This window comes from Acidovorax sp. GW821-FHT10E04 (assembly GCF_059415185.1).
In genome coordinates this window covers 227,785-399,333 of the sequence record NZ_JBWKMT010000006.1, presented here as the reverse complement: position 1 = coordinate 399,333, position 171,549 = coordinate 227,785, and the positions used below count along the sequence as shown (strand labels likewise).

Annotated in this window: 154 protein-coding genes, 4 tRNA genes and 1 pseudogene (1 of these 159 only partly in view); 79 read left to right on the top strand and 80 right to left on the bottom strand. The window is 67.5% G+C overall.

The window, feature by feature from the left end; translation table 11 throughout:
- The 3 genes from AC07OC_RS20860 to AC07OC_RS20850 all read right to left on the bottom strand — a co-directional run.
- Positions 1-2,015, bottom strand: a 2,015-nt coding sequence (locus AC07OC_RS20860) for a PAS domain-containing protein (RefSeq protein WP_494602094.1), incomplete at its 3' end; no start/stop codon positions are given.
- A gap of 162 nt (positions 2,016-2,177) precedes the next feature.
- Positions 2,178-5,105, bottom strand: coding sequence for an aconitate hydratase (locus AC07OC_RS20855; RefSeq protein WP_494602092.1), 2,928 nt, complete (start codon positions 5,103-5,105; stop codon positions 2,178-2,180).
- A gap of 218 nt (positions 5,106-5,323) precedes the next feature.
- On the bottom strand, positions 5,324-5,854 hold the full coding sequence (locus tag AC07OC_RS20850) for a hypothetical protein (protein WP_494598286.1): 531 nt from the start codon (positions 5,852-5,854) through the stop codon (positions 5,324-5,326).
- On the opposite strand from AC07OC_RS20850, the gene AC07OC_RS20845 reads away from it, so the two are divergent.
- Positions 5,853-6,734: a helix-turn-helix domain-containing protein gene (locus tag AC07OC_RS20845; protein ID WP_218293648.1), complete on the top strand. Its 882-nt coding sequence runs from the start codon at positions 5,853-5,855 to the stop codon at positions 6,732-6,734. The genes AC07OC_RS20850 and AC07OC_RS20845 overlap by 2 nt on opposite strands.
- 258 nt (positions 6,735-6,992) lie before the next feature.
- Here AC07OC_RS20845 and AC07OC_RS20840 read toward each other — a convergent pair whose 3' ends face one another.
- Both AC07OC_RS20840 and AC07OC_RS20835 read right to left on the bottom strand, forming a co-directional pair.
- Entirely contained in the window at positions 6,993-7,301 is a 309-nt protein-coding gene (locus AC07OC_RS20840; RefSeq protein ID WP_218294417.1) for an H-NS histone family protein, read from the bottom strand.
- Between the two features lie 157 nt (positions 7,302-7,458).
- Positions 7,459-8,766, bottom strand: coding sequence for a hemolysin family protein (locus tag AC07OC_RS20835; protein ID WP_218293647.1), 1,308 nt, complete (start codon positions 8,764-8,766; stop codon positions 7,459-7,461).
- A gap of 24 nt (positions 8,767-8,790) precedes the next feature.
- On the opposite strand from AC07OC_RS20835, the gene AC07OC_RS20830 reads away from it, so the two are divergent.
- The gene (locus tag AC07OC_RS20830; protein WP_218341440.1) at positions 8,791-9,633 is read left to right on the top strand and encodes a symmetrical bis(5'-nucleosyl)-tetraphosphatase; all 843 of its coding nucleotides are present in this window, start codon (positions 8,791-8,793) and stop codon (positions 9,631-9,633) included.
- A gap of 8 nt (positions 9,634-9,641) precedes the next feature.
- Here the strand turns inward: AC07OC_RS20830 and AC07OC_RS20825 are convergent, their stop codons facing one another.
- Complete coding sequence (locus tag AC07OC_RS20825; RefSeq protein ID WP_492245839.1) at positions 9,642-10,688, bottom strand: FAD:protein FMN transferase; 1,047 nt, start codon at positions 10,686-10,688, stop codon at positions 9,642-9,644.
- 11 nt (positions 10,689-10,699) lie between these two features.
- Positions 10,700-11,116: a c-type cytochrome gene (locus tag AC07OC_RS20820; protein WP_218293645.1), complete on the bottom strand. Its 417-nt coding sequence runs from the start codon at positions 11,114-11,116 to the stop codon at positions 10,700-10,702.
- 231 nt (positions 11,117-11,347) lie between these two features.
- Between AC07OC_RS20820 and AC07OC_RS20815 the strand changes: the two genes are divergently transcribed.
- The 8 genes from AC07OC_RS20815 to AC07OC_RS20780 all read left to right on the top strand — a co-directional run bounded on the left by AC07OC_RS20815 (position 11,348) and on the right by AC07OC_RS20780 (position 20,789).
- Positions 11,348-11,704 (top strand): hypothetical protein, encoded by a 357-nt coding sequence (locus AC07OC_RS20815; RefSeq protein ID WP_218293644.1) that lies wholly within the window; start codon positions 11,348-11,350, stop codon positions 11,702-11,704.
- Between the two features lie 23 nt (positions 11,705-11,727).
- Entirely contained in the window at positions 11,728-13,653 is a 1,926-nt protein-coding gene (nosZ, locus tag AC07OC_RS20810; RefSeq protein WP_218341441.1) for a TAT-dependent nitrous-oxide reductase, read from the top strand.
- 217 nt (positions 13,654-13,870) lie between these two features.
- Positions 13,871-16,492, top strand: coding sequence for a NosR/NirI family protein (locus tag AC07OC_RS20805; protein WP_218341442.1), 2,622 nt, complete (start codon positions 13,871-13,873; stop codon positions 16,490-16,492).
- Positions 16,492-17,778, top strand: a complete 1,287-nt coding sequence (locus AC07OC_RS20800; protein ID WP_492254765.1) for a nitrous oxide reductase family maturation protein NosD — start codon at positions 16,492-16,494, stop codon at positions 17,776-17,778. Before AC07OC_RS20805 ends, AC07OC_RS20800 begins: the two co-directional genes overlap by 1 nt.
- Complete coding sequence (locus AC07OC_RS20795) at positions 17,753-18,697, top strand: ABC transporter ATP-binding protein (RefSeq protein WP_492254764.1); 945 nt, start codon at positions 17,753-17,755, stop codon at positions 18,695-18,697. Before AC07OC_RS20800 ends, AC07OC_RS20795 begins: the two co-directional genes overlap by 26 nt.
- A 2-nt stretch (positions 18,698-18,699) precedes the next feature.
- Positions 18,700-19,515, top strand: a complete 816-nt coding sequence (locus AC07OC_RS20790) for an ABC transporter permease (protein WP_010461614.1) — start codon at positions 18,700-18,702, stop codon at positions 19,513-19,515.
- Positions 19,512-20,093 (top strand): nitrous oxide reductase accessory protein NosL, encoded by a 582-nt coding sequence (locus AC07OC_RS20785; RefSeq protein ID WP_492254763.1) that lies wholly within the window; start codon positions 19,512-19,514, stop codon positions 20,091-20,093. The genes AC07OC_RS20790 and AC07OC_RS20785 overlap by 4 nt, the downstream gene beginning before the upstream one ends.
- 72 nt (positions 20,094-20,165) lie before the next feature.
- A complete protein-coding gene (locus AC07OC_RS20780; RefSeq protein WP_492255361.1) occupies positions 20,166-20,789 on the top strand; it encodes a nitrous oxide reductase accessory protein NosL in 624 nt (207 codons plus the stop codon).
- 76 nt (positions 20,790-20,865) lie between these two features.
- On the opposite strand, the gene AC07OC_RS20775 is transcribed toward AC07OC_RS20780, so the two are convergent.
- The 3 genes from AC07OC_RS20775 to ypfJ form a co-directional block, all read right to left on the bottom strand.
- Positions 20,866-22,374, bottom strand: coding sequence for a DEAD/DEAH box helicase (locus AC07OC_RS20775; protein WP_218293638.1), 1,509 nt, complete (start codon positions 22,372-22,374; stop codon positions 20,866-20,868).
- Between the two features lie 161 nt (positions 22,375-22,535).
- A complete protein-coding gene (locus AC07OC_RS20770; protein ID WP_255591720.1) occupies positions 22,536-24,731 on the bottom strand; it encodes a SulP family inorganic anion transporter in 2,196 nt (731 codons plus the stop codon).
- Between the two features lie 72 nt (positions 24,732-24,803).
- The gene (gene ypfJ / locus AC07OC_RS20765) at positions 24,804-25,679 is read right to left on the bottom strand and encodes a KPN_02809 family neutral zinc metallopeptidase (RefSeq protein ID WP_218293637.1); all 876 of its coding nucleotides are present in this window, start codon (positions 25,677-25,679) and stop codon (positions 24,804-24,806) included.
- A gap of 154 nt (positions 25,680-25,833) precedes the next feature.
- Here ypfJ and pcp point away from each other — a divergent pair, with 154 nt between their 5' ends.
- The 3 genes from pcp to AC07OC_RS20750 all read left to right on the top strand — a co-directional run bounded on the left by pcp (position 25,834) and on the right by AC07OC_RS20750 (position 29,235).
- Complete coding sequence (gene pcp / locus AC07OC_RS20760) at positions 25,834-26,511, top strand: pyroglutamyl-peptidase I (RefSeq protein WP_218341447.1); 678 nt, start codon at positions 25,834-25,836, stop codon at positions 26,509-26,511.
- 70 nt (positions 26,512-26,581) lie between these two features.
- A complete protein-coding gene (locus tag AC07OC_RS20755) occupies positions 26,582-27,547 on the top strand; it encodes a delta(1)-pyrroline-2-carboxylate reductase family protein (RefSeq protein WP_218341448.1) in 966 nt (321 codons plus the stop codon).
- Positions 27,544-29,235 (top strand): sensor domain-containing diguanylate cyclase, encoded by a 1,692-nt coding sequence (locus AC07OC_RS20750; RefSeq protein WP_218341449.1) that lies wholly within the window; start codon positions 27,544-27,546, stop codon positions 29,233-29,235. The genes AC07OC_RS20755 and AC07OC_RS20750 overlap by 4 nt, the downstream gene beginning before the upstream one ends.
- A 62-nt stretch (positions 29,236-29,297) precedes the next feature.
- On the opposite strand, the gene AC07OC_RS20745 is transcribed toward AC07OC_RS20750, so the two are convergent.
- From AC07OC_RS20745 to AC07OC_RS20705, 9 genes are all read right to left on the bottom strand, one after another.
- A complete protein-coding gene (locus AC07OC_RS20745; protein ID WP_218293631.1) occupies positions 29,298-29,657 on the bottom strand; it encodes a hypothetical protein in 360 nt (119 codons plus the stop codon).
- Between the two features lie 145 nt (positions 29,658-29,802).
- Entirely contained in the window at positions 29,803-30,375 is a 573-nt protein-coding gene (gene dcd, locus AC07OC_RS20740; protein WP_056167817.1) for a dCTP deaminase, read from the bottom strand.
- An 80-nt stretch (positions 30,376-30,455) separates the two neighbouring features.
- A complete protein-coding gene (guaD, locus tag AC07OC_RS20735) occupies positions 30,456-31,754 on the bottom strand; it encodes a guanine deaminase (protein WP_218293630.1) in 1,299 nt (432 codons plus the stop codon).
- Positions 31,755-31,837: 83 nt separating this feature from the next.
- On the bottom strand, positions 31,838-32,968 hold the full coding sequence (locus AC07OC_RS20730; protein ID WP_218341450.1) for a BMP family ABC transporter substrate-binding protein: 1,131 nt from the start codon (positions 32,966-32,968) through the stop codon (positions 31,838-31,840).
- Positions 32,969-33,083: 115 nt separating this feature from the next.
- Positions 33,084-34,658, bottom strand: a complete 1,575-nt coding sequence (locus tag AC07OC_RS20725; protein ID WP_218341451.1) for a methyl-accepting chemotaxis protein — start codon at positions 34,656-34,658, stop codon at positions 33,084-33,086.
- Positions 34,659-34,930: 272 nt separating this feature from the next.
- A complete protein-coding gene (locus tag AC07OC_RS20720; protein WP_218341452.1) occupies positions 34,931-35,983 on the bottom strand; it encodes an adenosine deaminase in 1,053 nt (350 codons plus the stop codon).
- Complete coding sequence (locus tag AC07OC_RS20715) at positions 35,983-36,960, bottom strand: aromatic ring-hydroxylating dioxygenase subunit alpha (RefSeq protein ID WP_218341453.1); 978 nt, start codon at positions 36,958-36,960, stop codon at positions 35,983-35,985. The genes AC07OC_RS20720 and AC07OC_RS20715 overlap by 1 nt, the downstream gene beginning before the upstream one ends.
- A 168-nt stretch (positions 36,961-37,128) precedes the next feature.
- The gene (locus tag AC07OC_RS20710; RefSeq protein ID WP_218341454.1) at positions 37,129-37,482 is read right to left on the bottom strand and encodes a cupin domain-containing protein; all 354 of its coding nucleotides are present in this window, start codon (positions 37,480-37,482) and stop codon (positions 37,129-37,131) included.
- Between the two features lie 47 nt (positions 37,483-37,529).
- Complete coding sequence (locus tag AC07OC_RS20705) at positions 37,530-38,327, bottom strand: IclR family transcriptional regulator (protein WP_494602086.1); 798 nt, start codon at positions 38,325-38,327, stop codon at positions 37,530-37,532.
- Positions 38,328-38,535: 208 nt separating this feature from the next.
- On the opposite strand from AC07OC_RS20705, the gene AC07OC_RS20700 reads away from it, so the two are divergent.
- Genes AC07OC_RS20700 through AC07OC_RS20685 form a run of 4 tightly spaced genes read left to right on the top strand, consistent with a single transcriptional unit; the run spans position 38,536 to position 42,060 of the window.
- Positions 38,536-39,306, top strand: coding sequence for an ABC transporter substrate-binding protein (locus tag AC07OC_RS20700; protein ID WP_494602084.1), 771 nt, complete (start codon positions 38,536-38,538; stop codon positions 39,304-39,306).
- 41 nt (positions 39,307-39,347) lie between these two features.
- The gene (gene ehuD / locus AC07OC_RS20695; RefSeq protein WP_218341457.1) at positions 39,348-40,013 is read left to right on the top strand and encodes an ectoine/hydroxyectoine ABC transporter permease subunit EhuD; all 666 of its coding nucleotides are present in this window, start codon (positions 39,348-39,350) and stop codon (positions 40,011-40,013) included.
- Positions 40,010-40,756, top strand: a complete 747-nt coding sequence (locus AC07OC_RS20690) for an amino acid ABC transporter ATP-binding protein (RefSeq protein ID WP_218341458.1) — start codon at positions 40,010-40,012, stop codon at positions 40,754-40,756. Before ehuD ends, AC07OC_RS20690 begins: the two co-directional genes overlap by 4 nt.
- A complete protein-coding gene (locus tag AC07OC_RS20685; protein WP_218341459.1) occupies positions 40,753-42,060 on the top strand; it encodes an NAD(P)/FAD-dependent oxidoreductase in 1,308 nt (435 codons plus the stop codon). Before AC07OC_RS20690 ends, AC07OC_RS20685 begins: the two co-directional genes overlap by 4 nt.
- Positions 42,061-42,148: 88 nt before the next feature.
- Here the strand turns inward: AC07OC_RS20685 and AC07OC_RS20680 are convergent, their stop codons facing one another.
- The 5 genes from AC07OC_RS20680 to AC07OC_RS20660 all read right to left on the bottom strand — a co-directional run bounded on the left by AC07OC_RS20680 (position 42,149) and on the right by AC07OC_RS20660 (position 48,030).
- Positions 42,149-43,315, bottom strand: a complete 1,167-nt coding sequence (locus tag AC07OC_RS20680) for a BMP family ABC transporter substrate-binding protein (RefSeq protein WP_218341460.1) — start codon at positions 43,313-43,315, stop codon at positions 42,149-42,151.
- A 114-nt stretch (positions 43,316-43,429) separates the two neighbouring features.
- On the bottom strand, positions 43,430-44,350 hold the full coding sequence (locus tag AC07OC_RS20675) for an ABC transporter permease (RefSeq protein ID WP_218293624.1): 921 nt from the start codon (positions 44,348-44,350) through the stop codon (positions 43,430-43,432).
- Positions 44,350-45,423, bottom strand: coding sequence for an ABC transporter permease (locus AC07OC_RS20670; protein ID WP_218293623.1), 1,074 nt, complete (start codon positions 45,421-45,423; stop codon positions 44,350-44,352). Before AC07OC_RS20670 ends, AC07OC_RS20675 begins: the two co-directional genes overlap by 1 nt.
- On the bottom strand, positions 45,416-47,017 hold the full coding sequence (locus tag AC07OC_RS20665) for an ABC transporter ATP-binding protein (RefSeq protein ID WP_494602081.1): 1,602 nt from the start codon (positions 47,015-47,017) through the stop codon (positions 45,416-45,418). The genes AC07OC_RS20670 and AC07OC_RS20665 overlap by 8 nt, the downstream gene beginning before the upstream one ends.
- Before the next feature lie 80 nt (positions 47,018-47,097).
- A complete protein-coding gene (locus AC07OC_RS20660) occupies positions 47,098-48,030 on the bottom strand; it encodes a LysR family transcriptional regulator (protein ID WP_218293621.1) in 933 nt (310 codons plus the stop codon).
- 191 nt (positions 48,031-48,221) lie between these two features.
- On the opposite strand from AC07OC_RS20660, the gene xdhA reads away from it, so the two are divergent.
- Positions 48,222-49,847: a xanthine dehydrogenase small subunit gene (gene xdhA, locus AC07OC_RS20655; RefSeq protein WP_494598296.1), complete on the top strand. Its 1,626-nt coding sequence runs from the start codon at positions 48,222-48,224 to the stop codon at positions 49,845-49,847.
- The gene (gene xdhB, locus AC07OC_RS20650) at positions 49,844-52,273 is read left to right on the top strand and encodes a xanthine dehydrogenase molybdopterin binding subunit (RefSeq protein ID WP_218341463.1); all 2,430 of its coding nucleotides are present in this window, start codon (positions 49,844-49,846) and stop codon (positions 52,271-52,273) included. Before xdhA ends, xdhB begins: the two co-directional genes overlap by 4 nt.
- Before the next feature lie 113 nt (positions 52,274-52,386).
- Here the strand turns inward: xdhB and AC07OC_RS20645 are convergent, their stop codons facing one another.
- Positions 52,387-54,492, bottom strand: coding sequence for a diguanylate cyclase domain-containing protein (locus tag AC07OC_RS20645; RefSeq protein WP_218341464.1), 2,106 nt, complete (start codon positions 54,490-54,492; stop codon positions 52,387-52,389).
- A 332-nt stretch (positions 54,493-54,824) separates the two neighbouring features.
- Positions 54,825-55,448, bottom strand: coding sequence for a Crp/Fnr family transcriptional regulator (locus AC07OC_RS20640; protein ID WP_218293617.1), 624 nt, complete (start codon positions 55,446-55,448; stop codon positions 54,825-54,827).
- A gap of 230 nt (positions 55,449-55,678) precedes the next feature.
- Between AC07OC_RS20640 and AC07OC_RS20635 the strand changes: the two genes are divergently transcribed.
- Entirely contained in the window at positions 55,679-57,556 is a 1,878-nt protein-coding gene (locus tag AC07OC_RS20635; RefSeq protein ID WP_255591732.1) for an EAL domain-containing protein, read from the top strand.
- A gap of 80 nt (positions 57,557-57,636) precedes the next feature.
- Here the strand turns inward: AC07OC_RS20635 and AC07OC_RS20630 are convergent, their stop codons facing one another.
- Positions 57,637-58,896, bottom strand: a complete 1,260-nt coding sequence (locus tag AC07OC_RS20630) for a urate hydroxylase PuuD (RefSeq protein ID WP_218341465.1) — start codon at positions 58,894-58,896, stop codon at positions 57,637-57,639.
- A gap of 220 nt (positions 58,897-59,116) precedes the next feature.
- Positions 59,117-59,950 (bottom strand): xanthine dehydrogenase accessory protein XdhC, encoded by an 834-nt coding sequence (xdhC, locus tag AC07OC_RS20625; RefSeq protein ID WP_255591733.1) that lies wholly within the window; start codon positions 59,948-59,950, stop codon positions 59,117-59,119.
- A 127-nt stretch (positions 59,951-60,077) separates the two neighbouring features.
- Between xdhC and AC07OC_RS20620 the strand changes: the two genes are divergently transcribed.
- Entirely contained in the window at positions 60,078-60,560 is a 483-nt protein-coding gene (locus tag AC07OC_RS20620; RefSeq protein WP_218294410.1) for a hypothetical protein, read from the top strand.
- A gap of 41 nt (positions 60,561-60,601) precedes the next feature.
- Here the strand turns inward: AC07OC_RS20620 and uraH are convergent, their stop codons facing one another.
- Positions 60,602-60,952: a hydroxyisourate hydrolase gene (gene uraH, locus AC07OC_RS20615; RefSeq protein WP_218293615.1), complete on the bottom strand. Its 351-nt coding sequence runs from the start codon at positions 60,950-60,952 to the stop codon at positions 60,602-60,604.
- Between the two features lie 108 nt (positions 60,953-61,060).
- Here uraH and AC07OC_RS20610 point away from each other — a divergent pair, with 108 nt between their 5' ends.
- Genes AC07OC_RS20610 through AC07OC_RS20595 form a run of 4 tightly spaced genes read left to right on the top strand, consistent with a single transcriptional unit; the run spans position 61,061 to position 65,772 of the window.
- Positions 61,061-61,729 (top strand): GntR family transcriptional regulator, encoded by a 669-nt coding sequence (locus AC07OC_RS20610; RefSeq protein ID WP_218341466.1) that lies wholly within the window; start codon positions 61,061-61,063, stop codon positions 61,727-61,729.
- A gap of 40 nt (positions 61,730-61,769) precedes the next feature.
- Positions 61,770-62,753, top strand: a complete 984-nt coding sequence (gene puuE, locus AC07OC_RS20605; protein ID WP_218341542.1) for an allantoinase PuuE — start codon at positions 61,770-61,772, stop codon at positions 62,751-62,753.
- Positions 62,754-62,755: 2 nt separating this feature from the next.
- Entirely contained in the window at positions 62,756-64,534 is a 1,779-nt protein-coding gene (uraD, locus tag AC07OC_RS20600; RefSeq protein WP_494602076.1) for a 2-oxo-4-hydroxy-4-carboxy-5-ureidoimidazoline decarboxylase, read from the top strand.
- On the top strand, positions 64,531-65,772 hold the full coding sequence (locus tag AC07OC_RS20595) for a M20 family metallopeptidase (RefSeq protein WP_218341468.1): 1,242 nt from the start codon (positions 64,531-64,533) through the stop codon (positions 65,770-65,772). Before uraD ends, AC07OC_RS20595 begins: the two co-directional genes overlap by 4 nt.
- Before the next feature lie 13 nt (positions 65,773-65,785).
- On the opposite strand, the gene pdxR is transcribed toward AC07OC_RS20595, so the two are convergent.
- Complete coding sequence (pdxR, locus tag AC07OC_RS20590; protein ID WP_494602074.1) at positions 65,786-67,282, bottom strand: MocR-like pyridoxine biosynthesis transcription factor PdxR; 1,497 nt, start codon at positions 67,280-67,282, stop codon at positions 65,786-65,788.
- A gap of 141 nt (positions 67,283-67,423) precedes the next feature.
- Between pdxR and AC07OC_RS20585 the strand changes: the two are divergent.
- Positions 67,424-68,131 (top strand): annotated as a pseudogene (locus AC07OC_RS20585) (GNAT family N-acetyltransferase); the annotation flags it as partial.
- A gap of 237 nt (positions 68,132-68,368) precedes the next feature.
- Entirely contained in the window at positions 68,369-70,153 is a 1,785-nt protein-coding gene (ggt, locus tag AC07OC_RS20580) for a gamma-glutamyltransferase (protein ID WP_218341471.1), read from the top strand.
- A 109-nt stretch (positions 70,154-70,262) separates the two neighbouring features.
- Here the strand turns inward: ggt and glxR are convergent, their stop codons facing one another.
- From glxR to gcl, 3 genes are read right to left on the bottom strand one after another with little or no spacing between them, the layout of a single operon-like run.
- A complete protein-coding gene (gene glxR, locus AC07OC_RS20575) occupies positions 70,263-71,177 on the bottom strand; it encodes a 2-hydroxy-3-oxopropionate reductase (protein ID WP_218293608.1) in 915 nt (304 codons plus the stop codon).
- Between the two features lie 50 nt (positions 71,178-71,227).
- A complete protein-coding gene (gene hyi, locus AC07OC_RS20570; protein WP_218341473.1) occupies positions 71,228-72,007 on the bottom strand; it encodes a hydroxypyruvate isomerase in 780 nt (259 codons plus the stop codon).
- A 36-nt stretch (positions 72,008-72,043) separates the two neighbouring features.
- Complete coding sequence (gene gcl / locus AC07OC_RS20565; protein WP_494602071.1) at positions 72,044-73,834, bottom strand: glyoxylate carboligase; 1,791 nt, start codon at positions 73,832-73,834, stop codon at positions 72,044-72,046.
- A gap of 121 nt (positions 73,835-73,955) precedes the next feature.
- Here gcl and AC07OC_RS20560 point away from each other — a divergent pair, with 121 nt between their 5' ends.
- Positions 73,956-74,885 (top strand): LysR family transcriptional regulator, encoded by a 930-nt coding sequence (locus tag AC07OC_RS20560; RefSeq protein WP_494602069.1) that lies wholly within the window; start codon positions 73,956-73,958, stop codon positions 74,883-74,885.
- A gap of 72 nt (positions 74,886-74,957) precedes the next feature.
- On the opposite strand, the gene AC07OC_RS20555 is transcribed toward AC07OC_RS20560, so the two are convergent.
- Complete coding sequence (locus AC07OC_RS20555) at positions 74,958-76,298, bottom strand: glycerate kinase type-2 family protein (protein ID WP_492244208.1); 1,341 nt, start codon at positions 76,296-76,298, stop codon at positions 74,958-74,960.
- A gap of 242 nt (positions 76,299-76,540) precedes the next feature.
- Between AC07OC_RS20555 and AC07OC_RS20550 the strand changes: the two genes are divergently transcribed.
- The 10 genes from AC07OC_RS20550 to AC07OC_RS20505 all read left to right on the top strand — a co-directional run bounded on the left by AC07OC_RS20550 (position 76,541) and on the right by AC07OC_RS20505 (position 89,017).
- The gene (locus tag AC07OC_RS20550; protein ID WP_218293603.1) at positions 76,541-77,821 is read left to right on the top strand and encodes a C4-dicarboxylate transporter DctA; all 1,281 of its coding nucleotides are present in this window, start codon (positions 76,541-76,543) and stop codon (positions 77,819-77,821) included.
- 38 nt (positions 77,822-77,859) lie between these two features.
- Positions 77,860-78,549, top strand: a complete 690-nt coding sequence (locus AC07OC_RS20545; RefSeq protein WP_218293602.1) for a GntR family transcriptional regulator — start codon at positions 77,860-77,862, stop codon at positions 78,547-78,549.
- 211 nt (positions 78,550-78,760) lie between these two features.
- Positions 78,761-80,248 carry a nucleobase:cation symporter-2 family protein gene (locus AC07OC_RS20540; RefSeq protein ID WP_218293601.1) on the top strand — a complete coding sequence of 496 codons (1,488 nt, stop codon included), beginning with the start codon at positions 78,761-78,763 and terminating at the stop codon, positions 80,246-80,248.
- Between the two features lie 374 nt (positions 80,249-80,622).
- Complete coding sequence (locus AC07OC_RS20535) at positions 80,623-82,929, top strand: NADP-dependent malic enzyme (protein ID WP_218341477.1); 2,307 nt, start codon at positions 80,623-80,625, stop codon at positions 82,927-82,929.
- 351 nt (positions 82,930-83,280) lie between these two features.
- The gene (locus tag AC07OC_RS20530; RefSeq protein ID WP_218293599.1) at positions 83,281-84,315 is read left to right on the top strand and encodes an ABC transporter substrate-binding protein; all 1,035 of its coding nucleotides are present in this window, start codon (positions 83,281-83,283) and stop codon (positions 84,313-84,315) included.
- 218 nt (positions 84,316-84,533) lie between these two features.
- Positions 84,534-85,358 (top strand): ABC transporter ATP-binding protein, encoded by an 825-nt coding sequence (locus AC07OC_RS20525; RefSeq protein WP_218293598.1) that lies wholly within the window; start codon positions 84,534-84,536, stop codon positions 85,356-85,358.
- A 20-nt stretch (positions 85,359-85,378) separates the two neighbouring features.
- Complete coding sequence (locus AC07OC_RS20520) at positions 85,379-86,146, top strand: ABC transporter permease (protein ID WP_218293597.1); 768 nt, start codon at positions 85,379-85,381, stop codon at positions 86,144-86,146.
- 113 nt (positions 86,147-86,259) lie between these two features.
- Positions 86,260-87,309 (top strand): patatin-like phospholipase family protein, encoded by a 1,050-nt coding sequence (locus AC07OC_RS20515; RefSeq protein WP_494602066.1) that lies wholly within the window; start codon positions 86,260-86,262, stop codon positions 87,307-87,309.
- Between the two features lie 244 nt (positions 87,310-87,553).
- Positions 87,554-88,090, top strand: a complete 537-nt coding sequence (locus AC07OC_RS20510; protein WP_492254744.1) for a nucleoside deaminase — start codon at positions 87,554-87,556, stop codon at positions 88,088-88,090.
- A gap of 96 nt (positions 88,091-88,186) precedes the next feature.
- Positions 88,187-89,017, top strand: a complete 831-nt coding sequence (locus AC07OC_RS20505; RefSeq protein WP_494602064.1) for an urease accessory protein UreD — start codon at positions 88,187-88,189, stop codon at positions 89,015-89,017.
- A 120-nt stretch (positions 89,018-89,137) separates the two neighbouring features.
- Here the strand turns inward: AC07OC_RS20505 and AC07OC_RS20500 are convergent, their stop codons facing one another.
- From AC07OC_RS20500 to AC07OC_RS20490, 3 genes are all read right to left on the bottom strand, one after another.
- On the bottom strand, positions 89,138-89,836 hold the full coding sequence (locus tag AC07OC_RS20500; protein ID WP_494598310.1) for an IPTL-CTERM sorting domain-containing protein: 699 nt from the start codon (positions 89,834-89,836) through the stop codon (positions 89,138-89,140).
- A gap of 181 nt (positions 89,837-90,017) precedes the next feature.
- The gene (alaC, locus tag AC07OC_RS20495; protein ID WP_218293592.1) at positions 90,018-91,244 is read right to left on the bottom strand and encodes an alanine transaminase; all 1,227 of its coding nucleotides are present in this window, start codon (positions 91,242-91,244) and stop codon (positions 90,018-90,020) included.
- 134 nt (positions 91,245-91,378) lie between these two features.
- Positions 91,379-92,608 (bottom strand): MFS transporter, encoded by a 1,230-nt coding sequence (locus AC07OC_RS20490; protein ID WP_492254740.1) that lies wholly within the window; start codon positions 92,606-92,608, stop codon positions 91,379-91,381.
- 244 nt (positions 92,609-92,852) lie between these two features.
- On the opposite strand from AC07OC_RS20490, the gene AC07OC_RS20485 reads away from it, so the two are divergent.
- Entirely contained in the window at positions 92,853-93,581 is a 729-nt protein-coding gene (locus AC07OC_RS20485) for a haloacid dehalogenase type II (RefSeq protein WP_218293590.1), read from the top strand.
- Positions 93,582-93,667: 86 nt separating this feature from the next.
- On the opposite strand, the gene AC07OC_RS20480 is transcribed toward AC07OC_RS20485, so the two are convergent.
- From AC07OC_RS20480 to AC07OC_RS20470, 3 genes are all read right to left on the bottom strand, one after another.
- Positions 93,668-94,753, bottom strand: a complete 1,086-nt coding sequence (locus AC07OC_RS20480; RefSeq protein WP_494602062.1) for an adenylate/guanylate cyclase domain-containing protein — start codon at positions 94,751-94,753, stop codon at positions 93,668-93,670.
- A 291-nt stretch (positions 94,754-95,044) separates the two neighbouring features.
- Positions 95,045-95,833 carry a metallophosphoesterase family protein gene (locus AC07OC_RS20475; protein WP_218341483.1) on the bottom strand — a complete coding sequence of 263 codons (789 nt, stop codon included), beginning with the start codon at positions 95,831-95,833 and terminating at the stop codon, positions 95,045-95,047.
- Positions 95,834-95,873: 40 nt separating this feature from the next.
- The gene (locus AC07OC_RS20470; protein WP_218293587.1) at positions 95,874-96,953 is read right to left on the bottom strand and encodes a diacylglycerol/lipid kinase family protein; all 1,080 of its coding nucleotides are present in this window, start codon (positions 96,951-96,953) and stop codon (positions 95,874-95,876) included.
- A gap of 296 nt (positions 96,954-97,249) precedes the next feature.
- Between AC07OC_RS20470 and AC07OC_RS20465 the strand changes: the two genes are divergently transcribed.
- On the top strand, positions 97,250-98,092 hold the full coding sequence (locus AC07OC_RS20465; RefSeq protein ID WP_494602059.1) for a phosphatase PAP2 family protein: 843 nt from the start codon (positions 97,250-97,252) through the stop codon (positions 98,090-98,092).
- Positions 98,093-98,096: 4 nt separating this feature from the next.
- Here AC07OC_RS20465 and urtE read toward each other — a convergent pair whose 3' ends face one another.
- From urtE to urtA, 5 genes are all read right to left on the bottom strand, one after another.
- Entirely contained in the window at positions 98,097-98,789 is a 693-nt protein-coding gene (gene urtE, locus AC07OC_RS20460; RefSeq protein WP_218341485.1) for an urea ABC transporter ATP-binding subunit UrtE, read from the bottom strand.
- A 168-nt stretch (positions 98,790-98,957) separates the two neighbouring features.
- Entirely contained in the window at positions 98,958-99,833 is an 876-nt protein-coding gene (gene urtD / locus AC07OC_RS20455; RefSeq protein ID WP_494602057.1) for an urea ABC transporter ATP-binding protein UrtD, read from the bottom strand.
- Entirely contained in the window at positions 99,830-100,969 is a 1,140-nt protein-coding gene (gene urtC, locus AC07OC_RS20450) for an urea ABC transporter permease subunit UrtC (protein ID WP_218341486.1), read from the bottom strand. Before urtC ends, urtD begins: the two co-directional genes overlap by 4 nt.
- A gap of 17 nt (positions 100,970-100,986) precedes the next feature.
- A complete protein-coding gene (gene urtB, locus AC07OC_RS20445; protein ID WP_218341487.1) occupies positions 100,987-102,567 on the bottom strand; it encodes an urea ABC transporter permease subunit UrtB in 1,581 nt (526 codons plus the stop codon).
- Positions 102,568-102,730: 163 nt separating this feature from the next.
- Complete coding sequence (gene urtA / locus AC07OC_RS20440; protein WP_218341488.1) at positions 102,731-104,002, bottom strand: urea ABC transporter substrate-binding protein; 1,272 nt, start codon at positions 104,000-104,002, stop codon at positions 102,731-102,733.
- 391 nt (positions 104,003-104,393) lie between these two features.
- On the opposite strand from urtA, the gene AC07OC_RS20435 reads away from it, so the two are divergent.
- From AC07OC_RS20435 to AC07OC_RS20425, 3 genes are all read left to right on the top strand, one after another.
- Positions 104,394-106,664 carry a xanthine dehydrogenase family protein molybdopterin-binding subunit gene (locus AC07OC_RS20435; RefSeq protein ID WP_218341489.1) on the top strand — a complete coding sequence of 757 codons (2,271 nt, stop codon included), beginning with the start codon at positions 104,394-104,396 and terminating at the stop codon, positions 106,662-106,664.
- Between the two features lie 20 nt (positions 106,665-106,684).
- Entirely contained in the window at positions 106,685-107,146 is a 462-nt protein-coding gene (locus AC07OC_RS20430) for a (2Fe-2S)-binding protein (protein ID WP_218341490.1), read from the top strand.
- A gap of 232 nt (positions 107,147-107,378) precedes the next feature.
- Complete coding sequence (locus AC07OC_RS20425) at positions 107,379-108,680, top strand: UDP-N-acetylglucosamine 1-carboxyvinyltransferase (RefSeq protein WP_218341491.1); 1,302 nt, start codon at positions 107,379-107,381, stop codon at positions 108,678-108,680.
- 17 nt (positions 108,681-108,697) lie between these two features.
- On the opposite strand, the gene AC07OC_RS20420 is transcribed toward AC07OC_RS20425, so the two are convergent.
- Both AC07OC_RS20420 and AC07OC_RS20415 read right to left on the bottom strand, forming a co-directional pair.
- The gene (locus tag AC07OC_RS20420) at positions 108,698-109,750 is read right to left on the bottom strand and encodes a GGDEF domain-containing protein (RefSeq protein ID WP_218293577.1); all 1,053 of its coding nucleotides are present in this window, start codon (positions 109,748-109,750) and stop codon (positions 108,698-108,700) included.
- Positions 109,751-109,830: 80 nt separating this feature from the next.
- Positions 109,831-111,012 (bottom strand): S-methyl thiohydantoin desulfurase domain-containing protein, encoded by a 1,182-nt coding sequence (locus AC07OC_RS20415; protein WP_218293576.1) that lies wholly within the window; start codon positions 111,010-111,012, stop codon positions 109,831-109,833.
- Positions 111,013-111,228: 216 nt separating this feature from the next.
- Between AC07OC_RS20415 and AC07OC_RS20410 the strand changes: the two genes are divergently transcribed.
- Both AC07OC_RS20410 and AC07OC_RS20405 read left to right on the top strand, forming a co-directional pair.
- Positions 111,229-111,915 carry a DUF3334 family protein gene (locus tag AC07OC_RS20410; protein ID WP_218293575.1) on the top strand — a complete coding sequence of 229 codons (687 nt, stop codon included), beginning with the start codon at positions 111,229-111,231 and terminating at the stop codon, positions 111,913-111,915.
- Between the two features lie 266 nt (positions 111,916-112,181).
- Positions 112,182-112,508 (top strand): plasmid stabilization protein, encoded by a 327-nt coding sequence (locus tag AC07OC_RS20405; protein ID WP_218293574.1) that lies wholly within the window; start codon positions 112,182-112,184, stop codon positions 112,506-112,508.
- 111 nt (positions 112,509-112,619) lie between these two features.
- Here AC07OC_RS20405 and AC07OC_RS20400 read toward each other — a convergent pair whose 3' ends face one another.
- Both AC07OC_RS20400 and AC07OC_RS20395 read right to left on the bottom strand, forming a co-directional pair.
- Entirely contained in the window at positions 112,620-113,657 is a 1,038-nt protein-coding gene (locus tag AC07OC_RS20400) for a response regulator (RefSeq protein WP_218341492.1), read from the bottom strand.
- Positions 113,654-117,304 carry a hybrid sensor histidine kinase/response regulator gene (locus AC07OC_RS20395; RefSeq protein ID WP_218341493.1) on the bottom strand — a complete coding sequence of 1,217 codons (3,651 nt, stop codon included), beginning with the start codon at positions 117,302-117,304 and terminating at the stop codon, positions 113,654-113,656. Before AC07OC_RS20395 ends, AC07OC_RS20400 begins: the two co-directional genes overlap by 4 nt.
- 210 nt (positions 117,305-117,514) lie before the next feature.
- Between AC07OC_RS20395 and AC07OC_RS20390 the strand changes: the two genes are divergently transcribed.
- The 9 genes from AC07OC_RS20390 (at position 117,515) to AC07OC_RS20350 (ending at position 123,384) form a co-directional block, all read left to right on the top strand.
- Positions 117,515-117,817 (top strand): urease subunit gamma, encoded by a 303-nt coding sequence (locus tag AC07OC_RS20390; RefSeq protein ID WP_055399013.1) that lies wholly within the window; start codon positions 117,515-117,517, stop codon positions 117,815-117,817.
- 35 nt (positions 117,818-117,852) lie between these two features.
- Positions 117,853-118,467 carry a HupE/UreJ family protein gene (locus tag AC07OC_RS20385; RefSeq protein WP_218341494.1) on the top strand — a complete coding sequence of 205 codons (615 nt, stop codon included), beginning with the start codon at positions 117,853-117,855 and terminating at the stop codon, positions 118,465-118,467.
- 26 nt (positions 118,468-118,493) lie between these two features.
- Positions 118,494-118,799, top strand: coding sequence for an urease subunit beta (locus AC07OC_RS20380; protein WP_218341495.1), 306 nt, complete (start codon positions 118,494-118,496; stop codon positions 118,797-118,799).
- 91 nt (positions 118,800-118,890) lie between these two features.
- A complete protein-coding gene (gene ureC, locus AC07OC_RS20375; protein ID WP_494602052.1) occupies positions 118,891-120,609 on the top strand; it encodes an urease subunit alpha in 1,719 nt (572 codons plus the stop codon).
- An 11-nt stretch (positions 120,610-120,620) separates the two neighbouring features.
- Positions 120,621-121,109 carry a GNAT family N-acetyltransferase gene (locus tag AC07OC_RS20370; RefSeq protein WP_370627868.1) on the top strand — a complete coding sequence of 163 codons (489 nt, stop codon included), beginning with the start codon at positions 120,621-120,623 and terminating at the stop codon, positions 121,107-121,109.
- 76 nt (positions 121,110-121,185) lie between these two features.
- Complete coding sequence (ureE, locus tag AC07OC_RS20365) at positions 121,186-121,854, top strand: urease accessory protein UreE (protein WP_218341497.1); 669 nt, start codon at positions 121,186-121,188, stop codon at positions 121,852-121,854.
- 35 nt (positions 121,855-121,889) lie between these two features.
- On the top strand, positions 121,890-122,600 hold the full coding sequence (locus tag AC07OC_RS20360; protein ID WP_218341498.1) for an urease accessory protein UreF: 711 nt from the start codon (positions 121,890-121,892) through the stop codon (positions 122,598-122,600).
- Positions 122,597-123,277: an urease accessory protein UreG gene (gene ureG, locus AC07OC_RS20355; RefSeq protein WP_218293566.1), complete on the top strand. Its 681-nt coding sequence runs from the start codon at positions 122,597-122,599 to the stop codon at positions 123,275-123,277. The genes AC07OC_RS20360 and ureG overlap by 4 nt, the downstream gene beginning before the upstream one ends.
- A gap of 19 nt (positions 123,278-123,296) precedes the next feature.
- Positions 123,297-123,384 (top strand) — tRNA-Ser (locus AC07OC_RS20350).
- 180 nt (positions 123,385-123,564) lie between these two features.
- Here the strand turns inward: AC07OC_RS20350 and AC07OC_RS20345 are convergent.
- The 3 genes from AC07OC_RS20345 to AC07OC_RS20335 form a co-directional block, all read right to left on the bottom strand.
- The gene (locus AC07OC_RS20345) at positions 123,565-123,804 is read right to left on the bottom strand and encodes a hypothetical protein (RefSeq protein WP_218293550.1); all 240 of its coding nucleotides are present in this window, start codon (positions 123,802-123,804) and stop codon (positions 123,565-123,567) included.
- Positions 123,805-123,841: 37 nt separating this feature from the next.
- On the bottom strand, positions 123,842-124,114 hold the full coding sequence (locus tag AC07OC_RS20340; RefSeq protein ID WP_494602049.1) for a hypothetical protein: 273 nt from the start codon (positions 124,112-124,114) through the stop codon (positions 123,842-123,844).
- A gap of 296 nt (positions 124,115-124,410) precedes the next feature.
- Positions 124,411-124,995, bottom strand: a complete 585-nt coding sequence (locus tag AC07OC_RS20335; RefSeq protein WP_494598539.1) for an IPTL-CTERM sorting domain-containing protein — start codon at positions 124,993-124,995, stop codon at positions 124,411-124,413.
- A gap of 446 nt (positions 124,996-125,441) precedes the next feature.
- Here AC07OC_RS20335 and AC07OC_RS20330 point away from each other — a divergent pair, with 446 nt between their 5' ends.
- Positions 125,442-125,789, top strand: a complete 348-nt coding sequence (locus AC07OC_RS20330; RefSeq protein WP_492254717.1) for an I78 family peptidase inhibitor — start codon at positions 125,442-125,444, stop codon at positions 125,787-125,789.
- Between the two features lie 43 nt (positions 125,790-125,832).
- On the opposite strand, the gene hemW is transcribed toward AC07OC_RS20330, so the two are convergent.
- The 5 genes from hemW to AC07OC_RS20305 form a co-directional block, all read right to left on the bottom strand.
- Positions 125,833-127,086 carry a radical SAM family heme chaperone HemW gene (gene hemW, locus AC07OC_RS20325; protein ID WP_494602047.1) on the bottom strand — a complete coding sequence of 418 codons (1,254 nt, stop codon included), beginning with the start codon at positions 127,084-127,086 and terminating at the stop codon, positions 125,833-125,835.
- Positions 127,087-127,258: 172 nt separating this feature from the next.
- Positions 127,259-127,861, bottom strand: coding sequence for an RdgB/HAM1 family non-canonical purine NTP pyrophosphatase (rdgB, locus tag AC07OC_RS20320; protein WP_218341514.1), 603 nt, complete (start codon positions 127,859-127,861; stop codon positions 127,259-127,261).
- Between the two features lie 66 nt (positions 127,862-127,927).
- The gene (gene rph, locus AC07OC_RS20315) at positions 127,928-128,662 is read right to left on the bottom strand and encodes a ribonuclease PH (protein WP_218341515.1); all 735 of its coding nucleotides are present in this window, start codon (positions 128,660-128,662) and stop codon (positions 127,928-127,930) included.
- A 121-nt stretch (positions 128,663-128,783) separates the two neighbouring features.
- A complete protein-coding gene (locus AC07OC_RS20310; RefSeq protein WP_218293543.1) occupies positions 128,784-129,686 on the bottom strand; it encodes a PP2C family protein-serine/threonine phosphatase in 903 nt (300 codons plus the stop codon).
- Positions 129,687-129,768: 82 nt separating this feature from the next.
- Positions 129,769-130,785, bottom strand: coding sequence for a serine/threonine protein kinase (locus AC07OC_RS20305; RefSeq protein WP_218293542.1), 1,017 nt, complete (start codon positions 130,783-130,785; stop codon positions 129,769-129,771).
- Between the two features lie 90 nt (positions 130,786-130,875).
- On the opposite strand from AC07OC_RS20305, the gene AC07OC_RS20300 reads away from it, so the two are divergent.
- The 4 genes from AC07OC_RS20300 to AC07OC_RS20285 all read left to right on the top strand — a co-directional run bounded on the left by AC07OC_RS20300 (position 130,876) and on the right by AC07OC_RS20285 (position 135,030).
- Positions 130,876-131,778 (top strand): YicC/YloC family endoribonuclease, encoded by a 903-nt coding sequence (locus tag AC07OC_RS20300; RefSeq protein ID WP_304505103.1) that lies wholly within the window; start codon positions 130,876-130,878, stop codon positions 131,776-131,778.
- A 36-nt stretch (positions 131,779-131,814) separates the two neighbouring features.
- Positions 131,815-132,435 carry a guanylate kinase gene (gmk, locus tag AC07OC_RS20295; protein ID WP_218293540.1) on the top strand — a complete coding sequence of 207 codons (621 nt, stop codon included), beginning with the start codon at positions 131,815-131,817 and terminating at the stop codon, positions 132,433-132,435.
- Between the two features lie 15 nt (positions 132,436-132,450).
- Positions 132,451-132,654 carry a DNA-directed RNA polymerase subunit omega gene (rpoZ, locus tag AC07OC_RS20290; protein ID WP_005794722.1) on the top strand — a complete coding sequence of 68 codons (204 nt, stop codon included), beginning with the start codon at positions 132,451-132,453 and terminating at the stop codon, positions 132,652-132,654.
- 96 nt (positions 132,655-132,750) lie between these two features.
- On the top strand, positions 132,751-135,030 hold the full coding sequence (locus AC07OC_RS20285) for a RelA/SpoT family protein (protein ID WP_218293539.1): 2,280 nt from the start codon (positions 132,751-132,753) through the stop codon (positions 135,028-135,030).
- Positions 135,031-135,097: 67 nt separating this feature from the next.
- On the opposite strand, the gene greB is transcribed toward AC07OC_RS20285, so the two are convergent.
- From greB to AC07OC_RS20220, 13 genes are all read right to left on the bottom strand, one after another.
- On the bottom strand, positions 135,098-135,655 hold the full coding sequence (gene greB / locus AC07OC_RS20280) for a transcription elongation factor GreB (RefSeq protein WP_218341516.1): 558 nt from the start codon (positions 135,653-135,655) through the stop codon (positions 135,098-135,100).
- Positions 135,656-135,734: 79 nt separating this feature from the next.
- Positions 135,735-135,811 (bottom strand) — tRNA-Arg (locus AC07OC_RS20275).
- A 206-nt stretch (positions 135,812-136,017) separates the two neighbouring features.
- Positions 136,018-136,094 (bottom strand) — tRNA-Ile (locus tag AC07OC_RS20270).
- Positions 136,095-136,145: 51 nt separating this feature from the next.
- Positions 136,146-137,150, bottom strand: a complete 1,005-nt coding sequence (gene hrcA, locus AC07OC_RS20265; protein WP_218341517.1) for a heat-inducible transcriptional repressor HrcA — start codon at positions 137,148-137,150, stop codon at positions 136,146-136,148.
- A 9-nt stretch (positions 137,151-137,159) separates the two neighbouring features.
- On the bottom strand, positions 137,160-137,750 hold the full coding sequence (locus AC07OC_RS20260) for a recombinase family protein (protein WP_494602044.1): 591 nt from the start codon (positions 137,748-137,750) through the stop codon (positions 137,160-137,162).
- A gap of 223 nt (positions 137,751-137,973) precedes the next feature.
- On the bottom strand, positions 137,974-138,810 hold the full coding sequence (locus AC07OC_RS20255; protein ID WP_494602042.1) for a rolling circle replication-associated protein: 837 nt from the start codon (positions 138,808-138,810) through the stop codon (positions 137,974-137,976).
- A 501-nt stretch (positions 138,811-139,311) separates the two neighbouring features.
- Entirely contained in the window at positions 139,312-140,529 is a 1,218-nt protein-coding gene (locus tag AC07OC_RS20250) for a zonular occludens toxin domain-containing protein (protein WP_494602040.1), read from the bottom strand.
- 10 nt (positions 140,530-140,539) lie between these two features.
- Positions 140,540-140,842: a DUF2523 domain-containing protein gene (locus AC07OC_RS20245; protein ID WP_369641692.1), complete on the bottom strand. Its 303-nt coding sequence runs from the start codon at positions 140,840-140,842 to the stop codon at positions 140,540-140,542.
- 3 nt (positions 140,843-140,845) lie between these two features.
- The gene (locus AC07OC_RS20240) at positions 140,846-141,385 is read right to left on the bottom strand and encodes a hypothetical protein (protein WP_494602038.1); all 540 of its coding nucleotides are present in this window, start codon (positions 141,383-141,385) and stop codon (positions 140,846-140,848) included.
- A 1,277-nt stretch (positions 141,386-142,662) separates the two neighbouring features.
- Positions 142,663-142,932: a major capsid protein gene (locus tag AC07OC_RS20235; protein WP_369641690.1), complete on the bottom strand. Its 270-nt coding sequence runs from the start codon at positions 142,930-142,932 to the stop codon at positions 142,663-142,665.
- 3 nt (positions 142,933-142,935) lie between these two features.
- On the bottom strand, positions 142,936-143,148 hold the full coding sequence (locus tag AC07OC_RS20230) for a hypothetical protein (protein ID WP_369641689.1): 213 nt from the start codon (positions 143,146-143,148) through the stop codon (positions 142,936-142,938).
- A 21-nt stretch (positions 143,149-143,169) separates the two neighbouring features.
- Entirely contained in the window at positions 143,170-143,355 is a 186-nt protein-coding gene (locus tag AC07OC_RS20225; protein WP_494602036.1) for a hypothetical protein, read from the bottom strand.
- Positions 143,355-143,699, bottom strand: coding sequence for a hypothetical protein (locus AC07OC_RS20220; RefSeq protein WP_369641688.1), 345 nt, complete (start codon positions 143,697-143,699; stop codon positions 143,355-143,357). The genes AC07OC_RS20225 and AC07OC_RS20220 overlap by 1 nt, the downstream gene beginning before the upstream one ends.
- Before the next feature lie 338 nt (positions 143,700-144,037).
- On the opposite strand from AC07OC_RS20220, the gene AC07OC_RS20215 reads away from it, so the two are divergent.
- The 5 genes from AC07OC_RS20215 (at position 144,038) to rapZ (ending at position 148,184) form a co-directional block, all read left to right on the top strand.
- Positions 144,038-144,259 carry a hypothetical protein gene (locus tag AC07OC_RS20215; protein ID WP_369641687.1) on the top strand — a complete coding sequence of 74 codons (222 nt, stop codon included), beginning with the start codon at positions 144,038-144,040 and terminating at the stop codon, positions 144,257-144,259.
- A 214-nt stretch (positions 144,260-144,473) separates the two neighbouring features.
- Positions 144,474-144,755, top strand: coding sequence for a hypothetical protein (locus tag AC07OC_RS20210; protein WP_369641686.1), 282 nt, complete (start codon positions 144,474-144,476; stop codon positions 144,753-144,755).
- Positions 144,752-145,648 carry an NAD kinase gene (locus AC07OC_RS20205; protein WP_218293536.1) on the top strand — a complete coding sequence of 299 codons (897 nt, stop codon included), beginning with the start codon at positions 144,752-144,754 and terminating at the stop codon, positions 145,646-145,648. The genes AC07OC_RS20210 and AC07OC_RS20205 overlap by 4 nt, the downstream gene beginning before the upstream one ends.
- Positions 145,649-145,650: 2 nt before the next feature.
- A complete protein-coding gene (gene recN, locus AC07OC_RS20200; RefSeq protein WP_218341518.1) occupies positions 145,651-147,321 on the top strand; it encodes a DNA repair protein RecN in 1,671 nt (556 codons plus the stop codon).
- Complete coding sequence (gene rapZ / locus AC07OC_RS20195; RefSeq protein WP_218293534.1) at positions 147,321-148,184, top strand: RNase adapter RapZ; 864 nt, start codon at positions 147,321-147,323, stop codon at positions 148,182-148,184. Before recN ends, rapZ begins: the two co-directional genes overlap by 1 nt.
- Before the next feature lie 24 nt (positions 148,185-148,208).
- On the opposite strand, the gene mutY is transcribed toward rapZ, so the two are convergent.
- The 3 genes from mutY to mutM form a co-directional block, all read right to left on the bottom strand.
- Complete coding sequence (gene mutY, locus AC07OC_RS20190; protein ID WP_218341519.1) at positions 148,209-149,279, bottom strand: A/G-specific adenine glycosylase; 1,071 nt, start codon at positions 149,277-149,279, stop codon at positions 148,209-148,211.
- Positions 149,276-151,240, bottom strand: a complete 1,965-nt coding sequence (locus AC07OC_RS20185; protein WP_218293532.1) for a dynamin family protein — start codon at positions 151,238-151,240, stop codon at positions 149,276-149,278. Before AC07OC_RS20185 ends, mutY begins: the two co-directional genes overlap by 4 nt.
- A 107-nt stretch (positions 151,241-151,347) precedes the next feature.
- The gene (mutM, locus tag AC07OC_RS20180) at positions 151,348-152,163 is read right to left on the bottom strand and encodes a bifunctional DNA-formamidopyrimidine glycosylase/DNA-(apurinic or apyrimidinic site) lyase (RefSeq protein ID WP_218341520.1); all 816 of its coding nucleotides are present in this window, start codon (positions 152,161-152,163) and stop codon (positions 151,348-151,350) included.
- 29 nt (positions 152,164-152,192) lie between these two features.
- Here mutM and AC07OC_RS20175 point away from each other — a divergent pair, with 29 nt between their 5' ends.
- The 7 genes from AC07OC_RS20175 (at position 152,193) to pth (ending at position 158,152) form a co-directional block, all read left to right on the top strand.
- Positions 152,193-153,971 (top strand): tetratricopeptide repeat protein, encoded by a 1,779-nt coding sequence (locus AC07OC_RS20175; protein ID WP_218341521.1) that lies wholly within the window; start codon positions 152,193-152,195, stop codon positions 153,969-153,971.
- 32 nt (positions 153,972-154,003) lie between these two features.
- Positions 154,004-154,507 carry a lipoprotein insertase outer membrane protein LolB gene (locus tag AC07OC_RS20170; RefSeq protein ID WP_218293529.1) on the top strand — a complete coding sequence of 168 codons (504 nt, stop codon included), beginning with the start codon at positions 154,004-154,006 and terminating at the stop codon, positions 154,505-154,507.
- A gap of 33 nt (positions 154,508-154,540) precedes the next feature.
- The gene (gene ispE / locus AC07OC_RS20165) at positions 154,541-155,398 is read left to right on the top strand and encodes a 4-(cytidine 5'-diphospho)-2-C-methyl-D-erythritol kinase (protein ID WP_218341522.1); all 858 of its coding nucleotides are present in this window, start codon (positions 154,541-154,543) and stop codon (positions 155,396-155,398) included.
- Between the two features lie 30 nt (positions 155,399-155,428).
- Positions 155,429-155,505, top strand: a tRNA-Gln gene (locus tag AC07OC_RS20160).
- Between the two features lie 47 nt (positions 155,506-155,552).
- Positions 155,553-156,527, top strand: a complete 975-nt coding sequence (locus AC07OC_RS20155; protein ID WP_218293527.1) for a ribose-phosphate pyrophosphokinase — start codon at positions 155,553-155,555, stop codon at positions 156,525-156,527.
- Positions 156,528-156,689: 162 nt separating this feature from the next.
- Entirely contained in the window at positions 156,690-157,325 is a 636-nt protein-coding gene (locus AC07OC_RS20150) for a 50S ribosomal protein L25/general stress protein Ctc (RefSeq protein ID WP_218293526.1), read from the top strand.
- A gap of 218 nt (positions 157,326-157,543) precedes the next feature.
- On the top strand, positions 157,544-158,152 hold the full coding sequence (pth, locus tag AC07OC_RS20145; protein WP_218293525.1) for an aminoacyl-tRNA hydrolase: 609 nt from the start codon (positions 157,544-157,546) through the stop codon (positions 158,150-158,152).
- 106 nt (positions 158,153-158,258) lie between these two features.
- Here pth and AC07OC_RS20140 read toward each other — a convergent pair whose 3' ends face one another.
- Positions 158,259-158,516: a YfhL family 4Fe-4S dicluster ferredoxin gene (locus AC07OC_RS20140; RefSeq protein ID WP_218341523.1), complete on the bottom strand. Its 258-nt coding sequence runs from the start codon at positions 158,514-158,516 to the stop codon at positions 158,259-158,261.
- A gap of 209 nt (positions 158,517-158,725) precedes the next feature.
- On the opposite strand from AC07OC_RS20140, the gene AC07OC_RS20135 reads away from it, so the two are divergent.
- The 8 genes from AC07OC_RS20135 to AC07OC_RS20100 all read left to right on the top strand — a co-directional run bounded on the left by AC07OC_RS20135 (position 158,726) and on the right by AC07OC_RS20100 (position 167,891).
- Entirely contained in the window at positions 158,726-159,688 is a 963-nt protein-coding gene (locus AC07OC_RS20135) for an ABC transporter permease (protein ID WP_218293523.1), read from the top strand.
- A gap of 5 nt (positions 159,689-159,693) precedes the next feature.
- Positions 159,694-160,572, top strand: a complete 879-nt coding sequence (locus AC07OC_RS20130; protein ID WP_218293522.1) for an ABC transporter permease — start codon at positions 159,694-159,696, stop codon at positions 160,570-160,572.
- Between the two features lie 30 nt (positions 160,573-160,602).
- Entirely contained in the window at positions 160,603-161,640 is a 1,038-nt protein-coding gene (locus tag AC07OC_RS20125; protein WP_218341524.1) for an ABC transporter ATP-binding protein, read from the top strand.
- Positions 161,637-162,512: an ATP-binding cassette domain-containing protein gene (locus tag AC07OC_RS20120; protein ID WP_218293520.1), complete on the top strand. Its 876-nt coding sequence runs from the start codon at positions 161,637-161,639 to the stop codon at positions 162,510-162,512. Before AC07OC_RS20125 ends, AC07OC_RS20120 begins: the two co-directional genes overlap by 4 nt.
- A 103-nt stretch (positions 162,513-162,615) precedes the next feature.
- Positions 162,616-164,106, top strand: coding sequence for an ABC transporter substrate-binding protein (locus tag AC07OC_RS20115; RefSeq protein ID WP_218341525.1), 1,491 nt, complete (start codon positions 162,616-162,618; stop codon positions 164,104-164,106).
- Positions 164,107-164,367: 261 nt separating this feature from the next.
- Positions 164,368-165,771: an amidase gene (locus tag AC07OC_RS20110; RefSeq protein ID WP_218341526.1), complete on the top strand. Its 1,404-nt coding sequence runs from the start codon at positions 164,368-164,370 to the stop codon at positions 165,769-165,771.
- Between the two features lie 131 nt (positions 165,772-165,902).
- Positions 165,903-166,511 (top strand): hypothetical protein, encoded by a 609-nt coding sequence (locus tag AC07OC_RS20105; RefSeq protein WP_494602029.1) that lies wholly within the window; start codon positions 165,903-165,905, stop codon positions 166,509-166,511.
- Positions 166,512-166,535: 24 nt separating this feature from the next.
- On the top strand, positions 166,536-167,891 hold the full coding sequence (locus AC07OC_RS20100; RefSeq protein WP_494602027.1) for a tetratricopeptide repeat protein: 1,356 nt from the start codon (positions 166,536-166,538) through the stop codon (positions 167,889-167,891).
- Between the two features lie 62 nt (positions 167,892-167,953).
- On the opposite strand, the gene AC07OC_RS20095 is transcribed toward AC07OC_RS20100, so the two are convergent.
- The 6 genes from AC07OC_RS20095 to folE all read right to left on the bottom strand — a co-directional run.
- Positions 167,954-168,625 (bottom strand): histidine phosphatase family protein, encoded by a 672-nt coding sequence (locus AC07OC_RS20095; protein ID WP_494597960.1) that lies wholly within the window; start codon positions 168,623-168,625, stop codon positions 167,954-167,956.
- A gap of 124 nt (positions 168,626-168,749) precedes the next feature.
- A complete protein-coding gene (locus tag AC07OC_RS20090) occupies positions 168,750-168,974 on the bottom strand; it encodes a hypothetical protein (RefSeq protein WP_218341528.1) in 225 nt (74 codons plus the stop codon).
- A gap of 38 nt (positions 168,975-169,012) precedes the next feature.
- Entirely contained in the window at positions 169,013-169,900 is an 888-nt protein-coding gene (locus AC07OC_RS20085; protein ID WP_494602025.1) for a DUF429 domain-containing protein, read from the bottom strand.
- Positions 169,901-169,906: 6 nt separating this feature from the next.
- Entirely contained in the window at positions 169,907-170,788 is an 882-nt protein-coding gene (locus tag AC07OC_RS20080) for an EamA family transporter (RefSeq protein ID WP_218293512.1), read from the bottom strand.
- 206 nt (positions 170,789-170,994) lie between these two features.
- Positions 170,995-171,417, bottom strand: coding sequence for a BLUF domain-containing protein (locus AC07OC_RS20075; RefSeq protein ID WP_010461918.1), 423 nt, complete (start codon positions 171,415-171,417; stop codon positions 170,995-170,997).
- 2 nt (positions 171,418-171,419) lie between these two features.
- A protein-coding gene (gene folE, locus AC07OC_RS20070) for a GTP cyclohydrolase I (protein WP_218293511.1) crosses the window boundary here: on the bottom strand, positions 171,420-171,549 show its final stretch. The gene runs 599 nt beyond the window's last position; only the last 130 of its 729 coding nucleotides appear in the window; its start codon lies beyond the right edge, outside the window; the stop codon is at positions 171,420-171,422.

The window sequence follows — 171,549 nt, the reverse complement described above, 5'->3', positions numbered from 1 at the left end:
TTGGGCAGGCCCGTCAGCGCGTCGAAGAACGCCAGGCGCTCGATCTCCTGCTCCGCTCGCTTGCGGTCCGTGATGTCGCGGCACACGCCCAGCACGCCGGTCACGCGGCCGTGCAGGTCGCGGATGGGGGTCTTGATGGTCTCGAACTGGCCCTGGTAGCCATCCTCGGCGAAAGTGAGCGTTTCCTCGTACACCAGCGGCTGCCAGGCCTGCATGGCGCGCAGGTCGTAGTTGCGGAACCGCTCGGCCTCCGGCTGCGCCACCAGATCGAAATCGCTGCAACCCACGATCTGGCGCTCCGGCCGCCCGGCAAAGCGCTCGAACACGGGGTTGACCGACAGGTAGACACCCTGCGCGTCCTTGAGGAACACCATGTCGGGCATGGCGTTGACCACGCGCGCAAGGTGTGCCTTCTGGTGCGCAAGCTCTTCCTCGATGCGCTTGAGCTCGGTGAGGTCGTAGGCGAACAGCACCACGGCGGGCACACTCTGGTCCGTCACGCTTTCGGGGGCGATGGTGGTGTGGTGGCACTGGGTGCCGCCGGGTCCGTCGATGCGGTTCTCGAACACCGCCGCCTCGCCCGCGAACGCCTTGTCGAAATGAGGCTGCATGCGCTGCATCACTTCGGGCTCCAGCACATCCCTCAGCAATTGCCCCTGCAGCTGCGCGGGCTCGCGGTGCAGCCAGCGGGCCTGCTGTTCGTTGACGTAGAGCACGCGCAAATCGCGGTCCAGCCGTGCCACCCCGCCAGGCACTTGCCGCAGCATGTTGGCCATCAGGGCCTCGTGCGCGTGGGAGGCTTCCTCGGCCAGGTGGTGCGCGGTGATATCGGTCTGCACACCGTCCCACATCACCCGGCCATCGTCGAGCCGGCGCGGCGAGGCGCTCAGGTGCATCCAGCGCAGCTGGCCGTCCGGGCGGCGCATCCGGAAGACCTCTTCCACCGCCGCCATGTTCACGAAGGAGTTCTCCTGGGCCCGCAGCAGGCGCGCGCGGTCTTCCTCGAGGATCTGCCCGTACAGGACGCTGGGGTTGCGCACCACGTCCTCGACGCTGACCCCGTTGAGGCGGGCAATGGCCTCGCCCATGTGGACGAAGTGCGTGCGCCCGTCGTGCTCGCGCACCACCTGGTACAGCACGCTGTGGGGCAGGTTGCGCCCAAGCAGCGACAGGCGGCCCTGGCTTTCGCGCAGCAGCCGCTCGGCCTCCTGCACACGCGCAAACGGCTGGCGGATGCCCGCGTTGAACACCGCCTGGTACAGGAGCGCATAGGCCACGATGCGCCAGCCGTGGGCGAGCGGGCCGCCCACGGGAGAATGGCCGCCCAGCAGGCCCACCGAAAGTTCACCGCAGGCGAAGGCCGCCGCCGCCCAGGCGAAAACGCGCTCGCGCGCCTGCCCCCGGCGCACCGCATCGCGGTGCAGCAGCAGGGCCACCGCCGCCAGCACCAGCACGAGCCCGAACGCCAGGTACTGCCGCAAGGCTCCGCCCGCGGCCTGCGCAAACGATGCGGGCAGCGGCCCCAGCGCCGTTCCCAGCAGCAGCAGCGCCATGCCGGCGGAGGCGGCCAGCCACGCCTTGGCAGGGCCCGCGGCGGTGAGGTGCACCGCCGTGAGCAGCAGGGTGAGCGTCTCCGCCACCCGGGCCCAGCTGCTGAGCCACAGCGAGATGCCGGCCGTGCCCGTGGGCATGTGGACCGAGGTCGAATGCGCCAGCACGCCGTGGAGAAAATTGCATGCCGCCGCCACGCCGAAACCCGCCACCAGCACGTTGGCACGGGTTTGCTCGGGGGCTTCGAGGGTGTGCAGCGATACCGACACCACCAGCAGCCCGAGCAGCACGGCCACCAGTTCCATGAAAGGCTCCAGGCCGTGCTGGGAACCCGCGCCATCGCCCATCATCTGCGCCAGCGGCACCATCACGGCCGCCAGCGCGGCCACCACCAGCACCACCGTGACGGCTGGTGTGTCCGTCAGCAGCGCGCGATAGGGCCTGAAGCGGGTGGAAGGGGGCATACGGGCGTGAGGCAGTGCGGGACTCTATTTCGACACAACGTCACAAGTGTATCGGCGAGTAAGCAGGCATTCACATTCTTTACGGTCTCCCTGGCACACGGCTGACTGGGCGCGCGGCCCCCGGGGCGCGGCGCCGCAGCGCCGGCCACTCCCGCATCATCTTCAGCCGGCCAGCAGCTGGCGCAGCACAAAGGGCAGGATGCCGCCCGCCTGGTAGTAGTCCACCTCGATCGGCGTGTCGATGCGCAGCGTGACCGTGACCTCCTGGCGCGAGCCGTCCGCGCGGCGGATGACGAGCTGCGCATCGCTTTGCGGGGTGAGCGCGGGGTCCGGCACCACATCGATCACCTCGCTGCCGGTGAGCCCCAGCGTCTCCCACGACTCGCCCGCCCGGAACTGCAGGGGCAGCACGCCCATGCCCACCAGGTTGGAGCGGTGGATGCGCTCGAAGCTGCGCGCCACCACGGCCTTGATGCCCAGCAGCTGCGTGCCCTTGGCCGCCCAGTCGCGGCTGGAGCCCGTGCCGTATTCCTCGCCGGCGAAGATGACCGTGGGGGTGCGCTGGGCGATGTACTGCATGGCGGCGTCGAAGATGAACATCTTCTCGCCCTGCAGCGCGCCCTCGTTCTGGAACACCGTGACGCCGCCCTCCTCGCGGGAGCCGTCGGCCGTGGGGGCAATCATGAGGTTCTTGATGCGCACGTTGGCGAAGGTGCCGCGCATCATCACGTCATGGTTGCCGCGCCGCGCGCCATAGCTGTTGAAGTCCTGCTTCATCACGCCGTGCTGCAGCAGCCACTGGCCCGCGGGCGAGCTTTCCTTGATGGAGCCTGCGGGCGAGATGTGGTCGGTGGTGATGGAGTCGCCGAACAGCGCCATGATGCGCGCACCCAGCACGGACGGAAGCTTTGCGTCATTTTGGCCGCCAGCGCTTGATGCATCTGCGCTGGCAGCTCCTTTTTCAAGAGCAAACTGGGCAAAAAACGGCGGCTCGGCGATGTAGGTGCTGGCGGGCCAGGTGTAGGCATTGCCGCCCACGCCCTTGATCTTTTCCCAGAGCTTGCCGGGGTCGGAGCCCACCTTGGCGTAGTTCTCGCGGAAGGCCTTGCCGTTCATCGCGAACTTCATCAGCTGGTGGATCTCGTCGCTGGTCGGCCAGATGTCGCCCAGGTAGACGTCGCGCCCGCCCTTGCCCTTGCCGACGGGCTCCGTCATCAGGTCCTTGAGCACGGTGCCGGCGATGGCGTAGGCCACCACCAGCGGCGGGCTGGCCAGGAAGTTGGCCTTGAGGTTGGGGTGGATGCGCGCCTCGAAGTTGCGGTTGCCCGAGAGCACGGCCGCGCACACGAGGTCGTTGCTGGTGATGGCCTCATTCAGCTCGGGCGTGAGGTCGCCCGCATTGCCGATGCAGGTCGTGCAGCCGTAGCCGGCGAGCGCGAAGCCCAGCTTTTCCAGGTAGGGCAGCAGGCCGGCCTGCGTGAGGTATTCAGTGACGATGCGCGAGCCGGGCGCCAGCGATGTCTTGATGTGCGGCTTGACCTTGAGCCCCGCCTCCACCGCCTTCTTGGCCAGCAGGCCCGCGGCCAGCAGCACGCTGGGGTTGCTGGTGTTGGTGCAGCTGGTGATGGCGGCGATCAGCACGTCGCCGTTGCCCAGGGTCACGTCGCCAGCGCGGCTGGCCTGCTGGGCGGGCACCTCGGCGTGCGCGGCGGCCAGGGTGGGCTTGTTGTGCTCCATCTCCACCACGAAGCGCGGCGCGCCGGAAGGCAGGGGCTTCTCGGCGGGTGCGCTCACCTCGGCCGGCGCATCGGACGGGCGCACATGGTGGCGGGTGTGCAGCAGCTCGGCCGGGCGGTTGAAGCCGTTTTGCGCGATGGGCTTGCTGAACAGGTCGGCGAACTGGCTGCAGACCTTGCCCAGCTCGATGCGGTCCTGCGGGCGCTTGGGGCCCGCCAGGCTGGGCGTGACGTCGCCCAGGTTCAGCCGCACGACCTGCGAGTAGTCGATCTCGCCCGCCAGCGGCACGCCGAACAGGCCCTGGGCCTTGAAGTACGCCTCGAAGGCCTCGATCTCGCCCTTGGTGCGGCCCGTGCCCTGGAAGTAGTCGATGGTCTTTTCATCCACCGGGAAGAAGCCCATGGTGGCGCCGTACTCGGGCGCCATGTTCCCGATGGTGGCGCGGTCGGGCAGCGACAGCGTGCGTGTGCCCTCGCCAAAGAACTCCACGAACTTGCCCACCACCTTGTGCTGGCGCAGGATCTCGGTCACCGTGAGCACGAGGTCGGTGGCCGTCACGCCCTCGCGCAGCTGGCCCGTGAGCTCGAAGCCCACCACGTCGGGCGTGAGGAAGTACACCGGCTGGCCCAGCATGGCGGCCTCGGCCTCGATGCCGCCCACGCCCCAGCCCACCACGCCGATGCCGTTGATCATGGTGGTGTGGCTGTCGGTGCCCACCAGGGTGTCGGGGTAGTAGACGCCGTCCTTGCGCTTGTGCACGCCGCGCGCCAGGTATTCGAGGTTCACCTGGTGCACGATGCCAAAGCCCGGAGGCACCACGCCGAAGGTGTCGAACGCCTGCATGCCCCATTTCATGAACTCGTAGCGCTCGCGGTTGCGCTGGAACTCGAGCTTCATGTTCAGGTCGAGCGAATTCTTCTTGCCGTAGTGGTCGATCATGATCGAGTGGTCCACCACCAGGTCCACGGGCACCAGCGGCTCGATCTTCTTGGGGTTCTTGCCCAGCTTCACGGCCACGCTGCGCATGGCGGCCAGGTCGGCCAGCAGCGGCACGCCGGTGAAGTCCTGCAGCACCACGCGCGAGACCACAAAGGGAATTTCGTCCTTGCGGTCTGCCTTGGGCACCCAGTGGGCCAACTCCTTGACATGCTCGGCGGTCACCTTGCGGCCATCGCAGTTGCGCAGCACCGATTCGAGCACGATGCGAATCGACACGGGCAGGCGGTGGATCTGGGGAAACTGCCGGGCCAGCGCGGGCAGGGAGTAGAACTGGCCCTCCTTGCCGGACGCTGTCCTGAAACTCTTGAGGGTGTTGGCAAACGCGTGACGGGCGGGCTTGGGCGATGAGGCCATGGCGAACTCCTGTGAAAGGCAACAAGGCCTATTCTGGCAGTCCTGCGTGACGGTGCAATCGTGGGGCTATGCGGGCCGCCGGGCCCCGGTGCCGGTGCGGCGCAGGCCGGTGCTCCGGCCCACGCCGCCGCCGCATGGAAGATGAATCAAGAATGCCCCTGGCGCTTGTGCGACAAGCGCCAAATGCTATCAATTCAAGAGCAAAAGATGAATACCCGTCAAGCGGCGGCCCATGCGGGCAGGCGGCGCACGCCCATCCACTGCAGTTCGGCCAGCAGGGCGACGGACACCACGTGCACCAGCAGATAGGCCTGGCCCAGCAAGGTGGGCGCGGCCGCGGAGCCCAGCAGCAGCGCCAGACTGGCCAGCGCCCAGGCGAAGTTGCCAACGATCAGCACCCACAGCCAGCCACGGGGCATGGGCTCGGACCGCGCGATGGCGGTGGCCAGGGCGGCGTAGCCCAGCAGCAGCACGCCCGAGGCCTGCAGCAGCCCCGGCGCGAGGCCCAGCCACCCGGCCAGCGGCGCCGTCAGCAGCAGGTGCATGGCACCGAGCAGCACACCGGTGGAGGCATCGAACCAGACCACGGCGCGCAGGAATCGGGGGGAAGACATCAGGTTGAACATGGAAGACTCCTTGGTGGGTAAAAAAATGAAGAACAGGCCTGCATCGTTCCCGTCCCGGTGCACCGCGTCGATGACCTGGCAGGTAATGGCCTGCACGCTCTTTCCCCCTAGGATGTGGCCCATGACCTCCACATCCCCCCCTTCGCACCGCCCTGTGCGCCCCAGCCTGCCGCACCGCGCGGCGCCGCCGGGGCCCGCATCGTTTGGCGACCATCTGCGCACCTGGCGCCAGCAGCGGCACCTGAGCCAGCTGGAACTGGCCGACGAGGCCGACATCTCCACGCGGCATGTGAGCTTCATGGAAACCGGACGCACCAACCCGAGTCGCGACATGGTGCTGCGCCTGTGCGAACGGCTGGCCATCCCGCTGCGCGAGCGCAATGCCCTGCTCGTGGCGGCCGGCTACGCGCCGATGTACCGTGAGCGCGCACTGGACGACCCCGCCCTCGCGGCGGCGCGCCAGGCCGTCGAGCTGGTGCTCAAGGGGCACGAACCCTGCCCCGCCATCGCGCTCGACCGCTGCTGGAACGTGGTGGCGGCGAACCAGGCCGCCCAGGCCCTGCTGGCCTCGCACGTGAGCCCGGAACTGCTCGCGCCCCCGATCAACGTGTTTCGCCTGAGCCTGCATCCCCAGGGCCTGGCCCCCCGCATCGCCAATCTGCCGCAATGGCGGGCCCACCTGTTTGAACGCCTGCGCCAGCAAATACAGGCCACCGCCGACCCGGCGCTGATCGCCCTGCAGGCCGAATTGCAGGAATATCCCGCGCCGCAGGCACCGGGCGCGCCGGTTCTGGCGGGTGAAATGCTGGGCGTGGTAATGCCGTTCTGCTTTGAAAGCGTGCACGGAATGCTCTCGCTCATCAGCACGACCACGATATTTGGCACCCCGGTGGACGTGACCCTGCAGGAACTGGCCGTGGAATCATTCTTTCCGGCCGACGATTTCACGGCGGAGGTTTTGCGCAAGGTGGCCTCGCAACCACATCCGCAGGAACCCGCGTGATACCAATGGGCTCGAAGGGCCTTCAGCGGCCGCGAGCCCATAAAAAATCCCTGCCCCGCCGCCGCTGCCCCAAGAGGCCCCGGGGTACCCGGACTCATTCGCTGAATGCACGAAGTAAATGGCGCATAAAAAAAGCCCGCGGGTGCGGGCTTTATTTTCTGTGCGATGGCTGTGCAGCCATGCCGTACCGGGCCTTCAGGCGAATCAGGCCATCCGATATGCCTGAAGAATTCCTGGCGGCAGCGGTTTGCCGCCTTTTTAAATGGCAAACTTCTCGCGGCTCTCGTTTTGAATCCACTTGGGCGCCTTGCCACGGCCCGTCCAGGTTTCGCCCGTGGCGGGATTGCGGTACTTGGGAGCCACCTTGGTGCCAGCGGTGGAGCTGCGCCCCGTGGCCTTGCCAGCGGCCTTGCCCGCGGGAAACACGTCCTGGGCGGTCAGGCCATATTCGGCCACCAGGGAACGAACCTGGGACACCGCGTCCGACAATTCACGCCGGCGGGCCTCGCTGATTTGTTGCTCAAGGGCTTCGCGCTGCTTCAACAGTTCTTTATAGCTGGTGGTCATGGTGTCAGGGTTCAGGGTGGAGGAAAGTGTGACGGATGAATTATATGAATAATCTGCCGCCTTTGCCATCCATCCCTTCAAATTCATGGAATTTCCATATTACCCGCCATGCCCATAATGAATGGCACCCTGCGGCGGGGTATTGGTGCCGGGCCTTTCAGAGACTGGAGGCGGCCGGTGGCTCCGGCTGCGCCAATACCTTGTCGATGCGCTTGCCGTCGAGCTCGAGCACTTCAAATATCCATCCGGCGCAGCCGATTCTCTCGCCAATGGCAGGCAAATGTCCGGTTTCCGCCATCAAAAGGCCGGCCAAGGTGTTATAGCGCCCCCGCCCTTCACCGGGTAAATCCCGAATATCCAGCCGCGCCTTGAGCTCGGCCACCGGCACCAGGCCGTCGAGCAGCCAGGTGCCATCGCCCCGCGCGGTGGCCCATGCGTCCGTGGCCGCGCCCGGCTGCAATTCGCCGGTAATGGCTTCGAGTAAATCGCGCGGGGTCATGATGCCCTGCACCACGCCATATTCATCGACCACAAACACCATGCGCCCCGAGCGCGCGCGAAACTGCTCCAGCAGCTCCATGCCGCTCAGCGTTTCCGGAAGGAAAGCCGCGGGCTGCGCATGGCGCTCGAGCAGCCCCTGCGCCTGCGGGCCGAGTTCGAGAAGGCGCGCCACGCTCAGGAGCCCCACCACCTCATCCAGCGAGCCCCGGCACACCGGATACCAGGAATGCGCGCCCTGCTCCCCGCCGCTGCCGGCCATGCGCAACCCCTCGGCCACCGTCAGTCCGGCATCCAGCCAGGCCACGTCGCTGCGGGGCACCATGAGCGAGGTGAGCGGCCGGTCATCGAGCCGGAACACGTTGCGCACCATCTGGTGCTCATGGTGCTCGATCACCCCGGCATCGCGGCCCTCTTCCAGGCTGGCCACGATCTCCTCCTCGGTGACGGCGCGCCCCGCCGCGTTGTCCACGCGCATCAGCGCCAGCACGCCCTGCGTCGAGAGCGAGAGCAGCCGCACGAATGGCTTGGCCACCTTCGCCACCCAGGCCATGGGGCGCGCGACCACCCGGGACACAGTTTCCGGATAAAGCTGGCCGATGCGCTTGGGCACCAGCTCGCCAAACACGATGGTGATGAAGGTGATGACCGTCACCACCAGCGCGGTGGCCGCGATGCCGGCGGGGCGGGCGGGCATTCCGGCCTCCTGCAGCCAGATACCCAGGCCGTCGCTGAAGGCCGCCTCGCCAATGATGCCGTTGAGCATGCCGATGGACGTGATGCCCACCTGGACGGACGAGAGGAACTGCGTGGGGTTGTCCAGCAGCGCCAGGGCCGCCTGCGCGCCCTTGTCACCGGCCTCGGCCATGGTGGCCAGGCGCGACTTGCGGCTGGACGCCAGGGCGAGTTCAGACATCGCGAACACGCCATTGAGCAAGGTCAGCAGCGCGATCAGCAGAAAATCCATGCTTCACCGGATAAGAAACACACCATGGCACTTTACTGTATCGGGGACATTCAGGGCTGCGACAGCGCCCTCGGGCACCTGCTCGACGTGATCGGCTTTTCGCCCAGCCGCGACACCGTCTACCTGCTGGGCGACCTCGTCAACCGGGGGCCGGACTCCGCCGCGGTCCTGCGCCGCTGCATGGCCCAGGGCGACGCCCTGCGCTGCCTGCTGGGCAACCACGACCTGCACCTGCTGGCCGCCGCACACGGCGCGCGCAAGCCCTCGCGGCGCGACACGCTGGGCACCGTGCTGGACGCCCCCGACCGCGCTGCGTTGCTTGACTGGGTGCGCCAGCAGCCACTGGCCCGTGCCCACACGCATGCCGGGCAGGCGCTGCTGATAGTGCATGCGGGCGTGCTGCCCGCCTGGTCTGCCGCAGATACCCTGGGATACGCGGATGAAGTGCACGCGGTATTGCGCGGCCCCGATCTGCCCGGTTTTTTGCACGCGATGTACGGCAACACCCCCGACCAGTGGCGGGACGACCTGACAGGCGCTGACCGCCTACGCGTGATCGTGAACGCGCTCACCCGGCTGCGCTTTTGCTCGGCCGACGGCGTGATGGATTTCGAAAGCACCGAAAGCGCGGATGCCGCACCGCCCGGCCTGATGCCCTGGTTCGACGTGCCGGGCCGGCGCACCGCGGGCACGCTGGTGGCCTTCGGCCACTGGTCCACGCTGGGCTGGCTCCACCGCAACGATCTGCTGGGGCTGGACACGGGCTGCGTGTGGGGCGGCTGCCTGAGCGCCGTGCGCTTTGGCGCGACGCTGGCGGAGCGCGAACTGCTGCAGGTGCACTGCGAGCAGGCCCAGGCCCCGGGCTGAATGCACCCTCAGGACGGCACGGGCTCCAGCAGGGCCGACATGGCCGCCGACTGCCAGACCCCGCCGTCCTGCCCGGCGATCAGCACGGCCAGCCCCGGCATGCGCTGCGCCAGTGCCCTGCCCGCCTGCGGGCCCCGCACCATCAGCGCGGCGCCCAGGCCGTTGACGGCCGCCACATCCCGCGCCACCAGGCTCACGCCATGCACGCCCGATGACGGGCGGCCGGTGCGCGGATTGAGCACATGGTGCTGGCGCCGGCCTTCGTGGAAGAAGAAACGTTCATAGTCGCCCGACGAGGCCACCACACCGGTGCCCGCCACGGCCACCACGCCCAGCAGATGCTCCGGGGAACGCGGGTCGCGCAGCCCCACGCGCCAGGGCCGGCCCTGCCACAACCCCTGGGTCAGCACATCGCCGCCGCCGTTGATCATGGCGTTCTCGACCCCCTCGGAGCGCAGCATGTTCATGCCGGCTTCCAGGATCGGGAGCTTGGCGATGCCGCCCAGGTCCAGCGCCATGCCCTGACGGGCCAGGAAGGCCGTGCCTGCGGCCCCATCCAGCACCAGGCCGCGCGCATCCACCAGCGGCAGCTGCCGCGCGATCTCGCTGGCGCCGGGCACCACCTTGTCGCCGGGACCAAAGTTCCAGGATTTGAAAGCCCCCACGGTCACATCAAAGGCCCCACGGCTCATCGCCGACACGCGCTGCGCGCCCTGCAGCACCGCCATGACTTCGGGTGGCACCGCCACGGGCATGATGCCCGCCGCGAGGTTGATGCGGCTGACCACGCTGCGGGGCTGGTAGCGGCTCATGAGCGCCTCCAGCCTCTGCATCTCCGCATAGGCCCGGTCCATGGCCTGGCGCAGCAGCGCGCGGTCAACGCCCTCCACCGCCATGTCCACCTGCGTGCCCATCAGGGGCCGCGAGCTGCGTTCAGACAACCCCCGTCCACCTGCGGCCGCTCCCGCACTCCAGACCGCGCCGCCCAGCAAGGGCAGCGCCATCACCAGGCGGCGGCGCGACAGGCCGTGGGGGCGCACAGATGCTTGCTGCATGGCGCCTCCGGTCAGAGCGACTTGTCGGCCATGAAGTCCACGGCGGCCTTGACCTCGGCATCGGTCAGGTTGGCGGAGCCCCCCTTGGCGGGCATCATGCCCTTGGCCCCGGTAAAGCCCTCGATCGCATGCTTGTACAGCGTGTCCTTGCCCTGGGCGATGCGCGGACCCCAGTCGGCCTTGTCGCCCGGCTTGGGGGCACCGGCCACGCCAGCGGCATGGCACATGGCGCAGGTCTTGCCAAACACGCTCTTGCCCAGTTCGTTCTCTGCGGCGGCCGGGGCGGCAGGGGCCGCCGCGGGCGCGGGGGCCGGTGCCGCCGTGGCAGCGGGGGCCGCGGCCGGGGCGGGCTCCGGCTTCTTGTCGCCACAGCCGGCCAGCAGTGCAGCCAGGATCGCCACGGCGACCATCACGGTTTTCTTTTGCATCGCATACATCCTGTTCTTCGTCATTGAAACAACCAGTCCAAAGAGCCCGTGGCCCCGCGCGAAACGCGTCCACGGTGCAACCTGAAAGCAGCCCTGCGGGCCATGCCCGGGCCCTCTTCAGGCTGGCGTATTGACTGTAGGTGCAAGAGGCAGTTTTGGGCAGGTGCGGGCCCCGCCGAAGCATGATCCAGATCAAATTGATTCATATTATGTGAATCTATTATCCAGGCCATGCAAGATCACCACGCCCTCCGATCACTGCGCCTGTGGGTGCTGGCGTGGTTCGTCATGGCGCTCGGTGCCGCGGTGGCCTCGCCCATGCTGCAGCCACAGGCCGTCGAACTCATCTGCGCGGGCAGTGGCGGCGCCCAGCTTTTCCTGCGGACCGCCGACGGGCTGGTCTCCACCGACTCCGCCGGCATGCAATGCCCGCTGTGCCTGGCCGCCGACGCGCCGCCCGTGGCACCCGCCGCCGCACAGGCCTTCACGGCCCCGCCCGATGGCACGCCCCGCGCGCCCCTGCGCCGCTGCATGGCCGCCAGCGCACGGACCCACCCGCCCGCCCGGGCGCCCCCCTTTTTCAACTGAGCCATCTCAAAAGAGGAAAAACCATGAACGAGAGAAAAGACAGTCCGCAACCCGCCGCCGGCATGGGCCGACGCAGCTTCATCAACACGGCGGCCCTGGTCGGATTGACCGCCGGCGTCGCCGCCTGCACCGAAAAGCCCAATGCGGCCACCCCCGCGGCACCCGCTCCGGCCGCGTCCGCGGCAGGCCATGCCGGCACCGGCGCGAACCCGCACCTGAAGCCGGGCGAGCTGGACACGTACTACGGCCTGTGGAGCGGTGGCCACACAGGCGACATGCGCGTGCTGGGCCTGCCCTCGGGCCGCGAGATCACACGCATCCCCTGTTTCGTGCCCGACGCGCTCGTGGGCTGGGGCGTGACCAACGAGAGCAAGAAGATCATGGGCACCAAGCCCGATGGCAGCCTGAAGTACACGGTGGCCGACACCCACCACACGCACGCCTCGTACAAGGACGGCAACTACGACGGCCGCTACGCCTGGATCAACGACAAGATCAACAGCCGCATCGCGCGCATCCGCCTTGACTATTTCATCTGCGACAAGATCACCGAGCTGCCCAACGTGCAGGGCTTCCACGGCATCTTCCCGGACAAGGCCGACCCGGTGGACCCGGCCATCAACTACACCACGCGCGTGTTCTGCGGCGGTGAATTCGCCATTCCCATGCCCAACACCGGCACGGAAGATTCGAGCAAGTACCGCTCCATGTTCAGCTGCGTCGATGCAGAAACGATGGAAGTGCGCTGGCAAGTGCTGATCGACGGCAACTGCGACCTGGTCGCCACGTCGTACGACGGCAAGCTCGCGGCCACCAACCAGTACAACGTGGAGATGGGCGCGAAGTACGAGGACATGATGGCCGCCGAACGCGACGCCTGCCTGTTCTTCAACGTGGGCCGCATCGAGGCCGCCGTGAAGGCTGGCAAGTTCAAGACCATCGGCACCAGCAAGGTGCCCGTGGTGGACGGCACCCACGAGGCGAACAAGGACCCCAAGACGGCGCTTACCGCGTACGTGTCGGTGCCCAAGAACCCGCACGGCGTGAACGCCAGCCCCGATGGCAAGTACTTCATCTGCGCCGGCAAGCTCTCGCCCACCGGCACCGTGATCGAGCTGGCCAAGGTGCTCGACTACTTCGACGGCAAGCTCGAAAAGCTGGACTCCGCCATCGTGGCCGAGGTGGAGCTGGGCCTGGGTCCGCTGCACACCGCCTTCGACGGCCGTGGCAATGCCTACACCACGCTCTTCCTGGACAGCCAGGTCGTGAAGTGGAACGTGGAGGCCGCCATCAAGTTCCACGCGGGCGACAAGACCGCCAAGTACGTGGTGGACCGCCTCGATGTGCAATACCAGCCGGGCCACTTGAACGCCTCGCAGTCCGAGACCAAGGCCGCCGACGGCAAGTTCCTGGCCGTGGGCTGCAAGTTCTCCAAGGACCGCTTCCTGCCCGTGGGCCCGCTGCACCCCGAGAACGAGCAGCTCATCGACATCTCGGGCGAGAAGATGGTGCTGATGGCCGACCACCCCGTGCGCGGCGAGCCGCACGACTTCATCATCTTCAAGCGCGACCTGGTGCGCCCCAAGCAGGTCTACACGCTCGACGAGTTCCCGCTGGCCGTCAAGGATCCCAAGGAGTCCGGCGTGTTCCGCAACGGCAAGAAGGTCACCGTGAAGATGACTTCGCAAGCCCCGGCCTTCAGCCTGCGCGAGTTCAAGCTCAAGAAGGGTGACGAGGTCACGCTGATCCTGACCAACCTGGACAAGATCGAAGACCTGACGCACGGCTTCGCGATCCCGAACTACAACGTGAACTTCATCGTGAATCCGCTGGAGACCGCGTCCGTGTCCTTCGTGGCCGACAAGCCCGGTGTGTTCTGGTGCTACTGCACGCACTTCTGCCATGCACTCCACCTGGAGATGCGCACGCGGATGATTGTGGAAGCATAGCCAGGCGGCATCCCCCTGAGGCGCTGCGCGCCTTCCCCCTTCTCTTGCAGCGCTACGCGCTGCGGAAGGGGGACACCGCCAGCGCGGCGGGGCGGCCCTTGCGCAGCGGTCGCTGGCTTGGGCCGCGCCAGTTGCGCAGGCTACGCTCATTTTTTATGCCAAATCGTGCTCTACCGCTTACTGGATAAGCGCTAGCAGCTATCAAAAAGATAGTTTCATGACATCCCTCCGTCGGCAGTTCGCCACGCTTCTTCTGGTCTTTCTGGCAGCCCTTTGGCTGGCGCCGCGCGCCCATGCCGCCGCAGGCGCCTACGAGGCCGAGCTGCCTGCGGAACTCGCTACCGCGCGCGACATGTGCGCGCTGGTGCCGTGCAAGGACGTGTTTCCCGGCGCCAGTCATTTTTCTGAACGCAAGGGCCAGCCGCCCTATGTGGAGGCCTACGACAACAACAGTGCCCAGAAAAAGCTGCTGGGCTATGTGATGCTGTCCACCGACATCACGGACACCCCCGCCTACTCGGGCAAGCCCGTGGTCACGCTGATCGGCATGGACAAGGAGGGCCGCTTCGTGGGCGTGAAGGTGCTCAAGCATTCCGAGCCCATCCTGCTGCTGGGCATCCCAGAATCCGCACTGCTCAAGTTCAACGCCCAGTACCTGGGCAAGTCGGTGGCCGACAAGATCGAGGTGGGCCAGTCGCGCCCCGATGAAAACGTGCTGGGCCTCGACGCCATCTCGGGCGCTACGGTCACCGTCATCGCGCAGAACCAGGTCATGATGGCCTCGGGCTCGGCCGTGGCGCGGCAGGTGGGCATCCTCGCGCCCACGGTGCGCGAGCCGGCCCGCTATGCGGAAACCGGCAAACGCCTGAGCTGGGCCGAGCTGGTGCAGCAACGCACCGTACAGCGCCTGCGGGTGGCGCCCGAACAAGTGGGCCTGGACAAGGGCCCCGAGCCCTTCATCGAGCTGTGGTTTGGCGACCTGAACCACCCCGACATTGGCAAGAGCCTGCTGGGCGAGAACGGCTGGAACAACCTGCGCCTGCAGCTCAAGGAGGGCGAACACGCCTTCTTCATCATCCGCACCGGCGGCAAGGAGTCGTTCAAGGGCTCGGGCTTCGTGCGCGGCGGCATCTACGACCGTGTGCAGGTGCGCCAGGGGGCGGATTCGTTCACCTTCCGCGACCTGGACGCGCTCAATCTGTATGGCATCGAGGCCGCAGGCGCGCCCAGCTACAACGAGTCGGTCATTTTCATCATCCGCTCACCCGCGTTCTCGGCCGCCTACCCGTGGAAGCTGAGCTTTCTGGGCAACCGCGTGGACCGCGCCACGGGCGCGCGCAGCTTCACCAGCTTCGACACGCCCTACTGGCTGCCCGCCGCCATGCTGCAAGGCGGGCGCCCCACCCTCGACGAGCCCGACGCCCCCTGGGTGCGCGTGTGGAAGTCGCGCGCGGTGGAGATCGCGCTGTTCGCCGCGCTGCTGATCGCCGTGACCGTGGTGTACGCCCTGCGCGAGAAGCTCACGCGCCTGTCCACCCACAAGAACAAATGGCCCGTCAACGGCTTCAAGTACAGCTTCTGGGCACTCAGCATTGGCTGGATCGGTTTTGGCGCCATGGCGCAGCCCTCCATCACGCAGGTGCTGACCTGGTTCCATTCGCTGCTGTTCCAGTGGACCTGGTCGCTGTTCCTGTCCGACCCGTTCATCTTCCTGTTCTGGATCTTCATCATCGTCACCGTGTTCCTGTTCGGGCGCGGGTTGTTCTGCGGCTGGATGTGTCCGTTCGGCTCGCTGCAGGAGGGCATCTACAAGGTCGCGCGTGCCCTGGGCCTCAAGCGCTTTCAGACCCAGCTGCCGCCAAAGTGGCACGACCGGCTCAAGTGGGTCAAGTACGCGGTGTTCTTCGGGCTGCTGGTGGTGTCGATGTTCTCCATGGGACTGGCCGAAAAGCTGGCCGAGGTGGAGCCGTTCAAGACCACCTTCCTGGTCGGTGTGATGAACCGCGCCTGGCCCTACAGCCTGTTCGTGGCGGCCATCCTGGGCGTGTCGATTTTCATCGAGCGGCCCTATTGCAAATACATCTGCCCACTGGGCGCCTCGCTGGCCATGCCCAGCACGTTCCGCTGGTTTGGCCTCAAGCGCAAGCAGGACTGCAACAGCTGCAAGGCCTGCGCCGTGGGCTGCGGCGCCCAGGCGATTGACGCCGATGGCCGCATCGACCACCGCGAGTGCCTGCACTGCCTGGACTGCATGATTCTCTACACCGACACCAAGGGCTGCCCGCCCCTGGCCAAGGAGCGCAAGCGCCGCGAAAAGGACGGCCTGGAAATCACGCCCATCGGCAAGAACGGCTATTTCATCCCGATCCACCCTGCCACGGTGCAGGACCAGATCTCGGCCAAGGCCGCCCAGGGGCCCGACCCGCGCATGCCCACAACGCCTGCACACCCCGCCCACAAGGCTGGAAGCCAAGGCCTGCGCTGGATCTGGCTGGAGCTGGTGGACCACCTGTGGCCCTGGAGCCGCGAAGGCTGGGCATCAGGCCGTGGCCTGCAGATCGCGGGCTTCTCGCTGGCCGTGGCCGCCAGCGTGGCCTGGGTGATGACCGCCCTGGGCACGTTGTCGTCGGGCGCCATCATCGGCTGGTGGTTTGGCTGGAGCGTGTACGAGGTGCTGATCCGCCTGTCGGGCAAGCGCTATGTGAAGGACGGCCCCTGGTGGCAGGGCCAGTACCGCCGGGCGGGCGTGATGGACATGCTGAGCTATGTGGGCTTCAAGAACCTGCTGATCGGCGCAGCACTCTTCCTGGCCATCAAGGCCGTGGTGGGATTGGCGTGATGAAGCCCTCCCTTGCCGCAACCGCATTCACCGCATGCGTGGCGCTGGCTGCGTGTCTGCTGGCCCTGCCCGCCCACGCTGCCACCGTGTTGGTGCGCCCCGGCCAGGACCTGCAGGCCGCCATCATGGCTGCGGCGCCAGGCGACACGGTGGAGGTGCAGCGGGGCTTCTACCACGTGAACCTGCGCATCGACAAGGCCCTGACCCTGCGCGGCATCGACCGCCCCACGCTCACCGGCGGGCAGGCGGGCGACACCATCCGCGTCACCGCACCTGACGTGGTGATCGAAGGCCTGATCGTGCGCGACTCGGGCACCAGCCTCAAGGACCAGAACGCGGGCATCTACATCTACCCCGGTGCACACCGCGCCGTGGTGCGCCACAACGACCTCACCTACAACCTGTTCGGCCTGTGGATCGAGAAGGCCAACGATGTACAGGTGCTGCACAACACCATCACCGGCCTGCGCGATGTGAACTCGTCGCAGCGCGGCAACGGCGTACAGCTGTACAACACCACGGGCGCACGCATCGAGGGCAATCACATCAGCTTTGTGCGCGACGCGCTGTATGTGGACGTGTCGCACCACGCGGTGTTTCGCGGCAACCGGCTGCACCACAGCCGCTACGGCACGCACTACATGAACTCCTACTACAACCTGTGGGAGGACAACGATACCTACCTCAACCGTGGCGGCCTGGCGCTGATGGAGGTGCGCGACCAGGTGGTGCGCAACAACCGCGCCTGGGGCAACAGCGACCACGGCATCATGCTGCGCACCCTGCAGGACTCGGTGATCGAGAACAACGTGGTGGCCGAAAACGCCCGAGGCTTCTTCATCTACGACGTGGAGTACATCACCCTGCGCGGCAACCTGGTGACCCGCAACACGGTGGGCGTGCACCTGTCGGCCGGCTCCAAAAACAACAAGGTCGAAGGCAACGACTTCATCGGCAACCGCGAGCAGGTGCGCTATGTGGGCGCCCGCGACGAGCGCTGGGGCACCGAGGGCGGCAACCACTGGAGCAACTACCTGGGCTGGGACCGCGACGGCAACGGCGTGGGCGACGTGCCCTACGAGGCCAACGACATGGTGGACCGCCTGACCTGGCGCCACCCCGCCATCAAGCTGCTGCTGGCCAGCCCTGCCGTGCAGGCGCTGCGCCTGGTGGGCCAGCAGTTTCCGGTGCTGCGCGTGCCCACCGTGGTGGACCCAAAACCCCGCATGCAACCGAACCAACCCCAACGGAATTTTCAGCGTGACACGCAACCCTCCCCCCATTGACCTGAGCGAGCCCCCCGCCATCGAGGTGCGGGGCGCGCACAAGCATTACGGCGCACTGCACGCCGTGGACGGCATCGACCTGCGCATCGCGCGCGGCGAGATCTTTGGCCTCATCGGCCACAACGGCGCGGGCAAGAGCACGCTGTTCAAGATGATCCTGGGCCTCACGCCCGCCACCTCGGGCGAGATCCGGGTGGGCGGCGCCACGGTGCAGGGCCGCGACTTTCGCGCCGCCCGCCGCCACCTGGGCTACCTGCCCGAGAACGTGGTGCTCTACGACAACCTGAACGGGCTGGAAACGCTGCGTTTCTTCGCCCGCCTCAAGGGTGCGCCCCTCACGCAATGCCCCGCGCTGCTGGAACGCGTGGGCCTGGCCCACGCGGGCAACCGCGCCGTGCGCGAATACTCCAAGGGCATGCGCCAGCGCCTGGGGTTTGCACAGGCCCTGCTGGGCGAGCCCCGGGTGCTGCTGCTCGACGAGCCCACCAACGGCCTGGACCCGCAGGCCATCCGCGACTTCTACGCCACGCTGCGCGGGCTGCAGGCGGGTGGCGTGACCATCGTCATCACCTCGCACATCCTGGCCGAACTGCAGGAGCGCGTGGACCGCCTGGCCATCCTGGCCTCCGGCAAGCTGCAGGCCCTGGGCAGCGTGCAGGCGCTGCGCGAGCAGGCGCACATGCCGCTGACCATCCACCTCACGCTGGCCGCGGCCGACCGGCCTGCCGCGCTGGGACTGCTCGCTGCCGTGCCCGGCGTCACCGGGACGGAAACGCCGGAAGGCCTGCACGTGGACTGCCCGCGCGGCAGCAAGATGGCCGTGCTGGGTGCGCTGGCCCCGCTGGGCGCCGCGCTGCAGGACCTGCAGATCCAGGAGCCCTCGCTGGAGGATGTGTACTTCGACCTGCGCAAGGGCTAGCCATGGAATTCCAACAAATCTTCACCATCGCGGGCAAAGAGTTCCGCGACCGCATGCGCAACCGCTGGGTGCTGGCCGTGGCACTGGTGTTCACCGTGTTCTCGCTGGCCATCGCCTACTTTGGCGGCGCGCAGCAGGGCACGGTGGGCTTTCGTTCCATCGAATTCACCATCGCCAGCCTGGTCAGCCTGGTCATCTACCTCATCCCGCTGATCGCGCTGCTGCTGGGCTTCGACGCCATCGTGGGCGAGCGCGAGCGCGGCTCGCTCGACCTGCTGCTGTCATTGCCCATCACGCGGCTGGAGCTGCTGCTGGGCAAGTACCTGGGGCTGGCGGCGGCGCTCACGCTCTCGACGCTGGCGGGGTTCGGTCTGGTGGCGGTGCTGCTGGTGCGGCAGTTCAGCGGGGCTGCGCTGTTCCACTACGGCGGCTTCATGATCAGCTCGGTGCTGCTGGGGCTGGCGTTCCTGAGCATGGCGGTGCTGCTCTCGGTGCTCACGCACGAGCGCACACGCGCCTCGGGCCTGGCGATTGCCGCCTGGTTCTTTTTTGTGCTGGTGTTCGACCTGCTGCTGCTGGGCGCCCTGGTGGCCACGGGCGGCAGCGTCGGCGGCGAGGCCATGGCCTACCTGCTGCTGCTCAACCCGGCCGACGTTTTCCGCATCCTCAACGTGTTCTCGCTCGACGACGTGCGCACCCTGTACGGCCTGACCAGCATCGTGCCCCCCGCCCTGGCCAAGCCATGGCTGATGGGCGCGGTGATGGCGGGCTGGATCGTGGTGCCGCTGGGCCTGGCGAGCTGGAGATTCAAGCCATGACGAAAAAAACCCACAACCAATATCAATGCGCCTGCGCCACGCGGCGCCAACTGCTGGGCTGGGCGGCCCTCGCATCGCTGGGCACGCTCACCGGCCTCGCGGGCCTGACCGGCTGCAGCCAGGCGGACAACAGCGCGCAGTCCCTGCAGCCCGTGGAGATCGACCGCACCACCAGCTGCGAACTCGACGGCATGCTGCTCGCCGACTACCCTGGCCCCAAGGCGCAGGTGCGTTTCGCGGGGCAGGACAGGCCCTCGTTCTTTTGCGACACGGTGGAGCTTTTCAGCACCCTGCTGGCCGGCGAGCAGGTGCGCGCCGTGCAGGCCGTGTATGTGCAGGACATGGGCCAGGCCGACTGGAATGCCCCGCAGGGCCACTGGATCGACGGCAAGACCGCCCTCTACGTGGTGGGCGGCAAGCGCCACGGCTCCATGGGCCCCACCATCGGCAGCTTCGCGCAAGAGGCCGACGCGAAGAAGTTCGCCGCCGAATACGGCGGCAAGGTGCTGCGCTTTGCCGAGATCACGCCCGCCATGGTGGACCTGAGCGGCGGGGCACTGCACGACACGCGGATGTAGGCGATGCAGCCCCCCATGCCCCCACGGCCGGCCCCCTCGGCCCGCGCCCCGTCCCGCGCGCCCACGCGGCGCATGGCGCTGGCGGCGGTGCTGCTGGGCACCGCCAGCCTGGGGGCCTGGCAATGGCCCCCGAGGTGGCGCCGCGCCCCGGCGGCAGCCGCCGATGCCGCGATGGTGGGCGACGATGTGTGCGTGGTGGCCCCGACGACGCCGTACGACCCCGCGCTGGGCCAGCCGCCGCAGGCCGCTCGCGAAGTGCCCCCCGAGGCACGCTGCCCCGTGTGCGGCATGTTCCCGGCCCGCGCGCGCGACTGGGCGGCGCAGGTCATTTTTGCGGACGGGGACGCCCAGTTCCTGGATTCGCCCCTGAGCCTGATGATGTACCTGGGCAACGTGGGCCACTATGCGCGTGGGCGCACGGCGCAGGCCATCGTGGCCCGCTACGTCACCGATGCGGACACCGGCGCGTGGCTGGATGCCCGGCAGGCGCTGTATGTCCATGGATCTTCCGCGCGAGGGCCCATGCGCGCGGGCAACCTGCCGGCCTTTGCCGACGCTGCCGCGGCGCAGCACTTTGCGCAGCGGCGTGGTGGGCGGGTCTTGGGGTTCAGCGCCATCGACGCGGCGCTGCTGCGGTCATTGGCCCCGGGCAGGCGGCAGGACCACGCCGTCCATGCAGGCCCACCGCAGCCGTAGCCACGATCTCAATGCACTATCAAAAATAGAGCATCCAGCGCTTGCTCATCAAGCGCCAGCGGCCAATTTCACCCAATTATTGTGCCGACGTCTCGGTCTGCGGCTGAACTGCCTTGAACAGCGCGGCCACCTTGCGCTTGGGCTTGATGTTGGCCGACACGCTGCTGCGCGGCGCCGACTTGGCGGCTTCCCAGGCAGGGGCCGCATCGGCGGCGGTGCTGGCCTCGTACGGTTTCTCGAAGAAGGGATCGCGCGAAGCGACCGCAGGACGGAAGCCCCGGTGCTGCTCGCGTGTCTCGCGGGATTCGCGGCCGCCACGGTGGTCGCGCTCACGTTCACGCTCGCGGCGGGGGCCCGCCGAGATCGCATCGCGCCCGTCGCCCGTCTCGCCCGCTTCGCGCCAGGCGCGGCGGCCGTCGTTGATGCGGCCACGCGGCTGGTCTTCCTCGTATTCGATGGCTTCGAGTTCGATCTTTTTCTTGATCAGCTTCTCGATGTCGGCCACCAGGCGGGCATCGCTGCCCGACACCAGCGTGACCGCCAGGCCCGAGGCGCCCGCACGGCCCGTGCGGCCAATGCGGTGCACGTAGTCTTCGGCGTTGAACGGCACGTCGAAGTTGAACACCGCCGGCACGTCCTTGATGTCGAGGCCGCGGGCGGCCACGTCGGTGCACACCAGCAGGTCCACTTCACCCTTCTTGAACGCTTCCAGGGCCTTCAGGCGCTCGTCCTGGCTCTTGTCGCCGTGCAGCGCGGCCGTCTTGAGGCCTTCGCGCTCCAGGCTGCGCGCCAGGCGGGCACAGCCGAGCTTGCTGTTCACGAAGATGAAGGCCTGCTTCAAGCCCCGGGTCTTGAGGACCTGGTGGATGGCGCGGCGCTTGTCGTCGTCGTTGGCGCTGTAGAAGCGCTGCTCCACCGTGGAGGCCGTCTCATTCGGGCGGGCCACCTCGATGGTGACGGGGTTCTGCAGGTAGCTGCCGGCCAGGCGCTTGATCTCGGGCGAGAACGTGGCGCTGAACAAGAGCGTGGTGCGCTGCTTGGGCAGGTAGGACAGGATGCGCTGCAGGTCGGGCAGGAAACCGATGTCCAGCATGCGGTCGGCCTCGTCGAGCACCACGTACTCGACCTGGTTGAGCACCGCGTTCTTGGCCTCGATGTGGTCGAGCAGTCGGCCCGGCGTGGCCACCAGCACTTCGACGCCCTTCTTGAGCTCGATGGTCTGCGGCTTCATGTCCATGCCGCCGAACACCACGGTGCTGCGCAGCTTGGTGTACTTGGCGTACAGCGCGATCTGCTGGGCGACCTGGTCGGCCAGCTCCCGCGTGGGCAGCAGCACCAGCGCACGCACGGGGTGGCGGGCGGGAGAGGTGGAACTGCTCTCGTGCTTGAGCAGGCGTTGCAGCAGGGGCAGCGAGAACGCCGCCGTCTTGCCGGTGCCGGTCTGGGCCGCGCCCATCACGTCCTGGCCGGTGAGCACCACCGGAATGGCCTGCGCCTGGATAGGCGTCATGGACTCGTAGCCCATTTCGGCCACGGCGCGCGCCAGCGGCTCGGCCAGCGATAGATTGGAAAAGGAACTTGTCATTTAGCCCTCTATTGTCGCACCGGTGGCCCAAAATGCCATTTTTAGCGTTTTGGCGGCACGTCGGCAGCCGTGGTGCAGGGCACGCACGACGGCCATTCACTATGTTTTTGATAGCTGCCAGCGCATAAGGGACAAGCGCTGCATGCCATCTGGACGGAAAACTACTCCAGCACCGCCCGCAGCTGGCGGGTGGTGGCCGCCAGGCGCCTCGCCCCGATCTGGGCGAGGTTATTCATCACCGTGAGCGCCGCCTCCGGGTACTGGCGGGCCCACGCGTCGAAATGCGCGCGGGACAGGCGCACCAGGTGTGCGCTGCCCCGCTCGGCCCCGGCGCTGGCGCTGCGGGCCGCCCCATTGAGGAACGCCATCTCGCCAAATGCCATGCCCGGACCGACGGTGGCCAGGCGCAGCCCCTTTTCCGGGGGCCACTGCGTGACCAGGGTGATGTGGCCCGACTGCACCACGAGCAGGTCGTGGTCGGTGTCGCCCGCATTGAAGACCACGCCGCGTGCCGGCACCGTCTCGCGCTCGAGCAAGGCCAGCAGGGCGTCGCTCGCCGCGCGCGGCACGCCTTCCCCGATCTCGCCCAGCAGGTCCCGGGCGGGATGGGCCGGGCGCTGCTCGATGGGCCGCTGCGACAGGATGCCGGCCTCCGCCCATTCCAGGGCCCGGTCCACATCGGAAAAGGAGCGCACATGGTCCCTGGCCTGTTCGGCGGCCAGGGGGTCCAGCGCCGCCACGGCCGCCGCGATGCCCTGGTGGCCCAGGTCGCGCACCAGGGCGCGCAGCTGCGCGAGCGCGGTGCTGTCCCACGCGGGCACGCGCCCCGCATCGAGAATCACCCACCGGTGGCGCGGCTGCAGCAGCAAACGCACCTGCTCGGCCAGGTGGGCGGCCACGCCAAACGACATCACTCCCTGCAGCTCAAAGACGGCGATCTGGTTCATGCGCGGAACGAGCCAGGTGTCGGACCCGGCCCGGCGCAGGCGGCGCGAGCGCAGTTCGCCATCGAGCCGCACATGCCGCAGCACCTTGGCGGCCGAGTCGTGCAGCAGCACGAACGTGGCCACGACCAGGCCCGCCACCAGCGCGCCCACGCCGCCCATGACGGCGAACACCAGCGCCACCAGCCAGCTCTGCGCCCAGGTCACGCGCGAGCTGCGCGCATAGCGCAGCGACCACATGAGGCCAGGCACCTGCAGCAGCCCCGCCAGCACCAGGCCTCCCGCCAGGCAGGCCATGGGCACCCAGTGCAGCCACCATGCGCCCGTGGCGGCCACGCCCAGCATGATCGCCGCATGCCACCGCGGCGCGTCGCGCGAGGCCCCGGCCTGCGCCAGCACGATGCGCGAACGCGATGCGCTGGTCGATGCGGGGATCATTCCGGCCAGGCCGCACAGCGCTCCGAGCAGGCTCTCGCGGCGCAGGGCCAGGTTGGCATTGCCGCGCAGCCCGTGCTCCAGTTCCAGCTCCTGGTTGAACACCAGGATCTCCAGGCTGTTGACCAGGGCCATCAGCAAGGCCAGCACGACCAGCGCCGAGCCCTCCTGCTGGGCCAGCGCCATCCAGGGGATGCCCGTCCAGTCGGGCCACAGCGGCCCGGCGAAGCTGCTGGGCTGCACGGCGGGTGCGAACACGGCCCCCAGGCCGCCGCCCCACAGCCCGGCCAGCGCCACCCCCAGCGTGACCAGGACCACCGCGGACAGCAGGCCCGGCGAACGGGGCCAGCGGTGGCGCAGCGCCCAGGCGATGGCCACCACGGCCGCGGCCGCCAGCGCATGCCAGCCGGTGCGCGCGTCCCACAGCGCGTCGGGCCCCGCGCCAAACCCATTGCGCACCTGGCCCACCACCATGGACAAGCCCACCCCCGCGGCGAAGCCGTGGGTCACCGAGATCGGCAGGAACCGCGCCACGGAAGCGAGCCGCAATACACCCAGCAGCCACTGGAACACGAAGGCCAGCCCCACCGTCGCCCCGCTCACGGCCAGCACCTGGCGCGCGCTCAGGCCCAGCGCGGGGGCCGCGCCGTGGGCGGTGGCCAGCACCGCCGCGAACAGCAGCGCGACCACGGTGGTGGGCGCATACACCACGCCGGCGCGCGGCGCGGCCAGCGTGAGCAGCAGCCCCGGCAGCGCGGCGGACCACAGCGCCAGTGCCGCCAGCGGGTAGTCGCCCGCCAGCGGTGCGAACGCCAGCAGGCCCAGCCCCACCGCATGGGGCACCGTGACCGCCGCGGCCGACCATGCCGCCGCGACCCCCGAGGAGGGCGGCTGCGGCAGGGGCCCGGCCACCCCGCTGCTGGCGCCGCCGGAGGGACCGTGGGTCGAAGCCGTCGAAGACAAGGCGGTGGCGGACATGGCAACCGTGTTTTTTCTCAGGGCTTGCGGGCCGCCGGACACCGGGTGCAACCCGCCGCGGCGGCCAGCGCGCTACAGGCTGCGGGCCGAGAAGGTGTCGCAGGCCTTGACGCTGCCGTTTTGGAGCCCGTTGTTGAACCAGCGCTGGCGCTGGGCGCTGGTGCCATGGGTAAAGCTCTCGGGGACCACCGCGCCGCCGCTCGAGCGCTGCAGCGCATCGTCGCCAATCTTGGCGGCCGCGTTCATGGCCTCCTCCACATCGCCCTGCTCCAGGATCTGGCGCGCGTTCTGCGCATGGTGGGCCCACACGCCCGCGAAGCAGTCGGCCTGCAGTTCCAGGCGCACCGACAGCGCGTTGTATTCCGTCTTGCTCACGCGCCCGCGCATCTGGTCCACCTTGCCGCTGATGCCCAGCTGGTTCTGCACGTGGTGGCCCACCTCATGCGCGATCACGTAGGCCTGCGCGAAATCGCCCGGGGCGCCCAGGCGGCTCTTGAGGGTCTCGTAGAAACCGAGATCGATGTAGACCTTCTGGTCGGCCGGGCAATAGAACGGCCCCATGGCCGCCTGGCCCGTGCCGCAGGCCGTGGGCGTGGCTCCGCGAAACAGCACCAGGCGCGGTTCCTGGTAGCTGCCGCCACCCTGGCGGAACACGGCCTTCCACACGTCCTCGGTATCCGCCAGCACGGTCGAGACAAAACGGGCCATGGTGTCATCCGCCGGCGGGCGCTGGGCGGGCCCCTGCGACTGCACCTGCGCGGGGGGGCCGCCACCGCTGAGCAGCCCCAGGATGGTCAGCGGGTTGATGCCCAGCACCCAGCCGCCCACGAGGGCGATGACGATGGTGCCGATGCCGATGCTGCGTCCGCCAAAAACCGGCGATCCGCCGCCGCCTTCGCCGCGGCGGTCCTCCACGTTGTCCGATTCGCGATTGCCTTCCCATTTCATACCGTATCTCCAGCGCCCTCGCCCTGCGGAAGGCATTGCCGCCATATTACGCGCCCGGCAGGAACTCCAAGGGCAGATTACGATGGCCTGCCTGTCCGCGCCCCGCGGGCATGCTCCACCATCGACCTGGCCACAACCCGCCCGCACTCCCTCCATGCTCCACGACGCATCGCACTACGCCCCCCTCGCGGGCGGGGTGATCCTGCTCACCGGGTTCGACCCTTTCGGGGGCGACGCCCTGAACCCCAGCTGGCTCATCGCCGAGGCCCTGCACGGGCAGCACATCGCCGGCCACCGCGTGGTGGCCGCGCAACTGCCGACCGTGTTCGGGGAATCGCTGCAGCAGCTGCGGGCCTTGGCCGAGGCCCACCGGCCCGCGCTGATCGTCTGCCTGGGCCAGGCGGGCGGGCGCGGCGCGCTCTCGCTGGAACGGGTGGGCATCAACATCAACGATGCCCGCATTCCCGACAACGCCGGCCGCCAGCCCGTCGACACGCCCGTGGTGCCCGGCGGCCCCGCCGCCTACTTCGCGAGCCTGCCCGTCAAGGCCATGCTGCGCGCCGTGCAACGCGCGGGGGTGCCCTGCGAGGTGTCGCAGACGGCGGGCACCTTTGTCTGCAACCATGTGCTGTACGGGCTGATGCACATGCTGCAGGCGCAGGACGCGGACCTTCCGGGCACCCGCGGCGGCTTCGTGCACGTGCCCTGGCTGCCAGGCCAGGGCACGCCCCACCTGGCGCTGCGGGAGATGGTGCGCGGCATCCATGCCGCCCTGTGGGCCGCCATGCTGGTCCGCCACGACATCGCGCTGGGCGCCGGCGCCACGCACTGACTGAATGCCGGTCTCCGCACCACGGGCTTGCCCGCTTCCCCGGCACCATGGCCCTGTATAAAGTCTCGCGATGCCTTCCCACCTTCTTTCCGGATCCCCCCGCGCGCTGGACGCCGCGGCCACCGCGGCATGCCTTCCCTGGGATGCGCTCGCCGACGAGATCGCGGCCCTGCTGCGGGACGGTTCGGTGGCGGTTCCTGCGCGCACGGTGGTGGCGCTGGCCGGGGGCGCCAACCTGTTCGTCATGCCCGCGGCCGACAGCCGCGTGGCCATGGCCAAGCTCATCACACTGACACCAGGCAACGCGGGAACCCACCGCCCCGCGATCCAGGGGGATGTGGTGGTGTTTGATGTCGCGACCGGCGAGCGCCGCCTGGTCCTCGACGGCCCCACGATCACCGCGCGGCGCACCGCGGCGGTGTCGCTGCTGGGCGCACGGCACCTCGCGCGCGCGCCCGAGGGGCCACTGCTCATCGTGGGTGCCGGCGTGCAGGGCCTGGCCCACCTGGAGGCGTTTGTTCTGGGCATGGCGGTGCGCGAGGTGTGGGTGGCCTCGCGCAGCGCGGCCAGCGCCGAGGCGCTGGTCCGGCGCGCCCATGCGCTGGGCGCCCGGGCGCGCGTGGTGGCGAACGCGGACGACGCGGTGCCGCACTGCCCGCTGATCGCCACCTGCACGCCCGCGCACGCCGTCGTGCTGGCCGCGCCGCCACGACCCGATGCCTTCGTGGCGGCGGTGGGCGCCTACACCCCCGCGATGGCCGAGCTGGCGCCGGCCCTGTGCCGCCACGTGGCGCTGCGGGGACACATCGTGCTGGACAGCGACGATGCGCGCCACGAGGCCGGCGATCTGCTGCAGGCAGGAATGGATGTGGGCGTGCTGCCTACCTTGCGGGACGTGCTGCACGGCCGGCCCATCCCCCCGGAAGGCCCCGTGCTGTTCAAGAGCTGCGGCTGGGCAGGCTGGGACCTGGCGGCGGCACGCCTCGCGGTGCACCCGCCGGTGTCGACAGGGCACGCCCCGCGGGCCACGCCATGACCCCCCTCCGCTTCTCAGACCACAGCCTGCGCGCCCAGATCGCGCTGGTGTTCGGCGCGCTGGTGGTGGGCCTGGCGGTGCTGCTGTCCCTCGCCTTCGGAGAGCTGCTCAAGCGGCGCATCGAGCGCGATGCCGGCACCGCCCTGCAGGTGATCGCCGAGAACGCCGGCAAGCTGCTGGCCAACGGCTTGCTGGAACGCAGCCGGGAAGCCGAGGTGCTGGCCGCCGCCGAAGTGGTCTGGGTCAAGGGGCTGGACACCCCCGAAGGCCACCACATGCTGGCCCGCAGCCAGGCCACCCAGCCCCACAGCGTGTGGATCGGCGTGGCCGACGCCCAGGGGGTGGTGCGCACGGCCACGGGCGGCCTGCTCGTGGGCCAGAGCGTGGCGCAGCGGCCCTGGTTCCAGGAAGGTCTGCAGAAGCTGCACGTGGGGGACGTGCACGCGGCCAAGCTGCTGGAAAAGCTGCTGCCTCCCAACCCCTCGGGCGAACCCTACCGGCTCGTCGACTTCGCGGCCCCCATCCGCATCGGCCCCACCACCGTGGGCGTGGTGGGCATCCATGGCAGCTGGGAATGGACCCGCGAGGTCATGGTCAGCCTCACGCCCGCGCACACCGAAGACAGCGCGGTGGAACTCTTTGTCTTTGACCGCGAGGGCCAGCTCATCTATGCCCCCGGCGGCCAGACCCAGGCCCTGCGGGAGGCCGGGCAGCACCTGCCGGTCGGGGCCGCGGCGCCCGGAGACCGGGCCGCCAGCCCGGCGGCCGTGGTGCCGTGGAGGGACGGCCGCAGCTACCTCACGGCGATGGTGCCGCTGCGGGCGCGCAGCAGCGCCAGCGACCTCGGATGGCGGGTCGTCGCCCGTGAGCCCGTGGAGCTGGCCTTCGCCGAGGCGAGCCGCACCGTGCGCATGGCCCTGGCCATCGGGCTGGCTGCCGCGCTTCTGGCCTCGGTGCTGGCCTGGCTGGCGGCACGCCGGCTGAGCGACGATCTGTACGCGCTGGCCGATGCCGCCAGCGCCGTGGAAGCCGAAAAGGCCGGGGCCCGCATTCCGCAGGCGCACAGCAGCCGCGAGGTGCGCCAGCTGTCAAGTGCCCTCGGGCGCATGACGCACCGGCTTCTGGCATCCCGCGAGGCCATGGAAGAGAAGGTGCGCGTGCGCACGCTGGAGCTGGAGGCGGCCAACCGCGCGCTGGACCTGCAGGCCCGCACCGATGCGCTGACCGGCCTGCTCAACCGCCGGGGCTTCGAAACGCAGATGGCGTTTGCGCTGGCGCTGGCCCGGCGCAGCGGCCGCCCATTGAGCCTGATCACGATCGACGTGGACCATTTCAAGCGCGTGAACGACACCTACGGCCACGAGGCGGGCGACGAAGTCCTGCGCCGGCTGGCACGCACGCTGGAGGTGCGGCTGCGCAACTCGGACGTGGTGGCGCGGCTGGGCGGGGAAGAGTTCGTGGCGCTGCTGCCCGATACCGACCTGGCGGGCGCCCAGGCCATTGCCCAGTCCCTGGTCGCGGCCATGGCAGGGCAGCAGGATCCGGTGGTCGGGCTCATCACCGTGAGCGCCGGCGTGGCCAGCATGCGCAGCCTGCAGGACAACGGCACGGACCTCCTGCGCCGGGGCGACGCCGCGCTCTACGAAGCCAAGGGACAGGGACGCAACCGGGTCTGCGTGGAGGCCTGAGAAACGGAGTGTGAGTGGGTGGGTAGATGGAGGTGCCGCGCTGGCGCGTGGCCCGGTGCCACCTAGGCCCCGTCGATGTCCGCCACGACGGCGCAGCCTTGCGGGGCGGTCGCGTCGAAATAGGCCTGGAGCCGCTCGGCCAATGCATTCAGGCCGCCGTCGTTCGCGGCGCGCGCCATGGCAAGCTGTTCCAGCGCGTAGGGCCGGTGTCCCAGCATCATCGCGGTGTTCACGCAATGGCCCGCCGCCGCCATCTTGAGGACGAAGGCATTGAGCGATTCGCACGGCCAATAATGCGCCTGCGGCCCGCCGTGCGGCTGCGAGGGCGCGAACCCGAGGTCGCCCGCGCCACAGGCGGCGTGCAGGGAAAGGCCCGTACCCCGGGCCTTGGCGGGTGTGAACGGCGCAGCAAAGGTCAGCATGGGAGGACTCCTTCTTGCCCACCGCGACATCGGCGTGGCATGACACGATGCTAAGAACCTTACCTGCGCTTGCACTTCAGCCAACGGGCTGACGCGCTGTAGGACGCGGCCCCTGGCGGCCCGCCGGCCGCGCAGGCGGCCGATGTCAGGCCTTGGGCAGGGTCACGCCCACCTGGCCCTGGTACTTGCCCCCGCGGTCGCGGTAGCTCACCTCGCACACGTCGTCCTTGTCGCTCTCGAAGAACAGCACCTGCGCGCAGCCCTCGCCCGCGTAGATGCGCGCGGGCAGCGGCGTGGTGTTGGAGAACTCCAGCGTCACGTAGCCTTCCCACTCGGGCTCGAACGGGGTCACGTTGACGATGATGCCGCAGCGCGCATAGGTGCTCTTGCCCAGGCAGATGGTGAGCACGTTGCGCGGGATGCGGAAGTACTCCATCGTGCGGGCCAGCGCGAAGCTGTTGGGCGGGATGATGCAGCTGTCGCCATGGAAGTCCACGAAGCTCTTCTCGTCGAAGTTCTTCGGGTCCACCACGGTGCTGTGGATGTTGGTGAACACCTTGAATTCGGGCGCGCAGCGGATGTCGTAGCCATAGCTGCTGGTTCCGTAGCTGATGATCTTGCGGCCCTCGGCCTCGCGCACCTGGCCTGGCTCGAAAGGCTCGATCATGCCGTGCTCGGCCGCCATGCGGCGGATCCATTTGTCGCTCTTGATGCTCATAGCAGAACTCCCTGCGCTGTGGCCCGCACAGTGGTGGACTGCCGGGCGCTATTAAATACGTAGCTGGTAGCGCATGAATATCAAGCGCTAGAGCCGTATTTTGCTTGAGAAATCACTGTTTCCTGCACCACCCGGTCGTCGCCGAGCACGATCAGCGCAAACAAAAGCTCATCCAGGTTGCGCGCCTGGCGGGTCTTGCGCGCCAAAAGGGGGGTGGCCTCAGGGTTCAGCACCACAAAATCGGCCTCGCAGCCCGGCTGCAGATTGCCCACCACGCCCGCCAGGCCCAGCGCCTTCGCGGCCCCCGCCGTGTGCCGCCACCACAGCTGCCGGGGCGACAAACTCAGGCCCTGCTTGCTCTGCCCTTCGCGGCCCACATAGTAGGCCGCCAGCATGGTGTGGAACGGGCTGAAGCTGGTGCCCCCGCCCACATCGCTGGCCAGGCCGTAGCCAAAGCCCACGCGGTCCGCGCCCGCGTAGTCGAAGAAGCCGCTGCCCAGAAAGAGGTTGCTGGTGGGGCTGACGGCCGCCACGGTGCCGGTGTCGCGCATCAGCGCCCGGTCGTCGTCGTCGAAGTGGATGCAATGGGCGTACACCGCGCGCTCGCGCATCAGGCCAAAGCCGTCATACACCGCCAGGTAGCTGCGCGCATCCGGAAACAGCTCGCGCGCCCAGCGGATCTCGTCGCGGTTCTCGGCCACATGCGACTGGATCCATACATCCGGGTAGCGCGCGGCCAGCTCGCCCGCGCCGCGCAGCTGTTCATGCGTGCTGGTGGGCGCAAACCGCGGCGTGATCGCGTAGCCCAGGCGGTCCACGCCGTGCCAGCGTTGGATCAGAGCCTCGGTGTCGAGCAGGCTCTGCTCTGTCTCGTCGCGCACGCCGTCGGGCGAGTGGCGGTCCTGCAGCACCTTGCCGGTGATCAGGCGCATCTGCCGGCGCTGCGCCTCCCCAAACAGCGCATCCACGGATGCGGGGTGCGAGGTGGCGAACGCCAGCGCCGTGGTCACGCCGTTGCGCAGCAGCTCGTCGACGAAGAAGCCCGCCACCTCGGCGCCGTAGGCCGGATCGACAAAACGCGACTCGTGCGGAAAGGTGTAGTTCTCCAGCCAGGGCAGCAGGCCTTCGGCGGGGGAACCAATCACATCGGTCTGCGGAAAGTGGATGTGCATGTCCACGAAGCCCGGCGCCAGAATGCGCCCCGGCAGGTGGACGACAGGCTCGCCGGCGTACCGGTGCGACAAGGCCTGCCACCCGCCCGCCGCCAGCACCCGCTGGCGGCCGCCGGCGTCGGGGCCCACGGCCAGCAGGCCGTCTTCATCGTAGAGGGCCGTGCCGTCATCGGCAAAGCGCAGGAGGGCGGATCGGTAGACAGGCATGGCGCAAGCTTAGCGGCAGGGACGGCGGCTTGCATATGGCGCGCCCCATAGTGGCTATAGCGCGCGCCGGCGAGACGGCAGGATCACCGCGCCAGTTTGCCCTGCACCCCTTCCACCAGCCAGTTCATCTGCAGGATCTGCGCATCGGAGAGTGCCTGGCCCGCAGCGATCACTTCGTGCCCTTCGTTGTCCCGCACCGGGGCCTTGCCCGCGCGAAACGGCTGCAGCCTGCCCGCGCCAATGGCCTTCTGCGCGGCCAGCACCTCCTGCTGCACGGCCGCCGGCACCCGGGAGCCAAAGTCGCCCACGCGGATCATGCCCTCGCGCACCCCGCCCCAGAGGGCGGCGCTTTTCCAGGTGCCGCTCTGCACGGCGTGCACGCGCTCGGTGTAGTACGGGCCCCACTGGTGGGTCACGGCCACGATCTGGGCATCGGGCCCGGTGCGGCGCATGTCCGAGTGGTAGGCCACGGCCATCTTGCCGCGCTCCTGCGCGGCGACCATCACGGCCGTGGATCCGGTGTGAAAGGCGATCACATCCACGTCCTGGTTGAAGAGCACCATGGCCGCATCGCGCTCCCTGGGCGGGTCGAACCACACGTTGATCCACACCACCTTCACGGTGGCCTGGGGGTTCACCGAACGCATGCCCAGCGTGAACGCGTTGATGCCCTGCAGCACCTCGGGGATCGGGAATCCCGCCACGTAGCCCGCCACGCCGGTCTTGCTCATGCGGCCCGCCGCGATGCCCGCCAGGTAGCGCCCTTCGTAGTAGCGCGCATTGGCCACGGCCACGTTGGCGGCCGTCTTGTAGCCGGTGATGGATTCGAACTTCACGTTCGGGTAGTCCTGCGCGACCTTGAGCGTGGGCTCCATGTAGCCGAAGCTGGGCGTGAAGATGATCTGGTGGCCCGTGGCGGCCAGGTCGCGGATCACGCGCTCGGCATCGGCCCCCTCGGCCACGTTCTCGACGAAGGTCGTCCTGACCTGGCTGCCCAGCGCGGCCTCCACCGCCTTGCGCCCTTCTTCGTGCTGGCGCGTCCAGCCCGCCTCGGTGATGGGCGAGACGTAGACGAAACCAGCCTTGACGGGTTCGGCGGGCGCCGCCCTGGGAGCGGCCGCGCCAGTCTGGGAAAAAACGGGGGAGATGAAAACGGCGCCCGCGAGCGCACTCACACAAGCCGCACGCAGTGCGGTGGCGAGGTTTTTGTACATGGTGTTCCTCTACATGGTCCCGATGACAGAAAAAGCAAAAGGCTGCCGGGACAGCAGCCTTTGCAAGGGCGGTATTGTAGCCAGCGGGGGGCGTCCGCACTGGCGCAGCGCTTCCTCAGCGCAGCCGCGGCGTGTTCGACGGCGCGCCGAGGCGGAACGCGCCCACCACGTCCGCCAGGCGTGCGGCCTGGTCCTTGAGGCTCTCGGCGGCGGCGGTGGACTCCTCCACCAGGGCGGCGTTCTGCTGCGTCATCTGGTCCAGCTGGTTCACGGCCACGTTCACCTGGCTGATACCCTGGCTCTGCTCCGACGCGGCGGCGCTGATCTCGCCGATGATGTCGGTCACGCGGCGCACGGAGCTCACGATCTCGTCCATGGTGCTGCCCGCGTTCTGCACGAGCGCGGCGCCCGATTCCACCTTCTCGACCGACTGGCCGATCAGGGTCTTGATCTCCTTGGCCGCTTCGGCGCTGCGCTGCGCCAGGCTGCGCACTTCGCTGGCCACCACGGCAAAGCCGCGGCCCTGTTCGCCCGCACGGGCGGCTTCCACCGCCGCGTTCAGCGCCAGGATGTTGGTCTGGAAGGCGATGCCGTCGATTGTGCCGATGATGTCGCTGATCTTCTTGCTGCTGGCGTTGATCGCGTCCATGGTGCTCACCACCTGGGCCACGACCTCGCCGCCGCGCTGCGCCACCTGGGCGGCCGATGCGGCCATCTGGTTGGCCTGCACGGCGGACTCGGCGCTCTGGCGCACGGTGCTGGTGAGCTCTTCCATGGAGCTCGCCGTTTCCTCGAGGTTGGCGGCCGTCTGCTCGGTGCGCGCGCTCAGGTCCTGGTTGCCGATGGCGATCTGCGTGCTGGCGGTGGAGATGCTGTCCACCACGCCACGCACCTGCTGCAGCGAGCCGTGCAGCGCACTGCGCATGAGGTCCAGCGCCCGCAGCAGGCGGCCGGTTTCGTCGTTGGCGTAGCTGGCCTGCGGCGCACCGGTCAGGTCCATGTCGGCGATCGATTCGGCAATGGCCTCGGCGTGGCGCAAAGGACGCGTGATGCTGGTGGCCAGCAGCCAGGCCAGCAGCCCACCGAGCACCAGCGAGATGGCCGTGCACAGCTGCAGCAGCAAGGTGGTCTGCGCGCGCAGCTCTTCGCTGCGCTTGCCGGCGGCGTCCAGCTGGGCGCGCTGGGCATCCACCATTTCCTGCACGCCGGCCAGGTAGCTGCGCGAGGTGGGCTCGAAGCGCTCGGTGAACACCTTGTTCGCGTTCTCGGCGTCACCCGCCTGCTTGAACTTGCTCACCTCTTCCCGCGCGGCCAGATAGCTCTTGCGCAGTTCGCCCACCTTGGTGAACAGCTGCTTTTCCTCGGGCGTGTCCATTTTCGACTCGATGAATTTCTGCAGTTCATTGGTGTCGCGGATGGAAGCCGCCGTGGCGGGCGCGAAGTACGGGATCAGGCTGGCATCGCTGCTCTTGGCGATGGCCGCGGCACGCTGCACCCCGGACGTGGTGTGGCGCAGCCAGTCCGAGCCCGCCCGTTCGGTCTTGACGTTGTCGTTGACCATGGTGTCGATCTCGGCGCCAAGCTGGCCCAGCCGGACCACCGCCACGATGCTGCTCGCCAGGAACAGCGCGAGGATCACACCGAGCACCAGGGTAAGGCGCTTGCCGATGGACAACTGATTGAGAAACATGGAAAACACTCCGGTAGGAAACAGCGCAGACGCCTGCACAAAAAATTAGGGCCCCGCAGGGCCGTTTCAGGGCACGCGGGCATCCGGTGGATGCCAACAAATGCTTACAGAAACCATGATTCTAGGGTTTACCCGGATTTCACCTGCAACGTGTGCGACGGTCCGGCGCACGCGGCACCCCCGCGCAGCGAAATCCCCTCAAAAACGGCGGCTCCCGCGAAGGGCCGGCATGGCCAGCCTCCGCCTGCCGCTCGGGGAGCGTGCACCTGCGTTCAGTAGTCGTGCTCCACGCACCGCTCGAAGGCTTCCTTGAGCTTGTGTTCCCACACGCGCTTGTCGGCGTTGCCGGCAAAACTCGCTTCGAAGCTGTTGAACGCGAGCTGGTAGGCATGGCGGGCGGTCAGGCCCGCGGCCGCGAACACCTGCGTGAAGTTCTCATTGATGTAGCCGCCAAAGTAAGCCGGGTCGTCCGAATTGACCGTGGCCGCAAGGCCGGCGTCCAGCAGCTGGCCCAGGTTGTGGTCGGCGAGGTTGGGGAACACGCACAGCTTCTGGTTGGACAGCGGGCACACCGTGAGGGCGATGCGGTCCTGCGCCAGGCGCCGCATCAGCGCGGCATCGTGCACGGCCTGCACGCCGTGGTCGATGCGCTCGACCTTGAGCACATCCAGCGCGCTCCAGATGTAGGCGGGAGGTCCCTCCTCGCCCGCATGCGCCACCAGGTGCAGGCCCAGTTCACGGCAGCGTGCGAACACGCGCGCGAACTTCTCGGGCGGGTGGCCCACCTCGCTGGAATCCAGCCCCACGCCCACGATCTTGTCGATGAGCGGCATGGCCTGTTCCAGCGTTTCAAACGCGGACTCCTCGCTCAGGTGGCGCAGGAAACACAGGATCAGGGTCGCGCTGATGCCCAGTTCGGTGCGCGCGTCCTGGCAGGCGCGGTGCAGGCCGTTGATGACCGTCTCCATGGCCACGCCGCGCGCGGTGTGGGTCTGGGGATCGAAGAAGATCTCGGCGTGCAGCACGTTGTCGCGCGCCGCGCGCCCCAGGTAGGCGCGCGCCATGTCGTAGAAGTCCTGCTCGTGCAACAGCACGCTGGCGCCCGCGTAGTAGATGTCCAGAAAGCTCTGCAGGTTGGTGAACGCGTAGGCGCTGCGCAGCGCATCCACGCTGTCATAGGGCAATGCCAGCTCGTTGCGCTGCGCCAGCGCGAAGATGAGTTCGGGCTCCAGCGAACCCTCAATGTGGATGTGCAGCTCGGCCTTGGGCATGGCGCGCAGCAGTTCGGGCAGGCGTTCGGTGGAGATGGGAGGCACTTTAAACATCAGCAGACTCCAAAGGTGATGCCGCTGTGGCGCAGAAAGCGGCGGTAGAAGGATGATGCCTTGTCGGTGGCGGTATGCAACTCCGCCCGCAGGTCCAGCGGCAGGCACCGGGGCACCTGCGACTCCAGCACGGGCTGGTCCTGCATGAAGATGGTGTGCTGGAACGCCTGCAGCTTTTCCGCCGGCGACTCGAAATCCGCCACCGCCAGGCGGAACCAGACGCGGCTGCGCACGGGCGTCACGGGGCAGATGAACAGCGCGATCGCCTCGCGCCAATCCCGTACCGCGGTGGTGCCGGCCTCGGGCACCTTGGTCAGCACCGCGGCATAGGGGGCCGTGACTTCATAGGTGTACTCCACCTGGGCCGGGGCGGTCGAATGCAGGTTGGACTGGGGCTGCCAGGCCTTGCAGCCCGTGGCGCGCAGGCCCGTGGGCAGGGACTCCACGCGGTAGTCGTCGATGGCCGTGGCCTCGCGCGTGCCCAGCCAGCCTTCGTGCACGAAGCCGAAGTGCGACATGTCCAGGAAGTTCTCGATGATGCGCGGCGCGCTCGCCGCCACGTCATAGGGGCCGCAGTTGAGCTTGCGCAGGCGCGCATCGTCCTCGGCGGCAAAGGGGGGCGGCGCGGCATCGCCGGCCTCGAGCCGCACCCACACCAGGCCGTGGGCTTCGTGCACGGCATGGCGGTGGGCGCAGTGCGTGGCGGGCGGGGTGAAATGCGGCAGCGCGGGCACGTGCACACACTGGCCGTTCGCGGCGAACTGCCAGCCGTGGTAGGGACATTCAAGCCGGCCCTCGTGCACGCGGCCGAGCGACAGGCGCGCACCCCGGTGCGGGCACTGGTCCGCGAAGGCCTGCGCATGGCCCTCGCCATCGCGCCAGAGCACGATGTCGCGCTCCAGCAGGCGCGCGGCCAGCGGGGCCTGCACGACATCCTCCGAGGGCGCGACAGGATGCCAGAGGGTGGCTTCGATCATGGTGGGCAGGGAATCTCGTGGTGCGTATGGTGATGATCGCGCCCCGATCGCGCGGGGCTGCGGGCGAGCATATCCGCAAGCGCCGTTCCACGCCTCCCCCGCCGCCCTGGAGGCCCGCTCCCCTTCGTTTCGGGGCGACGAAGGCGAGAGTGTGAGAGCGCCCCTTGGTCAGACCATCACATAGAGCTTGCGCACCGTCTCGCGGATCTCCCACACACCGCGCGTGTCGGGCGGGAAGAAAAGCGTGTCACCCGCACGGAACTCCAACGGTGCCGCGCCCTCGGCCTCAGGCGTGAAACGGCCCGCGCCCGCAAGGATGTGCATGACCTCGCCCGACGCCACTTGGCGCCGGAAGCGCCCCGGAGAGCACTCCCACAGCCCCGTGTCGCAGTCGGGCCGACCCGGCATGCGCACGTCCAGCCCCCGGATGGTGCAGGCCGGCGTGCTCAGGGGCACCGCAACGGGGCCCTGCTCCTGCAAATCCTGCGTGGTGGCGCTCTGCGCAATGGCCTGGATGCCCATGGGGCGACTCCTTGAAAGGGGAATGAATGGAGAAACGAAGAACGCCGTCAGCCCAGGGCGCGCACCGAGTTGCTCAGCGAGCGCGCGCAGGCCAGCAGCGACGGCCCCAGGCGGCTCTCGGCCTCCTCGGGCGTCCAGCGGCTCGTGGGAGCCACGATGTGCACGGCCGCCACGGGGCGGCCATGGCTGCCGATCACGGGGGCGCCCAGCGTCATGTCGCCCAGGAACAGCTCCTCGCGGTTGATGGCATAGCCGCGCTGGCGCGCCTGGTCCAGTTCGGCCAGCAGCTCGACCTCGTCCGTGATGGTGTGGCGGGTGTGGGCCGCGCGCTCGCTCGCGCGCAGCAGCGCCAGCGCCTCCTCGTTGGGCAGCGCGCTGAGCCAGGCACGCCCGGAGGCCGTGCAGTACATGGGGATGCGGCTGCCGATGGGCATGTGCACCGGCACGAACTGCGCGCTGATGAAGCGCGCCACGTACACCATCTCCAACCCGTCGGCTTCGGTAAGGCAAGTGGTCTCGGTCGTCACGTTGGTGAGTTCCGAGAGGTAGGGGTTGGCCAGGTCGATCAGCGGGTTGGCCGCGAGGTAGTTGTAGCCGATGCGCATCACGCGCGGCGTGAGCTGGTAGCGGCGCGTCTGCGGGTGCTTGCGCACGAAGCCCAGTTGCTCGAGCGTGAAGACCATGCGCTGCGCCGAGCTCTTGCTGATGCCCGCCGCCGCCGCCACGTCGGCCAGCGTCATGCTGCGCCGCTGCGCGCTGAAGGCGCAGAGCACGGCCAGCCCCTTCTCCAGCGACTGGTTGAACAGAGGGTTCGCGTCTTCGTCGGGCGGCTGCGGCGTATTCATGCAACGGAGTATAGCTCTCTCACCAGAAAATATCGCATATCGATTCATATAAATCTTTTAGTGGTTTGCACCTATTTATCTAAGATTTATTGAAATCGATAATTGGCACCGTTCTTGCAATGTTGCAGGCGTGGGGCGGATGCCGGTTCGGTGTCCGCGACTGCCCACGACGGTCCTCATCCCTCTCGTTCGCCACAGGAGTCACACCATGCACCGCTTCGTCCGCCACTTCCACCGCATTGCACTAGGCCTGTGCGCCGCAGGCGCCGTCACGCTGGCCGCCGCGCAGGGCAGCGCGCCCGCCACCTACAACGTGGGTGCCACGGCCACGGGCATTCCGTTCACCTTCCTCGACGTGAAGACCAACAGCATCCAGGGCATGATGGTGGACACCGTGCAGGCCGTGGCCAAGGCGGGCGGCTTCCAGGTCAACGTGCAGCAGACCGTGTTCTCGGCGCTGATCCCCTCGCTCACCGCCAACAAGATCGACATCGTCTCGGCGGCCATGCTCAAGACCCCCGCGCGCCAGCAGGTGGTGGATTTCAGCGACCCCGTCTACTCCTACGGCGAGGGCCTGATCGTGAAGGCCGACGACGCCAAGGCCTACGCCTCGCTCGACGACCTCAAGGGCGAGATCGTCGGCGCCCAGGTGGGCACGGTGTTCATCGACATGCTGCAGAAGAAGGGCATCTTCAAGGAGGTGCGCAGCTACGACTCGGTGGCCGACATGACGCGCGACCTCGCGCTCGGCCGCATCAAGGCGGGCCTGGGCGATCAGCCCATCATCGCCTACCAGATCCGCCAGAACACTTTCCAGTGCGTGAAGCTGGCCGAAGGCTACAAGTCCACCAATGTGGGTGATGTGTGCCTCGTGGTGCGCAAAGGCGACACGGCCACGCTCGAACGCCTGAACAAGGCCATCGCCGCGGTCAAGGCCGACGGCACTTTGGCCAACATCGTCAAGAAATGGGGCATCTGAGCCCCGCCCGCGCCGTCTTCGCCTGAATCCAGTAGTACGCCATGCAAGCCTTCCTGCAGCATGCGCGCGAGTTCCTGCCCATCCTGCTGCAGGGGGCGGTGGTCACGGTGCAGGTCACCGTGCTGTCGTTCCTGCTGTCCAGCGTGATCGGGCTGGTGCTCGCGCTCGGCAAGCTCTCGCCCGTGCGCGCCGTCTCGGTATGCGCCTCCACCGTGATCAACGTGATCCGCGGGCTGCCCATCATCGTGCAGCTCTTCTACATCTACTTCGTGCTGCCCGACATCGGCATCCAGCTCTCCGCCTTCCAGGCTGGCGTGATCGGCCTGGGCATCGCCTACTCGGCCTACCAGGCCGAGAACTTTCGCGCCGGCATCGAGGCCGTGGACCCCGGCCAGCGCGAGGCAGCGCTGGCCATGGGCATGCGGCCCGCGCTGCTGATGCGCCGAGTGGTCCTGCCCCAGGCCTTCCGCATCGCGCTGCCGCCCTATGGCAACACGCTGGTGATGATGCTCAAGGACTCGTCGCTGGTCTCCACCATCACCGTGGCCGAGATGACGCGCGCGGGCCAGCTCATCGCCTCGTCCACCTTCCAGAACATGACCGTGTACACGCTGGTCGCCCTGCTCTACCTGGCCATGAGTCTGCCGCTGGTCTGGGGCCTGCGGCGGCTGGAGCGCCGCTTCGGCGCGGGGAGGAAAGCGCCATGATCGAGATCGACCGCCTGGAGAAGGCCTACGGCGAGCACCGCGTGCTGCAGGGCGTGAGCCTGCGCGTGGAGCGCGGCGAAGTCGTGTGCCTGATCGGCCCCTCGGGCTCGGGCAAGTCCACGGTGCTGCGCTGCATCAACGGCCTGGAGTCGTACCAGGGCGGCGAGGTGCGCGCCTTCGGCGAGCGCGTGGACAACCGCGCGGCCTCCATTCATGCGCTGCGCAGCCGCATGGGCATGGTGTTCCAGCGCTTCAACCTGTTCCCGCACCGCACGGTGATCGAGAACGTGATGGAAGGCCCCGTGCACGTGAAGGGCGAATCGCCCGCGAAAGCCCGAGCCGAAGCGCTGGAGCTGCTGCGCAAGGTAGGCCTGGCCGACAAGGCCCAGGCCTGGCCCGCGCAGCTCTCGGGCGGCCAGCAGCAGCGCGTGGCCATTGCGCGCGCGCTGGCCATGAAGCCCGAGGCCATGCTGTTCGACGAACCCACCTCGGCGCTCGACCCCGAGCTCGTGGGCGACGTGCTGGGCGTGATGCGCCAGCTCGCCGACGAGGGCATGACGATGATCGTGGTGACGCACGAGATGGGCTTCGCGCGCGAGGTGGCCGACCGCGTGTGCTTCCTGCACAGCGGCAGCATCGTCGAGGAAGGTCCTGCCGCGCAGGTGCTCGGCGCGCCGCGCCATGCGCGCACGCAGGACTTCCTGCGCCGCGTGCTGCGCGCGCCGGATGGAGGCGCGGCATGAGCGCCCGCGCCATCGCATCGCACCCCGACGCCCCCTCGCTGTGGGCCGCCACGGCGCCCGCGGCCCCCGCCACGCCCGCGCTCGACGCCTCGCTCTCCACCGACGTGCTCGTGGTCGGTGCGGGCTACACGGGCTTGTCCGCCGCGCTGCACCTGGCCGAGCGCGGCGCGCGCGTGTGCGTGCTCGACGCGCACGAGCCCGGCTGGGGCGCCTCGGGCCGCAACGGCGGGCAGGTCAACCCCACGCTCAAGCACGACCCTGACGACCTCGTGCGCCTGTACGGCGCCGAGCGCGCCGAGCCGCTGATCGATGCCGTTTCTTGCTCGGCCGACCTCGTGTACGACCTCATCGCGCGCCATGCCATCGACTGCGCCCCGGTGCGCGCGGGCTGGCTGCAGGTGGGCTACACCCAGCAGGCCGTGGATGGAATGCACGCGCGCGCCCGGCAGTGGGAGCGGCGCGGCGTGCGCGTGGACATGCTCGACCGCGCCGCCACGGCCGCGCGCATCGGCACGCCGGCCTTCGCGGGCGGCTGGCTCGACGGGCGCGCGGGTGGCATCCAGCCGCTGGCCTACGTGCGCGGCCTCGTGCGCGCGGCCCAGGACCTGGGCGTGAAGGTGCACGGCGGCTCGCCCGTGGTGGCGCTGGAGCGCCAGGGCGCGCACTGGATCGCCACCACGGCCACACCAACCGGGAGCCACCGCGTGCAGGCGCAGCAGGTGGTGCTGGGCACCAACGGCTATACCGACGGCCTGTGGCCAGGGCTGGCGCGCACGGTGCTCGCGGCCAACAGCTTCATCGTGGCCACGCGGCCGCTGGGCCCGGCGGGCGCCAGCATCCTGCCCGGCGGCGAGACGGGATCGACCTCGCAGCGGCTGCTGCTGTACTTCCGCAAGGACGCGCAGGGCCGACTGCTGATGGGCGGGCGTGGCCATTTCGCCGACCCGCAGGGGTCGCAGGACTTCGCACACCTCGAGCGCGCGCTGGCGCTGATGTTTCCGCAACTCGGCCCCGTGCAGTACGAGTACCGCTGGGCCGGGCGCATCGCCGTCACGCGCGACTTCATGCCGCACCTGCACCAGCCCGCGCCGGGCATCACCATGGCGCTGGGCTACAACGGGCGCGGCATCGCCATGGCCACCAGCCTGGGCCAGCACGTGGCGGCCCTGGTGGCGGGCGGCGGCGCGGCGGCCTGCCCATTCCCGGTCACGCCCCTTCAGCCCCTTCCGCTGCACGGGTTGCAGCGCTTCTACATCGCGGCCGGCGTGGCCTGGTACAGCCTGCTGGACCGCGTGGGGAGGTAAACGGCCCGCCCAGCAAAAAGGCCGCCCGGGGGCGGCCTTTTTCAGGGGAGCGCTCCCGGCGCCAGCGCCGGGAAGCCCGTGCGGCTTCTTACTTCTTGTCGCCGCCGGGGATCTTGCCTTCCACGCCCTTGACATAGAAGTTGACACCGCCGAGGAACTTGTCGTCGGCCACCGCATCCTTGGCGAGCACTTCCTTGCCGTCCTGGCCCACGATCGGGCCCTTCCAGATCTGGAACGAACCATCGGCCAGGCCCTTCTTCACGGCTTCGACCTTGGCCTTGGTCTCGGCAGGCACGTCTTCGGCGATGGAGACGATGTCGATCGCACCTTCCTTCACGCCCCACCAGCTCTGGCCCGTGGCCCACTGGCCTTCCAGCGCATCCTTGGTGGCCTTGATGTAGTACGGGCCCCAGTTGATCACGGCCGATGCCAGGTGGGCCTTGGGGCCATAGGCGGTCATGTCGGAATCCCAGCCGAAGGCGCGCTTGCCCTTTTCTTGCGCCGTCTTGAGCACGGCGGGCGAATCGGTGTTCTGGAACAGCACGTCGGCGCCGCCGTTGATGAGCGATGTGGCGGCTTCGGTTTCCTTGGGCGGGCTGAACCATTCATTCACCCAGACCACCTTGGTCTTGATCTTGGGGTTGACCGACTGCGCACCCAGCGTGAAGCTGTTGATGTTGCGGATCACTTCAGGAATCGGCACCGAGCCCACCACGCCCAGCGTGTTGGTCTTGGTCATGGCGCCGGCGATCACGCCCGCCATGTACGCGCCTTCGTAGGTGCGGCTGTCGTAGGTGCGCATGTTCTCGGCCGTCTTGTAGCCGGTGGCATGCTCGAACTTGATGCCCTTGTTGTCCTCGGCCACCTTGAGCATCGACTCCATGTAGCCGAAGGTGGTGCCAAAGATCAGCTTGTTGCCCTGGCCGGCCAGGTCGCGCAGCACGCGTTCGGCGTCGGCCGACTCGGGCACGCTTTCCACGAAGCTCGTGACCACCTTGTCGCCGAATTCCTTCTCGATGGCCTTGCGGCCGTTGTCGTGCGCGAACGACCAGCCGCCGTCACCCACCGGGCCGACATAGGCGAACGCGATCTTCAGAGGCTCGGGCTTGGGTGCCGGCGCTTCTGCCGCAGGGGCCGGTGCGGGCGCGGGGGCCGGTGCCGGTTCTTCCTTCTTGCCACAGCCCACGAGCGCGGCGGCGGCAACGGCGGAGAGCGCTGCCACCTTGAGCATGGAGCGTTTCTGCAGATCAGTCATGTCGGTTTCCTTGTTGAATGAAGAGTGAGACTTGCAAAGGTTGGGGACGAAAACAGCAATTATGGGGCGATCTACCGTGGGGTAACCAGTTTTTGACGCACCGGCCCGCCCATTTCAGGAGCCCGGATAGAACGGCTTGCCCAGCGACGCCGGCATGTTGATGCGGATCCACGCCGGATTGCGCGAAATCAGCGCCAGCACGACGATGGTGGCCACATACGGCAGCATGCTCAGCAACTGGCTGGCCACCTGCACCCCCGTGGCCTGCAGGTGGAACTGCAACATGGTCACGCCGCCGAACAAATAGGCACCAAGCAACACCCGTGCCGGGCGCCAGGTCGCGAACGTGGTGAGGGCCAGGGCGATCCAGCCCCGGCCGGCGACCATGCCCTCCACCCACAGGGGCGTGTACACCGTCGAGATGTAGGCGCCCGCCAGCCCGCACAGCGCCCCGCCCGCCACCACCGCCGCGAGGCGAATGCGCCGCACCGGATAGCCCAGCGCGTGGGCCGACTCGGGCGACTCGCCGACCGAGCGCAGCACGAGCCCGGCGCGCGAGCGGTACAGGAACCAGATCAGCCCCGCGACCAGCAGCATGGTGAGGTACACCAGCGGATGCTGCTGGAACAGCGCGGGCCCGAGCAGCGGCACGTCGCCCAGCACCGGAACCGCGTACTTGGGCAGCTCGGGCAGCTTGGCCTGCACGTAGCTGATGCCGGCGAACGCCGAGAACCCCACGCCGAACAGGCTGAGCGCCAGCCCGGTGGCGTACTGGTTGGTGTTGAGCCAGATCACCAGCACGCCGAAGATGGCGGCCAGCACGGCGCCGGCGGCCATGCCCGCCGCAAACCCGAGCCAGGTGTTGCCCGTGTGCACCACGGTGGCGAAGCCCGCGATGGCGGCGCACAGCATCATGCCTTCCGCCCCAAGATTGACGATGCCGGCCTTTTCGTTGATGAGCAGGCCCAGGGCCGCAATGGCCAGAACGGTGCCCGCGCTGAGCGTGGCGCCGATGAGCAGTGCATAGGACTCCATCAGACACCTCCTTTCCTGGTGCCGACCCAGCGCACGCGGTAGGCAATCAACGTGTCGCACGCCAGCAGCGTGAACAGCAGCAGGCCCTGGAACACGCCCGTGAGCGACTTGGGCAGCCCCATGCGCGACTGCGCCAGCTCGCCACCGATATAGAACATGCTCATAAGGATGGCCGAGAGGATCATGCCCACGGGGTGCAGGCGCCCCACGAAGGCGACGATGATGGCCGCGAAGCCGTAGCCCGCCGGCACGTAGGGCGTGAGCTGGCCAATCGGCCCCGCCACTTCCAGCGCTCCCGCCAGGCCTGCCGCGCCGCCCGAGATCAGCAGCGCCGTCCACAGCGCCTTGCGCGAGGAGAACCCGGCGTACCGCGCCGCCGCCGGGGCCAGTCCGCCGACCTGCTGCGCGAAACCGGCCCGCGTGCGGAACAGGAACACCCACAGCGCCGCCGCCCCGGCCAGCGCCAGCAAGAGGCCGATGGACACCCGCGAACCCTGCATCAGGCGCGGGATCTGCGTCACTTTCTCGAAGGTCTTGGTCTGCGGAAAGTTGTAGCCCATGGGGTCCTTCCACGGGCCGTAGACCAGATAGCCCAGCACCAGCGTGGCCACATAGACCAGCATCAGGCTGACCAGGATTTCATTGGCGTTGAACTTGTCTCGCAGCAGCGCCGTGAGCCCCGCCCAGGCCATGCCGCCCAGCACACCGGCGAGCAGGATGGCGGGCACGATCCACGGGCCGGTGGTCTTGTCGGCCAGCAGCGCCACGCCGCCCGCCACCACGGCGCCGATGACGAACTGCCCTTCGGCGCCGATGTTCCACACGTTGGAGCGGAAACACACGGCCAGCCCCAGCGCGATGAGCAGCAGCGGCGTGGCCTTGACCATGAGTTCGCCGATGGCGTACTGCGATTTGACGGGTTCCCAGAAGAAAACCTGCAGCCCGCGCACGGGGTCCTTGCCCAGCGCCACGAACAGCGCGACGCCGATCAGCACCGTGATGGCCAGCGCCAGCAGCGGCGAGCCATAGGTCCAGAGCTTCGACGCCTGGGGACGCGGTTCCAGCTTAAGCATGCTGCACCTCCCCGGCCCGCGCCTGCTGCTGGTGCTGCTGCGCCAGGTGCGCCTGCACGTCGGCATGCCACAGGCCGCTCATCCATTCGCCGATGAGGCCCACCGTGGCCTCGGCACGCGGCACCGAAGGCGACAGGTGCCCCTTGGCGACCACGTGCAGCCGGTCGCAGATTTCAAACAATTCGTCCAGCTCCTCGCTCACCACCAGCACGGCGCAGCCCGCATCGCGCAGCGCCAGGATGGAGCCCCGGATCTGCGCGGCCGCGCCCACGTCCACGCCCCAGGTGGGCTGCGAGACGATGAGCAGCTTCGGGTTGGCATCGATCTCGCGCCCCACGATGAACTTCTGCAGGTTGCCACCCGACAGCGACCTGGCCGCTGCGTGGGGTCCACCCGCCTTCACATTGAAGCGCCGGATGATGTCCTCGGCATGTTTTTGCAGCGCGCCCACCTTGATCCAGCCACTGCCGCCGACCGAATTGGTGCGGGTGAGCAGCAGGTTGTGCGCCAGCCCCATGGTGGGCACGGCGCCCCGGCCCAAACGCTCTTCGGGCACGAAGTGCAAGCCCAGCGCGCGGCGCTGGCCGGGGCCCATGCGACCCGCGTTCTGGCCGGAGACCTGGATGCAGGCCGCGTCAGCCCGCTGGTCTTCGCCCGACAGCGCGTAGAGCAGTTCCTTTTGCCCGTTGCCCGACACACCGGCAATGCCCACCACCTCGCCCGCCTTCACCTCGAACTGCAGGTCGATCAAATCCACCCCGAACTGGTCGGCACGCGGCAGCGACAGGCCCTGCACACGCAGCACCGTGGCGCCGGTCTGCAGCGCGCGGTGTTCCAGCGCGGGCGGCTCGGCGCCGATCATGAGGCGCGACAAAGACGCATTCGATTCTTCCGCCGGGTTGCACACACCCGTCACCTTGCCGCCGCGCAGCACGGTGCACGCGGTGCACAGCGCGCGGATCTCGTGCAGCTTGTGGCTGATGTAGAGGATGCTGCAGCCCTCGCTGGCCAGCTTGCGCAGCACCACGAAGAGTTTTTCCACCGCCTGGGGCGTGAGCACCGAGGTGGGCTCGTCCAGGATCAGCACCTTGGGGTTGGTGAGCAGCGCGCGGATGATTTCCACGCGCTGCATCTCGCCCACGCTGAGCGTGTGCACGGGGCGCAGCGGGTCGATGTCGAGGCCATATTCGGCCGCCTTGGCGGTGATGCGCTGCGTCACCTCGGCCAGCTGCAGGCTCTTGTCCAGGCCCAGCCACACGTTCTCGGCCACCGTGAGGGTGTCGAACAGGCTGAAGTGCTGGAACACCATGGCGATGCCCAGCGCCCGCGCCTCCTGCGGGTTGCGCACCTGCACGGCCTGGCCGTTGAAGAACACGCTGCCTTCGTCGGGCTTGACCGATCCGTAGATGATCTTCATCAGCGTGGACTTGCCCGCGCCGTTTTCGCCCAGCACCGCATGGATCTCGCCGGGCAGCACCGTGAGCGACACGCCGCTGTTGGCCACCACGGCCGGGTAGCGCTTGGTGATGCCCATGAGCTGCAGCCGGGGCGGCGGCGGCGCGCCCGGGGCGGGAGGAGTAGGAGGTGAACTCATGCGGTGGATTGTCTCTCAGTTTTACAACTTGTTATAAGAATGGAAACACCTTCTTGCGCTTGTTCAGCATGCCCAAGCAGCTATTCTTTTCGTAGCGAAGAGGCCACGGTTTTCACACATTCGCGCAACCACGCGGCAGCGGCGGAGTGGTGCGTGCGCGCATGCCACAGCTGGTAGTACATGAGGCGCGGAAAAGGCACCGGGCACGGCAGGATGGCCAGCGGCAGCTGCTCCACATAACGCTCGCAATACTGGCGGCCCGTGGTCAGCACCAGCAGACTCGAGGCCACGATGCTGGGGATGAGGCTGAAATGCGCGCAGCGCGCCGTGATGTGGCGCTGCATGCCCAGGTTGTCCAGGTGGGCGTCGATCACGCCGCGCGCGCCGGGGTGGGTGGGCGTGGGCGCGATGTGTTCGGCCGCCAGCCAGCTTTCCACGTCCCAGCCGCGCCGCACGGCGGGGTGGTCCTTGCCCACCAGGCAGACGACCTCGTCGCCGAACAGGCGGCCCATGTGCAGGTCGTCCGGCGGCTGCGGCCAGTTGCCGATCACCACGTCCACCTCGCCCTGCGCCAGGTGCGCATGGTAGTGCGCGTCGGCCGAGAGGGGCAGGATCTCGATGGGACACAGCGGGGCCTCCACCTTGATGCGGGACACCAGCTGGGGCAGGAAGAGCGGGTCCAGGTAGTCGCTGGCGGCCACGCGGAAGGTGCGGGTGGCGGTGCGCGGATCGAAGCCGCGCGCATCCGAGAACAGCGCCTCGGCCGAGCGCAGGATGGCGCCCGCGGGCTCCACCATGCGCAGCGCGGCGTCGGTGGGCATCATGCTGGCGCCCGAGCGCACCAGCAGCGGGTCCCCCGCCAGGTCGCGCAGGCGCTTGAGCGCGGCCGACACCGCCGGCTGGTGCATGCCCAGGCGGACGGCGGCCCTCGATACGCTGCGTTCTGTGAGCACGGTGTGCAAGACCCTTATGAGATGGAGGTCTATCTTGTCGAAAAGGGCGTGGTCTCTCATAGCAGTGCGTGCATTGATGTCATAAGCTTGTACTTATGCTGGCGGCCATTGGGCGCCCTACCCTCTGATGAACACGACTTGCGCAAAACAGGGCTCAGGCAAACCGCATCGCTCCAAGGCAATGCGGACGTCGCATCCCGATGTGCGCAGGTCCTCATGAATTGACAGCAATCGAAGAAGCGGCATCCGTCATGACCACCCAACCCTTGCAATTCCTGCGCCGCGGCCAGCCCGTGGCGCTGGGCAATGTACCACCCGATCGCACGCTGCTGGAGGTGCTGCGCGAAGACCTGGGCAACACCGGCACCAAGGAGGGCTGCGGCGAAGGCGACTGCGGCGCCTGCACCGTGGTGCTGGGCGAGGCACGGGACGGCAAGGTGCACTACAGCGCGGTGAACAGCTGCATCCGGCTGGCGCATTCGGTCCACGGCATGGCGCTGTGGACGGTGGAGGACCTGGCGGAAGACCCGTTGATCCAGCCCGTGGGCGATGCCGCCCCGGCTCCTCGTCCACCCATCACACTGCATCCCGCACAAGAGGCGATGGTTCAGTGCCACGGTTCTCAATGCGGGTTTTGCACCCCCGGTTTTGTGATGAGTCTCTTTGGGATGTACCAGAAACACATCGCCCCCACGCTCCCCACTGCGTGTGGTTCGCGGCCCCCATCCGGGGAAGGGCCCCCGGATTCCCGCGCGCCCGGGGCCCTCGCGCCTAGGGGCGGCCCGTCGGCGCTCGACCACGTCCACCACGGCCAACCCATCACCCGCGAACTGGCGCAGGAAGAACTCTCCGGCAACCTGTGCCGCTGCACGGGCTACCGCCCCATCCTGGACGCCGCGCAGCACATGGCCGCCCTGCCCGCAATGGTGGTAAATGAACCTCTTTTGCTACAAAAGCTGGAGCTACTCGCGCTTACCCATCCAGCGCCAGAGGCCAATTCTTCTTATATTTCACCCACCACACTGCCTGATCTGCTGGCCGCGCGGGCGGCACACCCCGCGGCGCAGGTGGTGGCAGGCTGCACCGACGTGGGCCTGTGGGTGACCAAGCAGCACAAGCAATACGAAAGCATCCTGGACGTGACCCGCGTGGCCGAACTGCGGCAGGTTCAGCAGGACGCGCACCACATCACGCTCGGGGCCGCCGTCACCCTGACCGACGCGTTTGCCGCACTGACCGCGCAGTGGCCGCAGTTGCACACCTTTGCCACGCGCTTCGCGGGCCTGCCCGTGCGCAATTCGGGCACGCTGGGGGGCAACGTGGCCAACGGCTCGCCCATTGGCGACTCCATGCCGCTCCTGATCGCGCTGCGCGCCCAGGTGGTACTGGCCAGCGTGCGGGGAGAACGCACCCTGGCGCTGGAAGACCTGTACACCGGCTACCGGCAGAACGTGATGGCGCCCGACGAGCTGCTGGTGCGCATCGTGGTGCCCAGGCCGGGGGTCACGGAAGTGCTCAGGGCCTACAAGATTTCCAAGCGGTTTGACGATGACATTTCCGCCGTGTGCCTGGTCATCAACCTGGACATCGAAGCCGACGTGGTGCGCCGCGCCAGCATCGGCGCGGGCGGCGTGGCCGCCACCCCGGCCCGCGCGCGCCAGACCGAGGCGGCGCTGGCCGGCCAGCCGTGGAACGCCGACACCATCGCCCGCGCCGCGCAAGCGCTGCAGGGCGAGTTCAATCCCATCTCGGACATGCGCGCCAGCGGTGCCTACCGCCGCACGGTGCTGGCCAGCCTGCTGCAGCGCTTCTGGCTGGAGAGCCAGGGCGAAGAGGCCGTGAGCGTGGAGAACTTCCGCCTGGAGGAAGCCGTATGAACCAGCGCGAAACCTTGCCCGGCGGCCTGCCCGTGAGCCGCGATGCTGTGGACGACCCCGTGGTCGCCAGCGCCGACGCCCACGCCGCCGAACCCCTGGCCCCGCCGCAGGCCAGCACGCCCGCCAGCACCCGCGCCATGGGCCAGTCGCACATCCACGAAAGCGCGCGCGCCCAGGTGGCGGGCGCGGCCCACTACATCGACGACCTGCCCGAGGTGAAGGGCACGCTCTATGCGGCGCCCATCCTCTCCACCGTGGCGCACGGCACCTTGAACAGCGTGGATGCCAGCGCCGCCCTGGCCCTGCCCGGCGTGCGCGGCGTGGTGCTGTCGTCCGACGTGCCCGGCGACAAGTTGCTGGCCGCCTTCGCGCACGACGAGCCCGTGTTTGCCATCGACACCGTGCAGCACGTCGGCCAGGTGATCGGCCTGGTGGTGGCCGACTCGGTGATGCAGGCGCGCCGCGCCGTGCGCGCCGTGAAGCTGGACATCACGCCGCTGCCCGCCATCCTCACCGTGAAGGAAGCGCTGCGGGCCGAAAGCTATGTGCTGCCGCCCGTGTTCGTGCGCCGGGGCGATGCGCAGGCCGGCCTCGCGCGGTCGGCGCACCGGCTGCAGGGCGCCTTCGAGGTGGGCGGGCAGGAACACTTCTACCTCGAAGGCCAGATTGCCTACGCGCTGCCGCTGGAGCAAAGGCAGTGGTGGATCTATTCCAGCACCCAGCACCCGGGCGAAGTGCAGCACTGGGTGGCCCACGCCCTGGGGCTGGACAACCACGCGGTGCGCGTGGAGTGCCGGCGCATGGGCGGCGGCTTCGGCGGCAAGGAGACCCAGGCAGGCCACCTGGCCGTGTGGGCGGCGGTGGCGGCCAGCAAGTTCGGGCGCCCCGTCAAGCTGCGGCTCGACCGCGATGAAGACTTCATGGTCACCGGCAAGCGCCACCCGTTCGCGTACCAGTACGACGTGGGCTTTGACGGCGCGGGCCGCATCACCGGCCTCGCGCTGCACATGGCGGCCAACTGCGGTTTCAGCGCCGACCTGTCGGGGCCGGTGGCGGACCGCGCCGTGTTCCACAGCGACAACGCCTATTTCCTGAGCGACGTGGAGATCGCCTCCTACCGCTGCAAGACCAACACCCAGAGCCACACCGCGTTCCGCGGCTTTGGCGGGCCGCAGGGCGTGATCGTGATCGAGGCCATCCTGGGCGACATCGCGCGCGCCCTGGGCCGGGATGCCCAGGAGGTGCGCCTGGCCAACCTGTACGGCAAGGACGCCGGGGAGGGTCGCAACGTCACCCACTACCAGATGACCGTGGAGGACAACATCCTGCACGAACTGATGCCGCAGCTGGAGCGCGACGCCGGCTACCGCGAGCGGCAGCACGCCATCGCGGCCTGGAACGCCACCAGCCCCGTGCTCAAGCGGGGCCTGGCGATCACGCCGGTCAAGTTCGGCATCAGCTTCACGGCCACGCTGTTCAACCAGGCCGGCGCGCTGGTGCATGTGTACACCGACGGCAGCGTGCAGGTGAACCACGGCGGCACCGAGATGGGCCAGGGCCTGCACACCAAGGTGGCGCAGATCGTGGCGGACGAACTGGGCGTGCCGCTGTCCCGGGTGCTCGTCACCGCCAGCGACACCAGCAAGGTGCCCAACGCCAGCGCCACGGCGGCGTCCAGCGGCACCGACCTGAACGGCCGCGCGGCGCAGTTCGCGGCGCGCAACGTGCGCGACAACCTCGCCTCCTTCGTGTGCGGGCTCGACAGCTGCGGCGCCGGCGCCATCCGCTTCGAGGGCGGGCAGGTGATCTCGCCCAAGAAGGTACGCCTGTTCGACGACGTGGTGAAGGAGGCGTACGCCAACCGCATCCAGCTGTGGAGCGACGGCTTCTACCGCACGCCCAAGATCCACTACGACAAGGCCACGCTCACGGGCCGGCCGTTCTACTACTTTGCCTACGGGGCCGCGTGCTCCGAGGTGGTCATCGACACGCTCACCGGCGAAAGCCGCGTGCTCAAGGTGGACATCCTGCACGACGTGGGCCACAGCATCAACCCGGCCATCGACATCGGCCAGATCGAGGGCGGCTTCGTGCAGGGCATGGGCTGGCTCACCACCGAGCAGCTGGTGTGGAACGACAAGGGCACCCTGGCCACGCACGCACCGAGCACCTACAAGATCCCGGCGACGGGGGACATCCCCGCGCACTTCCGCGTGAACCTGTGGCCCGAGGCGAACCGCGAGGACAACGTGGGCGGCAGCAAGGCGGTGGGCGAGCCGCCGTTCATGCTGGCGATCAGCGTGTACGAGGCGCTGCGCAATGCGGTGGCGGCGGGGCGCGGGGATGAAGCCACGGGGCCCGTGGTGCTGACGGCACCGGCGACCGCGGAGAATGTGCTGCGGGCGTTGGGACGCCTGACGGACTGAGTGAGCCCCCGGGCACTGAGCGGCCCAGGCCGGCAGACGCCGCGGAACGGGCTTTGCCAGGCCGCTGGCGGCGTCCCCAGGGGGAAGACGCCAGGCGGGCTCAGGGGGGCCTTTCATGCAGGCCCCAGCGCCATCCTCCCCGATGCGGTCGCCTGGCTCGCGTGCCGTGTCTCCACCCGGTTGCGCCCCGCCCGCTTGGCGTCGTAGCAGGCCATGTCCGCCGCATACAGCACCGAGGGCACGTCCTGCAGGCTGGCATCGAGCACCACGAGGCCGATGCTCACCCCCAGCGTGAAGCTGCGCCCCTGGTACGAAGGCTCCCAGTCCTGCACGGAGGCACGCAGCTGCTCGGCCACGGCCTGGCCGCGCGCCAGCGCGCAGCCGGGCAGCACCACCGCGAACTCGTCGCCGCCCAGCCGCGCGGCCCAGCCGACCTGGCGCACCTGGGATTCGAGCAGGCGGGCCACATGGCGCAGCACATCGTCGCCCGCATCGTGGCCGGCGATGTCATTCACCACGGTGAAGTGGTCCAGGTCCAGGAACAGCACCACGCCGTCCCCGGCGGTGTCGCCGCCGTCCCCCTCCGGCGCGCGCGGCCGCGCCGAGCGCTCGGCCAGCAGCAGGCCCAGGCGCTCGTCGAACGCGCTGCGGTTGTAGAGCTGGGTGAGCGCGTCGTGCGTGCGCTCCCAGGCATGCTGCATCTGCGCCTCGCGCGCGGCGGTGATGTCCTCCAGGATCCAGACCGTGCCGCCACCCATCTCGTCGGGCCGCACGCCGCGGCCCTGTACACGGGCCCACACGGGCGAGCCGTCCTTGCGCATGAAGCAGACATCGCCGTCGAAGACACCGTGCGCGGCAAACTCGGCCTGCACCCGTTCGCCGATGCGCACATAGTCGGAATCATTGGCGTACAGGGTGCGGGCGGGTCGGCCCTGCAGCTCCCCTTCTGCGTAGCCCAGCATCACGCAGGCCTGGCGGCCCACCACCTCCAGGATGCCGTGGCGCGAGATGACGATGCCCACGGATGCGCTGTCCAGAACGGCCTGGAATTGCCCGTCCAGCGTGGCCTTGTGCTGCTGCTGCAGGCTGCCCTGCTGCACCATGCCCTGGAACACGCGCACGAGTTCGCCCACCTCGCCGTCCGCGCGCGGCCAGGCAATGTCCTGCACGGCCCCGGCCCGCGTGCCCCGGCGCAGCATCTGGCGCGCGCTGTGCGTGAGCTGCGCCAGGGGCTGGGCCATCCAGGCCATGAGCACGGCCACGAGCAGCATGCACAGCGCCATGCTGGCGGCGGCCAGCCACCAGGCCTCGCGCTGCGCGCCCTCCAGCGGCGCCAGCAGCGCCTGCGAGGGGCTGACGCGCGCCACGATCCACTGCGGCAGCGGCATGCCCGCCATGCTGACGATGTGCTGTGCCTCCAGATGGGTCGTGCCCCGCCCCACCACAGGCTGGGACTGGTCGAGCCAGCGGGCGTACACGGGGGCGAGGCCCGCCTCGTCGCGCACCTTGCCCAGGATGCGGGCGGGGTCCGAGTGCGACAGGATGGTGCCGTCGCGCGTGAAGACGATGAGCCGCGAGTCATCGCGCGCGGGCAGCGCCATGGACGGCGGCAGCAGCCCCTGGGACTGCAGCCGCAGCGCACCCGCCACCACGCCCAGCACGGCGCCATCCTCGCGGTGCAGCGGCATGGTGAACATCACGCGCGCATCGCCGGTGCGGCCCGCGATGAGCTCCGACACCAGCGGCTTGCCATCGATGAGCGTGCGGCGCAGGGCGTCGCGCTCGGCCGGGTCCAGGTCGGCCGCCTTTTCCAGGCGCCCCGCCCGCAGATTCAGCCGCAGTTCGCCGTTGTCGCGGGCCACCTGCATGGCATCGAAGAACTGCACGGCCGGCAGGCCCTGCTGCAGCAGCCATTCGAGGGTGGACGGGGATTCCAGCATGCCCGGCGTGATGCCGGCGGCCACGGTGCGCAGCACCTTCTGGCTTTGTTCGATCTTGCTGGCCAGCAGGCGGGCCACGACCTCGACCTCGTCGGTCTGCTGGCTCACCACGCGCCGCACGGCCTCCTGCCCGGACGCCCGCGTGACGAGCCATGCCGACACCGTGCCCGACAGGGCCACCGCCAGCACCGCCGCCAGCATGAGCCGAAGCACCAGGGTCCCAGGCACAAACCAGCCCGGCGCGTCGTGCGGCGGCGCGGGGTGGGCGGGAGGCTTCATGGACACTCCGCTCTGGGAGCACCCCGGCAAGCACGGGAAGTGGCGTTGGGCATCGGAACGGGTCAAACCGGACAGGTCCCAACAAATATACGCAGCCCCTGCAGCCCGGGGCTTGGGTAGAACCCTCAGTGAAACCCAAGGACAAACCCTGAGCCACACTGCGGTCAAAGGACCATCCGCACCGGCGCCCCTTCCGCCGCGCGCCAGCCTCTGAAACTGGCGCGGACGGGGCGAGTGCCCCCGTGGAACTGGCTTTGCCAGGCCACCGGGTGCGCCCTCCTCCCGCGCAGCGAGAGCGGGGTCAAGGCGCGCAGCGACTCAGGGCGTGTTTTCTAGCAACCCGCCATGGACTGCAGCGCGCGGGGGTGGGGAAGGTTCAGCACGTTGCCGGTGCCGTGGATCAGGCCCAGCTCGCGCAGGTGGCGCAGCACGCGCGAGAAGGTCTCGGGCGCAATGCCCAGCTGCGCGGCGATCAGGCGCTTGCGCTGGTGCAGCGTGACCTGCATCGCCCCGCTGTGGTCCTGCTCGGCATGCTTGAGCAGCCATTGCGCGCAGCGCGATTCGGCATCCTGCGCCAGGCGGCTCACGGCCAGCTCGGACTGCTGCCGGTAGCCCTGCGCCATGTCCAGCAGCAGGCCGCGCGCGCCCGCGGGCATTTCGGCCAGGCTGCGGTGAAATTCATCGATGGGCAGGCGGCGCACCTGCAGGCGCGTGTCGGCCACCATGTCCACCGGCAACGGCAGGCCCATCAGCGCCGACGCGGCGTCCAGCCAGAACGGCCCGTCCACGGCTCCCAGCTGGTGGCGCAGGTAGCCATCGTCCAGCACGCCGCGCAGCACGCGGCCGCTTTCCAGGTGCAGCACGGACGTCAGCACCTCGTTGCGCCTGCGCAGCACTTCACCGGCGGCAATGACCTCGGTTTCGGCGGGCAGGGAGAAATAGATAGAGGGCAGCATGGGACGGACTGTGCCGTGCCGGCGCCCGCCGGGCATTGAGCAAGATCAAACCGGAACCTCGCCGCCGGCCCCGCCGCGCAGGGGCCTTGCGCCAGCACACGGGCGGCGGCGCACGACCCGGCCCCGGGGCGCGGCGCCGGCGGCCGGCAGAAACGTGACAGCTTGTAACCACATTGTCACAGCCCGCCGCTATCGTGGGCACCTTGCCCAGAGACCACCCATCCCACGCAATGCAGAACACTCCCTGGAGCCGGCTGGAGGCGATGCTGGCGCTGCTGTCGCCGGCCGCGCGCCATGGCACGGGCCCTCTGGCGGGGCTCATGCGCGAGGGGGGCCTGCACTGCGTTTTCCAGCCGCTGGCCGACCTGCGCGAAGGCAGCATCTATGCCCATGAGGCCCTGATCCGGGGCCCTCGCGGCACGCCCTGGCACACCCCCGACGCACTGCTGGAGATGGCCCGGCGCGAGCGCATCCTGCAGGACTTCGAGCTGCTGTGCGTGTTCACCGCCCTCCAGCAATGGGGTGCGCAGGAGGCCCCCGGCCGCCTGTTCGTGAACATCAGCGCCGACGCGCTGGTGCACGGCGTGGCACTGGTCGGCGCCCAGAAACTGGGCGAGACGGTGCGCAGCTTCGGCGCGAGCGCGCGCATGCTGGTGCTGGAGATCACCGAGCATGAGCGCGTGTCCGACATGCCCCTGCTGCGCCAGGCCATCAAGGCCGTGCACGCCTGCGGCGCGCGCATGGCGCTGGACGACTTCGGCGACGGCCGCTCCAGCCTGCGGCTGTGGTCCGAGGTGAAGCCCGACTTCGTGAAGATCGACAAGTATTTCATCCGCGAGATCAGCGACCACCCCGAGAACCTGCAGATGCTGCAGGCCATCAAGGGCATCGCCGACGTGTTCGGCACCACGCTGATCGCCGAGGGCATCGAGACACGCGACGACCTGCGCGCGCTGCGCGACCTGGACATCCCCTACGGCCAGGGCTGGCTGCTGGGCCGCCCGGCCCGCACACCCCGCGAGACGGTGGACGGCCCCGCGCTGGAAGTGATGCAGGACCGCCGCGTGGCCGTGCTGCCCCACCTGGGGCAGACGGCGCGCCCGGGCATCCTGCGCAGCGTGCTGGTGGTGCAGGCACCCACCGCCGCGCCCGCCACCAGCAATGACGCGGTGGCGGCGATGTTCCACGAACGCACCGACCTGCATGCGCTGGCCGTGGTGGACGGCACGCGCCCCGTGGCGCTCATCAACCGCCAGCAGTTCATGAACCACTACGCCACGCTGTACTTCCGCGAAGTGCATGGCCGCAAGCCATGCCTGGCCTTCGCCAACCAGGCCCCGCGCGTGGTGGAACTGGACTGCGACGTGGACCAGCTCGTGGGCATCCTCACCTCGCAGGACCAGCGCTACCTGAGCGACGGCTACATCGTGACCGACAACGGCCGCTACCTGGGCCTGGGCACGGGCGACCAGCTGGTGCGCGCCGTGACCGAGACGCGCATCGAGGCGGCGCGGCACGCCAACCCGCTGACCTTCCTGCCCGGCAACATCCCCATCAGCCTGCACATGCAGCGCCTGCTGGACCACCACACCGAGTTCGTCGCCTGCTATGCGGACCTGAACAACTTCAAGCCCTTCAACGACCACTACGGCTACTGGCGCGGCGACCAGATGATCCGCCTGGTGGCGCGCCTGGCCACGGCGCACTGCGACGCGCGGCGCGACTTCGTGGGCCATGTGGGCGGGGACGACTTCATGCTCGTGTTCCAAAGCAGCAACTGGCTGCAGCGCTGCAAGAACATCGTGGACGAATTCGCGCGCGAGGCGCTCACGCTGTTCGACGACGCTGCGCGGCAGGCCGGCGGCATCGACGCCGAGGACCGCCACGGCGTGCAGCGGTTCTTTCCGTGCACCACGCTGGCCATCGGCGCGGTGCGCATCACGCCCGGGCGCTTTCGCCATGCCGAGGAAGTGGCCAATCTGGCCGCGGTGGCCAAGCACGAGGCCAAGCAGGCGGCCACGGGGGTGGTGCTGCATGGCGGCTTCACCGAATCGAGCCTGAGCGCACTGGCCGCCACCCGCGCGCTGCAAGACGCGCTGGCGGCGTAGGGCGCCTAAAAATCACGCGCCCCGGCGGGTGCCTGCATGGAACGGGTCCGGCCGGACCCCGGGGTGAAGCGCGCAGGGGCTCAGGGAGTGCCCACCTCCGCTCCGGCCTCGAACCAGCGCTTGACCAGCGCCCGCTCGGCATCGGTCATGCCCGTGGCGTTGTTCATGGGCATGAGTTTTTGCACCACCACCTGCTGGTAGACGGCCTGCGCATGCTGCTTGACGCTGTCGGGCGCATCCAGCCGCAGGTTCTTCATCTGCACCTGCTCGCCATGGCACATGTAGCAGCGCTGGGCCAGCACGGGCTGCAGGGATGCATAGTCATTTTGACCTCCAGCGCTTTGCCCACCTGCGCCAGCAGCTCCTGAAACAGGAGCAGATCCCGCCACCGGCGCGGCAGGGGCCGCCACCGGCGCGGGGCGCATCCAGGCGATCACGCCCACGATGACCACCACCCCCACCAGCGCATACGGCAGCGGGTTGCCGTTGCGGCCCAGCTTGTGGCCGTGGCGCATCACGAAGAACTGGCGGATGGCGGCGCCCGCGAACATCATGAGGATGAGCACCAGCCAGTTCTGCGGGTGGCTCCAGGTGAAGCTGTAGTGGTTGCTCAGCATGGCGAACAGCACGGGCAGCGTGAAGTACGTGTTGTGCACGCTGCGCTGCTTGCCGCGCTTGCCGTGGATGGGGTCCACGGGCTCGCCGGCCTTGATCTGCGCGATCACCGTGCGCTGGCCGGGGATGATCCAGAAGAACACGTTGGCGCTCATGGCCGTGGCGATCATCGCGCCCACCAGCAGGAAGGCCGCGCGGCCCGCGAACCAGTGGCAGGCCAGCCAGGAGGCGATGCACACCAGCACGAGCACCAGCGCCCCCACGATGGCGTCGCCGTTCTTCTTTTGCCCGAAGAGGCGGCAGATCGCGTCGTACAGCAGCCAGAACACCACGAAGAACGCCAGCGCCACCACGATGGCCGTGGCGGGGGCCCAGTCCATGCGTGACTTGTCGATGAGGTAGGTGCTGGCGCTGTAGAGATACGACACCGTGAACAGCGCGAACCCGCTGATCCAGGTGCTGTAGCTCTCCCAGAAGAACCAGTGCAGGTGGCCGGGCAGCTTCGGGGGCGACACGGCGAACTTGACCGGGTGGTAGAACCCGCCGCCATGCACGGCCCAGAGCTCGCCGCTCACGCCCTGCTTCTTCAGGTCCTCGTCCTCGGGCGGCGTGAGGCTGCTGTCCAGGAAGACAAAATAGAACGAGGAACCGATCCAGGCGATGGCGGTGATGACGTGGACCCAGCGCAGCAGCAGGTTGGCCCAGTCGAGAAAGTAGCTTTCCATGGAAGTCTCTCAACTTTGGCGGCGCGAAGGCGCCGCCTTTGTGCAACCTGCTCACCACTGCGGGCGCTCTGAGCAGAAGAAGGGGGTCGCGCACCTTGGCAGAGATTCTGCCGGGGCACCGCTGCGACCCATGAAATACCGAATCAGGACAGTGAAAAGTGTATGCAGAAATTGTTCTCGATTCCAGCCCCCTCGAAGGCACGCAGGAGCGGAGTTACCCTCAGAACCCGTTCGCGCCCCCACCGCCCAGGGTCTGCAGGAGCTGCGCGGCCACGGCCACGGCGATGACCTCCGGCTCCTTGCCGTCGATGCCCCGGATGCCGATGGGGCAGGTGACCTGCGCCAGCTCCTCCTGCGCGAACCCGCGCCCATGCAGGCGGTTTGCGAACGTCGCCCACTTGGTCTTGCTGCCGATGAGCCCGATGAACGGCAGGTCGCGCCGCTCGCGCTGGCGGCGCAGGCAGGCGGCCACCACGTCCAGGTCCTCGGCATGGCTGAAGCTCATGATCAGCACGCGGGTGCCAGAGGCCAGGTCCGGCACCGCCAGCTGCACCGGGTCGGAGTGTTCGCAGGCCACGCCGTCCGGCGCCGGCTGCGGAAAGATCCCGTCGCGGCTGTCGATCCAGGTCAGCGCGAACGGCAGCGGCGCCAGCACCCGGGCCAGCGCGTGGCCCACATGCCCGCCGCCGAACAGCGCCACCGGGTGCCGGCGCGGCGACAGGCGCGCGCGCAGGCGGTCGGCCAGGGCCTGGTCGGCGGGTACGGACAGCGTCTCGAATTCGAGGTGCACCACGCCCCCGCAGCACTGCCCCAGCGCCGGGCCCAGCGCATAGCGCATGCGGGCCGGGCCGGGCACGCCCCCCAGGCGCCGGCGGGCCTCGGCAATGGCCTGGTGCTCCAGGTGGCCGCCGCCGATGGTGCCCACTATCCGCTCGGCGAACACGGCCATCCAGGCCCCGGCTTCACGCGGCACCGAGCCTTCGGTAGACTCCACCCTTACCAGACAGGCGGGCGCGGCCGCAAGGCCGTCCAGCAGTAAAAGCACATCAGTCAATCCAGATCCTTCGCGCCATCGGGGTCCCAGGGTCCCCGTTCCGTTCCAGCCCACACCAGCCATCATGCCGTCCCCAGCCCCCGAGCGCACCCCCAGTACCCGCAGCCACTGGCTGCTCGCCGGGCTCATGGCCGCCATCGCAGCGCTGGTGGCGGCATGCAAGTCGGCTCCCGAACCTGCGCCGCCCGCGCAGGACAGCCGTGCGCCCAGCACCGATGCCTCCAGCGGCGTCAAGGGCCCCGTGCCCGCAAGCGCCGGTTCGGCCCGCGCCTCGGCGGCGACCACCCCCCGGGCGTACCGGCAGGACGCCGCCACCCACCTCTACGGCCTGAACGCGCAGCGCGTGTTCAAGGGCAAGCTGCCCCCCATGCTGTATGCGATCGGCGTGCTGGAGGTGGATATCGACCGCGCGGGCAAGGTGACGCGCCTGCGGTGGATGCGTGCCCCGCGCCATGCCCCCGAGGTGGTCGCGGAAATCGAGCGCACCGTGCGCGCAGCGGCGCCCTTCCCGGTGCCCGCGCGCCTGGGCAAGGTCACCTACACCGACACCTGGCTGTGGGACAAGAGCGGGCATTTCCAGCTCGATACCTTGACCGAAGGGCAGCTGTAGGCACATCCCCGTGCGCGCGGGCCCTGGCTGGGCCCCGCCCCTCACGACCCGCGATAGGTCGAATAGCTCCACGGGCTCACCAGCAGCGGCACGTGGTAGTGCTGGTCGGCGTGCGCGATGCCGAAATCCAGGCTCACCAGGTTCAGGAAATTGGGTTCGGGCAGCTGCACGCCGCGCGCCTTGAAGTAGCCCGCCACATTGAAGCTGAGCCGGTAGGTGCCAGCGCGCAGGGTCGCATTGTCGAACAGCGGCGCATCGGTGCGGCCGTCATGGTTCAACACCAGGCGCTTGATGAGGGTGGCGTTGTCGCCGTCGGTGGAATACAGGGCGATCTCCATGCCGGCCGCGGGGCAGCCATTCATGGTGTCCAGAACGTGGGTGCTCAATCCCATAGGGAATCTCCTGAAGTGGGGACCACGGCCGATCGGCGAGGATTGCCAGATCGCAGCGTGTAGACCAAAAGTGTATACACTTTTCGCCATCCAACGTATCATGCAACCATGGAATCTTCATCCACCAGTGCCATTGTCGACGCGTTGACCCGCGCCATCGTCGAGCACCGCCTGCAGCCGGGCACCAAGCTGGCCGAGCAGAAACTGGCCGACCATTTCGGCGTGTCGCGCACGCTGGTGCGCCAGGCGCTGTTCCAGCTGGCGCAGAACCGCCTCGTCACGCTGGAGCCCGCGCGCGGAGCGTTCGTGTCCACCCCCTCGGTCGAAGAGGCCCGCCAGGTGTTCGCCGTGCGACGCATGCTCGAGACCGAGATGACGCGGGCCTTCGTGCAGAGCGTGACGCCCGCCAAGATCAAGGCGCTGCGCGCCCACGTCGCCAGCGAGAAGGCCGCCATGGGCACGGCCGATGCGAGCAGCCGCACCGAGCTGCTGGGCGACTTCCATGTGCGCATGGCCGAGCTCATGGGCAACGAGGTGCTGGCGCAGATGCTGGGCGACCTGATCTCTCGCTGTGCCCTCATCACGCTGATGTACCAGTCGGCCAGCGCCGCCGAACACTCCCACGAGGAGCATGGCGACATCGTGGCCGCGCTCGCCGCGCGCGACGAGGCCCTGGCCGTCTCCCTCATGCAGGCCCACCTGGAGCACGTGGAAGCCAGCCTGACCTTCGACCGCAAGCGCCCGGCCAGCGACCTGGCCGCCGCGCTCAGCACGTGACATCCCAGCGCGTGACAGACCCCTTGAATCCTTCATGCCCATGATCTACGACTCCACCCAGCCCTACCCCCGCGACCTCATCGGCTACGGCAAGACCCCGCCCCATGCGCAATGGCCGGGCGGTGCGCGCATCGCCGTGCAGTTCGTGCTCAACTACGAAGAAGGCGGCGAGAACGCCGTGCTGCACGGCGACGCGGGCAGCGAGCAGTTCCTGTCCGAAATGTTCAACCCCGCGAGCTACCCCGAGCGGCACATGAGCATGGAAGGCATCTACGAATACGGTTCGCGCGCCGGCGTGTGGCGCATCCTGCGCGAGTTCGAAAAGCGCAAGCTGCCGCTCACCGTGTTCGGCGTGTCGAGCGCACTGCAGCGCCACCCCGAGCTGACCCAGGCGTTCGTGCAGCTGGGCCACGAGATCGCCTGCCACGGCCTCAAGTGGATCCACTACCAGCATGTGCCCGAAGAGGTCGAGCGCGCCCACATGGTCGAGGCCATGGAGATCATTGAGCGCATGACGGGCCCCCGAGAAAGCTCGGAAGGCCATGTGCATGGCCTGGGCTGGTACACCGGCCGCGACAGCCCCAACACCCGCCGCCTCGTGGCCGACTTCGGCGGCTTCGAATACGACAGCGACTACTACGGCGACGACCTGCCGTTCTGGATGGACGTGAAAAAGAGCGATGGCACCACCGCGCCCCAGCTCATCGTGCCCTACACGCTCGACTGCAACGACATGCGCTTCGCGCTGCCGCAGGGCTACTCGCACGCCGACCCGTTCTTCCAGTACATGAAGGACACGTTCGACGCGCTGTACGCCGAAGGCGACCCGGCTGGCGACAACGCGCCCAAGATGATGAGCATCGGCATGCACTGCCGCCTGCTGGGCCGGCCCGGCCGCATCACCGCGCTGCAGCGTTTCCTGGACCACATCGAGCGGCACGGCGACGTGTGGGTGTGCCGCCGTATCGACATCGCGCGCCACTGGAAACAGGCGCACCCCTACCCTTCACAGAAAGCAGGCTGACCATGGCCCTGACACTGGAACAACTCAACGCCGCCAGCAGCGCCGAGGCCCTGCAGCTGCTCGATGGCCTGTACGAGCACTCGCCCTGGATCGCCGAGCAGGCGCTGGCGCAGCGGCCCTTCCGCTCGCAGGCCCACCTGCAGCACGCGCTGGCCCAGGTGGTGCGCACGGCGGGCCAGGACACGCAGCTGGCACTGATCCGCGCCCACCCGGAACTGGCGGGCAAAGCAATGGTGGCCAAGAACCTCACGGCCGAGTCCACCAACGAGCAGAGCAAGGCGGGCCTCACCCAGTGCACACCCGAGGAGTTCGCGCGCATCCAGGCGCTCAACGCCGCCTACAACGAGCGCTTCGGCTTCCCGTTCATCCTGGCGGTGCGCGGGCCGCGCGGCACGGGCCTGCCCAAGCAGGAGATCATCGACACCTTTGCGCGGCGCCTGGACAACCACCCCGAGTTCGAACTGGCCGAGGCCCTGCGCAACATCCACCGCATCGCCGAGATCCGCCTGAACGACAAGTTCGCCGCCGAGCCCGTGCTGGGCAACGACGTGTGGGACTGGCAGGAAAAGCTGGCCGAACACTCCGACCCCGGCTTCGCTGAAAAGGGCCAGCTCACCGTCACGTATCTGACCGACGCGCACCGCGCCTGCGCCCAGCGCATCAGCCACTGGATGCGCGACTGCGGCTTCGACGAAGTGGAGATCGACGCCGTGGGCAACGTGGTGGGGCGCTACCACCCGGCCACGGAAGGGGCCCGCTACCTCATCACCGGCAGCCACTACGACACAGTGCGCAACGGCGGCAAGTACGACGGCCGCCTGGGCATCTTCGTGCCCATGGCCTGCGTGCGCGAGCTGCACCGCGCCGGCCGGCGGCTGCCCTTCGGCATCGAGGTGGTGGGCTTTGCCGAAGAGGAAGGCCAGCGCTACAAGGCCACGTTCCTCGGCTCGGGCGCGCTCATCGGCGACTTCAACCCGGCCTGGCTCGACCAGAAGGACGTGGACGGCGTGACCATGCGCACGGCCATGCAGCACGCGGGCTTGTGCATCGACGACATCCCCAAGCTCCAGCGCGACCCCGCGCAATACCTGGGTTTCATCGAGGTACACATCGAGCAGGGCCCCGTGCTCAACGAGCTGGACCTGCCCCTGGGCGTGGTCACCTCCATCAACGGCAGCGTGCGTTTTCTGTGCGAAATGATCGGCACCGCCAGCCACGCCGGCACCACCCCCATGGACCGCCGCCGCGACGCCGCCGTGGCCGTGGCGGAACTCGCGCTGTACGTGGAGCAGCGCGCCGCGCAGGACGGCGACTCGGTGGGCACCATCGGCCAGCTGCAGGTGCCCGCAGGCTCCATCAACGTGGTGCCCGGCCGCTGCCAATTCAGCCTGGACCTGCGCGCGCCCACCGACGCCCAGCGCGACGCGCTGGTGAACGACGTGAGGGAGCAGCTCGCCAGGATCGCCGCCCGGCGCGGCCTGCGCTACACGCTGGAAGAATCCATGCGCGCCGCCGCCGCGCCCAGCGCGCCCGCCTGGCAGCACCACTGGGAGCGCGCCGTGGACACGCTGGGCGTGCCCGTGTTCCGCATGCCCAGCGGGGCGGGACACGATGCGATGAAGCTGCACGAAATCATGCCCCAGGCCATGCTCTTCGTGCGCGGACTGAACTCGGGCATCAGCCACAACCCGCTCGAATCCACCACCAACAACGACATGCAGCTGGCCGTGGACGCCTTCACCCAGGTCCTGCGCCAACTTGCCGAGGAACAACAACCATGACGACAAACACCCCCACCGCCTACGCCGCTCTCGACGCCTGGATCGACCAGCACTTCGATGAGGAAGTGCGCTTTCTGCAGGCCCTGGTGCGCGTGCCCACCGACACCCCGCCCGGCAACAACGCTCCCCACGCCGAGCGCACGGCCGAATTGCTCAAGGACTTCGGCTACGAGGCCGAGAAGCACGCGGTGCCGGCCGCCGACGTGTTGGCGTACGGCATGGAATCCATCACCAACCTCATCGTGCGCAGACCGTACGGCAGCGGCGGCAAGACCATTGCCCTGAACGCCCACGGCGACGTGGTGCCCCCCGGCGAAGGCTGGACGCACGACCCCTACGGCGCCGAAATTGTGGACGGCGCCATGTACGGCCGCGCCACCGCCGTGAGCAAGAGCGACTTCGCCAGCTTCACCTTCGCGGTGCGCGCGCTGGAAGCCGCCGCCAAGCCCTCGCGGGGCGCGGTGGAACTGCACTTCACTTACGACGAGGAATTCGGTGGCGAACTCGGCCCCGGCTGGCTGCTGCAAAAGGGGCTCACCAAGCCCGACCTGATGATCGCCGCCGGCTTCAGCTACGAAGTGGTCACCGCCCACAACGGCTGCCTGCAGATGGAAGTGACCGTGCACGGCAAGATGGCCCACGCGGCCGTGCCCCACACCGGCGTGGACGCGCTGCAGGGTGCGGTGCACATCCTGAACGCACTGTATGCGCAGAACGACGAGTACAAGAAGGTCACGTCCAAGGTGGCGGGCATCAAGCACCCGTACCTGAACGTGGGCCGCATCGAGGGCGGCACCAACACCAACGTCGTGCCCGGCAAGGTGATGTTCAAGCTCGACCGCCGCATGATCCCCGAAGAGAACCCGGTGGAGGTCGAAGCCGCCATCCGCCGCGTGATCGAGCAGGCCGCGGGCGAGCGCGCGGGCATCAGCGTGGACATCAAGCGCCTGCTGCTGGCCAACGCCATGACCCCGCTGGCCGGCAACCAGCCGCTGGTGGACGCCATCCAGAAGCATGCGCAGGCCGTGATCGGCGAGCCCGTGCCCGCGGTGGGCACACCGCTGTACACCGACGTGCGCCTGTATGTGGAGCGCGGCATCCCGGGCGTGATCTACGGCTCCGGCCCGCGCACCGTGCTCGAATCGCACGCCAAGCGCGCCGACGAGCGCCTGCAGCTCGAAGACCTGCGCCGCGCCACCAAGGTGATCGCGCGCTCGCTGAGCGACCTGCTCGCCTGATGCGGTTTCGCGCTCAGGCGCTGCGCCGTGCCCGCCGCGCCTGGGCCAGCCGCGAAAGCCGCTGCACCAGGGCCGGGTACTGCGATTCGGACGTATTGCCGTAGCCCAGCACCAGGCCGTTGTCCTCGGGCCGAGCGCGCAGGGCAAACCGCGACAGTGGTGCCGGCGCCATGTCGTAGGCGCGGGCCGCCTCGGCAATCGCCTGGTCGGGGTATTCGGGCGGCAGGCGCACCGTGAGGTGCATGCCGCTGTCGCCCCCCAGCACCGCATGGGGCACGGCCAGGTGCTGCGCCAGCGCATCGCGCAGCAGCGCCTGCCGGCCCCGGTACAGGCGCCGCATGCGCCCCAGGTGCCGGCTGAACTGCCCGCTGTCGATGAACTCCGCCAGCGCCAGCTGCTCATGGCGATGCCCGCCGCGCAGGGTCTCCTTGAGCAGCGGCGCGGCCGCTGCGGCCAGGGCCTGCGGCAGCACCACAAAACCCAGCCGCAAGGAAGGGAACAGCGTCTTGCTGAATGTGCCCACGTACATCACCGGCGGCTGTGGCACCAGGCCCTGCATGGCACCAATGAGTTCGCCCGCGTGGCGGAACTCGCTGTCGTAGTCGTCCTCGATGATCCAGGCGCCACAGGCCTGCGCCTGCCGGATCAGCGCGAGCCGGCGGGCCACGGGCAGCACCCCGCCCGTGGGGTACTGGTGCGACGGCGTGGTGTAGATGAGCCGGGGCGGCGGCGCCGACCAGGCATCGGCAGGCACCACCAGGCCCGCGCCATCGACCCGCAGGGCTTCGACCTTCAGGTCTCCGCACTGGAAGGCGGTCTGCGCCCCCCGGTAGCCCGGGTCCTCCACCCAGGCGGTGTCGCCCGGGTTGGTGACCAGCCGCACGCACAGGTTCAGCGCCTCCTGCGCGCCTTCGGTGATGACCACCTGGCCCACCTCGCAGCGCACGCCGCGTGCCACCGCCAGGTGCCGCATGATGGCGCCCTGCAAGGCGGGCTCGCCCGCCGGATTGCCATAGCCCAGGGCCGACACGCCAGATGCCTTGAAGGCGCGGTCAAAACAGCTCTTCCATGCGCTCAGGGGGAACCGCGCCAGCGCCGGCACGCCCGGCCTGAAAGCCCGGGTCTCGGCCGCATCGGCAAAGCGGCTGACCACCCGCGTGCCGCGCTCGGACAGGCGGGGCGGCGCTGCGCGTGCGGGGTCTGCATGGCCCCGGGCCCGGCTGCAGTCCAGCGCGGACACCTTGGTGCCCCGGCGGCTCAGCGCGATGTAGCCCTCGGCCCCCAGCTGCTCATAAACCGCTGTCACGCTATTGCGCGAAACGCCCAGGTCCACCGCCAGATCCCGCGACCCCGGCAGGCGGCAGCCCGAAGGGAAGCGCCCATCCAGGATGGCATCGCGGATGCGGGTCAGGAGCTGGCGCTGCAGCGAGTCGCCCTGCCGGTCACGCACCAGCGGGGCCTCCAGCAGGACATGGCGGACGGGGTCGATGGCGGGGAGGCGTTGGGTCATGGTGGCCGGTGAAAAACCACCAGTTCACAGCCTCGGTGGCACCATCAGATTGTGCACGAGTGGATCTTTTGAATGGTCCACAAGAATCCTAGAGTCACCGGTTCAACCTCTCTTTTTTTGACCCTTCGACCGCGCAATTCCATGTCCACCTCCATGAATGATCTCGCCCAGCCCATTGGTACCCCCGTGCCCGGCTGGACACCCCGCCCCCAGCCCGGCGCCGTCACTCTGGTGGGCCGCCACTGCCAGCTGGAGCCGCTGCAGGCCGACCGCCACGCGGCCGACCTGGATGCGGCCTACCGGCTCGCGCCGGACCCACGCGCCTGGACCTACATGTTCACCGGCCCGTTCGACACCCCCGAGGACTACGGCCGCTACGCACACACCGCCGCGCTCAGCACCGACCCGCGCCACTTCGCGGTGGTGGACAAGGCCACGGGCAAGGCCGTGGGCACCCTGGCGCTGATGCGCATCGATCCCACCCATGGCGCCATCGAGGTCGGCAACGTGATGTTTTCGCCCCTGCTCCAGCAGACACCCGCCTCCACGGAGGCGCAGTTCCTGCTCATGGCCTACGTGTTCGACACGCTGGGGTACCGCCGCTACGAGTGGAAGTGCGACAGCCTCAACGCCCCTTCGCGGCGCACCGCCGCGCGCCTGGGATTCCAGTTCGAGGGCATCTTCCGCCAGGCCCTGGTCTACAAGGGCCGCAACCGCGACACCGCCTGGTTTTCCATCATCGACACCGAATGGCCTGGTTTGCGGCAGGCGTTCGAGGCCTGGCTGTCGGACGACAACCAGGATTCACAGGGGCGCCAGCGGCGCTCGCTGAGCCAGGTGCGCGAATCACTGGGCCCAGGGGCTTCGCAACCACCGCGCTGAGGCATTGAGGAGCGCGGCCCCGTGCCGCATTCTTCTGCACAGAAAGCGGGAATGACGGGCGTGCACAGGCTGCATACTCAATCGGCATAACCCGCCGCCCGCACGCAGCGCGGGCCCACCCTACACTTGCCGCGGGCGCCCTTCGCAGGGTCCACCCGCCCTCCCCTTCCTACAGAGCAAAAAACCATCTCAGGAGCATCATCCATGAACATCCGACACACGCTGCTGGCCTCCAGCCTGGCGCTGGCGCTGGCCAGCCTCACGGCCTGCGGCAGCCCACCCACCACGGCAGCGGCGCCCGCGCCCGCCGTACAGCAAACGGCCTCGGCCCAGGCCGCCAGCGCCGCGTACGACTTCGACATGGACGTATTCCACCCGGTGGTGGCGCGCAACGGCATGGTCGCCACCGAGCAGGAGCTGGCCTCGCAGATCGGCCTGGATATCCTGAAAGCCGGCGGCAACGCGGTGGACGCGGCCGTGGGCATCGGCTTCGCGCTGGCCGTGGCCCTGCCCAATGCGGGCAACCTGGGCGGCGGCGGGTTCATGGTGGTGCACGATGCCAAGACCGGCAAGAGCGTGGCGCTCGACTTCCGCGAAGTGGCGCCCATCAAGGCCACGCGCGACATGTACCTGGACGCCAAGGGCAACGTGGTGGACGGCAAGTCGCTGTACACCCACTACGCCGTGGGCGTGCCCGGCACCGTGGCCGGCATGGAGCATGCGCTCAAGACCTGGGGCACCCTGCCCCTGTCGCGCGTGATCGCCCCCGCCATCGAGCTGGCCGACAAGGGCTTCCCGGTGAGCGAAACCCTGGCCAAGATCCTGCAGCAGGAAAAGAAGAACATGGGCCAATGGCCCGCCACCCAGGCCATCTTCTGGAAGAACGGCGCGCCGCTGAAGGTGGGCGACGCCCTGGTGCAGAAGGACCTGGCCCAGTCCATGCGCCTGATCGGCCAGCAGGGCGCCAAGGCGTTCTACGAAGGCGAGATCGCCCAGAAGATCGCCGCCGAGATGGCACCGCACGCCGGCGCCCTCACGCTGCAGGACCTGCGCGAATACAAGGTGGCCGAGCGCGTGCCCACGCGCGGCACCTACCGTGGCTATGAGATCGTGACCATGCCGCCCCCCTCCTCCGGCGGCCCGCACCTGGTGCAGATTTTGAACATGCTGGAGCCCCTGCCCCTGGCCCAGTGGGGCCCCAACAGCGCGCAGACCATCCACTACATGGCCGAGAGCATGAAGCTCGCCTACGCCGACCGCGCCGAGTACCTGGGCGACCCGGACTTCGTGAAGATTCCCCTGAAGGGCCTGACCTCCAAGCGCTACGCCGAGTCCCTGGCCAAGGGCATCGACGCCAACACCGCGCGCAGCGGCAAGAGCATCAAGCCCGGCCAGCCCCAGCCGTATGAGAGCGACCAGACCACCCACTACTCGGTGGTGGACAAGGCCGGCAACGCCGTGGCCGTGACGTACACGCTGAACACCAACTTCGGCAGCGGCATCGTCGCCAAGGGCACGGGCATCCTGCTCAACAACGAGATGGACGACTTCTCGGCCAAGCCCGGCGTGGCCAACGCCTACGGGCTGGTCGGCGGCGACGCCAACGCGGTGGCCGCCAAGAAGCGCCCCCTGTCGTCGATGACGCCCACCCTGGTCCTGAAGGACGGCAAGCCCACGCTGGTGACCGGTAGCCCTGGCGGCGCGCGCATCATCACCACGGTGTTGCAGACGGTGGTGAACACCATCGACTTCGGCATGAACCCCGCCGAAGCCGCTGCCGCCCCCCGCGTGCACCACCAGTGGACACCCGACGAGCTGCGCGTGGAAAAGGGCCTCTCGCCCGATACCATCGCGCTCCTCAAGCAGCGCGGCCACAACATCGCGGTGAAGCCGTCGATGGGCCGCACGCAGACCATCCAGATCCGTGGCGGCGCGCTGTACGGCTACTCGGACCCGCGCAACCCGGATGGGAAGACGCTGGGGTATTGATTGCTCCTGAATCAATAGCTAACCGCGCTTGATGGACAAGCGCTGGCAGCCATTTTTTCAAAGATCCCGCTCGCCGAAAGGCCAGCGGGATTTTTCATGGCGGCCCGCATCAGGCCGGCACTGCCTGCCCGATCTCGAAATTCGCCATCTTCTCCAGCGCCCGCACCATCGCCGAGTGGTCCCACCCCTGGCCGCCATGCGCCACGCAGGCATTGAACAGCTCCTGTGCCATGGCCGTATTGGGCAGCGGCACGCCCAGCGCCCGCGCGCTCGACAGCGCAAGGTTCAGATCCTTCTGGTGCAGCCCGATGCGAAAGCCGGGGTCGAAGGTGCGCCGGATCATGCGCTCGGCATGCACCTCCAAAATTTTTGACGACGCGAAGCCGCCCAGCAGCGCCTGGCGCACGCGGGCCGGGTCGGCGCCCGCGCGGGCGGCGAAGAGCAGCGCTTCGGCCACGGCCTCGATGTTCAGGGCGACGATGATCTGGTTGGCCACCTTGGCGGTCTGGCCGTCGCCGTTGCCGCCCACCAGGGTGATGTTCTTGCCCAGGCGCTCGAACAGCGGCCTGACGCGCTCGAACACCGCTTCGGGGCCGCCGACCATGATGGACAGCGTGGCGTTCCTGGCGCCCAGCTCGCCGCCGGAGACGGGCGCATCCAGGTACTGCGCGCCCACGGCCTCGGTGCGCGCCGCGAAGTCCTTGGTGGCCACGGGCGAGATGGAGCTCATGTCCACCACCACCTTGGCCGTGCTGCCTTTCAGACCCTGGGCCACGCCGTCGGCGCCGAACAGCACCTTCTCCACATCGGGCGTGTCGGGCAGCATCAGAAAGATGATGTCGGCCCGCTCGGCCACGCCGCGCGCCGTGGTGCACTGCGTGGCGCTGCTCTCTGCGATCTGCGGCGCCACGCGGCCGCGCGTGTGCACGTACAGCTGGTGGCCGGCGGCGATGAGGTGGCCACACATGGGCGCACCCATGATGCCCAGGCCGATGAAGCCGAGTTTGAGGGGGGTGTCGGTCATGTTCTTTTTCTCCTTGTGTTGTGGTGATTCGTCCATGGGTCTGTGCCGGGTCATGCCGTGAGCGCAGCGCGCCAGCCGAGGCCGATTTCCGTGGTACGCGCGGGCCGGTACTCGCAGCCCACCCAGCCGCCATAGCCCAGCCGGTCCAGGTGTGCGAACAGGTAGCGGTAGTTGATCTCGCCCGTGCCCGGCTCGTGGCGGCCGGGGTTGTCCGCCAGCTGCACGTGGCCGATGCGCGGCAGGTGCTTTTGCAGCGTGGCGGCCAGTTCGCCTTCGGTGCGCTGCGCGTGGTAGATGTCGTACTGCACGAAGGCGTTGTCGGCGCCCACCTCGTCGAGGAGGTCCAGCGCCTGGTCCGTGCGGGTGAGGTAAAAGCCCGGGATGTCGAACGGGTTGATGGGTTCGATCAGCAGGCGCAGACCGGCGGCCTTCAGCTCGGTGGCGGCAAAGCGCAGGTTGTCGACCAGGGTGCGGCGCAGCACCTGCGCCTCCACACCCGCAGGCGCCTTGCCGGCCAGGCAGTTGAGCTGCGGCACGCCCAGCGCCTGGGCATAGCTGATGGCCTGGGCCACACCGGCGCGAAACTCCACGATGCGAGCGGGGTGGCAGGCAATGCCGCGCTCGCCAGCGGCCCAGTCGCCCGCGGGCAGGTTGTGCAGCACGATCTGCAACTGGTGGCGGTCGATGCGCTCGCGGATGTCTTCCGCCGCAAACTCGTAGGGAAAGAGGAACTCCACGGCCTCGAAGCCGGTGCGCGCGGCGCGCTCGAAGCGGTCGAGAAAAGGCACCTCGGTGAACAGCATGCTGAGGTTGGCAGCGAAACGGGGCATGAACAGGTCTCCGGTATCAGTCAGGAAATGGTGGGGTCAGTCCAGCACTGCGAGCGCGCTGGGCACGTCCGCCGGCTGCGTGGCCAGCGCTTCGAATTCGACGATGCTGTCGATCTCGGTGCCCATGGCGATGTTGGTCACGCGCTCCAGGATCACCTCGATGACCACCGGCGTGCGGTACTCGGCCATCCAGGCCTCGGCCTGGGCGATGGCGGGCGCGAACTCCTCGGGACGGTGCACGCGGATGGCCTTGCAGCCCAGGCCCTCGACCACCTTCACGTGGTCCACGCCGTAGCCGCGCGCCGCCTCGCCCTCGGCCATGTTCACGTTGTCGAACGCGAGCTGGACGCAGTAGTCGATGCTGAAGCTGCGCTGCGCCTGGCGGATCAGGCCCAGGTAGCTGTTGTTGACCAGCACGTGGAGGTAGGGCAGCTTGAACTGCGCGCCCACGGCCAGCTCCTCGATCATGAACTGGAAGTCGTAGTCGCCCGACAGCGCCACGATCTTGCGTGCCGGGTCGGCCACGCGCACGCCCAGGGCGGCGGGCACCGTCCAGCCCAGCGGCCCGGCCTGGCCGCAGTTGATCCAGTGGCGCGGCTGGTACACATGCAGGAACTGCGCGCCCGCGATCTGCGACAGGCCGATGGTGGAGACGTAGCACACGTCCTTGCCCAGCGCGCGGTTCATGCACTGGTACACGCGCTGCGGCTTCATGGGCACGCTGTCGAAGTGGGTCTTGCGCAGGTAGTCCACGCTGTGCTTGCGGCCCAGGCATTCGGCGGCCCAGCCGCTGCGGTCCTTCAGGCGCCCCGCGGCCTGCCATTCGCGCGCCACGTCCACGAAGAGCCTGAGCGCGGCGCCCGCGTCCGAAACGATGCCGAAGTCCGGCGCGAACACGCGGCCGATCTGCGTGGGCTCGATGTCCACGTGCACGAACTTGCGGCCCCGGGTGTAGACATCGACCGAGCCCGTGTGCCGGTTGGCCCAGCGGTTGCCGACGCCCAGCACGAAGTCGCTGGCCAGCATCGTGGCGTTGCCGTAGCGCTGGCTGGTCTGCAGGCCGCACATGCCGGCCATGAGCGGGTGGTCGTCGGGGATGCTGCCCCAGCCCATGAGCGTGGGGATCACCGGCACGCCCAGCACCTCGGCAAACTCCACCAGCAGGCCGGATGCATCGGCGTTGATGATGCCGCCGCCCGCGACGATCAGCGGGCGCTCGGCGTCGTTCAGCATGGCCAGCGCCTTCTCGATCTGGGCACGCGTGGCGGCGGGCTTGTAGGGCACCAGGGGTTCGTAGGTGTCGGGGTCGAACTCGATCTCGGCCAGTTGCACGTCGATGGGCAGGTCGATGAGCACCGGCCCGGGCCGGCCGGAGCGCATGAGGTGGAACGCCTGCTGGAACGCCTGCGGCACCTGCGCGGGCTCCAGCACCGTGGTGGCCCACTTGGTCACGCTCTTGGCGATGGTGGCGATGTCCACGGCCTGGAAGTCTTCCTTGTGCAGGCGGGCGCGCGGTGCCTGGCCGGTGATGCACAGGATGGGGATGGAGTCCGCGCTGGCCGAGTACAGCCCGGTGACCATGTCGGTGCCGGCCGGGCCGCTCGTGCCGATGCACACGCCGATGTTGCCGGCCACGGCGCGGGTGTAGCCCTCGGCCATGTGGCTGGCGCCCTCGACATGGCGCGCCAGGATGTGGCCTATGCCGCCATGCGCCTTCATCGCCGCGTACAGAGGGTTGATGGCGGCGCCGGGCACGCCGAACGCGACGCTCACGCCTTCCTTCTCGAGCACCTTCACGGCCGCTTCGATTGCCTTCATTCTTGCCATTGCTTGACCTCCTTGTGGATGGTCAAACTTTAGGCAAGCCCCTCGTTGGGCGGAAGGTGGCGATGGACCATAAAATTTATTCCAGCCAGGAATAAATCTGGACCGCAACAGGAGACAGACCATGGACCGCCTCGATGCCATGCAGATGTTCGTGCGCGTGGTGGAGACCGGCAGCTTCACCAAGGTGGCGCGGGAGTTCGCCACCACGCAGCCCACGGTGACCAAGCAGGTCGCCGCCATGGAGGCGCACCTGAAGGTGCGGCTGCTCAACCGCAACACGCGCGGCGTGAGCCTGACCGAGCCCGGCGCGCTGTACTACGAAAAGTGCAAGGCCATCGTGACCGACGTGGCCGAGGCCGAGAGCGTGGTGCGCGTGCGCCAGACACAGGTGCACGGCCAACTGCGCGTGGGCAGCTCGGTCGCGTTCGGGCGGCGCGTGGTGGTGCCGCTGGCGCTGGAGTTCATGGTGCAGAACCCGCAGGTGCAGCTGGACCTGAGCTTCGAGGACCGTTATACTGACCTGGTGGCCCAGGGCATCGACGTGGCGATCCGCCTGGGCAAGCTCGCCGACTCGGCCCTGGGTGCGCGCACGCTGGGCATGAACCCCTGGGTGCTGGTGGCCTCGCCCACCTACCTGCGCCGCCACGGCACGCCGCGCCGGCCGTCGGACCTGAAGGACCACGCCACGCTGATCTACAGCAGCGTGCAGGGCAACGACCTGTGGCGGCTGCGCAATGCGAGCGGCGAGGCGGTGTCGGTGCCCGTCACGGGGCGGCTGCGCTCCAACAACCTCTCGGCCCTGCTGGCGGCGGCGCGCGCGCACATGGGCATCGCGGCGCTGCCGCACTACGTGGCGGTCGAATCGCTGGCCGCCGGGCGCGTGGTGGAGGTGCTCAAGACCTGCCGCCTGCCCGAGCAGGAGATCCATGCGGTGTACCCGTCGCCGCGCCTGGTGCCGCAGAAGGTGCAGGCCTTCGTCGCGTTTTTGCAGGGGCGCTTCGGCAAGGACTGGGTGGCGTCCTTGCCGCGCGAAGGCTTGTCAAAAAAGTGAGCTGCCCGCGCTTTCCAGTCAACGGTTTCAAGCACTTTTTGCTTGAAACCCAGGCAGGACAAGCGCGAACCGCTACAAAATCAGGATCGCCCGGAAGTCGTTGACATTGGTGTGCGTGGGCCCCGTGATGACGAGGTCGCCCAGCGCATCGAAGTAGCCATAGGCATCGTTGCGGTCCAGGTGGTCCGTGACGGAGAGGCCCTGCGCGGCAGCGCGCGCCAGGGTGTCGGGCGCGACGCGGGCACCGGCGTTGTCTTCCACGCCGTCGATGCCGTCCGTGTCCGCCGCCAGCGCCCACACGCCCGCCTGCCCTTGCAGCGCCTGCGCCAGCCCCATGCAGAACTCGCCCGCCCGGCCGCCCCGGCCCCTGGGGGCGCCAGGTGGCCGCTGCCGCACGGTGACGGTGGTCTCGCCGCCCGAGAGGATCACGCAGGGCCGCGCGAACGGCTGGCCGTGGCGCGCCACGGCGCGGGCCAGCGCGGCGTGCACCTTGCCCACCTCGCGCGATTCGCCCTCGATCTCGTCCGAGAGGATGTAGGCCGGCACGCCCGCCGCGCGCGCGGCCTCGGCCGCGGCCTCCAGCGACTGCTGCGGCGTGGCCGTCATGTGCACGGCGTGGCCTGCGAACACGGCGTCGCCGGGCTTGGGGGTTTCCAGATCACCCGCCTCCAGCGCGGCACGCACGCTGTCGGGGATGTCGATGCGATAACGTGCCAGGATGGCCAGCGCGTCCGCGCAGGTCGTGGCGTCGGGCACGGTGGGGCCGCTGGCGATGACCGAGGGGTCGTCGCCCGGCACGTCGCTGATGGTGAGCGTGACCACGCGCGCTGGCGCGCAGGCCGCCGCAAGGCGCCCGCCCTTGATGCGCGAGAGGTGCTTGCGCACGCAGTTCATCTCGTCGATGGCGGCGCCGCTCTCCAGCAGCGCCTTGTTGATGCGCTGCTTGTCCTCGAGCGTCAGGCCCTCGGCCGGCAGCGTGAGCAGGGCCGAGCCGCCGCCCGAGATCAGGCACAGCACGAGGTCGTTCCCGGTCAGCCCCCGGGTGCATTCGAGCATGCGCTGCGCGGCGGCCAGGCCCGCCGCGTCGGGCACGGGGTGGGCGGCCTCCACCACTTCGATGCGCTGCGCCAGCCCCTCGGGGCGCGGCGGCGTGTGGTGGTAGCGCGTGACCACGAGGCCCGACAGCGGCGCGTCGGCGGGCCACAGCGCCTCCACGGCCTGCGCCATGGCGCCACCGGCCTTGCCCGCGCCCAGCACCAGGGTGCGGCCGCCACTCTCGCGGCTGGGCGGCGCGGGCAGGAAAGCTGCGGTGTTGTGCAGCGGCAGCGCGCGGCGCACGGCCACACGGTACAGGTATTCAAGGAAGTCTCCGCCCTGGCGGACGGGATCGGGCACGGGGTCGTTGCGGGTCATGGGTGGTCTCCGCGGGCGATTGTGGCGCACCACGCCCGGCGATACCCCGCGCGCAAGTCAAAAGAACTTCAACCGCCCACGCCGGCGGCAGGGCTCCACGCACCCGTGCGGCGCACCGTGGCCCCTTCCCGGGCCGGCCCCAGCCCGGGATAACCCCATGTTCCGGGTGGCCGCACTTGTCTACAGTTCTTGTATGCAAGATTGATCGCCATGCAAGTTCCTTCCTTTTCAAAGGGTTTCCCATGCTCCGCTTCCTCAACTCCCTGTTTGGCCGGGTGATCCTGGCCCTGATTGCCGGCGTGGCCGTCGGGCTGTTCTGGCCCGATACCGCCGTGCAGCTCAAGCCCCTGGGCGACGGCTTCATCAAGCTCATCAAGATGCTGATTCCGCTCATCGTCTTTTGCGTGGTGGTGCACGGCATCGCCGGCACGGGCGACCTCAGGCGCGTGGGCCGCGTGGGCGTCAAGTCGCTGATCTACTTCGAGGTCGTCACGTCCATCGCGCTGGTGCTCGGCCTGGCGCTCGCGTTCTGGTTCGAACCCGGCGTGGGCATGAACATCGACCCCAAGGCGCTCGACCCCAAGGCCATGGGCGCCTATGCGGAAAACGCGAGCAAGCTCACCGGCGGCGGCTTCAGCGACTTCTTGCTCAAGCTCATCCCCACCACGGCCGTGAGCGCGTTCGCCAATGGCGACGTGCTGCAGGTGCTGCTGTTCTCCATCGTCTTCGGCTGCGCGCTGGCGTTGATGGGCGAGCGCGGCGCGCGGGTCACCACCCTCATCGAAGACCTGTCGCACGTGCTCTTCAAGACCATGGGCCTGATCATCAAGCTGGCCCCGCTGGGCGTGCTGGGTGCGATCGCCTTCACGGTGGGCAAGTACGGCATCGGCTCGCTCAAGCAGCTGGGCATGCTGGTGGTGCTGTTCTATGCGGCGGTGTTCCTGTTCGTGGTGGTGGTGCTGGGCCTCATCATGCGTTTCTCGGGCTTCAGCCTGTTCAAGCTGCTGCGCTACCTGCGCGAGGAGCTGGCCGTGGTGTTCGCCACCACCTCGTCCGACAGCGTGCTGCCGCAGATCATGGCAAAGCTCAAGCACCTGGGCATCCGCGATTCGACCGTGGGCCTGGTCATCCCCACGGGCTATTCGTTCAACCTGGACGCTTTCTCGATCTACATCACGCTGGCCGCCGTGTTCATCGCCCAGGCCACGAACACGCCGATCTCGATGGCCGACCTGCTCACCATCCTGGCGATCTCGCTGGTCACGTCCAAGGGCGCGCACGGCGTGCCGGGCTCGGCCATCGTGGTGCTGGCCGCCACGCTGCAGGCGATTCCCGCCATCCCGGCCATCGGCCTCGTGCTGGTGCTGTCGGTGGACTGGTTCATGGGCATCGCCCGCGCCCTGGGCAACCTGATCGGCAACTGCGTGGCCACCGTGGCCGTGGCGGCCTGGGAAGGCGACATCGACCGCGAACGGGCCCACGCCGTGCTGGACGGCCGCGAGCCGCCGCTGCCGCGCGCCTGACAGGGCTCCGCCCCCGCCCACCACGCGACAATCCGGCCATGAGCATCAACCAGACCCAGATCACCCAGCAGGTGGTGGAATCCATCCTCGCCCAGAAGCTCGCCCCGGGCGAGCGCCTGGGCGAGCAGGAACTGGCCGATCTCTTCGGCGTGAGCCGCACCCTGGTGCGCGAAGCCCTCATGCAGCTGCAGGCGCGCGGTTTCGTCGAGGTGCGCCCGCGCCGGGGCTGGTATGTGGTGGAACCCTCGGTGGAGGACGCGCGCGATGCCTTCTCGGCACGGCGCATCATCGAGTCGGGCATCCTGGCGGACGCGGGCCGGCCGCTGCAGTCCGTGACGCGCCGCCTGCGCGCCCACATCGCGCAGGAACAGCAGGCCATCGAGGGCGCCGACGCCGCGACGCGCGCCTTCCTGCTGGCGGACTTCCATGTCTGCCTGGCCGAGGCGATGGGCCACCGCAGCCTCAGCGACATCCTGCGCGACCTCACAGCGCGCACCACGCTGGCGGCGTCGCTCTACCAGTCGCGGCACGAGGCGAGCCAGTCCTGCGCCGAACACGCGGCCATCGTGCAGGCGCTGGAGGCCGGCGACACCGCCCTGGCGCGCGAACGCATGCTCACGCACATCGGCCATGTGGAAGGCGCGCTGAACCCCACCGAGCCCCTGGTGCGGGACCGCCTGCGCGACTCGCTCACACCGCTGGGCAAGCGCGCGCCGGCCGGTCCCTAGCGGCCGGGCCGCCCCCCCTCCCTTGCGGCGGCCCCGGCCGACCGCTCCTTTTTTTCGTGCGGCGCGCGAGGCCCTGGCACGCCCTAGGGTTTACCTTGATCAACGGCCGGGCTAATGTGTATACGATTTTTGTATGGACAACTGTGCACCATCTGATGCGCCGTCTCCACCCCTGAATCCCCACACCCCCGTCAACCCAAAGGAACCTCCCATGCACCCGCCCGTACATCCCGTGGACGAACATTTGCCGGTGGGCCGGCTCACGGCCCTGGGCCTGCAACACGTGCTGGTGATGTATGCCGGCGCCGTGGCCGTGCCCCTCATCGTGGGCCGGGCCCTCAACCTCACTCCCGACCAGGTGGCCAAGCTCATCTCGGCGGACCTGTTCGTCTGCGGGCTCGTCACCCTGATCCAGGCCCTGGGCGCGTCGCGCTGGTTCGGCATCCAGCTGCCGGTGATGATGGGCGTGACCTTCGCCTCCGTCGCGCCCATGGTGTCGATGGCGCAGAGCACGGGCGGCACGGCCGGCGCCGGGCTGATCTTCGGATCGGTGATCGGCGCGGGGGTCATCTCGATCCTGATCGCGCCCCTGGTCAGCCGCATGCTGCGGTTCTTCCCCCCCGTGGTCACCGGCACCATCATTGCCACCATCGGCATCAGCCTCATGCGCGTGGGGATCAACTGGATCTTTGGCAACCCGGTGGGCCCCACGGCCCCCAGCATGGTGAACCCCGAGCACCTCAAGTGGCTCACCGAGATGCAGTCCGCGGCGGGCGCTCCGGGCTCGTCGCTGCCCCCCGTCCCCAAGGGATTCGCCGTGGTGCCCACGGTGCCCAACCCGCGCTACGCGGACCTCACGGGCGTCGGCATTTCGGCCCTGGTGCTGGTCTCCATCCTGCTGATCGCCAAGTTCGCCAAGGGGTTCATCGCCAACATCTCGGTGCTGCTGGGCATCGTCATCGGCGCCGTGGTGGCCGTGGCCATGGGGCTGATGTCGTTCGAGAAGGTGGCCAAGGCCCAGTGGTTCGACCTGGTCCTGCCCTTCGAGATCGCCAGCCCCGTGTTCGACCCCATCCTGATCCTGACGATGACCCTCGTGATGATCGTCGTGATGATCGAATCCACGGGCATGTTCCTGGCGCTGGGCGAGATGACCGACCGCAAGATCGACCAGAACGCGCTCACGCGCGGACTGCGCACCGACGGCCTGGGCACGCTGCTGGGCGGGATCTTCAACACCTTTCCGTACACCAGCTTCTCGCAGAACGTGGGGCTCGTGGCGGTCACGGGCGTCAAGAGCCGCTTTGTCTGCGTGGCGGGCGGCGTGATCCTCATCGTGCTGGGCGTGCTGCCCAAGATGGCGGCGCTGGTGGAGTCCCTGCCCACCATGGTGCTGGGGGGGGCGGGCCTGGTGATGTTCGGCATGGTGGCCGCCACGGGCATCCGCATCCTGGGCGGCGTGGACTTCAAGAACAACCGCTTCAACGCCATGATCGTGGCGGTGTCGATCGGCGTGGGCATGATCCCGCTGATCGCTCCCAACTTCCGCCAGTGGATGCCACACGCCATCCACCCCCTCATCGAATCCGGCATCCTGCTGGCCTCGATCACGGCCGTGGCGCTGAATGTGTTCTTCAATGGCGCCAGCCGCGACACCTCGGCCGCCGTGAATGCGGCCCGCCAGGCCGACGCACATTGATGGAGGGGCCCGCGGCCGCGCGCCACCCCGGCGCCGGGGCGGGCCGGCGGCATCGGGCAGCCGGCCCCGCCGCAGCAAAACACCTGTGACCAAGGCAGATGGAATGGGCGGCCGAACGCGCCACGCAGGGTGCCTCCGCAACGGCGTGCGCGGGGGCGACGTGGAAGCCCGCAGCCCGCGCAAGCCCCACCCACGCCCGGCCCGCGCTGCCCCTGCCGCTGCGCGGGCCCTCCACGGGCCCCGCGCGCGCCCGGGCGGCCGGTATCCCGCGAGGGGCGGATTCCATGCAATGAAGGCATTAACCCCCATTCCGGCGCCTCCTGCCATGGGGTAAGCTCATTTGGCATTTTGCTGAGCATCTCCAGGATTTCCGTATGACCCAGACACTTTCCGCCGCCGAAGAGGCCCTGCGCGACGCCGCGCGCGAGTACCACCGCAACCCCAGCCGGGGCAAGATTTCGGTCACTCCCACCAAGCCCCTGTCCAACCAGCGCGACCTGTCGCTGGCGTACTCGCCCGGCGTGGCCTACCCCTGCCTGGACATCCAGGCCGACCCGTCCAAGGCGTTCGACTACACCTCGCGCGGCAACCTCGTGGGCGTGATCACCAACGGCACCGCCGTGCTGGGCCTGGGCGACATCGGCCCGCTGGCCGGCAAGCCGGTGATGGAGGGCAAGGGCTGCCTGTTCAAGAAGTTCGCGGGCGTCGACGTGTTCGACATCGAACTGGCCGAGCGCGACCCGGACAAGCTGGTGGAGATCATCGCCGCGCTGGAACCCACGCTGGGCGGCATCAACCTCGAGGACATCAAGGCTCCCGAGTGCTTCTACATCGAAAAGCAGCTGTCCGACCGGCTGAACATTCCCGTCTTCCACGACGACCAGCACGGCACGGCCATCATCTCCAGCGCCGCGCTGCTCAACGGCCTGGAGCTGGTGGGCAAGGACATCGGCGCGGTGAAGATCGCCGTCTCGGGCGCGGGCGCGGCCGCGATTGCCTGCGTGGGCGTGATGGTGGGCCTGGGCGTGAAGGTGGAAAACATCTTCATGTGCGACTCCAAGGGCGTGATCTATGAAGGCCGCCCCGACGGCTACGACGAATCCAAGGCGCGTTACGCCCAGAAGACCGACGCGCGCACGCTGGCCGACGCCGTCCACGGCGCGGATGTCTTCCTGGGCTGCTCGGCCCCCGGCGTGCTCACGGCCGAGATGGTCAAGACAATGGCCGACAGGCCCATCATCCTGGCCCTGGCCAACCCCGAGCCCGAGATCCGCCCCGAACTCGCCAAGGCCATCCGCCCCGACTGCATCATCGCCACGGGCCGCTCGGACTACCCCAACCAGGTCAACAACGTCCTGTGCTTCCCCTACATCTTCCGGGGCGCGCTCGACTGCGGCGCCACGAAGATCACCGAGGCGATGAAGCTTGCCTGCGTGCGCCAGATCGCCGACCTGGCCAAGGCCGACATCAGCGAAGAGGTGGCCAGCGCCTATGCGGGCAAGGAGCTCACCTTCGGCCCGGACTACCTGATCCCCACGCCGTTCGACTCGCGCCTGATCCTCAAGATCGCGCCCGCGGTGGCGAAGGCCGCGGCCGAATCGGGCGTGGCCACGCGCCCCATCACCGACATGGAGGCCTACAAGGAGGCCCTGTCGCGCTTCGTCTACCAGACCGGCATGCTGATGCGCCCCGTGATCAACGCGGCCAAGGCCCTGCCCGACGCACAAAAGCGCGTGGCCTATGCCGACGGCGAGGACGAGCGCGCGCTGCGTGCCGCGCAGATGGCCATCGACGACAAGATCGCCGTGCCCATCCTGATCGGCCGCCCCGCCGTCATCGCCGCCCGCATCGAGAAGGCCGGCCTGCGCATGCGCCTGGGACAGGACGTGGAAGTGTGCAACCCCGAGGACGACCCCCGGTTTCGCCAGTACTGGGAGCACTACCACCAGCTCATGAAGCGCAACGGCGCCACGCCCGAGGTGGCCAAGGCCGCAGTGCGCCGCTCCAACACCATCATCGCCTCGCTGATGGTCGCCCTGGGCGATGCCGACGCCATGATCTGCGGCCTGGTGGGCACCTATGAAACGCACCTGGAACGCATCCACAGCATCCTGGGCCGCGAGGAGGGCGTGAACGACTACGCCGCGCTCAACGCGCTGATGACCAACCGGGGCACGCTCTTCATCGCCGACACCTATGTGAACGAGAACCCCACGGCCCAGCAGCTGGCGGACATCGCCTGGATGTCGGTGCAGGAGGTGCAACGCTTTGGCCTGCCGGCCAAGGTCGCCTTCCTGTCGCACTCCAGCTATGGCTCGTCCAAGCGCGCCTCGGCCCGCAAGATGCGCGAGGCGCGCGACCTGTTCGTGGCCGCCCACCCCGGGATCGAATGCGACGGCGAACTGCATGGCGATGCCGCGCTGGAGCCCAACATCCGCAACGCCTACATGGCGGACTCCACGCTCACCGATTCGGCCAACCTGCTGATCTGCCCCAACCTGGACGCGGCCAACATCCTCTACAACGTGCTCAAGACCACGACCAGCGGCGGCGTGACCGTGGGCCCCATCCTCATGGGCGGTGCGGCCACGGCCTACATCCTCACCCCCGCCGCCACCGTGCGCCGCGTGTTCAACATGACGGCGCTGGCCGTGGCCAGCGCGGCGGCACGCCCCAAGTAAGGGCACCGCGCCGCGGGTGCAATGCCCGCGGCGCCTGCCAGCCCCCCCGGCATGCACCGTGGCGGGGCCGTCAGCGCCGGAGCGGCCGGCGGGTGTGCCTGCGGCGCACCATTTCGGGAAACCCTGCATGCGCGCCTGCACCGCTTCGGTGAACAATGGTCCGCTGCCTGACATTACAACCACCAAAGCGGGCATCGTTTTTGCTGACCCTGACGGCATGGGCCCCGCGCGCCCGGCCCCACCGGTCGGTCGCCGTGTTGCCCTTCCCTCTCGCCTGCCCTTCTTGTTCTTCTTTCTTCGTCCTTGTTCTTCGCTCGCCGCGTCCCTTGCCGTCTTCTGACAGGAGCCCCCATGAAAAAACGCTCGTTCTTGCAAACCACCGTGCTGATGATGGCCGCCACCGGCCTGTTCTCGCTGGCCCAGGCGCAAACGCCCACGCCGATCAAGTTCCAGCTCGACTGGCGCTTTGAAGGCCCCGCCGCGCTCTTCCTGCAGCCCGTGGCCAAGGGCTACTTCAAGGCGGCGGGCCTGGATGTGACGGTGGATGCCGGCAACGGCTCGGGCGGCGCCGTGCAGCGCGTGGCCTCGGGCACCTACGACATGGGCTTTGCCGACCTGGCCGCCGTGATGGAGTTCCACGCCAACAATCCCGACGCGCAGAACAAGCCCGTGGCGGTGATGATGGTCTACAACAACACGCCCGCCTCCGTGATGGCGCTCAAGAAGAGCGGCATCGCCAAGCCGGCCGACCTGGCGGGCAAGAAGCTGGGCGCACCCGTGTTCGACGCGGGCCGCCGCGCGTTCCCCATCTTCCAGAAGGCCAACGCCATCGGCAGCGTGCAATGGACCGCCATGGACCCACCCCTGCGCGAGACCATGCTGGTGCGCGGCGACGTGGACGCGATCACCGGCTTCACCTTCACCTCGCTCCTGAACCTGGAGGCGCGTGGCGCCAAGGCGGCCGACGTGGTGGTGCTGCCCTATGCCGACTTCGGTGTGAAGCTCTACGGCAACGTGATCATCGCGTCGCCGAAGCTCATCAAGGAGAACCCCGCGGCCATCAAGGCCTTCCTCTCGGCCTTCGCCAAGGGCGCCAAGGAAGTGATCGCCAACCCCGGGGCGGCCATCGAGCACGTGAAGGCGCGCGACGGCATCGTGAACGTGCCGCTGGAAACGCGCCGCCTGCAACTGGCCATCGACACCGTGATCAACAGCCCCGACGCGCGCGCCGAGGGCTTTGGCCAGGCCAAGCCCGGCCGCCTGTCGCTGATGGCCTCGCAGGTGTCGGATGCGTTCAACACCAAGACGCGCGTGAACGCCGACGATGTGTGGAACGCCAGCTTCCTGCCCGGCGCGGCCGAGCTGAACATCCTGCCCAAGAAGTGAAACACACCCTGAGTCGCTTCGCGCCTTTCCCCTCCCTCACATGGCTTCGCAATCCCGGAGGGGGCCGCCCCCCATGCGGCGGGGCGGTCCTTGCACGGGGGCGCTGGCTTGAGCCTCGCCAGTTTCGTGCGGGGTGGGTGGCGCTCGGCGCTATTGAAAACTGAAATGCATGGGCCGCTCGCCCGGCCCGGTGCGCAACCTTTATTTACGGACACCTGATGCAGGCTGCCGATTCCTATTTCGTGGATTTTCGTGACGTCTGGCTCGCCTACAACGACGAGCTGCGCGCGCAGAACCATTTCGCCGTCGAGGCCATCGACCTGCAGGTGCGGCGCGGCGAGTTCATCGCCATCGTCGGTCCTTCGGGCTGCGGCAAGTCCACCTTCATGAAGCTGGCCACGGGCCTGAAGATGCCGTCGATGGGCAAGATCCTCATCGACGGCCAGCCCGTGACCGGCCCGCTCAAGATCTCGGGCATGGCCTTCCAGGCCCCTTCGCTGCTGCCCTGGCGCACCACGGTGGACAACGTGCTGCTGCCGCTGGAGATCGTGGAGCCGTACCGCAGCAGCTTCAAGCAAAAGCGCAAGGAGTACGAGGAGCGCGCGCGCCGCCTGCTGCAGAAGGTGGGCCTGGCCGGCTACGAGGACAAGTTCCCCTGGCAGCTGTCTGGCGGCATGCAGCAGCGCGCCAGCATCTGCCGCGCGCTCATCCACGAGCCCAAGATGCTGCTGCTCGACGAGCCCTTCGGCGCGCTCGACGCGTTCACGCGCGAGGAGCTCTGGTGCATCCTGCGCGACCTGTGGACCGAACAGCGGTTCAACGTGATCCTGGTCACCCACGACCTGCGCGAGTCGGTCTTCCTGGCCGACACGGTGTACGTGATGAGCAAGAGCCCGGGCCGCTTCGTCGTCAGGAAGGAGATCGAGCTGCCGCGCCCGCGCGAGCTGGAGATCACCTACACCAAGGAATTCACCGACATCGTGCACGAGCTGCGCGGCCACATCGGCGCCCTGCGCAAGGCCGGCGCGCCCCTCCAGCAATAGATTGATCCGAGCCTGTTTCCATGCACAAGAAAACCGTAGAACGCTGGTCTCCCTGGATCCTGCTGGTCGCGATCATCCTGCTCTGGCAGATCATCTGCTCGGCCTTCAACGTGTCCGAGTTCATCTTCCCCAGCCCCTGGGCCATCGCCACCCAGTTGGTCGAGTTCGGCGGCGTCATCGCGGGCCACGCATGGCGCACCTTCTGGGTGACCATGGCCGGCTTTGGCATCGCCATCGTGGTGGGGGTGCTGCTGGGCTTCGTGATCGGCAGTTCGCGCATCGCCTACGCGGCGGTCTATCCACTGATGACCGCCTTCAACGCGCTGCCCAAGGCGGCGTTCGTGCCCATCCTGGTGGTGTGGTTCGGCATCGGCGTGGGGCCGGCCATCCTCACGGCGTTCCTCATCAGCTTCTTCCCGATCATGGTGAACATCGCCACCGGCCTGGCCACGCTGGAGCCCGAACTCGAAGACGTGCTGCGCGTGCTGGGCGCCAGGCGCTGGGACGTGCTCACCAAGGTCGGCCTGCCGCGCTCCATGCCCTACTTCTTCGGCTCTCTCAAGGTGGCGATCACGCTGGCCTTCGTGGGCACCACGGTGAGCGAGATGACCGCCGCCAACGAAGGCATCGGCTACCTGCTGATCAGCGCGGGCTCCTCCATGCAGATGGGCCTGGCGTTCGCCGGCCTGATGGTGGTGGGCGCGATGGCGATGGTGATGTACGAACTGTTCAGCTGGGTTGAAAAGCGCACCACCGGCTGGGCCCACCGGGGCTCGCAGGGAGAGTGAAGGCCCGGCCGCGCCGGTAGCGGCGTGCAAGGCCCCGGCGCCACGGGCAGCGCCTCTCTTCTTTACAGCCTGCCGCTATACTCGCCGCCCCGTCGACAACAGGATTCCTTGGCATGCGGTTGGAAGTCTTTTTGCGCCCCCTGGCGCTTGTGGGTTGCCTGGGCCTCGCGGCGTGCGGCGGCACGCCCCCGCAACAGCCCGCCACGCCCGCGCAGGGCGCGGCCGCCACCGGCACCCCATCCCCAGGCGCGCCTATCAAGGTGGGCATCGCCCTGGGCGGGGGCGCCGCCAAGGGCTTCGCGCACATCGGCGTGATCAAGATGCTGGAAGCCAATGGCTTCGCCCCCGCCGTCGTCTCCGGCACCAGCGCGGGCAGCGTGGTGGGCGCGCTGTACGCCAGCGGCATGAATGCGTTCGAGATGCAGGAAAAAGCCGTGGCGCTCGACGAAGCCAAGATCCGCGACCTGCAGCTGTCGTCCGGCGGGCTGGTGCTGGGCCAGAAGCTCGAGGACTACGTCAACGAGCAGGTGCGCCGCAAGCCCCTGGAGCAAATGGCCAAGCCCTTCGTGGTGGTGGCCACCCGGCTCGAGGACGGCGAGCGCACCGTGTTTTCGCGCGGCAACACGGGCCAGGCCGTGCGCGCCTCGAGCAGCGTGCCGGGCGTGTTCCAGCCGGTCACCATCGGCAAGTACCACTTCGTGGACGGCGGCATCGTGAGCCCCGTGCCGGTGGATGCGGCGCGCCAGCTGGGCGCGGACATCGTGGTCGCCGTGGACATCTCCAACAAGGCCCGGGGCCAGTCGCCAGGCAACATGCTGGGCGCGCTGAACCAGTCGATCGCCATCATGGGCCAGAAGCTGGGCCAGGCCGAACTGGCACGCGCCGACGTCATCATCAGCCCCAAGGTGCTGGACATCGGCCCGGCGGATTTCAGCCAGCGCGCCGGCGCGATCCTGGAAGGCGAGAAGGCCGCCCTGGCCGCCATGCCGCAGATCCGCGAACGCATCGCGCAGTTGCAGGCCGAGCGCGCCCGCGCGGCGCAGCAAGCCCAGCAAAAGGTCCTGGAGGCCGAGTACAAGGCCTGCCTGGACAACCGCTCGCGCCTGCAAAGGCTGGCGGGCATGGCGGGGCTGGACGACCCCTGCCCCGCGCCCGGCAGGTAGCCCGCCGGCCCGGCAGGCCCCCGAAGGCGCGGCCCCGCTGCGCGACATGCGCGCCCGGGGCGGTATCGCCCACGTCACGGGACGGCTCCTTGCTGCGGCGTGCCCACCACACCCCCACCGCGCCACCGGGGACCGCCCCGCGCCTCGGGCAGCACGGCGAAAGCCATGCACACATGTCACACAATGTTCTTGGCATGCCCCATGCATGCCGCTGGGCGCAACACACCATGCCCGGAGACAGCCCATGCCTGCCCTCATGTCCGCAGCGCCCCCCCAGCCCGGCGAAGCAGCCGCCCTTGCCGCCAACGACGGCGTGTACCTGCGCCAGGCCATCGCGTGGTCGTGCCGTGCCCGCGCGCGCGGCAACCCGCCGTTTGGCGCGGTGGTGATCGGCGCGCAGGGCGAGCTGCTGTCCGAGGCGTACTGCAACACCGCCGAAACGGGCGACTGCACCGGCCATGCCGAAACCAATGCCGTGCGCCAGATCAGCGCGCGCGTGGACCGCGACACGCTGGCGGGTGCCACGCTCTACACCTCGGCAGAGCCGTGCGTGATGTGCGCGGGCGCCATCTTCTGGTCGGGCATCGGCCGCGTGGTGTTCGGCATCGACGCGGCGCGCCTGCACGCCCTGCAGGTGCCCCGCTCCCGGCAGGCCTATGCGGCAGCAGCAGCCCTCTCGGGGCGCGACGTGCTGGCGGCGTCGCCCCGTTTCATCGAATGCATCGGCCCCGCCCTCGTGGCCGAAGCCAGCGCGCCACACGTGGGGTTCTGGTCGTCCTGAGCGAGAAGGCTTCGCCAGGGCCCGGCGCCTGGGCCGCCACCGCTTGCCCACGGGGCATAATCAGCTACTTATTTAATAGCAAAAGACACCCGCACCATGCCCTGGCACGCGCGCCTGCAGCTGAACTACTCGGTAGAAAACGCCCGCACCGTGGCGCGCCATGAGCACAGCGGACCGCTGCGCATCCTGCAGAGCCTGTACCCCGAAGGCGACGCGATTTGCCACAACGTGCTGGTGCATCCGCCCGGCGGACTGGTGGGCGGCGACACGCTGGACATCACCGCCACCGTGGGCCCGGGCGCGCACGGCCTCGTCACCACACCGGGCGCCACGCGCTTTTACCGATCCACCGGCCCGCTGGCGCTGCAGCGCAGCCACCTCACCCTGGCCGAGGGTGCGCGGCTCGAATGGCTGCCGCTGGAGGCGCTGTGCTACAGCGCCTGCAATGCCGAGAACCACCTCACGCTGAACCTCGCCCCCGGCGCCGAATGCATGGGCTGGGACGTCACGGCCCTGGGCCTGCCCCACGCCAACCAGCCGTTCGACACCGGCCGCTTCGCTCAGCACCTCGAAGTGCCCGGCCTGTGGCTGGAGCGCGGCGTGATCGACGCGGCCGACCAGCGCCTGCTGAACAGTCCCCTGGGCCTGGCGGGGCACCGCTGCCTGGCCAGCCTGTTCTTTGCCGCCGGCACCCCGCTGGACCGCCCCCGCCGCGACGCCGCCCTGGACGCCGCGCGCGCCGTGGTGGACGGCCATGCACTCCAGGCCAGCGCCGGCGCCACCAGCCCCAATGCGCAGATGGTCGTGCTGCGCGTGCTGGCGCCACAGGTGGAGCCCGCGATGCAGTTGCTCAAGGCCGTGCGCATGGCCTGGCGGGAGGTGCTGTGGAAATTGGAGGGCGAAGCGCCCCGCATCTGGGCCATGTAGGGCCATGTAGGGCCATGTAGGGCCTGCAGACCTGCTGGCCCGGCCTGGCCAGGGCGGCACACACGGCACGGCCGAAACCCGGCCGCAGTGCTGCGCCCGGCGGGGCCAGGCCGCGTCCCGTCAGGAGGGCACGGAGCCTGCGCTGGCCCGGGAACGATGGCGCAGTGCCACCAAGGCGGCAATCGCCATGAACACGGCCATCAGGGCCAGGCTCCATTCGGCCAGGGTGGGAACAGCGGTGACGGCAGAGGGCGCCACGGCCCAGGCCCGGGCGGAACCAAATGCCAGCGACCGGCTGGTGTCGGCACCGAGGACGAGAACGCATGAATCCGGCACACCCGCGGGCGAGGCGCCGACGGTGAGGCACTGCGCGTTGTGGTCGACTTCCCCTGTTGCCAGGAACAAGACCCAGGAATGCCGGTCACCCGGCACATGGGGAGAGGTTCCGGTCAGCCAGCGCTGGATCCGGATGTTCGTGGTGGTGATGGCGCCGGAGGCGTTGGTGGATACGTTGAAAAAGAAGATGCGGACGGCCGGGTCTGCACTGGAATAGGTATTGATGCCATCCGAGAAGCTGAAGGCCGTGACCAGGGGCGCCACGTTCGCGGCAGAGAGATTGGCCGCCAGCGGGGCGGAGGTTGTGAACGAGCCTGATGCGCCCATGCTTGTATTGAAGTTCTGGCAGGGGCCCGTCACACACAGGGTGAAATCGATGAACAGGTTGTAGTTGCCGGTCGCGGTGGCCACGTAGGTCGTGGGCTGCGCATGGGCCACCGCTGCGGCGCACAGCATCACCAGCGCCGCGAGCCAATTCTTCATACATTCCTTCATGGACCCCCCTCCGCGTTTTGTGAAACAACAGGAGAGGGATCGTATAGGCATTCGCCCGCAATACCTATACGCCGATGGCCCCATGAACCCGTCCGATCAGCGGCGGCCCGTCCCGCAGGAGCCCGCTTCGAAAGCCAGTCGCCATCCGGGCGGGTGTTTTCGGCAGGCCTCAGGCCGCCGCGGCCGCAGGCACCTTCAGCAAACCATCGGCCTTGAACATCGCGCGGATGCCGCGCACCGCCTGGCGGATGCGGGCCTCGTTCTCGATGAGGGCGAAGCGCACGTACTCGTCGCCCTGGTCGCCGAAGCCGATGCCGGGCGATACGCAGACCTTGGCCTTGTCCAGCAGCTGGCGCGCGAATTCGAGCGAGCCCAGGGCGCGATAGGGTTCGGGAATGCGCGCCCAGATGTACATGCTGGCCTTGGGGCAGTCCACGGCCCAGCCCGACTCCGTGAGGCCCTTGTAGAGCACGTCGCGGCGGCGCTGGTACTGGGCGGCGATGTCTTTCACGCACTGCTGGTCGCCCTCCAGCGCGGCGATGGCGGCCACCTGCAGGGGGGTGAAGGTGCCGTAGTCGTGGTAGCTCTTGATGCGCGCGAGCGCGGCCACGAGGTCGGGGTTGCCAACCATGAAGCCCACGCGCCAGCCGGCCATGTTGTAGCTCTTGGAGAGGGTGAAGAACTCCACGGCCACGTCCTTGGCGCCGGGCACTTCCATGATGCTGGGGGCGCGGTAGCCGTCGTACACGATGTCGGCGTAGGCCAGGTCGTGCACCACCAGGATGTCGTGCTTCTTGGCCAGGGCGATCACGCGCTCGAAGAACGACAGCTCCACGCACTGCGCCGTGGGGTTGCTGGGAAAGCCGAAGATCATCATCTTGGGCTTGGGGTAGCTGCCACGGATGGCTTTCTCCAGCTCGGCGAAGAAGTCCACGTCGGGCGCCACGGGCACGCTGCGGATGTCGGCCCCGGCGATCACCGCGCCGTAGATGTGGATGGGATAGCTCGGGTCGGGCACGAGCACGGTGTCGCCCCGGTCCAGCGTGGCCAGCATCAGGTGGGCCAGGCCCTCCTTGGAGCCGATGGTGACGATGGCTTCCGTGTCGGGGTTGATGTCCACCGCGTAGCGGTCCTTGTACCAGTGGCTGATGGCGCGGCGCAGGCGGGGGATGCCCTTGCTGGCGGAGTAGCCGTGGGTGTCGGGCCGCTGGGCCACCTCGGTGAGCTTGGCCACGATGTGCGGCGGGGTCGCGCCATCGGGGTTGCCCATGCTCATGTCGATGATGTCCTCGCCACGGCGGCGGGCAGCCAGTTTCAGCTCGGCCGTGATGTTGAAGACGTAGGGGGGAAGGCGATCGATGCGCGCAAAGCGGCGCTTGCCCTGAGAAGCAGACATGCTGGTGAACTTTCACGTAAGCGCCCGGAACCGTCCGAGCGACGTGGCCAACAATGGGGTTGGCCCGGGTTCACTGTAACGCAGAACGCGGTGGCCGGTCTGCAGAGGGCGGCGCTGTAGCGCCGCCGCTACGCTCAGGCCTTGAGGCCCGCCGTGGCGCGCTGCGTGTTCCGCTCGCTGCCCATCGACCACGCGAACATGCCCACGCCGCCGATGCCCAGCAGAACGCCCACCCAGCCAGTGGACGTCCAGCCCATGCCGGCGGAAATCGCCACGCCGCCGAGCCAGGCACCGAGCGCGTTGGCGGCGTTGAAGGCCGAGTGGTTGAGCGCCGCGGCCAGGGTCTGCGCGTCGCCCGCCACGTCCATCAGGCGGATCTGCAGCGCGGGGCCGATGGCGACCAGCGTGCCCAGGAAGAAGGTGGCCAGCGCGGCGGTGACGGGGTGGTGCGCGGCGGGCACGAACAGCGCCAGCACCGCAATGGACCACAGCAGCACCTTGCCGATGGCGGGCATGAGGGCCTTGTCGGCCATGCGCGAGCCCACGATGTTGCCCGCCACCATGCCCAGGCCGAAGAGCGAGAGCACGAAAGGCATGAGCGCGGGCGGCATGCCGGCCACCTCCAGCAGCGTGGGCTTGATGTAGCTGAACACCGCGAACATGCCGCCAAAACCGATGGCGCCGATGCCCAGGGTGAACCACACCTGCTTGCGCGCCAGCGCGCCCAGTTCGCGCAGGGGGCTGGCGCCGTGCGATGCGGGCATGTCGGGCACCCACAGGCGCACCATGGCGACGGCGGCCACGGCGATCAGGCCCACGAAAACGAACGCCGCGCGCCAGCCGAAGTATTCGCCCAGGGCCGCCGCGATGGGCACGCCCACCAGGGTGGCCGTGGTCAGCCCCAGCATGACCCAGCCCACGGCGCGCGCGCGGCGCCCCGGTGGCGCCAGGGCCGCGGCCACGAGGGCGGCCACGCCGAAGTAGGTGCCGTGCGGCAAGCCGGTGAACAACCGCATGGCGCTGAGCGACAGGTAGCCCGGCGCCAGCGCCGATGCGAAGTTGCCCAGCGCATACACCACCATCAGCGCCATGAGCAGCGCGCGCCGCCCCCAGTGGGCGCACAGCACGGCCAGCACCGGTGCACCGACCACCACGCCCAGCGCATAGGCGCTGATGACGTGGCCGGCCTGCGGAATGCTGACGCCGATGTCGCGCGCCACCTCGGGCAGCAGGCCCATGATGACGAATTCGCCCGTGCCGATGGAAAAGCCGCCGACCCCCAGGGCCAGCACGGCGCGCACCAGGGTGCGGTCGTCGGTCGGGGCGTGGGCGAGGGACGACGTGGGAGTCAGGGGCGCGGTCATGGCAGCAGGAACAACAGCAACAAAGGGGCGCTGCACCGGCAGGCGGCGGGCGGCGCAGGCGATGGACGGGGATGGAGAAGAAACGCAGTTACGGGGGTAAACCCGATTTTTGTAACCATAGCACGCCCCGCGCCGCCCTGCAGGGGCGAGGGCATGTGCAACCCCGGCGCACCGGCCCAACACGCAAGGCTGCTACGCTGGCGCCCCGACCCCGCCCTTCCTTCCTCCCCACCCAGGACCGCGAATGACGACGACCCAGAGCACGGCAGACCCCATCGCCAGCAGCGTGAAGGTGCTGGCCTTCGACATCTTCGGCACCGTGGTGGACTGGCACGGCAGCATCGTGCGCGAGATGCAGGCGCTGTACCCGGCCATCGACGGCGACGCGTTCGCCATCGCCTGGCGCAGCGGCTACCAGCCGGCCATGGCGCGGGTGATGCGCGGCGAGCAGGGCTGGACGCGCATCGACGCGCTGCACCGGGGCATCCTCGACGGCATCCTGCCGCGCTTCGGCCTCGCCCACCTGGCCGAGGCCGAGCGCCAGCACCTGAACCATGTGTGGCAGCGGCTGGACCCGTGGCCCGACAGCGTGGCGGGCCTCACGCGGCTCAAAACCCGCTTTATCCTCACGACGCTGTCCAACGGCAACATCAGCCTGCTCACGCACATGGCCAAGCGCGCGGGGCTGCCGTGGGATTGCGTGCTGAGCGCGGAAGTGTTCAAGGCCTACAAACCCAGCCCCGACACCTACCTGGGCGTGGCGCGCGTGTTCGACCTGCGGCCCGGACAGGTGGCGCTGGTGGCCACCCACCACGACGACCTGGCGGCCGCACGCGCCTGCGGCCTGCGCACCGCCTACATCGAGCGCCCGCACGAACTCGGCAAGGCACGGCCCAAGGACGGGTCGCCCCAGCCCGGCAACGATCTGCATGCCACCGACCTGAACGACCTGGCGCGGATGCTGGGCTGCTGAGAGCGGCGCGTGCCACCCCGCAGGCGCCGCCCCCGCGCCGGTTCCAGCGAGGCCGCCCGCGGAATCCTTGCCGGCCCAGGCCGCGGCTACCGCGCCGCCACCAGCAGTTGCACGAACATCTGCACCTTGGCGTTGCACTCGGGGCTGATCGAGGTGAACTCCAGCCCGGCCAGCCACTGCTCGCGCTCGGGCTTGAGCGTGACCACGCGCGCATACACGTCGGTGGCGTGGTAGTCCACGAGCGTGAGGTCGAACTCCACCTTCACCTCGCTGTGCAGCGCCACCGGCTCCGCCACCTCGATCAGCAGGCCGTGGTAGCCGATGTCGCGGATGGCGGCGTGCACGATGTGCGGCACGATGATCTTGTCCTGCATGCGCTGGCACAGGCAGGGCAGGCGCGTGTCCACGCGGTGGCTGCGGCGGAACTCCTGGCGCGGCACCTTGAGCTTGTGCGAGGGGATCGCCACCAGCTCGCGCAGGCTCACCGGCTGCACGCGGCCCTTCACGTACACCTGCATGGGCGGGGTGGCCGACACCAGGCCCCAGCAGCGCTGGTAGGTGGCCTCGCTGATCAGCACCTGCCCGCGCAGGCTGAAGGCCTCGATGCGCGAGGCAAGGTTCACCTCTTCGCCGATGACCGTGTATTCGGAATACAGCTCCGACCCGAAGCGCCCCGCCATCACGTTGCCGGTGTTCACGCCAATGCCCAGAAACACCTGCGGCAGGCGTTCGCGCAGGTGCTCCAGATTCAGGTCACGCATGGCGATCTGCATCTCCACCGCGCACAGCAGCGCGCGGTCCACGTCGTCGTCGCGCCCCATGGGCGCGCCGAACAGCACCATGATCGAGTCGCCCATGAACTTGTCGATGCTGCCCTGGTGCTTGAACACCACCTCGCTCAGCCGCGCCAGACAGCGGTTGAGCGCCGCGATGACCACCGCCGCCGGCTGCGATCCCGACAGCGCGGTGAAGCCGCGCAGGTCCGCCAGCAGGATGGTGACCTCGCGCGGTGCCACGGCCAGGCCTTCGGCGGCGGCGCCATCGGGGCATTCGCTGCCGCGCAGGATCGCCGCCATCTCGGCCTGCGCCCCTTCGCCCAGCGGCGCACCGGTCTCCCGCTCGATCAGCGCCTGCAGCCGGCGCACCGCATCGTGGTTGAATTCTTTGTGCATGAGTGACGAGAGGCTGCAAAAACGGCGGCACGGCCCGGCCCCGCATCCGCCGCACGGCCCGCCCGCCAGGCCACCAGAATAGGTGGCGCCCTCCGGCCGGTCAACCGGTGAAAACACCCCGTTGCCCGCCCACACCGCCGCCTGCACCCGCGTGCGGGGGCATGCGCGCCCACCGCTGCGCGCGGCGGCCACTTCAGATGTTTCGAGCCTCTGGCGCTTTCCCTTCAAGCGCCAGAAGCTATCAAAAATATAGCAACAGTTTTCCTGGCCACGGAGCCGGGACCGTCCGCCCTAGCCCACGGTCTGCCGCAGCACGCGCTGGAATTCACCCGACGCCGCGTCGTAGTCCCAGCGGGCGGCATAGCGCGCCCAGCCGCCCTCCGCCGCCCCGGATGCCTCGACCGTCAGCACCACCAGGCTGTTGGGGCTGCCGTGGCGCAGGCGGTACGACACGGCGGTGCCCGCGTGGCTGGCCCACAGCCCGGGCAGGGGGTTGAGCAGCGCAGGCTGGTGGGCGTGGCCCGACAGCAGCATCTGCGCACCGGCGGAGCGCCAGCACTGCAGGGCCTCGTCGGCCCGGTGGGGGCGGTGCGCGCGGTCGGCCGGATCGCGCGCCACCAGGGGGTGGTGGCTGGCCACGATGCGCCAGGCATCGGGGGGGGCGCGGGCCAGGAGGTCGGCCACATGGTGGATCTGGGCAGACGACAGGCTGCCGCGTTCATGCCGCCAGGCACGCGTGGTGTTGACGCCCACCACATAGAACGCGCCCGCCTGCCGCACGGGTTCGTGGTCCACCCCGAACTGGCTCGCGAAACGCTCGTACGACCGCCCCCAGCGCATCCACCAGGCAAACAGCGGCAGGTCATGGTTGCCTGCGAGCACCAGGGTGGAGCGGGCGTGCAGGCCCTGCACAAAACGCCCGGCCTGCTCGAACTGGCTGGCGGTGGCGCGCTGCGTGAGGTCGCCCGACACCACCACCATCGACACCCCCAGCCGCTGCGCCAGCCGCTGGGCCGCGGCGCACACATCGGGATCGTGCGCCCCGAAATGCAGATCCGACAGGTGCATCAGAACGTCCATGGGCACTCTCCGAACGGGGCTGGGCGGCCAGGCTGCTGCGTCATGCCGGCAGCATCCCTTCCACCGGAGGGGCGGCCGGCGCCCCTTCGTGCTGCACGGGCATGGCAGCCGGCGGCGCGGGCGCGGAGGCATCGTCACGGATCAGAGTGGACGAGGCCACCAGCCACAGCGGCCGCGCGCTGATCCGGAAATGCAGGGGCGGCGCCATCCACGCGCGCTCGCCGTCGAAAGCCACCTTGACCTGCGGCGGACGCCAGCTGGCCGGGGCCACCGTCAGCTCCGTGCACGCCACGCTGGTCACCGCGCCGTCCCTGTCGAGCTGGCCGGTGGCCGCGTTCCACACCGTGCGCGCCACGGCCCAGCGGCCCTGGGGCTGCAGCAGCACGACGGCCATCTTGCCGCCATCGGCCACCATCTGCGCCTGGGGCAGGCCCATGCGGTCGAGCTGCAGCGGGTTGTTGCCCACGAACAGCGTGGTGACCAGGTGCTCCTCCTGCCGGTCCCGTGCGCCCTCGTGGGTCTTCATCACCACACGCCAGCGGCGGCCGGCCGCGGGCCGGAACATGCTCCACACCGCCGACGCCACGGCCACCAGGCGCGAGCGGCCAAAGCGCCGCGACGCCTTCTCGCGCTCGGCCAGCAGCTTGGGGTACAGGCCGACACTGGCGTTGACCACGAACAGCTGGCGGTTCACATAGCCCACCTGCACGGGGCGCATGTCGCCCGCATGCAGGGCCTGCAGCAGATCCTGCACGGCCACCTCGGGGTCCAGCGCCAGGCCGTGTTCGCGGCTGAAATAGTTGAAGGTGCCCATCGGCACCACCCCCATGGGCACACCCAGGCGCAGGACCGCGGCGGCCACCGCGTTGATGGTGCCGTCGCCGCCCGCGGCCACCACCAGGCCACCGTCGGCGCGCGCGGCATGCGCCGCCTCGCCCGCCAGCGCCACGATGTCGCCGCGCTGGTCCGGCACGTGCCACACCAGGTTGTGCGCCTGCAGGGCCGAGACGCCCTCGAGCTTGGCGCGCAGCAGGTCCAGGTCGGCGCCGGGGCGCCGGGGCACCACCAGGTGGATGGGGCCGTGGGGCCGGGCAGGAACGGGACGCTCTGAAGGTGTCATGAAGAGAAAGGTCTGCAACAGGCTGCGGCACCGGACCCGGGCGCCAGGCCGGCACCGTGCTGGCTGCGCGCCGGGGATTGCGGTGCGGTCGTCCGATGATGGCGGGCGGGCAGCGCATGCGCAGCCGGTAGCCACGCCTTTGCCCTGTCAGCGCCCGCCGACAGGGCCGGGGCAGCGCCACGGTGCCACGGTGCCACGACGATTCACCCATGCCCGGCAGGGCCGCTGGGAACTCCGGTACAAACGCGGGCTCCCTCCTAGCCTGGCGAAGAAGAAGCTGACGCCGTCCGCAACCCATGACCCTCCCCGCATCCGACATTGGCGCCCTGCTGGCGCAGCACCCCATGGCCTGGTGGTGGGCGGGCACGGTCGCCTTCGCGCTGCTGGGGCTGGGCGGCCTGGCGGGCCTGCGGGGCCTGCGCCGCGCGGCCCCGCCGCTGCGCCGGCTCCTGCCGGCACGGGCGCGCTGGGTGATGATCGCGGCCATGGGCGCGTCGGCCTGCACCCTGGTGCTGGCGGGCGCCGCGATGGCGGAGCTGGCCGACAGCGGGCGCGCCGCCGATGGCCGCTGGGGCGTGCTGGACGACGCCCTTGCCGACGGCCTGCGCGCGCAGGCGGACACCGCCGTGCTGCGCTGGTTCGCCGCGCTCACCCACCTGGGGGACTCGGGGGTGCTGGCCGGGCTGACGCTGGTGGTGGCCCTGGCGCTGTGGCTGCGCCGGCACCGGCTGCTGGCCACGGGCTGGTTCGTCGCCATGGCGGGAAACGGCGCCCTGACCAAAGTCCTCAAGGAGGTGTTCGAGCGTGTCCGGCCCGAGCACGTGCACGGCGTGGCCCAGGCCCAGGGCTACAGCTTTCCCAGCGGCCACAGCAGCGCGTCGATGGTGGCGTACGCGATGCTGGCCTACCTGACCACGCGGCTGCTGCCCCGCCCCTGGCACGCACCCGCGGCGCTCCTGGCCGGCGCGTTCATCTTCACCACCGGCTGGAGCCGCGTGGTGCTGCATGTGCACTACGCCAGCGATGTGCTCGCGGGCTGGCTGCTGGGCGGCACCTGGATGGTGTGCACGGTGCTGATCATGGAGAGTGTGTCGCGCTGGCGCGGCCCCGCCCCCGGCGCTGCGGCGCAACGGCCATGAGCCATCAGATCGCGACGAGGTTGCGGATGCCCTTGGCCTCCATCTCGCTGCCAGGGCCGCGCGCGATGACCTCACCACGCTCCATCACCAGGTAGTCGTCGGCCAGCTCCTGCGCGAAGTCGTAGTACTGCTCGCACAGCAGGATGGCCATCTCGCCCTTGTCGGCCAGCATGCGGATCACGCGGCCGATGTCCTTGATGATGCTGGGCTGGATGCCCTCGGTGGGCTCGTCCAGGATCAAGAGGCGCGGCCCCGGCGCCAGCGCCCGGGCGATGGCCAGCTGCTGCTGCTGCCCGCCCGAAAGGTCGCCGCCCCGGCGGCCGAGCATCTGCTTGAGCACGGGGAACAGCTCGTACAGGTGTGGCGGCACGGGGGTGGCGCCGCTCTTGTAGGCCAGGCCCATGCGCAGGTTTTCTTCCACCGTGAGGCGGCCGAAAATCTCGCGCCCCTGGGGGACAAAGCCGATGCCTGCGCGGGCACGGTCGTACGGCGTGGCCTTGTCGATGGGCTTGCCGTCGAACGTGATGCCCCCGCTCCTGATGGGAACCAGGCCCATGAGGCTTTTGAGCAGCGTGGTCTTGCCGACGCCGTTGCGGCCGAGCAGCACGGTGACCTTGCCGGCCTGCGCCGTGAGGCTCACATCACGCAGGATGTGGGAGCCGCCGTAGTACTGGTTGATGTTCTGGACGGTGAGCATGGTACTTGGAGTGTTTTGGGCCTCTGGCGCTTGTTCATCAAGCGCCAGCAGCTATGAATTTGGAAGCATTCGGTGCGCCTGTGCCGAGTCCGGATTCCGAGAGTCGCCCCGGCCCCAGCCTTCGCAACAGCCCACCGCCCGCCAGGAAAAGAGAACAGGCAACCTCCATCACCGCCCCAGATAGACCTCGATCACCCGCTCATCCGCCTGCACCTGGTCCAGCGTGCCCTGCGCCAGCACCGCCCCGTCGCACAACACGGTCACGATCTCCGAAATGGTGCGGATGAACCCCATGTCATGCTCCACCACCATCAGCGAGTGCTTGCCCTTGAGCGTGAGGAACAGCTCCGCCGTGCGCGCCGTCTCCTCGTCCGTCATGCCCGCCACGGGCTCGTCGAGCAACAGCAGCTTGGGGTCCTGCATCAGCAGCATCCCGATCTCCAGCCACTGCTTTTGCCCATGACTCAGGTTCCCTGCCATGCGCGCCACGTTGTCGGCCAGGTGGATGGTGTGCAGGATCTCCGCCAGCCGGTCCGACTGCGCGGAGTCCAGCCGGAAGAACATGCTCGACGTCACGCCCTTGTGCGTCTTCAAGGCCAGCTCCAGGTTCTCGAACACGCTGAGCTGCTCGAACACCGTGGGCTTCTGGAATTTGCGGCCTATGCCCAAGCTCGCGATCTCCGGCTCGTTGTGGCGCAAGAGGTCGATGGTCGAGCCGAAGTACACCGTGCCGCTGTCGGGCCGCGTCTTGCCGGTGATGATGTCCATCATCGTCGTCTTGCCCGCACCGTTGGGCCCGATGATGCAGCGCAGCTCGCCGGGCGCGATATCGAGGCTCAGGTTGTTGATGGCCTTGAAGCCATCAAAGCTCACGTTCACATCTTCCAGGTACAGGATGCGGCCGTGGGTGATGTCCACCTCACCGGGCGTGGCAATGCGCGAGAAACCTGCAGCACGACCGCCGGATTCGGTCTGGCCCAGGGCGGCGGGCGCCAGCCTGGCCTCTAGGCGCCTTGCGCCTTCGTCCATCAGATCGGGTGTCATGGCGCGGCTCCTTCGGTCTTCTTGTTTTTCTTCAGCTTCTTCACCAGGCCCACCACGCCATCGGGCAGGAACAGCGTCACGGCGATGAACAGCGCACCGAGGAAATACAGCCAGAACTCCGGCGCCGTCACGGTGAGCCAGCTCTTGGCACCGTTGACGATGAAGGCGCCCACGATGGGTCCGATCAGCGTGGCACGGCCGCCCACCGCGGCCCACACCGCGATCTCGATGGAGTTGGCGGCGCTCATCTCGCCGGGGTTGATGATGCCGACCTGGGGCACGTACAGCGCGCCCGCCACGCCGCACATCATGGCGCTGATGGTCCAGATGGTGAGCTTGTAGGGCAGCGGCGAGTAGCCCGAGAACATGACGCGCGTCTCCGCATCGCGCACCGCCTGCAGCACCCTGCCGAACTTGCTGCGCACCAGCCAGCGCGCCAGCAGGAAGAACACCAAGAGCGTGACGCCCGTCATCACGAACAGCAGCATGCGCATGTTCTGCGTGGCGATGGGCTGGCCCAGGATGCGCTTGAAATCCGTGAAGCCGTTGTTGCCGCCAAAGCCCGTCTCGTTGCGGAAGAACAGCAGCATGGCCGCATACGTCATGGCCTGCGTGATGATCGAGAAATACACGCCCTTGATGCGCGAGCGGAACGCGAAGTAGCCGAACACGAACGCGATCACGCCAGGTACCGCCACGATGAGGATCAAGGTGGCAACGAAGCTGTCGGACAACATCCAGTGCCAGGGCAGCTCCTTCCAGTCGAGGAACACCATGAAGTCGGGCAGGTCGCTCTGGTAGTTGCCGTCGCGGCCAATCTGGCGCATGAGGTACATGCCCATCACGTAGCCGCCGAGCGCGAAGAACAGGCCATGGCCCAGGCTCAGGATACCGGTGTAGCCCCAGATCAGGTCCATGGCCAGCGCGCAGATGGCGTAGCACATGATCTTGCCGAGCAGGGCCACGGCGTAGTCGGACAGGTGCAGCGCACTGCCGGCCGGCACCCACAGGTTGAGCACGGGTGCCACGGCGCACACCACGATGAGCGCCACGATGAAGGCCGACCAGCCGCCGCGCGTGAGCAGCGGCGCGGGTGCGGGGAGTTGGATGGAGGAGGAAGGCGTAGTCGTCGTCATGTTCTGTCTCGATCCGCTCAGTCGGCGGTACGCCCTTTGACCGCGAAGATGCCCTGCGGCCGCTTCTGGATGAAGATGATGATGAACACCAGCACGGCGATCTTGGCCAGCACGGCGCCCGTCCAGCCTTCGAGGAACTTGTTGAGCACGCCCAGGCCCAGCGCGGCATACACGGTGCCGGCCAGCTGGCCCACGCCGCCGAGCACCACCACCATGAACGAATCGACGATGTAGCCCTGGCCCAGGTCCGGGCCCACATTGCCCACCTGGCTGAGGGCACAGCCTGCCAGGCCCGCAATGCCGGAGCCCAGCGCGAAGGCGTAGGTATCGACACGCGCCGTGTTCACACCCATGCACGAGGCGATGGGGCGGTTCTGCGTGACGCCGCGCACGAACAAACCCAGGCGCGTCTTGCTGATGAGAAAGGCCACGCCGCCCAGCACCGCCAGCGCAAACGCCACGATGATCACGCGGTTCCAGGGCAGTTGCAGGTTCTCCATGAGCTGCACGCCGCCGCTCATCCACGAGGGGTTTTCCACGCCCACGTTCTGCGCGCCGAACACGGTGCGCACCAGTTGCTGCAGCATGAGGCTGATGCCCCAGGTGGCCAGCAAGGTCTCCAGCGGGCGGCCGTACAGGAAGCGGATCACGCCGCGCTCGAGCACCGCGCCCATGAGCGCCGAGGCCATGAAGGCGGCGGGCACGGCGGCCACCAGGTACCAGTCGAACGCGCCCGGAAAGTAGCGCTGGAACACGCCCTGCATGACGTAGGTGGCGTAGGCGCCGATCATCATCAGCTCGCCATGGGCCATGTTGATCACGCCCATGAGGCCGTAGGTGATGGCCAGGCCCAGCGCCACCAGCAGCAGGATGGAGCCCAGGCTGATGCCCGTGAACATCGCCGCCAGACGCTCGCCCCATTGCAGGCTGTCTTCCACCGTCTTGAGTGCCGCCTGCAGCGCGGCCTTGACCTTGGGATCTTGTTCGTTGCGCAGTTGCTCCAGCAGCACCGTGCGCGTGGCGGGGTTGCCACTGGCGGCCAGGTGCTGGGCGGCTTCCAGGCGATTGGCGGCGTCGCTGCTGCTCAGGAGGATGCGCGCGCGGATGCTGGCCAGGCGCGCCTTGAGAGCTGCGTCCTGCTCGGCGGCCAGGGCCTTCTCAACCAGCGGCAGGCGGGCCTCGTCGGTCTCTTCGCGCAGCGCTTCGATGGCGCTGCGGCGCTGCGCAATGTCGGTGGACATCAGCTGGAGCGAAGCCAATGCAGTGTCGAACTCGCCGCGCATGCGATTGTTGTTGACGATGTCTTCGGCGTCGTCAGGCACCGGCACCTCGGCGCCGGTCACGGGGTCCAGTCCCTTGTCGCCCTTGATCACGATGGCCTTGTCGCCCGCGATCTTCACGGCGTCCTCACCCATCGCACGGATAAACGCCAAAGTGGCCTCGTCGGGCGTGGCGATGGCTTTCTGCAGCGCGGCGATCCGGTCGTCGGTATCACCCGCCGCCATGGCCCGCGCAGCCTCGGCCGTGAGCGCGTGCGCCTGCGCAACTGCACACAGCAGCACGCAGGCGAAGACGCGAGAAAGAATGGAAGAGAGCATGACGAGGGCTGTGTGAAAAAGCAGTGGGCCGCAGAACCCGCGCGATCTAGAAGCGAGGGCCGCCGCGCAAGGGCCGCCCCGCCGCGCTGGCGGCGTCCCCCTCCCGCATCGCGCAGCGATGCAAGAGAGGGGGTGAAGGCGCGCAAGCGCCTCAGGGGGGTGCTCAGAGCTTCGACTTGCCGTCCGGCTCGTCCTTCTTCTTGTCGTTGCCTTCGATGTAAGGAGACCATGGCTTGGCCTTGACCGGGCCCGGCGTCTTCCACACCACGTTGAACTGGCCGTCGGCCTTGATCTCGCCGATGAACACGCTCTTGTGCAGGTGGTGGTTCTTCTCATCCATCTTGCTGACGATGCCGCTCGGTGCCTTGAAGGTCTGGCCGGCCATGGCGGCGATCACCTTGTCCACATCCGTGCTCTTGGCCTTCTCGACAGCCTGCTTCCACATGTTGATGCCGATGTAGGTGGCTTCCATCGGGTCGTTGGTGAGCGGCTTGTCCTTGTGGCCGGCAATGCCCTTGGCCTTGGCGTAGTCGCTCCACTTCTTGATGAACTCGGTGTTGGCCGGGCTCTTGATGGACTGGAAGTAGTTCCAGGCGGCCAGGTGGCCCACCAGCGGCTTGGTGTCCACGCCGCGCAGTTCTTCCTCGCCCACGCTGAATGCGACGACCGGCACGTCCTTGGCCTTCAGGCCCGCGTTGCCCAGCTCTTTGTAGAAGGGCACGTTGGAGTCGCCGTTGATGGTGGACACCACGGCCGTCTTGCCGCTCTGGCTGAACTTCTTGATGTCGGCCACGATGGTCTGGTAGTCCGAATGGCCAAACGGGGTGTACTTCTCGTCGATGTCCGAATCCTTCACGCCCTTGGACTTGAGGTAGGCGCGCAGGATCTTGTTGGTGGTGCGGGGGTAGACGTAGTCGGTGCCCAGCAGCACCCAGCGCTTGGCGCTGCCGCCGTCCTTGCTCATCAGGTAGTCCACCGCGGGGATGGCCTGCTGGTTGGGCGCGGCGCCGGTGTAGAACACGTTCTTGGAGAGTTCCTCACCCTCGTACTGCACGGGGTAGAACAGCAGGCCGTTCATTTCTTCCACGACCGGCAACACCGACTTGCGCGACACCGAGGTCCAGCAGCCGAAGATCACCGAGACCTTGTCCTGGCCCAGCAGCTGCTTGGTCTTTTCGGCGAACAGGGGCCAGTTGGAGGCCGGGTCCACCACCACGGGCTCGAGCTTCTTGCCCAGCACGCCGCCCTTGGCGTTGATCTCGTCGATGGCCATCAGCACGGTGTCTTTCAACACGGTCTCGGAAATGGCCATGGTGCCCGACAGGCTGTGCAGGATGCCGACCTTGATGGTGTCCTGTGCGTGGGCTGGCAGCGCAGACAGGCCAGCGAGCGCAGCGACGGCCGCAAGGGCCTTGAGGGAATAACGACGTTGCATGTGTGCTTCTCCGGTGGTGGTTTCAATCAGTGAATCAATCAAACCGCTTCGCCCGGCGGGCTCCGTGGTGGAGCCGTGGCGGATCGGGCGATGGAATGGATTCTGGAGAGCGAGGCCGGCTTGGGAAATACGCCGGGTGGCGTACACGGTGGCCCGGCTGCAGGCCGCCGGGGCCTGCCCACCCAGCTTGTGTCGGGTAGGCGAAACGCTATGCATTTAATAGCTTTTAGCGCTTGATGGATAAGCGCTGGAGGTCAAAAACACTCAAAATCCAAGTCCCCGAAGGGCGGGGGAATCTCGGTCGCAGGTTTACGATATTTGAACCATCACCCCATGCGCCGGGCTCGCATGCCCCCATCCAGCCAACCTACGCCACGAAGGAAACAACCCCATGGTGAAACGACGCACAGTGCTCCTCGGTGGCGCCGCGACAGCGGGCGCGCTGGTCATTGGCTGGGGCGTGATGCCGCCGCGCCAGCGCCTGCACCCGGCCGACCCGGTGCCCAGCGCCAGCGGGCAGGCGGCGCTGAACGGCTGGCTCAAGGTGGGCGCCGACAACACCGTGACGGTGATGATGGCCAAATCCGAAATGGGCCAGGGTGCGCACACGGGCCTGGCCGCCATCCTGGCGGAAGAGCTGGATGCCGACTGGGCGCAGGTGCGGCTGGAGATGGCGCCTATCGACGACATCTACAACAACCTGGCCACCGTGGTGGACGGCCTGCCCTTCCACCCCGACAACGACGGCTCGATGAAGGCCGTGGCGGGCTGGCTCACGGCCAAGACCATGCGCGAGGTGGGCGTGATGATGACGGGCGGATCGAGCAGCATCAAGGACCTGTGGCTGCCCATGCGCGAGGCCGGCGCCCACGCGCGCGCCCTGCTGATCCGCGCCGCCGCCGCGCAATGGAACGTGCAGGCGGCGGAGTGCACGGCCAACGCGGGCGTGGTGGAACATGTGGCCGGCCAGCGCGCCACGTTTGGCGAACTGGCCGCCCTGGCCGCGCAGCAGCCCATGCGGGGCAAGGTCACGCTGAAGGAACCCGCGCAGTTCAAGCTCATCGGCAAACCGCTCACGCGCATCGAGGCGCCTTCCAAGCTGGATGGCTCGGCCGTGTACGGCATCGACGCCCACCCGCCCGGCCTGCTGCATGCCAGCGTGGTGATGTGCCCCACGCGCGGCGGCAAGGTAGCGCGCTTTGATGCAGCCGCCGCCCGGAAGCTGCCGGGCGTGAAACACGTGCTGGCCGTGGCGCCCCTGCACGGCGGCACCGGCGCCGTGGCCGTGATCGCCGACACGCCCTGGCACGCCAGGAAGGCCGCCGCGGCGGTCACCGTGGAATGGGACCACGGCCCCGCCGCCACGCTGTCGAGCGACGCCGTGATGGCGCGCATGGCGCAGGCGCTGGACCAGGCCAAGGGCTTTGGCTACCACAGCACGGGCGACGTGGATGCGGCCCTGCAGGGCGCGGCCAGCACCATCACCGCGGACTACCGCGCGCCCTACCTGGCCCACGCGGCGCTGGAGCCCATCAACTGCACGGTGCAATTCAAGGACGGGGCCGCCACCGTGTGGACATCCACCCAGGTGCCGGGCCTGGCCCGCAGGGCAGCCGCCAAGGCGCTGGGCATCGACGAAGAGAAAGTGACCGTGCACCAGCTGCTGCTGGGGGGCGGCTTTGGGCGGCGGCTGGAGGTGGACTACGTGGGCCAGGCCGCCGCCATCGCCCAGGCCGCCGGGGGCGCGCCGGTGCAGACGCTGTGGTCGCGCGAGCAGGACACGCAGCACGACTTCTACCGCCCCGCCTGCATGGCCCGCTTCAAGGCGGGGTTTGATGCGCAAGGACACCTGGTGGCGTGGCACAACATCTCCGTGGGCCAGGCCATCGTGCCGCAGGTGCTGGTGCGCACCTTTGGCCTGGCGGGCGCGGGCCCCGACAAGACCACGTCCGAAGGTGCCTTCGACCAGCCCTACGAATGGCCCCATGCGCGCATCGCGCATGAGGTGGTCGACGTGCCCCTGCCCGTGGGCTTCTGGCGCTCGGTGGGGCATTCGCACCAGGCGTTCTTCAAGGAGAGTTTTGTGGACGAGGCCGCCGCAGCGGCCAGGCAGGACCCGGTGGCCTTCCGCGCCGCGCTGCTGCAAAAACACCCGCGCCACCTGAAGGTGCTGCACAAGGCGGCCGAGCTGGCGGACTGGGGCAAGCCGCTGGCGCCAGGCGCGGCGGGCGGGCAGCGCGCGCGGGGCGTGGCGCTGCACCAGTCGTTCGGCTCCATCGTGGCCCAGGTGGCCGAGGTGTCGGTGGGCGCCGACAAGGCCATCCGTGTGCACCGCGTGGTGTGCGTGATCGACTGCGGCGCGGCCATCAATCCCAACCTGATCGCGCAGCAGATGGAAAGCGCCGTGGTGTTCGGCCTCACGGCGGCGCTGCACGGCGAGGTCACGGTCAAGGACGGGCAGGTGCAGCAGGGCAACTTCCATGACTACCCGCTGCTGCGCATGGCCGACTGCCCGCGCGTGGAGACCCACATCATCGACAGCGCCGAGCCGCCCGAAGGCGTGGGCGAACCCGGCGTGCCGCCGATCGCGCCCGCTGTGGCGAATGCGCTGTTTGCCCTGACCGGGCAGCGCCTGCGCGCCCTGCCCCTGAAACTGGCCTGACCGGCTTGAAGGAACCCTCCATGCCCACCACCCTGCGCATCAACGGCAAAGCCATCTCCGTCACCGCCGAACCCGACACCCCGCTGCTGTGGGTGCTGCGCGGCGAGCTGCATCTGAACGGCACCAAGTTCGGCTGCGGCATGGCGCTGTGCGGCGCCTGCACCGTGCACCTGAACGGCGAGCCCGTGCGCGCCTGCATGACGCCCCTGTCGGCCGTGGGCGATGCCGACATCACCACCATCGAAGGCCTGCACGGCCCCGAGGCCACCGCCCTGCGCACCGCGTGGACGGTGCTGGATGTGGCGCAGTGCGGCTACTGCCAGAGCGGGCAGCTCATGTCGGCCTGCGCGCTCCTGAAGAAGACGCCACGGCCCAGCGATGCGGACATTGACGCGGCGATGTCGGGCAACGCGTGCCGCTGCGGCACCTACCAGCGGATTCGCGCGGCGATCCACCAGGCGGCGGCCACGGAAAAGGCGTGACGCCCGCCCCGTGCCCCGGGGGATGGCGGCAAGCTCCGGGGACCAGACGCCAGGCGGGCGCCAGGATGCCACCCCTCTGGAATGGCCTCCGCGCACGCCTGTCAAGCGTGGAGTGCTATTGATTGCATAGCATCCAGGCCTTCCGCCACCACGGAAAACCAGACCCAGTTAGAGTATCGACCTCGCGCAGGCCCCCGGCCTGCCCGGCCCCTTCTTCAGCCCTGCTCCACCCATGTCCAACCTCGTCGTCCACGGCGGCACCCCGCTCCGGGGCCGCATCACGCCTTCCGCCAACAAGAACGCGGTGCTCCCCGTGCTGTGCGCCACGCTGCTCACCAACGAGCCGCTCAAGCTCCTGGGCGTGCCCGACATCACCGATGTGCGCAAGATCCTGGAGATCTTCCGCACCCTGGGCAGCGATGTCCGCATGGACCACGCCACCGGCACGCTCGACCTGCACCACCACGCCACGGTGTTCGATGCCGCGCAGCACCGGCTGCCCGAGGAGATGCGCTCGTCCATCATGCTGGTGCCCCCGCTGCTCGCGCGCTTTGGCGTGGCGCGGCTGGAGGACAACGTCAAGGGCTGCACGCTGGGCGTGCGCGAGATCGACCCGCACGTGGAGGTGTTCCGCCGCTTCGGGGGCGCCGTCGAGCGGGCCGAGGGCTCGCTGCTGATCCGCAGCGCGGGCCGGCTGCAGGCCAACCACCACTGGCTGGACTACGCATCGGTGACCACCACCGAGAACTTCGTGCTGTGCGCCGCCACGGCCGAGGGCACCTCGGTGCTGACCAACGCGGCGTCGGAGCCGCACGTGCAGGAGTTCTGCCGCTTCATGGCCATGATCGGCGTGCGCATCGAGGGCATGGGCACCTCGCGCATCACCGTGCACGGCGGCACGGCCCTGCGCGGCGGGGAGTTCCGTTTCGACGAGGATTTCCACGAGATCACGACCTTCCTCGCCCTGGGCGCGATCACCGGCGGGGACGTGGTGGTGAAGAACAGCGCGCCCGGGAACTTTCCGCTCATCGACCGCACCTTCGCCAAGTTCGGCGTCACCGTCACGCACGAGGACGGCTGGTCGCGCGCGGCGTGCGACGGGCCGCTCAAGGTGCAGACGCCCTTCACGAGCAATGTGCTGACCAAGGTGGAGGCCGCGCCCTGGCCGTACTTTCCGGTGGACCTGCTGCCCATCTTCATTGCCCTGGGCGTGCGCGCCGAGGGCAACGCGCTGTTCTGGAACAAGGTGTACGACGGGGCCCTGGGCTGGGCGGGCGAGCTGTCGAAGTTCGGAGCGCACGTGTTCCAGTCCGACCCGCACCGCCTGGTCACCTTCGGGGGCAACCCCCTGAGCCCGGCCGTGGTCGAGAGCCCCTACATCATCCGCGTGGCGATCGCGCTGTTCATGGTGGCGGCGAGCACGCCCGGGCGCTCCGAGATCCGCAACGCCACGCCCATCCGCCGCGCCCACCCGCGCTTCGTGGAGAACCTGCGCAGCCTGGGCGTGCAGGTGGAGTGGACCAGCGAGGAGTGAGTGGCGGCCCGCGGGCCTCAGGCTGCGACCACGCCGCCCGGTGCCTCGCCCGGGTTGGGCAGCACATGCACCCGGGCGTGCGCGGGGTGCGCATCCGCGCAGTGCACGGTGTTGCGCCCCGACTCCTTGGCGCGGTACAGCGCCTTGTCGGCGCGGTTGACCAGCTCCTCGAAATCCAGCCCCGAGCCCTGGTGCAGCGTGGCCACGCCAATGCTCACGGTGACCGAGATGCTGGCGCCTTCGTCGTTCACGGGCACGCTCATCGCCGACACGTCGTGGCGCAGCGATTCGGCCATGCGCTGGGCGCTGGCCCCATCGGTCTCGGGCAGCACGATGACGAATTCCTCGCCCCCGAAACGCGCCACGATGTCCACGCCACTGCGCTTGCGTGACGCACAGGCCTGGGCCACGGCGCAGATCACGCGGTCGCCCGCCAGGTGCCCCCACACGTCGTTGACGGGCTTGAACAGGTCGATGTCCACCACCAGCAGCGACAGGGGGTGGCCAAACCGTTGGGTCCGCTGGCATTCGTTGGCACCCAGTTCCATCAGCGTGCGGCGGTTGGACAGCCCCGTGAGCGCATCGTTGGCCGCCAGCAGCTCCAGCGCGGCATTGAGCTGCTGCAGCAGGCGGTTCTGCTCCACGAGCTGGCGGTTGATCTGGGCGATCTCGTCTTCCTTGCGCTTGCGGTCGTCGATGTTGAAGGTGACCCCGATGAGCCGCTTGCCCGGCGTGTCGCTGTGGCCGTCCATGATGCGGCCATAGTTCGCGTACCAGACCCAGTCGCCGCCCTTGGCGCGCAGGCGGAATTCGCAGCGGTACTGCGGCGTGACGCCGCAGAGGTGGTCGGCCACGGCCTGCCGGACACTGTCCACGTCCTCCGGATGGAACAGGCCGTAGATGTCCTGCACGCCCGAGACGATCTCCTCCTCGGTGAAGCCCAGTTCGAGGAAGGTCTTGGTCGCCTTGCGGGTGACATTGCCGGTCACCAGGTCGTTCTCCCACAGGTCCAGCCCGGCGGCCTCCAGCGCCAGCTCCAGCCGCTCCCGGTTCAGATCTGCTTCACCCATGGCGGCTTGCCTTCATCGCGCTGTCCGTGTCTTGGCCGGTTGCTGGCTGGTGGGCTGGTTGTCTGTCTGTCTGCGCATGGTCAGGCCGGGGGCATGGCGCCCGCGTAGCCGATGTTGCGCAGCAGCGACGCGAACGAGGCCACCACGCCCGGCGTGCCGTACAGCTGCGGCGCTGTCTGCACCGCGATCACGCTCACCATCCGGCCCGTGCTCTGGCCGGTGGCGGCATCGAAGTACAGCGCCAGATCGTCGCTGGCATTGGAGAACCCGCGCCCGGTGCTTTCGGAGTAGTAGCAGATCGAGTCCGGGGCAATGATGTCGGGCACCGCGCTCGACGACGAGTACATGATGAGGTTCTCGTTGAGGTTGTAGAGGTAGTGCGTCTGCGTGCTCTGGCGCGGATCCTGCGTGTTGTCCAGGCGGATGATGCCCGAATCCAGCGATGCGCTGGACGTGGACTGCGAGACCGAGGTGATGAAGAAGTTGGTCGCCACGGCGGCGGCGGGCCGGCCCGTGATGAGGGCGATGGCATCGGCCACCGCGCCCGTGGCCTGCGGCGTGCCGCTGTCCCGCAGGAACTGCCCCAGCGCGCGCGCCTGCTCCAGCGTGCCCGCGATGTAGCTGCCCGACAGCGCAAAGCCGTTGCCCGCGTTGGACGGCCACATCGCGATGCCGGAATACCCGCCAAAGCCGCCAACCACGCCGCCGGCCAGCGTTTCCACCCGCGCGGCCGTGCTCGCGCCCAGCACGGCGGATTCGATGTCGGCGGGGCTGGCCGCGTCGCTGGCCAGCGCCGCGGGGCACGGAGCCAGCGGCGGATTGCCGGTGAACGTGGTCTGCGGCAGCTCGGGCACCGCGCGCCCGGCTCCGTCGCCGTTGACCACCCAGACCGCCCCCCCGCCCATGGCCGCGCCGATCAGCGGCACCAGCGAGTTGATGGGCCCGATCTCCACCGGGATGTAGGCCCCCGGCGACGCCCCGGTGGCGTCCGCCAGCACCTGCACCGTGTTGCGGATGGAGTTCTGGATGGCGGCCAGCGTCAGGCTGTCGGCCGCGTCGGGCGAGCCCATGATGGCCAGCACGCAGGCGTTGGTCGCCCCGTCATAGTCCTGCACCTGGACGGTGCCCGTGAAGCCCTGGCGGGCCAGCTCCTCCAGGATGGAGCACGCGTCGTGGTAACTGCCACCGCCGCCACTGGCCAGCACCGCCGCGCCGTCCGCCACCGACTGGAACTCGTTCAGCCCGTAGGAATAAACACCCATCTCTCGCCCCTCTCATGGATGGCTGGCACGATACGCCAGCCCGGTCGGTTGTCAACCCGCGCCATCCCGCGCGGAACAAAGGCCAAAGCGTGGTAGGCAGCGGGCCGCGCCGCGGCCCATGGCGCGGAAAGCACTCTGGTTTCGCGCGGCGGCTTCGCCTATGCTCTGCCCAGCGCACCGCGCCAGAAATTCGACTGTCCGCCATCCACACACACCATGAGCCACCCTGAAAAAAACTCCGTCTACGGCACCGAAGACCTGCTGATCAGCCTGTGCAACTCCGTCACCCGCGTGCTGAACGTGGCCACCCACAGCCAGATCCACTACTCCGGCATGGTGCAGCGCATCAGCAAGACCTGCCTGAAGCCGGACATCGGCTGCTTCGTGCTGTTCGATGGCGGCTTCTCGGGCCTGGTGATCATCAACTTCTCGGCCACGGCGGCCATGGAGCTGTACGCCAACTACCTGCTGAACATGGGCATGTCCAAGGACGACCTGGTCACCTCCTACACCTCGGACGAGGTCAGCAACGTGATGGGCGAGCTCATGAACCAGGTGGTGGGCGACTTCACCGGCAAGGTGCGGCGCGAGCTGCAGACCCACATCACCCAGAACCAGCCCAAGATGCTGGTGCTGAACAAGCAGGTGATGCTGAGCGTGGACGCCAACCTGGACAAGCCCGAGGCGCGGCGCGTGACCTTCTACACCAGCAACAACAACATCTTCTACCTGGAGCTGGCGATCGACCGCACCGAATTCATCAAGCTCTACGACTTCGAGGCGCAGGAGGCCCCGGACCCGGATGCGCTGATGGCCCAGTCGCAGGCCGCGCCCCCCGTGCCCGCGCCTCCCCCCGCCGGGCAGGACGACACGGACGCGCTGCTCAAGTCGCTGGGGATGTAGCGCGGCCCCTGCGGCCGCCCCATGGCCCGCAGGCCATTCGCTATCAAAAAAGTAGCTCCCGGCGCTTGCCGATCGGGCGCCACGGCCATTTTTCATACCGCCACCATGGGGCATGGCGGCCCCGGCCGTTGTCAGCGAGGAGATCCGCTGTCCTACAGCTGCATGCCGGGCCTGCTGACGCACGCGGGCCGCGCGCCGGATAGATTGGGCTCAGATGCGGGGCCAGCTTGGCTGCCCCGCCCGCCAACCCATCGAAGGAGCCCGCCATGCCCCAAGCCCAGTGGAGCGCCAAGCGCGAACGCCAGTACGAACACATCAAGACCAGCCTGAAACAGCGCGGCAAGAGCACGGACACGGCCGAAGAGATTGCCGCGCGCACCGTGAACAAGGAACGCGCCCAGCACGGCGAAAGCAAGACCGCCAACCCCAAGACCTTGCGCGACACCCCGGCCCCGGTGCGCGGCGGCCAGCGGTCCCACCAGGGCGCGCAGGGCCGAACGCGCGACCAGCTGTACGAAGAGGCCCGGCGCAAGGGGATCGAGGGCCGCTCCAGGATGAACAAGCAGGAGCTGGAACGCGCGGTGGGCCGCTGAGCGGCACCCGGCCGGCCTTGCGCACCGCAGGCCCAGGCCTCACCAAAGCTATTAAATTGATAGCTTTCCGCGCTTATTCCACAAGCGTCAGCAGCCCAAAATACTGAAGAATCAGCCCTCGAACTGCGGGTGCAGCTGCCGGATGCGGTTCATCGCCATGGCGGCCGCCGCCGTGCGCGTTTCCACCCCCAGCTTGGCGAACACGCGTTCGAGGTGCTTCTTCACCGTGGCGGGGCTGGCGCCCAGGATGTCGCCGATGTCGCGGTTGATCTTGCCCTTGACCACCCAGTACAGCACCTCTGCCTCGCGCGCGGTGAGCTTGAAGGACAGGCTCATGGATTCGATGATCTTGGCGTCCGACACCTCGCGCATGACGATCAGCCAGTCGCCCCCGCCTTCGCTGTCGCCCGCCTGCTGGTGCAGGCGGAAGGTCAGGCGGCGCGCGCCCTGCTCGATGGCCAGGCGCGGCGGCTCGGCCAGCGCATGGGCCAGCAGCTCCGCCGCGTTTTCGGCGAGCACATGGCGGCGCAGCCAGGCCTGCACGATCCCTGGCGCCCAGGGGCTGGCTTCGCCAAAGTAGCCCTGCAGCAGTTCGCGCGCCAGCGGGGTCTGCCACACGATGCGGCCGTCCACCGCGCGCACCGTGATGCTGGCATAGCCGAAGGCATCGAGCGCATTGCGCGCCTCGCGGGCCTGGCTCGCGTCCTGGCGCGCCCTGCGCGCCGCGCCCAGGTGCACGCCCATGCGGGCCATCACCTCGCGCGGCTTGATGGGCTTGGTCACGTAGTCCACGCCACCCGCCTCCAGCGCGGCCACCAGGTGCTCGGTCTCGGTGAGGCCCGTCATGAAGATGATGGGGATGTGCGCGGTGGCGGGCGACGCCTTCAGGCGCCGCGCCACCTCGAAGCCGTCCATGCCGGGCATCATGGCGTCGAGCAGCACGATGTCGGGCAATGCCTGCGCGGCGCGCTGCAACGCGGCCTCGCCGTGCGTGGCCACGAGCACCGTGTAGCCCGATTCATCGAGCGCGTCGTGCAGCACGGCCAGGTTGTCGGGCACGTCGTCCACGATCAGGACCACGTCGCTGTCGCCGCGATCTAGGGCCGCGGCATGCACCGGCAGGGAGGGTGGGGTCGCGGTGGTCGTCACGGTGGCGCCTGCTCCAGGATGTGGCCCATGGCATCGAACTGGAACTGCCTGGCCAGCTGCCGCATGGTGCCGACAAAAGCGCCGTGCGCGGGCTGGCCGCGTTCGATGTCGTCCAGGGTGTTGAGGATGCCCCGGTAGTAGCCCAGCGCGACCACCTGGGCCAAGGCCGCCAGGGCGGTGGCATCGGGGTACGTGAGGGGCGCATCCGCTGCCGCGGGCAAGGCGGGGGCGGGGGCGGCGTCGGCCTCGCCGTGCTGCCACTGCAGGCCCAGGCGGCGCTCCAGCCAGTCCAGCAGCTCGGTGTGGCGCACGGGCTTGACGATGAAGTCCTCGGGGCGGATGTCCACGTCGTTGTCCAGCGCCTTGTCGAACGCATTGGCCGACACAATGGCGCAGTGGACGTTCGCGAGGTGCATCTGCCGCACGCGCCGCAGGGTCTCCCACCCGTCGATGCCCGGCATGGCCAGGTCCATGAAGATCGCGTGCGGCCGGTAGCCCGTGGCCAGCAGGTCCAGCGCGTCGTGCCCGCTGGCGGCCTGGCGCAGCTCGAAGCCCAGGGGTTCGAGCAGTTGCACCAGCAGCTCGCGGTCGGGCTCTTCGTTGTCCACCACCAGGATGCGGCGGCGGTCCCCCGCGTAACCCCTGCGCGCGCGCTGGGTGCGAGTGGCCAATGCGGCGGGCGCTGGCGCGGTCTTGCCCAGCGCGTCCCCATGCACCTCAGGCAGGAACAGCTTGACGTGGAACACCGAGCCTACGCCGGGGGTGCTGCCCACCGTCAGCTCGCCGCCCATGAGCGCGGTGAGCATCTTGGCAATGGTCAGGCCCAGACCCGCGCCCGGCGCGGCCGCGGTGTTGCCACCGCCCGAGCCGCCCCGCGCAAAGGGCTCGAAGATGCGCTCGATCTCCTCGGCCGTGAGGCCCGGCCCCGTGTCCTGCACCTCGATGCGCGCCATCTCGCGCGCATAGCGCACGCGCAGCGTGACGGTGCCGTGCGCCGTGAACTTGACCGCGTTGCCCAGCAGGTTGATGAGGATCTGGCGCAGGCGCTTTTCGTCGGCACGAACCACCTCGGGAATGACGCCCAGCACATCGAACTGGAAGGCCAGGCCCTTGGCGGCGGCCTGCAGTTCGAACAGGCTGGCCATTTCGTGCAGGCCATCGGCAAAGCGCATGGGCGTGACATCCAGCGTGAGCTTGCCGGATTCGATGCGCGCGATGTCTAGCGTGCCCTCGATGAGCGAGAGCAGGTGTTCGCCCCCCCGCCGGATCACGTGCACCGCCTGCTTGCGGTGCGGGGGCACGCCCGCGTCCTCGCCCATGAGCTGCGCGTAGCCCAGGATGGAGTTGAGCGGCGTGCGGATCTCGTGGCTGATGGCGCTGATGTAGCGGCTCTTGGCCTGGTTGGCCTGGTCGGCCGCGCGCTGGGCCGCCTCGGCCACCTGGCGCGCCTGCTCGGCCACGCTGCGCGCGGTCTGCAGGGCCTCGTCGGTCTGGCGGTGCAGCTCGATCTCGCGCACCAAGAGGCCCGTCTGGCGGTTGGATTCCTCCTGCGCCACCTGGCGGCTCTTGTGCGCCAGCACCAGCCACCAGGCCACGATGCCCGAGATGACCAGCAGCGCCAGGTAGGCCTTGAGCAGGCCGGAGCGCAACGCGACCTCCGGGGCGGCCAGGACTTCCGTGTCGGTCATCGCATTGGCGATGGTGTTGAGCTCCTGGTGGTACAGCAGCCCCATGACGGAGGCCAGCAGCGGCGCGATCACCAGCATCAGCAGCAGGAAGTGGCCCAGGCCCGTGTCCAGGTAGCGCCACATGGCGCGCGGCAGCACCCAGCGCAGGGCGGCAGACCATTGCACCGCCATGCTGGCGTCGGGCTTGCACAGGTCGCCGCAGCGCGCGTCCAGCGTGCAGCACAGCGAACAGATGGCGCCCCGGTAGGCGGGGCACTGGGCCATGTCGGGCGCTTCGTATTCGCGCTCGCAGATCACGCAGCGCTGCACGGTGTAGCGCACGTAGCTGCCCAGGGCCGCATCCATTCCGCCGCCGGCCTTGCGGCCCACCGGGCCGTGCAGGGGTACCGCCACCACGTCGGCCAGCGCAGCGGGCTCGGACTGGCGCGCGATGTAATAGCGCCCCCCGGTGGCCCAGGCAATGAGCGGTGCGGTGACAAACGCGACAGCCATCGCGATCACGGCCGAGAACGCCTGCGGCAGTGGGCCGAACAACCCCAGGTGCGCGCTGATGGACAGGATGGACGCGAGCGCCATCGAGCCCACGCCCACCGGGTTGATGTCGTACAGGTGCGCGCGCTTGAACTCGATGCCCCGGGGTGACAGCCCCAGCGGCTTGTTGATGACGAGATCGGCCACCACGGACATGATCCAGGCGATGGCGATGTTGGAGTACAGCCCCAGCACCTCGCCCATGGCGCGGAACACGTTCATCTCCATCAGCATGAAGGCGATCAGCGTGTTGAACACCACCCACACCACGCGCCCCGGGTGGCTGTGCGTGAGGCGCGAGAAGAAGTTGGACCACGCCAGCGAGCCCGCGTAGGCATTGGTCACATTGATCTTGAGCTGCGAGACCACCACGAACAACGCCGTGGCCGCCACCGCCCAGCCGTAGTGGGGGAACACATATTCGTACGCGGCCAGGTACATCTGGTTCGGGTCCACCGCCCGGTCGGCCGGCACCATGTGTGTGAGCGCCAGGTAGGCGAGCAGCGCACCGCCCAGCATCTTGAGCACCCCCAGCACCACCCAGCCCGGTCCGCCCACCAGCACGCCCAGCCACCAGCGCCCGCGCGTGGCGGGCGTGCTGGCGGGCATGAAGCGCAGGTAGTCGGCCTGCTCCCCCATCTGGGTGATGAGCGCAATGCCCACCGTGAGCGCCGCACCAAACAAGGGCAACTGGAACGTGGCACCGCGCATCGATTCACCGCCGTAGTGCACAACCCCGGAAAATGCACCAGGATCGCGCACCAGCACATAGGCGAACGGCACCACCAGCATCACCAGCCACAGCGGCTGCGTCCACACCTGCAGGCGGCTGATGGCCGACACACCGTGGGTGACGAGCGGAATCACCACGATGGCGCAGATGAGGTAGCCCCAGGTGGGCGGGATGTCGAGCGCCAGCTCCAGCGCATAGGCCATCACGGCGGCTTCGAGCGCGAAGAAGATGAAGGTGAAGCTGGCGTAGATCAGCGAGGTGAGCGTGGAGCCGATGTAGCCAAAGCCCGCGCCGCGCGTGAGCAGGTCCATGTCCACCCCATAGCGCGCCGCATACACGCTGATTGGCAGCCCCGCCAGGAAGATGATGAGCCCCGTGGCCACGATGGCCCAGAAGGCATTGATGAAGCCGTACTGCACCAGCAGCGTGGCGCCCACGGCTTCCAGGATCAGGAAGGAGGCCGCGCCAAACGCGGTGTTGGCCACGCGCCATTCGGACCACTTGCGAAAGCGCTGGGGCGTGTAGCGCAGCGCGTAGTCCTCCATGGTCTCGGTGGCCACCCAGCTGTTGTAGTCGCGCCGGACCTTGACGACCTGCTGCGGGGCCTGCTGGGGCTCGTGTGCAGCCATGCCGGGCTCTGTCGGCTGCAGCGGGGTGGCGTCAGCAGGGGCGATGGAGGCGGTGTGGGAAGGCATGGGCAATGGCGGCGGTCACCCCTTCAGGTGCAGTTTCCATGCCACTGCACCTGGGGACGTGCGCCAGATGACGTATGGCGGGCACGGGGCTTGCTGCCTATGATGGAACAGCTCTCGCCAGATCACCCCCGTGCGCCATAGCACGCCCCTCGTGGTCACCCCGCATCGGCTGACGCGCGAGCCAACAACACCAGCATTGAGTACAACGACATGGAACTGACGCCTCGCGAAAAAGACAAGCTGCTGATCTTTACCGCCGCCCTGCTGGCCGAGCGCCGCAAGGCCCGGGGCCTCAAGCTCAACTACCCCGAGGCCATGGCCCTGATCAGCGCCGCCGTGATGGAAGGTGCCCGCGACGGCAAGACCGTGGCGCAGCTGATGAGCGAGGGCCGCACGGTGCTGACCCGCGCGGACGTGATGGACGGCATCGCCGAGATGATTCCGGACATCCAGGTCGAGGCCACCTTCCCCGACGGCACCAAGCTCGTCACCGTGCACCAGCCGATTGTCTGACCCCTTTTCTCCCTCTTTCTCTCTGTGGAGCCCCCATGCGCATCGCACTCTCACACCGCCACACAGCCGCTCTTCTCTTCATGGCTGCCAGTGCCATCAGTACCAGTGCCGTTGCCCATACCGGCGCTGAAACCCACATCCACAGCAGTTTTCTGAGCGGCTTTGCCCACCCATTCTTTGGCCTGGACCACCTGGCCGCCATGGTGGCCGTGGGCCTGTGGAGCGCCCTGGCCGCGCGCGGCGCCGGCCGCGAACTGCTGTGGGGCCCCGTGGGCTTTGCCGCCATGCTGCTGGCGGGCGCCGTGCTGGGCCTGCAGGGTGTGGCACTGCCCGCGGTGGAACCGATGATTGCAGCCTCGCTGCTGGCCACCGGCCTGCTCGTCGTGTCGCGCCTGCGCGTTCCCGGCCTGGTGGCCGCGCTGGGCGTGGGGGTGTTTGCCGTGTTCCATGGCGTGGCCCACGGCCACGAGCTGGCAGGCAGCGACAGCGCCTGGCAAACCCTGGCGGGCATGCTGGCCGCCACCGTGCTGCTGCATGGCGCGGGCCTGGCGGCGGGCTGGGCGCTGCGCCACCGCCACGTGTGGCTGGCGCGCGCTGCGGGTGCGGGCGTGGCAGTATTCGGTGGTGCGCTGCTGGCGCAGATGGCCTGAGCCAATCCGCCCCACAGGAGCATCCCATGATCCCAGGCGAACTCTTCACCGAACCCGGCGAACACCCGCTCAACACGGGCCGCCGCACCCTCACGCTGGTGGTGCGCAACACCGGCGACCGCCCCATCCAGGTGGGCTCGCACTACCACTTTGCCGAGACCAACAACGCACTGGGCTTTGACCGCGCCGCCGCACGCGGCATGCGGCTGAACATCGCATCGGGCACGGCAGTGCGCTTCGAGCCTGGCCAGGAGCGCACCGTGGAACTGGTGGACTACGCGGGCCAGCGCCGGGTGTATGGCTTTCAGGGCCTGACGCACGGCGCCCTGTAGAAATATCAAGCCAAAACGGCCTCCAGCGCCTGTTGAACAAGCGCTGGCAGCTATCAAAAATATAGTCATCAGTTCTCGCGGAGCACACCCCATGGCAACCATTGGACGACGCGCCTACGCCGAAATGTTCGGCCCCACCGTGGGCGACCGCGTGCGCCTGGCCGATACCGAACTCATCCTCGAAGTCGAGGCCGACCACACGCTGCGCGCCGGCAGCTACGGCGAAGAGGTGAAGTTCGGCGGCGGCAAGACCATCCGCGACGGCATGGCGCAAAGCCAGCGCAGCAATGCACAAGGCGCGGTGGACACGGTGCTGACCAACGCCCTGGTGGTGGATCACACCGGCATCTTCAAGGCCGATATCGGACTCAGGGCAGGCCGCATTGCCGCCATCGGCAATGCGGGCAACCCCGACACCCAGCCGGGCGTGGACATCATCATCGGTCCCGGCACCGAGGTCATCAGCTGCGAGGGCAACATCGTCACCGCGGGCGGCATCGACAGCCACATCCACTTCATCTGCCCGCAGCAGATCGAGGAAGCCCTGGCCAGCGGCGTGACCACCATGCTGGGCGGCGGCACCGGCCCCGCCACGGGCACGCTGGCCACCACCTGCACCTCCGGCCCCTTCAACCTGGAGCGCATGCTGCAGGCGGCCGACGCCTTCCCCATGAACCTGGGCTTTCTGGGCAAGGGCAACGCCAGCCTGCCCGAGGCGCTGCATGAGCAGATCAACGCAGGCGCCATTGGCCTCAAGCTGCACGAGGACTGGGGCACCACCCCCTCGGCCATCAGCAACTGCCTGGACGTGGCCGAAGCCACCGACACGCAGGTGGCCATCCACAGCGACACGCTCAACGAATCGGGCTTTGTGGAGGACACCATCGCCGCCGTGGGCGGGCGCGGCATCTGCGCCTTCCACACCGAAGGCGCGGGTGGCGGCCACGCGCCGGACATCCTGCGCGTGGTGGGCGAGGACAACTTCCTGCCCAGCTCCACCAACCCCACCATGCCCTACACGCACAACACGCTCGATGAACATGTGGACATGCTCATGGTGTGCCACCACCTCGATGCCAGCATTGCCGAGGACCTGGCCTTTGCCGAAAGCCGCATCCGCAAGGAGACCATCGCCGCCGAGGACATCCTGCACGACCTGGGCGCCATCAGCATGATGTCCAGCGACAGCCAGGCCATGGGCCGCGTGGGCGAAGTCATCCTGCGCACCTGGCAGACCGCGCACAAGATGAAGGTGCAGCGCGGCAGCCTGGCCGGCGACACCGCCCGGAGCGACAACACGCGCATCAAGCGCTACGTGGCCAAGTACACCATCAACCCGGCCATCGCCCACGGCATCAGCCACGAGGTGGGCTCGCTGGAGGTGGGCAAGTGGGCCGACATCGTGATCTGGAAACCCGCGTTCTTCGGGGTCAAGCCCGCGCTCATCCTGAAGGGCGGGCTGATCGCCATGGCCGCGATGGGCGACCCGAACGCGTCCATCCCCACGCCCCAGCCCGTGCACTACCGGCCCATGTTCGGCGCGTTCGGCGGGGCCATTGCCAAGACATCGCTCACCTTCGTGTCGCAGGCAGGCTTGCATGCCGGCATCGGCGAGCGCTTCGGCCTGCGCAAGACGCTGTCCGCCGTGCACAACATCCGCGGCATCCGCAAGCGCGACATGGTGCACAACAGCTACACCCCGAAGATGGAAGTGGACGCCCAGACCTACACCGTGCGCGCCGACGGCCAACTGCTCACCTGCGAGCCCGCCACGGTGCTGCCCATGGCGCAGCGGTACTTCCTGTTCTGAGGTCGCGCCCCGTGAATGCTGTGCTGCAAGACCTGCACATCCGCCTGGACGACCTGAGCGATCCACGCATCGAAGCCTTCATGCAGGAACACCTGCAGGACATGTACGCGGTGTCGCCGCCGGAAAGCGTGCATGCCCTGGAGATGGACCAGCTGCGCCAGCCCGGCATTGCCTTCTGGTCCGCCTGGCTGCCTGACGCGGAGGGCGACATGCTGGTGGGCACCGGCGCGCTCAAGCAGCTCGACGCCACCCACGCCGAACTCAAGTCCATGCGCACCAGCGCCCGCCACCGGGGCCAGGGCATCGCCCGCCAGTTGCTGAACCACCTGCTCCACGAGGCCCGCTCGCGCGGCTTTGCCCGCGTGAGCCTGGAGACGGGCCCGCAGCCCTTCTTCGAGCCCGCGCGCCAGCTGTATTTCCAGCACGGCTTTGCCGAGTGCGGCCCCTTTGCCGACTACGGCCCCGACCCTTACAGCTTCTTCATGACCCGTCAGCTGTAAACCGGGGGCGCCCAACAGGGTTGCGCCCCTGGCCGACAATGCACGGTCTACCGCTGGAACAAAGAAAAGAAACGCCATGATCCAAGCCTCCAAGCTCATCCCCCAAGGCAAAGGCCTTGCTCCCGTTCTGGTCAAGCGCGCCGCCACCATCGAGCTGGACTGGGACGTGCGCCAGAAAAGCCGTTTCGCGGCCACCGACTCCGCCGGGCGCGAGCTGGGCATCTTCCTGCCGCGCGGCACGCTGGTGCGCGGTGGCGATGTGCTCGTGGCCGAAGACGGCTCCATGGTCCGCGTGATCGCGGCGCCGCAGCCCGTGCTGGTCATCACACACTGCGCCAACCATGGCAGCCCGTTCGACCTGACCCGCGCCGCCTACCACCTGGGCAACCGCCATGTGCCCATCGAGCTGCAGCCCGATCACCTCAAGATCGAACCTGACCACGTGCTGGCCGACATGCTGCGCGCCATGCACTTGATCGTCAAAGCGCAGGACCTGCCGTTTGAACCCGAGGGCGGCGCCTATGCCGCAGGGCACGGCGGCCATGACCATGACCACGGGCACGATCATGGGCATTCCCACGATGCCGGCCAGGGTTACGGCCATGCGCACGGACACGAACAGGGCGCCGCCCCGGCCCGCGCCCGCCCCGTGGCCATCCCGGTCGTCGCCCAGGGCCATGTGCACGGCCCCGGCTGCAACCACGGCCATGACCATGACCATGAAAGCCACGGGCACAGCCACTGACGGGCTGCGTACCCCCCTTCCCCCCCTTCCCCGCCATGCGCCTCGAACGCCCCGCCCCCCTGCCGGCAGCCAGCCTGCTGCAGCTCATCTGGCTCGCCTCGCCCGCGCTGCCCGTGGGCGGTTTTTCGTATTCCGAGGGGCTGGAAAGCGCGATTGAAAACGCAGGCATCGCCAGCGAAGCCGCCGTGGCCGACTGGCTGCTGGACCAGTTGCACATCACCCAGGCACGCGGCGACATGGCCCTGATCGCCAAGGCCGTGGGCGCCTGGCGCCGCGCCGACTGGGCGCATGTGCGTGAACTCAACGACTGGGTGCTGCACACCCGCGAAACCAGCGAACTGAGGCTGCAGACCGAGCAGATGGGCCGGTCGATGGCCGACTGGCTGCGCAACCAGCACCAGGACGATGAAGAGACCCTGCCCAGCATCCGCCACCTGGCCGCACTGCCCCCGACCTACCCCGTGGCATTCGCGCTGGCCGCCTCCACCACCCAGGCGCCCGTGCGCGACGTGCTGCTGGCCTACGCCTTTGGCTGGGCCGAAAACATGGTCCAGGCCGCACTCAAGTCCATGCAACTGGGCCAAAGCGCCGGCCAGCGCATCCTGGCGCGCCTGGCCGATGCCATCCCCCCCGCCGCCGACTACGCCATCGGCCTGATGGACAGCGAGCGCCAGGCCTTTTCTCCCATGCTGGCCATCCTGAGTTCCCAGCACGAAACCCAATACTCCCGCCTCTTCCGATCATGACCACCAGCACCCTGCACCACATCCCGAACCGTACCAAGCAACTGCCCCCCCTGCGCGTGGGCATCGGCGGCCCGGTAGGCTCCGGCAAGACCACGCTGCTGGAAATGCTGTGCAAGGCCATGCGCGACGACTACGACCTCATCGCCATCACCAACGACATCTACACCAAGGAAGACCAGCGCCTGCTGACCGTGAGCGGCGCGCTGCCCCCCGAGCGCATCCTGGGCGTGGAGACCGGAGGCTGCCCCCACACCGCCATCCGCGAAGACTGCTCCATCAACCTCGAAGCCATCGACCGCATGCTGGGCGAGTTCCCCAATGCCGACATCGTGTTCGTGGAAAGCGGCGGCGACAACCTCGCCGCCACCTTCAGCCCCGAGCTGAGCGACCTCACCATCTACGTCATCGACGTCGCCGCCGGCGAAAAAATCCCCCGCAAGGGCGGCCCCGGCATCACCAAGAGCGACCTGTTCATCATCAACAAGACCGACCTGGCCCCCCACGTGGGCGCCAACCTGGACGTCATGCACGCCGACACTACCCGCATGCGCACCAACGCCCAGGGCCTCAAGCCCTTCGTGATGACCAACCTCAAGACATTGGCAGGCGTGGCCGATGTGGTGAAGTTCATCGAGACGCGCGGCATGCTGCAAAAACCCGCGCCCGCCGTGGGCTAGAATTCGCGCCTTCCCTCCCGGAGACTTGGGTGAGCGGTTTAAACCAGCAGTCTTGAAAACTGCCGACGGGCAACCGTCCGTGAGTTCGAATCTCACAGTCTCCGCCAGAACGCAAGAATGGCACCCCCGCAGTGGAGACCTCTTTGTCTTCGCGTGGCCGATCACAATGAAGGGCATCCGACAGGCCTTTCCGCACAAGCGGAACTCTCTAAAGCTGGCCATGGCAAGCACCGTGGTGGCGCACCTTCGGTCATCCCGAACGGTATTCATCAACGACCCGGCATCCATCACCCCCCGGAAACCGGCGGGGCGAAGCCCAGCACGCCGTCCACCAGCAGCATCAAGAGTGCTGCGCGCAAGTCGTCGCTGGTGTCCGTGACCCCCGTGACGAGGCCGCGCTGCACCCAGATGGCGCGCCCATTGAAGTTCGCGTCGCCCGTGGTGGATTGCAGGTGGCGCGCCAGGATCTCAACCCGTGCATAGTCGCTGTCCGAAATCGAATTTGCAACCGTGATGGTGCTGCTCATGGAGTCCTTGGCGAATCCGGTCAGTGCGCCTCAAGGTTCAATCATTCATCGCGTGCCTGGCACCCTGCGCGCTGCGCGGCGCATTCACAAAGCCACCTTTCAGCGCGTCTTCCACCACGAGCCGGAGGAGGTTCTCGCGCAAGCTGTCGACAGTGTCGGTGACCACGAACTCCTCGACCGGGCCCCGGGTGACCGCGATGGCAACGCCGTCGAAGTTGGCGTCGGTCTGCTGAAGGCAACGCATTACGTCCAGCACACGTTCAAAAGCCTCTTGCGACACCTTCTGTGCAATGGTGATGTGGATGTTCATGTCTGACCTTGGTTGCAGGGTTGCTGAGCTTGCAGCGAAGAGACCCAGCCCCAGCGGTCATCGATGCCGCCCCCAGCTTGCGCCACCGCGCGGCATCCGTCTATGGGCGCGGTCCTACATCCTCGCCTTTATCTTTGCGATGGATGGATGAATAAATGGAATGGCCGCGCGCAATGGCCGAGGTGCTTGTGCGAACCGCGATGTCCTTGACGCCATCATCCCTGCACCTTCGCACCACGCAGAAGGGCGCAAAAAAAGCCCACCGGAGTGGGCTCTGCGCTGTGCAACAGCCTGGCTCAGCGTTGCCGGCGCCGCAGCCCCACGAGGGCACCGGCGGCCAGCAGGCCAGACATGAGGAGCATGGCCCATTCACTGAGCGTGGGAATGCTGGCTGTCGAAGCCACCACAATGGTGAAGGAATCTGCGGTGGGCCCAGCCCCCCAGGTCCAGGTATAGGAGCCCGGGGTGAGGCCGAGGGCCGCCATGGTGGTTCCCGCCCAGGTCGTTGTGGAGGGCGCCAGGGGGGCGCCGGAAACATAGCCGACGGGCACTCCAATCCACGCCCCCGAAGTGATGCCCGCCGCGTCACCGGTGGTACTGGAGGACAGGATGCCTGCGCCCGCCCCATAGTCCGCAGGCCCCAGCGTGGTGATCGCATAGATGCTCGACGGCGGCGTTCCGACCAGAGCCATTCCAAGATTGGGGATGATCACCGCCGGTGAAATGGTGTTCCCGGCAAAAGTCGCACCCGAGGTGTTGATGCTGCCGCTTCCCGTGGCGACGACATCTGGGCCGCTCTGGACAAAATTCAGCGTGTACGCAGCGTGTGAATGGCCGCAAGCAAACACCAGCGCCATGGCCGCGCATTGGACGATTTTCATTGATTCCCCCTGTGAGCGGACATTTGTAACACGCCGTGAGAAGTCGGCCAACTTCTGGCTGCGCACGTGGCCGCACGGCAGGCGGCGGGCAGGGGTGAAGCCCCGCGGCCGCTGACTCGAAACCAAGCCCTCGCGGCTGCTGTCCGGACCGGCTCCGTTGGTTCGCAGGCCCTCAGCGCTCCCGGCCAGCACGCAAAAAAAGCCCGCAGTGCGCGGGCTGAACACTTGCTTGTGCAAGCGGGAGGGATGTCGAGAGGGTATCGACGCACGCATCCTAAAACACCCGTCTGGTGCCAGCTGTAGGACAACATCGCGTGCGGTCCGCGCCGCCGCGGGCAGGGGCTACCGGGCCGGTGCAAACCCGCAGGCCGGGTTGTTACGCGCGGACACGCCGCCCGGCGGAGGGTTCTAGTATGGTGAGCGGATTCGATACCCGAAGGATCCACATGTTGAAAGCTTCTCTTGCCCTTGTGGGCGGCGTGACCTTGGCTGCCGCCATGACGGGCTGCTCCGGTTATGGCCAGACACCCGCCCCGTCCTCCTCCAGCGGGCCCGGCAGCGCCACGCCTCCACCGGCGGCGCCTCCAGCAGCGGTGTGCAACGCCCAGCCCGCGCAGTTCGCGGTGGGGCAGAACAGCACCTCCTCGGTCATGGAGTCCGCACGCGCCCGATCGGGCGCGCAACTGGCCCGCATCCTGCGGCCGGGGCAGATGATCACCAAGGAGTTTGATGCGCAGCGCCTGAACCTGGAGGTGGATGCCAACGGGCGCATCATCGCCGTGCGCTGCGGCTGACCCGGCCCGCGACACCGGGCACGCGGCGGGCGCCCGCGATCCTTCAGTCGGCCAGAAAGAGTTCCTGCAGGTCGCTCAGGAAATCAAAGCCCCGCTCCGTCGGGCGCACGCGGGCCATGTCGCGTTCGATCAAGCCCTTGCGCTCGGCCGCCTCCAGGCCTTTGGCGATGGCGGTGACGGGCAGGCCGGTGCGGGCCATGAAGTCCTGCAGCGCAAAGCCCTCGCGCAGCCGCAAGGCATTGAGCATGAATTCGAACGGCAGGTCGGCGCGGCGCACCTCGTCATCCTGGGCCACGGCGCGGCCGGCCAGGGCGTTGTCCATATAGCGGCCCGGATCGCGAAAGCGCACCTGGCGCACCACGCGGTGCGCAAAGCTCAGCTTGCTGTGCGCGCCCGCGCCAATGCCCAGATAGTCGCCGAACTGCCAGTAGTTGGTGTTGTGAAAACACTGGTGCCCCGCCCGGGCGTAGGCCGAGATTTCATAGCGCCCCAGCCCCGCCTGCCCGGTCATCTCCGTGATGCGGTCCAGCATCGCATAGGCCTGGTCATCCTCGGGCACGGCCGGCGGAAACTTCGCGAAGTAGGTGTTGGGCTCGATGGTCAGGTGGTAGATGGAGATGTGCGGCGGTTTCAGGGCCAGCGCCGTCTGCATGTCCTGCTCCAGCTCTTGCAGCGTTTGCCCCGGCAGCGCGTACATGATGTCGAGGTTGAACGTGTCGAAGGCCTGGGCAGCCTCCTCCACCGCCGCCAGGGCCTGGGCGCGGTCATGCACCCGGCCCAGGGCCTGGAGGTGCCGGTCGTTGAAACTCTGCACCCCCACCGACAGGCGCGTGACGCCCGCTGCACGGAACGCTCGGAAGCGGTCTTTTTCGAAGGTGCCGGGGTTGGCCTCGAGGGTGATCTCGCAATCGGCCTCCAGCCGCAGGCGGGCGCGGATGTCGCCGATGAGCCGATCAATGGCTGCGGGCGAGAACAGGCTGGGCGTGCCCCCGCCGATGAAGATGCTGTGCACCGTGCGGCCCCAGATCAGCGGCAGCGCCGCCTCCAGGTCGGCCATCAACGCGTCGATGTAGCGTTGCTCGGGCAAACCGCCCTCTCCCGGATCACCGGCGGCCTCGCGGTACTCATGCGAGTTGAAGTCGCAGTACGGGCATTTCTTCAGGCACCAGGGCAGGTGCACATACAAGGACAGTGGAGGCAGGCTGGGCAATTGCAGCAGGCCGGGCCGCATGTAGTGCTGGATGTCGCGCACCACGGCGGGCGCATCAGCAGCAGCAGGAATGATGGGAATAGCCATTGCAAGCCTCAAAGGTTCATAGCGCTCGCGCCGCGGTACCCGCCTGCAGCGGGAGCTGTCGCGCGCACGACCGCCGCGCAAGGGCCTCCCAGGCGGCGCAGCTGCGTTTCACTTGCGTGCGCTGGCGGTGTCCCCCTTTGGGGGGAAGGCGCGAAGCGACTCAGGGGGAACTTCATGCCAGCCAGCGCTCGCGCATCAGCGCCAGCATCTGCGCGGCAGAACGGCCCCGGTGGCTGTGGGCGTTCTTCACCTCCACGGGCAGCTCGGCGAAGGTCTTGCCGAATTCAGGGATGAACATCACGGGGTCGAAGCCAAAACCGTTGCTGCCCCGGGGGGCCGTGGTGATCTCGCCCACCACGCGGCCCACCGCAATCAGCGGCTCCGGGTCCTGCGGGCTGCGCACAGCGACCAGGGTGCTGACCATTGCCGCGCGGCGGTTGGCCACGCCCTGCAGTTGCTCCAGCAGGGCCCGCACATTGTTGTCGTCACTCTTCTCGTAGCCGAACTGGGTGCAGTAGTAGGCGGTATCGACTCCCGGCAGGCCGCCAAAGGCGTCCACACACATGCCGGCGTCGTCCGCCAATGCAGGCAGGCCCGTGTGCGCCGAGGCGAAGCGGGCCTTGGCCAGGGCGTTCTCGACAAAGGTGCGAAAAGGCTCTTCGGCCTCGCCCACGCCGAGATCGGCCTGGCGCACCAGTTCCACGCCCAGCGGCTCGAACATGGCCTGCAGCTCCGCCAGCTTGCCGCGGTTGTTGGATGCGAGAACAATTTTCATAGGTAAAAATGGCCTCTGGCGCTTATCTATCAAGCGCTAGCAGCTATCAATAAATGAGTATTCCTGTCATGGGGTTTCCAGAAGCGACCGCTGCTGCAGCTGCACCAGCTCTGCAATGCCCTTTTCCGCCAGCGCCAGCAGCTGGTCCATCTCCGCGCGGGTAAAGGCCACGCCCTCGGCCGTGCCCTGCACTTCCACGAAATGGCCAGCGCCGGTCATCACGATGTTCATGTCGGTGTCGCAGTCCACGTCTTCGACGTACTCCAGGTCGAGCAGCGGCGTGCCCTGAACCATGCCCACCGAAATGGCGGCCACGGGCTGCACCAGCGGCGACTGGGCGATCTTGCCGCTGGCAAGCAGCTGGTTGACCGCGTCCTGCGCCGCCACCCAGGCGCCGGTGATGGCCGCGGTGCGCGTGCCGCCGTCGGCCTGGATCACGTCGCAGTCGAGCTGGAGAGTGCGCTCTCCCAGCAGCTTCAGGTCGAACACGGCGCGCAGCGAGCGGCCGATGAGACGCTGGATCTCCTGCGTGCGGCCATTTTGCTTGCCCCGCGCGGCCTCGCGGTCGTTGCGGGTGTGGGTGGCGCGCGGCAGCATGCCGTACTCGGCCGTCACCCAGCCTTCTCCGCTGCCCCGCTTGTGGGGCGGCACCCGCTCCTCCACCGACGCGGTGCACAGCACCTTGGTGTTGCCAAATTCGATGAGCACCGAGCCCTCGGCATGCATGGTGTAGTGGCGGGTGATGCGCACGGTGCGCAACTGGTCGGCGGCGCGGCCGCCGGTACGGACAAAGGGTGTCATGGTGTGGGTGGCTCGTAAAAAAACACAAGGCGGAGGAGTGAAGGACCTGCGTGCAGGGACACACTCCCGCGCCCCAAAAACTCAGGCCGCCAGATCCATCGGCGCCTGGCCGGCCGGGAACTCACGCCTTGCGGGCGGCAGAGCGGCGTATGGCTTCGTTGATTTCGGCGATGGACCGCTCAATGGCGGCGTCGTCCAGGTCATCCACCAGCCCGTCGAGCGGGCCCGCCTGGATGGTGGACGCAAACACGTCGTCGCTGATGCTGTCTGTCGAGACGCCCTGGGTGGACTCGAACGCGTCGGGGGTTTCCCATTCCATCGCCACCACCGTGACGTTGTCGCTGCTGTCGCCCGCCTTGCGCAGGGCATCCTCCACCAGCTCGGGCACCGCGTGCGACACCGCATTGCGGGCGAGCTGCTTGGCGATTTCCTCGTCGCTGAGCGTGCCCCACAGGCCGTCCGAGCACAGCAGGATGCGGTCGCCCTGCTCCAGGTACACCGGGCCCGTGATGTCGTAGATGGGTTTGGTCGGCGAGCCCAGGCAGGTGAACAGCACATTGCGGTTGATGCGCTCGAGCCCCGGCGGGGGCGAATTGCGCAGCTCCATGTACGAATGGTCGCGCGTGCGGGTGAGCAGGTCGCCGTCGCGCACCATGTACAGGCGCGAATCGCCGCAGTGGATCCAGGTGGCCGTGCCAGCCTGCAGCACGGCCGCCACCAGCGTGGTGCGGGGCGTGTCGAGCATGCCCTTGTCGGTGGCATAGCGCAGGATCTGGTGGTGCGCGGCCAGCAGTGCGCCCGAAAGAAATTCCTGCACGTCCTTGAGCTGGGGCTTGGCCTGGCGCTGGAACAGCGCCGAGATGGTCTGCAGCGCGATCTGCGCGGCCACTTCACCTTCGGGGTGGCCGCCCATGCCGTCGGCCAGCACGAACAGGCCCGATTCGCGCGTGTAGCAATAGCCCATGCGGTCTTCGTTCTTCTCGCGGCCGCCACGGCGGCTGATCTGGAAAACCGAGAACTTCATAGTGACCCACGCAAACAAGGATGCACCACGGCATCGTTAATGAACAGGCGCCCCGCCCCAACCCGCTTCGCGTGGGTCGTTTTCATTTGGGTTTGGCTCCGATACCGGTGGCTTCACCCACCTTTTGCACGTTCTTCTTGGTGTCGGACACCAGGGTGTCCAGTTGCAGGCGCATCTTCTCGGCCACCGTGAGCTTGGTGTAGCGGCGCTCGCCCTCGCGGCTGAGCTCTTTTTGCAGCGCGAACACCGACTGCGGGCGCGACAGCGGGTCCAGCGCCATGCACCACTCCACCACCTCGATGAGGTTGTCGGAGTACACGCCGCGCAGTTTGGTCAGCGCCAGCGACAGGCGGTCTTTTTCGATGCGCTGGGGCGCCTCGTTGGGAGGAAAGCCCTGCATGCAGGCGTAGATGCAGGCACCGATGGCATAGATGTCGGTCCACGGGCCCATGGACGAGTCGCGCCGGTACATCTCGGGCGCGGCAAAGCCGGGCGTGTACATGGGGCGGATGAAGTTGCCCTCCTTGGACAGCACCTCGCGCGCGGCGCCGAAGTCGATCATCACGGCCTTGTTGTCGTCGGTGATGAAGATGTTGGCCGGCTTGATGTCGAGGTGCAGCATCTTGTGCTGGTGCACGATGCGCAGGCCGCGCAGCACCTCGTCGAACAGAGAGCGGATGGTCGACTCGCGGAACACCTTCTGCGTCTTGAGGTCACGCGCGGTGATGATGAAGTCCTGCAGGGTCGCGCCCTCCAGGTAGTTCATCACCATGTAGACGGTTTCGTTCTCGCGAAAGAAATTGAGCACGCTCACCACGGAGGCGTGCGAGATCTGGGCCAGCGAGCGCCCTTCTTCAAAAAAGCTCTTGAGCCCCAGGCGGTAGAGCGAGAGTTTCTCGGACGGCACCTTGGGCAGCAATTCGCCAGGCGCGCGCGTCGCCAGGGACGACGGAAGGTATTCCTTGATGGCGACCTGCTGTCCTTCGCTGTCCGTGGCGAGGTAGACCACGCCAAAGCCCCCGGAGGACACCCTGCGAACCACGCGGTATCCACCAATGGCGGTGTCGGGCGGCAAGGGAGCCGGCTTGATTTTTGACATATTTTGCGAAGATGACTCGGGGGTAGAGCGGAACCCGGATAATCGCCGGATCGCAAGCAACCATCAAAAAGTCCAATGCCAGTTTACAGCATGACCGGATACGCCAGCGCACAGCACGGCGCGTCCGCCACTGGCGCAGAAACCGAGGCCCGCGCGTCCCAATCGCGCAGGCTGGGGCTGGAAATCCGGTCGGTCAACAGCCGCTTCCTGGACCTGTCGTTCCGCCTGCCCGATGAACTGCGCGCCATGGAGCCCGCGCTGCGCAGCCTGCTGACCGCCCGGCTCAAGCGGGGCAAGGTCGAGGTCCGGGCCGCCCTGGAGAACGAGGAAAGCAACACCCTGCAGGATCCGCCCGCGCGGCTGCTGCAGCGGCTCAACTCGCTGCAAGACTCCGTCAAGGCATGGCTGCCCACTGCCGCCCCCCTCACGGTGGCCGATGCCCTGCGCCTGTGCGCCAACGCCCCGTCGGGCTCCGAGGACTGGAGCGAAGCCGTGCCCGCCCTCGCGGAAGAAGCGCTGACCGCGCTCATGGCCGCCCGCGAGCGGGAGGGCAAGCGCCTGGCCACCATGCTTCTGGACAGGGTCAAGCAGCTGCGCGCCCTGGCGGAACAGGCCGTCCCCATGGTGCCCCTGTTGGTCGAGCAGCAGCGGCTGCGCTTCATGGAGCGCTGGAAGGAGGCCATGGCCCTGACCGATGGCGCCACCCTGCCCGAGGCCGCCCGCGACCGCGCCCTGACAGAAGCCACCGCCTTTGCCATCCGTATCGACGTGGCCGAGGAAATCACCCGGCTGGACTCCCACCTGGACGAAATCGAACGCCTGCTCAAGAAGGGCGGCGAAGTGGGCAAGCGGCTGGACTTCCTGATCCAGGAACTGCACCGCGAGGCCAATACGCTGGGCTCCAAGTCTGCCGCGCTTGACCTCACACGCATCAGCGTGGACATGAAAGTGCTGATCGAGCAGATGCGCGAGCAAGTGCAAAATATCGAGTAATACTCATTTTTTGATAGCGCGCAGCGCACATCAACTATGGACTACCCCGGAAATCTCATCGTAGTTGCAGCCCCCAGCGGGGCTGGCAAATCCAGCCTCGTCAAGGCCCTGCTGGAGCTGGACTCCCACGTCCACCTGTCCATCTCCCACACCACCCGCGCGCCACGCGGCCAGGAAAAACACGGCCGCGACTATTACTTCGCCTCGCAGTCCGAATTCGACGCCATGGTGGAGGGCAATGCCTTCGTGGAGTGGGCGCATGTGCACGGCAACCGCTACGGCACCTCCAAGAAAGCCATCGAGGAGCGGATTGCCCAGGGCTCGGACGTGATCCTGGAGATCGATTTCCAGGGCGCCCTGCAGATCAAGCAGGCATTTGCCAACGCCATCCTGGTGTTCATCCTGCCTCCCAGCTGGGAAGAACTGCGCTCGCGCCTGGAACGGCGGGGCGAAGACTCTCCCGATGTCATCGAAGTCCGCCTCAAGAACGCGGCCATCGAGATGGCGCAAGTCAGCAAATTCGACTTCGTTATAATCAATGAGTTGTTTGAGCGCGCGCTTTTCGACCTGAAAGCCGTAGTTCACGCCCAGCGACTCAAGTACGCCGCCCAGCGCCGCGCCCGTGCTGACACCTTCCAGTCGCTCAATATCACCTGAATCCGGAGTAAACCGATGGCACGCATCACCGTAGAAGACTGTCTGGAAAAGATCCCCAACCGCTTCCAGCTCGTGTTGGCCGCCACGTACCGTGCCCGCATGCTGAGCCAAGGCCACGCCCCCCGCATCGAAAGCCGCAACAAGCCCGCCGTGACTGCCTTGCGCGAAATCGCCGAAGGCAAGGTTGGCCTGGAAATGCTCAAGAAGGTTCCTGGTTGAGCATTTTCCCGGGCGAAGTCCCTAAAGAGCACCGCGGCAGCGGTGCTTTTTTTTGCCCAGAAGTCGTCTGATGCGCTCCCGCGCTACATTTAAGGCATGAACGCGGTGCTCAACTCACCTTCTGCAACGCAGCCCCGGTTTGGCGAATCGCCAACGGCGGGCACCCTTTCGGCAGCCGCAGCGGCCGCCAATGCCGCTGCGGCCAGCTTTGCCGCGCTGACGGACAGCCTGGACTACCTGGACGCCGGCAGCATCGAGCAGGTGCGCCAGGCCTACCGGTTCGCGGACGAGGCCCATCTGGGCCAGTTGCGCAACAGCGGCGAGCCCTACATCACCCACCCCATCGCCGTGGCGGCCCAGTGCGCCACCTGGAAGCTCGATGCACAGGCGCTGATGGCGGCCCTGCTCCACGATGCCATGGAAGATTGCGGCGTCACCAAGGCCGACCTGATCGACCGCTTTGGGGCCCCCGTGGCCGAGCTGGTGGACGGCCTGACCAAGCTCGACAAGCTGCAGTTCAACACCCGCGAGGAAAACCAGGCGGAGTCCTTCCGCAAGATGCTGCTGGCGATGGCGCGCGACGTGCGGGTCATCCTGATCAAGCTGGCGGACCGCACCCACAACATGCGCACGCTGTCCGACATGCCGCGCAGCAAATGGGGCCGCATCTCATCCGAAACGCTGGAGATCTACGCCCCCATCGCCCACCGCCTGGGGCTCAACCAGACCTACCGTGAATTGCAGGACCTGGCATTCCGGCATCTGCATCCGTGGCGGTATGCCACGCTGTCCAAGGCCGTCAACAAATCGCGCAACCGCCGGCGCGACCTGGTGCAGAAGGTGCAGGCCGAGGTGGATACCGCCTTCTCGAAAATCGGCATGAAGGTTCGCCTGGCCGGCCGGGAAAAGACCTTGTACGCCATCTACCAGAAGATGGACCTCAAGCACCTGAGCTTTGCCCAGGTCACGGACATCTACGGCTTCCGGGTGATCGTGCCCACGGTAACGGACTGCTACACCGCATTGGGCGTGCTGCACCAGATGTACAAGCCCGTGCCCGGCAAGTTCAAGGACCACATTGCGATCGCCAAGCTCAACGGCTACCAGTCGCTGCACACCACCCTTGTCGGCCCTTCGGGCGTGAACATCGAGTTCCAGATGCGCACGGACGAAATGCACGTGATCGCCGAGGCCGGCGTGGCGGCGCATTGGCTGTACAAGGCACAGGATGGCGACGGCACGTCTGCCGAACGCCTGGGCACCAAATGGCTGCAATCGCTGCTCGACATCCAGAACGAAACCCGCGATGCCGCCGAGTTCTGGGACCACGTGAAGGTGGACCTGTTCCCCGACGCCGTGTACGTGTTCACCCCCAAGAGCCAGATCATGGCCCTGCCCCGCGGCGCGACGGTGGTGGACTTTGCCTACGCCATCCACAGCAACGTGGGCGACCGCACCACCGCCGCCAAGATCAACAACGAGCAGGTGCCGCTGCGCACCGAGCTCAAGAACGGCGACGTGGTGGAAATCATCACCGCGCCCGTCTCCACCCCCAATCCGGCCTGGCTGGGCTTTGTGCGCACCGGCCGGGCGCGCTCCAAGATCCGGCACTATCTGAAAACCCTGGCGCAGACCGAATCGGAAGGGCTGGGGGAAAAGCTGCTGACACAGGCCATCCGCGCCGAAGGCCTTGAACAACTGCCACCGCTGGACGCGGAAACCCAGCCGATGTGGGAGAAGCTGCTGCGCTTCACCGGCAACCGCACCCGCAGCGAACTGATGACGGACCTGGGCCTTGGCAAGCGCATCGCCAGCATCGTCGCAAAACGGCTCATGGTGCTGATGTCCGAGCATGGCCACCGCCCCGACGCGCTGCTCATGACCCGCGAGCGCTATACCTCGCATGAAACGCTGTCCCAGGGGGCCGTCACGCTCGACGGCAGCGAAAACGCGTCGGTGCAATACGCCACCTGCTGCAGGCCCGTGCCCGGCGACAGCATCGTCGGCTATCTCGGCCGGGGCGAAGGGCTGGTCGTCCACAACGTGCACTGCACGGTGGCCAAGCGCCTGCAGCACAAGGACAGCGAACGCTTCATCGCGGTGGATTGGTCCGACGAGCCCACCCGCATGTTTGAAACAGGGGTCGTGGTCACCGTCACCAACGGCAAGGGTGTCCTGGCCCGCGTGGCCGCGGAACTGGCAAATTCAGAAGCGGATATCACCCATGTCGACATGGATGACGAGGCCGCGCTCGACACCACCGACCTGCGGTTTATCGTTGCCGTGCGCGACCAGGCACACCTGGAACTGGCGCTGAAAAACCTGCGCCGCACCCAGGCAGTCATTCGCGCCGCCAGGATCACGCCACAGGCGTAGGAAATCCAGCTGGCCTGGAGGCCCCACCAGCCACTCGGCTTCGGCTGCGTTGCTGCGCGGTTGGCTGCTACCCGGCTCGCGGCGGGTATCTCACCTCCACCACCTCCAGATTGCGGACACCGCCCGGCGTGGGCAGTTGCACCTCATCACCGACACGGGCCTTGAGCAATGCGCGGGCGACCGGAGAAATCCAGCTCACCTGCGACTCGTGGCTGTCCGCCTCATCGATGCCCATGATGGTGATGGTGCGCTCCACGGCCTCATCATCCACATAGGTCACCGTGGCCCCGAAAAACACCTGGTCACTTCCAGCGTGAAGGCTGGGGTCCACCACTTCAGCAATTTCCAGCCGCTGGGTCAGGAACCGGATGCGCCGGTCGATTTCGCGCAAACGCTTCTTGCCATACAGGTAGTCGCCGTTTTCGGAGCGATCGCCGTTGCTGGCGGCCCAATGCACGACGTCCACGATCTTGGGACGCTCGTTGTCGATCAGGTCAAGCAGCTCATCCCGCAGGCGGGCATAGCCAGCGGGAGTGATGTAGTTCTTGCCACCCGCAGGCAGCGGAGGCAGCGCCAATTCATCTTCGTCGCCACCGTCGGTTTCTTTGGTAAAAGCCTTGCTCATAGCCACATCTCCCGATCAGCGCAAAGCGCTCTGGACAAATGAAAAAGCCTGCAATCTTTCGATTGCAGGCTTTAAACATTGGTGCGGCTGGCAGGAATCGAACCCACGACCCCTTGGTTCGTAGCCAAGTACTCTATCCAGCTGAGCTACAGCCGCTAAGCTTTGAATTATAGCATGATTTCTTGGCGACCCTTGAAATCAGATTTTTCTGCTTGTTCCTGCCTTGAAGGCAAGCTCAATCAGACACTCAATTCAACGCAAGCCAGGATTGTAATGCACTCCAGAGACTCCAAAGAGAAAAGGAGTGCACTGCGACAAGAAAAATGGCTGCAATCGCGATGATCGCCCGTGCAAGCGACGGGTGGTAGGGCGTGTTGGACTTGAACCAACGACCAAAGGATTATGAGTCCTCTGCTCTAACCAACTGAGCTAACGCCCCAAGCCATGCTCCAGCGCCATACAACGGGGCAAGCGCCGTATTGTAGGGGCTTTACTTGCGATGGCTGAGTGCGTTGGACACGAGCTTGGACGTGATGTCCACGATCTGGATCATCCGGTCATAGGGCATGCGCGTAGGGCCGATCACACCCAGCGTGCCCACGACCTTGCCGTCCACTTCGTACGGCGAACTGACAATGGACAGCTCTTCAAATGGCACCACATGGCTTTCGCCGCCGATGTAGATACGCACACCTTCCGCCTGGCTGGAGATATCCAGCAACCGCAGTATCTGGGTCTTTTGCTCGAACAGATCGAAGGCCCGCCGCAGGTTTCCCATGTCGCTGGAAAAATCGCTGACAGCCAGCAGGTTGCGCTCGCCCGAAATAACAACCTCGTCCTGCGCCTCCGACAGGGCCTCGGAACCCACGTTGACGGCCGCCTGCATGAGGGAGGCGATCTCGCCGCGCAGCACATCCACTTCGGACTTCAGGCGCTCGCGCACCTGCTCCATCGCGAGCCCCGCGTAGTGCGCGTTGAGGAAGTTGGAGGCTTCAATGAGCTGCGATTGCGAGTAGTCCGCCTCGGTGAAGATGACGCGGTTCTGAACGTCCCCCTCGGGAGAAACGATGATGACCAGAAACCGGCGCTCGGAAAGCCTCAGGAATTCGATGTGGCGAAATACCGAAGTGCGCCGTGGCGCCATGACCACCCCGACGAACTGCGAGAGGTTTGACAACAACTGCGCCGCGTTCGCAATCACCTTCTGGGGCTGCTCCGGCGCAAGCTGTGGAGGTGTCAGCGGATCCCTTTGCACCGTCAGCATGGTGTCTACAAAGAGCCGGTAGCCACGTGCCGTGGGAATGCGGCCTGCCGAAGTGTGGGGGCTTGCAATCAGCCCCAGTTCCTCCAGATCCGCCATGACATTGCGGATGGTGGCTGGCGAGAGATCGAGCCCCGACGCGCGCGACAAGGTCCTCGATCCAACGGGCTGGCCATCGGCGATATAGCGCTCGACCAGCGCTTTGAGCAACAACTTGGCACGGTCATCGAGCATGGAATGATTTTAATGGTGTAACGAACGAGAAGCCCATCGGCCACGGCCCTCGAATCTATGGATTGTGTCGCGTAAACACGCGACGGAAACACCCCAGATCGAGGCCAGTTCCCCCTGCGTATAGACGCCTGAACGCCACATGTCAACGATGGACAGCACATCGGCATCGCTGATGCTACGCGCCCTACCCCAGCTCTTACCCCGAGCACGAGCGGCAGCCTGACCAGCCATCACACGTTCGCGGATCATGGACCGCTCAAGCTGTGCGTCAGCGCCCAAAACCTGAAACGTAAACTCACCGAAGGGACTTGTAGTGTCCAGAGGCTCAGTGAGACTCCGAATCATGGCTCCTCCAGCCCTAAGCCTAGACTGAATCGCCAGCAAGTCAGACAAACTACGGGCCACACGATCCAGCTTCCAAACGACCAGCGTATCACCCCTGCCCAGAGAACCGAGAGCAACTTGCAACTGGGGCCGGGGCCCTACTCCAGACCCAGACTCAACGTAAACACGTTGAACCCCATGCAGCGACAAAGCATCGCGCTGCAGAGCCGTATCCTGATCCTGCGTGGACACACGCGCATAACCGATTAAAGCCATTCAATCCCCCCAGATAAGACCTTGCGAACGCCAGTCCCGGTTTGTAAGCGCAAACCTCAAAAGGGACCGCACCACGACCGCTTTACTACAGCCGTACTGACAGGCTAAATCGTCCAGTGTTTTACCAATCGGTAAATTTACGGACACATCCAGACGCACATGGCGGGACCGATGGTCAGCCACACGTACGGCAGAGGTGTTACCGGTAACGGCACTCTGTTTTTCAGCAGACAGGGTCATGGTGCCCCCCACTGTCTGGACCGCCCTCAAACGCGAAATAGAACCAGTCCCCCCACCGGCTCATGTGCATGGTGTCCACACGACCCGAGAGGTAGCACAGCGCTGCGTTTTTCATGGCATCACCGATGCTCTCGAACTCACCCAGATCAATGGGCGCGGGCAAAGTCACATCGCCGAATTTGGTCCAGCGGTTCGACCACTTCTCCCCATCCTCGAAAGCCTTTGTGATGTACTTTGAGAGGTAGGCCGCAATGCGTGCCGCAGAGCGCTGGCTATGCCGTTTGCGGGCCGATACATCGACATTACCGCCATGCTCCTTTGTGACTGACCTCCAGATGGCCCGCAGGACGTTGAAGGACTTCACCAAAACGCCGTTGCTTGCCTTGAGGCTAGAAGGCAGCTTCACCGTTGCCATGTGCACATGCCACGCACCGCGCTTTTGTTCTTCAAAACCGCACACGGCACGGAAATCGGGGATGACTCGACGCACCCTGCGGACAAACTCCTTTAGGTGCCTTTTGCACAGATCCTGATCCGTCTGATTGGCTTTGTACGTGAGGGTCATAAGCGTGTCCGCACCCATCGCCTTACAGAGCTTGCGAACCCGCGTTTTCGCCCTGTTGGCCGCAATGGCCAGCGCCCTCGCACGCTTGTCGGTATCTTCTTCCTCAGCTTCAGCCAGCATGTCCAAGTGATCTTGAATTTGGCCGGAGGTCCATTCGAGTTCTTTCCAGTCCACACGCTCAACACCGGACACCTCCATGTGCCCATTGCCCAAGTCGTGAGCCTTGACCTTAAACCGCCCCGAGCCGTAGCTCATGACCGCATAGCGCGACCCATCGAAGTTCTCTAGAATCCGTACTGCCACGGCATACCCCAATCTATGTTGTGACCACGAACCCGGATAGGTTGCCGCCTATGCCGGGTTCACCTTTTTCTAGTCCCACCACTCCCCGGTGAGCGCTACCAACCGACCGCCCTCGCGGTGCGGAAATCTCCAAACCAGATGCGGCCAAGTGCATCGACCATCAGGCCACTGCCACAACATCAAAGGCCGGTAGTCGGTCATGTTCCAAAGTGTTTATTGGATAAATCTAGGCCGCGCTGCGCGCGGCCCCGCCGCCACGCTTCGCTTGCGTCTGCGGGGCCGCTGCTTCGCTTGCCCAATCTAGCGACTGTGGACCGTGGCACAGGGCACGGGACGCACAACGGTCCACCATGGGGCCTGTCGCCCCATACCCCAACCCCCGAGCCTTTGGCGCGTGGCTATTCGCCACTTCGGGGCCCCCGGTTTGTCTCTCAGAGAAGGCACGCGCAGGCATCACTCAGCACCGCCGCTGTTGTGCGGGTGGACGTTGAACGCTGGGTTTCTGATGCCCAGCGCCTGAGGTATGTCGGCCTGAGTGATCTGGCCAGGCTGCTGTAACTGCGGAGTCGGCATGGGCACGGTACGCACCTGCTTAACTTCTGGCGCAGCCGGCTTCGGAGCAGCCTGGCTAGACCCGTTGGGCGCAACGGACCGCGATGCCGTGGGCGACTCCTCACGCCAGTCCTGGAAGAACCCATGTGCGACTATCTGCAGACAGACCGCACCCGGCACCTGCAGCAAGGTCGCTTGCTGTGTGTAGCACTTACAAGTTTTGCCCATGTGCACGCAGGCCGCAGGACGCGGAGCAATGACGGGCTGTGTCACCGAGTCATAAGCCGGAGCCGTATGCGGGAAGCCCTCGATACGCGGTTTCTGAAGCGCCAACCACTCCTCATAAGGCAAGTGCGCGGCTTTGGTGGCAACGCCTACGGATGTTGCGCCCGCAGGCACGCCGGGAGGGACCGCACGCGACGCTCCAGGCGCACTGCTAGTAGCTACCGCAGCCATCTTTGTGCCGAGGTTCAGGACGGATGAAATCGCGAACCACGCAGCACCGACAGCAACAGCAACGGCAATGGGAATGGCCCACACCTTGAGCGGAATACGCCGCTTGATGTTGTGCACGTCGGCACTTTTGTACCAGGGCTGAGTGATCCAGTTGCCCGCCTTGTCCTTTTTGCCGAATGCATCCTTTGGATAGCGCCAAGGGTACTTTTCCGCCTTGTTTACGACCTTGCCAGGGTCGGTTTGCATACCCCTGAATTTGTACGCAATGGCACTCTCAGAACCGAAGGCCCGGACCACGTACCAGTGCGTCTCCGTGAGCTTGCGGGGCGTGTTGTGAACCAGCGTGGGGTCCTGCGTGATGAAGTAAAAATCAATACCGCGCTTGCCGTGCTTGGACAGCTCCAGAATAGGCTGCGGCACCTTAGATCCGGTGGACGCGGCAGGCCAAAAATCCTGCAGCTCATCAACCACGATGATCGAGTCATTGGGCAGATCCATCCACTTATCAGGATGGTCAATCTCAGTCCAGCCGGGCAGCGTAACGCCGGGAATGTTGCAGTAATAGACAGGACGGTTTTCCTCTTTGGCGCGGCGCTGCACCTCGATGAACGTGAACAGCGTTTTGCCCTGCCGAGGCAGGCCCGTGACGAAGCTAATAGGCACAGGACGCCCCCTACTTCTGCACGAGGCGCTTCACGCTAGCGCCACCGAGAGCGTTCAGCATGACCTTGACGCCAATTGCGCTCAGGATGATGGACACATGCTGATCAATGAGAAAGAAGCCCGCCCAGTCACCAATGATGGAGCCACCCACCCCACCGAGCAGTGAAGTGGCCGAGGACTTGGCGGAGTCGATGAGCGTGCTTATTCCCACGTACTCAACGAAGCCAAAACCGAGAGCCAGGAGGACACGGCCCACCACCGATCCAACAATTTGCAGAAGACCGCCGAGCAGTACGGAAATGATCCATGGCATGTGCTAGTCCTTTCGCCCAACGACCCACATCAAGCAGCTAAGCAGGGTCAAGCCAACGCTTGCCAAACTGAGCACGTGCAGGGGCCCGCAGACCTGAGAAAACGGGATGGTGAAGTTATGCCCCACCACATCGAAACCCGGGTCGGGAGGGCATGCCCTAGACCAACCAAGCCCGGAAGAGTCGAAATTCGAGACGTTGACCTGCTGAGCGTTCTCACGCAGCTTGTCCGCGCTCTTAGCATCCGAGCCATCCGCAGCCGCCTTGTACGTAGGGTCCGGCTTTTCGGTATCGAGGAGCTTGCAATTCATGAGGTGCTGCTCCTTCGCCATGGCGCACTGAATCGCGTCCCCTTCACAGGAAAAACCGGATGCGCAGTTACCCGCAAAGGCAGACTCACCATCCCCATCACCGTCGCCATCCCCGTTGCCATTGCCATTGCCGCCCCCATCGGGCGGAACACCGGCATTCCAAACGCACACGTCATTCACCAAGTGCGTACCCACGGGGCAGGTGCCGCCTTCGGGCGGCTTGGGGTTGATCACGCACCAATTCCCCTCACGGTGGAAGCCTGGACCACAGTCGCCGTTCTCGTTTGGCTTTTCCGGGATGGGCTTACCGGGCGGCGAGGGCGAGACGCAGCTGGTGCCTACCTTGGAGGTTCCAGGGGGACACGTGCCGTTGCTGTTTGGAGGCTGCGGCGGCGGGGTGGGCGCATAGCAGTTACCGTTGCTGTAGCGCTGGGTTCCAGGCGGGCAATTGCCATTGCTGTCCGGGGGGACCGGAGGCGGCGGCGGAGGGGGCGGATTGTTAGGGTCCGGTGGCTTGGGACCGCCACCAGGGTTGGTGCCAGGATCAGTACCAGGACCCGTGCCGGGGCCTTCGCCCGGACCCTCGCCAGGGCCTTCACCGGGGCCAGTGCCGGGACCATCGCCGCCACCCGTGCCACCCTGGCACTGACCGCCCGTGTATGTGCCGCGCCCATAGTAAAACGTCCTGCCGTTGTAGCTGACGTCCATGTTGTTCACCACCTTGATCATGCAGTACTGGACCGGGCCGTCATAGCTCACGCCCTGGTCTTCACATGTGTACTCGGTGGCCGCCGAGGACATTTCCCAACCCTCCCCGGCGCTGGTGCCTGCCTTCGGGCATTTGTCTTTCACGCACTTGCCGTTGATGCGTGTGTATCCAGGGTCGCAGGGAGGTTCTTTAACGCACACGCCGTTGACGCGGACTTCATCAGGCTTGCATGCATCGGGCACACACGCGCCCCCCTCTTCATGCTGACCTGCGGGGCATGGGTTTTTAGGTCGGCACTGGCCGTCTTTTTCCTCGAACGTGGCGTTGCAACTGCAGGCCCCTGCACCATCAGATGTGGAGTTTGCAGGGCACGCAGCCGGGCCACTCACCAACCCGACAGCAGAATCCAACCAAGAACCAGTGTCAATGGTCGGACGCTGGCGGTATTTGCACACGCCCGTGGTGCCGTTAACCGTGACGCCAACGAACTCACGATATCCGTTCATGGGCTGCGCATTGGCCGTAGCAATGTACGCAGCGCAAGCCGCTTCAGGCGACGCTTGCATCGGCTGGCCGACCGTAGACCATTGGTAGACAGGAGGCAGTGCGGCATGCAACGCAGCGCCGCACAAGGACAACACCACCAACACTGTCAGGCGGAGAAAATTAGCCATGCGGACACCTACGGCCAAAAGACGAGCACGCCACCAAGAACCATCGCGAGAAGCAGCCAAAAGCCCATACAACCCCCATAAAAAAAGGGGCACACCCTTGAAAAGAGCGCACCCCGGGCACTACCCGATCAACGCAGCGCGGTGCGAATCCAGGTGAACAGCTTGGCTGTGACAACCACGCCCAAAACGGCAATGCCGATGGAGCTCACGATGGTCACAACACCAGCAATGGCAGTCGTGATCTCGGCGACGTCAGGCAGCGTGATAGCCGCACGTGCACCACTGGTTGCCAGGAGCGTTGCTGCAGCGATAGCCACAGCAGGCAGACGGCCAGCATGGGAGAGAACAGGGAAACGGCGCTTCACAGCGTTTTCCAGAGCGGGCTTGATGGAGTTCATTGGTTACTCACTTTCTTTGGTTTCGAGGGCTTTACGCACAGCACGCAGCGACCATGCCGCGGCCATTACGAGCAGGATGGCGCCCCCTATTGCCATCGCTGATTCAGGATCTAGATAAAACGGGCTGTACTGCGCAAGCTCGACACGAGAGAGCACAACCAGGGCATCCGGCGTATCGCAGGACACTTCGGAAATAGTGGTGGTGCTGGGTTGCATGCAGTACATGGGAACAACCGATCAGCCCTGCACGCGGGTACGAGCAGCATCAATACGTTGACGACGCACAGAGCGGGCGTGCAAACGTGCGGCCAGGACGCCGAGGGAGCCGGTGACGAGGGTCCACAGGGCTGCGCCTACGAAGCCGCTGCAGATGCCCAGGATGGCGAGTTGTTGGGCCACGTGGCCCAGGTCAACGGCAGACATTACGAAGCCTTGGAAACAGCAGGCGAAGGAGCTGCAGCGGCGCGGCTAATCAGCTTGGAATCCACGGGCGTGAGACTCACGAACTGAGCTTCGATCCGGCCCGCACTGTCTCCGTAATCACGCACGCCGAGCGTGAAGCCAACGGAGTAAAGGCCCAGGCCGACCTGCCCCTCCAGGACGGCCGGGACGCGGAACATGCCGACAGTGGCAACGGAGCCGTCTTCTTTGCGCACGATGGCACGGGCTTCTTTCCAGGTGGTCAGCTGGCCCGTTTTGGGATTGGGGTTCTTCGAAACTTTCTCTTCGATCAGGATGATTTCCATCAGGGATGCGTAGGCAGACATGGATTGTTCTCCGGTGGAGGGCAGCTATGGCCCAAGATCGAGCGACGTTGCTCTCACATGCCCCGACCCGCGAGGCATGTGGGGGCAGGGTCAGGGGTAGCCGCTCATGCTGAGACCACCTGAACGGAGCGGCAGGACAGCCACTTAGGACGATCACCCGGGAATTCGACAAGACACCGGCCAGTGCGAACCCTCAGCACGGAGGCACGAAGGCCACCCCACGAAACCCGCAGGCCGCGCTTTACGAGCTTGTCGTTTAGATCGAGATTAGGGGCGGTGGCCATGGTCAGTAGCCCACAGATGAAGCTACGATCCGACCCACAGAGAGGGGCCCGGCAATGTTCAATATCAAGGCGTTCGAAGCCGAACTAACGCGCTTTGCTATCTTTTCGATAGCTTTGGAAATCATCGCGCTGATCCTGTTTTTCCTGATCCTGTATTGGGTGATCAAGAGTGCCATCCGGGACGGGATCAACGAATCGCGATTGGGAGAACGGCAGAGAGCTATCGCGAAGCGAGAGGACGCGGAAGGCTTACCGCCGATGCGGGCGGAGCGATAGCTCCCCCCACTGCCCACCGTGACCGGGTGAGCTACCACCGTGTCAGCGGCTATTCGGGCAGGGAGAGAGCAAGAGGGGATAGATGGCATGGGTAGCTCCATGAAGTACCCAAGTCGAGTACAGGAGCAACCTTAACAAATACACAGACTGAGTACAAGCAAGAAAGTAAACTTACTCATACTGTGTAGTTTGTACACAACATGAGGATAGCGCCATGCAAACAACCATGAACCTGCTAGCTAAAGCCCTTGAGATCAAAAGCATCCCGGAATGGACGGCAGACCTAGGCCTATCGGATAAAGCGCTCTACAACAGCCAATACAGGCAACACCTCAGCCCAGCAATTGCTGGGACGATGGCGGAGCGAATTGGCGAAGACGTAGACAAGTGGATAGTGATTGCAGCACTGGAATCCGAAAAGGACAGCGCATGCAAGCAGCGGATGATGACTCGCCTAAAAAGCACACATCACATTAATGATGTAATTTCGCGATGACGTCCAATTTCCGCCATGTTGCGCTCATCGGCAAGTACCAGGCTTCATCGGCAGGCTCCATGGGCGACAGCTCTCGCCAAGCCTTGGAAGACATCGCCCATTTTCTGGAGCGCCAAGGCTGTGAAGTGATGCTGGAGGCTGAAACCGCCAGCAACACTGGGCTGACACACTACCCAGCCTTGAATGTAGACCAGATAGGCAGCCAGTGCGACCTAGGCCTCGTGGTCGGAGGCGATGGCACCATGCTCGGCATAGGCCGCAGGCTCGCCCGGTTTGGCACCCCCCTGATCGGCATCAACCAGGGACGGCTGGGCTTCATCACGGACATTCCGTTTGACACGTACCAAGCCACCCTGCTGCCCATGCTGCAGGGCGAGTACGAGGAAGACCTGCGGCCGCTCATGCACGCCACGGTGGTGCGGGATGAGCGGATTGTCTTTGAGGCCCTCGCGATGAACGATGTGGTGGTGAACCGAGGCGCCACGTCGGGCATGGTGGAGCTGCGTGTCGAGGTGGGCGGCCGCCTGGTGGCGAACCAGCGCGCAGACGGCCTCATCATTGCTTCGCCGACGGGGTCCACGGCCTACTCGCTTTCCGCCGGAGGGCCGATGCTGCACCCCTCTATTCCAGGATGGGTGCTCGTGCCCATTGCCCCCCACACGCTGTCCAACCGCCCCATCGTCCTGTCGGATGCCACCGAAGTGGCGGTCGAGGTGGTCAGCGGAAGGGATGTCAGCGCCAATTTCGACATGCAGTCCCTGGCCTCTCTGCTGCACGGGGACCGCATCCTGGTCAAACGGTCGGAGCACTGCGTGCGATTCCTTCACCCCCTGGGCTGGAACTACTTTGCCACGCTGCGCAAGAAACTACGTTGGAACGAAGGAGGTTCCTGACCATGGCGCTCAGGCGGATCACCCTGCGTGATTTTGTGATCGTTCAGGCGCTGGAGCTTGAACTGGGCTCCGGCTTCACCGTGCTGACCGGAGAAACCGGCGCCGGCAAGTCGATCCTGATTGATGCCCTGCAATTGGTGCTGGGCTCCCGTTCGGATGCGGGCGTGGTTCGCGAGGGCGCAAGCAAGGCCGACCTGTGTGCGGAATTCGACTGCCCGGCCCATGTTCACCCCTGGCTGGAGGAAGCGGGCTTCGACATCGATGACCTGCTGCTCTTGCGCCGCACCGTGGACGCGCAGGGTAAAAGCCGGGCATGGATCAATGGAACGCCCGCCACTGCGGCGCAACTGCGGACGCTGGGCGACAGCCTCCTGGACATTCATGGCCAGCATGCGTGGCAGAGCCTTACGCGGCCCGACTCCGTGCGCGGGCTGCTCGACGCATTTGCAGGAGTGCGCACCGCAGAGACCACTGCACGCTGGGCCCAATGGCGTGCGGACCAGAAGGCCCTGCAACAGGCGCGCCAGGCGCAGGCCACGCTGCAGCAGGAACGTGAGCGCCTGCAGTGGCAGATCAGCGAGGTGGACAAGCTGGCCCCCGCCAATGGCGAATGGGAAGAGCTCGACGCCCAGCACAAGCGCCTCTCGCACGCGCAGGCCCTGCTGGAAGGCGCGGAGGGCGCGATCCAGACCCTGCAGGACGACGAGGCCGGGGCGCTCGCCGGGCTCGCGCGCGCGCACGCCCTCCTGCAAAGCCAGGAACATATTGAGCCCGAGTTCGCCAATCTTGCGGACATCCTCTCCTCCAGCCTCGCGCAGGCGAGCGATGTCGTGCACTCGCTGCAGCTGTACCTGAGGCATGCGGAGATCGACCCACAGCGCCTGGCAGAACTCGACGCGCGCATATCGCTCTGGATGACTCTGGCGCGCAGGTACAAGCGCACTCCCGCAGAGCTGCCTGCCCTGCTCGCAGGCTGGAAGGAAGACATGCGCCGCCTGGATGCGGCCACCGATCTGGAGCAGCTGCAGGCCGCGGAAGCCTCCAGCGCCAAGGCCTACCAGGCATCGGCGCGGTCTCTGTCACTGGGCCGCGCAAAGGCGGCTCCCCGGCTGTCCCAGGCCATCACGCTGGCCATGCAGGGCCTTGGCATGGAAGGAGGGAAATTCGAGGTGTCCGTCACCAAAGCGCAGGAGCCTTCAGCCCATGGCATCGACGACGTCGTCTTCCTCGTGGCCGGCCATCCCGGCATGACCCCCAAACCCATCGGCAAAGTGGCGTCGGGGGGCGAGCTGTCGCGCATCTCCCTTGCCATCTCGGTGACGACCAGCGAATTGGGCATGGCGCCCACGCTCATCTTTGACGAAGTGGACTCCGGTGTCGGCGGTGCGGTGGCCGAAACCGTGGGACGCCTCATGCAGCAGCTGGGCAGCAACCGGCAGGTGCTCGCAGTCACCCATCTGCCCCAGGTGGCAGCCTGCGCCCACCATCACCTGAAGGTTTCCAAGCGCAAGAGCCCACAAGGCACCACCAGCACCGTCCTGGCGGTTCAGGAGGAGCAACGTGTCGCGGAGATCGCCCGCATGCTGGGAGGAGAACGCTCCACGGGCACGACACTCGCCCACGCACGGGAAATGCTGGATATCGCTGCCGCAACTTCGGAAGGAAACGGCTGATGGCGCTCGAAATCGTCCTCATCACCGGCATGTCGGGCTCCGGAAAATCCGTGGCGCTGCATGCCCTGGAAGACGCTGGGTACTACTGCGTGGACAACCTGCCGCCCGAACTGTTGCCGGCCTTCGTGGCACTGGAGCACCGCCACCACGGGAACCGCGTTGCCATCGCAATGGACGTCCGCAGCGCCACATCCTTGCACCAGGTGCCGCAGGAGCTCCATAGGCTCAGGAGCCAGGGTGTGCTGGTGCAATCCATTTTTCTGGATGCAACGATCGACACCCTGGTGCGGCGCTTTTCGGAAACACGGCGACGCCACCCACTGTCGCACGACGACCTCCAGCAGGGGCGCAAGGCGCTGGTGCAGATCATCGAACTGGAGCGCGAGCTGCTGGCCGAGCTACGAGAGCAGTCGCATGTGATCGACACGAGCACGATACGGGCCTCGCAACTGCAAAGCTACGTCAAGAGCTTGATCGTCACGGCCCGGGGGCAGATGACCCTGGTGTTTCAATCCTTTGCGTTCAAGCGCGGCATACCGATGGACGCGGACTACGTCTTCGATGTTCGGATGCTGCCCAATCCGCACTATGAGCCCTCATTGCGTGATCTGACCGGGCTGGACGAGCCTGTTGCCCACTTCCTGCGCCAGCAGCCCGACGTCTCGTTGATGCAGGCGCACATCGAGCAGTTCCTTGCGCACTGGCTGGAAATGCTTGACCGCAACCACCGCAGCTACGTTACCGTGGCCATAGGCTGCACCGGTGGCCAGCACCGCTCGGTCTATCTGGTGGAGCGCCTCGCCGAGGTTCTGAACAGCCGCTGGACCGCACTGAAGAGGCACCGGGAACTGGATGGGCGGTAAGGCGCGGTACCGCGCACACCCCCATCACCAAAGCTGCGCCTGCGTCGAATCAAGCAGCTTGCGGATAGGCGCCGGCAGGCCGATGGAGTGCCATTCGTCGGCACCAAACCACCCGCCGTCTTCCGTGGGACGCTCTGCAATGTCCCCCGCGACCAGAACGGGATGAAGATGCAGATCCCTGTGCGTCAGCACGTGAAGAAACGGCTGCAGCTCATTGCAGGAAATGCGGGACGCATCGCCCAAAGACGCGACACAGCCCATGAGAGAGGCACCGTCGGCAAATACCGGAACGCAGTGCATTCCCGCCCAGATGCCAGCCGCCGGACGACGCTGCAACCAAACCCGGCCCCCGGGATTTCGAAGCACGAGCAGTTGCCAGGATTCTGAACGGCGCACCAGCCTGCGCGTCTTGACGGGATAACGCTCCGCGTCGCCGGCCCTGGACGCTGCGCAGCCGCTTGCCAGGGGGCACTGCCCGCAGCGCGGCATTTTTGGAGTACAGACCAAGGCGCCCAGATCCATGAGCCCCTGCGTGTAGCGGGGCATGGCAGCATGCAGATTTTTCCTGGGGAGCAGTGCCTGCGCCTCCTCCCACAACAGACGTTCATTTCCTGCCGACGCCAGGTCCTTGTCGAACCCCAGCAGGCGCGTGAGCACCCTGCGGACATTGGCATCCAGAATGGGGACTCGCTCAGAAAAACAGAAGGCTGCGATCGCTCCCGCCGTGGACCGGCCAATCCCCGGCAAAGTCGCCAGCACCGCGGCAGTGTCGGGAAATACGCCCCCATGTTCGGCGACCACCTGCTGGGCGCAGCGATGCAGGTTGCGGGCACGGGTGTAGTAGCCCAGCCCGCTCCACAGCCCCATCACTTCGTCCTGCCCGGCCTGCGCCAGCGCCCTCACATCGGGGAAACGCGCAAGAAAGCGCGCGTAGTAGTCGAGAACCGTGGCAACCTGGGTTTGCTGCAGCATGATTTCCGACAGCCAGACCCTATACGGATCACGTGTTTGCTGCCAGGGCAGATGGTTGCGCCCGTGCGTCGACTGCCATGCGACCACGCGCTCCGCCACGCTCCCGTGCTCCGTGGCGCTCATGCCGAGACAGGATGGCTGCTGTCGGTGGTCGCGGATTCCAGTCCCGGCAGGGCAATGAGCTTCGCGGTCAGTTCCTGCAGCCTGTGCTCCAGCTGAACCAGCTCGTCCTCGCTCGACTCTATTTCCGCGATGCGCTCCACCAAGCCACTGGCCGCATGCTGTATGCGATCGACGGCTTCGATGCGGCGCGCAAAACTGCGGCGACGTTCACGCAATTGGGCATCCAGCTGGGCGGTGGCGGATTTGCTCCACAGTTCCAGATCGTTCGCTGCGGACTCGTACACGGTGCGCAGCCGCATGGCCAAGGCCCGCACCAGGCGTTCCGCGAACTCGGGCTGTGCCAGCTTCAGCGCATTGCCCATGCCGAGGTACTGCAGATGGCTTTGTTCGATCTGGTTCAGATCGTGCGTGAAATGCTCCAGCTGAGGGGCTGAAGGCACCTGAAGGGAGAACCCGAACTCGGCATTGAGTTGCCTGAACGTTCCACCCAGCATGGCCTGGATCTCGGTGCCCGATGCCTGCGCCTTGTCCAGCGTGCCGCGCAGTTTGTCGAAGGTCTGGACATAAATTTTCTTGACCCCCAGCTTGAGCCCCTTCTGTTGCAGCGTCTGCGCCAGTTCAGAGAGTTCCGCCTTGAGCGCCTTGGCGCCCAGTTGCTGGAACACGTCACGGAGAAGCTTGAGGTGAACAGCGCGCACCGCCTGTATCTTGGTCGTGCTCAGGTCGAATTCGCGCTGCTCCTGCTCGACGCGGTGGCGCATCGATTCGATCACCGATGCGTTCTTGCCACGGAGGCTGCGCAACTCGGCCATCTGGTCGTCGAGATCGCGGCGCCGGATATTGATGACGCGGGAGGTTTCAGTGCGCAGGCTGGCGACGCCATTGGCCACCGCCGCCCGCAGAATCGACTGACGCCGGCCCATGATGCCCTTGGCCAGAGCCTCTTCCAACACTGGCAGTCCGCTGGTTTCCAGCAGCAGATCGTCGGCGGTGATCTTGGCGACCAGGCCTTTCTGCGCGGACACCGGGACCACCCTCTCCAGGGGAACCCCCAGCATTTCCGCGGAAGTGCTGCACTGGCGCTCCATCTGCGCCTGCACCTGTTCGGCCGAGTTGAGCGTGTCCCACAGCGTATCGATCTTGTTCAACACCACCAGCCGAGCATCCATGCTGTCCGCTGAAATGGCCAGATGCTCGCGCCAGATGGACAGGTCGGAACGGGTCACGCCGGTGTCGGCACTCAGGATGAAAACGACCGCATGTGCCTGCGGGATGAGATTGACCGTGAGTTCGGGCTCCGCGCCCACGGCGTTCAGCCCTGGGGTATCGAGGATCACCAGCCCCTGCTTGAGCAAGGGGTGCGGAATATTGATGATGGCGTGGCGCCACATGGGCACTTCCACGAGCCCCTGGGCGTCGGGCACGGGGTTCTCATCGGTCAGGTCATCGTGCCAGAAACCCAGTGCGCGCGCGTTGTCCAGGCTGACCTTGCGCACTTCGGCGACTTTCTCGAGCGCCTTGGCAATCTGGTCTGCGTTGCCGACGTCCAGAGGAATCTCCTGCCAGCGATCCGTTTTGACCCTCCACTCGGCCAGGCTCTGCATCTGCAGGCGGGTTTCAATCGGCAGCAACCGAAGGCTGGGCGCCACGCTGGCGTCGTAGCCGAGTTCCGTGGGGCACATGGTGGTGCGCCCCGCACTCGCAGGCATGATGCGGCGTCCATAGTCGGCAAAGAAGATCGCGTTGATCAACTCGGATTTGCCGCGCGAGAACTCGGCAACGAACGCCACCATGACCTTGTCGCTGCGAACCTGCTCCTCCAGACGGTGCAGCCGTTCCTGCACGGCAGCGTCCATGAGCTCGTGCGAAGACATCCACTCGGCCAGCCGCTTGAGTTGCTGGGCGAACTCACGCCGCCAGACGCCGTGCTGGTCGAACTGCTCGTTGAATGAAGGTCCCACTGTGCTCCCAGAGATCTATGTATGGCCTACAAGGCAGGCATATACACAAAATATAGCATCGACGGCCCACGGGCTGTCATTTGGGCCAGGCCGCGCCCCCGCTCGCCTCAGGGCCGCTGGCATGCCGGGCAAAAATAGCTGCTCCGCTGTCCTTGGCGCAGAACGCGTATCGGAGTGGCGCACACGTGGCACGGCGCTCCATCGCGCCCATAGACATTTGCCTGGGTCTGAAAGTGCCCTGCGGTGCCATCCGCATTGGAAAAGTCGCGCAATGTACTGCCCCCCAGCTCCACCGCCCGCGCAAGCACCACGCGAATGGCTTCATGCAGTTTCCGCACCCGTGCGGGCCCAATGCGCGAAGCACTCGTGGTCGGCCGGATGCCGGCCAGGAAAAGCACTTCCGAGGCATAGATGTTGCCGACCCCCACCACAAGCCGGCCGGCCAGGAGCAACTGCTTGATGGGCATCTGGCTCTTTTTCAGCCCCGACTGGAAGGCCACGAGAGAAAACGCATCCGACAGCGGCTCCATGCCCAATCCCCCGAGCAACTTGGCAGCGACCGGGTCCTCCTCCCCCGTGGCGTAAACCACCGCACCGAACCGGCGGGGGTCATGCAGCCGCAGCGTTCCCTGGCTGGTCACCATGTCGAAGTGATCATGGACGCCCGCCGCAGGCAACCCTCGGGTGAACCGAAGGCTTCCGGACATCCCGAGGTGCAGGAGCAGGACCCCGCTGCTGGTATCGGCCAGCAGGTACTTGCCGCGACGGCGCAGGTCCACCACGTGCTGGCCTATCAGGGTCTGAGGGGGGCAACCCAGGGGCCAGCGCAGGGGTTTTCCCAGTGTGACGGCCTCGATGCGGGCGCCAGTGATGGCATCGGCCAAACTGCGGCGCGTCACTTCCACCTCGGGCAACTCAGGCATACGAAGACCCCGGCAATGGGTTAACAGGCATGGATTATTATGACCCGATGGTGCCATTTCACAGTTTTCGGATCGCCGCATTGACTACCGTTATCGCGGTAGCTGCCCACTCAGCATGGGCGCAACAGCCGGGGGGCGACGCCCCTCCCGCCACCGGCGAAGCCCCCGTGGCATCCAATCCGGCACTGGATGCGGAATTGTTTTACGAGATTTTTCTGGGCGAGATCAGTGCGCGGACCGGTGACCCGGGTGCCGGCTACGCGTTCATGCTTGAGGCGGCACGCCGCAGCGCGGATGGACAGCTTTACCAGAGGGCAGCGGACATCGCACTGCAGTCGCGCTCGGGCGAGTACGCGCTGGCAGCCGCCAAGGCGTGGAAGGAAGCACTGCCGCAGTCACGGGAAGCCAACCGCTATGTACTCCAGATTCTGGTTGCGCTGAACCGGATTGGCGAAACCCCCGATCTGCTGCGCCAGGAGCTTGCCCAGTCCCCGCCCCGCGCCAAGGCGTCCACGCTTTCCGCACTGCCCCAGATGTACGGACGCGCGAGTGACAAGGCACTGGCGGCCAAGGTGGTGGAAGCGGCCCTTGTCGACGAACTCGCGCACCCCGCCACCGGACCGGTGGCCTGGGTGTCCCTGGGGCGCCTGCGCATGGCGGCTGGCGACAAGCCGGGAGCGCTGGACGCTGCGCGCAGGGCACAGGCCCTGGACAACGCCAACGAGGCTGCCGCCGTGCTGGCGCTCGAGCTGATGGAAGAGAACACCCCCGAGGCCGAACCCTTGGTGACACAGGCACTCGCCAAGCAGCCGGTCCCCGAGCTCAGGATGGCGTATGCCCGGGTGCTTCTGGGCTTGCAGCGCTATCCGGACGCCAGCCATCAGCTGGAATTTGTCACCAGGGACAAGCCCGAACTGGTGGAAGCATGGCTGGTGCTCGCCACCTTGCAATTCCAGGACAACCGCCTGCCCGCGTCGGAGAGTTCGCTGCAGCGCTTCATGGAACTTGTGTCGGCCTCTCCGGATGCGGACGTACGCCAGAAGGGGCTGACGCAAGCCTACTTGCTGTACGCGCAAATCGCAGAGAAGAAGCAGGATTTCGCGGCCGCCGAGGCATGGCTGGGACGCATCGACAACGTCGATGAAGTCTTCAGCGCGCAAAGCCGCCGCGCATCCCTGCTGGCGCGCCAGGGCAAGGTGGCCCAGGCGCGCGCGCTGCTGCGCAACCTGCCCGGTACGTCGGCCGAAGACAAGCGGATGAAGCTGCTGGCCGAAGTGCAATTGCTGCGCGACCTGCGACTGTACCGGGAGGCCTACGCGGTCCAGAGCGATCTCGTGGCGCTGGCGCCCGATGACGCGGAGCTGGTCTACGACCAGGCCATGCTGGCGGAGAAAGCGGGCCAACCCGAGACGATGGAACGGCTGCTGAGACAGGTCATCGCGCAAAAGCCCCAATACCATCATGCGTACAACGCGCTCGGCTACTCCCTGGCGGAGCGAGGCTTGCGCCTGGACGAAGCCAAGCAGCTGATTCTCAAGGCCATGGAGTTCGCTCCGTCGGACCCCTTCATCACGGACAGCCTGGGCTGGGTGGAATTCCGGATGGGGAACAAGGCGGAAGCGCGGCGGCACCTGGAAACCGCGTACAAGGCGCGTCCGGACGTGGAAATCGCCGCGCACCTTGGCGAGGTGCTCTGGAGTCTGGGAGACAGGGAAGCGGCCGTCAGGGTCTGGAAGGAAGGCCAGCGCGCGAGCCCCGACAACGAGACCCTCAAGGAAACACTGGCGCGCCTCGGAGTCAGCCTTTGATGCGGGGCTGGCAAACGACACCGCTGCACCCCATGGTCGGCCTTGCAGGTCTGCGGCGTTTCGCCGTGTTGCTCGCATGGCTTGCCTGCGCGTTGTGGCTGGCCGGTTGTGCGCAGCCGATGCAAAAAACCGCTCCTGAAGAAGACGCATGGAGCGGTCGCCTGGCCCTGCAAGTCGATGGGCAGGCATCGCAGTCGTTTTCCGCCATGTTCGAGCTGCGCGGCAATGCCCAGAGCGGGGGGCTTGCATTGATAAGCCCCCTGGGCAGCCGCATCGCGCAGCTGGACTGGAAGGATGGGCACGCGCAGCTCGTCAGCGCGCAGGAGACCCGCACCTCCGATTCGCTGGATGCACTGCTGCAGGATGTGACCGGCACGCGCATCCCCGTCGCGGCCCTGTTTGGCTGGCTCAAGGGCGTGCAAGCCACGGTGCCAGGCTGGAGAGCGGACCTCTCCGCCCTGGAGCAGGGGCGGCTGGTCGCGCACCGGGACGACCCCGTGCCGCAGGCCACCTTGCGCATCGCCCTGACCCGCTAGCCCGCATCCCCTCCTCGCGCACCGTTTGTTGCCATGCAAGCCCTTTATGACGTGCCTGCCCCGGCCAAGCTCAACCTTTTTCTGCACATCACAGGCCGACGCCCGGACGGCTACCACCTGCTGCAGTCGGTCTTCATGCTGGTCGACTGGTGCGACACGCTCCATTTCGAGCGCTGCGCGTCAGGCGAGATCACGCGTGAAGACATCGGTCCCGGATTGCCGGAGATAGACCTCACCATCAAGGCGGCGCGTGCCCTGCAGCAGGCCACGGGCTGCCGCCAGGGCGCGCGCATCGGCGTCTTGAAGAGCGTGCCTTCGCAAGCGGGCATGGGCGGCGGCTCGTCGGATGCCGCAACCACCTTGCTGGCCCTCAATCGGGTGTGGGGCCTGGACCTGCCGCGCACGGCACTCGAAAAGATCGGATTGACGCTGGGTGCCGACATTCCATTTTTTTTACGCGGCCACAACGCCTGGGTCGAAGGAATTGGTGAGACAATCACGCCGCTTGAGAAAGCACACCAACTGCCGCCAGCGCGCTTTGCCATCGTGAAGCCCGCAGCAGGCTTGGAGACAAAATCAATTTTTTCGTCACCAAGTTTGAAACGCGATTCAGATAGTGCTACAATCTTAGGCTTTGCTGCAGCACACTTTGACTTCGGTCGAAACGACTTGCAGCCCGTTGCCCAGGCGCTCTGTCCCGAAGTCACCGAAGCCATTGAATGGCTCAGGTCGCGAGGGTTGCAAGGCCGGATGACAGGCTCAGGCAGTGCGGTGTTTGCACAAATGTCACACGCAGTTGATTTGGACCGCGCCCCCGAGGGCTGGCAGATCAAGGCATGTGAAAATCTGATGATCCATCCTCTGGCAGGCTGGGCATCAGACGAGAATTAAGGTTCGCTGCCTTCGGCAGTTGACCTGTGTAGGGGAGTCGCCAAGCTGGTTAAGGCACCGGATTTTGATTCCGGCATGCGAAGGTTCGAATCCTTCTTCCCCTGCCAAATTTCTTTTCGCGTACGGGCTTTTTTTTCAGACTGCTGGGACGCTCATGCAAGCCAACCACCCCGACTTCATGGTTTTCACCGGCAATGCCAATCCTGGCATGGCAGCTGAAATCGCCCAACACCTCGGCACCACCCTCGGTGCAGCCGACGTGGGTCGCTTCTCCGACGGCGAAGTCACCGTAGAAATCAAACAGAACGTGCGTGCACGGGATGTTTTCGTGGTGCAGTCCACCTGCGCACCGACCAACGAAAACCTGATGGAACTGCTGATCATGGTCGATGCGCTCAAGCGCGCGTCGGCAGAGCGGATCAGCGCCGTGATCCCCTACTTCGGCTATGCCCGCCAGGATCGCCGCCCGCGTTCCACGCGCGTGCCGATCACCGCCAAGGTGGTGGCCAACATGCTGCAGGCCGTGGGCGTTGCCCGGGTTCTGACCATGGACCTGCATGCCGACCAGATCCAGGGTTTCTTCGATATCCCCGTGGACAACATCTACGCGTCGCCCGTGCTGCTGGGTGACCTGCGCCAGAAGAACTACGAAGACCTGATCGTGGTTTCGCCCGACGTGGGTGGCGTCGTGCGGGCGCGTGCGCTCGCCAAGCAGCTCAACTGCGACCTGGCCATCATCGACAAGCGCCGCCCCAAGGCCAACGTGTCGGAAGTCATGCACGTGATCGGCGAGATCGAAGGCCGCAACTGCGTGATCATGGACGACATGATCGATACCGCCGGCACGCTGGTGAAGGCGGCCGAAGTGCTCAAGGAGCGTGGCGCCAAGAAGGTGTACGCCTACTGCACGCACCCCATTTTTTCGGGTCCTGCCATCGAACGCATCGCCAAGGGTTCCGCCCTCGACGAAGTGGTGGTGACCAACACCATCCCCTTGAGCGACAACGCCCGGGGATGCACCAAGATTCGCCAGCTCTCCGTGGCACCGCTGATCGCAGAGACGATACAGCGCATTGCCAAGGGTGAGTCGGTGATGAGTCTGTTCTCGGACCAGGACAACCTGTTCTGACGCGCTTCCCACGGGAGCGTTGCGGACCGGATTGCGTGCAGGCCTCCTTCGGGAGGCTTGCCTGTTCGAGGGCATTGCATGGGCCTGCCGCCAGGAATGGCACCGCAGGCTTTTTTCAACAGGGCAAGACTGGTCGCGGTCTGTCCTTTTCAGGAGCTAGTTATGAACTTCGTCGCTTTTGAGCGCGCCAAGCAAGGTACGGGTGCGAGCCGCCGTCTGCGCAATTCGGGCAAGACGCCTGGCATCGTCTACGGTGGCACCACCGAACCCCAACTCATCGAGGTGGACCACAACGCACTGTGGCACGCCCTCAAGAAGGAAGCTTTCCACTCCAGCGTGCTGGACATGGAAGTGGCCGGCACGACCTCCAAGGTCCTGCTGCGCGACGTGCAATACCACCCCTACAAGCAGCTCGTCCTGCACATCGACTTCCAGCGCGTGGACGAAAAGACCAAGCTGCACATGAAGGTGCCACTGCACTACAGCGGCGCTGAAGAGTCCAACGCCGTCAAGGTCGACAAGTGCATGGTCAACCCGATCGTGAACGAACTGGACGTGACCTGCATGCCTTCGGACCTGCCAGAGTTCATCGCTGTGGACCTGTCCAAGCTGGAAAAGGGCGCATCCCTGCACCTGAAGGACATCAAGCTGCCCAAGGGCGTGGTGGCCAAGGTCCGTGGTGGCCAGAACAACAACCCCGTTCTGGTGTCCGTGGTGCCTCCGGTCGTGGTCGTCGAGACCCCTGCCGAAGCAGCCCCCGCGGCCGACGCCAAGGGCAAGGGCAAGGGCAAGAAGTAATCAGCCGTCCTTCACGGACGACCCTTTGCTTCTTCCCCAAGGCCAGCGCGCTCCGGCGACGCTGGCCACCGAAACGGCCCACCCTGCGTGGGCCGTTTTCATTGGAAGACGCGGCCTGGCGGGCCCCGTCCCGCTGCCGGGCAAACCCCTCTTCCCCGGCGGAGCCGCTCCGCACCCCTTGCAGTTCGCACCACCGCCGCACACGGATAATCCTGCCCATGATCAAGCTGTTTGTAGGCCTTGGAAACCCCGGGCCAGACTACGAGGCCACCCGCCACAACGCCGGTTTCTGGTGGATCGATGCCCTGGCGCGGGAGCTCAAGGCCACGCTGGTGCCCGAGCGCAGCTACCACGGGCTGGTCGCGCGCACCACGGTGCATGGACAGAGCGTGTGGCTGCTGGAGCCGCAGACCTTCATGAACCTCTCGGGCAAGTCCGTCGCTTCGCTGGCGCGCTTCTTCAAGATCCAGCCCGAAGAAATCCTGGTGGTGCATGACGAACTGGACATTCCGCCCGGCCAGGTCAAGCTCAAGCGCGGCGGAAGCCATGCCGGGCACAACGGGCTGCGCGACATCCACGGCCAGCTGGGCTCGCCCGACTACTGGCGCCTGCGCGTGGGCATCGGCCATCCGGGCGTGAAAAGTGAAGTCGCCAACTGGGTGCTCAAGAAACCCTCGCCCGACCAGCGCACGCTGATCGAGGACAGCATCGCCCATTCCCTGAAGGCCTACCCGGCCATGCTGGCGGGGGAGATGGACAAGGCCACCTTGCTCATCCACACCACCAAGCCGCCACGCCCCAAGCCACCCCGTCCCGCGGAAGACTGACCCCCTGGCGGCGTGGCCCTGCCCACAGGGCATGGCAGTCATTGCTATTTATTTCATAGCATCCTGCGCTTGATACACAAGCGCTTACCGCCTCCAAGGCTTGAAATCAGGCCGACGGCGCAGCCTGCAGCCGCTGGAATTTCTGCCACAGGGTTTCCCGGTTCTCCACGTGCTGCGGGTTCACGGGGATGCACGCGACGGGGCAGACCTGCACACACTGGGGCTCATCGAAGTGCCCCACGCATTCAGTGCATTTGCTCGGGTCGATCTCGTAGATCTCCTGCCCCAGGTAGATCGCCTGGTTGGGGCATTCGGGCTCGCAGACATCGCAGTTGATGCACTCGTCGGTGATCATCAGCGCCATGCGGCCTCCCTGGGCATGGAGCCGGAAGCAGGGGCCAGAAGGTACGCAGCGCAGTTCATGCTCCGTATTATCCCGCGATGGTGGCATGTGCCTTGCATGCGACACTGCAACCCACCACCGCCGACGGGGATGTTTTTACCGTTATGCTGTGTATACACATTAATTTGACGCACTCGCGCCTTCCTCCTTTTTCCTGACGCCACCCTCCCATGGGCCTGTTTTTCCTCAAGCGATTCATCACCCTCCTGGCCACGCTGATCGGTGCTTCGGTCGTGGTGTTCTTGGTGCTAGAGATCCTGCCGGGCAACGCCGCCCAGATCCTGATGGGCCCCGACGCCTCTCCCGATGCCGTGGCCGCGCTGGCGGCCAAGCTGGGGCTGGATCAGCCCGCCGGCCTGCGCTACTGGAACTGGGTCAGCGGCCTGGTGGTGGGCAACATGGGCGACAGCTATGCCTACAGCTCCCCGGTTCTTGATCTGGTGCTGGAGCGCCTGGCCCTGACCGTGCCGCTGGCCCTCATGGCCATGGTCATCACCACGGTGCTGGCGCTCGCGGCGGGTGTCTACGCCGCCGCGCGCCATAACAAGCTCGGCGATGTGGGCGTGATGGGGCTGGCGCAGATCGGCATCGCCATTCCCAACTTCTGGTTCGCCATCCTGCTGATCCTGCTGTTCTCCGTGAAGCTGCAATGGTTTTCCGCCGGCGGCTTCCCCGGCTGGACGGAGGACGCCGGCGGCGGCCCGCTGGAAGCTCTCAAGGCGCTGCTGCTGCCCGCCATCGCGCTGGCCGTGGTGCAGGCGGCCATCCTCGCGCGCATCACGCGCTCGGCCGTGCTGGAGGTGCTGCGCGAGGACTTCGTGCGCACCGCGCGCGCCAAGGGCCTGTCGCAGCGCGCCGCGCTCTGGGGCCACGTGCTGCGCAACGCCATGATCCCCGTGGTCACCGTCATGGGCCTGCAGTTCGCCAACCTGCTGGCCGGCACCATCGTGGTGGAGAACGTGTTCTACCTGCCAGGCCTGGGGCGCCTGATCTTCCAGTCGATTTCCAACCGCGACCTGATCGTGGTGCGCAACTGCGTGATGCTGCTCGCGGCCATGGTGGTGATCGTGAACTTCGTGGTGGACATCCTCTACGCCGTGATCGACCCCCGCGTGAAGGCTTCCGACATCTGATTCCCATGAGCGCCGCCGTGTCCACCCCCTCCTCTTCCACGCCCTCCGCCCCCGGCTGGCTGCACCGCGCCCTGCGCCACCGCAGTTTTGTCATTGGTGCTGTGTTGTCAGCGCTGCTGATCCTTGCTGCGCTGCTCTCCTTCGTCTGGACGCCCTGGTCGCCCTACGAGATGGACTTGGCCAACAAGCTGGCGAGTCCATCCGGCACCCACTGGCTGGGCACCGATGCCTTCGGGCGCGATGTCGCGTCGCTGCTGCTGGTGGGCGCGCGCAACTCCATCCTGGTGGGCGTGATCGCCGTGGGCATCGGGCTGACCATCGGCACGGCCCTGGGCCTGCTGGCCGCCGCCAAGCGCGGCTGGGTGGAAGAACTGATCATGCGGCTGGCGGACTTCACGTTCGCGTTCCCCGCCATCCTCTCGGCCATCATGATGACGGCGGTGTTCGGGGCGGGCATCGTCAATTCCATCATCGCCATCGGCATCTTCAACATCCCCACCTTCGCGCGCGTCACGCGCGCCTCGGCCAACGCCGTGTGGTCGCGCGAATACATCATGGCCTCGCGCGCCTGCGGCAAGGGCGGCTGGCGCATCACCCTCGAGCATGTGCTGCCCAACATCCTGTCGGTGCTCATCGTGCAGGCCACCATCCAGTTCGCCATCGCCATCCTGGCGGAAGCCGCCCTCTCCTACCTGGGCCTGGGCACGCAGCCACCCCAGCCTTCGTGGGGCCGCATGCTCAGCGAGGCACAGACCCTGATGTTCCAGGCGCCGCTGCTGGCCGTGTGGCCCGGCGTTGCCATCGCGCTGGCCGTGCTGGGCCTGAACCTGCTGGGCGACGGCCTGCGCGACCTGCTGGACCCCCGCCTTTCACGCAAGCGCTGATCCCGCCAAGCAGACCACCAGAATCCCACGATGTCTCTGTTAGAAGTCTCCAACCTCCGCATCCGCCTGCAGACCCACCGAGGCCCCGCCGACGCCGTGCGCGGCGTGAGCTTTTCGCTGGCGCGCGGAGAAACCCTGGGCCTGATCGGCGAGTCGGGCTGCGGCAAGTCCATCACCGCCATGTCGCTCATGGGCCTGCTGCCCGACAGCGCGCAGGTCACGGGCAGCATCCGCTTTGATGGCCAGGAGCTGGTGGGCCGCACCGATGCGCAGATGTGCAAGATGCGCGGCAACCGCATCGGCATGGTGTTCCAGGAGCCCATGACAGCCCTGAACCCCGTGCACACGATTGGCCGCCAGGTGGCCGAGCCCTTGCGTCTGCACCGTGGCATGAGCGCTTCGGCCGCGCGCGCGGAGGCCCTGGCGCTGCTCGACCGCGTGGGCATCCCCCACGCCGCGCAGCGCTTCGATGCCTACCCCCACCAGTTCTCGGGCGGCCAGCGCCAGCGCATCACCATTGCGATGGCCTTGGCCTGCGGGCCCGACCTGCTGATTGCCGACGAGCCCACCACCGCGCTGGACGTGACCATCCAGCAGCAGATCCTGGACCTCATCAGCGACCTCGTGGCCGAGCGCAACATGGCGCTGATCCTCATCTCGCACGACCTCGGCGTGATCTCGCAGAACGTGGACCGCATGATGGTGATGTATGGCGGCAGCGTGGTCGAGAGCGGCTCCACCGCTTCGGTCTTCTCCGCCATGGCCCACCCCTACACACGCGGACTGTTCGCGGCACGGCCCCATCTGGGCGCCGTGCATGCACCTGGCCAGCGCCCGCGCCTGTCCACCATCCCCGGCACCGTGCCGGAACTCGTGGACCTGCCGGCCGGCTGCCCTTTCGCCGGGCGCTGCAGCTACACCGTGGATGCCTGCCACCACGATCGGCCCGAAGCCACGCTGGTGGCCACCGATGCCGATGGCGACCACGAGGTGCGCTGCCTGCGCCGCGAGGCCATCGCCGAGGCCCAGAGTGCCCAGGCGGTGAACATTGTCGAGGTGACCGCATGACCCCCCTGGCGTCCCTTTCCAACGCCCCCCTGCTGCAGGTGAAAGACCTGGTGCGTGAATACACGCTGCCGCGGGAACATCTGTTCCAGCCCCCGGGCAAGGTGCATGCACTCAACGGCGTGAGCTTTTCGGTGGCGGCAGGCCGCAGCCTGGGCATCGTCGGCGAATCGGGCTCGGGCAAATCCACCCTGGCCCGCCTGGTGATGGCGCTGGACACGCCGACCTCCGGCACCGTCGAGCTGCAGGGCCGCAACCTGCACCAGTTGCCCGCAGAGCAGCTGCGCCACGCGCGGCGCGACTTCCAGATGGTCTTCCAGGACCCCTACGGCTCGCTCGATCCGCGCCAGACGGTGGAGCGCATCGTGACCGAGCCCCTGCAGGCCCAGGGTGAAACCAGCCGCGCCGCCCAGCGCGAGCAGGCCGGCCAGGTGCTGGCCCAGGTGGGCCTGCGCACCAACGACCTCTCCAAGTACCCGCACGAATTCTCGGGCGGGCAGCGCCAGCGCATCGCCATCGCGCGCGCGCTCATCACGCGCCCGCGCCTCATCGTCGCCGACGAGCCCGTGAGCGCGCTCGACGTGTCCGTGCAGGCCCAGGTGCTGAACCTCATGCAGGACCTGCAGCAGGAGTTCGGCATCACGTACATGCTCATCAGCCACGACCTGGCGGTGGTCAACCATCTGTGCGATGAAGTCGTGGTGCTGTACCAGGGCCGCATCGTCGAACGCGGCTCGCCGGCTGAACTGTTCCGCAACGCGCAGCACCCCTACACCCAGTCGCTGGTGGGCGCCGTGCCGCAGGTGCAGCCCGGCCGGGCGCGCGCACGCCGCGCCGCGGCGGCCGCTGCCACGGCCACCGCAAAAACCGCATAACCAAATGCGCACGCGATGGTGTAAAAAGCTTTTGTGCTCCCCGGTAACAAATTGAAATGACACCGGGGCTTTCGTCTGGTTTTTTTGTCTGGAGAGTCCGAACATGCTGAACCGCCGTACCGTCCTAGCCACTGGCGCCATCGCCGCCGTGCCCCTGTCCACCTCGCTCGGCGCCCTGGCGCAGGGCCGCAAAGACGCCGTGGTGCTGGCCATGACGCTCGAACCCCCGGGCCTGGACCCCACGGCCGGCGCCGCATCGGCCATCGCCGAGATCGTGCAGTACAACATCTTCGAGACGCTCACCAAGATCAACGCCGACGGCAGCGTGTCGCCGCTGCTGGCCGAGAGCTGGGAGGTCTCGCCCGACCTCAAGACCTACACCTTCAAGCTGCGCCGGGGCGTGAAGTTCCAGAACGGCGAGCCCTTCAACGCGGCCGTGGTGAAGTTCTCGTACGACCGCGCCGGCGGCGAAAAGAGCACCAACAAGGACAAGCGCACCTTCGCCAACCTCACCACGCAGGTGGTGGACGACTATACCGTCGTGCTGCTCAACAAGGACATCGACCCCGACCTGCTGTTCGTGCTGGGCCAGGCCACCTCCATCATCGTGGAGCCCAAGAGCGCCGACACCAACGCGAACAAGCCCGTGGGCACCGGCCCCTACCAGCTGCAGGCCTGGAACAAGGGTTCCTCCGTGGTGCTGACGGCCTGGGAGGGCTTTCGCGATGCCAAGGCGCTCAAGATCAAGCGCGCCACGTTCCGCTTCATCTCCGACCCCGCCGCCCAGGTGGCCGCCCTGCTGGCCGGCGACGTGGATGCGTTCCCCCGCGTCACGCCCCGCAGCGTGCCGCAGTTCAAGGGCAACCCCAAGTTCCAGGTGGTGGTGAGCGGCTCGCGCGCCAAGACCATCCTGGCGATCAACAACGGCAAGAAGCCGCTGGACGACGTGCGCGTGCGCCGCGCCATCGCCGCCGCCGTGGACCGCAAGGCCGTGATCGAAGGTGCGGGCGACGGCTATGGCGCGCCCATCGGCAGCCACTACGTGCCCGGCGCGTTCGGCTACGTGGACACCACGGGCGTGAACCCCTACGACCCCGAGAAGGCCAAGAAGCTGCTGGCCGAGGCCGGCATCAAGACACCGCTGGAGCTGACCCTGACGCTGCCGCCCACGCCCTACGCCCGCCAGGGCGGCGAGGTGGTCGCCGCCCAGCTGGCCAAGGTCGGCATCATCGCCAAGATCCAGAACGTGGAATGGGCGCAGTGGCTGTCCGGCACCTACGGCAGCAAGAACTACGACCTGACCATCATCTCGCACGTGGAACCGTTCGACCTGGGCAACTTCGCCAAGCCCGACTACTACTGGGCCTACAACTCGCCCAAGTTCAACGAGCTGTTCAACCAGATCAAGAACGCCCCGCGCCCCGCTGACCGCGCACGCCTGCTGGGCGACGCGCAGCGCCTGCTGGCCAACGATGCGGTGCACGCGTTCCTGTACTCCAACCAGTGGATCACGGTGGCCAACAAGAACCTCAAGGGCCTGTGGAAAGACATGCCCGTGTTCGTGAACGACATCTCCACGCTGTCCTGGAGTTGATGAGACACCCCCCTGAGGCCCTGCGGGCCTTCCCCCCGCTCTCACATCGCTGCGCGATGTGGGCAGGGGGACGCAGCCCTCGCTGCGGGGCGGCCCTTGCTCGGCTGCCCGCGCCTGGGCCGTGCCCTTTTCAGAGGCTGTGGGTGGCGCGCCGAGCAATGAATAGCTGAAACGCTCGGGAGCAGATAGCTCCTGAAACAATAGCTGCTAGCGCTTTATCCATAAGCGTTATCAGCCTTTCTTATCAAAAATCTCTCTACCATGACCGCCCTGCACGACCTGCCCGCCCACGACCTCCTGGCCGCCTACCGCGCGCGCCGCCTCTCGCCCGTCGAGGTCACGCAGGCCGTGCTGGCCCACATCGGGCGCTGGGAGCCCCACATACAGGCGACCTACCTGCTGCGGCCCGAGGCCGCCCTGGCGCAGGCCCGCGAATCGGAAGCGCGCTGGCTGCGTGGCGAGCCCAAGGGCGCGCTCGACGGCGTGCCCAGCACCATCAAGGAAAACATCTCGACGCAAGGCGACCCGACCCCCCTGGGCACCGCCGCTGTCGAACTCGTGCCCGCCGCCGCCGATGCGCCGCCCGCCGCCCGCATGCGCGAGGCCGGTGCCGTCATCGTGGCCAAGACCACCATGCCCGACTACGGCATGCTGTCCTCGGGCCTGTCGACCTTCCACCCACTGTCGCGCAACCCCTGGGACGTGAGCAAGGGCCCGGGCGGCTCCAGCGCCGGTGGCGGTGCCGCCGCTGCGGCGGGCTACGGGCCGCTGCACATCGGCACCGACATCGGCGGCTCGCTGCGCCTGCCCGCCAGCTGGTGCGGCATCTTCAGCCTGAAGCCCAGCCTGGGCCGCATCCCGATCGACCCGCCCTACACCGGCCGTGCCGCCGGCCCCATGACCCGCACGGTGGCCGACGCCGCGCTGATGATGCAGGTACTCAGCCAGCCGGACGCGCGCGACAGCATGAGCCTGCCAGCGCAGGACATCGCCTGGAGCCAGTTCAACAAGGGCGTGGAGCGCCTGCGCGGCCTGCGCATCGGCCTGCTGCTGGACGCGGGCTGCGGCCTGCCGGTGGAACCCGAAGTGAAGGCCGCCGTGGAACGCGCAGCCCGCCTGATGGAGGCCGCTGGCGCCACCATCGTGCCCATGCTGCCCTTCATGACCCAGGCCATGCTCGACGGCATGGACCACTTCTGGCGCATGCGCTCCCACATCGACCTGAAGGCCCTGCCCGCGCAGCAGCGCGACAAGGTGCTGCCCTATATCCGCACCTGGGCCGACAGCGCCGCCAGCATGAGCGGCACCGAGGTCTTCAACGCCAGCCACCAGTTCCACCTCACGCGCGTGAATACGGTCAAGGCCTGCAGCGCGTTCGACTACGTGATCTCGCCCGTGGCGCCGATGCCCGCCTTCCAGGCCGAACTGCCCTCGCCCACCAACGACCCGCTGCGCCCGCTCGAGCACATCGGCTTCACCGTGCCGTTCAACATGTCCGAACAGCCGGCGGCCTCGGTCAACTGCGGCTACACCGCCAGCGGCCTGCCCATCGGCCTGCAGATCGCCGGCGCGCGCTTCGACGACCTGGGCGTGCTGCAGGTGGCCCATGCGTTCGAGCTGATCCGTGAGCCGCAAAAGGCCTGGCCGCTGCCGCCTGCGGCTTAACCCCGAGGGCCCGGCGGGGTGGATGTTGGTAACCTAGGGGTTGGCAACACGCACGCCCGCGTGCGGCGCCCCCTCCGGGCTGGCCTGCGCCCCGGGCCACCACGACACGCACCACTTCAACGAATCACCGCATGGACATCCTCATCCTGGCGATCCTCATCGCCACCGGCACCTTCATGCTCAACGCCAAGGAGCAGCGCAAGCGCATCGTGCTGCTGGGCAACCATCTGGCCCACTACCAGATCGAAAAGCTGATGGAAGCGCTCACAGACGGCTACCTGCGGGCCCTGGGTGAAAGCACCGACGAGCGCCGCAGCCAGATCTGGAGCCTGCTGAGCACCACCGAACAGCAGCTGAGCGAGCAGTTCAGCCGCTTCGCCGCGGACTTCGCCAAGGTGAGCGACGCCGACGCGCGGGTCAGCCGCCTCGCGATGGACATCCCCTTCGCCGAGAAGATCCTGCCGGCGTTCACCTTCGACATGCGGCGGGCCCTGGCGATCCATGCACGCGGCATCACCCATGTGGTGCAGAACACCAGCCACCTGTCGCCCAAGGACCGGGCCTACATGATGACGGCGGAGCTGTTCCTGATGCAGCACACCTGCCACTGGTTCTGCAAGTCCAAGACCGTTGCCACGGCCCGCATGCTGGCGCGCCACCAGACGCCGCATGAGCAGCTGGTGGCCTCCGTATCGGCCGAGACACGCAAGGCCTATCTGACGCTGATCAAGGGCGGCTGAGCCCTGCCGCCCAACAATGCCCCCATGCCATCCACCGCCACGCACGCACTGACCGACAGCCTGGGCAACGCCGCCACCCTGCGCGAGCCAGGCAGCGCGGCGGCGTTGAATGACTTCGTGGAAGGCTTCATCGCCTGCGAGGCCCGCGCGGTGAACGTGCTGCAGGCCGCCGGCGACCCCAGCGCCATCGTGCAGGCCTGCTGCGCGGCACTGCACATGTTCGCCGAATCGGCGCAGGCCCCGGGCAACGCGCGCCCCTTCATCGACCGGGCGCTCGCCCATGCCCCTGCGGCGAGCGAGCGCGAACAGCGCTTCGTGGCCGCCGTCGCCGCCTGGGTTCATGGCGACCTGCCGCGCGCCATCGCGCTGCACGAGGAGCAGGCCCGCCTGTTCCCGCGCGACCTGGCCTCCCTCAAGCTCGGCCAATACCACTTGTTCAACCGCGGCGACTCCCCCGGCATGCTGCGCCTGGCGCTGCAGGCCCTGCCCGCGGCCGCCGACGTGCCCTACCTGCACGGCATGCTGGCCTTTGGCTGGGAGCAGTGCCACCGGCTCACCGAAGCGGAAGCCGCCGCGCGCCATGCGGTGCGCCTGTGCCGCAAGGAACCCTGGGCCCACCATGCCCTCGCACACGTGATGCTGACACAGGGGCGCATCGGCGAAGGCGCGGACTTCATGGCCGGCGTGAGCGACACCTGGACGGGGCTCAACTCCTTCATGGTCACGCACAACTGGTGGCACCAGGCACTCTTCCTGCTGGAGCAGGACCGGCACGCCGAGGTGCTGGCGCTGTACGACAGCCAGGTGTGGGGCGTGGTCAAGGAATACACGCAGGACCAGATCAACGCCGTCTCGCTGCTGGCGCGGCTGGAACTGGCGGGCGTGGATGTGGGCCACCGCTGGGCCGACGTGGCCGGCCACCTGGCACTGCGCCTGTCCGACCATGTACTGCCGTTCCTGGACCTGCAGTATCTCTACGGCCTGGCCCGCGCGGGCCGCACGGAGGCGGCACGCACGCTGCTGCACAACATCGAGGCCCACGCCGCCACGCGCACCGAGGCACATGAACGCACCGTGTGGAAGCAGGTGTGCGAGCCCGCCGCGCGCGGCCTGCTGGCGCATGCGCAAGGCGACTGGGCCACGGCGGCGGAGCAGCTGGGCCTGGCATTGCCACGGCTGCTGGAGATCGGCGGCAGCCACGCGCAGCGGGATTTGTTCCACCAGATCTGGCTGGATGCGCTGCAGCGCAACGGGCAGTGGGCGGCGGTGCAGAACCTGCTGCAGCCGATGGCCAATGCGCAGCCGGAGTCGGTGCGGCTCGCGCGGCAGGTGGGGGTGGTCAATGGCGCCCTGGGGCTGCTGCTGCCACACCAGGGATAGCGGAGCCCGGCGATAGAAGCAGGCGCGGGCGCGGCCCGCCCTCCCCTGTGCCTGCCGCCAGGCTATCTCACCAGCAGCTTCGTCTGGTCATACACCGGCTGCGCCGGCAGGTCCGCCAGGTGCCGCACGTCGGCCCAGTCCAGCACCTCCACCACATCGCCATCCACCCGCACGCGGTTCAGGCCGGCGTTGGGGATGTCGCTCTGGCGCGGGCCGTCCAGGCCCGTGCCGCGGGCGGTGCGCCAGACCATGTCGAGCACGCCGCCGTGGGTCACAACCATGACTTTGCGGCCCTGGTACTGCTGCGCGATGCGGCGCACGGCGTCCATCACGCGGGTGTGGAACTGGCGCGTGGTCTCGCCGCCGGGCATGCCGTAGTCGGCTTCGAAGCGCAGCCACTGGGTCCAGGCATCGGCGTGTTCGATCTTGATGTCGTCCACGCGCTTGCCATCCACCACGCCGAAGCTCTGCTCGCGCAGGCTGCTGTCGGTGAGGGTGTCGATGCGCAGTTCCGGGAACAGCACCTGCAGGCTGGGCGTGGCGGTCTGCTGCGTGCGGATGAGGTCGCTGCAGACCAGGTGGTCCACCACGATCTGTTCCGCGGCCAGGCGTTCGGCGAGGCGGCGGGCCTGTTCGTGGCCGGTGGCGTTGAGGGGGACATCCACGTGGCCCTGGAAGCGCAGCTCGCGGTTCCAGTCGGTCTCTCCGTGGCGGATCAGGATCAGTTCGGTCATGTGCTCCATTATCGAATGTATGCACACTATTGCAAGCCTTTTTGCTTGCCAGCGCTTATGTACAAAGCGCTGATAGCTATGATTTTTATAACAAGGCGCGGACGGGCGCCCGCGGCGCGCCGGGCTATCGCATGGGCACGATGAGCACTTTGCGGCGCGGCTGGCAGCCAGGGCCTTCGTAGGCGGCGCTGTCGCGCTGCCAGCCATGGCCCGGCGAGGCTTGCGCGCAGACGCGTGCGCCATCCACCATGCTGCGCCAGTAGTACCAGGGCGCGGGGGCGGCCTGTGCGGGCGGCATCAGCGGTGCCAGCAGGGCGAGGGCAAGCAGGGAGCGGGCGACAACCGGCATGGGGGTGGTGAAGATATCAGGCGTGGGTTCCGCCCATGCTACGCACCGTGCGCCGGACCGATGCCCGGAAAAGCGGCAATACCGGCGGCATCGGCGGTCACGATCCAGCCTTCGAGCGGGTCCAGCCCGGGCGGCAGGCCGTAGAGCGCGTCGCCCTCTGCATGGCGCTGCTGGGCCCAGGCGGCCTGCAGCAGGCACAGCACGGCGTCCAGGCTGTCGCCGCTCGCGTCGTCCACCAGCACATCGCGCTGCGCGTGGCTGAGCTTCAGGCGCAGGCCCAGCCGGGTCTGGCCCATCTCCAGCGCATTCACGAGGTCCTTGCGGGCAATGAGCCGGTCGGGCGTGTGCTTGGCGCGGTCGTCGCTCTTGTAGCTGCGCCGCTGCAGCACTTCGCGCGCCAGCAGCCCCGGGTAGGCTTCCAGCGCCACGCGGCGCGGGTCTCCGCCGTGCAGGCCCGGCAGGTGGACACCGGCGTCCAGCAGCAGCGGCAGGCCCGCGTGCAGCATGTAGGCCACGGGCGGGTTCACCCATTTCATCGACGGGCTGGAGCCCGCGGGCCCGTCGGTGGCGCGGTGCGCGAACTTGCCGCCCACGGGGCGTGCGTCGCAGAACGCGGCGAACTGGTCGCGGATCTGCGCGCGGCTGAGGCCGCGGTAGTGCTGCATGCAGGCGCGCCACTGCACCGGCCAGCCCAGCGCCCGCACCAGCTCGCGCGGCAGGCCGAAGGGCAGGTCGAAGCCGCCCACCCAATCGCCCGGCCGGGCGAGCCACTCGCCCAGCGCGGCCAGCGTGTCAAAGCGCTCCAGCGCGGCGAGCTGTACCCGCGCGCCCTGGCGCTGGCCCAGCGCCAGCACGACGGGCTTGCGCCGCGTGGGGCTGCTGGAGAAATCGCAGCCCAGCAGCAGGGGACGGATGGGCTCCGCCATGACGGCCTACCCCAGCGCCAGGGCGGTGACACCCGCGGCAATGCACAGCGCGCCAAAAATGCGCGCCACACGGTCGCCCTCGCCCAGCAGGTGGCCGCCGATGAGCGCCGCGAACAGCATGGACACCTCGCGCGCGGGCGCCACGTGGGACATGGGCGCCTCGCGCATCGCGTACAGCACCAGCACGTAGGCCACGGGGCTCACCGCCGCCACCAGCAGCGCGAAGCGCCACTGCGCCAGCCACAGCGCACGGGCCGTGGGCAGGTCGCGCAGCACCACGGGCGCGAGCAAGCCCACGCGCACGAAGTTGCCCATGTAGTCCACCAGGATGGGGGACATCAGCAGGATCTTGACCGCATAGCCATCCACCACGGTGTAGCTGGCGATGAAGGCGCCCGTGAGCAGGCCGTAGAGCATGCCCTTGTGCACGCGCGCCCGGGCGGCAGGGTCGTGCGCGGCGCGCAGCAGGCCCGGGCCGCCCGCGATCAGGAACACCCCGCCCACCACGCCGGCGATGCCGGCCACGCCCAGCGCCGAGATGCGCTCGCCAAGGACCGTCACCGCCACCAGCGACGACAGCAGCGGCCCGGAACCGCGCGCCAGCGGGTAGACGACGGTGAGATCGGCTTTGCTGTAGCCGCGCAGCAGGATGACGAAGTAGCCCACGTGCAGCAGCCCGCTGGCCGCGACGAAGGCCCACTCCGTGGCCCCCCACAGCGGCACGGCATCGCGCCCCAGGTACCAGCCCAACGGCGCCCAGATGACCATCATGATCACCGAGGTGAAGAACGCGAACCGCGAATCGCCCCCGGCCTTCTTGGCCACGATGTTCCAGCACGCGTGGATGAGGCCGGCAAGGATGATGAGGGCGAAGGCGGTAAGGGTCACGGATGAGAAGAAGAGCGGCCTGAATGCAAAAAGCCGCAGAACCGGGTGGGCTGCGGCCGAAACAACGAGGCCAGAGCATCAGCGAAAAGTGGGGTGACTTGTGTAGCGAGCGGTCTCAGCCTGGGTGGAGGAACGCAGCCCCACTCCCGTGCGGCGAGTACCGCAGGCCCGGGGTGTGGCCGCGCAGCAGCAAAACACCCCGCCTTTCAGGCTCTGCCGATGATGGAGGCCGTGGCCATCAGTTCTTCGAGCAGCGCGAACGACACCTTGCCCGACACGGCATAGGGGTCCAGCTCGGGCTTCTCCGAGTACTTGAGCAGGATGGAGTGGTTGATCTTGGACAGGTTCACCTGCCCCATGGTCCAGCCACCGAAGCGGCGTTCGGCGATTTCTTCGTAGTGCAGCAGCTCCACGTTCTTGTGGCGCGGGTCCTTCTGGATGTGGCCGTACAGGTCGCTCACCGCGGAGCGCCCGCCTTCGATGGCCTGAAGGAACACGCCGCCGCCGTAGCACAGCACCCCGGTGATGCCGCAGCCCGGGTTGTGCTGGCGCGACTGCGTCAGGATGGCTTCGATGGCGGCGGGCGAAGTGTCCACCGCGCGGCTGGCATAGAGCAGGCGTACGAGCATGGTCAGTTCCTTCCAGGGATGAGGGACAGAAATTCGCGGCGCAGCGCCGAATCTTTGAGGAACACGCCACGCATCACGGAGTTGATCATCTTGCTGTCCATCTCGCGCACGCCGCGCCAGGACATGCAGAAG

Bases quoted from the DNA above. Each gene is read 5' to 3' on its own strand.
- mutM (WP_218341520.1), bottom strand. From the start codon at position 152,163: ATGCCTGAGTTGCCCGAGGTGGAAGTGACGCGCCGCAGTTTGGCCGAT.
- AC07OC_RS20380 (WP_218341495.1), top strand. From the start codon at position 118,494: ATGATCCCAGGCGAACTCTTCACCGAACCCGGCGAACACCCGCTCAAC.
- AC07OC_RS20170 (WP_218293529.1), top strand. From the start codon at position 154,004: ATGGTCGGCCTTGCAGGTCTGCGGCGTTTCGCCGTGTTGCTCGCATGG.
- AC07OC_RS20545 (WP_218293602.1), top strand. From the start codon at position 77,860: ATGAGCATCAACCAGACCCAGATCACCCAGCAGGTGGTGGAATCCATC.
- AC07OC_RS20360 (WP_218341498.1), top strand. From the start codon at position 121,890: ATGCGCCTCGAACGCCCCGCCCCCCTGCCGGCAGCCAGCCTGCTGCAG.
- AC07OC_RS20770 (WP_255591720.1), bottom strand. From the start codon at position 24,731: ATGTCCGCCACCGCCTTGTCTTCGACGGCTTCGACCCACGGTCCCTCC.
- AC07OC_RS20415 (WP_218293576.1), bottom strand. From the start codon at position 111,012: ATGGGTGTTTATTCCTACGGGCTGAACGAGTTCCAGTCGGTGGCGGAC.
- AC07OC_RS20680 (WP_218341460.1), bottom strand. From the start codon at position 43,315: ATGACTGATCTGCAGAAACGCTCCATGCTCAAGGTGGCAGCGCTCTCC.
- AC07OC_RS20835 (WP_218293647.1), bottom strand. From the start codon at position 8,766: ATGGATTTTCTGCTGATCGCGCTGCTGACCTTGCTCAATGGCGTGTTC.
- AC07OC_RS20505 (WP_494602064.1), top strand. From the start codon at position 88,187: ATGCCCTGGCACGCGCGCCTGCAGCTGAACTACTCGGTAGAAAACGCC.
- AC07OC_RS20140 (WP_218341523.1), bottom strand. From the start codon at position 158,516: ATGGCGCTGATGATCACCGACGAGTGCATCAACTGCGATGTCTGCGAG.
- AC07OC_RS20085 (WP_494602025.1), bottom strand. From the start codon at position 169,900: ATGGCGGAGCCCATCCGTCCCCTGCTGCTGGGCTGCGATTTCTCCAGC.
- AC07OC_RS20805 (WP_218341442.1), top strand. From the start codon at position 13,871: ATGACATCCCTCCGTCGGCAGTTCGCCACGCTTCTTCTGGTCTTTCTG.
- AC07OC_RS20640 (WP_218293617.1), bottom strand. From the start codon at position 55,448: ATGCTGCCCTCTATCTATTTCTCCCTGCCCGCCGAAACCGAGGTCATT.
- AC07OC_RS20685 (WP_218341459.1), top strand. From the start codon at position 40,753: ATGAGCGCCCGCGCCATCGCATCGCACCCCGACGCCCCCTCGCTGTGG.
- xdhA (WP_494598296.1), top strand. From the start codon at position 48,222: ATGACCACCCAACCCTTGCAATTCCTGCGCCGCGGCCAGCCCGTGGCG.
- AC07OC_RS20480 (WP_494602062.1), bottom strand. From the start codon at position 94,753: ATGCACAAAGAATTCAACCACGATGCGGTGCGCCGGCTGCAGGCGCTG.
- AC07OC_RS20075 (WP_010461918.1), bottom strand. From the start codon at position 171,417: ATGCTCGTACGCCTGCTCTATGCCAGCCGCGCGGTGGACACTTCGCCC.
- AC07OC_RS20215 (WP_369641687.1), top strand. From the start codon at position 144,038: ATGTTCAATATCAAGGCGTTCGAAGCCGAACTAACGCGCTTTGCTATC.
- AC07OC_RS20815 (WP_218293644.1), top strand. From the start codon at position 11,348: ATGCAAGATCACCACGCCCTCCGATCACTGCGCCTGTGGGTGCTGGCG.
- urtC (WP_218341486.1), bottom strand. From the start codon at position 100,969: ATGACGACGACTACGCCTTCCTCCTCCATCCAACTCCCCGCACCCGCG.
- rph (WP_218341515.1), bottom strand. From the start codon at position 128,662: ATGACACCCTTTGTCCGTACCGGCGGCCGCGCCGCCGACCAGTTGCGC.
- ureE (WP_218341497.1), top strand. From the start codon at position 121,186: ATGATCCAAGCCTCCAAGCTCATCCCCCAAGGCAAAGGCCTTGCTCCC.
- AC07OC_RS20245 (WP_369641692.1), bottom strand. From the start codon at position 140,842: ATGCCATGGATCATTTCCGTACTGCTCGGCGGTCTTCTGCAAATTGTT.
- AC07OC_RS20560 (WP_494602069.1), top strand. From the start codon at position 73,956: ATGGACCGCCTCGATGCCATGCAGATGTTCGTGCGCGTGGTGGAGACC.
- AC07OC_RS20715 (WP_218341453.1), bottom strand. From the start codon at position 36,960: ATGATCGAAGCCACCCTCTGGCATCCTGTCGCGCCCTCGGAGGATGTC.
- rdgB (WP_218341514.1), bottom strand. From the start codon at position 127,861: ATGAAAATTGTTCTCGCATCCAACAACCGCGGCAAGCTGGCGGAGCTG.
- AC07OC_RS20395 (WP_218341493.1), bottom strand. From the start codon at position 117,304: ATGCCTTCCCACACCGCCTCCATCGCCCCTGCTGACGCCACCCCGCTG.
- AC07OC_RS20725 (WP_218341451.1), bottom strand. From the start codon at position 34,658: ATGTTTCTCAATCAGTTGTCCATCGGCAAGCGCCTTACCCTGGTGCTC.
- AC07OC_RS20115 (WP_218341525.1), top strand. From the start codon at position 162,616: ATGCTGAACCGCCGTACCGTCCTAGCCACTGGCGCCATCGCCGCCGTG.
- AC07OC_RS20225 (WP_494602036.1), bottom strand. From the start codon at position 143,355: ATGTCTGCCGTTGACCTGGGCCACGTGGCCCAACAACTCGCCATCCTG.
- xdhB (WP_218341463.1), top strand. From the start codon at position 49,844: ATGAACCAGCGCGAAACCTTGCCCGGCGGCCTGCCCGTGAGCCGCGAT.
- AC07OC_RS20465 (WP_494602059.1), top strand. From the start codon at position 97,250: ATGACCCTCCCCGCATCCGACATTGGCGCCCTGCTGGCGCAGCACCCC.
- AC07OC_RS20130 (WP_218293522.1), top strand. From the start codon at position 159,694: ATGAGCGCCGCCGTGTCCACCCCCTCCTCTTCCACGCCCTCCGCCCCC.
- urtE (WP_218341485.1), bottom strand. From the start codon at position 98,789: ATGCTCACCGTCCAGAACATCAACCAGTACTACGGCGGCTCCCACATC.
- AC07OC_RS20285 (WP_218293539.1), top strand. From the start codon at position 132,751: ATGAACGCGGTGCTCAACTCACCTTCTGCAACGCAGCCCCGGTTTGGC.
- AC07OC_RS20390 (WP_055399013.1), top strand. From the start codon at position 117,515: ATGGAACTGACGCCTCGCGAAAAAGACAAGCTGCTGATCTTTACCGCC.
- AC07OC_RS20090 (WP_218341528.1), bottom strand. From the start codon at position 168,974: ATGCCGGTTGTCGCCCGCTCCCTGCTTGCCCTCGCCCTGCTGGCACCG.
- urtD (WP_494602057.1), bottom strand. From the start codon at position 99,833: ATGACACCCGATCTGATGGACGAAGGCGCAAGGCGCCTAGAGGCCAGG.
- ggt (WP_218341471.1), top strand. From the start codon at position 68,369: ATGAACATCCGACACACGCTGCTGGCCTCCAGCCTGGCGCTGGCGCTG.
- AC07OC_RS20345 (WP_218293550.1), bottom strand. From the start codon at position 123,804: ATGAGCAGCACCATCACGGTTGCAAATTCGATTTCGGACAGCGACTAT.
- AC07OC_RS20550 (WP_218293603.1), top strand. From the start codon at position 76,541: ATGCTCCGCTTCCTCAACTCCCTGTTTGGCCGGGTGATCCTGGCCCTG.
- AC07OC_RS20430 (WP_218341490.1), top strand. From the start codon at position 106,685: ATGCCCACCACCCTGCGCATCAACGGCAAAGCCATCTCCGTCACCGCC.
- AC07OC_RS20475 (WP_218341483.1), bottom strand. From the start codon at position 95,833: ATGGACGTTCTGATGCACCTGTCGGATCTGCATTTCGGGGCGCACGAT.
- AC07OC_RS20730 (WP_218341450.1), bottom strand. From the start codon at position 32,968: ATGTACAAAAACCTCGCCACCGCACTGCGTGCGGCTTGTGTGAGTGCG.
- hyi (WP_218341473.1), bottom strand. From the start codon at position 72,007: ATGCCCCGTTTCGCTGCCAACCTCAGCATGCTGTTCACCGAGGTGCCT.
- AC07OC_RS20300 (WP_304505103.1), top strand. From the start codon at position 130,876: ATGACCGGATACGCCAGCGCACAGCACGGCGCGTCCGCCACTGGCGCA.
- AC07OC_RS20305 (WP_218293542.1), bottom strand. From the start codon at position 130,785: ATGTCAAAAATCAAGCCGGCTCCCTTGCCGCCCGACACCGCCATTGGT.
- AC07OC_RS20470 (WP_218293587.1), bottom strand. From the start codon at position 96,953: ATGACACCTTCAGAGCGTCCCGTTCCTGCCCGGCCCCACGGCCCCATC.
- AC07OC_RS20635 (WP_255591732.1), top strand. From the start codon at position 55,679: ATGCAGAACACTCCCTGGAGCCGGCTGGAGGCGATGCTGGCGCTGCTG.
- AC07OC_RS20125 (WP_218341524.1), top strand. From the start codon at position 160,603: ATGTCTCTGTTAGAAGTCTCCAACCTCCGCATCCGCCTGCAGACCCAC.
- AC07OC_RS20425 (WP_218341491.1), top strand. From the start codon at position 107,379: ATGTCCAACCTCGTCGTCCACGGCGGCACCCCGCTCCGGGGCCGCATC.
- AC07OC_RS20535 (WP_218341477.1), top strand. From the start codon at position 80,623: ATGACCCAGACACTTTCCGCCGCCGAAGAGGCCCTGCGCGACGCCGCG.
- AC07OC_RS20485 (WP_218293590.1), top strand. From the start codon at position 92,853: ATGACGACGACCCAGAGCACGGCAGACCCCATCGCCAGCAGCGTGAAG.
- ypfJ (WP_218293637.1), bottom strand. From the start codon at position 25,679: ATGAAATGGGAAGGCAATCGCGAATCGGACAACGTGGAGGACCGCCGC.
- AC07OC_RS20100 (WP_494602027.1), top strand. From the start codon at position 166,536: ATGCCATCCACCGCCACGCACGCACTGACCGACAGCCTGGGCAACGCC.
- ureC (WP_494602052.1), top strand. From the start codon at position 118,891: ATGGCAACCATTGGACGACGCGCCTACGCCGAAATGTTCGGCCCCACC.
- AC07OC_RS20750 (WP_218341449.1), top strand. From the start codon at position 27,544: ATGACCCCCCTCCGCTTCTCAGACCACAGCCTGCGCGCCCAGATCGCG.
- AC07OC_RS20720 (WP_218341452.1), bottom strand. From the start codon at position 35,983: ATGTTTAAAGTGCCTCCCATCTCCACCGAACGCCTGCCCGAACTGCTG.
- AC07OC_RS20660 (WP_218293621.1), bottom strand. From the start codon at position 48,030: ATGAGAGACCACGCCCTTTTCGACAAGATAGACCTCCATCTCATAAGG.
- pcp (WP_218341447.1), top strand. From the start codon at position 25,834: ATGCTCCACGACGCATCGCACTACGCCCCCCTCGCGGGCGGGGTGATC.
- AC07OC_RS20705 (WP_494602086.1), bottom strand. From the start codon at position 38,327: ATGAATACGCCGCAGCCGCCCGACGAAGACGCGAACCCTCTGTTCAAC.
- rpoZ (WP_005794722.1), top strand. From the start codon at position 132,451: ATGGCACGCATCACCGTAGAAGACTGTCTGGAAAAGATCCCCAACCGC.
- pth (WP_218293525.1), top strand. From the start codon at position 157,544: ATGATCAAGCTGTTTGTAGGCCTTGGAAACCCCGGGCCAGACTACGAG.
- AC07OC_RS20775 (WP_218293638.1), bottom strand. From the start codon at position 22,374: ATGACAAGTTCCTTTTCCAATCTATCGCTGGCCGAGCCGCTGGCGCGC.
- puuE (WP_218341542.1), top strand. From the start codon at position 61,770: ATGATCTACGACTCCACCCAGCCCTACCCCCGCGACCTCATCGGCTAC.
- AC07OC_RS20690 (WP_218341458.1), top strand. From the start codon at position 40,010: ATGATCGAGATCGACCGCCTGGAGAAGGCCTACGGCGAGCACCGCGTG.
- alaC (WP_218293592.1), bottom strand. From the start codon at position 91,244: ATGTCTGCTTCTCAGGGCAAGCGCCGCTTTGCGCGCATCGATCGCCTT.
- AC07OC_RS20330 (WP_492254717.1), top strand. From the start codon at position 125,442: ATGTTGAAAGCTTCTCTTGCCCTTGTGGGCGGCGTGACCTTGGCTGCC.
- AC07OC_RS20260 (WP_494602044.1), bottom strand. From the start codon at position 137,750: ATGGCTTTAATCGGTTATGCGCGTGTGTCCACGCAGGATCAGGATACG.
- AC07OC_RS20335 (WP_494598539.1), bottom strand. From the start codon at position 124,995: ATGAAAATCGTCCAATGCGCGGCCATGGCGCTGGTGTTTGCTTGCGGC.
- AC07OC_RS20665 (WP_494602081.1), bottom strand. From the start codon at position 47,017: ATGAGTTCACCTCCTACTCCTCCCGCCCCGGGCGCGCCGCCGCCGCCC.
- AC07OC_RS20405 (WP_218293574.1), top strand. From the start codon at position 112,182: ATGCCCCAAGCCCAGTGGAGCGCCAAGCGCGAACGCCAGTACGAACAC.
- AC07OC_RS20135 (WP_218293523.1), top strand. From the start codon at position 158,726: ATGGGCCTGTTTTTCCTCAAGCGATTCATCACCCTCCTGGCCACGCTG.
- recN (WP_218341518.1), top strand. From the start codon at position 145,651: ATGGCGCTCAGGCGGATCACCCTGCGTGATTTTGTGATCGTTCAGGCG.
- AC07OC_RS20855 (WP_494602092.1), bottom strand. From the start codon at position 5,105: ATGGCCTCATCGCCCAAGCCCGCCCGTCACGCGTTTGCCAACACCCTC.
- AC07OC_RS20555 (WP_492244208.1), bottom strand. From the start codon at position 76,298: ATGACCCGCAACGACCCCGTGCCCGATCCCGTCCGCCAGGGCGGAGAC.
- AC07OC_RS20235 (WP_369641690.1), bottom strand. From the start codon at position 142,932: ATGAACTCCATCAAGCCCGCTCTGGAAAACGCTGTGAAGCGCCGTTTC.
- uraH (WP_218293615.1), bottom strand. From the start codon at position 60,952: ATGGGATTGAGCACCCACGTTCTGGACACCATGAATGGCTGCCCCGCG.
- AC07OC_RS20210 (WP_369641686.1), top strand. From the start codon at position 144,474: ATGCAAACAACCATGAACCTGCTAGCTAAAGCCCTTGAGATCAAAAGC.
- AC07OC_RS20490 (WP_492254740.1), bottom strand. From the start codon at position 92,608: ATGACCGCGCCCCTGACTCCCACGTCGTCCCTCGCCCACGCCCCGACC.
- AC07OC_RS20800 (WP_492254765.1), top strand. From the start codon at position 16,492: ATGAAGCCCTCCCTTGCCGCAACCGCATTCACCGCATGCGTGGCGCTG.
- AC07OC_RS20110 (WP_218341526.1), top strand. From the start codon at position 164,368: ATGACCGCCCTGCACGACCTGCCCGCCCACGACCTCCTGGCCGCCTAC.
- AC07OC_RS20850 (WP_494598286.1), bottom strand. From the start codon at position 5,854: ATGGGCCACATCCTAGGGGGAAAGAGCGTGCAGGCCATTACCTGCCAG.
- AC07OC_RS20670 (WP_218293623.1), bottom strand. From the start codon at position 45,423: ATGCTTAAGCTGGAACCGCGTCCCCAGGCGTCGAAGCTCTGGACCTAT.
- gmk (WP_218293540.1), top strand. From the start codon at position 131,815: ATGGACTACCCCGGAAATCTCATCGTAGTTGCAGCCCCCAGCGGGGCT.
- AC07OC_RS20840 (WP_218294417.1), bottom strand. From the start codon at position 7,301: ATGACCACCAGCTATAAAGAACTGTTGAAGCAGCGCGAAGCCCTTGAG.
- AC07OC_RS20620 (WP_218294410.1), top strand. From the start codon at position 60,078: ATGGCCGCCATCGCAGCGCTGGTGGCGGCATGCAAGTCGGCTCCCGAA.
- AC07OC_RS20410 (WP_218293575.1), top strand. From the start codon at position 111,229: ATGAGCCACCCTGAAAAAAACTCCGTCTACGGCACCGAAGACCTGCTG.
- AC07OC_RS20420 (WP_218293577.1), bottom strand. From the start codon at position 109,750: ATGGGTGAAGCAGATCTGAACCGGGAGCGGCTGGAGCTGGCGCTGGAG.
- glxR (WP_218293608.1), bottom strand. From the start codon at position 71,177: ATGACCGACACCCCCCTCAAACTCGGCTTCATCGGCCTGGGCATCATG.
- guaD (WP_218293630.1), bottom strand. From the start codon at position 31,754: ATGCCTGTCTACCGATCCGCCCTCCTGCGCTTTGCCGATGACGGCACG.
- greB (WP_218341516.1), bottom strand. From the start codon at position 135,655: ATGAGCAAGGCTTTTACCAAAGAAACCGACGGTGGCGACGAAGATGAA.
- AC07OC_RS20205 (WP_218293536.1), top strand. From the start codon at position 144,752: ATGACGTCCAATTTCCGCCATGTTGCGCTCATCGGCAAGTACCAGGCT.
- AC07OC_RS20340 (WP_494602049.1), bottom strand. From the start codon at position 124,114: ATGAACATCCACATCACCATTGCACAGAAGGTGTCGCAAGAGGCTTTT.
- AC07OC_RS20155 (WP_218293527.1), top strand. From the start codon at position 155,553: ATGCAAGCCAACCACCCCGACTTCATGGTTTTCACCGGCAATGCCAAT.
- rapZ (WP_218293534.1), top strand. From the start codon at position 147,321: ATGGCGCTCGAAATCGTCCTCATCACCGGCATGTCGGGCTCCGGAAAA.
- AC07OC_RS20630 (WP_218341465.1), bottom strand. From the start codon at position 58,896: ATGGAAAGCTACTTTCTCGACTGGGCCAACCTGCTGCTGCGCTGGGTC.
- AC07OC_RS20500 (WP_494598310.1), bottom strand. From the start codon at position 89,836: ATGAAGAATTGGCTCGCGGCGCTGGTGATGCTGTGCGCCGCAGCGGTG.
- AC07OC_RS20255 (WP_494602042.1), bottom strand. From the start codon at position 138,810: ATGAGCTACGGCTCGGGGCGGTTTAAGGTCAAGGCTCACGACTTGGGC.
- AC07OC_RS20825 (WP_492245839.1), bottom strand. From the start codon at position 10,688: ATGCAGCAAGCATCTGTGCGCCCCCACGGCCTGTCGCGCCGCCGCCTG.
- ehuD (WP_218341457.1), top strand. From the start codon at position 39,348: ATGCAAGCCTTCCTGCAGCATGCGCGCGAGTTCCTGCCCATCCTGCTG.
- AC07OC_RS20780 (WP_492255361.1), top strand. From the start codon at position 20,166: ATGGCGCTGGCGGCGGTGCTGCTGGGCACCGCCAGCCTGGGGGCCTGG.
- AC07OC_RS20700 (WP_494602084.1), top strand. From the start codon at position 38,536: ATGCACCGCTTCGTCCGCCACTTCCACCGCATTGCACTAGGCCTGTGC.
- AC07OC_RS20220 (WP_369641688.1), bottom strand. From the start codon at position 143,699: ATGTCTGCCTACGCATCCCTGATGGAAATCATCCTGATCGAAGAGAAA.
- AC07OC_RS20820 (WP_218293645.1), bottom strand. From the start codon at position 11,116: ATGCAAAAGAAAACCGTGATGGTCGCCGTGGCGATCCTGGCTGCACTG.
- AC07OC_RS20150 (WP_218293526.1), top strand. From the start codon at position 156,690: ATGAACTTCGTCGCTTTTGAGCGCGCCAAGCAAGGTACGGGTGCGAGC.
- gcl (WP_494602071.1), bottom strand. From the start codon at position 73,834: ATGGCAAGAATGAAGGCAATCGAAGCGGCCGTGAAGGTGCTCGAGAAG.
- AC07OC_RS20530 (WP_218293599.1), top strand. From the start codon at position 83,281: ATGAAAAAACGCTCGTTCTTGCAAACCACCGTGCTGATGATGGCCGCC.
- AC07OC_RS20385 (WP_218341494.1), top strand. From the start codon at position 117,853: ATGCGCATCGCACTCTCACACCGCCACACAGCCGCTCTTCTCTTCATG.
- hrcA (WP_218341517.1), bottom strand. From the start codon at position 137,150: ATGCTCGATGACCGTGCCAAGTTGTTGCTCAAAGCGCTGGTCGAGCGC.
- AC07OC_RS20510 (WP_492254744.1), top strand. From the start codon at position 87,554: ATGCCTGCCCTCATGTCCGCAGCGCCCCCCCAGCCCGGCGAAGCAGCC.
- AC07OC_RS20120 (WP_218293520.1), top strand. From the start codon at position 161,637: ATGACCCCCCTGGCGTCCCTTTCCAACGCCCCCCTGCTGCAGGTGAAA.
- AC07OC_RS20755 (WP_218341448.1), top strand. From the start codon at position 26,582: ATGCCTTCCCACCTTCTTTCCGGATCCCCCCGCGCGCTGGACGCCGCG.
- uraD (WP_494602076.1), top strand. From the start codon at position 62,756: ATGGCCCTGACACTGGAACAACTCAACGCCGCCAGCAGCGCCGAGGCC.
- ispE (WP_218341522.1), top strand. From the start codon at position 154,541: ATGCAAGCCCTTTATGACGTGCCTGCCCCGGCCAAGCTCAACCTTTTT.
- AC07OC_RS20520 (WP_218293597.1), top strand. From the start codon at position 85,379: ATGCACAAGAAAACCGTAGAACGCTGGTCTCCCTGGATCCTGCTGGTC.
- urtA (WP_218341488.1), bottom strand. From the start codon at position 104,002: ATGCAACGTCGTTATTCCCTCAAGGCCCTTGCGGCCGTCGCTGCGCTC.
- AC07OC_RS20525 (WP_218293598.1), top strand. From the start codon at position 84,534: ATGCAGGCTGCCGATTCCTATTTCGTGGATTTTCGTGACGTCTGGCTC.
- AC07OC_RS20595 (WP_218341468.1), top strand. From the start codon at position 64,531: ATGACGACAAACACCCCCACCGCCTACGCCGCTCTCGACGCCTGGATC.
- AC07OC_RS20175 (WP_218341521.1), top strand. From the start codon at position 152,193: ATGGATTATTATGACCCGATGGTGCCATTTCACAGTTTTCGGATCGCC.
- AC07OC_RS20230 (WP_369641689.1), bottom strand. From the start codon at position 143,148: ATGCAACCCAGCACCACCACTATTTCCGAAGTGTCCTGCGATACGCCG.
- ureG (WP_218293566.1), top strand. From the start codon at position 122,597: ATGACCACCAGCACCCTGCACCACATCCCGAACCGTACCAAGCAACTG.
- AC07OC_RS20645 (WP_218341464.1), bottom strand. From the start codon at position 54,492: ATGAAGCCTCCCGCCCACCCCGCGCCGCCGCACGACGCGCCGGGCTGG.
- hemW (WP_494602047.1), bottom strand. From the start codon at position 127,086: ATGGCTATTCCCATCATTCCTGCTGCTGCTGATGCGCCCGCCGTGGTG.
- AC07OC_RS20745 (WP_218293631.1), bottom strand. From the start codon at position 29,657: ATGCTGACCTTTGCTGCGCCGTTCACACCCGCCAAGGCCCGGGGTACG.
- AC07OC_RS20515 (WP_494602066.1), top strand. From the start codon at position 86,260: ATGCGGTTGGAAGTCTTTTTGCGCCCCCTGGCGCTTGTGGGTTGCCTG.
- AC07OC_RS20845 (WP_218293648.1), top strand. From the start codon at position 5,853: ATGACCTCCACATCCCCCCCTTCGCACCGCCCTGTGCGCCCCAGCCTG.
- AC07OC_RS20095 (WP_494597960.1), bottom strand. From the start codon at position 168,625: ATGACCGAACTGATCCTGATCCGCCACGGAGAGACCGACTGGAACCGC.
- urtB (WP_218341487.1), bottom strand. From the start codon at position 102,567: ATGCTCTCTTCCATTCTTTCTCGCGTCTTCGCCTGCGTGCTGCTGTGT.
- mutY (WP_218341519.1), bottom strand. From the start codon at position 149,279: ATGAGCGCCACGGAGCACGGGAGCGTGGCGGAGCGCGTGGTCGCATGG.
- nosZ (WP_218341441.1), top strand. From the start codon at position 11,728: ATGAACGAGAGAAAAGACAGTCCGCAACCCGCCGCCGGCATGGGCCGA.
- AC07OC_RS20710 (WP_218341454.1), bottom strand. From the start codon at position 37,482: ATGGGCATCCAGGCCATTGCGCAGAGCGCCACCACGCAGGATTTGCAG.
- dcd (WP_056167817.1), bottom strand. From the start codon at position 30,375: ATGAGCATCAAGAGCGACAAATGGATCCGCCGCATGGCGGCCGAGCAC.
- AC07OC_RS20610 (WP_218341466.1), top strand. From the start codon at position 61,061: ATGGAATCTTCATCCACCAGTGCCATTGTCGACGCGTTGACCCGCGCC.
- AC07OC_RS20790 (WP_010461614.1), top strand. From the start codon at position 18,700: ATGGAATTCCAACAAATCTTCACCATCGCGGGCAAAGAGTTCCGCGAC.
- AC07OC_RS20435 (WP_218341489.1), top strand. From the start codon at position 104,394: ATGGTGAAACGACGCACAGTGCTCCTCGGTGGCGCCGCGACAGCGGGC.
- AC07OC_RS20785 (WP_492254763.1), top strand. From the start codon at position 19,512: ATGACGAAAAAAACCCACAACCAATATCAATGCGCCTGCGCCACGCGG.
- AC07OC_RS20310 (WP_218293543.1), bottom strand. From the start codon at position 129,686: ATGAAGTTCTCGGTTTTCCAGATCAGCCGCCGTGGCGGCCGCGAGAAG.
- AC07OC_RS20540 (WP_218293601.1), top strand. From the start codon at position 78,761: ATGCACCCGCCCGTACATCCCGTGGACGAACATTTGCCGGTGGGCCGG.
- AC07OC_RS20830 (WP_218341440.1), top strand. From the start codon at position 8,791: ATGGCACTTTACTGTATCGGGGACATTCAGGGCTGCGACAGCGCCCTC.
- AC07OC_RS20105 (WP_494602029.1), top strand. From the start codon at position 165,903: ATGGACATCCTCATCCTGGCGATCCTCATCGCCACCGGCACCTTCATG.
- pdxR (WP_494602074.1), bottom strand. From the start codon at position 67,282: ATGACCCAACGCCTCCCCGCCATCGACCCCGTCCGCCATGTCCTGCTG.
- AC07OC_RS20675 (WP_218293624.1), bottom strand. From the start codon at position 44,350: ATGGAGTCCTATGCACTGCTCATCGGCGCCACGCTCAGCGCGGGCACC.